This window comes from Streptomyces pluripotens, assembly GCF_000802245.2.
In the GTDB taxonomy this organism is placed as follows: domain Bacteria; phylum Actinomycetota; class Actinomycetes; order Streptomycetales; family Streptomycetaceae; genus Streptomyces; species Streptomyces pluripotens.
The window spans coordinates 6,488,064-6,718,749 of record NZ_CP021080.1 but is presented as its reverse complement, the minus strand read 5'-3'; the positions used below and the strand labels follow the sequence as shown (position 1 = coordinate 6,718,749).

The following is a 230,686-nucleotide window of genomic DNA, read 5'->3' as shown; positions in this document are numbered from 1 at the left end:
AGATCGCGCCCGACGACCTGCGGGCCGAGGCCAGCCTCGGCCCTGTCCTGGCCCGTTCGGGATGGCGCATGACGTCCTATACAGACGAGGAGGCACGTTTCCTCGTGCTCGCGGTGCGCGAGGGCTGACATCGTGCCGCACCACCGCGCTCACCGGCCGTTTACGGCCCGCTGCTGGGAGCACGCTCCATCCGGCGGTCGAAAGTCTGGAGAAGGCCGGACCGATGGTGCGCGCCGCCGCCCCCGGCGCTGTGGCGGCGCGCGCCGTACACCGAGGTTCGCCTGGGCGCGGACTGAAGCGCCCGCTGGGCGAGTCGGGGCGGCGCAAGACCACTGGCAAGAACAGGCGGTTCACTCCGCCCGCGTTCCCCGGTATCTGGAGACCTCGCCGCCCAGGCGGCCCTGCCGGGACGCCGGCCGGGCCGTTCGTGGCGGGCCGACGAGCTACGAAGGCGACCGGCCGCTACGCGCCGGGAAGAGGGACGACCCCGTCCGGCTTGACGTTCTCACCGTCTCCCGTGCGATGAGCCGGGTGGGACTCGCTTGGCTGCGCGACACCCATCGCCTCACTCGGCGGCGCCGGTCGCTGAGTTGTCCGGGTGGCGTACCGGGCAGCCGCGCAGCCCGGGAACCGGGCGGGTGCCCAGGTCGGCCACCTGGTAGCCGTTCGGGTACCCCTTGATCTCCCAGTTCTGGCGCGCGAAGTGCGGGGTGCGGCGCGGTGGCAGCAGCCGGACGAGCCGGCCACGCGTCCGTACGGCGCGGCGCACCCACGCGGTGGTGGCAGCACCGGGCACCGGATAGCGGAAGGCACGCAGCAGCGACTCGTCGAGCAGGGCGAGCGTCGCCGTATGCAGCAGCGGCGCCAGGGGACGCGGATACCAGGACGTCATCAGGGCGAGAGTGGCGTCGGAGACCTGCCGCGCCTGCTCGTCCCGGCCGAAATGGGCCTCCTCGTAGGCGTCAAGGAGCGCTTCGAACTCCTCGTAGGTGTCCGGGATGCCGGGGATGCCCATGTGGCGGCCGAGGGTGCGGTAGTACTCGGCAGAGGCGACGACCTCGTGCCGGGACAGCCGCCGCCAGCCGTAGGTGTCGATCCAGCGCCGGGGCATCACGACGAACGTGCTGAGCACGTAACGCATGTCGTCGTCGCTGATGTCGTAACTGCGGTGCATCTGATTGATGCGGCGGATCGCCGTGCGTCCTTCCTCGCCGGCGAAGCCGTGTTCCAGGACGGTGTCGAGGAGCAGGGCGGTGTCGTCGTAGCGCTTCTGCGAGCGCTCGGTCAGCTCCGCGGTCCGCGCGAGCAACCGCCCGATGCTCGGCACGGCGTACGTGCGGTAGAGGGCCAGTTCCAGGGCGCGCGTGTAGTCCCAGGGGAATTCGAACGCCACGCTGAGCCGGTAGATCTCCCACGCGTCCGCCACCGGGTCCAGTCGACGGATCTGCCCCAGTCGCTCGAAACGCTTCACCGCGTCCTCCCCTCCCGCCGCCGACCTCCTGCCGCCCCAACTCTACTTCGAAGGTCGGCAGGTGAGCGATCTTCGGTGACCCCGTTCGGGGGGAGTGCGGTCCACGCCTTCGGCATGATCCGCGCACACACCGCCGGACTGTCCTCCGGCCGGCACGTGCTGCGTCACGGCCTGCGCGTTGCCCGCTCACATGGGCGGACCGCTGTGCGCCGGGGTGCGCGGAACGAACGGGAACCGCCCGGGGAAGCAGCTTCCTCGGTGGTGCCCGGGGCGTCGGGGGCCGGACCGGCGAACCGCCCCGCACGGCGGGTAGTCGCGCGGGCCCGCGAGCGGAAGTCGCCGGCCTCAACGGCTCAGGATGTCCGAGTCCGGTCGCGGTCCGCACGACGCCGCCCGGCCCGCCCTGACCGTTTCGCCCCTGTACAGCGGGGCATCTACAGCTCCGCGCGGGTGGGGAGTCGTGACAACAGCCTTCTCCTCGCACTAGGGTGCGCGCCGTCGGACAAACCACTGGGGAGGCTGGGGTGGCCGGGATGAACGATGAGGCCGGCGCCGCCGCAGACGATGCGCTGTACGTACTGACGGCGCTGCTACTGACACCTGCGCAGTTTCCGAGCGTGCTGGGCGACGACTACCCGGAAGCCTGCTCGGCGCTGGGACTTGCGCCACGTGCCGACGGCTACGGCCTGGTGCTGGGTCAGGATGGCAACGGGGCCCGCTGGACCGTCGCCATCGACGACGTATCGCTGGTCGCCGTGGCGATCGCCTCCTGGGACTGTGGCATGGAGTACGACCTGTCGCCGGACGAGAGCGCGGTCGTGGCGGCCCTGCCGGGGTGGCCTCTGGCGGTCGCGGTGGCGGCGCCGGGCATTCCCGCGCCGCACGACCCTCCGCCCGAGGTGGCCGGCCAGCCTCCGCTGAGCCCGCCGGACACCGGCTCCTGGGGGCCCGCCCAGCGGCGTCTCGGCGCAGACGAGATCGCGCTGCAGTGGGCCGTGTGGCGGGAGCAGATCAACGATGACGACTTCTCCGCGCCAAGAACGCCCGCGAAGGGCGCGGAGCCCGCTCCGCAGGGCGAGCGGAGCACCTCAAAGGGCGGCCATCAGGGTGTCCAGCGGGTACTCGCAGAGGCACATGCCTACGTCGACTCGCCACCGCCGCCCGGCCGGGTGCGCTCGTCGTTCGCCTCGCCCGGCGCCCGTACGTTGCGCGTCGACGGTCCGGGCTGGTCGATGGTGGCCCGCACCGACGACATCGCGTTCGTACTGTTGGATGAGGAACCGGGCGAGGTCCGGCCGATCGGACGGGGCCCCAGACTGCCGGGCCTGCTGGAGGCACTCGACAGGCTTGCGGCGCGGCCCGAGTGACCTCCAGGGCGCCGTTCTCATCACGGCGGGGCAGGCCCCGTGACCGGGAGCCCGCCGGGGGCCCAGCGAGCATCCCCACCCTGCACCGTGCCTCAGCGGCCGATCTCCTTGCGGGCGGCCCTGCGGAGCCTGCGTCGCTGCGAGGGGTCCAGTGCCAGGTAGGCGGCCACCGGAACCCCCACAACGATCAAGAACGTCACCCACCAGGGCAGCCATATCAGCAGGATCAGCCCGACCGCCACACCCCCCACGGCGATCTTTGCGTTCATGGACATGAGCGTCGCCTCCTCTTGCAGTCTCTGCCGTTCTCTTCACGGTCTCTGCCGCTCTCTGCTCTGAGAACGGCCGCCCGCTCCCTGCGGTTCCGGACGCCGACCCTGAGGCATCCCTGAGACACCCCCTAATGGTGCCGCCGGTTCCCCGGCCCGGCACGACGGACGGCAGCTCTCGTCACCCGGATTTCGGCGTTCTGGGGCGGCATCTGCCGAAGGCTCCGGCCGAGTAGTCGAGTCCGGTGACTGCCGCAGAGCTGTACACAGCCCCACGGCGCCACCCTCCGGCCTGCTCAGTATCGTGGCCGCGGGCGGGTCGCAGCGGCGGAGGCGAAGGGTCCGCACCGGCCCGTTACCGCACGGTGTGCCGCCAGGACGCCGGACAGCTCACCGGGTTCCCCGTGGCGTGGGCGGCGGCTGGCGTCCCCCAGCGGCTGGAGAACCCTTGCGCAGCGACCCACGCGAGCGCTGCGCTCCATCGGCGCGCACACGTGCACCGCTCAGCGGTGCACCGCGTCATCCGTACGGCGTCCCCTGGTGAGATCCCGCTCGCGCGTTCAGCAACACGCAACTGTCCGGAACCGTGGACGACGACCACGGGGGTGAAGCCGGGTGTCATCGGCAGAGGCATCTACCCGGCAGGCCGCAAGGGCGAGTTCGGGACGGTGACTGACCGTGGCCCCAACCGGCCCGCCTTCACCCAATCGGCGCGCGCACAGCCGCCCGAGCGCGAGGACGTTCAGCTCCGCGCGCCCAGCAGGTGGTCCATCGCCAGCTGGTCGAGCCGCTCGAAGGACATGCCACGTGCCGCAGCGGCCTCCAGGCCGAAATCCTCGAAGGCCGTACGATCGGCGAGCAGGGACTGCAGGCCGTCTGCCGCGGTCGGCTGAGCCAGCTGGTCCAGCCGCGAGGCGTGCAGCGCCTCCCGGACCTGGGGGTCCGCCCGGAAGGCGACCGAACGCTCCTTCAGAATGAGGTAGTTGCGCATGCAGCCGGCCGCCGACGCCCATACCCCGTCGAGGTCCTCGGTCCGCGGCGGTTTGAAGTCGAAGTGCCGGGGCCCCTCGTACCCGGCGCTCTCCAGGAGGTCGACGAGCCAGAAAGCCGCCCGCAGGTCGCCGGCGCCGAACCGCAGGTCCTGGTCGTACTTGATGCCGGACTGGCCGTTGAGGTCGATGTGGAAGAGCTTGCCCGCCCACAGGGCCTGTGCGATGCCGTGCGGGAAGTTCAGGCCGGCCATCTGCTCATGACCGACCTCGGGGTTGACGCCGTACAGTTCCGGGCGCTCCAGGCGTTCGATGAACGCCAGCGCGTGCCCGACCGTGGGCAGCAGGATGTCGCCGCGCGGCTCGTTCGGTTTCGGCTCGATGGCGAAGCGGATGTCGTACCCCTGGGACGTGACGTATTCGCCGAGGAGGTCGAAGGCCTCCTTCATGCGGTCCAGGGCCGCGCGCACGTCCTTGGCGGCACCGGACTCGGCGCCTTCGCGACCGCCCCAGGCGACGTACGTCCTCGCACCCAGCTCGACCGCCAGGTCGATGTTGCGGACCGTCTTGCGCAGTGCGTAGCGGCGCACGTCGCGGTCGTTGGCGGTGAACGCGCCGTCTTTGAAGACGGGGTGGGTGAAAAGGTTCGTGGTGGCCATCGGGACCGTCATGCCGGTGCTGTCCAGCGCCTGGCGGAAGCGCTTGACGCGCGACTCGCGCTCAGCGGCCGAGGAACCGAAAGGGACCAGGTCGTCGTCGTGGAAGGTCACCCCGTAGGCGCCGAGCTCGGCCAGGCGCTGCACCGTCTCGACCGGATCGAGGGCACGGCGGGTCGCCTCGCCGAACGGGTCCCTTCCCTGCCAGCCGACGGTCCACAGGCCGAAGGTGAACCGGTCCTCTGGGGTGGGTCGATAACTCATACCGCGACTCCCTGCTGCATGACTGCTGCATGACTGCTGCGTGGCTACTGCGTCTGACTATTTCGTCATGGCCCTTTACAAATTAGTATGCGAGCACACCCCTGGGAAGGGGCGAGAACCCCTCGCCCCACAGAGCCTCGGAGGATGGAGAGCCCGATGTCAGCAGCCGAGGGTCCGCTCGTCGTCGGCGTAGACGCATCCACCCAGTCCACCAAGGCACTGGTCGTCGACGCGGCCACCGGACAGGTGGTGGCGAGCGGCCGGGCGCCGCACACCGTGTCCTGCGGAGTGGCCCGGGAGAGTGATCCACGTCAGTGGTGGGACGCCCTGCACGAGGCACTGCGCCAGTGCGGCGACGCGGCACACGAGGCGGCCGCCGTGTCGGTCGGCGGCCAGCAGCACGGTCTGGTCACCCTGGACGGGCACGGCGAGCCGGTACGTCCGGCGCTCCTGTGGAACGACGTCCGTTCGGCACCGCAGGCCCGCCGCCTGGTTCGGGAGCTGGGAGGCCCGAAGGCCTGGGCGGAGCGCACCGGCAGCGTGCCGGGGGCGTCGTTCACGGTCACCAAGTGGGCGTGGCTGGCCGAACACGAGCCGGAGGCAGCCCGGGCGACGAGGGCAGTACGCCTCCCCCACGACTACCTCACCGAGCGCCTCACCGGACAGGGCACGACCGATCGCGGCGACGCCTCCGGCACCGGCTGGTGGGCGTCGAGGACGGAGTCGTACGACGCGGAAACGCTCGCCCACGTCGGGCTGGACCCGGCGCTGCTGCCCCGGGTGGTACGGCCCGGAGAGGTGGCGGGCACGGTGCGCGACAGCCACGACCTGCCGTTCTCCAAAGGCACCCTGGTGGCCCCCGGTACCGGGGACAACGCGGCGGCGGCGCTGGGCCTCGGACTGCGGCCTGGCACCCCGGTACTCAGCCTCGGTACGTCCGGCACGGTGTACGCCGTATCGAAGCACCGCCCGACCGATCCGACCGGCACGGTAGCGGGATTCGCCGACGCGCGGGGGGACTGGCTGCCACTGGCCTGCACGCTGAACTGCACGCTCGCCGTGGACCGGGTGGCAGCCCTGCTGGGCCTGGACCGGGAGGGTGTGGAGCCCGGCGGTTCCGTGACGCTGCTGCCGTATCTGGATGGTGAGCGCACGCCCGGCCTGCCGAACGCCTCAGGCCTGTTGTACGGGTTGCGCCACGACACGACGGCGGGCCAGTTGCTGCAGGCCGCGTACGACGGCGCGGTGCACGCGTTGCTCGGCGCCCTCGACCTGCTCCTCGACGCGGATGCCGACCGCAGCACCCCTGTGCTACTGATCGGCGGCGGGGCGCGGGGCGCCGCCTGGCAGCACACCGTGCACCGGCTGTCGGGGCGGCCCGTACAGGTCCCGGAGACACGGGAGCTGGTCGCCATGGGGGCGGCAGCACAGGCGGCCGGCCTACTGACCGGGGAGGACCCGGCGGCTGTGGCCCGCCGTTGGAACACGGCCGCGGGCCCGGTGCTGGAGGCCGTGGAGCGGGACGGGCAGACGCTGGAGCGCATCACCGGGGTACTCTCCGGCGCGGCCCCGCTGCTGGAGCACGGTGCGGAAGGCCTGGCCGCACACGCGGCGTTGAACCCCAGACACGAGGAATGACGCAGGCATGACCTCACCACTGCACGAGGAGCGCGCCCCCGGGACCGACCGTGCCCTGCCGGACACCCAGCAGGGGATGCGCCGGCGCAATCTTGCCCGGGTGATGCACGCCGTCAGCGCCGAGGGGCCGCTCTCACGGGCCGCGACAGCCTCCCGCATAGGTCTGACGCGGGCGGCGGTGTCCACTCTGGTGGACGATCTGATCCGATGGGGACTGCTGGAGGAACTGGGCCCGGAGCGGCCGGGGCGGGTGGGCCGGCCCGGGTCGGCACTCGCCGTGAGCGGCCGCGGTCCGGCCGGGATCGGAGCAGAGATCGGTGTCGATCACCTCGCGGTGTGCACGGTCGATCTGCGCGGTGTGGTCCGAGCCAGGGCCGTACGGCACGGCGCCAACCGGGGGCGGTCGCCGCAGCAGGTGGCCAAGGAGCTGGTTGCGCTGGTCCACTCGGTCGCCGAGGAGGCGGAACGAGAGGGCCTGTGGCCCGCAGGTCTCGCGGTCGCGGTGCCAGGACTGGTGGCGCGGGACGGACGGACGGTCGTGCGCGCCCCGAATCTCGGCTGGCACGACGCGGACCTCGGCGCCCTGTTCCCCGGGAATCTGCCGCTCACGGTGGACAACGAGGCCAACTTCGGTGCCCTCGCCGAGTTGTGGCTCGGCGAGGGCACCCCGCGCGACTTCCTGCACGTTTCCGCCGAGATAGGCATCGGTGCAGCGGTCGTGGTGGACGGCCGGCTGCTGCGCGGAACCCGGGGATTCGCGGGCGAGCTGGGCCACGTACCCGTGCGGCCGGACGGGCGTGCGTGCCCCTGCGGGGGCCGCGGATGCCTGGAGCAGTATGCGGGCGAGGAGGCCGTACTGCGTGCGGCGGGGCTGGAACCCGGCGAGGATCTGGTGGACCAGCTGGCGGGGCGGGCCGAGGAGGGGGATGAGAACGTTCGCGTAGCCCTGCGGGACGCCGGTACGGCGCTCGGCGTCGCCCTGACCGGAGCGGTGAATCTGCTCGATCCCGAGACGGTGGTCCTGGGCGGTGCCCTGTCCGATCTGTCACCGTGGCTACTGCCCTCACTGCAGACGGAACTGACCGGCCGCGCGGCGGGCCCGGTCTGCCCAGTGGCGGTGTCCCGGTTGGGCCCGCAGGGCCCGTTGCTGGGTGCGGCACATTCGGTCGTCCGGGCCGTACTGGACGATCCGACGGTGGTCGCGGAACGCCCCTGACACCGCTCGGCGGGATCTTGGTCTTGCGTTGTCTGGAGATCGCGTGACCGGCTGGACACCACGTGCGCAATGGATCACGACTCAGCCGCGGGCGCTGCTCGCCTCGTGCGTGCAGATGCTGGACGAGCAGGCTGCCTCCTCCTGCTGCGTTACGGTCGGGGCGGCCCGAGTGCCGGGCACCCGCGGCAGCCCGGTGACTCCGCCTCCGTAGATGGTGGTGACGCGAAGCCCCAGCCGCCGACGCCTCGATCGGCCGGCGGCGGCTCCCGGATGAGACGGCGGCGGCTGTCGTCGGCCGGAGCCCCGTGCCACACAGCCCAGCTCTGGCCGCCCCTGTCTGATGGGCGGTCCGGGCTCGTCCGCGCTCGTCCAGGCTCCCCCGATCGAGTGGTAGGCAGGTCCGCAAACGGCGGGTCGTCCACCGTGCCGCCGTCAAGCCTGTACGGCATCTGCTGTGACCAGAACTCGGCAGGACCTCGTTCCTCCCCGGGCCGCTGACGGCGGCCGGGCCGGGGCAAGCGACCCCAGCAGCCGCAACTCCGTCGGCAATCCCGGAGGAAACGGTTCAAGCGGTCTCCCCGCCATTCGACGGACCCGAGGGATGGGGTCGCGCGGCGGGCCGGGCCGGTGAGCGACCACGCGGTCGATGAGCTGGAAGCGTGTGGGTTCGCCACCCGGGCCGGCGGACCGCAGCGGGCCAACCCGTGCGCCACGACATCCACACGTGCGGCCGAGTTCCGCGAAGAACGGCCATCCGCGCGGGAGTCGACCGGCATGCGCAGGCTCACCCGCGGCCGATCGCGCGCCCCTGGGCGAGCCGTCCCCGTGCCAGGTGTGCTGCCGTGGCCCCGCACGCCCTCGCGCTCCCCCACCCCGGCATGCCCTCACCCCAGCCGCGCCCGCGCCGCGTCACGCCCGCACCCCGTTCAGGCCCGCACTCCGACGCCCGAGAAAGGCACTCGACGATGGACATGGACCGATCGAAGCCCCTTCTGAGCAGGCGACGGCTCTTGACGGGCACTGCCGTCGCTGCCGTCCCCGGTGTCCTGTTCTCGGGCTCGCGCGCCGTCGCGCAGAGCGGGGTCGTCGACTACCCGACCGCCGAATGGCAGCCGGCCAGCACGTCCAATTCCACCGCGTCAGACCGCCCCCTCAGCTATACCGTCGACCGAGTGATCATCCATGTGACGCAGGAGACGTACGGCGACACACTGGCGATCTTCATGAACCCGCAGAAGAGGGTCTCCGCACACTACGTGGTTCGCTCAGCCGACGGGCACATCGCCCAGTGCGTGCACGAGACCGACATCGCCTGGCACGCGGGGAACTGGGACTACAACACCCGCAGCGTCGGCATCGAACACGAGGGGTGGGTGGACCGGCCCACCTACTTCACCGACGCCCTCTATGAACAGTCGGCACAGCTCACCGCGGCGATCTGTGCCAGGTACGGCATCCCCCGGGACCGGGAACACATCATCGGCCACTATCAGGTGCCCGGCTCCGACCACACCGACCCCGGACCGGACTGGGACTGGGTCCGCTACATCAGACTCGTCAATTTCGCCTAACAGCCGACCGGTGCTTTCCGGGTGGACGCGGAACCTGCAGGGAACCGGCACGGATCCGGCGTCGAACCGACGTCGAACTGGCGTCGAACCGACGTCGAACTGGTTGTCCGCGCGAACACTGTGAGTGAGGATGGTCCCGGCCATATCGCTGCTCCTTCACTTTTCAGGGAGGCAGAGTTGACCGATCCGTGGGTGGCCCTGGAAGCGGGGGCTGACCCCGCCGAACGCGTCCGGGCGCTGCGTCGCGCGTACGAGACGTTCACCTCGGCGGGCACGGTGCCGCGCCCGGTCCGGCCGGTGGTAGCGGAGTCGTGGCGGCGCAGCGCACGGGCCGGTGTCGGGCCGGACGGAGCCGCCAGCGTGGAGCTGACCGGCGGCGACCTCGGCACCTACCGTGCCGAGCATCCACTGGCTCAGGTGATGCCTCTGATCCGAGAACTGCTGGGCACGTTCGCCGCGGACGGCGAGCACCTCCTGGCCGTGTGCGACGCGCACGGGCGGCTGCTCTGGGTCGAGGGCCATCCGACAACCCGGCGCCGGGCGGACGGGATGAACTTCGTGCCCGGGGCACGCTGGTCAGAGACCGCGGTCGGCACCAACGCGCCAGGCACCGCGGTCGCCGTGGACCGGCCGGTGCAAGTGTTCGCCGCCGAGCACTTCATACGGCGGGTGCAACCGTGGACCTGCGCCGCCGCCCCGGTGCACGACCCGCGCACGGGCCGAGTGCTGGGCGCCGTGGACATCACGGGCGGGGACGGCCTGGCGCATCCGCACAGTCTCGGCTTCGTGCAGGCAGTGGCGCGAGCCGCAGAAGCACAACTCGCACTGCTCACGCCGACGCGCCGCGCGGGGGACATGCCGATGGTGAGGGCGCTGGGCCGGGACGAGGCCGAACTCGTCCTGGACGGACGGCGGATCAGGCTCAGCCGCCGGCACAGCGAGATCCTGGTGCTGCTTTCCCTGCATCCGGAGGGGCTCACCGGTGACGAGTTGCTGTGCGCCCTGTACGCGGACGATTCGGTGACCCCGGTGACCCTGCGTGCCGAACTGGCGCGATTGCGCCGACTGCTGGGTCCCGGACTGCTCGTGTCACGGCCGTACCGGCTTTCGGTCGCCATCGAGTCGGACGTCACGGTGGTGGAGCGGCGACTGGAGGCGGGCGCGCTCACCGCCGCGACCGAGGTGTACGCCGGTCCGCTGCTGCCCGGTTCACAGGCTCCGGCGGTCGTACGGCTGCGCAACCGCCTCACTTCCGGGCTGCGGAGCGCACTGATCGCCCATCGGGACCCCGACCTGCTGACGGACTGGGCTCACACGCCCTGGGGCGAGGACGACACCGAGGTGTGGCGAGCGCTCGCCCAGGTGCGCCCCACGGCTCCGGTGCGGGCCCGGCTCGACGTGCTGGAGGCCGAGCTGACGGCAGCGCCGGACGATCGGGCGCGGACCCGGGCCTGCGGTGCAACGTACTCGCAACGTCCGCCCGTCTAGCCTCACGCCGGGAGCTGTCCAACGGCGGGCAGCGCTTGACCGGGAAGGCAGAGCAGTATGACTCGTTACGCGGCGCCGGGCACCGAAGGCGCGATCGTCACCTACCAGCCGCGCTACGACCACTTCATCGGCGGCGAGTACGTGCCGCCGCTGCGCGGTCAGTACTTCGAGAATCCGTCGCCGGTCAACGGACAGCCGTTCACCGAGATCGCGCGCGGCACCGCAGAGGACGTCGAGCGGGCGCTGGACGCGGCGCACGAGGCAGCGCCCGGCTGGGCCCGAACGCCGGTGGCGGAGCGCTCCGACATCCTGCGGAAGATCGCCGACCGGATGGAAGCCAGTCTGGAACCCTTGGCGGTCGCCGAAAGCTGGGAGAACGGCAAGCCGGTACGGGAGACCCTGGCGGCCGACATCCCGCTCGCGATCGACCACTTCCGTTACTTCGCGGGGGCGATCCGGGCGCAGGAGGGGTCACTCGGCGAAATCGACGACGACACGGTGGCGTACCACTTCCACGAGCCGCTCGGGGTCGTCGCCCAGATCATCCCGTGGAACTTCCCGATCCTGATGGCGGCGTGGAAACTCGCGCCCGCACTCGCCGCGGGCAATGCGGTCGTCCTCAAACCCGCCGAGCAGACACCGGCCTCCGTCCACTACTGGATGAGCCTGATCGCGGACCTGCTGCCGCCGGGTGTGGTGAACATCGTCAACGGCTTCGGAGTCGAAGCGGGCAAGCCGCTGGCATCCAGTCCACGGGTGGCGAAGGTGGCCTTCACCGGGGAGACCACGACCGGGCGACTGATCATGCAGTACGCCTCCGAGAACATCAAGCCGGTCACCCTCGAACTCGGTGGCAAGTCGCCGAACATCTTCTTCGACGATGTGTGGGCGCACGACGACGACTTCCGCGACAAGGCGCTGGAAGGCTTCACGATGTTCGCACTCAACCAAGGAGAAGTCTGTACCTGCCCGTCCCGGGCGCTGGTCCAACGTGGCCACTACGCGGAGTTCATGGCGGCAGCGGTCGATCGCACCCGGCAGATCCGGCCGGGACATCCACTCGACACCGATACGATGATCGGTGCGCAAGCCTCCAATGACCAACTGGAGAAGATCCTCTCCTACTTGGACATCGGCAGGCAGGAAGGCGCCAGGATCCTGACGGGTGGTGAACGCATCGAGTACGACGGCGAGCTGAAGGGCGGCTACTACGTCCAGCCGACCATCTTCGAGGGCGACAACCGGATGCGCATCTTCCAGGAGGAGATTTTCGGGCCGGTCGTGTCGGTGGCCTCCTTCGACGGCTTCGACGACGCCATCAAGGCTGCCAATGACACGTTGTACGGCCTCGGCGCAGGCGTGTGGACCCGGGACATCAACACCGCCTACCGTGCCGGCCGTGCGATCCAGGCGGGCCGTGTATGGACCAACTGCTACCACGCCTACCCCGCGCACGCCGCGTTCGGCGGCTACAAGCAGTCCGGGATCGGCCGCGAGACGCACAAGATGATGCTGGAGCACTACCAGCAGACCAAGAACGTTCTTTGCTCCTACAGCCCCAAGAAACTTGGGTTCTTCTAGAGCCTAAATTCGGTTGCCTGGAGGCATCGTTGCGCTCCAGGCAACCCGACATAACGGCTACAATCTGTGATTGACTGGAGCCTTCGCGCTACTGTCTGACACCCAAGGGGGTCTCTCCCGGACCAGTGGACCAAACTGCGCCGAACGACATCACCCCACAAGCCGCCCGTTCATGAGCGCCGCGAGTCCATGAGAACGCCTCCTGGCACCGCATCAGATCGAATGCCGGGCATGCGTCCCATCACTCGCGCACCGACTGTCGGATTGGCTCTCAGCGGGTGACGTGTCTCTTCTGTGTGATTACGGGCGGGGGCTTCGCGTATCGCTGCGGCTGCGCCGCAGTCCCACGCCACCCGGACGTCGTGCGGGGCTGCTCCTCGCGGTCGCGGACGTCACCTTCGACTTCCCGGGACCGGCTCGAGACCACGGTCGAGCCGCCTCGCCCGACCTCGTCGTCGAGTTCATGGGGCACCACATCGGGTTCCGGCATGGCTGACGGGGGCGGCGAGTGTTCGGGAACACCGCCAACTGTCCGACCGGCGAGAGAAGCTGCCTCGGGGCACTCTCGGCCCACTTGCTCCTGAGCGCCGACGGCACCCGCGTCTCGACCGCTTCGAGTGGACCAGTGCCGAGGCCCACCGGGAGGTGGCGAACGCCGGAAAACACGACAGGGTGCACGAGATCTTCTCCGGCACCGGGCGAAAGGTTCGGCCATGAAAGACGGTACCGCTTTCACCCCTGCCTGTTCCGGACGCCGGCGTGATCCGATCGTGCCGAGTCACCCGCTGCGGGTATCCCGCTCCGTCAGGAAAGGGAGATCGCGCAGGCAATGGATCACCCCGTCCCGCTCTCCGGGTACCGTCAGGGTATGAGTCATCCGCACCCCGAGCTGAAAGCCGCCCCGCCCCTTCCCGAAGGAGGGCTGCGGGTCATCGCCCTGGGCGGCCTGGGTGAGATCGGCCGCAACATGACCGTCTTCGAGCACGCGGGCAAGCTGCTCGTCGTCGACTGCGGCGTGCTGTTCCCCGAGGAGACCCAGCCCGGCGTGGACGTGATCCTGCCGGACTTCACCTCGATCCGGGACCGCCTGGACGACATCGTGGCCGTGGTCCTCACCCACGGCCACGAGGACCACATCGGCGGCGTGCCGTACCTGCTGCGTGAGCGGTCCGACATTCCCGTCGTCGGCTCCAGGCTGACGCTGGCGTTCCTGGAAGCCAAGCTCAAGGAACACGGCATCCGGCCGCGCACGGTGCGGGTACGAGAGGGCGACCGGCGTGGCTTCGGACCCTTCGACTGCGAGTTCGTGGCGGTCAACCACTCCATCCCCGACAGCCTCGCCGTCGCCATCCGCACCCGCGCCGGGATGGTGCTGCACACCGGCGACTTCAAGATGGACCAGTTCCCTCTCGACGACCGCATCACCGATCTGCGCGCCTTCGCCCGCCTCGGCGAGGAGGGCGTGGACCTGTTCCTCACCGACTCCACCAACGCCGAAGTACCTGGCTTCACCACCTCCGAGCGTGAGCTGAATCCGGCGATCGAGCAGGTGATGCGCACCGCGCCGCGCCGGGTCATCGTCTCCAGCTTCGCCAGCCACGTGCACCGCATCCAGCAGGTCCTGGACGCCGCCCACCAGCACGGCCGCAAGGTCGCCTTCGTCGGCCGGTCGATGGTCCGCAACATGGGCATCGCCCGTGACCTGGGCTATCTGAAGGTCCCCTCCGGTCTGGTCGTGAGCACGAAGGAGCTGGAGAAGCTCCCGGACCACGAGATCACTCTGGTGTGCACCGGCTCCCAGGGCGAACCGATGGCCGCGCTGTCACGGATGGCCAACCGCGACCACATGATCCGCATCGGTAAGGGCGACACCGTCCTGCTCGCCAGCTCCCTCATCCCCGGCAACGAGAACGCCATCTACCGGGTGATCAACGGACTCACCCGGTGGGGCGCCCACGTGGTCCACAAAGGCAACGCCAAGGTGCACGTCTCCGGGCACGCCAGCGCCGGCGAACTCGTCTACTGCTACAACATCGTCAAACCCCGCAACGTCATGCCCGTGCACGGCGAATGGCGCCACCTGCGGGCCAACGCCGACCTCGCCATCCGCACCGGCGTCGACCCCGACCGGGTCGTCATCGCCGAGGACGGCGTCGTCGTCGACCTTGTCGACGGGCGCGCGTCCATCACCGGCAAGGTCCCCGCCGGCAACGTCTACGTGGACGGCATGGAAGTCGGCGGCGCCACCGAAGCGTCCCTCAAGGACCGCCTCACCCTCGCCGCCGAAGGCGTGGTCACGGTGGTGGCGATCGTCGACGCAGACACCGGCGCCCTTGCCGAGGCCCCCGACTTCCTGGCCCGGGGCTTCGTCCACGACGACACCACCTTCGAGCCGGTCATCCCCGTCATCGAGAAGACCCTGGCCACCGCGGCCGAGGAAGGTGTCGGGGACGCGCGCCAACTCGAACAACTCCTCGCCCGCGCCGTCGCGAACTGGGCATTCCGCACCCACCGCCGCAAGCCCCTCATCATCCCTGTCATCATCGACGCCTGAACCACAGCCCGGCAGCACGGTCCCGGTTCCAGCCGCGGCCTCGCCGGCATCGACGCCGGGCACGGGAGTAAGCAGCCACCCCAGCAGGCCGGGGTGGCAACGCACTCCGCATGATGGGCCATCGGAAGGTTGTCGGCCTGCGCGAGCCGCGGAAAAGAGCAGCTCAGCGCCACTTTCTCGGCTCGCCGCGCAGCGTGCGGGCGCACAGAGCCTCAAACGAGCGTCACGGCCGAGCAGCCCGCGCCTACTACTCAGGAAAGAATCGGCTGTGACAGCCGGCTCGCGGAGGGGATCGCCCCCACCCACTCCAGACGCAGGCTCGCTTACCGCGCGCACCACTTCTGCAGCCGCCATAAGGGATTCACGCCCTCCGGCAATCGAGTCACAGCGACGCCGAGAATTCGCAGAGTGCACGCGGCATCGCGCCGACCTCCGAGCTCAGGTAAATAGATGTCGGTGACGGCGCGCCACTGCGGGATAGCGGCAAGGCCCGTGGGGAAGCGGATCATCCCGGGTAGGTGCGCAGTGTTTCGGGGGCGTGCTCGCGCCCGTAGCCGCTGTGCTTGGTGCCTCCGAAGGGGGCGCCGAGGATGCTGCGGAAGTAGTTGTTGGGCGAACACCATGGCGACCTCCAGCCGCCTGGCCACCCGGAACGCGGTCGCGCTGTCGCGGCTGTAGACCCCGGCCAGCAGTCCGTAGTCCGATCCGTTGGCGATCTCGGCGGCCTCGTTCTCTGAGGAGAACGCGGTGACTGTGACCACCGGGCCGAAGATTTCCTCGGTCGCGATGCGCATGTTGCGGGTTTTCGGCCACCTGAGCGGGAGAGGCTGATGGACGAGGTCAACGCTCTGGGAGTGCCGGAGGCAAGGAAGTAGCCGGGGGAGGCCGCTGGCGCAAGCGATCACCCCGCCAGGGCAGAGACGACGGCACACACGGAGCGCGCGGCGTCCAACGGCTCCTGCATGCCGACCACCATGCAGGCGAAGCCGGTGCCCCGCCAACCGGCACACCGCGTCATTCCGAAGGAATGCGAAACTCGAATTCGGGACGGTCCCACGGCACGGCGGGCGGGTTCGCGAACGCGGTCCCGGTCCGCACCGCACCAACGCGGTGGTAGAAGTCCTCGGCGGGAAGATGCGACACGACCTTGAGACGGTCGAGCCCGGCGGCACGAGCCTCGGACTGCATGTGCGCCACGAGCAGCCGTCCAATACCCCGTCCTTGCACTTCGTCGGCGACGAACAGCAGGTCGAGCTCCGGTGGAGCGAGGACGAGCGAGTAGAACCCGAGAACCCGGCCTCCATGCTCGTCGGCGCCGACGGCCACGAAGGCGCGGTGTTCCTCGATGTAATCAGGACCGACCCGGTAGCCCGCGACTGCGGCTGCGTACTTGCCCTCGTAGGCACCTGAGCCACGCACGAGCCGCGTGAGCCGTTTGGCATCCCGCGCGACGGCCCTCCGTATCGTGATCGGCTGACTGATCGGAAAAGGGCGTGAACTCATCGGGAGAGTATGTCGCACCGGGGAATGCCTTCGTACGACGGGTCGGCTGCTCAGGCAGGCGTTCCTGCACCGCTCCCGGGAACCGCTCGCCCAGGCCCCGATCGGCCACGTGACTGCCGCCGAATCGGCCGCCCGCAAGCAGCCGCTGGACGCCCGAACCGATGCGGAGGAGCTGGAGAACGGTGTGGTCGACGGCTGCTCTCCCTGGGCGTGCCGTGGCGAAGCCGAGCCGGTACAGGAAAATTCCGAGCCGGTCTCATGAGGCGGATCATCCTCGACCTGTTCGCCGGCCCCAGCGTCTGGAGCCACGCCCTCACCGTCCCCGGGGCCCGGGACATCGACCTGGAGTGAGGCAGCTGGGCCTGCAAGACCCGGGCTCGAGTCGTTCGGTTGACGATCCGGACCGATGTCGCCCGCTATACCGTATGGATCTTCTCCGGTCGGATTCCCGGGCTGACCGCCTCCCCGCAGTGCCAGGCGTGGTCGATGGCGGGCAAGCGTCTTGGCCTGGTCGACCAGCCGCTCGTCCGCCAGGCAGCCGCGCTCGTCACGGCCGCGGCCACGGTCAGCAGGGTGATCACGCGGGGCGTGCGCGAGGGTTCGGCCAGGGTGCACCGGAGAGGTTCGTCGACGCGGCCGGGATCGGCGGGAGGCTCGACCGGGACAGGCGGTGCGACGCGCGGCCGGTCAGGGGTGGCGAGAGCGAGTCTGTTGTTCGGGTTCGGGTCCGGCCCGAGCGAGCCCAGGAGCTCCTCGGGCGTGGGACGGCCGGCCGGGTCCTTGGAGAGGCAGGCGGCGACCAGCGACCGCGACTCCCCCGGCAGCGCGGAGAGATCTGCGGGCTCGTACAGCGACCGGTACATAAGCCCCATGGCGTGCCGATGCCGAACGCGCTGCCTCCGGCCACCGCAACGAGTACGGCCCCGAGTGCGAACACATCGGCGGCACCGCCGACTTCGTCGCCTTGCGCCTGCTCGGGCGCGAGGTATCCGAGAGTGCCGAAGGCCGCCCCGGTAGCCGTCAGCCGGGTGGACTCCACGGCCCGCGCGATGCCGAACTCGAGGACGCGTGGGCCGTCGTCGGCCATGATGATGTTGCCCGGCTTCAGATCCCCGTGTGCGAGTCCGCAGGCGTGGACGGTTTGGAGCGCCTTGCCCAGCGCTGCCCCGAGAGACCTCAACTGCTTTTTCATGGGTTCTTGACGCTTGATCAGCTCGTCGAGCGTGGGCCCGGGGATGTCCGCGGTAGCCAGCCGGGCGCCTCCGCGTCGGGATCGGCGTCTACGACCGGAGCCGTCGGAGCCGTGTGGAAACCGCCGACTCTGCAGGCGGCCTCGACCTCTGCGCGGAACCGTTCACGGAAGTGCGGGTCGGCCGCCAGTTCGGAGCGGGCCACCTTGACCACGACGGCCCGAGCGCCCCGTCACCGGGCAAGGTAGACCATTCCCATGCCGCTCGCGCCCAGTTCTCGCTCGACGGTGCAGACACCGATCCGCCGTGGCAGGTCCGCTCCGTTCTCCATCGCCTGCACGCCTCCCCCTGCGCACGGTCACCCGTACGTGACGCCGTCCGATGCACCCCGACCGATCTCCGGTCCCGCGTATCCGTCCAGCAACGTGGACGAAGACACCGCCCAGCAGTCCGGGAAGCCGGTCTCAGCCGCCGCGCCGCACCCGGGCCGCCTTGCGGGCCTCCGCGAGTTTGCGGGCCTCGCTACTCCTGCGGGACGACGACCTGCCACCGGAACCGCTCTTCGCGTCCTTGGTGCTGCCCAGGCCGCCGAACGGAACGTTGTGGTTCTTGGGGCGCGGTACGGCCAGCCCGTCGTCGAGAGGCTTTCCGGAGGGGGCTTTGGCGCCGGTGATCCGGCTTAGCTCCGCCTCGCCGGACCGCACTTTGGTGACCTTGGGGGCGACGTCGGCGTCCGCCATGACCTGGCTCGTCTCGCGGCGCTGTCCCGACAGGACGAGTGTCACGACGGTGCCGGAGCGGCCGGCCCGGGCCGTGCGGCCCGCGCGGTGCAGATAATCCTTCGGGTCGGTGGCCGGGTCGACGTTGACCACGAGGTCGAGGTCGTCGACGTGCAGGCCGCGTGCGGCGACGTTCGTCGCTACCAGCGCGGTGATCTGCCCGTTCTTGAACTGGGCGAGGGTCCGGGTGCGCTGCGGCTGAGACTTCCCGCTGTGCAGGGCGGCGGCGGCCACGCCGCTGGCCCGCAGATGCCGCGTGAGCTGGTCGACGCCGTGCTTGGTGTCCAGGAACAGCAGGACGCGGCCGTCCCGAGCGGCGATCTCCGTGGTCACGGCGTACCTGTCCGGGCCGTGCACGACGAAGACGTGGTGCTCGACCGCGGAGACAGCGCTGGACGAAGGATCCACCGAGTGGACGGCGGGGTCGCGCAGGTAACGCTGCACCAGCCGGTCGACGTCGCCGTCGAGGGTGGCGGAGAACAGCATCCGCTGCCCGCCGGGACGTACCTGGTCCAGGATCCCGGTGACCTGCGGCAGGAACCCCATGTCACACATCTGGTCGGCCTCGTCCAGGACCGCGATGCGCACCCGTCCCAGTCGGCAGCCCTTGCGCTCGATGAGGTCGTGCAGCCGACCTGGCGTGGCGACGACGATCTCGGCGCCATCCCGCAGCACGGCGGCCTGCCGTCCGATGGACACGCCGCCCACCACGGTCGCAAGCCGCAGCCGCAACGCCTCGACGTACGGGGTGAGCGCCTCACCGACCTGCTGCGCCAGCTCCCTGGTGGGCACCAGAACGAGCGCCAGCGGCTCTTTCGGCTGCGCGCGCTGCCCGGCCGTCCGGGCGAGCATCCCCAGGCCGAAGGCGAGCGTCTTGCCGGATCCTGTGCGGCCCCGGCCCAGGACGTCCCGTCCCGCGAGCGTGTTCGGCAGCGCCGCCGCCTGGATAGGAAAGGGCACAGTCACACCCTGCTCATCGAGCGCCCGCAGAACCTCGGCCGGCAACCCCAGCTGGGCGAAGGACGCCGCCGTGGGCACTGCCGAAGTGGCGCCCGACGCCTCGGACACATCGTCCTGCCGCCGGGCATCGGCACGTGTTGATTCGCTCACAGAGAGCCTTCCTCCGAAGGGACCGTACCGAGGAAGGCGCGGCAGGGACGCGGCCGCCGACCAGAGACACCCAACGGAGCACCGACACAGCGACACAGCAAAAGCGCAACGTTAGCACGGGGCACGCCGTCCGGGCCTCCCGTGCCGCGCCGCTCAGCCGAGGAACGACAGCCGGACCTGCCTGTGCGGAGCCATGTGGTGCCACAGGGACACTCCCAGCATTGACGCCCAGCGCGGCCCCCGCCACCAAGATCCGGACCAGGAGCGGACCAACTTCGTTTCTCCTCCGGCGATTCCACGCATTTTCTCAGGTCAGCGGCGGATTTGGCCGTGTACCGCCAGCAGACCAAGAACCTCCTGGTGTCGCACTCGCCTAAGCGGCTGGGCTTCTTCTAGAGACCGAAAAAGGGCGCCTGACCAGGGAAGATACCCGGCAGGCGCCCTTTTCGACACACATCTGGGCAGCGAGTCGAAACCCGCCCTTACTCCGGATATCCCCCACCCGTGTCCCAGCTCTGACGCGTAAATAGCAGCAGGTCAGGGTGGGTGTGGGCCAGAGTCCCGCTCAGGCGCTCTCCGCACCGTCATCGTCCGCGGCCTCCTCCCATCGCCGCGCGGAGTCTTCGATCAGGGTGCACCTCCCCTCCTACGGTGGAGACCGTGACCGGAGGGATAGTTGGGGGTCGTGGCATCCAGGAAGCGCGCCTACGACGCCGAGTTCCGTGAGGGGGCGGTACGGATCGTGACGGAGACCGGGAAGCCGCTTCCGGAGGTGGCCGAGGGTCTGGGCATCGTGTCCGTCAGGCCGCGCCGTTCAGCACCGGCAGGTAGCCGCTGGACTGGCCGGCCGCGGTGGGGTGGTAGGACTGGCTGATGTGCAGCCAGTCGACGCTGTGCAGCCAGTGCTTGCCCGAGCAGAGCTCGTGCCCGCTGAAGGTGGTCCGCACGTCGCCGAAGGTGAAGCCGTGGTCGGCGGCGCGCTTGGCGATCGCGGCGTCGATGTAGTCGGCGGCGCCGTTGATCGCCGAGCGCTTGGTCCTGGACAGCCCGATGCAGAAGGTTCCGAGCTTGTAGAGGTGGGGGTAGCCCAGCACGACCACATGGGCAGAGGGCGCCTTGGCCCTGATCGCCGAGTACACGGCGTCCAGTTGGCCGGGCAGGGTCGAGTCGACGTAGGCCTTGGCGGTAGCTATGCGCGAGAGGCAGGAGCTATTGGAATGGAGCACACAGGTCAACATGACGTCGGCGAAGCCCGCGTCATTGCCGCCGATGGTGATGGAGACGAGGCTCGTGGCGGAGTTCAGGGTGCCGAGCTGGTTGTTGAGGACGTCGGTCGTCTTGGCGCCCGAGCAGGCGAGGAAGCTGAACGACGCGGGCGAGTGGGCAGCTTGCCACAGGTACGGGTAGGCCTTCGTACTGCGGTCGCAACTGCCACTGGAGCTGATGTAGCTGCCGGCGCCGACGCCGGAGGAATAGGAATCGCCGAGGGCCACGTAGCCGCCGGCTGCGGCAAGCGGTGACGCCTGCGCCGCGGCCGCCCCGGTGAGAGCAAGACCGATGGCAAGGAAGAGCGATGTCACATATGCCGTAATTCGAGAACGTCTCATGGAACCTTCCTTTAGCTGGGTCTCTGGCGCAACCGTGGTATCAGCTACGCGAGTTGACTGGAAGTGTCCATGCCAAGACTGTTTCAGTCTTCACCTGACTCGACCTTCACGCCCGCTCCAGTGCGCACTCACGGCAAGTGCGTGACGCAACGTCAACGCAGCCCGCCGGATGGCCCCGAGTGCGACTTCAAGTTGGCGGAGGCTCATTGCGGCAAGCACGGTGGTGAAGGCGGTGACGAACTCTGTCGGACAGGAGTTGTTGAAGCAGACGCCCCAGGTGGGTGGACCGAAGGGGTCTGTGTAGGTGTTGATGCGCCACAGGCCGTCGTCCTCGCCTTCGGGCAGGTAGCCGAGTCGGACCTTGTGGTCGGGTGCGTTCAGATAGGCGTTGCCGAGGTCGTCGTGTTCCAGTTCCCAGCCGAGGTCGAGCAGCGGAGCGAGGCCGGGGCCACCGATCGCGGTGGATCCGCCGAGGTAGCGGGGTGAGACGTAGACGTCTCCGTCGATGGTTCGGGCGCCGTGGGGCACCACGCGGTTCCTGTGTGGGGAAGAGGGCTGTGGGGTGGATCAGTCGACGTCAGGCAGGAGTGCTGCTTCGAGGACGTCGGGGTTGCCGGTGTAGTGAAGGGCGCGCAGTCCAAGGGCGGTCGCGGCGCGGCAGTTGTCGAGCCGGTCGTCGACGAAGAGCACGCGGTGTGGATGGTCGATGCCTGTGGCGGCCAGGGCCTGGTGGTAAGCGTCCGGGGCGGGTTTACAGGTCTCCAGCCTGGCTGAGTAGAGGGCGGCGTCCAGCAGGTCGCGGCGCCAGTCGGTGACATCGAGGACGGCACTGAGGTGGAGCGGTGCGTTGGACAGGAGGCCCATCGGCAGCCCTGCCTGATGGGCACGGTGGAGAACGGTGAGGACGCGGCTGTCGGTGGTGGTCCACATGTCGGTGTCCACGGCGCGCAGTTCGTGGAGCAGTCGGGGCTGGTCCTCCCCGCCACCCCGGGGGGTGTTCCGGTTCACGCCAGTTCGGAAGCTACGGCCTGTCCGGCAGATCTTGAGTGAGCAGTTCGTTGCGGTTCACGCGTCGGCTGCACGGTCAGCTCCGTTCGCTAAGGTCTGCAGCCATGACCGAGAGCAAAACCGAAGCTTGGCCGGAACCTCCACTCGCCGGCACCGAGGCAGCAGCCATGCTCGGCGCCCTCGAACGGCAGCGGGCCACCCTTGCCTGGAAGTGCTCACGAAGTCGTGGGTGCCGCCGGCGGAGTCGGTGCGGATGAGGGTTTGCCGCCCGCGCCACTGCTTCTTCGGTAGCTGGGCGAGCGCCAGGCGGGTGGTGGTGATGTGGTCGGAGGCGGTGTGCGAGCCCGCGTTGCCGGGTCTGAGCAGGGCTGCGACGGGTTCCCCCTGTGCCGCCCGGGCCATGGTCGACGAAGGCCACCAGCGGGTGGTGGCCGTAGGTCCTCTTCCAAGTCGGGGCAGCATCCTGCTTGTCGGAGTGCGCGATCACCAGCACGATGCCGGCGCGGCACAGGTCGTGTGGACGCTTCGCCAGGTCAAACGTGCTCGTCAGCTGAACGGCCGTTGTCGGGGCAGGGCGGCCGGTTCACCGAACCGGCCGCGGTGGGTGGCTGGGCCAATCCCCCGTCGGCGGGCGGGGATGCCGCCAGGCCCCCCGCCCGCCGTCGTGTCTGTGAGCCGTCAGTCGGACAGGTCAATGACGGACTCCCGCTTCGCGAACCAGGCCAGCGTGTCCCGGATCCCTTCTTCGAGGGAGCGCTCCGGATGCCAGTCGAGGAGTTCCTCGGCTCGTGCGCTGCGGCAGAACGCACCGGCGTTGTCACCGGGGCGGGGACCGGCCTCGACGGCGGGCAGCGGCGCGCCGTTGACCGATGCGAAGGCGTCGAGCAGTTCGCGCACCGTGGTGCCCGTACCGGTTCCGAGGTTGATCACCTGGTACGTGGCGTCGCCGTCGGCGGGCAGGAAGAGGTCGAAGCGGCGCAGGGTCTGGACGTGGGCCTGCGCCAGGTCCCAAACGTGCACGTAGTCGCGGATGCCCGAGCCGTCCCGGGTGGGCCAGTCGACGCCCGTGATGGTGAACGGCTCACCGCTGTCGAGCGCCTCGATCATCTTGCCCAGGGCGTGGCTGGGCCGGCGCACTTGCAGTCCGGTGCGCAGTTCGGGGTCCGTGCCGATGGGGTTGAAGTAGCGCAGGGACACCACGCGGATCTCTCCGGTGGAGCTGATGTCCTCGAGCGCCGTCTCGAACAGGGCCTTGGTCCGGGCGTAGGGGCTCAGCGGCGCCAGCGGCGCATCCTCGTCCACGGCGAAGTCCTCGCCCGCGTCGTAGATGGAGGCGGAGGAGCTGAAGACGAAGCGTTGGCACCCGTTCCGGATGACGTGTCCGATGAAGTCGATGCCCTTGGCCACGTTCTCCGTGTAGTAGCGGAGCGGCTGGGCGACGGACTCCGGTACGACGATGAGTGCGGCGCAGTCGATGACCGCCTCGATCTCGGGGTGCTCGGCGAAGATGCGATTGACGAGCCGGCTGTCGGCGATGTCCCCTTCGTAGAACGCACGCCCCTGCGTGAACTCCTTCCGTCCCGTCACGAGGTTGTCCAGGATGACCGGCTCGATGCCGCTGTCCTGGCAAGCGGAGGCGACGGTGCTGCCGATGAAGCCGGCGCCGCCGGCGATGAGAACCTTCATGCGAGTTCCTTGGTCAGGGGACTGATCACGGCCTGCAGCCGCAGGGCCTGAAGATAGCCGAGCCGGCCACCGGCACCGGACCGTCAAACGTCCGTTCCTGGACGACCAGATCAGTTCGGCGAGCGATGCCTCGACCGCTGTGAAAGTTACTCACCCGGGCGAAATATGCGGCTAGAGGGGGGATTTGCTCACCAAAACGAGGGCGGGGAGACAACGAATACCCCGGCAACGGCAAAGACCGGTGGAACAGTCCCGAGCATGCCCGTTGATCACACTGGCGCATCGGGAAATTCCGAGATCCCCGGCAGGGTCAAGCTCAGGCACTGCAGGAGCACGGCTGTTCTGCGGGAGTGTGGCAGGGACGCCGTAGGACGTGTGCTCGGGCAGTGCCCGCTCCTTTGGCTCCCCGGACTGGAACGTGCTTGCGCTGCCTCCCGAACCCAGGTACCCGGAGGCGGCGGTGAGAAGGGCACTTGCGATTGCTGTACGCCCCCAGGAGTGTTCAAGCCCACCCCAGATCCTTCCGATGGAGCAGCCAATCCCCTCCCATGGAGGGGCAAAGAAATCCCTGCGGCACTGCCGGTCAGCGCGACGGAGAACTATGTTCTCCCCGCAATCTGACATGTCACGCTCATCACTTGCTCAGCGAACATCATGCTCATGACTGCGCGGTTCCACCGCCGCTTACGCGCGTCACGGGCCTGCCAATCCAGTGCGAAACCCCACGTCAACCGGAGGCAGTACCCCATGCGTGAGCCATGCACGAACGGGCGCAGACGGAGTCTGCGGAGACTCGTCACCGTTGCCTTCCCCGCCCTCACCCTCACGGTCGCCGGACTCGTCGCAGCACCCTCGGCAGGGGCGGCTCCGGCCGCCGCTCCCGCACCGCACGCCACCAAGGTCACACGGAACAACAAGGCGTTGACCGCCCCTGAGCGGCAGACGTACCGCTCCACCGGCAGGGCCGGCCAGAAGGTGCCCACGACCCATCTGTGCGCCACCGCGAAGCCGGGCCACGCGTCCTGCTTCGCCCAGCGGCGCACCGACATCAAGCAGCGTCTGGCGGCTGCCGTCGCATCCACGCCCTCCGGCCTCTCCCCGGCCAACCTGCACAGTGCCTACAACCTGCCCTCCACGGGCGGTTCCGGCCTGACGGTCGCCATCGTGGACGCGTACAACGACCCCAACGCCGAGGCCGATCTGGCCACCTACCGCTCCACCTACGGCCTGTCCGCCTGCACCAAGGCCAACGGCTGCTTCAAGCAGGTCAGCCAGAGCGGTTCGACGACCAACCTGCCCTCCAACGACACCGGCTGGGCCGGTGAGGAGGCGCTGGACCTCGACATGGTCAGCGCGGTCTGCCCGAACTGCAACATCATCCTGGTGGAGGCCAACTCCGCGAACGACACCGACCTCGGCATAGCCGAGAACGAGGCCGTCGCGCTCGGCGCCAAGATCGTCTCCAACAGCTGGGGCGGCCCCGAGGCGTCCAACCAGACCACCGACGACACCGCCTATTTCAAGCACCCGGGCGTCGCGATCACCGTCTCCTCCGGTGACTCCGCCTACGGCGCCGAGTACCCGGCGACCTCGCAATACGTGACCGCTGTGGGCGGCACCGCGCTCACCACCTCCTCCAACTCCCGCGGTTGGAGCGAGTCCGTCTGGAAAACCAACTCCAGCGAGGGCACCGGCTCCGGCTGCTCCGCCTACGACCCGAAGCCGAGCTGGCAGACGGACACCGGCTGTTCCCAGCGCATGGAGGCGGACGTCTCCGCGGTCGCCGACCCGGCCACCGGCGTGGCGGTCTACGACACCTACGGCGGCTCCGGCTGGGCCGTCTACGGCGGCACCAGCGCCTCCGCCCCGATCATCGCCGGCGTCTACGCCCTGGCGGGCACCCCGGGCTCCGGCGACTACCCGGCGAAGTACCCGTACCAGCACACGGGCAACCTGTACGACGTGACCAGCGGCAACAACGGCAGCTGCTCCCCGTCGTACTTCTGCACCGCGGGCACTGGCTACGACGGTCCGACCGGCTGGGGCACCCCGAACGGTGTCACCGCCTTCACCGCCGGCTCCAGCACCGGCAACACGGTGAGCGTCACCAACCCCGGCAGCCAGTCCACCACCACCGGCGACTCGGCCAGCCTGCAGATCAACGCCACCGACAGCGCGGGCGCGAGCCTCACCTACAGCGCCTCCGGCCTGCCGACGGGTCTGTCCATCGACAGCTCCACCGGCCTGATCTCCGGTACCGCGTCCACCTCGGGCACCTACCAGGTCACGGTCACCGCGACCGACTCCACCGGCGCCTCCGGCTCGACCTCCTTCACCTGGACGGTCAGCTCCAGCGGAGGTGGCGGTTGCGGCTCCGCGCAGCTGCTGAACAACCCGGGCTTCGAGTCGGGCAACACCGGCTGGACCGCGACCAGCGGCGTCATCACCACCTCCAGTGGTGAGGCGGCCCACAGCGGCTCCTACAAGGCCTGGCTGGACGGCTACGGCTCCTCGCACACCGACACGTTGTCCCAGTCGGTGACGATCCCCGCGGGGTGCACGGCGACCCTGACCTTCTACCTGCACATCGACAGCTCGGAGTACACCTCCAGTACCCCGTACGACAAGATGACGGTGACCGCCGGTTCGAAGACCCTGGCGACCTACTCGAACCTCGACGAGGCCTCCGGCTTCAGCAAGAAGACCTTCGACCTGTCCTCGCTGGCGGGCCAGACGGTCACGCTGAAGTTCAACGGTGTGGAGGACTACTCCCTCCAGACCAGCTTCGTCGTGGACGACACCGCCCTGACGACCAGCTGAGCCACATGCACGGAACACCCGGTCCCGCACGCGGAAGCCATCCACGTGCGGGACACGCCGATACCCACCCGGTCGTTGCGGAACGCGCCGTTCTGAGTGGTACTCCAGCCGCACGGGGCGAAGGGCCGGCGTAGTCAATGCCTCGGGGTGGACGGCACGTGGTGTGCTGTACTACCGAGCAGGTGGCTGCGCCTCGGCCTCGGCAGCGCTGCTGTCGGACGTCCCGGCCCGCCGGTATCGTCCTGATGTGTCGGTGCTGTGGTGGATCGTACTGTCCGGGCTGGCCATGAGCCTGTTGTCGCTGGTGGGGGGCGTCGCGCTACTCCTGCCCGAGCTTTCCTTCGAGCGCGTGGTGCTGCCGTTGGTGGCCCTCGCTGCGGGTGCGCTGCTGGGTGGTGCTTTGTTCCACATGCTGCCCGAGTCGGTCCGGGCACTGGGCAACCATCTGTTCGTCTACGCGTGGGTGGCGGCGGGGCTGCTGGCGTTCCTGGTACTGGAGCAGTTCCTCCATTGGCACCACTGTCACCGCCCCATCACGGCCCACCGACCGTTGGGCTACCTCGTTCTGGTCGCCGACGGGCTGCACAACTTCATCGGCGGGCTTGCGGTCGGCAGCGCATTCGTGGTCGACGTCCGCCTGGGACTGGTGACTTGGCTGGTGGCGGCGGCGCATGAGGTCCCCCAGGAGCTGGGGGACTTCGGGATTCTGGTGCACAGTGGCTGGAGTCCCGCTCGGTCACTGGCGTTCAACCTGGCCTCGGCACTGACCTTCCTACTCGGCGGTGTGATCGCCTATGCGCTGGCCGGCGAGGTTGACATCGCGGTGCTGGTGCCGTTCGCGGCCGGCAACTTCCTCTACATCGCGGTCGCGGACCTGCTGCCGGAGATCACCACGTCCCCGGTTCCTCGGGAGAAGGTCCTGCACACGGCGTGCTTCGTCCTGGGACTGGCCGTACTGCTGGGGGTCGCTCTGCTGGCCTGAACCACGACCGGGTGCATGTGCACGAGTGCGGGGCCGGCTGGGTCCTCAGGGCAGTCTCCGGCCGCGCATCAAGGTACGGATCTCCTCATCGGAGGGGATCCTGTCGAGTGGCTCCGCCTCGTCGGCGAGCACGCCGTCGACGATCAGGAGGAACCCGGTTCCCTCGTCCTGGCACTCCTCCACGACCAGGACCCTGTGACCATCGATGTGCCGCTCCGCCACCAGGTGTTCCATCGCGGCGTCCCCTCTCTCTCCGCCACCGACCGCCGCCAACCCGTCCGGCGTCTACCACCTGGACGGTGGGGGCGTCCTCCTGGTCCGACCATCGCGCACCACGCCCGGCAGGGCACGTGCCCCCCAGACCGGTGGTTCCTCCCTTTCGAGGTGCCGGGACGGCGCGAATGCCGGACGGTGGAAGGAGACCGGAGGGAGCCTGTCATGAGCTGCTGGTGTGGACACGGACCGTGGCACCACTACATGCATCCCTACCCACCGGGCTACTACCTACCGCCCGAGCACTACGGCCCCCCGCCGGAGCAGCCCCGCCGCACGGCTGAGACGGAGGAACTCACGGGCTTCCTGCGACGGCTTGAAGAGGAGATCGCGGCCCTCCGCCGTGACCTGGACGAGCTGCGCAGGTCCGGCGACAAGCGTTGACGAGCCGGGTGCGGAGGGAACGACGAGGACGGAACCGATCGTAGTGGCGTCGACGGCTCCGGCCGGCCTGCAGGTCGTCAGGCACGCCGTCAGCCCGGTGATCATCGTCAACCACACCACGACCGGCCGTCCGCCGGTCAGGCGCTGAGCCGCGCGGCACCGGGCGTGGGGGGAGGCCACGGGCGGCACGATCCTGGGGCTCGGCCGGGGCACGGCACCGACCGTCGCCGCGGTGGCCCTCGCCGTCGTCGCCGGTGGGGACTTCTTCGCCGCGCGCCACCGGCGGGGTGCCCGGCCATCGAGAAGGAGAAGGCCACTTGGTGGGACGACCGGAACCGGTCGTGGGCCGCCGCGGTTGGCCGGGAAGCGCCTGAGCGGGCGACCGCGACCGGTGGCCGGGCCTTGCGACCCCCGAAGCTCGGCCCCCCGTGTTCCGTGTGCCCGCCGCGCGGAACGGCCCCCGGTGCCGGGCCGTCCCCGGGCGCCTGGAATGATGGCAGCCGCCATGAACGTCCCGATGCGGGCTGCCGCCGATCTGAGACTGCTGAGGGCCGCGGTGTTCTCAGCGGTATGCGTGGCGCTGTCCGCAAGCGGGCACGCGCTGGCCTCGGGGTCCGAGGTCCCTCTGTGGTCCCTGGCGGCTGGCTGGGTAGGGATCGCCGGTGTGGCGGGGGCGCTGGCCGGACGGGAGCGATCGCTGCCGGGCATCGCGCTGACCCTGCTGACGGGTGAGATCGGCCTGCACCTGCTGTTCTGCCTCGGCCAGAACTCCATGACGATGGCTCCCTCGGTCAAGCGGTCCGCCTCTGTGGTGACCGTGGCCGAACGGCTGCTGTGCGGTCCACGGGCGGCTCACCTGACCCCGCTGGACGCGACCCGCATCCTGCAGCAGGCCAGGCTCGATGTCTCCGGATCCGTCTCCGCCCTGCACGGTGCGCCCGGGATGCCCGGAATGGCGAGGATGACTGGTCATGGCGGTCTCACCGCGATGTTGGGCTCGATGTTCACACCGTCGATGCTTGCCGCGCACGTGGCCGCGGCCCTCCTCACCGGCTGGGTGCTGCGCCGCTGCGAGATCGCTGTGTGGCAGGCCGTTCGGCTGCCTGCGGTGGCCCTCGCGCACCTGCTCCGCCTCATGTTGCTGTGGCGGTTGAGCGGCTTGTTGGCCACCGTCCGGTGCCAGGTGCCGATGACCGGGCTGCTGGAGCGGATCCTGGCCGCGCTCGGCGCGCATCGCAGAGCCGATAACGGCAGCGCACTGCGGCTGCGGTCCGCCGTGCTGCGCACCTGCGCCGCCCGCCGCGGTCCGCCCGCGCTGGCGTCGGTGGCCTGAGCCTTTCTGCGCACTCCTGCCCGTGTTTGCGGGAAGGCCCACGGCTCTTGCTCACCGCTGTGTGTGGGGCGAGACCGTCCGGATCTGCCCCCTCGCTTCCTCCCTTCGCATCCCGCTCGCTGGGCGATGTTCGCCCGATGACGGGGCAATGTCGTCCTGTCGTGCCTGTTCAGCGGTCGGCCCTGCGACGGTGTCCCACCGCGTGAGCGGCTCGCGCGTCGCCGAGCCATGACCGCAGACACGCGGCCGACGTGCTTCTGCCGCGTGTTCGGCGCAGGCAGGTGCCTTCGTGCAGGCACGCCGTTCGAGTGGCTGGACGTGATCGGGGCGTTGGTGGAGGGAGCCGTCTCGCCCCTGTCCCGGCATACACGCCGCACCTTTGGCGGAGGTTGTGTGCCCACTTCTTCGTACGCAGGAGCTCTTTCATGCGCATCACATCCGCGCGCCGTGCCGGCGTGGCGGTCGCCGTCGTCGCCGCGGCCGGGTTCGGCCTGGCCGCCTGCGGCGGCTCGTCCGACAGCGGGCCGGTCGCCGTCGTCTCCGGTCCCACCGCCTCGGCCCGGCCCGGTGTCATCACTCTGGACACGCCAGACGTCAAACCTGCCCTGACCCTCACCGATCAGAACGGCCACCGCTACGACCTGGTCAAGCAGACCGCGGGCCACCCGACCCTGCTGTACTTCGGCTACACCCACTGCCCGGACGTGTGCCCGACCACGATGGCCGACATCGCCGTGGCCGCCCGGGGGCTACCCATCGCCGAACGGCAGGAGCTGCGAGTGGTCTTCGTCAGTACTGACCCCGACCGCGACTCCCCCAAGCGCCTCAAGAAGTGGCTCGGCGCGATCGACCCCCGGTTCACCGGCCTGACCGGCGACTTCACCACCGTGCAACGCGCGGCCCGCAGCCTCGGGATCGGAGTGTCCCGGCCGGTCAAGCACAAGGACGGCACCGAGACCGTCAGCCACGGCGCCGAAGTGATCGTCTTCTCGCCCAGGGACGACAAGGCCCACCTGTTCTACGCCTCCGGCACGTCGGAGCGGCGGTACGCCGTCGACCTGCCCAAGATCGTCAAGGGAGAGACGCCGTGACGCGTTCGACTACCCGCCCCCGCGCCCGTGTCTCTGCGAGCGCCGCCGCGATCGCCACCCTGCTGCTCGGCGGCACCGTGCTGACCGGCTGCTCCACCTCGTCCTCGGCGGCGCAATCGTCTTCGTCCTCGCCCGGGTCTCCCTCGTCGTCCACGCCGACCGGGTCCGTGGCGTACGACGAGCCGGTGCTGAAGGTGACCGGCGCCTACATACGGCAGCCGGTGACCGCCGACATGGCCGCCGGCTACTTCACCCTCACCAACACCGGCCGGCAGCCCGACAAGCTGACCGGTGTGACCAGCGACATCGCGGCGATGGTCACGATGCACCGCACCACGGCCGAGAACCAGATGGTGCCAGTGAAGGCGTTCACCATCCCCGCGGGCGGCACGCTGACCCTGCGCACCGGCGGTAACCACCTGATGTTCATGGGGTTGAAGAAGAAGCCGACGGCGGGCGAGACGGTCACCCTGCACCTGCGGTTCGCCGCGTCCGATGCGATCACCGTCCGGGTTCCGGTCAAGCCGACGACCTACCAGCCGCCGAACTGACCTGCGGCGAGGGCCTGCCCGGAGGCCAGAAGGCCCGAGACCGTCCGGCCTGGCCCTCGCCCACACCGCTCCAGCCCCCACAGGCTTCACAAGGCTGCAAAGGCTCTCCATGTCAGACGACACCACACGGCATCACGACCACCAGGCCCCAAGGCCCGACTGCCCCTCCTGCCCCGACCGCCGTGACCGGAGGGCCGGTATCTCCCGCAGGCGGATGCTGAGCTCCGCCGGCACCGCCGGAGTCGCCGGGCTCGTGTCCGGGGCAGTGGCAGGTGGCACAGCCGGCTACGCGGTGGCCGACCGCGCCGTCCCGGTGACCGCGGTCGGCGCCACGGCCGTTCCGTTCCACGGAACGCACCAGGCCGGCATCACTGCCCCGCCGCAGGCCCAGGCCATCGGCCACCTCGCTGCCTTCGACCTGGCGCGCGGTACCGGCCGCACGGAGGCCGCCGCGCTGATGCGCCGCTGGTCGGCTGCGGCCAAGGCGATGACACAGGGACATGCGCCCGCCTGCGACGACCAGATCGCTCTCGATGCAGGGCCCTGCTCCTTGACGGCGACCTTCGGTTTCGGCCGCACCTTCTTCACCAGGACGGGACTCACCCACCGGACGCCGGCAGCGCTCGTCCCCGTCCCCCGCTTCCCGTCCGATGCGATCGACCCGAAACGCAGCGACGGCGACCTGTGGATCCAGATCGGCGCCGATGACCCACTCGTCGCCTTCCACGCCCTGCACGTCCTGCAGAAGGAGGCGGCGGGGGCGGCGGAGGTCCGCTGGCAGATGAGCGGCTTCAACCGCGCCCGAGGCGCCACCTCTCACCCGAAGACGGTCCGCAACCTGATGGGCCAGATCGACGGCACCGGTAACCCCAAGCCCACCGACGAGGACTTCGCTGCGAAGATCTTCGTTCCCGACAGCGGCCACACCGATCAGGCCTGGATGAACGGAGGTTCCTACGCCGTCGTACGCCGCATCCGCATGCTGCTCGGTCACTGGGCCGACCTCACCCGAACCGAGCAGGAAGAGGTCATCGGTCGCCGCAAGGGCACCGGCGCACCGTTGTCCGCCCTCAAAGGCGCAGCCGAAACCACTCCGATGGACCTGAACAAGTTCACCCGCAACGGTTCCCTGGCCATCCCGGCGGACGCCCACATCCGCGTCGCCGCCCCCGAGTCAAACGACGGGGCGGCCATGCTGCGCCGCGGCTTCTCCTACCACGACGGCTACCGCACCGACGGCACGCCCGACGCGGGGCTGCTCTTCATCACCTGGCAGGCCGACCCGGAGGCGTTCATCAAGGTGCAGACCAAACTCGACGGCGCCGACCACCTCACCCGCTTCATTCGGCATGAGTCCACCGCCGTCTTCGCTGTCCCGGGCGGCGCAGCGCCGGGCGAGTACGTCGGCCAGCGCCTACTGGAAGGATGACATGACAGGCATGCACGGTATGCAACACATGCAGATGACGCACATGACGGGGCCGATGTGGATGCCCATGGCGCCGCCGACCCTGGGCCGGCTGCTGGCCTTCCACCCGCAGCCCCTGCCGGTGGAGCCCCTCGCCTGCCTGCTGGCCCTGGCCCTGTACGGCCTGGCCGTGTGGCGGCTGCGCCGCCGCGGCGACCGGTGGCCGCTGCACCGCACCCTGCTGTGGAACGCGGGCGTGCTCAGCATCGCGGCCGTCACCTGCACCGGTGTGGGCGGCTACGGCATGGAACTGTTCAGCGTCCACATGGTGCAGCACATGGTGCTGTCCATGCTCTCGCCGATCCTCCTGCTGCTCGGCGCGCCCATCACCCTCGCCCTGCGGGCACTGCCCGTCGCGCGGCGCGGCCGTACCGGTCCCCGCGAGGTCATCGTATGGCTCGTGCACAGCCGTCCGGCTCGGGTGGTCTCCTCGCCCTTCTTCACCCTGCCGTTGTTCATCGCCAGTCTCTACGGCCTCTACTTCACCCCGCTGTTCGACTTCTTCATGCACAGCTGGCTGGGCCACGAGTGGATGCTCGCCCACTTCCTGGTGACCGGCCTGCTGTTCTTCTGGCCCATCATGGGCGTTGACCCCGCACCGCGCCGCCCCTCCCACGTGCTGCGGATGCTGGAGCTGTTCATCGGCATGCCCTTCCACGCCTTCTTCGGCATCGCCGTGATGATGTCCAGCACGCTCATCGTCGGCTTCTTCGCACACCCGCCGGCCGCCTGGCACCTTGTCCCGCTCTCCGACCAGAACATGGGAGGCGGCATCGCCTGGGCCTTCAGCGAGATCCCCACGGTGATGGTGCTGATCGCCCTGCTCGTCCAGTGGGCCGCCAGCGATCGCCGCGCCGCAGTCCGCGCAGACCGCCAGGCCGACCGGGACCACGACGCCGAACTCAGCGCATACAACGCCTACTTGGCCCGCCTTGCTGCCCGTGACGACCCGGCGTGAACTTCCCGGTGGTGTCGGTGCCCGCCGTCCGGGCACCGACACCACCGACGTCACACACCGGGTCGGAGGCGCCGCTGAGGTTCCCGCGCTCCAGCCGCACGCGGTAGTCCGCGCTCAGGCCCGCGAGCAGGGCGCCCCCTCCGCGCCGAAGGTCCGGGGCGCGGGGGTTCCCGCCGCGGACCGGCAACCCCTCCTACTCCGGGGCGTCCGCGCCCACCGGCGCTGAGGAACGTGCGGACCTCCACACCCACCCCTCAAATTGAACGCGTTCAAAACTATGGTCTACGCTGATGCCAAGCAAAGACCGAGGGGGCTCGATGAAGGTGGTACTGCCCGGGGGAACGGGACAGGTCGGCACCATTCTCGAACGTGCACTGACGGCGGCCGGGCACGAGGTCACGGTGTTGACCCGGCGTCCTGTACGGGCGCACCACATCGGATGGGACGGGGCCACGCTCGGCCGCTGGGCCGCGGCGCTCGACGGCTGCGACGCCGTGATCAACCTGGCCGGGCGCAGCGTCTCGTGCCGCTACACCCCCGAGAACCTACGCGCGATGATGGACTCACGGGTGGATTCGGCACGGGTGGTCGGCGAGGCGATCGCCGCCGCGGCACGGCCGCCGCGCGTCTGGCTGCAGATGAGTACGGCGACGGTCTACGCCCACCGCTTCGACGCGGCCCATGATGAGGCGACCGGGCTGATCGGGGGCTCGGAGCCCGGGGTGCCGGACTACTGGGCGTACAGTGTCGAGATCGCGCAGAACTGGGAGCGGGCGCAGGCCGAGGCACCGACTCCCGAGACCCGCAAGGTGGCGCTGCGCTCGGCGATGGTCATGAGCCCGGACCGGGGCGGTGTGTTCGACGTGTTGTCGCGGCTGGCGCGCCTCGGGCTGGGCGGTCCGGTGGCCGGCGGCGCACAGTACGTCTCCTGGATCCACGACCAGGACTTCGTGCAGGCGGTGGAGTTCCTGATCGCCCGTGACGATCTCGAAGGGCCAGTGAACCTCGCCTCGCCAGGCCCCCTTCCGCAGCGCGACCTCATGCGGGCGTTGCGCACGGCCTGGGGCATCCCGGTGGGGTTGCCAGCGACACGCTGGATGGCCGAGTTGGGGGCGTTCGCACTGCGCACGGACACGGAGCTGCTGCTCAAGAGCCGTCGGGTGGTACCGGGCCGGCTGCGCGCGGCCGGGTTCACTTTCGCGTATCCCGAATGGGGGACGGCCGCTACGTCCCTCGTACGCCGAGCCAGGCTGGTTCGTGCGGCATCGCGGCGGGTCCCTGCATCGAGCCAGGCAGCGTAGAAACCGGTTCAGGGTTCAGCCGGTCCACTGCTGCATCGTGTGGTCGTCGCTGAGCCGGTCGGATCCGATGTGACGGTCGGCGGCGACGGCGGTGCTGCCGATCATGGCGTGCCACATCAGGTCGGTGGCACAGAAGCTTTCGAGGGTCCAGCACCAGATGGCTTCGACGTAGTCCGCGCGGTCAAGTTCCATCACGGCTTCGAGCAGGGCTACCCGGAGTCTCTGCTCCACCGCGTAGACCTCCTGGGTGCTGGGGACTCTTCGCTGGGCGCGCTGTTGGAGCGGCCAGCAGTGACCGTAGTAGAGGAGGGTGCCGACGGCGGGGTGCTTGCCGATGGCGTCCCACGTCCTCTGGGTGAGGGTGACCGTGTGGTTGTGCAGGGTGCCGGGCACCAGGTCGTGGCTGGTGGTCTCATGGCCGATGTCACCGAGGAGCACCGCCTGGTGCCAGGAGGCCATGGTGGTAGTGGGACCGATCCCGGGGTCGTCGCTGACCAGTGCGCAGGAAATGCCCCGGTGCCGGGTGTCGGCAATCTGCCAGGCGTAGGTGGACGCAATCGCGATCCCGCCCATGGTGTCACTTCGGAGGGTTCCCGTGCGGTTGAGGACACTGGCGAGTTTGCGGTAAGCGAGGGTCAGATCCTCACGACCGGTCTTTCCGCCCGTCAGGGTCAAGATGCTGTTGCACATGTCGCCGGAGGCCCAGTCGTAGCCGAGGTCGATGACATCGTTGACCACGCGGGCGACGCCCGGGCTCATCAGGTCGTCAGTACAGCCACCGGTGCCGACCGCCCACTGTTCGGCCCCGGAGTCGACGACCAGGTAGGAGGACCACAGTTGTGGGTCCTCCCATACGACTCCGCCCCGGCGCACCAGGGTGTGGCGACGGGCTTCCTGTTCACGGCGTTGTTTGACGTAGAGGGCGCCGTAGCTGAAGCTGCATCCCGCCGCGAAGGCGCCGAGGTAGGTGTCGGAAGCGGCGACGGCCTTTCGTGCGTAGCTTTGGACGTGGCGCCACCAGCCCAGGCTGGGCGAGTTCTCGGCGAGGAAGTTGTAGTCGTAGTAGAACTGACTGTCCAGAAGCATCGTTGACCAGGCCATCGGGGTACGGCCGTACACGCCGGCGTCTACGGCGAGAACACCGAGACCTACGGTCGGCCGTTGGTAGATGCCGCGCATACCGTACCTGCGGCAAGCTTCGACCCAGGCTGCGTCATCCTCGTCTTCCCAGCCGGTGCCCTTGTGCAGGAAGTCGGACGGGTGCGGGCGGCCAGTGTGCCGCAAATCAGCGTCCACGAAACGGATTTTGCTGGTGCCCAGGGTGTCGGCGGCCACGGTCGCGGGCCCCTCGTCCGCCGACCAGTCGACCAGCGCGTCGTAGATCGAGCACGACACCCAGGCCGTCCAGTTGCTCATCAGCGCCATGACCGTCCGGCATCCGGGGGGTTCCTGACGGGCGGCGAGGCTTGCGGTGGTGAAGTGCAGGGTCTGGGCACAGCGAGACCCCGCGGAGGCGACCAGGGCTTCGCGGATCAGGTCCTGCTGGGTGTCAGGCGCCAAGGCGGGCGCGCACGAGTCCGGCTCCAGAATCCGCACGCCGGCGAGCGCCGCGAAACCAGGATCGAAGCCCAGATACCACGGAGCACCGTCGCAGCCGCCCTGGCAGCCGTCAGCCATGCTGTGGAACAGGGTGCCGCCCCGCGGAGGGGAGATGGTGTACTCGCGGCCGGGCACCAGGGTTTCCGCGACCGCGTAGCAGGACATTCGGTAGTGCTGGTGATCGGGTTCGTTGATCGCGTACGAGACCGGCGGCCGACTGGATACCTCCGGAAACGGGATGACCTGGGAGTTCAACCCCTTGTCCATGATGTTGGGGTCGTCCAGTGGAACCCGCCGGGGTTGAGCCGTGTTCGGTTCGTCTTCCATAGCAGCTTCTCCACCTTGCCGGGAGTCTGATCGAATGAGCCTGTACTCACCTGTTGGCGATGGGCGGTGCGGCAGTGTCTGACATTGTGGAGGCCTGCTCATCCTGAACCCCCAGAACGCTTGGAAGTCCAGTGAATTGACGGTGAACTGAGGCAGATTGCCGGGTTGGGGCAACCGCGATCAGCATCATCTGGACGTTACGTTGGAGTGCATTGGAGCGCCGCATTTCCCGCCTGTGCGTAACAAGCGACTGACCACAGCGGCCCGAAAGCCACGAGCCAGAAGACTGCGTCCTCCATGCATACACCAGCGCGCAGGTGAGGGCGCAACGGCGCATGTGAAGGGAGCGCACCCCAGGAGATGACTCCTTTCGCAAACATCGCCCAGGCGAAGCGAATCCGGGACCGTGGGAGGCCCAGGCAGCGCTGTGGCCACTGTGTGCGCCACCGTCAGGCTTCACCGTCTGTCCGCGACGGCAAGGGCCCTCTGACCTCCCAGGAAAGTCCGTGATCACCCTCGGATGCACCACCTGAACTTCACCTCAATGCCACCTGGGGGTGCCCATGACGGTGCGGATGTTCTCCGTGGCCGTGATGCCCTGGGGCGCGCGGGAGCACACCGGGTCCCTGGAGCGCACGCACTAGGCCAAGGGCATGTGCGCTTCACGGAATTCACTCCGTATGCACTGGATACCCCTCTTGAACTCACCTCATCTGTTTGCCGGCTCGTGCCGGACGGGCACCTCCACCTCGAAATACGACCGATGTCTTCCCTGGAATAGGGGGGTGGGTCGGCCCATGGCCGCGCCGCGTGTCATCACTTTTGCTACGGAATCCTGCTTGCTGTCCATCGTCGGGAATTCCTCCGTCACCCCAGCCCTGTCCTTCGCCCCGGCTCGGTTGGGGCGGACACGGTGACGGGCGCCCACATCGACCGGCACGAGCACTTCCCGCTGCTGGCTGCGCACGGCTGCCCCGAGGCGTTGCGTTCCCTGTCGTACGGGGAGCTCAAGGAACTCGCTGACGAGATCCGCGCGTTCCTGGTCGACAGGGTCTGTGCCACCGGAGGCCATCTGGGACCGAATCTGGGAGTGGTGGAACTCACCCTCGCACTGCACCGGGTCTTCGACTCACCGCGTGACAGTCTCGTCTTCGATATCGGGCACCAGTCGTACGTCCACAAACTGCTGACGGGGCGGGCAGCCGACTTCGGATCGCTGCGGCAGGAGGGCGGACTGTCCGGCTATCCGTCCCGTGACGAGTCGGTGCACGACCTGGTGGAGAACTCCCATGCCTCCACTGCACTGTCCTACGCGGACGGCCTAGCCAAGGCACACGAGCTGACCGGCCACACGGACCGGCGGGTGGTGGCTGTCATCGGGGACGGGGCGATGACCGGAGGAATGGCGTGGGAGGCGCTGAACAACATCGGCGGTGCGCCTGGCCGTCCGGTGATCGTGGTCCTCAACGACAACGGCCGCTCCTACGCCCCCACCACCGGAGCACTGGCTACCTCCCTGGCCACGCTCCCCCGGAACGACGGCGGGACGAACACCGGCCGGAACCTGTTCACGGACCTCGGCTTCGCCTACCTCGGCCCCCTCAACGGACACGACACAGCCGCCCTGGAGGGCGCGCTGCGCCGGGCCCGGTCCCTGGAACGGCCGGTGGTGGTGCACGTGGTCACGGTCAAGGGCAAGGGCTACCGCCCGGCCGAGCAGGACGAGGCGGACTGCCTGCACGCGGTGGGCCCCGTGAACGCCACAACCGGCCGACCCGATACCGCCGTGGCGCTGTCCTGGACCGACGCGTTCGAACAGGTCCTGGTGGAACTGGCGGCCGAACGTGAGGACCTGGTCGCCGTCACCGCGGCGATGCTGCGCCCGACCGGGCTGTGGGCCATGGCACAGCGGTATCCCCGGCGGGTCTTCGACGTCGGGATCGCCGAACAGCACGCGGTGACCAGTGCCGCGGGACTGGCCATGGGCGGCCTGCACCCGGTGGTCGCGCTCTACGCGACGTTCGTGAACCGGGCGTTCGACCAGGTCCTGATGGACGTCGGCCTGCACCGGCTGCCCGTCACCTTCGTCCTGGACCGGGCCGGTATCACGGGGCCGGACGGACCCAGCCACCACGGCATGTGGGATCTGGGCGTCCTGGCCACGGTGCCAGGCCTCCGGATCGCGGCCCCTCGCGACGCCTACCGGCTCAGGTCCCTGCTGCGCGAAGCCGTCGCGGTGCGCAACGGCCCCACGGTATTGCGCATCCCCAAGTCGGCGACCGGAGCGGCCGTCGATGCGGTGGCGCAGGTGGACGGCCTGGACATCCTGCACCGCAGCCCGCGGCGCCCCCTGGACGTCCTACTCGTCCCCGCGGGTCCGCTCGCCACCGCGGCCCTCGAGGCCGTCGCCGTGCTGGAAGGGCAGGGGCTGGGGGTAACGGTGGCCGACCCTGGCTGGATCCTGCCCGTCCGCCACACGCTGCCCACGCTGGTCGCCCGTCACCGTGTCGCCGTCAGCATCGAGGACAACATCCGCACCAGCGGCTTCGGCACGGCTCTGGCCCAGGCCTGCCAGGAGGCCGGAGTGGCCACCCCAGTGACCAGCCTCGGACTGCCCCACACGTTCCTCCCCCACGGACCCCGCAGCGCCCTGCTGACCCGGGCCGGCCTGGACGCCGACGGCATCGCCCGCTCCGCCCGCCGAGCCCTCGCCGCCGCGTCCGCACGCCCACCATGCTCCAGCTCCACCCCCGACACAGGGAGCCTTTGATGGCCACCATCGACCCGCAACCGCCCGCCATGCCGCCCCCGCCGCCAGAACCACGCCGCCGCTCCCGCCAGCTGCGCATCGGGAACGTCCTGGTGGGCGGGGACGCACCGGTGAGCGTGCAGACTATGACCACCACCAACACCGCCGACGTGGACGCCACCCTCCAGCAGATCGCCGAGGTCACCGCAGCCGGCTGCGACATCATCCGCGTCGCGGTACCCACTGCTGACGATGCCGCCGCACTACCTGCCATCACCGCCCGCTCGCCGATCCCGGTCATCGCCGACATCCACTTCCAGCCCCGCTACGTCTTCCAGGCGATCGACGCCGGCTGCGCCGCGGTCCGCGTCAACCCCGGCAACATCAGGAAGTTCGACGACAGGGTGGAGGACATCGCCAAAGCGGCAGCCGACGCGCGGGTGCCACTGCGGATCGGGGTGAACGCCGGCTCCCTCGATCCCCGACTGCTCGCCCGGCACGGCGCGGCCACCGCCGAGGCCCTGGTCGAATCCGCGCTGTGGGAAGCCTCACTGTTCGAGGAACACGGCTTTTCCGATATCAAGATCGCGGTCAAGCACCACGACCCCCTGGTCGTGGTGGCCGCCAACCGGCTGCTGGCCAGCCGCTGCGTCTACCCCCTCCACCTGGGCGTCACCGAGGCTGGTCCCACCCTTCAGGGCTCTGTCAAGTCCGCCGTCGCCTTCGGCATCCTGCTCTCGGAAGGCATCGGCGACACCATCCGCGTCTCCCTGTCCGCGCCCCCCTTAGAGCAGGTCAAAGCGGGCTGCCACATCCTGGCCTGCCTGGGGCTGCGGCCCCGCAAGCTGGAAATCGTCTCCTGCCCCGGCTGCGGCCGCCTCCAGGTCGACATCCACAAACTGGCAACCCGGGTCGAAGCGGCCTTCGGCGGCTTCCCCCACCCGCTGCGCATCGCCGTCATGGGCTGCGTCGTCAACGGGCCCGGTGAAGCCCGCGCCGCCGACCTCGGTGTCTCCTCCGGCAACGGCAAGGGACAGATCTTCGTCAAGGGCAAGGTCATCGCCACCGTCCCCGAGGCCCAGATCGTCAACCGGCTGCTCGAAGAGGCACTCCGCTTGGCCCAAGAGGACCCCACGCCAACGGAGCAGGCGGGGCCATGACGCACACCCCGGCCGCGCCGGAACCGGACCTCACCGGCTTCCGCCAGGCCGTCGACGCCTGCCTCGACCGCTTCCTGGATCGCAAGGCCCACACGGCGGCCGCTGACGAGCTGCCTCCCGAGATCATCGACATCCTGCGCGACTTCCTGTTCCGCGGCGGCAAACGCCTGCGTCCCCTGCTGTGCGCGTGCGGCTGGAGCGCGGGCGCGGGCGGTGGCGAGACCACCAGGCTTGTGTCGGTCGCGGCCGCGATGGAGATGTTCCACGCCTTCGCCCTCATACACGACGACGTCATGGACCGCTCCGCCACCCGCCGCGGCCGGCCCACCGTCCACCGCGCCCTCGCCACCCACCACGGCGCGCACCGCAGCCAGACCGCCGCCGAGCGGCTCGGCGCGAGCGCGGCCGTCCTGGTCGGTGACCTGGCGCTGGTCTGGTCCGACGAGCTCCTGTCCACCCATCTGTCCCCCGAGCAACTGCCCGCGGTCCGACCGTACGTCGATGCGATGCGTACCGAGGTGATGTACGGCCAGTACCTCGACCTGCTGAACACCGGCCAACTCACCGGCGACATCGAAACCCCATTGCAGGTCATCCGCTACAAGACCGCCAAGTACACCATCGAACGCCCCCTGCACATCGGCGCAGCCCTCGCCGGAGCCGGCCCCGCGGTCCTTGACGCCTGCACCGCCTTCGCTCTCCCCCTGGGCGAGGCGTTCCAGCTCCGCGACGACCTCCTGGGGGTGTTCGGCACCCCCGAACAGACCGGCAAGCCCGTCCTGGACGACCTGCGCGACGGCAAACACACCGTGCTGATCGCCCTCGCCCTCACTCGCGCCAACCCCCATCAGGACACCATCCTGCGCACCCTGCTCGGCTCCCCAGACCTGGACGAGAACGGCGCCGCTCGCATTCGCGCCATCCTCGACTCCACCGGCGCCCACGCCGATACCGAGCACATGATCCACACCCGGTACCAACAAGCCCTCACCGCACTCGACCGCGCCCCCTTCCCCGCCACCGCCACCGCCGCCCTCCGACAGATCGCCCACGCGGCCACCACAAGGACCGCATGACCCACTGCCGTCGTGTCCTGCTCACCACACCCTGCGGCCACTGCGCCGGCACGGCCCGCGCGATCGAGCGGTGGCGCGGGATCGAAGCGGTGGAAAGGGGACCTGGAGCAGTGAGCTCCGTGCGGGGCGCCCGGGGACCGGTGCGACGGCGGCCTCCGCGCACACGGGTGCAGCCGAGGATTCTCCTCTTTGCGTGTGTAGAGGAGAGGTGTGAGCGTGCATCCATGGAATTCCTCAGCAGACAGTCCACCAGCAAGGCCCCGGCCGAGTGGTTCACCGGCGACGTGTGGTGGGACGTGATCCATCCCGGTGACGCGCCGTCGCGGATGCGTGCGGTCCTCGTCCGCTTCACGCCCGGCGCCCGCACCGCCTGGCACCACCACGCCCTCGGCCAGACCCTGCACGTGGTCTCCGGAGTGGCCCTGGTCGGTACGCGCGACGGCACCGTCTTCGAGGCTCACCCCGGCCAGACCGTTTCCTGCCCGCCGGGCGAGGAGCACTGGCACGGTGCCGCTCCCGACCACTTCATGGAACATCTGGCGCTGTGGGAGGGCTCCGACGACGGCGCCCCCGAGACGTCGTGGGCCGAACACGTCACGGACGAACAGTACGCAGCCGGTCCGCGCACTCGCGCCTGAGACCGGTCCGTCCGAGAGGCAGCCCCCCATGCGAGCAACCTTCCTGTACGGCGCCGGCGACGTACGCGTCGAGCACGCACCCGATCCGGTCCTGGAGCAGCCCACCGACGCCGTCGTGCGCGTCGTCCGCACCAGCGTCCGCGGCAGCGACCTCCACCCCTACCGCACCATGCCGGCCCCCGGCCGCCCCAGACCGTTCCAGGCCCCTGAGGCCGATTGGCTCGTCAGGGGCCGTCGCACCGTCGGTGACGGCCGTGCGGCGGGTTCGTACGGGCGTGGCTCCCGCGGTGCCGTACACCGCGGGGACCAAGCCCTCGTGTCGTCGACCCTCACGGGCCCACCGATATCGTGGGGCGGGCGCGCGTGCTGGCGCGGATTTCCCCAGCCGACAGCAAAATCTGCCCGGCGTGGGGTGCTTCAGCCGGAGATCCGGACGGGCAGTTCGGCCAGGCCACGCATGATGATGTTGGGTACCCGGGCCGGCGTCTCGGTCAGCAGTTCCAGGTCCAGCGCGGTCAGGGCGGACACTGCGGCCTGTGCGGTGAGCCTGGCCAGCGGCGCGCCGACACAGAAGTGGATGCCCAGGCCGAAGCCCAGGTTGCGGCCGGCCGGCCGGTCCAGCTTGAGCGCGTCGGGGTCGTCGTAGACCGCCGGGTCGTGGCTGGCCGCGCCGATCATCAGCATGACCTGTTCCCCCGGCTGGACGGTGTGCCCGGCGATCTCGGCCTCGGCCACCGCGACCCGGGAGATCATCTGCACCGGCGGGTCGAAGCGCAGCATCTCTTCGACCGCGGCGGGCACCCGATCCGGGTCGGCACGCAGCCAGTCCCGCTGTTCGGGGCGGCCCAGGAGCGCCAACATGCCGTTACCGATCAGGTTGACCGTGGTGGCGTACCCGGCCGAGAGCAGCAGCGTGCAGGTGACCTCCAGTTCGTGCGGGGTCAGCTTGTCCCCGCCCTCCTCGACCGAGACCAACTCGCTGATCAGGTCGGTGCCCGGGTCAGCTCGACGCCGCTCGGCCAGCTCACCGATGTAGTGGTACAGCTCGGCGCGGGCGCTGTCCCGCTTGGCGATCTCCTCGGGAGCGAGCAGGAAGCTGGGGTCCAGACCACGGGCGATGTCGCCGGACAACTCGTCAAACCGGGCGGCGTGCTCGGCCGGGACGTCCAGCAGCGCGTTCTGCATCCGGCCGGGCAGCGGGTGCGCCACCGCGCGCATCAGGTCGATGGGGCCGTCGCCCGCCTCGGCGCGGGCGGTCTCGATCAGCTCGTGCACGACCCGCTCGGCAGTGGCGCGCATCCGGTCCACCTGGCGTGCGGCGAACGCCTTGCTGACCAGGGCACGGATCCGGGTGTGCTCGGGCGGGTCGGCGAAGATGAACGGCCGCACCACCGAGCCGTCGGCCCCGTGGCGGAAGTGGTCGGCGACGGCGGCGCCGTCGCCCCATCCGAATCGCTGATCGCGCAGCACGGCCGAACAGGCCTCGTGCCCGGTCACCGCCCACAGCCCCAGCGGGGTCCGGGTCACCGGGCCCTTCTCGCGGACCTGTGCGTAGCTCGGGTAGGGGTCGGCCAGGAAGGCCGGGTCGAATGGGTCGAAGGGCAACAGCTGGGCGATGAGGCCCGGGTCGAGCATCGGAGCTTCGGTCATGACTACCGTTCCCAACCCCGCGCGGGACGCCGGTCGCCGCGCGGCAGGTTCTTGTCTCGGTTCGGGGTGGACTGTGCGTGCGCCGGGGGTTCGGGGCGGCTGCCCGGGTGTCAGCCCTCGGCGGCCGGGGTGACCGGGGTGAAGGTCACCGGCAGGTGGTCCAGGCTGTTGGCCACCAGGCTGGGTGTCCAGGTCAGCTTCTCCTGAGAAACCGCCAGTTGAAGGTCGTCGAATCGGTCGAACAGGGTGCGTAGCGCGATGCGGGCCTTGAGCCGGGCGAGCGGGGCGCCGATGCAGAAGTGCGGGCCGTGGCCCAGCGCCAGGTGCCTGGAGGCGTCACGGCGGATGTCCAGCGTCTCCGGGTCGCTGAACTGGCCGGCGTCGTGGTTGGCCGCGGCCAACGAGATCATCACGTGCTCGCCCGCCTTGACCCGCGCGCCGCCCAGCATCATGTCCTGCGTGGCGAAGCGGTACACCGCGGTGAACACCGGGCTGGTCAGCCGGAGGAGTTCCTCGATGGCCGGGCCGAGCGTCTCGGGACGGTTCTTGAGCTCGGCCAGCTGCTCGGGGTTGCGCAAGAGCGCGAGGATGCCGTTGGACAGCAGGTTGATGGTGGTCTCCGCGCCGGCGAGCAGCAGCAGCATGACCGTGGAGCGGATCTCCAGGTCGGCGAGGGCATCGCCGTCCTCGTTGGCCTGTACCAGACCGGAGATGAGGTCCGGGCCGGGGTCGGCACGGCGCTGCGCGGTCAGGTCGGTGAGGTACTCCTCGAACCAGCCGACCGAGGCGACGACCTCCTGCGGGCTGGTGGAGTTGCCCAGGCCGACGAAGATGTAGGTGTTTCGCTCGAATTCGTCGCGGTCGGCCAGCGGCACGCCGAGCATCTCGTAGAGCACCGTCGATATCAGGGGTGAGATGAACTCGTCCTTCAGATCGGCCGTGCCCGCCCCGGCGACCGCGTCGAGCAGTTCGTCGGTGATCTGCTGAATGCGCTCGCCGAGGTCGGCCACGCGGCGCGGGGTGAACGCCTTGGACACCAGCCCGCGCAGCCGGGTGTGCTCGGGCGGGTCGGCGAGGTTCATGTGCTGGTTGAGGATGGACTTGCGGCCGTCGTAACCCAGCGAGGGCCACAGTTCGGGCAGCGCGTTGTCGAGGTTCTTGCTCAGCTTACGGTTGTTCAGCGCGGCGAGCGCGTCCTCGTACCGGGTGATCATCCATACCGGATTGCCGTCGGGCAGCAGCAGTTGTTCTACCGGGCGGGGTTCGGGCAGTCCGGGCGTCCACGGGCGGGGCCCCGCCCCGGGGCCGGCGTGCGCGGGACAGCCGGTGGCCACATCACCGTCGGGGTTCGGCATGTCGTGTCCTCTCGTGGTTGGTGCTCGGCCATCACCGGGCGGTTGCCGTGGGAGATGGCGTGGTGGGGACCAGCGCGGCGAACTTCGCGGCCACACCGGTGAACCGGTCGGTGTCACCGGAAGCGGCCACGTAGCCGTCCGGGCGGAGCAGCACGAACCGCTGTGTCCGGCCGTCCAGCGGGAAATGCGCTACCAGGTCTGGCCATTGGTCGGCCAACTCGGATGCTGCCGCGGCGAGTTGGCTTGCGGTACCGCCGTAGGTGATCAGCTGGAACCGGCCGGCCAGTCCGTCGGACGGTTTGGGGAGCCAACTGGGATCCCGGGTTCCGGGTCGCGGCCGGGAGCGGTGGGTGTCGCCGGCGGGGCCGCCGAACAGCACGTCCGGGTAGCGGCTGCGCCAGCCGGCCAGCATCGGCGCGTAGCCGCGGGCCAGCCCACCGGAGGCTCCCAGCAACCGCCAGACGAGGTCCCGGGCGTGGCGGGCCACCGGACCGGCCACGGCCTGCCTGGCCATCCGGCCGGTGGCCTGGAGGGTCTGTGCGATCGCAGCGCGTCGCTCCGGGTCGTAGCTGTCCAGGACCGAGTCGTGGAGCCGGCCGTGCACCACGCCGGCGAGTTTCCAGGCCAGGTTGCGGGTGTCCGGGATACCCAGGCTGAGGCCCTGGCCGCCGATCGGGCTGTGCACGTGCGCGGCGTCGCCGACGAGGAAGCAGCGCCCGGATCGGAGCGCACCCGCCACTCGCTCGTCGCTGGAGAACAGCGTCACGGTGCGCACCTCGGTGAAACGGAGCCCGCCGGGTCCGCGTTCGTCCAACAGCATCTGGGCGTGCTCCGCCGTGGCCTCGGTGCCCGCCGGGACGGCGCCGGAGATACGGAATTCGCCGCCGGGCAACGGGGCGATCAGCGCGACGCCGGTGTCGGCGAGGAAGTAATGGACCTCGTCGGCGCTGATCTCCCCGGCGATGCGGCCCTCGGCGAGCAGGAAGGTGGCCGGGAACCGGGCCCCGCAGAAGTCGATGCCCAACTGGGAGCGCACCTGGCTGCGCAGCCCGTCCGCGCCCACCACCCAGTCGGCCTCGATCTCGGTGGTGCTGCCGTCCGTGCGGGTTGCGGTGACGGTCACCGTGTGCTCGTCCTGGACGACCTTGGTCACCCTGGTGCCCCACTGGACGCCGACGCCGCGGTCGGCCAGCGCCTCAGCCAGCAGCCGCCCGGTGCGCTCCTGGGGCAGCACCAGCGGGGCGTTGGCCTCGGCGAGCGGCACCCGCACGCTGCCGCCGGAGCCCAGGTGGTAGTGGAGTGCGACGGGCTGGACACCGTCCTGGGCGGCGCGCTCGGCGAGGCCGAGTTCGGCGAGCACTTCCCGCACCGGGGGCCACAGCAGGATCGCCCGGGAGCCGGTGTGCGCGTGGTCCTCCGCGTCGACCACCGTGGCCTCGACACCGAGCCGGCTCAGCTGCGCGGCCATGGCCAGGCCGCACGGGCCCGCACCGACGACCAGAACGGTAGTGCGTTGCGTCATCGCTTCTCCAACCACTCGTGCACCGCCTGGGCAGTACGGTCGGCGTGTTCTTCGAGGACGGTGAAGTGGTCGCCGGCCAACTCCACCGCGTCGTGCGGGTAGGCCCAGGTGGCCGGTGGGTGGTCGAATCCGGCGAGCGGCTCGGTGCTGCGGGCCACCAGGAGCGCCGTCGCGGAGTCGACGGGTTCCCAGTCGGTGAGCAGCCGCAGATAGCCGCCCATCGCGGTGAGCCGGGCATCGGTGACCGCACCGCTTTCGACCAGCCGTGCAAACATCTGCTCGAACAGCGCGGCCCCGGTGGTGGTCAGCTCGGGGCCGAACACGAAGGTGTCGATGAGCACCAGTCCGGCGGCCGGACGGCCGTGCGCCGCCAACCGGGCGGCGACACCGTTGGCCAGCAAGCCACCCGACGAGTAGCCGACCAGCACCACCGGCCGCTCCCCCGCCGCGGCCTGCACCTGATGGGTGGCGGCCTCAAGTGCGGCAGAGCGGTCGGCGGGCAGTGGTTCGCCGTCGAGGTAGCCGGGCAGCGTGATGGCCGAGACCGCGCGCCGGTCGTGCAGCCCAGCGGCGAACCGGGCGTACTGGTGCGGGCCGGAGGTGGCCAGCACGGTGGGCAGACACACCAGCACCGGGCCCTCCTCGTGCACGGTCAGTTCCACCGGTCCGGGCAGCGTGCCGGCCTCCTCGACGGAGCCGAAGGTGGTGCGCAGCCTGGCGGCGGCGCCGAGCAGTTCGACGAACTCGCCGGTTTTCCCGGCTTCGGCCGCCTGCCGGTGGAGGGCCCCGTACAAGCCGGGTCCGGCCGCGGTGGCGTCCGCCGGGCCCGGGCCGAGCTCCCCCTGCAGGTGCCGGGCCAGCGCCTCGGGGGTGTCGTGCTCGAACAAGGTGGCCGCGGTCAGCCGTACCCCGGTAACCGCCGAGAGCCGGTTACGCAGTTCCAGGGTGGTCAGGGAATCGAAGCCGTGTTCCAGGAACCGGCGGGCGGGGTCGATCGCGGAGCCGTCCGGGAAGCCCAGGACGGCCGCGGCCTGTCCGGTGATCGCGGCCAGCAGCGCGCCGAACCGCTCGGCGGCGGGCAGCGCGGCCAGTTCGCCGGCGTCCGGGGTTGCCGGGCCGACGGCCTCGCGGTGACCGCGGTCGGGGGTGAAGCCGGCGATCAGCGGGCGGGGGCCGGTGAGGGTGTACGCGCCGCGGAACCGCGGCCAGTCCACCTCGGCCACCAGCAAGCGGGTGTCTCCCGCGGTGAGCGCGTCGTCGAGCGCGGCGAGGGCGCGGTGCTCGTCGAGCACCCCGATGCCACGGCCGGCCAGCCGTTCGCGACGGGTGGCTGCCGCACCTGTGGTGTCGTCCGGGTCGGCCCAGGGTGCCCAGGCCACCGAGAGGGCAGGCAGCCCGGCCGCGGCCCGGTGCTCGGCCAGCGCGTCCAGCGCAGCGGTGGCCGCCGCGTAGGCGGCCTGGCCGACACCGCCGAACGTGCCGGAGAGGGAGGAGAACAGCACGAACGCGGTGAGCGGGGCGTCCCGGGTGAGCTCGTGCAGATGCCAGGCGGCAGCGACGCCGGAGCGCAGCGCGGCCTCGGCGGAGGCACCGTCGAGCGTGCTCAGCGGCGCCTCGGTGAGCGGCACGGCGGTGTGCACCACGGCGGTGAGCGGCTGCCCTGCGGGCAGTTCGGCCAGCAGCGCGGCGACCGCCTCGCGGTCGGTCAGGTCGCAGGCGACGGTGTGGGTCTCGGTGCCCAGTTCGCGCAGCCCGGCGGTGGCCTCCTCGGCCACCGCGCCGTCGGGGCCGACGGTCAGCAGCAGCGCCGGGGCGCCCTCGACGGCCAGCGCGTGGGCCACGGCCGCGCCGACGGCGGTGTCCGCACCGGTGACCAGGGTGGTGCCGGTGGGCCGCCAGGCGGCACCGGTCAGCGCGGTTAGTGGGCTGCGCACCAGGCGGCGCGCGAACAAACCGGCCGGGCGGACGGCCAGTTGCTCCTCGCCGGTCCGCCCGGACAGCGCCGCGCACCAGCGCGTCAGCGCCCGTTCGTCGGGCTGGCTGGGCAGGTCGACGATGCCGCCGGTGAGGCCGGGATGCTCCAGGGACACGGTCGGGGCCAGGCCCCACAGCGCGGCCTGGTCCGGGTCGCCGTCCGGCTCGGTGTCCAGCGCCACCACTGCCGTGGTGGTGAACCAGAGCGGCGCCTCCGCGCCCAGCTCCAGCAGAGCGCGAACCAGGGACACGGCGGCCGGCCAGCCCAACAGTGCGACCACACCCCTGGGTCGCACACCAGCCAGCGCGGCGCGCAGGATGTCCGTGGCCGGCGGACCGGCGGTGACCTCGACCCTGATCACCCGGGCGCCGTGCCGGGCCAGCGCGTCGGGTTCCGGTCCGGTGTGCCCGGGTGGCACGGCGACCAGCCAGTCACCGGACAGCCGGGCACTCGCCGGATCGGACACCATCTGCCAGTCCAGCGCGTAGCGCCAGGAGTCCACGACTGACTGCTCGCGGCGCTGCCGCCGCCAGGCCGACAGCGCGGGCAACACCGCGGCGAGGGGTTCGGGGTCCAGCTCCAGGGCTTCGGTGAGGCCGGCCAGATCGGCGTTCTCCACCGCTTCCCAGAAGCCGGACTCCACCGGGTCGGCCGAGGTGGGCACGGCGGCGGGGTCGGGCTCGGCCCAGTAGCGCTGCCGCTGGAAGGGGTAGGTGGGCAGGTCCACCCAGGCGGTGTCCCGGCCGGCCAGGGCGGTGCCGAGGTCGACCGGGGCGCCGCGGGTGTGGGCGTCGGCCACCGAGCGCAGGAACCGTTCCAGACCGCCCTGGTCGCGGCGCAGCGAACCGACCACGCTGACGTCGGCCCCGGTGTCCTCGGCGATGTCCTGCACCGCGGTGACCAGCACCGGGTGCGGACTGACTTCGACGAAGAACCGTAACCCGGCGGCCAGCAGGGTCCGCACGGCCGGGTCGAAGGAGACCGGGTGGCGGGCGTTGTCGAACCAGTACTGCGCGCCCAGGGTGCTGGTGTCGGTGAAGGCGCCGGTGACGGTGGAGCAGAACGGCACCGCGGTGGAGGTGGGCCGCACATCGGCGAACATGTCCACGATGCGTTCGCGCAGCGGGTCCACCTGGTCGCAGTGCGAGGCGACGGTGGATCCCACCAGCCGGGCACGCAGCCCGTCGGCGGTGGCCTCGGCGACGAACCGCTCCAGTTCGGCCAGCGCACCGACCACGGTGACCGCGGCCGGACCGTTGACGCCGCCGATGTGCAGCGCATCGCCCTGGGCTGCCAGCCGGGCGCGGACCTGTTGCTCCGGCGCGGCCACCGACACCACCGCACCATTGCCGCGTAGTTCTTCGGCGAACAGCCGGCTGCGCAGCACCACGATCTTCAGCGCATCGTGCAGGGACAGCGCCCCCGCGGTGTAGGCGGCGGCTATCTCGCCCTGGCTGCTGCCGACCACCGCGGCCGGGGTGAGGCCGTAGGAACGCCACAGCTCGGCCAGCGACACCATCACTGCGAACAGCACCGGTTGCAGGATCTCGATGCGCTCCATGGCGGGCGCGCCGGGTGTGCCGCGCAGCACGTCGGAGATGGACCAGTCCACGAAGGCGCGGGCCGCACTGTCGCACTCGGCCAGGTGCGCGGCGAACACCGGGGCGGAGTCGAGTAGTTCGGCTGCCATGCCCGCCCACTGCGAGCCCTGGCCGGGGAACACGAAAACCACTTGGTCGGTGGGGGCGGCGGTGGCGCTGAGCACGGCGTCGTACGGACGTCCCTCGGCCAGGGCGAGCAGGGCCTCGGTAGTGGTGTCCGGAGCGTCGGCGACGACCACGGCGCGGTGTTCGAGGGTGGAGCGGGAGTGCAGTAGCGCCGCGGCGAGGTCAGGTAGCGGGGTGCCGCGCCGCACCAGGGGCAGCAGCCGTTCGGCCTGGGCGCGCAGCGCCTCACGGGTACGGCCGGACACCGCCAGGGGCACCGGACCGGCCGGGGTGGGGACGCCATCCGGAGCGGAGGGGACGTCCGGAGCGGAGGGGACGTCCGGAGCGGAGGGGACGTCCATGGTGGTCCGGTCGGCGGCGGAGCGATCCGGCACCGGTTCGGGCGCGGCGAACTCGTCGGCCTGCTCCAGCAGTACGTGCGCATTGGTGCCGCTGATGCCGAACGCGGAGACCCCGGCGCGGCGCGGGCGGCCGGTCTCCGGCCACGGCTGGGGCTCGGTCAGCAACGCCACCGCACCGGAGGAGAAGTCGGCCTTGGAGGTGGGGGCGTCCACGTGCAGGGTGCGCGGCAGATGGTTGCCGCGCAGCGCCATCACCGTCTTGATCACGCCGCCGACGCCGGCGGCAGCGCCGGCGTGGCCCATGTTGGATTTCAGCGAGCCCAGCCACAGCGGGCGGTCGGCGGGCCGGTTGCGGCCGTAGGTGGCCAGCAGCGCATTGGCCTCGATCGGGTCGCCCAGCGCGGTGCCGGTTCCATGCGCCTCGACCGCGTCGATGTCGGCGGCGGCCAGGCCTGCGTCGGCCAGTGCGGCGCGGATGACCCGTTCCTGGGCGGGCCCGTTGGGTGCGGTCAGCCCGTTGGACGCGCCGTCCTGGTTCACTGCCGTGCCGCGCACCACGGCCAGTACGCGGTGACCGTTGCGGCGCGCGTCGGACAGCCGCTCCACCACCAGCACCCCGGCCCCCTCGGACCAGGCGGTGCCGTCGGCGGCCTCGGCGAAGGCCTTGGCGCGGCCGTCGGGGGCCAGGCCGCGCTGTCGGGACAGCTCCACGAACCCGGCCGGGGTGGACAGCACCGACGCTCCTCCGGCCAGCGCCAGCGAGCACTCGCCACGGGCCAGCGACCGGCACGCCAAGTGCAGGGCGACCAGCGAGGCCGAGCAGGCGGTGTCCACGGACAGTGCGGGGCCCTCCAACCCAAGGGTGTAGGACAGCCGCCCGGACAGCACGCTGATCGCGTTGCCGGTCAGCAGATAGCCCTCCAGGTCCTCGGCGGCCTGCGCGGCGAGCATCCCGTAGTCCTGAGCGCCACTGCCGACGAACACGCCGGTTTGGCTGCCGCGCAGCGACAACGGGTCCAAGCCGGCGTGCTCCAGCGCCTCCCAGGAGGTCTCCAACAGCAGCCGTTGCTGCGGGTCCATGGCCAGCGCCTCGCGCGGCGAGATCCCGAAGAACGTGGCGTCGAAGTCGGCCACGTCGTGCAGGAAGCCGGCCTCCTTGACGTAGGTGGTGCCGGGCCGGTCCGGATCGGGGTCGTAGAGACGGTCCAGTGGCCAGCCGCGGTTGGTGGGGAAGGCCGACATCACGTCGCGGCCGGAGGCCACCACTTCCCACAGGTCCTCGGGGGAGGCGATGCCTCCCGGGAAACGGCAGGCCATGCCGATGATGGCCACCGGCTCGGCGTCACGCTGCTCGTACTCGCGCAACCGCTGTCGGGCCTCGTGCAGGTCCACGGTGACCTTGCGCAGATAGTCGCGGAGACGGTTGACATCACTCATATCAGCTCAACTCCGAGTCGATGAACCGGAAGATCTCTTCGTCGCTGGCGGCCCCCAGCTGCTCGGTGACCGATCCGCGGTCGTCGTCCGCGTGCGGGCTCAGCCGGCCGACCAGGCCCTGCAGCCGGGTCAGCGCGCGCCGCCGGTCGTCCTCGCCGGACACCTCGGCCAGCACTCCGGCCAACCGGTCGAGCTCCTCGTCCAGCGAGCCGATGGCCGCCGCGGCGGGCACCACCAGCTGCCTGCGCAAGTGATCGGCGAGTCCGGCGGGTGTGGGGTGGTCGAACACCGCGGTGGCCGCGAGCCGCACGCCCGTGGCCGCACCGAGCCGGTTGCGCAGGTTCACCGCGGCCAGCGAGTCGAACCCGAGGTCGGTGAACGGCCGCCCGGTGGGCAGTGTCTCCGGGTCGTCGTGGCCGAGGACGGCGGCGACCTCCCGGCGCACCAGCTCGATGAGTTCGCGCTGCTGGTCGGCCTCGGGCAGTGAGCCGAGTCGGGTGGCCGTCCCGGACCCGGCGGGTTCATCGGTGACCTCGGCGAGGCTGTCGCGCACCTCGGGCAGTTCGCCCAGCAGTGGGCTGGGCCGGGCGGCGGTGAACGCCGGTGCGAAGACGGCCCAGTCCACGTCCGCCACGGTCACCGTGGTGTCGGCGTGCCGCACCGCGTCGGCCATCGCCGCGAGCGCCTGTTGCGGGGCCAGCGCCAGCACGCCGCGGCGGCGTAGCTGTTCGCGACGCCGGGCCTCGGTGTCGGCGTCCGCCGCGCCGAGCCCGGCGCCCTGCCAGGGGCCCCAGGCGATGGCGGTGGCGGGCAGACCGCGGGCGTGCCGGTGTTGTGCCAGCGCGTCGAGGTAGGCGTTGGCCGCGGCGAACGCGCCCTGTTCGCTGCCGCCCCAGGTCCCTGCGATGGAGGAGAACAGCACGAACGCGTCCAGTTCGCCGGTGAGCCGGTCCAGGTTGGCCGCGCCGCGCACCTTGGTGTCGATGGTGGCGGCGACCTCGGAGAGATCGGTGCCGGCCAGCGGGCCGGAGCGCAGCGTGCCTGCGGCGTGCACCACCGCCGTCAGCGGCGTGTCCGCCGGGATCCCGGCGAGCAGTTCGGCCAGCGCGGTCTCGTCGGCCGGGTCACAGGTACTCAAGGTGACCGGAACGCCGAGGTCGTCCGGTGCGGTGGCGGCCGGGTCGTCCGTGGTGAGCACCAGTGCCTGCGCACCGTTGCCGGCCAACCAGCGGGCCGCCGGCAGGCCCATCGGGCCGAGGCCGTCGGTGACCAGCACGGTGCCGGTGGGCTGCCACCGACGGGCCGGGGTGCGCCCGCGCAACGGGGCGTGCGCCAGCCGCGGCACCAGTACCCCGGTGGCGCGCACGGCGACCTGGTCCTCGGTGCCTGCCAGCAGCGCGGGCAGTCGGTCCAGCCCGAGGGTCGGGTCCTGGGGCAGGTCGACGATGCCGCCGAACAATTTCGGGTGTTCCAGTGCGAGGGTCCGGCCCAGGCCCCAGAGCATGGCCTGTTCGGGGTGTGGCAGCCAGTCGGCCGGAGTGGTGGCGACCGCACCGGTGGTGACCAGCCACAGCACGGCACCGGTGTCGGTGTCGGCCAGGGCGCGCACCAGCTCCAGGGTGGCGGCCACTGCGGCGGGCACCGCGGGCTGCTCCGGGTGGGGGCCCTCGGCCAGGCCCAGCAGGGAGACGACCCCGCGCACCGCGCTGGCCCCGGCCAGTGCGGCGGGCAGGGCGTCCGGGCCGAGTACGCGGGCCTCGGCCCCGGCGCGGGTGAGTACGGCGGCGCAGTCCTCGGCCAGGGCCCGCCCGTCCGGACTGACCACCAGCCAATCGCCGCTCAGCGTCGGCTCGGCTGCCTCGGCCGGCCGCCAGCCCACGCTGTAGCGCCAGCCGTCGGTGGTGGCGGCCGCCTCTCGGTCGGCGCGCCAGGCTGCCAGTCCGGGCAGTACCTCGGCGAGCGGTTCGGCCGGCACGCCGAGCAGGTCGGCCAACGCCTTCGGGTCGTCCGGGTCGGCGCCGTCGACGGCCGTCCAGAACGCTCCGTCCGCCGCGTCGGTGCCGGTGCGCTCCGGGGCGGCCAGCCAGTAGCGCTTCCGCTGGAAGGCGTAGGTCGGCAGGTCCACCGGTGCCGGGCGCGGACCGTCGAAGGCGGTGGCCAGCCGCACCGGGAGCCCGGCGACCTGCGCCTCGGCGGCGGAGAGCAGGAACCGGTCGAGGCCGCCCTCGTCGCGGCGCAGCGTCCCGACGAGGGTGACCTCGTCCAGCGTCTGATCGATCCCGGGCGCCAGTACCGGGTGGGGGCTGACCTCGACGAACCCACGGTGGCCCTGCTCGGCGAGGGCGCGTACGGCCTGTTCGAAGCGGACGGTCTGGCGCAGGTTGCGGTACCAGTAGCCGGCGTCCAGCCCATCCGGGTCTGCCCAGTCGGCGGTGACCGTGGAGAACATCGGTACCTGTGCCGCCTGCGGCTGCACCCCGGCGAGGGCTTCGATCAGTCGCGTCTCGATGCGTTCCACTTGCGCGGAGTGCGAGGCGTAGTCCACCGGGATACGGCGGGTCCGTACCGCACGCTCGGCGCAGTCGGCCAGCAGTTGGTCCAGGGCCGCGCAGTCGCCGGAGACCACCGTGGAGGAGGAGCCGTTGACCGCGGCGACGGTCACCCCGCCGCCGGCGGGCAGCAGGCCGGTCACCTCGTCGGGGGACAGCGCCACCGACACCATGCCGCCGTGACCGGTCAGTTCCTCGGCGATCAGCCTGCTGCGCACGCAGACCACCTTCGCGGCGTCGCGCAGGGACAGTGCGCCCGCCACACAGGCCGCCGCGATCTCACCCTGCGAATGACCGACCACCGCATCGGGTTCGACCCCGAACGACCGCCACAACGCCGCCAGCGACACCATCACCGCGAAGGACACCGGCTGCACCACATCGACCCGGTCCAACGCCGGCTCACCAGCCTCACCACGCAACACACCCAGCAGCGACCAGTCCACGAACTCACCCAGCGCCGAAGCACACTCCGCCATCCGCGCCGCGAACACCGCCGAAGACTCCAGCAACTCCACCGCCATCCCCGCCCACTGCGCACCCTGACCCGGGAACACGAACACCGTGCGGCCGGCGGCCCCAGCGGTTCCGGTGGCCAGGTGCGGTGCGGCGTGACCGGCGGCCAGCGCGGTCAGCCCGGCGAGCAGGTCCTCGCGATCGGCCGCTACCACCACGGCGCGATGGGTGAGCGAGGAGCGCCCGGTGGTCAGGGCAGCGGCCAGCTCGACCAGTCCGGCGTCCGGCTCGGCGGCCAGCCAGCTGTGCAGCCGGCCGGCCTGGGCACGCAACGCGGCCTCGGTGTTGCCGGACAGTGGCACCGGCACCACGCGCGGGGGCGCCGGTTGTGGGTCCGGGATCTCGGGAGCCTGCTCGATGATCACGTGCGCGTTGGTGCCGCTGATGCCGAACGAGGACACCGCGGCCCGGCGCGGCCGGTCGCGTTCCGGCCAGGGCTGCGCCTCGGTGAGCAGCCGTACCCCGCCGGCCGACCAGTCCACGTGCGGGGTCGGTTGGCCCACGTGGAGGGTGCGCGGCAGCAGCCCGTGTCGCAGCGCCAGCACCGCTTTGATCACCCCGGCCGCCCCGGCGGCAGCCTGGGTGTGCCCGATGTTGGACTTGACCGAACCGAGCCACAGCGGGTCGTCCGCACGACCCCGGCCATAGGTCTCCAGCAACGCCTGCGCCTCGATCGGGTCGCCCAGCGCGGTTCCGGTGCCGTGCGCCTCCACCAGGTCGACGTCCGAGGGGGACAGGTGCGCGGCGGCCAGCGCGGTGCGGATCACCCGCTCCTGCGAGGGGCCGTTGGGTGCGGTCAACCCGTTGGACGCGCCGTCGGAGTTGACCGCGGACCCGCGCAGCACACCGAGGACCCGGTGGCCGTTGCGGCGCGCGTCGGACAGCCGTTCCACCACCAGCACCCCGGCACCCTCGGACCAGACGGTGCCGTCCGCGTCCGCGGAGAACGCCTTCACCCGGCCGTCGGCGGCCAGGCCACGCTGCCGGGAGAACTCGATGAAGGTGCCCGGTGTGGACATCACCGTCGCGCCGCCGGCGAGCGCCAGCGAGCACTCGCCCGCACGCAGCGCCTGCGCCGCCAGGTGCAGGGTGACCAGCGAGGAGGAGCAGGCGGTGTCCACGGTGACCGCCGGGCCCTGTAGGCCGAAAGCGTAGGCGACGCGGCCGGATGCGACGCTGCCCGCGGTGCCCGCGCCGAGGTAGCCCTCCACGTCCTGCGGTGTGCTGGGCAGCCGGGTGGCGTAGTCGTGGTACATGACGCCGGTGAACACGCCGGTGTCGGTGTCCCGCAGCGACAGCGGGTCAATGCCGGTGCGTTCCAGCGCCTCCCAGGACGTCTCCAGCAGCAGCCGCTGCTGCGGGTCCATCGCCAGCGCCTCGCGCGGCGAGATCCCGAACAGTGCGGCGTCGAACTCGGCCGCGTCGTGCAGGAAACCGCCGGCGGTCAGATAGGTGTGGCCGGCCCGGTCGGGGTCGGGGTCGTAGAGCCGTTCGGTGTCCCAGCCGCGGTCGGTGGGGAACGGTGAGACGGCGTCGCCGTCCCTGGTCACCAGCCGCCACAGGTCTTCCGGGGAACGCACCCCGCCCGGGTAGCGGCAGGCCATGCCGACGATGGCGATGGGCTCGTCGGCCGGGCCGGTACGACGGGGTTCGGTACGTGCCGGGGCGGCGGCCGCGGTGAGCCGGCCCAGCAGGTACTCGGCGGTGGCGGCGATGCTCGGATGGTCGAAGGCCAGCGTGGCGGGCAGTTGCAGTCCGGTACCGGCCGCCAGCCGGTTGCGCAGTTCCACCGAGGTCAGCGAGTCGAAGCCGAGGTCGGTGAAGGCGCGCCGGTCGCCCAGTCCGGCCGCGCCGTCGTGGCCGAGGGCGGCAGCCACCGCGGTGCGCACCGTGTCGCGCACCAGCCTGCCGCGGGCGGCCTCGTCGAGCCCGGCGAACGCGACCGCCAGCGCGCCGGTGCCCGCGACGCGGCGGGCCGGGGCGCGGACCAGGCCGCGCAGCACCGGGGCCGGCGGTACGGTGCGGGCCTGCTCGCGCAGCGCAGCCAGGTTCAGCCGGACCGGGACGGCCAGTGCGGTCCGGCCGGGGACGGCGGCGTCGAACAGTCGCATCCCCTCGGCCGGGTCGAGCGGCACCACACCCAGCCGTTCGATGCGCCGGCCGGCGGCGCCGTCCACGGTCTCCCCCATGCCGCCGGCACCGGCCCACAGGCCCCAGGCCAGCGACACGGCGGGGAGGCCGGCCGCGCGACGCCGGGCGGCCAGACCGTCCAGCACCGCGTTGGCCGCGGCGTAGTTGCTCTGCCCTGGGCTGCCCAGGATGCCGGCGGCCGAGGAGAAGAGTACGAACGCGGACAGATCGTATCCGCGGGTCAGCTCGTGCAGGTGCAGCGCGGCATCCACCTTGGGTCTGAACACCCGGTCGACGCGCTCCAGGGTCTGCGCGGCGAGCATCCCGTCGTCCAGCACCCCGGCGGCGTGCACCACGGCGGTGAGCGGGTGTTCGGCGGGGATACCGGCCAGCAGCCCGGCCAGCGCATCCCGGTCGGCCACGTCGCAGGCCGCCACCTTGGCGGTGGCGCCGAGCGCGGCGAGATCGGCGACCAGTTCGGCGGCGCCCGGGGTGCCGGGACCGCGCCGGCTGGTGAGCAGCAGGTGGCGCACGCCGTGCTCGGCGGCCAGGTGTCGGGCCAGCACCGAGCCGAGCGCACCAGTGCCGCCGGTGATCAGCACGGTTCCCTCGGGGTGCCACGCGGCGGGCTCACCGGCGGTGCCGCGGACCAGTCGCGGCACGAGCACCGCGCCGTCGCGAACGGTCAGCTGGGGCTCGCGGGTGGCCAGCGCGACGGGGTCGGGTACGGTGCCGTCGCTGTCCAGCAGCACGATCCGCCCGGGGTTCTCCGACTGGGCCGAGCGGACCAGGCCCCACACGGCCGCGGCGCCGAGGTCGGTGCCGTTGGTGCCGCCGGAGGTACGCAGCACCAGCGTGCTGTCGGCGAACCGCTCCTGGGCCAGGAACTCGCGCAGCAGTGCCAGCACCCGGTGGGTGGTGGTGGCGATCGACGCCGGGTCGTCCCCGGCGGCGGGCAGGGCGACCAGCAGCCACTCACCGGGGTCGGTCACCGCGGCGAGGTCGAAGTCCGCACCGAGGCCGGTGGGCTCGGGTCCGTCGGTGCCGGCCGGCACGGGCTTGTAGTCCACCGTGTACAGCGCCTCGGTGCCGGTCTCCGCGGTGTGCAGCGTGGCCGGGATCGGGCGCAGTGTCAGGCAGTCCACGCTGAGCACCGGTGCGCCGTGGCCGTCGAACGCGGCGATCGCAACGCCGCCGTCGACCGGCGTCAGCCGCACCCGCAGGGTTTCGGCGCCGGGCTGCCAGACGGTCACCCCGGCCCAGGTGAACGGCACAGCGGCCGTGTCCGTCTCGGGCTCGGTGGCCAGCGCGTGCAGCGCGGCGTCCAGCAGTGCCGGGTGCACACCGAAGCCGCCGGGTTCGGCCGGGGCGGGCAGTTCGACCTCGGCGAGCACCTCGGTGCCGGCAGCGGTGTCCCGCCGCCAGGCCGCACGCAGCCCGCGGAACACCGGTCCGTAGACCAGGCCGCGGTCGGCCAGCAACCGGTACAGCTCGCCCACCTCGGGCCCGGTCTCCTCGGCCGGTGGCCAGTCGCCCTGCGCCGGAGCGGCGCCGACCTGAGGCTCGACGGTCCCGGCGGCGTGCTGGGTCCAGGGCTCGTCGGTGGTGCCCGCCTCGGCCCGTGAGTACAGGGTCGCTGCACGGCGGCCCTGTTCGTCGGGCGAACCGAGCACCAGTTGCACCGCTGCGCCGCCCTGCTCGGGTAGCACCAGCGGTGCGCCCAGGGTCAGTTCGGTGATCCGGCCGCAGCCCAGTTCGTCCGCGGCGCGGGCGACGATTTCGACGAACGCGGTGCCCGGCACCACGACGCCTCCGGCCACCGCGTGGTCGGCCAGCCACGGCTGGGTGGTGAGGGACAGCCACCCGGTGAACAGCACCCCGCCGCCGTCGGCCAGCGCGACGGCCGGGCCGAGCAGCGGGTGCCCGGCGGGGCCGGAACCGACCGCGCCGGCGTCTCCGGCTCTCTCGCCGGCCAGCCAGAACCGGCGGTGCTGGAACGGGTAGGTGGGCAGCGGGACCGGCGCCGGCGCGCGGCCTTCGGTGACTGCCGCCCAGTCCGGGGAGATGCCGTGCACGTGCAGCCGGGCCATCGTGTCCAGCAGGGCCGGGACCTCGTCCCGGCCGTCGCGCAAGGTGGGCAGCACGACCCGGTCGACGGCGGGTTGGGTTCCCGGTCCCGGTTCGGGGCCGGTTCCGGGCAGGCAGTCGCGGGCCATCGTGGTCAGCACCGAGGCCGGGCCGATCTCGACGAATGCGGTGGCCCCGGCGTCGGTCAGGGTGCGCACCGCGGGCAGGAACCGCACCCCGTCCCGGACGTTGGCCACCCAGTGCTCGGGATCGGTGATCTCCCGCTCCGACAGCGGTGCCCCGGTCACCGTGGACACGACCGGCAGCCGCGGTGCGGTGAACGAGATGCCGGTGACGACCTGCCGGTACGCGGCCAGGATGCCGTCCACATGCGGAGAGTGCGGAGCCATGCTGACCCTCAACTGGGCGATACGGCGCCCTCGTTCACGCCAATGTGCACCGATCTCGGCGACCGCGTCCGCGTCCCCGGACACCACCACCGAGTTGGGTCCGTTGACCGCGGCCAGCCGCACCTGCCCGGCGCGCTCGGCCAGCGCCGGGGCAACTTCGGCCTCGGTGGCCTGGATGGCGACCATCGCGCCGCCCGGGGTGGCCCGCGCCATCAGCCTGCCGCGTGCGGCGACCAGTGCGGCGGCGTCGGGCAGGGTCAGCGCCCCGGCGACGTGCGCGGCGACGATCTCGCCCACCGAGTGACCGGCCACCAGGTCCGGTCGCAGGCCCCAGCTCTCCACGAGCCGGACCATGGCGACCTCGACGGCGAACAGCGCGGCCTGGGTGAAGTCGGTGCGGTCGAGCAGTTCGGCCTCGGGGCTGCCCTCGGCGGCGAACAGCACCGCGCGCAGCGGCCGGGGCAGGTGCGGGTCGAGTGCGGCGCAGACCTCGTCGAAGGCCGCAGCGTACGCCGGGAACTCCGCGGCCAGTTCGTGCCCCGAGCCGAGGCGCTGGGAGCCCTGGCCGGGGAAGAGAAAGGCCAGTTTCCCGGCATCGGCGGCGAAGCCGGTGGCCACGTCCACGTCGGGGAGGCCCTCGGCGAGGGCCCCGAGCCCGGCCGCCGGATCGGCCAGCACCGCCGCCCGGTGGGGGTGCACGGCACGAGTGGTCAGCAGCGAGTGTGCCAGCACCGCGGGTGGGACGTCCGGATGCTCACCGAGATGGGCCAGCAGCCGGGCGGCCTGCTCGCGCAACGCTGGTTCGGTGCGTGCGGACACCATGACCGGCAGCGGCAGCACGGGGCGGGTCGGCGCCACCGCGGGTGCCTCGGCCGGGGCCTGCTCGATGATGATGTGCGCGTTGGTGCCGCTGACCCCGAACGAGGACACCGCGGCACGGCGGGCCCGGCCGGTCTCCGGCCAGGATCGTGGTCCGGTCAGCAGGGACACCGCCCCGGAGTCCCAATCCACGTGCGGGCTGGGTTCGCCGACGTGCAGCGTGCGCGGCAGCACCCCTTCCCGGAGGGCCAGGACCGTCTTGATGATCCCGGCGACGCCGGAGGCGGCCTGGGTGTGCCCGATGTTGGACTTGACCGAGCCGAGCCACAGCGGCTCGCCGTCCCGGTCTCGGCCGTAGGTGGCCAGCAGGGCCTGGGCCTCGATGGGGTCGCCCAGGGTGGTGCCGGTGCCGTGTGCCTCCACCGCGTCCACGTCCTGCGCGGACAGCCCGGCCGCGGCCAGCGCGGTGCGGATCACCCGCTGCTGGGACGGGCCGTTGGGGGCGGTCAGACCGTTGGACGCGCCGTCGGAGTTGACCGCGGATCCGCGCACCACGGCCAGCACCGGGTGTCCGCCCGCGCGTGCGTCGGACAGCCGCTCCACCAGCAGCATCCCGGCGCCTTCCGACCACGAGGTGCCGTCGGCTGTGGCGGAGAACGACTTGCACCGCCCGTCGGGGGCCAGGCCGCGCTGCCGGGAGAACTCCACGAACAGCCCGGGCGTGGCCATGACGGTGGCGCCGCCGGCCAGGGCAAGGTCGCACTCGCCGCGGCGCAGCGCCTCGGCGGCCAGGTGCAGCGCCACCAGCGAGGACGAGCAGGCCGTGTCCACGGTCAGCGCGGGGCCTTCCAGGCCGAACGCGTAGGCGAGCCGGCCGGAGGCGACGCTGGCCGCGCTGCCGGTGAGCCGGTAGCCCTCCACACCCTCCGCGGTGTGGTGCAGCATCGGCCCGTAGTCCTGGCGCATCACGCCGACGTACACGCCGGTCCGGCTGCCGCGTACCGAGGCCGGGTCGATCCCGGCGCGTTCGAAGGTCTCCCAGGAGGTTTCCAGCAGCAGCCGCTGCTGTGGATCGGTGGCAAGCGCCTCGCGCGGGTTGATGCCGAAGAACTCCGCGTCGAAGCCGGCGGCGTCGCGCAGGAATCCGCCGTGCCGGGTGTAGGAGGTCCCCGGCCGGTCGGGGTCTGGGTCGAACAGCGAGTCCAGGTCCCAGCCCCGGTCGGCGGGGAACCCGGTGATGCCGTCTCCGCCGTCGAGCAGGAACCGCCACAGCTGTTCCGGGGAGGTGATCTCCGGCGGGAACCGGCAGGCCATGCCGACGATCGCGATGGGCTCGTCGGTGGCCGCGGCGGTGCGCGCCGGGGGACGTGCGGCCGGGGCCGTGTCCTCGGTCTGTCCCTGGTGCAGGTACCCGGCCAGCGCGGCGGGGGTCGGGTAGTCGAACACCAGGGTGGCCGGCAGGGCGGTGCCGGTGGCCGCGGTGAGCCGGTTGCGCAGTTCCACCGCGGACAGCGAGTCCACGCCCAGCGCGCGGAACTCCGCCTGCGGGTCGATGGCGCCGCCCTCGGCGTGGCCGAGGACGGCAGCGGCCTCGGCGCGCACCAGTGCCAGCACCTCCTCGGCGGTCATCTCGGCCGGACGGGTGGACGTACCGGGGCCGGTCGCTGCGACGGCCCGCCGCCGGGGGGCGCGGACCAGGCCGCGCAGCAGTGGTGGCAGCAACGCCGGATCAGCGGTGCGCAACCGGACCTTGGCCGGCACCAGGACCGGGTCGTCCATGGCCAGGGCCGCGTCGAAGAGTGCCAGCGCCTCCTCGGCGGAGAGCGCCTGCACTCCGGCGCGGGCCATCCTGGCGAGGTCCGACGGGGACAGTCCGCTGGTGAGGCCGCTGGGCGGGGCCCACAGGCCCCAGGCCAGCGACTGGGCGGGCAGTCCGGCGGCGCGCCGCTGGCCGGCCAGCGCGTCCAGGCAGGCGTTGGCGGCGGCGTAGTTGGCCTGGCCGGGGCCGCCCAGGGTGCCGGTGGCCGAGGAGAACAGTACGAACGCGGCCAGGTCGTAGCCGCGGGTCAGCTCGTCCAGGTGGGCCGCGGCGGCCACCTTGGGCCGCAGTACCGCGGCCAGGCGCTCCGGGGTCAGCTCGGTGAACAGCCCGTCGTCTGCGACCCCGGCGGCGTGCACCACGGCGGTGAGCGGGTGTTCGGCGGGGATACCGGCCAGCAGCGCAGCCAGCGCGTCCCGGTCGGCCACGTCGCAGGCCGCCACGCGTACCTCGGCGCCGAGTTCGGTGAGTTCGGCGGCCAATGCGGGGGCACTGCCGCGACGGCCGGTGAGCACCAGGTGCCGGATGCCGTGCTCGCGCACCAGGTGCCGGGCGACCAGCCCGCCGAGGGTGCCGGTGCCACCGGTGACCAGTACGGTGCCCTGGGGGTCGGGCCGGCGGGGCAGGGTGAGCACCAGTTTGCCGGTGTGCCGGGCCTGGCTGAGGTACCGGAACGCGTCCGTGGCACGGGCGACCGGCCACACCGACGGCGGTGGCACGGTCAGCACGCCCGCGGCGAACAGCTCCAGCACCGCGGTCAGCAACCGCTGCATCTCGTGCGGCGGCAGTTGCATGAGGTCGAACGGCCGGTAGTCGATGTCCGGGAAGCCGGTCGCATCGCGCAGGTCGGTCTTGCCCATCTCCAGGAATCTGCCGCCGGGGCGCAACAGTCCCACCGAGGCGTCGACGAACTCGCCGGACAGCGAGTTGAGCACCACGTCGACCGGGCCGAACGCCGCTGCGAAGTCGGTGTCGCGGGAGGAGGCGATGTGCGCGTCGTCCAGGCCGAGGTCGCGCAGCACCTGCCACTTGCTAGGACTGGCCGTGCCGTAGACCTCGGCGCCGAGGTGCCGGGCCAGTTGCACGGCGGCCATGCCGACGCCGCCGGCCGCGGAGTGGATCAGCACCGACTCGCCGGTCCGCAGTCCGGCGAGTTCCACCAGGCCGAGGCGGGCGGTGAGGTGTGCGATCGGCACGGCGGCTGCCTGCTCGAACGTCCAGCCTTCCGGGATCGGTGCCACGGCGGCCCGCTCGGCCACCGCGACCGGGGCGAACGCGTCTGCGAACAGCCCGGTGACCGGGGTGCCAGGGGCAAGGTCGGTGATGTCAGCGGCCACCTCGGTGACCACCCCTGCGCCCTCGCCGCCGAGAGCCACCTCACCGGGATACATGCCCAGGGCGATGAGTACGTCGCGGAAGTTCAGCCCGGCGGCGCGCACCGCGATGCGCACCTGGCCCGGTTCCAGTGGGGCGACAGCGGCCGGGGCGGGTAGCAGCGCGAGGTTGTCCAGGGTGCCCGGACGGGTGACGGCCAGCCGCCAGTGCGGGTCCGCGGGTGGTACCAGCGCGGGCTTGACCAGCCGGGGGGTGAGCAGCGTGCCGCCGCGCAGCGCCAGCTGGGGTTGCCCGGTGGCCAGCGCGGCGGGCAGGGCGCGGCGGGATTCGGTGGTGTCGTCGAGGTCGGCCAGCACGATCCGCTCCGGCTGCTCGGCCTGCGCGGCGCGGAGCAGCCCCCACACCGCCGCGCCACCCGGATCGGCCGGGTGGTCGGCGGGCTCGGTGGCGATCGCCCCGGTGGTGACCACGAGCAACCGGGCCGGCGCGGCGCTGACGGCCAGCCAGTCCTGTACCTGTCGCAGCACGGCGGAGGTGACCTGCTCCGCAGGCCGCCCCGCTGGAACGGCCAACGCGGTCACCTCGGCGGCGCCGTCGTCGCCTTGGCCGATGGGGATGACCCCGGCGGCGCGCAAGTCGGTGGCCAGGCCGACCGGTAGGGTGCCGGAAAGCGCCCACGGGCCGGTGACCGGTTCGGCTGGGGTCGGGGAGGTGTCCCAGTCCAGCCGGAACAGTGAGTCGCGGGGCACCCGGGTGGGTCGGCCGGTGGCGGCGCGCAGCGTGAGTGAAGCAACGGAGGCGACCGGAGAACCGGTGGCGTCGAACAGGTCCAACGCAACGGTGCCCTCGCCGGTGGGCGTGAGCCGGACCCGTACGGCGGACGCTCCGGCGGCGTGCACCCGGATGCCGGCCCAGGAGAAGGGCAACCGCGCGGTACCGGTGTCATCGGTGAGGGCGAGCGCGTGCAGGGCCGCGTCCAGCAGTGCGGGGTGCAGGGCGAACCCTGCAGCCCGGTCGCGGTGTTCGCCCGGCAGTGCGACCTCGGCGAGGACGTCCGCGCCGCGCCGCCAGGCCGCGCGCAGTCCCCGGAACGCCGGGCCGTAGTCCAGGCCACGGGCGGCGAGTTCGGCGTAGGCGGTGTCTGCGGTCAGCGGGGTGGCGTCCCGCGGTGGCCAGGTCTCTTCCGCGGCAACGGGTTCGTCCGGGCCGGCGGCGAGGGTGCCGGTGGCATGCAGCGTCCACGGCTCATCCGCGGACGCGTCCTCGGCCAGTGCGTAGACCTCGATGGTGCGGCGGCCGGAGTCCTGGGCCTCGCGGACGGCCAGCTGCAGCCGGACCGCACCGGTGTCGGTGAGTACGAGTGGCGCCCGCAGAACGAGTTCCTCGACCCGGTCGCAGCCGACCCGGTCGGCGGCCTGCACAGCCAGTTCCACGAAGGCCGCCCCGGGCAGCACGATCGCGCCTAAGACTCGGTGGTCGGCCAGCCAAGGCTGGGACGCCACCGACAGCCGGCCGGTGAGCAGGTAGGCATCGGAGCCGGCCAGCGCGGTGGCCGCGCCGAGCAGCGGGCTGCCCGCCGGGAGCAGGCCGACGGCGCCGAGGTTGCCGCCGGAGGACGACTGCAGCCAGTAGCGGCGGTGTTGGAAGGCGTAGGTGGGCAGGTCGACCGGCTCGGCAGCCGGTAGATACCGGGCCCAATCAACCGTACCGCCATGCACATGAAACCGCCCCAACCCCTCAGCCAGAGCACGCACCTCGGACCGACCACGACGCACCAACGGAACGAACACCGCGTCCACACCCTCGGACAAACACTCCGGCCCCGCAGCCGACAACACAGCATCCGGCCCAACCTCCACAAACCTCGTCACACCCTGCGCAGACAAACACCCCACAGCATCAGCAAAACGAACCGTCTCCCGAACATTACGCACCCAATAATCCACCGACGTCGGCTCCGCACCCACCTCCACCGTAGAAACAAACCCCAAACGCGGAACAGAAAAAACCACACCAGAAATAGCCTCACCAAACCGCTCCAACACCGGCTCCACCAACGACGAATGAAAACCATGACTCACCCGCAACCGCGTACAACGCCACCCCCGCTCACCCACCAACCCAGCAAACACATCAATAGCAGCACCATCACCAGACACCACCACAGACCGCACCCCATTAACCGCCGCAACCGAAACCCCACCCCCCACCACACCCAACAACCCAGCAACCTCAGCCTCACCAGCACCCACCGCAAGCATCGCCCCACCCGGCGCCAACTCCTGCATCAACCCCGCACGAGCACACACCAACACCACCGCATCATCCAACGACAACACCCCCGCCACATGCGCCGCAGCCACCTCACCCACCGAATGCCCCACCACAAAATCCACACCCACACCAAAAGACTCCAACAACCGAAACAACGCAACCTCAAACGCAAACAACCCACACTGAGCAAACAACGTCTCATCCAACCGCTCACCCCCACCAGCAACCACCCCACGCACCTCACAACCCAACACCCCCTCCAACCGCCCACAAACATCCGCAAACACCTCCGCAAACACCGGATAACACCCCGCCAACTCCCCACCCATACCCGACCACTGAGACCCCTGACCAGAAAACAAAAACCCCGTCAACCCACCCCCACCCACCACACCACTCACCACACCCGACCGACCCTCCGCCAACGCCTCCAACCCAGCCAACAACTCACCCCGATCACCAGCCACCACCACACCACGCCACTCCAAAGCAGCACGAGACAACGCCGCCGCACGCGCCACCCCCCACACCGACAACCCACCATCAGCCCCAACAAACTCCCCCAACCGAGCCGCCTGCCCAGCCAAACCCCCCACACCACGCCCCGACACCACCACCGGCACCGGCACCGGCACCGGCACCGGCACCGGCACCACACCCAACCCCGCCCCCTCCCCCACCACCAAAGACACAGGAGCCTCTTCCACAATCACATGCGCATTGGTACCGCTAACCCCGAACGCCGACACAGCCGCACGACGAACCCCGCCATCCGGCCACTCAACCGCCTCCGTCAACAGCCGCACCGAACCAGCCGACCAGTCCACATGCCGGGTCGGTTCACCGACGTGCAGGGTGCGCGGCAACACCCCGTGCCGCATCGCCTGCACCACCTTGATCACACCCGCGACACCCGCAGCAGCCTGGGTGTGCCCAATGTTCGACTTCACCGACCCCAGCCACAACGGGCGATCACGATCAGCACCGTAAGCAGCCAACAGCGCCTGCGCCTCGATCGGGTCGCCCAGCGAGGTCCCGGTGCCATGCGCCTCGATCAGGTCGACATCCGAAGGGGACAGTGCCGCGTTGGTCAGCGCCTCGACGATGACCCGGCGCTGTGCCTGGCCATTGGGGGCGGTCAGACCGTTGGACGCACCGTCCTGGTTGACCGCCGAACCACGCACCACGGCGAGCACCGGATGGTTGTTGCGCTGCGCATCGGACAGCCGCTCCAGCACCAGCATCCCGATGCCTTCCGACCACCCGGTGCCGTCGGCATCGGCGGAGAACGCCTTGCACCGACCGTCGGCGGCCAACCCGCCGAGCCGGTCGAACTCCACGTACGTGCCGGGAGTGGACATGATCGTCACACCACCGGCCAACGCCAGGGTGGACTCACCAGAGCGCAGCGACTGCACCGCCAGGTGCAGAGCCACCAGCGAGGAGGAACACGCCGTGTCCACGGTGACCGCGGGTCCCTCGAAACCGAAGGTGTAAGCGACCCGGCCGGTAGCGATGCTGGCGGCGTTCCCGTTGCCGATGAAACCTTCCAGTTCCTCGGGCACGCTGTCCATCAGCGTCGCGTAGTCGTGGTACATCACCCCGGCGAACACGCCCGTGCGACTGCCGCGCACGGCCAACGGATCGATCCCGGCGCTTTCGAACGCTTCCCAGGTCGTCTCCAGCAGCAGCCGTTGCTGCGGGTCCATCGCCAGCGCCTCACGCGGGGAGATCCCGAAGAACCCGGGGTCGAAGTCGCCCGCGTCGGCGACGAACCCGCCCAGCCCCACGGGGAGTCCGGCCAGGTCCCAGCCGCGGTCGGTGGGAAAACCGGAGATCCCGTCCCGGCCGGCGACCAACATCTCCCACAACTGCTCGGGCGTGCTAACCCCACCGGGGTAGCGGCAGGCCATGCCCACGATGGCGACGGGCTCGCGTTGGGCCTGTTCGATCTCGGCCAGCCTGCGTTGCGCGTTCTGTGCCTCGGCCAGTGCGCGCCGGAGATACTCTCGGAGTTTGTCCTCGTTTGCCACGCGGAATCCTTCCCTGCCCCTAGCTGGCGCCGAGATCGTCGACGAGGTCGAACAGTTCGTCGTCGGAGGCCGACGACAGGTCCTGCTCCGGCGCGGAGCCGCTCTGCTCCTCGCCGCCGTATTTGGCCAATAGCGCGGTGAGCCGCATGCGCAGCTTCGTCCGGTCCACGGCACCGGGTTCGGTGCCGGCTAGTACCGCTTCGAGCCGGTCGAGCTCGGCCAGTTCCGAGGCGGGCTGCGTGTCGTCCGTGGAGGGCATGGACTCGTGCAGGTGCGCGGCGAGCGCGACGGGGGTGGCGTACTCGAACACCACCGCGGCAGGCAGCCGGATTCCGGTGGCCGCGGACAGCCGGTTGCGCAGTTCCACCGCGGCCAGCGAGTCGACGCCGAGTTCGGCGAAGGTGCGGTGTTCTGCCATCGCGGCCGGCGAATCATAGGCCAGTACCCCGGCCGCTTCGGCGCGTACCAGCGCAAGCAGCGCCTTTTCCCGTTCCGGTCCGGACAACGCGGCCAGCGCGGCACCGGACTCCGCGCTGGCGGCGGCTGGGACGGGGACTTCCCGGGCCAGGCCGCGCAGCACTGCCGGGACCGGCCCACCGGCCGGAACGGCCGCCCGGTCCAGCCGCATCGGTACGAGCACCGGTTCGTCGACAGAACGAGCCAGGTCGAACAGCTCAAGTGCCTCAGCGGTGGCCATCGGCCGCACCCCGGCGCGGCCGATGCGAGCCAGGTCGGCTTCGCCCAGCGAGCCGGTGATGCCGCTGCGCTGCTCCCACAGGCCCCAGGCCAGCGAGACGGCCGGGAGCCCGGCGGCTCGCCGGCCGCGGGCCAGCGCGTCCAGTGCGGCGTTGGCCGCCGAGTAGGCGCCCTGCCCGGCCGCGCCGAGCACCCCGGCGGCAGAGGAGAACAGCACGAAGTCGGTCAGTTCGCGGTCACGGGTCAGCTCGTCCAACCATCGTGCGCCCAGCACCTTCGGCGCCAGCACCGCCCGCAACCGCTCCTCGGTGAGACCGGTGACCAGGCCGTCGTCCACGACCCCGGCGGCGTGCACCACCGCGGTGACCGGGTGCTCGGCCAGCAACGCAGCCACCGCGTCCCGCTCGGCCACATCACACGCCACGATCCTTGCGGTGGCACCGAGTTCGGCGAGCTCGGCGGCCAACTCGACCGCGCCTGGGGTGTCCGGGCCACGCCGACCGGTGAGCACCAGTTGGCGCACCCCGCAGTCGGCGGCCAGGTGCCGGGCGAGGGACGCGCCGAGGGCGCCCAGCCCGCCGGTGATCAACACCGGGCCGCCCGGGTCCCAGGCGGTGCCGTCCCGGTCGGTGATCCTGGTCAGCGGGACGTGGGACAGTCGCGGCACGAGCACCGTGCTGTCACGCAGCACCAGCTGACCTCCCGGCACGTTCCAGGCCGCGGCGGGGATCTCGGGGCTGCCCCCGCCATCGATGTCCGCCAGTAGGAAGCGGTCCGGGTGCTCCTGCTGCACCGAACGCAGCAAGCCCCAGACTGCTGCGGCGTCCGGGTCGGTACGCGCGTTCCGGGTGCGCAGCGCCAGGCGGGTGCCGGCGAAGCGGTCCTGGGCCAGCCAGGTGCGCACCGCGTCCAACGCCCGGCCGACCGCGGCGACCGGGGCGCTGTCGTCCTCGGTCCTGACCGGCAGCACCACCACCTCGGGCAGCTCCCGGTCGGGTAGTTCGGCCGGGTCACAGCAGGTCAGTACGCTCGGTTCCGGGCCGGTCGGCAACGTCACGGGCACCAGGTTCTCGGTGTACAGCGACTCCTGGTGACCGAGTTGTCCGGCCGAGACGGGGCGCACGGAAAGGGATTCCACCACCCCGACCGGGGCGCCCGTCGGGTCCGCCAGTTCGATCCGGGCCGCTTCGTCGGAGACCGGGGAGATCCGTACCCGCAGTGCGGACACCCCAGTGCGGCGCAGCGCGATCCCGTTCCAGGCGAACGGCAACCGGGTGCGGCGGGCCTGGTCCTCGTGCAGGTAACGCATGGCGTGCAGCGCCGCGTCCAGCAGCGCCGGGTGCAGGCCGTAGCGACCGGTGTCGCTGAGCTCGGGCAGAACGACCTCGGCGAAGATCTCGTCGCCGCGCCGCCAGGCCGCGCGCAGTCCCCGGAACGCCGGACCGTACTCCAGCCCGGTGGCGGCGAAGTCGGAGTAGGCCGAACCGATGTCCAGTGCGGTGGCGTCCCGGGGTGGCCAGGTGACCGACTCGGCCTGCGGCGCGGCCACCACCGGGCCGAGCACGGCACGTGCGTAGCAGGTCCACGGGGTGCCGGCCCCGGCCGGGCGGGCGTGCACGGTCAGCGGCCGGTCCCCCGCCGCACCGGGCGCGCCGACCCTCAGCTGGAGCTCGACCGCAGCGTGCTCGGGCAATATCAGCGGCGCTTGCAGGGTCAGTTCGACGACCTCGCCGGTGCCCGCCTCCTCGGCGGCGTGCAAGGCCAGTTCGGCGAAGACGCTGCCGGGCACGACGGTCGCGCCGAGCACGGTGTGGTCTCCCAGCCAGGTCTGCGCCTGGGTGGCCAGCCGACCGGACAGCAAGAAGCCGTCTTCCTCGGCGAACTCCACGGCCGCGTCCAGCAGCGGGTGCCCGCTGCTGGACGCGGGTTCGGTGGATTCCAGCCAGTAGCGGCGGTGTTGGAAGGCGTAGGTGGGCAGGTCGACCGGCTCGGCAGCCGGTAGATACCGGGCCCAATCAACCGTACCGCCATGCACATGAAACCGCCCCAACCCCTCAGCCAGAGCACGCACCTCGGACCGACCACGACGCACCAACGGAACGAACACCGCGTCCACACCCTCGGACAAACACTCCGGCCCCGCAGCCGACAACACAGCATCCGGCCCAACCTCCACAAACCTCGTCACACCCTGCGCAGACAAACACCCCACAGCATCAGCAAAACGAACCGTCTCCCGAACATTACGCACCCAATAATCCACCGACGTCGGCTCCGCACCCACCTCCACCGTAGAAACAAACCCCAAACGCGGAACAGAAAAAACCACACCAGAAATAGCCTCACCAAACCGCTCCAACACCGGCTCCACCAACGACGAATGAAAACCATGACTCACCCGCAACCGCGTACAACGCCACCCCCGCTCACCCACCAACCCAGCAAACACATCAATAGCAGCACCATCACCAGACACCACCACAGACCGCACCCCATTAACCGCCGCAACCGAAACCCCACCCCCCACCACACCCAACAACCCAGCAACCTCAGCCTCACCAGCACCCACCGCAAGCATCGCCCCACCCGGCGCCAACTCCTGCATCAACCCCGCACGAGCACACACCAACACCACCGCATCATCCAACGACAACACCCCCGCCACATGCGCCGCAGCCACCTCACCCACCGAATGCCCCACCACAAAATCCACACCCACACCAAAAGACTCCAACAACCGAAACAACGCAACCTCAAACGCAAACAACCCACACTGAGCAAACAACGTCTCATCCAACCGCTCACCCCCACCAGCAACCACCCCACGCACCTCACAACCCAACACCCCCTCCAACCGCCCACAAACATCCGCAAACACCTCCGCAAACACCGGATAACACCCCGCCAACTCCCCACCCATACCCGACCACTGAGACCCCTGACCAGAAAACAAAAACCCCGTCAACCCACCCCCACCCACCACACCACTCACCACACCCGACCGACCCTCCGCCAACGCCTCCAACCCAGCCAACAACTCACCCCGATCACCAGCCACCACCACACCACGCCACTCCAAAGCAGCACGAGACAACGCCGCCGCACGCGCCACCCCCCACACCGACAACCCACCATCAGCCCCAACAAACTCCCCCAACCGAGCCGCCTGCCCAGCCAAACCCCCCACACCACGCCCCGACACCACCACCGGAACCGGCACCGGCACCGGCACCGGCACCGGCACCGGCACCACACCCAACCCCGCCCCCTCCCCCACCACCAAAGACACAGGAGCCTCTTCCACAATCACATGCGCATTGGTACCGCTAACCCCGAACGCCGACACAGCCGCACGACGAACCCCGCCATCCGGCCACTCAACCGCCTCCGTCAACAGCCGCACCGAACCAGCCGACCAGTCCACATGCCGGGTCGGTTCACCGACGTGCAGGGTGCGCGGCAACACCCCGTGCCGCATCGCCTGCACCACCTTGATCACACCCGCGACACCCGCAGCAGCCTGGGTGTGCCCAATGTTCGACTTCACCGACCCCAGCCACAACGGGCGATCACGATCAGCACCGTAAGCAGCCAACAGCGCCTGCGCCTCGATCGGGTCGCCCAGCGAGGTCCCGGTGCCATGCGCCTCCACCGCATCGACATCCGAAGCGGACAGACCGGCGCTGGCCAGCGCGGCACGGATGACCCGCTCCTGTGAGGGGCCATTGGGGGCGGTCAGACCGTTGGACGCACCGTCCTGGTTGACCGCCGAACCACGCACCACGGCGAGCACCGGATGGTTGTTGCGCTGCGCATCGGACAGCCGCTCCAGCACCAGCATCCCGATGCCTTCCGACCACCCGGTGCCGTCGGCATCGGCGGAGAACGCCTTGCACCGACCGTCGGCGGCCAACCCGCCCTGCCGGTCGAACTCACTGAACGGGGTGGGACTGGACATGATCGTCACACCACCGGCCAACGCCAGGGTGGACTCACCAGAGCGCAGCGACTGCACCGCCAGGTGCAGAGCCACCAGCGAGGAGGAACACGCCGTGTCCACGGTGACCGCGGGTCCCTCGAAACCGAAGGTGTAAGCGACCCGGCCGGTAGCGATGCTGCCCAGGCTGCCGTTGCCCAGGTAGCCCGCCAGTTCCTCGGGTACCTGCGCCAACCTGCTCGCGTAGTCGTGGTACATCAGCCCGGCGAACACCCCGGTGCGGCTGCCGCGCACGGCCAACGGGTCGATCCCGGCATGCTCGAAGGCTTCCCAGGACAGCTCCAGCAGCAGCCGTTGCTGCGGGTCCATCGCCAGCGCCTCACGCGGGGAGATCCCGAAGAACCCGGGGTCGAAGTCGCCCGCGTCGGCGACGAACCCGCCCAGCCCGACCGGCAGTGCATCGAGGTCCCAGCCGCGGTCGGCGGGGAAAGCGGAGATGCCGTCCCGGCCGGCGGCGACGAGGTCCCACAGTTGCTCGGGCGTGCTGACCCCGCCGGGGTAGCGGCAGGCCATGCCCACGATGGCGATCGGTTCGTCCGTCGTCACCACCGCCGCGGGGGCGGTGGGTTCCGGTCCGGGCCGAAGATCACCGACCTCGGCGAGCACGAATCCGGCCAGGGCGGTGGGGGTGGGGTGATCGAACACCAGGGTGGTGGGCAGCTTCAGCCCGGTGGCGGCGCTGAGCCGGTTGCGCAGCTCCAACGCGGTCAGCGAGTCGAAGCCGAGGTCGGCGAAGGGCTGCTCGGCATCCACCGGTTCGGTCCCGGCCAGGTCCAGTACGCCAGCGGCCTGGGTGCGCACCAGGTCCAGGGCGGCGCGGCGGCGCTCCGGCGCGGGCAGCGCGCGCAGCCGGTCGGCCCAGTCGGACTGCTGCCGGGTGCGCCTGCGGCCGCTGACCAGACCGGCGAACACCCCGGGCAGCGGGTCCAGCCGGTGCAGGGCGGCGGTGTCCAGCCGCAGCGGCAGCACGGCCGCCTCACCGAGCCCGACTGCGGCGTCCAGCAGCGCCAGGGCTTCCTCGGTGGACAGGGCGGCGATGCCGCTGCGGGCGATGCGGGCCAGGTCGGCCTCGGTCAGCGAGCCGGTGATGCCACTGCGCTGCTCCCACAGGCCCCAGCCGAGCGCGTGTGCGGGCAGTCCGGCAGCACGGCGTTGGCGGGCCAGCGCGTCCAGGTGGGCGTTGGCGGCGGAGTAGGCGGCCTGCCCGGCGTTGCCGATGGTTGCCGAGGCGGAGGAGAACAGGACGAACTGGGTGAGGTTCCGGTCGCGGGTCAGTTCGTCAAGCCACTGCGCGCCCAGCACCTTCGGCGCCAGCACCGCCCGCAACCGCTCCTTGGTGAGACCGGTGACCAGGCCGTCGTCCACGACCCCGGCGGCGTGCACCACCGCGGTGACCGGGTGCTCGGCCAGCAACGCAGCCACCGCGTCCCGCTCGGCCACATCACACGCCACCACCGCAACCTCGGCACCCCACCCCCGTAGTTCAGCCACCAACTCGGCCATCCCCGGCGCATCACCACCGCGCCGGGACACCAACACCAGACCACGCACCCCGTGACGACCCACCAGATGCCGCGCGACCAAACGCCCCAGAGTCCCACTCGCCCCCGTGATCAACACCGTGCCGTCAACCGACCAAGGAGAGCCCCCAGGCACCTCGGCCACCCGCGCCAACCGCGGCACCAACACCCGCCCCGCACGCACCGCCAACTGCCCTTCGCCGGTGACCAACGCCGCGGCCAGCTCTTCGTTCGTGACGCCGGGGTCGGGTGTGTCCAGCAGTACGAACCGGTCGGGCCGTTCGGCCTGTACCGAGCGCATCAGTCCCCACACGGCCGCGCCGGCCGGGTCGGGTACCTCCTCGGCGGTGGTGGCGACCGCACCGCGGGTGATCAGGACCAGGCGGGCTTCCGGCTCGGCCTCCTCGGTCAGCCAGCCGTGCACCCGCTCCAACACAGCGGCGGTGCGCTCGACCACTGGGGTGTCCTCGACCCGGAACAGCACGTCGGCGCCGGTGTCGCGGTGCCGCCTGGTGCGGGCGGGCGTCCATTCCAGCCGGTACAAGGAGTCCAGCCGCGCCGGCGGGCGCAGTTCGCCGGTGAGCTCGCGTAGCACCAGGCGCTCGACGGTGCCGACCAGGGCGCCGCTGTCGTCGGCGAGGTCCACCCGCACTGCGCCGTCCTCGATGGTGGTGAGCCTGACCCGGAGCATCGCCGCGCCCACGGTGTACCAGCGCACCCCGCGGAACGAGAAGGGCAATCTCAGGCCGTCGTCACCGCGCAGGGCCAGGGCGTGCAGTGCCGCGTCCAGCAGCGCCGGGTGCAGGCCGAACTCCTCGGCCTGGCCGCGCTGCGGGTCGGGCAGGGCGATCTCGGCGAAGATCTCGTCGCCGCGCCGCCAGGCCGCGCGCAGCCCCTGGAAGGCCGGGCCGTAGCCGAGGCCGGACTCGGCGAGCCGGGGGTAGAACTCATCCAGCGCGACGGCTGCGGCACCGGGCGGGGGCCACTGCATCATGTCCGGGCCACCGGTGTCGTCTTCATTCTCTTCGGTGTCTTCGGCCAGTACGCCGGCGGCGTGGCGGGTCCAGGGCAGTGCGGGGTCCTCCGGCCGGGAGTACACCTCGATGCTGCGGCATCCTGTGTCGTCGGGTTCTCCGATGCCGACCCGCAGGGCCAGGCCGCCTTCGGCGGGCAGCACCAGCGGGATCTCCAGGGTCAGCTCGGCCAGTCGGGTGTCGCCGAGCAGATCGGCGGCGTGCCGGGCGAGTTCGACGAACGCGGTACCGGGCAACAGCACGGTGCCGGCGACCTGGTGGTCTGCCAGCCAGGGATGGCTGCGCAGGCTCAGCCGCCCGATCAGCACGGTGTCGATCGCGCCGGGGAGGGCGACCAGCGCGCCGAGCAGTGGGTGCCCTGAGGGCAGGGCACCGAGCGCGGCCGGGTCACCCGGTTCGGTGGATTCCAGCCAGTAGCGGCGGTGTTGGAAGGCGTAGGTGGGCAGGTCGACCGGCTCGGCAGCCGGTAGATACCGGGCCCAATCAACCGTACCGCCATGCACATGAAACCGCCCCAACCCCTCAGCCAGAGCACGCACCTCGGACCGACCACGACGCACCAACGGAACGAACACCGCGTCCACACCCTCGGACAAACACTCCGGCCCCGCAGCCGACAACACAGCATCCGGCCCAACCTCCACAAACCTCGTCACACCCTGCGCAGACAAACACCCCACAGCATCAGCAAAACGAACCGTCTCCCGAACATTACGCACCCAATAATCCACCGACGTCGGCTCCGCACCCACCTCCACCGTAGAAACAAACCCCAAACGCGGAACAGAAAAAACCACACCAGAAATAGCCTCACGAAACCGCTCCAACACCGGCTCCACCAACGACGAATGAAAACCATGACTCACCCGCAACCGCGTACAACGCCACCCCCGCTCACCCACCAACCCAGCAAACACATCAATAGCAGCACCATCACCAGACACCACCACAGACCGCACCCCATTAACCGCCGCAACCGAAACCCCACCCCCCACCACACCCAACAACCCAGCAACCTCAGCCTCACCAGCACCCACCGCAAGCATCGCCCCACCCGGCGCCAACTCCTGCATCAACCCCGCACGAGCACACACCAACACCACCGCATCATCCAACGACAACACCCCCGCCACATGCGCCGCAGCCACCTCACCCACCGAATGCCCCACCACAAAATCCACACCCACACCAAAAGACTCCAACAACCGAAACAACGCAACCTCAAACGCAAACAACCCACACTGAGCAAACAACGTCTCATCCAACCGCTCACCCCCACCAGCAACCACCCCACGCACCTCACAACCCAACACCCCCTCCAACCGCCCACAAACATCCGCAAACACCTCCGCAAACACCGGATAACACCCCGCCAACTCCCCACCCATACCCGACCACTGAGACCCCTGACCAGAAAACAAAAACCCCGTCAACCCACCCCCACCCACCACACCACTCACCACACCCGACCGACCCTCCGCCAACGCCTCCAACCCAGCCAACAACTCACCCCGATCACCAGCCACCACCACACCACGCCACTCCAAAGCAGCACGAGACAACGCCGCCGCACGCGCCACCCCCCACACCGACAACCCACCATCAGCCCCAACAAACTCCCCCAACCGAGCCGCCTGCCCAGCCAAACCCCCCACACCACGCCCCGACACCACCACCGGAACCGGCACCGGCACCGGCACCGGCACCACACCCAACCCCGCCCCCTCCCCCACCACCAAAGACACAGGAGCCTCTTCCACAATCACATGCGCATTGGTACCGCTGATGCCGAACGAGGACACCGCGGCGCGGCGGGGCCGCTCGCCGCGCGGCCAGGGCACCGCCTCCGTGGCCAGCGACAGGGTCCCGGAGGACCAGTCGATGTGCGGGGACGGGGTGTCGGCGTGCAGCGTCCTGGGCACGGTCTCGTGACGCAGTGCCAGCACGGACTTGATCACACCGGCGACTCCGGCCGCGGCGAGGGTGTGCCCGATGTTGGACTTCACCGTGCCCAGTTGCAGCGGGCGGTCGCGGTCGGCACCGTAAGCAGCCAACAGCGCCTGCGCCTCGATCGGGTCGCCCAGCGAGGTCCCGGTGCCATGCGCCTCGATCAGGTCGACGTCCGCGCCCGAGATCCCGGCGCTGGCCAACGCGGCGCGGATGACCCGCTGTTGGGAAGGCCCGTTGGGGGCGGTCAGACCGTTGGACGCGCCGTCCTGGTTGACCGCGGAGCCGCGGATGACGGCGAGCACCGGATGGTTGTTGCGCTGTGCGTCGGACAACCGCTCCAGCACCAGCACACCGACGCCCTCGGACATACCCATGCCGTCGGCGTCGGCGGAGAACGCCTTGCACCGGCCGTCGGCGGCCAGCACCCGCTGGCGGCTGAACTCGATCAGCGGCCCGGGGCCGGCCAGGACGGTCACGCCGCCCGACAGGGCCAGCGAGGACTCCCCGTTGCGCAGCGACTGCACGGCCAGGTGCAGTGTGACGAGCGAGGTGGAACAGGCGGTGTCCACGCTCACCGCCGGCCCTTCGACGCCGAGGGTGTAGGAGATACGGCCGGACAGCACGCTGGACACCACGCCGGTGACCAGGTGCCCCTCGACGCTCGCCGGGGCGTGCGCCAGTCTGGTGCCGTACTCCTGGTAGTTCTGGCCGACGAACACACCGGTGCGGCTGCCGCGCAGCCCGGTGGGGTCGATACCGGCCCGTTCCAGCGCTTCCCAGGAAGTTTCCAACAGCAGCCGCTGCTGCGGGTCCATCGCCAGCGCCTCACGCGGCGAGATCCCGAAGAAGCCCGCGTCGAACTCGCCCGGGTCCTCCAGGAAGCCGCCACGTCGCACGTAGGAGTGGCCGGAGCGCTCCGGGTCCGGATCGTAGATGCCCTCGACGTCCCAGCCGCGGTCGGTGGGCAGCTCACCGGTGACGTCCCGGCCCTCGGCCAACACCTGCCACAGGTCCTCCGGGGAACGTACCCCGCCCGGGTAGCGACAGGCCATGCCGACGATGGCGATGGGCTCGGTGCGGGCCTGCTCGACCTCCTGCAGTCGGCGGTTGGCCTTGCGCAGGTCGACCATGACCCGCTTCAAGTATCCCCTGAGCTTCTCTTCCTCGGACACGTCCGTCCCCTCCTCAGTTCGCCCCGAGTTCGCGGTCGATGAGGTCGTACATCTCCTCGTTCGACGCCGGGTCGAAGTCGTCGTCGTCCCCGCCGATCAGCGACAGCATCGCCCGCAACCGCAACTCAATGCCGGCTCGTTCGCCATCGGTATCCGCTCTGGAGAGCCGTTCGGAGAGCCGATCCAGCTCGGTGAGGATGGGCGGCTCGACGGGCGCCAGCCGGCTGTGCAGGTACGCGGCCACCGCAGCCGCGGTGGGATGGTCGAACACCAGCGTGGCTGGCAGCGTCAGCCCGGTGGTCTCACCGAGCCGGTTGCGCAGTTCGATCCCGGTCAGCGAGTCGTAACCCAGGTCGCGGAAGGCCCGGTCGGCGCCGATCGCGGCCGTACTGGAGTGGCCCAGCACCACGGCGGCCTGATCGCGCACCAGCCGCAGCAGGGTGCTGCGGCGTTCGGTGTCCGACAGTCCGGCCAGCCGCTGCGACCAGGAAGAACCGGACGGCTGCGCCTCCGGTGCGGTGGCGCCGCGCAGCGCGCTCCGTGCCTCGGGGATCTCGGCGAACAGCGGCCTGCTGCGGGCCGAGGTGAACAGCGGCATGAACGTCGCCCAGTCCACGTCGGCCACCGCCAGTCCGACCTCGGCGCGCTCGAGGATGGTGCGCAGCGCGTCCAGGGCAGGCCCGGGGGCGATCAACGGCAGGCCCTGACGGCGCAACTGGCCGGCGTCCACTCCGTCGGGAAAGCGGGCGCCGTCCCACACGCCCCAGGCCACCGAGGTCACCGGCAGACCGGCCGCGCGGGCCTGCTCGGCCAGTGCGTCCAGTTCGGCGTTGGCCGCGGCGTAGGCGCCGTGGTCGCCACTGCCCCACACCGCGGCGATGGAGGAATAGAAGACCAGCGCGTCCAGCTCGACCGGGTCGAGCAGTTCGACGAGGTGCCGGGCACCCTGGACCTTGGCGGTGAGCGCATCGGCGTACTCGGCCAGGTCGGTCTCGGGTAACGCGGCCAGCCTCATCAGCGCGGCGGCGTGCACCACGGTGCGCACCACCTCGCCCTGCTCCCGCAACCCGGCCAGCAGCGCCGCCACGGCAGCCCGGTCCCCCATGTCACAGGCCCGGGCGGTCAGCCGCACTCCGAGGCCGTCGAGTTCGTCCGCCAGCTCGGCGACCCCCTCGGCGTCCGGGCCGCTGCGGCTGACCAATACCACGTGCCGGGCGCCCAGCCCGGCCAGCCAGCGAGCGACTTCGGGACCCAGCGCGCCGGTGCCGCCGGTCACGATCGCGGTGTCCCTGGCCTGCCAGTCGCTCACCGCACCGCCGGCGGGCGGGGCGTGCACCAGCCGCCGTAGCAGCGTGCCGGAAGCGCGCACGGCCAGCTGGTCCTCCTCGCCCCAACCGCCGGCCAGTACCCCGCGCACTTGCTCCAGCGCAGCCTCGTCCAGTTCGGCGGGCAGGTCGACCAAACCGCCCCAGAAGGCGGGGTGTTCCAGCATCGCCACCCGGCCCAGACCCCACACCTGCGCCGCGCTCGGCTCACGCAGCCGGTCGTCGTCGCCCGTGCTCACCGCACCGGAGGTCACCAGCCACAACGGCACCGCCGCGGCCAGATCGCCCAACGCCTGCACCACCGCCAGGGTGGCGGCCACCCCTGCGGGCACCACTGGGTGCTCCGGGTGCGGGCGGCGGTCCGCGGCCAACAGGGACAGCACCCCGCACGGGGCGTGCTCGGCCAGCGCGCGGCGCAACTGGCCGGTCAGGTCGGCGCGGTCGGCGTGCTCGGTGTCCACCGTGATGGTGCGCACCGGAAGGCCACCGATGAGCGTCTGAAGCCAATCCTGCTGCGCGCCGGACCCGGGCACCAGGGCTAGCCATTCGCCGTCCGGCCCGGTGCGCTCCGGCGCACCCGCGGCGCGCCACTCGACGCGGTAGCGCCAGGAGTCGGACCGGGACCGGGCCTGCTCGGCCAGCCAGTACCAGCGGTGTTGGAAGGCGTAGGTGGGCAGGTCCACCGACCGCGCACCAGTGCCGGCGAACACCTCGGCCAACCGCACCCCGGCCCCGCGGACGTGTGCCTCGGCCAGCGACTGGGCGAACCGCGGCCAGCCGCCGTCGTCGCGGCGCAGTGTGGACAGCACGGTGGCCCGCGCTCCGGCGGCGTCCACCGTCTCCTGCACCCCCGGGGCGGCCACCGGGTGGGGACTGATCTCCAGGAAGGTGCCGATCCCGGCGTCCAACGCGGCGCGCACCGCGTCGGCGAACCGGACAGTCTGACGCAGGTTGGTGTACCAGTACGCGCCGGTCAACTCGCGGGTGTCCAGCCGTTGCCCGGTGACGGTGGAGTACCAGTCGACTCGCGCCGCCTGCGGGCTGATCCCGGCGAGCAGCGCGTTCAGGCTGTCCTCAACTGCGGTGACCTGGGTGGAGTGCGAGGCGTAGTCCACCGCGACGCGCCGGGCCCGAACCCCGCGGGACTCGCAGACGGCCCACAGTTCCTCAAGGGCGGACGGATCTCCGGAGACGACGGTGGAGGTGGGGCTGTTGATCGCGGCCACACCCAGCCGGTCATCGGCGAACAGCGCCCGCACCTCGTCGGCGGGCAGTGCCACCGACATCATGCCGCCCTTGCCGGACAGTTCGGTCAGCGCGCGGCTGCGCAGGCACACCACCGCGGCGGCGTCGGCCAGGGACAGCGCCCCGGCCACGCAGGCCGCGGCGATCTCGCCTTGCGAGTGGCCGATCACCGCCTCCGGTTCGACGCCGTGTGCGCGCCACAGCGCGGCCAGTGACACGGTGACCGCGAAGGTCACCGGCTGCACCACGTCGACCCGGTCCAGCGCCGGCGCGCCCGGCGTGCCACGCAGTACGTCCAGAACCGACCAGTCCGACCAGTCGACGTGCGCCTCGATCGCGGCGGCGCACTCGGCCAGGCGGGCGGCGAACACCGGTACGGAGTCCAGTAGTTCCAGCGCCATCCCGGCCCATTGCGCGCCCTGTCCGGGGAACACGAACGCCACTCGCCGGGCCGCGCCGGCCGCGGTTCCGCGCAGCACGCCTGGGGTGTCCCGGCCCTCGGCCAGTGCACCGAGGCGTTCGCCCAGTTGGTCCGGGTCGGCGGCGAGCACCACCGCTCGGTGTTCCAGGGCTGCCCGGCCGGCCACGCTGGACCAGGCGATGTCCAGCACCCTGTCGCCGGGGTGGTCGGCCAGGTGCGCGGCCAGCCGTGCCGCCTGCCCGCGCAGGGCGTCCTCGGTCTGCCCGGACAGCGCGACCGGCAGCATCCGCGGCTCGGTCTCCCGCCGCGCCGTACCGGCTCCGCCGTCCTGTACGGCTTCCGGCCGCTCGACCGCCTGCGCGGCATCCGTCCGTACGGCTTCGGCCTCTACGGCCTCCGCCTGCTCGACGATGACGTGTGCGTTGGTGCCGCTGATGCCGAACGAGGACACCCCGGCGCGGCGCGGGTGGCCGGTGTCCGGCCAGGGCCGTTCCTCGGTGAGCAGCCGCACTCCACCGGCCGACCAGTCCACGTGCGCGGACGGCTCGTCCACGTGCAACGTGCGGGGCAGCACTCCGTGCCGTAGCGCCTGCACCACCTTGATCACCCCGGCCATCCCGGCCGCGGCCTGCGCGTGCCCGATGTTGGACTTCACCGACCCCAGCCACAGCGGATCACCGTCGCGGTTCCGGCCGTAGGTGGCCAGCAGTGCCTGCGCCTCGATCGGGTCGCCCAGCGGAGTGCCGGTGCCATGGCCCTCCACCGCGTCGACGTCCTGCGCGGACAGTCCGGCGGCTGCCAGCGCGGCGCGGATCACCCGCTCCTGCGAGGGGCCGTTGGGCGCGGTCAGACCGTTGGACGCGCCGTCCTGGTTGACCGCCGAGCCGCGCACCACGGCGAGCACCCGGTGGCCGTTGCGGTGCGCCGCCGACAGTGGTTCGAGCAGCAACAGGCCGACGCCCTCGGACCAGCCGGTGCCATCGGCCGCTCCGGCGAAGGACTTGCACCGTCCGTCCGCTGCCAATCCGCGCTGCCGGGAGAAGGCGGTGAACGTGGTCGGCTCGGCCATCACGGCCACCCCGCCGGCCAGCGCCAGCGAGCACTCTCCGGAACGCAACGCCTGCGCCGCGAGGTGCAGCGCCACCAGCGAGGAGGAGCACGCCGTGTCCACAGTGATCGCGGGCCCCTGAAAGCCGAAGGTGTAGGCGACCCGCCCGGAGGCGACGCTGGCGGCGGTACCGGTGAGCAGGTGCCCCTCGACGCCCTCGGGCAGCTCGCGCAGCATGGTGGCGTAGTCGTGGTACATCACACCGGTGAACACACCGGTCCGGGTGCCGCGCACCGAGGACGGGTCGATCCCCGCCCGTTCCAGCGCCTCCCAGGCGGTCTCCAGCAGCAGCCGCTGCTGCGGGTCCATGGCCAGCGCCTCACGCGGCGAGATCCCGAACAGCCCGGCGTCGAACCGGCCCGCGTCGTAGAGGAAACCGCCGTGCCGGGTGTAGGTGTGCCCGGCCCGGTCCGGATCCGGATCGTACAGGCCGGCGACGTCCCAGCCACGGTCGGTGGGGAACCCGCCGATGGCGTCGCCGCCGGAGGCGACCAGGTTCCACAGGTCCTCCGGCGAGGCGATCCCGCCCGGGAAACGGCAGGCCATGCCGACGATCGCGATCGGCTCGTCCGCGGCCTCCGCCGTTGCCGGCGAGGCGGCGGCCGAGGCCGCGGTCGGCCGTCCCGCACCGACCAGTTCGCCGACCAGGTACCGGGCCAGTCCGGCGGGGGTCGGGTGGTCGAACACCACCGTTGCGGGCAGCCGCACCCCGGTCGCCCGGCCCAGCCGGTTGCGCAGTTCCACCGCGGTCAGCGAGTCGAAGCCGATGTCCTTGAACGGCCGGTCGGGTAACAGCCCACTGGAGTCGGAGTGGCCGAGCACCACAGCCGCCTGGGTCAGCACCAGGTCCTGGAGCACCCGTAGCGGCTCTCCTTCGGCCAGCCGCCGGCGCAGCCCGTCGGCGCCGTCCACCGCACCGCCCGCGGCAGCGCGGCGCACCACCGGCACCAGTCCGCGCAGCACCGGGGACAGCACTCCCTCGGCCGCCCGCTCGCGCAGCGCCACCGGATCCAGCCGCGCGGCCAGCAGCACCGGATCGTCCAACGCGGTGGCCGCGTCGAACGCCTCCAGCGCGGTGGCGGAATCCAGCGGCAGCATTCCGGCGCGCGCCAGCCGAGCCCGGTCGGTGTCGGCCATCTGCCCCGTCATCCCGCTGCTTTCGGCCCACAGCCCCCAGGCCACCGCGGTGGCGGGCAGCCCGGCTGCACGGCGCCGTGCAGCCAGCGCGTCCAGTGCGGCGTTCGCCGCCGCGTACGCCGCCTGTCCGGCGTTGCCCAGCGTCCCGGCCACCGAGGAGAACAGCACGAACGCGGTGAGCTCCGGTCCGGTCAGCTCGGCCAGGTGCCGCGCGCCGTCCACCTTCGCCCGGAAGACCCGGGCCACCCGTTGCGGGGTGAGCGCGGCCAGCACCCCGTCGTCCAGGATCCCGGCGGCGTGCACCACCGCGGTGACCGGGTGCTCGGCCAGCAACGCAGCCACCGCGTCCCGCTCGGCCACATCACACGCCACCACCGCAACCTCGGCACCCCACCCCCGTAGTTCAGCCACCAACTCGGCCATCCCCGGCGCATCACCACCGCGCCGGGACACCAACACCAGACCACGCACCCCGTGACGACCCACCAGATGCCGCGCGACCAAACGCCCCAGAGTCCCACTCGCCCCCGTGATCAACACCGTGCCGTCAACCGACCAAGGAGAGCCCCCAGGCACCTCGGCCACCCGCGCCAACCGCGGCACCAACACCCGCCCCGCACGCACCGCCAACTGCCCTTCGCCGGTCCCGGCCAGCCGGGGCAGCAGCGCCTCGGATGCGGCGTGCCCGTCGGTGTCCGCCAGCACGAAGCGGTCCGGGTTCTCCGTCTGTGCGCTGCGCAGCAGGCCCCAGACCGCTGCGGCGTCGGGGTCCACCGGCGGCTCCCCCGGTCCGACGGTGACCGCGCCGCGGGTGAGCAGCACCAGCCTGGACCCGGCGAACCGCTCCTCGGCCGACCAGCGCTGTGCCACCGCCAGGGCGTCGGTCACGCCGGTCACTGCAAGGCCCACCACGGCGGGTACCCGATCGCCCAGCGCATCGAGCCCGGCGGGGTCGCCCAGCGACACCCACGCACCGTCCTGTGCCGGAGCCGCCAGCGGAACCCAGCCGATGCGGTACAGGTGGTCCCGTCGGCCGGCGGTGAGCTGCTCGGTGGTCACCGGACGGAAGGCCAGCGAGTCGATGACCGTGACGGGGTTGTCCTCGGCGTCGGTGACGGTAATCGACACGACGCCCTCGGCCTGCGTGCGCAGCCGCACCCGCGCCGCCGTGGCACCGGCCCGGTACAGCCGGACCCCGTTGAACGCGAACGGCAGCACGGTCGTCGACGCAGGGCCGGTGGTGTCGTCGACCGGGATGGCCGCGTGCAGCGCCGCGTCGAGCAGTGCCGGGTGCAGCCCGAACGACCCAGCTTCCCCGGCCGCCGGTTCGGGCAGGGCGATCTCGGCGAACAGTTCCTCGCCGTGCCGCCACAGCCGACTCAGGCCCTGGAACACCGGCCCGTAGCCGTAGCCGAGCCGAGCCAGTGCTGGGTAGCGGTCGGTCAGTTCGATCGGGGTGGCGCCCTCCGGCAGCCAGCCGCCGGGCGCGGGCGCGGGCACCTCGGCCACGCCGAGTCGGCCCGTGGCGTGGTGCGTCCACTGCGGGCCGCTTCCTGGCCGGGAGTACACGTCCACGGCACGGCCGCCGTCCTCGCCCGGCGCGCCAAGCACCACCTGCAGCCGCACGGCGCCACGCTCGGGCAGCGGCAACGGCGCGTGCACGGTCAGCTCCTCCAGTACCGGGCAACCCGCCTCGTCCCCGGCGCGCACGGCCAGCTCGACGAACGCGGTGCCGGGCAGCACGACGGTGCCGAACACCGTGTGGTCGGCCAGCCAGGGCTGGCGCTGCAGGGACAGTTCACCGGTCAACAGCACTTCGCCGGTGGAGGCCACCGGCGCGGCAGCGCCCAGCAGCGGGTGCTCGGTGGCGTCCAGCCCGAACCCGGCCGGGTCCGTGCCGAGGACCGGAGTGGACAGCCAGTAACGTTCCCGCTGGAAGGCATAGGTGGGCAGCTCAGCCCGGTGGCCCGCGACGCCGAACGCGGCGGTCCAGTCCACCGGGACTCCGCGCACGTAGGCCTCGGCCAACGACAGCAGGAACCGGCCGGGGCCGCCCTGGTCGCGGCGCAGCGAACCGACCACCACGGCCGTGCTGCCCGCCGATTCGACGCTGTCCTGTACGGCGGCGGTCAGGATCGGGTGCGGGCTGGCCTCCACGAACACCCGGTGTCCAGCGCGGTCCAGCTCACGGATCGTCTGTTCGAAACGGACGGTCTGACGCAGGTTCCGGTACCAGTACTCGGCGTCCAGGGTCGCGGTGTCCAACCGCTCGCCGGTCACCGTGGAGTAGAACGGCACCTCGGCGCTGCGCGGCCGAAGTCCGGCGAGCCGGTCCAGCAGTTCGGCGCGGATCCGTTCCACCTGCGGGGAGTGCGAGGCGTAGTCCACCGCGACCAGCCGGGCCCGGACCCCTTCGGCGGTCAGCTCGGCGGCCAGTTCCCGGAGCGGGCCGGGTTCACCGGAAAGCACCACCGAGGCCGGCCCGTTGACCGCGGCCACCGACACCCGATCGGCCCGGACCGCCAGGCGCGGTTCCAGTTCGGTGACCGGCAGCGCCACGGACATCATCCCGCCGGCGCCGGACAGCTCGCTCAGTGCGGCGCTGCGCAGTGCGCTCACCTTCGCGGCGTCGCGCAGGGACAGTGCGCCCGCCACGCAGGCCGCCGCGATCTCACCCTGCGAATGACCGACCACCGCATCGGGTTCGACCCCGAACGACCGCCACAACGCCACCAGCGACACCATCACCGCGAAGGACACCGGCTGCACCACATCGACCCGGTCCAACGCCGGCTCACCAGCCTCACCACGCAACACACCCAGCAGCGACCAGTCCACGAACTCACCCAGCGCCGAAGCACACTCCGCCATCCGCGCCGCGAACACCGCCGAAGACTCCAGCAACTCCACCGCCATCCCCGCCCACTGCGCACCCTGACCCGGGAACACGAACACCGTGCGGCCGGCCACGTCTGCCGCTCCGCGTACCAGGACGGGCGACTCCTCGTCGGCGGCCAGGGTGCGCAGGCCCCGGATCAGGTCCGCGCGGTCGGTGGCGGTGAGCACGGCGCGGTGCTGCAGCCCGGCCCGGGTGGTGGCGGCCGCGCGTGCGACGTCCTCCAGGGGCGACTCGGGCTGCCGTTCCAGGTGCGCGGCGAGCCGCTCCGCCTGCGCGCGCAGCGCGGTCGCGCTCTGGCCGGACACCACCACCGGCACCGGACCGGGCCGCAGCACCGCCACGGGCTCCGCCGTGGGTTCCACCGTCGTTTGCGCCGCTGCCCCGGGGGCCTGCTCGATGACCACGTGTGCGTTGGTGCCGCTGATACCGAACGAGGACACCCCGGCCCGGCGCGGCCGCTCGCCCCCCGGCCAGGGGCGCTCCTCGGTGAGCAGCCGTACCCCGCCGGCCGACCAGTCCACGTAGGGCGAGGGTTCCTCCACGTGCAGCGTGCGAGGCAGCAGCCCGTGCCGTAGCGCCTGCACCACCTTGATCACCCCGGCGACACCGGCCGCCGCCTGGGTGTGGCCGATGTTGGACTTCAGCGATCCCAGCCAGAGCGGCTCGCCGGTGCGGTTCCGGCCGTAGGCGGCCAGCAGCGCGTTGGCCTCGACCGGGTCGCCCAGCGCGGTTCCGGTGCCGTGCGCCTCCACCAGGTCCACGTCCGAAGCGGAGAGGCCGGCCGAGGCCAGCGCGGACCGGATCACCCCCTCTTGTGCGGGACCGTTCGGCGCGGTCAGACCATTGGACGCGCCGTCCTGGTTCACCGCCGAGCCGCGCAGCACCGCCAGTACCGGGTGGCCGTTGGCTCGTGCGTCGGAGAGCCGCTCCAGCACCAGTTGTCCGGCGCCCTCCGCCCAGCCGGTGCCGTCGGCCGCCGCCGCGAACGACTTGCACCGCCCGTCCGGCGCGAGTCCGCGTTGTCGGGAGAACTCCACGAAGATGCCCGGCGTGGACATCACCGTCACCCCGCCGGCGAGCGCCAGCGAGCACTCGCCCGCACGCAGCGCCTGCGCCGCCAGGTGCAGCGCCACCAGCGAGGAGGAGCACGCCGTGTCCACGGTGACCGCAGGGCCCCGCAGCCCCAGGCTGTAGGCGATCCGGCCGGAGGCGACGCTGGCCGTGGTGCCGGTCAGCACATAGCCGTCCAGGCCGGCGGCGCCCTCGTGCATCCGCGGGCCGTAGTCCTGCGCCATCGCCCCAACGAACACCCCGGTCCCGCTGTCCCGCAGGGCCAGCGGGTCGATCCCGGCCCGCTCCAGCGCCTCCCAGGACGTCTCCAGCAGCAGCCGCTGCTGCGGGTCCATCGCCAGCGCCTCACGCGGCGAGATCCCGAACAGCCCGGCGTCGAACTCCGCCGCGGCGTAAAGGAATCCGCCAGTGCGCGCATAGCTCCGGCCCGGCCGGTCCGGGTCCTCGTCGAACAACCCGTCCAGGTCCCAGCCGCGGTCGGTGGGGAACGCACCGACCGCGTCGCCGCCGCGGAGCACCAGGTCCCACAGCTCCTCCGGCGAGCCGACCCCGCCGGGGAACCGGCAGGCCATCCCGACGATCGCGATCGGCTCGACGGCGGGCGTCGCCGCCGCGGGCGCGGATTCCGCCGGTGTCCCGGCGGCCAGTTCGGCGATCAGGTGCCCGGCGATCCGTTCCGGGGTCGGGTGGTCCAGTACGGCGGTGGCGGGCAACCGCAACCCGGTCGCCTCGGCCAGCCGCTGGGCCAGCTCCACCGTCATCAGCGAGCCGAACCCCAGGTCCTTGAAGGGGCGACGCACCTCCAGTTCCCCGGCGGAGTCCAGCTCCAGCGCCGCGGCCACCTCGGCGCGCACCAACGCGTGCACCGCCTGCTCCCGTTCGGCCGCGGGCAGCCCGGCCAGCCGTGACACCGGCCGGGTCGGTGCCTCGGCCACCGGGGCGCCGACCGGAGCGGGTACCGCGCCGCCGGTGGCCGTCACCCCGGCGATCCAGTGCCGCCGCCGCTGGAACGGGTAGGTGGGCAACGGGATCCGCTGCGCCCCGCAACCGGCGTAGAACCGCGCCCAGTCGACCGGTACGCCACGCGTGTGCAGTCGGGCCACCGCGGTGAGCAGCGAGCGCAGGTCCGGGCGCTCTCCGCCGGCCAGTGCGGAGACGAACGCCACGTCCGGGGGCGCGCTGCCCGGGCCCATCGCGCACAGCGTCCCGTCCGGCCCCAGCTCCAGGAAGGTGCGCGCGCCGCGCGCGCAGGCGGTGGCGATCGCGTCGGCGAACCGCACCGTGTTGCGGGTGTGCCGGGCCCAGAACTCCGGCCAGTCCAGCTCGACCACGTCCAGTTCGGCGCCGGTCAGCGAGGACAGGACCGGCAGGCTCGGCCGCCGCCAGCCGATCTGGGCCGCGGCGGCGCGCATCCCGTCCAGGATGGCGTCCACGTGGGCCGAGTGGCTGGCCATCGGGACCTGGATCCGCCGGGTGCGCCTGCCTCGTGCGGACCAGTGACCCGCGATCGCCAGTGTGGCGTCCTCGTCGCCCGACAGAACCGTGGCGGTCGGGCTGTTGAGCGCGGCGATCGACACCAGCCCGCCGGAGGCCCCGACGTCCGCCAGTAGTTCCGCCTCGGACGCCTCCACCAGCACCATCGCCCCACCGGGGGGTATCTCGTGCATCAGCCGGCCGCGGGTGGCTGCCAGGGTGCAGGCGTCTGCGAGCGACATCGCCCCGGCGACGTGCAGGGCGGCCAGCTCGCCGAAGGAGTGGCCGAGTACCGCGTCCGGGGTGATCCCCCAGCTCTCCACCAGCCGGAACAGCCCGACCTGGACGGCGAACAACGCGGGCTGCGTGTAGGTCGACTGCTCCAGCAGCGCCGCGTCCGCCGACCCCTGTTCGGCGAAGACCACCTCCAGCAGCGGCCGCGGCAGGTGCGGGCGCGTGTGCTCGGCGATCTCGTCCACCGCCGCGGCGAACACCGGGTAGCGCCGGTAGATTTCGCGACCCATCCCCGGCCGCTGGTTGCCCTGGCCGGGAAACAGGAACACCGTCCGCCCCTCGACGGCGGTGCCGCGCACCACCCGCGCGCCGGCTTCGCCCCGGGCCAGCTTGGCCAGCAGGCCGGGCACTTCACCGGCCGACTCGGCGACCAGTACCGCCCGCTGCTCCAGCGTGCTGCGCGTGGTGGCCAGTGAGTAGGCCAGGTCCACCGGTGACGCCGCCGACTCGCCCAGCAGGGCGGCCAGTCCGGCCAGTGCCGGCGGAGTCCGCGCGGACAAGGGCACCAGCACCGGGCCGTCGTACCGCCCGCTGGCGCGGTCCGACGCCGCACCGGAAGCGGGCGGCTCGGACAGCACCACGTGGCAGTTGGCCCCGCCCATGCCGAACGAGCTCACCCCTGCCAGCAGCGGGCCCTCCACCGCGGGCCACGGCCCGGTCTCGGTGACCACCCGCAGCCCGAGCTCCGCCAACGGGATGCGCGGATTCGGGGTGCGGAAGTTCAGGCTGGGCACCAGTTCCCGGCGGGACAGGCACAGGACCGTCTTGAGCAGACCGGCGATCCCGGCCGCGCCCTCCAGGTGCCCGATGTTCGTCTTCACCGAGCCGACCAGCAGCGGCCGTTCGCGCCGCGTCACCGCGCCCAGCGCCGCCGCCTCGACCGGGTCGCCCAGTGGTGTTCCGGTGCCGTGCAGTTCCACGTAGCTCAATTCGGCCGGGGATACTCCGGCCGCCGTGCAGGCCAGCCGCAGCACCGCCTGCTGCGCCTCCTGGCGCGGGGCAGTCAGCGTTTCGCCGCCGCCGTCGTTGTTGGTGGCGCTGCCCCTGATCACCGCGTGCACGGTGTCCCCGTCGGCCAGTGCCGCCGCCAGCGGCTTGAGCACCAGCACCGCCCCGCCCTCGCCGCGCACGAAGCCGTTGGCCCGCTCGTCGAAGGTGTAGCAGTGCCCGTCCGGCGAGATCGCGCCTAGCGCTTGGGTGATGTCGTAGCCGTCCTGGCCGATGTTCAGGTTGACGCCGCCGGCCAGTGCCACCGCGCACTCGCCCGCCGACAGCGCCCGGCAGGCCAGGTGCACGGCGACCAGCGCTGAGGATTGCGCGCTGTCCACCACCAGGCTCGGCCCGCGCAGCCCCAACGCGTAGGACACCCGGTTGGCGATCATTCCCCGGTTGCGGCCGGTGGCCGAGTGCGGGCTCAGCCGCGCGCCGCGCAGCGCGGCGTAGTCGTCGTAGGTGGCGCCGACGTACACCCCGGTGCCGTGCGCGGTGCCGCTCTGGCCGTCGCCCGGGATGATGCCGGCGTCCTCGAACGCCTCCCAGGCCAGCTCCAGCACCAGCCGCTGCTGCGGGTCCAGCACCGCCGCCTCGCCCGGCGAGACCCCGAAGAACCCGGCGTCGAACAGGTCGACCTGCTCCAGGAACCCCGCCCGTATCGGCTGACCGGAGGGCAGCACGGGCGCCACCGGCCCGTCCGGATGACAGCGCCGCGGACCGGGTTCGCTCAGCGCGTCCCGCCCGTCTCTGAGCAGTTGCCACAGTTCGGCGGGGTTCGCCGCCCCCGGCAGCCGGCACGCCAGGCCGACGACCGCGACCGGTTCTTGGCTGGTAGCGTCACCCACTCGGTTACCCACCGGGTTTCCCCCTCCACCCGCCATTCATCGGCGAGAACACGTCAGTTCTGTCCGGCAGGCGTCACGGACGGACGGCTTCCGACACTGCGGGCAGGCCAGGGTGCCCCGTTGTGCGCACCCCGCACGTTCGGCCGCCGGATACGCCGCCGACCTGGCCAGCGGCAGCACCCGGCCGACCGAATCAAGGATCACGGACTACGGACCACAGGTCGCGGACCGGTCGCGGACCGGCGTCGGGCACCGGTCCGTTCCGGGCTGGCGTGGTCACCTCCCCGTGACCACCGTCCCCGGGCCGCTGTGGCGGTCACACCCGAGGGCGTCTGCCGCGCGCGGCGGGACCACGGTCCGCCCGTCCGCTCAGGCCGGGACGAACTCGACCGGCACTCTCAGCGCCACCGTGTGCTTGCTGTTGTTGGCCCACGGCACCGGTCCCGTCAGCCGCACCTCGGCGACCCGGTCGAGCAACGTGTCGAACAGCGCGCGCAGTTCGAGGCGGGCCAGGTCTACCGCCAGGCAGCTGTGCGGCCCCCAGCCGAAGGCCAGGTGCGGGTTGGGGTTCCGGCGCACGTCGAAGGACAGGGGATCGGCGAACACGTTCTCGTCCCGGTTCGCCGACGCCCACCACAGCGTCACCTTGTCCCCCCGGCGGATCCGCGCGCCGTGGAACATGAAGTCCTCCGTGGCCGTTCGCCGGTTGTACGGCGTCGGCGTGGACCAGCGCATCATCTCTTCGACCGCGCCATCCAGCAGGGACCGGTCCGAGCGCAGCGCCTGCCACTGGTCCGGCCGCTCTGCCAGGGCGAGCAGGCCCACCGCGATCACGTTGCGGGTCGGCTCGCTCCCGGCCAGGGACAGCAGGTTGACGAACACCTCGCGCTCGTACTCGCGCAGCGGTGGCTGGCCGCAGCCCTCCGGTAGATCGCCGGCGGCGATCACGGACAGAAAGTCCTGCGCCGGGTTGGCCCGCTTCTCGGCGATCAGTTTGACGCCGTACTCGTACATCGCCAGCAGTGCGGCCTGGCTGCGCGAGGAGGACTCGCCGGACTCGCGGTCCTCGTAGCCCATCACCACCTCGGTCCAGTCCACGAACTGCTGCCAGTCCGGGCGCGGCACGCCCATCAGCGCGGCCATGACCTCGACGGAGAAGCGGCCGGCGACATCGTTCTGGAAGTCGCAGGAGCCCTGCTCCACGACCTGGGAGATGATCGCCTCGGCGCGTTCGGCGATGGCCGGCTTCAGCGCCTCCAGCACCGGACCGGTGACCGAGGGTGTGACCAGTTCGCGCAGCAGCCGGTGCCGCGGGTCATCCATCATGTTCAGCATCGCGCCGGAATAGGTGCCGGCAGGCAGGTCGTCGAGGTGGGTGCCGCCGCCCTCGCGGTCGCCACCGCCCTGGGAGGACAGCAGCGGACTCGCCGCGGCCTCGACCACGTCGGCGTAGCGGGAGAGCACCCAGAAGTCCTCACCATCGCGGGTGCGGCCGGGGGGGTGCAGCAGGACAGGAGCTTCTCGGCGGAGCCGGGCGAAGACCTCGTGCGGGAACCCGTCGCCGAACCGGTCCTGGTCGCTGAGGTCGAACCCACCGAGAACGGCGGGTAACTCGGTCTGGGGAGCCTCGGAGGCGCTTCGTAACTTCGGGACGGCGGGCTGTTCCAACGACATCAGCTCTCCATTTTCCTGCACTGACGCATCGGGGGGCGTCAAACGCATCAGCAGTGTCACCCGATCGTGGAAAAGCCGTCAAGCGGCTACCCGATCGGATCGGCGGTCCGTCCCGAGGTTTGGGGAATCCCTTAACCGGCCATGATGTTCCTAGGGGACCTTGGTCTCAACCAGCCCTGTAGACAGGCGTGTTGGCCGGTTACGGCGGGCTGCAGGCGACCTGAAGCCGACCATGCGGTCGTCCGTGGGACGGCGGGACCGCGTGCCAGCCGTCGGCCCCCGGCGCGGCACGAGGACCTCGCGGCAGACGTCCACCGGTCCGCGCACGACCACGAGCAAGTCGACCGCCGCCGCGACAACGGGCGCCGCCGCACCTCGGCCGCCGCCTTCCGCCTGACACGTCTGCCGTCCGTCACCGGATCTGACGACGGTTACCCGCCGCGACGCGGTGGCCCTGGCCGCGGTGTACCGGTACCGAGGCGGAGAACCCGGTGGTTCTTCCCGAGCAGCGTTCCCCGCCGGTGCTCACACGTGGACGCCCACGGACCACACCACCGGGGCGGTGGCTCGGGACCGACTGCCACGCCCGGCCGCGTCACAGCTTGGCACCGAAGTCCTGTGTCCACCACGGGCCTCCCGAGGCTTTGTGCACGCCCACACCGATGTCCTTGAACGCACAGTTGAGGATGTTGGCACGGTGGCCGGGGCTGTTCATCCAGGCGTCCATCACCGACTGCGGGGTCTGCTGGCCCCGAGCGATGTTCTCCCCGTACGTGGACCAGTGGTAGCCCGCTGCCGTGATGCGGTCCCCGGGTCCGGCGCCGTCCGGGTTGGTGTGGTCGAAGAAGTTGCGGGCGGCCATGTCGTCCGAGTGAGCCTGCGCTGCCTTCTCCAGTTGCGCGTTCTCCGTAACCGGACCGCAACCGGCGGTCGCCCGCTCCTTGTTCACCAGCGCGACCACCTGCGCAACGGTGTTCGCGGGAGCCGACTGCACCTGCGCGGCGCCGGCCGAACTCGGCGTCGTCCGGGGGGTCTGCCGAGGGACCGGAGTGCTCTTCCTGGCGGGCTTCGGGCTCTTGGAAGCAGTCGGACTCGCCGAAGCACTCGGCTTCTTGGAAGGACTCGCCTTCTTCGACTTCGACGCGGAGGGTGATGCGGACGTGGAGGCCGACGGCGAGGTCCCGGCGGAAGCGGACGCCGAGAGGTCCACGGTGGGCGTCCCGGCAGCGTCCGCTGCGGTGACCTGCTCGGAGCCGGTCCCGTAGTCCGTGATGAAGTACCACAGCCCGCCTCCCGCGACACACACGGCCAAGGCCGCGCCGCCGACGGCCCGGCGCCGGATCCGCCGGCGCCGGCGAGCCTGGCCCCGCGAGGTCGCCCGGCCCCGCCCGGCACGGTGTCCGCCTCCGCCTCCGGCGCCCGGTCCGGCGTGGCTACCGGACGCGGCGAGCCGGGTCGCCGAACCGGCCACAGGGGTCCCGCCGGAGGCGGAGCGGACTCTCGCGAGCAGTTCAGGCACCGCCGCGACCATCGCCAGGCCGGCCAGCAGTCCCTCCGCGGGCATCAGCCCGCTCCACAGGCCGGAGCAGCGCACGCAGCCTCGCGCGTGCCGGGCTATTCGCTTGCGCCACAGTGGTGAGGGCCGGCCGTCCCAGGAGACCAGCATGCCCCGCAGTTCCTCGCACGGCGGCTGCGCGTCGAGTGCCCGCACCACCACCCGGGCCGTCTCCAGTTGCGCCTTCATCCGCTGCACCCGGACCGCCGTGTGCTGTGGCGACAGCTCCAGAGCCGCGGCGACCTCGGCCCGGGTCAACTCGCCGGCGCACTCCAGCCACCAGAGCGACAGCAGCCCTCGTTCGTCGTACTCCAGCCAGCGTGTGGCGCGGGCGGTCTCCTGACGCTGTCCGGACAACTGCAGCTGCATCATGGTCAGGTCCACGAAGTCGGCGCCCGGGTCCGCGAAGTCCTCGGTGTCGTCCACGGCGTCCGGGGCCACCTGCCGGTTCTGCCAGTGCGTGCGAACCTGGTTCATCGCGATGGCCACCAGCCAGGGGCGGAAACCCCCGGGAGTCCGCAGGCCATCCAGCCCCTCAAGGGCGCGGAGCATGGTCTCCTGTACCACGTCGTCGACGTCGACCGACCCGTTCAGCGCCCGCCCCACGATGTTGTAGACCAGCGGAAGGTACACGCTGACCAGCGTGTCCTGGGCCTCCAGGTCGCCTTCCCGGGCAGCGGTCACCAGTGCCGCCGAATCCACCGTGTGCCGTGTACTCATCAAATGTTTCCCTGTCCTCGACGCCGAACGATGTTGTCCGCTGTATGGGAGACCGCTCGGTGAGCCCTGGATAACAGTTCTTCGGAAAATCACCCCCACGAGAGGTTCTCCGCAGAGGTCGGCGATCGCAATGGAGGACGTCACATATGCGGGCCGGCGCCCGGGGAAACAGGGGCGGCGCGGCCTCCGCCGGACCGACGAACCGGGCCCGGAGCGAGGGCGGCTCGTCCGGTGGCCGGCTCGGCCGAACCGGCCTCGGAAGGGTCACGGCGGTTTCACCAGCCGGTGCGCCAGCGGAAGGGCGACAGCATTTCAAGGAGTTGCCCGCCCGGCGCCACCCCGACGGGCGTGGCCGTGCCACGGCGGAGAAAGCGGGCGGGCGCCGCCGGGGAACCAGCGCGCGACCGCTCGCGGCGGCTCACCGCCGGACGGGCACTCGATCGGGGGGGATGCGGGCTGGCGCGGGTTCGGAAAGAGGCTCAGCCCTTGTCCTGTCCCCGCCCCGCGGCGCAGATCACCGAGGGGCGGGGGCCACTGTCGGGCGCGGGCGGTTGTCGAGCGCGGGCCGCGGCGTCAGTCCGCCGTGTCCGAGGTCCGGCGAGGCAGCTTCCAGTTCGGTCGCGGGAAGTGGCAGGTATAGCCGTTGGGGTAGCGCTGCAGGTAGTCCTGGTGCTCGGGCTCCGCCTCCCAGAAGTCGCCGATGGGCTCGACCTCCGTGACCACCTTGCCCGGCCACAACCCGCTCGCTTCGACGTCCGCGATGGTGTCCACGGCGACGCGGTGCTGCTCCTCGTCGCCGTAGTAGATGGCTGAGCGGTAGCTGCGCCCGAGGTCGTTGCCCTGGCGGTCCTTCGTGGTCGGGTCGTGGACCTGGAAGAAGAACTCCAGGACGTCCCGGTAGCTCGTGACCGTGGGATCGAAGAGGATCTCGATGGCCTCGGCGTGGTCGCCGTGATCACGGTAGGTGGCGTTCGGTGTGTCGCCGCCGCTGTAGCCGACGCGCGTGGACACCACGCCCGGCTGCTTCCGGATCAGCTCCTGCATGCCCCAGAAGCAACCGCCCGCCAGTACGGCTCGCTCTGTTCCCACTGTCATCGGTCGCTCCCCTGACTCTCCTGCCCGGCACCATCCTCGACGTGCCGGTCGCACAGCCACCCAGCTTATTGCCGCCCGCGGGCAACCGGCCAAGGGGCACCGTGGGACGTCGGGTCGTCCACCGCCGGGCGGAGGAAGGACGGTGACGTCGAGGACGTTGGCCCGTGGCCGGGCGAAACCCGGATTCCCTGAAGTGAACGGGCCGTTGGGCGGGGCGAGCCGACTGGCCGTCACGCGGGCGTGATCAGACGGCTGCGGGCAGGGCGGGTGCGCAGGGGGCTCCGCACCCGGCGGAGGCTGTCTTGAGGCGCCCCGGGAAGGCTGGGGACTGCTGCGTCCGATCAGCACCGCCTCTGGCACCGGTGCGTGCGCCGGCGCCCGCCCAGGCGAGCGCCGGCGCACGTTCCGGACGGGGTACGTCCGGCCCCGACGCACGGTGCGGCCACGGCGCCTTCGCGCGCGCCGCCGTCCGGACCATCAGACGGCGCCTCCGGCCGCGCCCGGCGTCGGGCCCGGAGCGATCGAGAAGGCGAGCACAAGTCCGTTGCCGGCGGCGTGCGCGGAGGTCAGCGCCACACCGTGGGGCAGCCCGGTGACGGCCACGGTCCGGGGTTCCAGCTGGTCCCGCAGCCCGGATGCGGCCGGCAGGGCGGCGATGTCATCGACCGCCATGGTGCGGCCCAGGACGTTCACCGTCGTAGGCGTGATGGTGAAGGTGTCCGGGGTGGTGGTCAGCTTGGCCCGCACGGTGACCGGCAGCCCAAGGCGGCCGACGCTTCCGCTGAGCGTCAGGTCGCCGCCCTGGGCAGCGGCCGTCAGGCCGTTGCCCAGCGCTCCCAGACGCCGGGTCACCTGGTCGTACCCGATGGTGGCGGTCCCGGTGCCGCCGGCGCTGTTGCCGTCCGTCGTGACGTCCTTCAACCGGACGGACACATCCATCACCGCGTGCTGACGGCGCACCCCCTTCGCGCTCACCTCGACGTCGCCGACCTCCCCGCCGAGGGTGCGCAACCCCGCGAGCGGCGTGGTGAGATCGGCGCGCACCGTCCCTTCCGGCTTCAGCCGGCGCGAAGCCTGGGTGACGATCCTCTCCTCGGCCCTGTGCTCGACCAGGAGGTCGGTCGCGCCGGTCAGAGCAGCCAGTGCCGCGGTGATTGCGGCGAGGACGCGGATCCTGTTGCGACGGTAACGGGTCACGTGGTCACTTGCTCCGAATCGATCGGTTGGGCGGGCTGGTGGGGCGATCAGGCATGCAGACGCGGGAGGATCCGGTCAAGTCGGCGGGGCATCCACCAGTTCGCCTTGCCCATGAGGAACATGGCGGACGGCACCAGGACGAGGCGGACCACCGTGGCGTCGACGATCACGCTGATCGCCAGCCCCAGGGCAAGCATCTTCACCACCACGGTCGGCGAGGCGGTGAAGGACAGGAACACTGCGGTCATGATGAAGGCCGCGGCGGAGATGACGCGGGCCGTCGCGGAGAGTCCCTCGCCGACCGCGACACTGTTGTCACCGGTGCGATGCCAGGCTTCGGCGATCCGGGACAGCAGGAAGATCTCGTAGTCCATGGACAGCCCGAAGACGATCGCGAACATCATCATCGGGACGTACGACTCGATGGGTACGGGCTCGGACAGCCCCAGCAGCGAGTCACCCCAGCCCCACTGGAAGACCACGACGAGCACGCCGTAGGACGCGGCCGTGGTGAAGAGGTTGAGCACGACGGCCTTGAGGGGGATCACCACGCTGCGGAAGACCGTCATGAGCAGGAGGAAGGCGAGGACCAGGACGATACCGATGACGGTGGGCAACCGTTCGCCGATCGTGTCGCGGAAGTCGGCCTGGCCCGCCACGCTTCCGGTGAGATAGGCCTTGGCGCCGGTGCCGTCGAGGGCCTTCGGCAGGGTTCGCGCGGAGAGGTCGTGGAGCAGGGTGCCGGTCGCGGCGTCCTGCGGGCCCGTGGCCGGGGTGACCGTGGTGACGAGGATCTTCCCGTCGCCGCTCGCCCGGACCGGGGTGAAGGCGGCCACGCCGTGGGTTTCCTTCAGAGCCGCGCTCACCTCGTCCGAGATCCGGTCCACGGGTGTGGAGGCTCCGCTCACGTCGATCACGGCGAGGACCGGGCCGTTCGCGCCCGCTCCGAAACCCTTCCCCTCGGCGTTCGCGATCCAGTCGTACGCGGTGCGGGTGCTGCTGCCGAGCCGGTCCGCACCGCCGTCGACGTGACCGAGGCGCATGGAGAGCAGGGGTGCGGAGCACACACCGAGGATGGCGAGGCCGACGGCCAGGAAGGTCCACGGCCGCCGGGAGACGAGTCCGGCGTAGCGGTGCCAGCCGTCATGCGCGCCGTTGCTCTCGGCGACAGGGCGGCCCAGCCGCAGCCGGTCGATGCGCCTGCCGACCAGGCCCAGGGCCGCCGGCACCAGGGTGAGGGCGGCACCGGCGGTCACGATGACGGCGAGGGTGGCCGCCAGCCCTATCTTGCCGATGAAGGTCAGCCCGCACGCGTACAGGCTCAGCATGGCGACGGCCACGGTCAGAGCGGCGATGAGGACGGCGCGTCCACTGGTACGCGCCGTGCGGGCCGCGGCCTCGACCGGATCGCGTCCCTCGATGAGGTCCTGGCGGAAGCGCGTCGTCAGGAACAGGGCGTAGTCGATGCCGACGCCCAGGCCGATCATGCCGGCCAGGGTCGTGGCGGAGGTCGCGAAGGTGAGGGTGGCGGCGACGATGCCCACGACACCGAGGCCGACTCCGACGCTGATCAGGGCGGTGGCCAGCGGCAGCAGCGCAGCGAGGACACTGCCGAAGGCGAGAAGCAGGATGACGAGGGCGGCTGCGACGCCCACGCCCTCACTCAGTTCGTCGTTGGCCGGTTCGCGGACCACTTGTTCGAGGTCTCCCCCGTAGGCGACACCCAGCCCTGCCGCTCGGGCGGGCTCCGTCGCCGCGTCGAGCCGCTCGGTGTAGTCGTGGCCGAGGTTCTTCAGCTGCTCGTCGAAGGAGACGGTGGTGTAGGCGGTACGTCCGTCGTTGCTGGTCACGGATGCCGAAGCGGCGGTGACGTGGGGCAGGTCGCGCAGGTCGGCAAGGGATCTACCGAGGGCGGACCGCTGGTCGGCCACGGTGCCGGAGCCTGCGTGGAAGACGACTTTGCCGCTGGGCCTGCCCGCTTGGGGCATGGATGCCGTGAGGAGGTCGGCACCGGTGTGGGAGGCGGTGCCGGGCAGGCTGATCCGGTCGCTGAAGGTGGGCGCGGCAAGGTGCCGCCCGGCCAGGGCGGCACCGAGGATCAGCAGCCAGACGGCGATGACCGTGACCGGATGCCGGGCGCAGAAGCCGCCGAGGCGACCGAGTCCGCCGGATACCGGGGTGGGATCCGCCGGTGGATGCGCGCCGGTCCGCACCTCAGGCCGCGTGTCGGCCGGCGCGGGAACGTGCTGTGAAGGTCTGGGCACCTTGCTCTCCAAAAAAGTGTCACGAGTGACACGAACTCTAGAGAAGAAGTGGCACAGATGACAATTGTCATTCATGACAATGTGCAGATGCGATGGCTCTCGCGTGACACGCGTGCCAATTGACAGCCGCGACACCATGCCGGAGGCTCGACCCATGCCGAGTGAGATCACCCCCACTGGACTGCGTGAACGCAAGAAGGAGGAGACACGGCGCCTGCTTCTGGAAGGAGCCGCGCACCTGTTCAAAGAGCGCGGCTTCGAGGCCACCACGGTTGCGGACATCGCCGCATACGCGAACGTCTCCGTACGCACGTTCTTCCGTTACTTCGAGACCAAGGAAGCGCTGCTGTTGCCCGACGGCGTCGAGGTCTTCGCCTACGTCGAGAACGCCCTCTCCGAGCGTCCGGCGGAGGAGGAGCCCCTGGACGCGGTGTGCAACGCCTTGCTGGAGGCGGCCAAGCCATTCGCGGCCTCGACCCTGACCGCCCTCAGCCACCCTCTTGAGGACATCGAGAACGTCGTCACGGCCCGTCTCGTGCAGGCGTTCTCCGACTTCGAGGAGCGGCTGACCGTCCTGGTCCAGCGCAGGCTTCCCCCGAACACGCCGGACGCCGACCTGAAGGCGGCCGTGATCGCCTGCGCCGCCCTCTCCGCGGTGCGCGCCGTACTGCGGACACGCCGGGCGCGCCGGGCGTCCGGCGTCACGGACACGGGCCCGGACACGGCGCCCCTCCTGCGGGCCTTCGGAATCCTGCGCGAGATCGGCTCTCCCGGGCGTCATTGACAGCGGGCGCGGAAGGGGTCCCGGGCCGGGGCCGGGCCTGGGACCGGTCGCCGGCACGGCCGTTCGCCGCGGCCGGGCCGGGGCCGGTGCTCGCCGTGAACGCGTCCCCGGGCCACATCGAGGGCGCGGGCGCATGCGTCCGTCCAGGCGTGACCCACCCACCGCGCAGCCGCACGGCGGCTCGGTCCACCACGCCCACGGTGACGCCCAGGTGTGCCGGCGGCGCCTTCGAGCAGCGACCGCGGACACCGCGGGCGCCGGCCTCGCGCTCACTCACCATCCACGGACGGACTCCACCGGCCTGCAGTTCTGCCACCTCCCGGCCAAGGGCCTGACCGGCGGCGTACTTCCGCACGCGGGGCGCCCTGGATATCGTCCCGGCCCAGGACCGCGTACGGCCCTCCTCTAGCGACGAGCCCGACCGCCTGCACGGCGGAAGGGCCGTCGCGAGCCCTCATCCCCACGGCCCGAAGGCCACGGCACCCTGGGAGAACAAAGGTGACCAGCACCGACACCGGCGCCGCAGGTTCCGGAGCGGACAGCGAGACGGCGCCACCGCCGTCGCTGTGGCGGAACTCCGACTACGTGGGCTGGTGGGTCGGGAACACGGCCTCCGCTTTAGGGACCAGCATCTCGGCCATCTCGTTTCCGCTGCTGATCCTCTACACCACCGGCTCGGTGGCCAAGGCCGGGACGCTCACCGCGGCCGGGCTGGTGAGCGCACTGGTCACCACACTGTGGGGCGGTGCGCTCGCCGACCGGGTCTCCCGCAAGGCCATCCTGGTCATCGCGCCCCTCGTCCAAGGTGCGGCCCTTGCGGCCGTCGCGGCCCTGGTGGCCGCCGACCGTCCGCAGCTCCCCCTTCTCGTAGCGGCGGCGACGGTGAGCGGCCTGGCGGCCGGGGTCGCCTCCGGTGCCACCGCTCCGGCGCTGCGGCGCATTGCCCGCAAGGACCAACTGGCCACCGCCACGGCGCAGGAGTTGGGCCGTGACCTCGGTGCCCAACTACTCGGCGGCCCGGTGGGCGGCTTGCTGTTCTCGCTCGCCCGCTGGTGCCCCTTCGGCATCGACGCACTCTCCTTCGGCGCGGCGTCGCTCGGCGCGGCGCTGATCCACCGGCCGCTGGGTCCCGAGCGCGAGGACCGGGTTGAGAACGAGCGCACGACGGTGCGTCAGGACATCGCCGCCGGGTTCCGGTTCGTCCGCGGGGAGCCCTTCCTGCGCTTCGTGGTGATGTGGGGGGCGCTGCTCAACACCCTCGGCCAGGCGTTCGCGCTCCTGTTCATCGCCCTGGTCAAGTTCCGCGGCGGCGGCCCCACCACGATCGGCCTGGTCAGCGCGGTCGCGCTGGTCGGCGGCGTGGTGGGCTCGGCGATCGGCCCGGCGGTCGCCCGCTCGGTCCGCGCCAAAACCGTCATCCGCACCGCGGCATGGGCGTTCGCGGGGGCGCTGGTACTGGTCGCGGTCGTCCCGGCACCATGGGAAATCGGTGCGGTGACCTTCGTGGCCATGCTGACCATGGTCCCGCTCAACGTCATGCTCCAGTCGTACATGGTTCGCCTGGTCCCGGACGAGTTCAGCGGCCGGGTCTCGGCGGTGAACCGTTTCGGCGTGCAGGCCCTGGAATGGACCGGGCCCCTGCTGGCCGGGCTGTTGGTCGCTCTGTTCGGAGTGCCGGGCGGGGCTGTCGCGCTGCTGGTGGGGCTGGTCCCGCTGGCCCTGGCCCTGCATCTGACCCGGTCCCTCGCCGTGCTCGACACACCACTCGACGAGTTGTCCGAGCTCCGCCCGGCCCACGAGGCGGGCTGAGCCCGGCACTGCCGGTGGCGGTGCCGCGAAGGTCAGAGTGGGCCGGGCAGCGTTCCGGCGACAGCACGGGCCCGACCTTGACCCGAGCACAGTGCCGCACGAAGGCCTGGACGTGGCACAGCATCCGGTACGCGTACCGCAGCCCCCACTGACCCGCAGCTATGCGGCGTCGGCCAGTCCGGCCAGCAGACGGACGGCCTCGCCACCCCGCGCCCCAACTCCAGCCCGGGGAGTTCGGCACAGCCGGGCCTCACGGACTGCCCGGGCGGCGGTGCGGGACGTACGTCCGTCACCTGCCGGGCGCCTCGCAGCGGGTGGGACCGGCCGAGCGAGCCCGCCGCATCGGCGACCGGCCGGGCAGAACCTGGCACTCGTCGGGAACCACGCCCCGGCTACAGGAGGACCTACGGCTCGTCGGGAACCACGCCGGACCCGAGTGGGGACGGGACCCACGCCTGAAGCGCCCTCCGTGCCGGGAAGGACCGGAGGCTCGGTGGACCAGCGGGGTCACTCGGGGGCGAAGGAGAAGCTCTGCCACAGGCCGGTGGATCTGACGACGACATCCGAGGAGTGCATGTCCAGGTAGTTGCTTTCCCCGCCCGAGGACTCCGTGCAGTCGGGCGTGGTGTACAGGAGCATGCTGCTCTCCGTGAAGTTGTCCACGTGGGTCACGCCTTCGCGGAAACGGTGGCACCCGTCGATCGACGGGTTCGAGATGGTCTCCACGAGTCTGCCATCGCTTCGCGCCACCACCTGCCCGGACGCCTGATCCTGACAGGCGGTGAGCGCGATGCCGAGCAAGGCGGCGCCGGCGAGCGCGGCCATGGACCGTGAAGCGGGCATCGGGCCTCCTGTGCCGGGACGGGGGAACCGCAGGGGGACGTCGCCCCGCCACCACTATCCGCCAGAGCCGGCGCACACGCCCGGTGAGTACCGCCGTTACGGGCACCCACCCGTCACCGGGCGCCCAGTGACGCCGCCCGGCCGGACACGGCCCGGGCGTCACCGCGCGCGGCCCGTCCTGGGCGTGCGGGCCATGCGTCACCGACGTACCCGGCGGCCGACCGGCCCGCGCCGCCGGCCCGCCGCATCGATCGGGGCGGTGTCACGGCCGTCGGCTGGACGACCTCACCTCACCTGCCGGGAACGCACCCGCCGTGCCTCCACGGCCATGAACCCGACGGTCGCCGGCGGATCCGGAGGCCCGCACCGGCCGGGAACACCCGTCGTGCGATGTGCCGGGCCCCGCGCAGTCGCACCGGCTACGGGCCGGGGGTGAACACGATCGTTGACGAGGCTCCTGGTGCGGTGGAACACGCTCGCGCGGGCGCGCCCGGACCGCAGCGTTGCCGAGGCTTCTTCCGGAGCGCCGGAGGGCCCGTTCGAGGGCGTATCAAGACCCGGGTGTCCCATCCGGCGTGCGGTACACGAGCGCGCCGTCTATCACTGAGGGGAACGGTTTGTTCCCAGGCCACAGGAGGCACGGTATGGCAGGGCCCTGGACACGGGGTGCGGCGGGTGTGGTGCTGGCCGTGACGGCGGTCGCGGCGGCCGGGTGCTCCGGCAACTCCTCAAACCCGTCCGGCACCGTCAGCAAGGCGGCATCGGCAGCCGCTTCCGCCGCCTCCTCCCTCGCCTCCCAGGGGGCCGACGCGCTGGCCTCGGCCACGGCTGAGGCCAAGCGCAAGCTCGACGAGGCCACGGGCGGGCTGAACGTCAAGGGCGACGTAACGCTCGGTAGCATCGGCACTGACAGCGACGGCCGGGCCACGGTCGAGGTGACCACCAAGAACACCGCCAGCTCCACGAAGTCCTTCGCCGTCCAGGTCAACTTCACAGACCAGAGCGGCAATCTGCTGGACGTGGTCGTGGTGACCATCACGGACGTGGCCGCCGGCGCCACGGGCAAGGGCACCGCCCGCAGCAACCGCAACCTGACCGGCGAGGTACGCGCGGCCGTGGGCGCGGCCCTGCGCTACTGACCACCGCGGTACCGCGGTCACTCGCCCGATCCCGGCCGGCTGGCATCCGCGACGCCGCGGATCCGCCTCCTGACAGAGCCTCACGGACAAGGTCCCGGACCGCGCCCACGGCCCGACGGCGGCCCGTCCCTCCCGTCGGGCCGCAACGGCCGCCCTACTCGGGCAATCCGGCGCCCGTCCGCCCGGCTCGGCGCGGCGCCAGGTGCTCGGCGCGGTCCTTCCGCGGCTTGCCGAGAAACCACACCGAGCGTGCCCGGGCAGCAGCGGCACGGATGCCCCCGGCCGCGCCGGGAGCGTGATCTCGCCTGGATCCGCCCCGGGTTCTCGTCGAGCCGTCCGGTCGGCAGCCCGATCCGCTGCCTGGCGGCGGACCACCACGCGGGGCCGTACGCGCCCTGCCCACCGGTACGGATCGACGCAGACCATGACCCGGCGGCCCCGGGAGCCGGTACGCAGCGGCGCCACGGCACCTACACGGCCTGTGCACGCACAAGGGAAAATCCAGTTCATCAGTATGCAAATCGGTAGCTGAATCGGTGTAATCGACACATATGACGGAAAGCAGGGGGATCTAGCGTCGGACTGTACGTGGGCCGCACGGACAAGAAAGGCATTGAGACGCTCATGCCCCTCTCGAACACCGACGTCATGGCCGAAGCCCAGCTCGGCGCCCCGCCCGCTTCCCCTGGCTTCGACCCCCCGCCCTCCGACGACCTCCTGCTACCCGTAGAAGAGCTCCCCGCGTCCGAGTCCTCGCCGGACCTGGTCTATCGCCGCGTGCGTGACGAGCTCATGCTCGACGGCAACGCAAGGCTCAATCTCGCCACCTTCGTGACGACGTGGATGGAGCCGCAGGCACGGCAGCTGATGACGGACACCGCGGAGAAGAACCTCGCGGACCGCGCCGAGTACCCGCAGATCACCGCGATGGAGGCGCGGTGTGTGCGGATGCTCGCCCGGCTCTGGCACGCGCCGGACCCGGAGCGGGTGCGTGGCTGCTCCACCACCGGCTCCAGCGAGGCAGCCATGCTCGGAGGGCTCGCGCTCAAGCGCCGTTGGCAAGAGCGACGGCGCGCCCAGGGCAGGGACACCGGACGACCGAACCTCGTCATGGGGGCGAACGTCCAGGTGTGCTGGAAGAAGTTCGCCAACTACTTCGAGGTGGAACCGCGCTACGTCCCGATGGCACCGGGTCGCTACCACCTTTCGCCCGAGGCGCTCACCGCCTACTGCGACGACAACACCATCGGCGTCGTGGCCGTCCTGGGGTCCACCTTCGACGGCTCCTACGAGCCCGTCGCCGACCTCTGCATGGTCCTGGACGGGTACCAGGCCGCCACCGGGACCGACATCCCCGTGCATGTCGACGGCGCATCCGGTGCCCTGGTGGCCCCGTTCCTCGACCCGGGGCTCATGTGGGACTTCCAGCTCGAACGCGTCGCCTCCATCAACACCTCGGGACACAAGTACGGGCACGTCTTCCCCGGCCTCGGTTGGGCTCTCTGGCGCGACGCCGAAGCTCTCCCCGAGGACCTGGTGTTCGAGGTGGACTACCTCGGCGGCCGCTCCGCCAGCTTCACCCTCAACTTCTCCCGTCCGGGAGCGCACGTCGTGGCGCAGTACTACAGCTTCCTGCGGTACGGCTTCGAGGGGATGAGGAGCCTGGCGGCCCAGTGCCGTACGACGGCGTGTGCGCTCGCCGCGCGCATCCGCAGCATTCCACCCTACGAACTGATCACGGACGGCTCCGAACTCCCGGCCTTCGCCTTCCGCCTGGCGCCCGGCACACCGGGCCCGACGGTATTCGACGTCTCCCGGGCCATGCGCGCGCGGGGCTGGCACCTGCCGGCCTACACCTTTCCCGTCCCCTGTCAGGACGTTTCCGTCCTACGCCTGGTGGTACGCACCGGGTTCACGGCCGAACTCGCGGGCATGTTCATCACCGACCTGACCGAGGTCACCAGGCAGCTTCACACCGGCCGAGCCGCCTCACCCCTGCCGGAGCCCCTCGCCGCCACCTGACCGGACGCACGTCGGCGCCGGACATCGTCCGGCCTCGCTCACCGTGCTCGCGACCGGACGGGGGTGCGTGTCGTCGCCGAGCATGTCCCACCGTTCAGCGCCCCTCGGCCGGGTGCGGGTGGAGTCCGTTGTCACCGGGTGAACGGGCCCGGCCGGCGCGCCCCACCCGGACGGGTCCCCGACGGCCGGCCGACACCCACGGCGAGTCCGCACCCCCGCTCCTCGTCACCGACGGCGATCACTCGCATCAACGCGGTCGCGGCGAAGCGCGCGGCCCCACACGACCGCGAGGGCGAGGAACAACGCGACGACCGAAGACGGAACGGCGGCACACCACCAGGCCCTGGCGCCTCCGGGCTCGGCAACGACGCCGAGGCCCGCCACGGCCACGGCGGCGGCCGCTCCGAAGGCGATGAGCACGGCGACGACGTTCCGGGCGCGTCCGATGTCCGGTGGCCTCCGGTCGTGGCCCAGCTCCGCCCAGTCGCGTGCGGCCTCACGTCTTTCCCGGCGACGCTGCACGGCGGCGCGCGCTCGCAGGCCCACCGTGACGGCGGTGCCGGCCACGGCCGCGGTGGACGGTACCCACCATGCTGGCGACACGAGGAGCAGCAGTGCGACGATCCCGGCCGTGGTCCAGCCGCTGAGGCAGGCCGCCGCGGCCTTGCGTCGGGACACGGGCCGGTCGGCTCCCGCGCGCAGGTCGGCGAGCGCCGGCAGGTACCAGACACAGCCCGACACGGTCACCGCTGCCGCTCCCAGGGCGAGAAGGGCTTGGGGCACGGCCTTACCCCGCCGCCTCAAGCGCTGCTATCTCCGGATGGTGCAGGTCGAACGCGGGGGACTCGCTGCGGATTCGGGGAAGCTGAGCGAAGTTGTGGCGTGGCGGCGGACAGGAGGTCGCCCACTCCAGCGAACGACCGTAGCCCCAGGGATCGTCGGTCTCGACCGGCTTGCCGTATTTCGCGGTCTTCCAGACGTTGTAGAAGAACGGCAGGATCGACAGGCCGAGCAGGAACGCCCCGATGGTGGAGACGGTGTTGAGGGCGGTGAAGCCGTCGGCGGCGAGGTAGTCGGCGTAACGGCGGGGCATGCCCTCGGCGCCCAGCCAGTGCTGGACCAGGAAGGTGGTGTGGAAACCGACCGTGAGTGTCCAGAACGTGATCTTCCCAAGGCGTTCGTCGAGCATCTTGCCGGTGAACTTGGGCCACCAGAAGTGGAATCCGGCGAACATGGCGTACACGACCGTGCCGAAGACGGTGTAGTGGAAGTGCGCGACGACGAAGTACGAGTCGGAGAGGTGGAAGTCCATCGGCGGCGCCGCCAGGATCACCCCGGTCAGACCACCGAAGACGAACGTGATCAGGAAGCCGACCGTCCACAGCATCGGGGTCTCGAAGGACAGTGACCCCTTCCACATGGTGCCGATCCAGTTGAAGAACTTCACTCCGGTGGGGACCGCGATCAGGAAGGTCATGAAGGAGAAGAACGGCAGCAGGACGCCCCCGGTGACGTACATGTGGTGCGCCCACACCGTCACCGACAGGCCCGCGATCGCCATCGTCGCCGCGATCAGTCCCATGTAGCCGAACATGGGCTTGCGGCTGAAGACGGGGATGACTTCGGAGACGATGCCGAAGAACGGCAGTGCCAGGATGTAGACCTCCGGATGGCCGAAGAACCAGAACAAGTGCTGCCACAGCAGTGCCCCGCCGTTGGCCGCGTCGAAGACGTGGGCACCGAACTTGCGGTCCGCCTCCAGTGCGAACAGCGCGGCGGCCAGCACCGGGAAGACGATGAGGACCAGCAGGGCGGTCAGCAGCACGTTCCACACGAAGATGGGCATCCGGAACATCGTCATGCCCGGGGCGCGCATACAGATGATCGTGGTGATGAAGTTGACCGCGCCGAGGATCGAGCCGAAGCCGGACAGGGCCACGCCCATGATCCACAGGTCGGCGCCAAGGCCCGGTGAGTGAACCGCGTCCGACAGCGGGGCGTACAGGAACCAGCCGAAGTCGGCGGCACCGCCCGGGGTCAGGAACCCGAAGGCCGCGATCGACGACCCGAACAGGAAGAGCCAATAGGCGAGCATGTTCAAGCGCGGGAACGCGACGTCCGGGGCACCGATCTGCAACGGCATGATCCAGTTGGCGAAGCCGGTGAACAGCGGCATCGCGAACATCAGCAACATGATCGAACCATGCATGGTGAACGCCTGGTTGAACTGCTCCTGCGACATGATCTGCATGCCGGGACGGGCGAGTTCGGCGCGCATCAGCAGGGCCATCACCCCACCGACTATGAAGAACACGAACGCACTGACCAGGTACATCGTCCCGATCTTCTTGTGGTCGGTGGTCGTCAGCCATTCCGTCCACGACGGCCGTTCACGGCCTCCCGCCTGCTCCGTTCGGCCGGGTGTCTCCACCGTCACCGAGACCCCTGCCGTATCCCTCGGCCGCACGGTCTGCACCTGCTGTTCCTGCGTCTCGTCCACCGGACGGTGTCCTCCACTTCTGCCAAATGAGCGGCGAGCCGGGAGGTGCCGTGGTACGGATATAGACCTGGCCTTCCCGGCCGCCCCCCGATGATCGTCGGTGGGGTACCCGGGCCGAATAGGGTCCAACAGCCCTGGTTCGGCCCTCGGATGGGGACCAACGGTCCCTGCTCCGACCGACACCGGGCGGAATGTGCCGGTTCGCCCGACGTGCGCGTCACGGCCTCCCCCGGATCCGTCCGGCCCGTACGCCGGCCGTCGGGCGGGTGGAACGGCGGGAGGCGTGCGGGCAGGACCCTTCCGTGTCAGGAAGGCGGATCGCCGTGGAACGAGGCGTCATCGCCTGCGCCGGTGAAGCGGACCCCGCTCGTGCGGCCGTGGTCCCGGCCGCGCACCGCTGAGCCGGGGAGGACCACGAGGTGCGGCTGCCGGCCGATGCCCTGTGGCCGTGGCGGGCGACGTACCGGCGCGTGCCGGTACGGGAGGACGTCGTACTGCTCGGCACCGTCGGAGCCCTGGTCCACTCCTCGGAGGGCGCCGCGCTGGCGGTCGCGGGACGCGGTTCCCGCGCGGTTCCGGGCATCGGTCAGGCGCTGGTGCGCGGAGCCCGGTATCCGGTCGCCGTCGTACCGTCACAGACATGCGCGCCCGTGGCGGCAGGCGTCACCGGGCGAATGTCCCCGTGCCGGCACCCGGTGTGACGCGGCCGGTCGACTCGTCGGTCATGCGGACGGCAGTCCCCGCCAGGCCCCGGGCCCCACTGGCCCAAGGCTCGGGAGACCGCCGCCTTCACGGTGTTTCCGTCCCCGCGCTCACCCGTCGGTGGTGTGTCATTCGTAGGCGACGACGGCGACGGGAGCGACGGAGTGGTGCAGCGCGGCCTGTGTGACGGTGCCGATGTGGAAGCCGATGGGGGAACGGCGGATGCGTCGGCCGACGACCACCAGGGAAGCCTCACGGGAGGCCTCGATCAGCAGGACCGAGGGGCTTTCACCGCGCGACTCGGCGACGACCTCCACATCGGGATACTTCTGCTGCCAGGAGCTCAGCGCCTCGGCCAGGGCCTCGGCGTTGCTCCGCTCCACCATCGCGGTGACCTCGGGGTCGGGCGCCATGCCGTAGGCGTAGTAGTACGGCGGGTTCCAGCCGTGCACCACCCGCAGCGGCGCCGAGCGGCGCGCGGCCTCCTCGAAGGCGAACTCGATCAGCGTCCGGTCCGGAGCGTTCACGTCGAGGCCGAGCACGACGGGACGGAACGGTGTGGTCGTGGTGGAGGCACCCGCAGGGTCCGTCTCGTGTTCGTCCGCGGCCTGCTGCCCCGCCCGGACCAGGACGACGGGCCGTTCGCAGTGCGCCACGACCGAACGGCCGACCGAGCCGACCAAGAAGCCACCGATCCCGCTCAGGCCGCGCGAACCGAGGACGAGCATCTCCGCGTCCTCCGACGCGCGGACGAGGGCGTCCGCGGGTGATCCGGTGAACTGTTCCGTGGTCACCTCGACGCCGGGGTGGCTCTGCCGCAGCTCCTGCGCGGCCTCGCGGGGGATCCGCTCGGTCCAGTGGCGGTGGGTCTCGGCGCCGAGCAGCGGGGCCTCGGCCATACCCCCCTGTACGGGCTCCCAGACCTGGACGAGCCGCACCGGCAGTCCGCGCAGCTCCGCCTCGCGGGCCGCCCAGTCCGCGGCGCAGCGGCTCTCACGTGAGCCGTCGAGAGCAACAGTGATGGTGCGGGACATGATCTCCACCTCTCGTGGTTCGGGGGACCCGATTCCAGCGTCGTAGCCAGGAGCGTGCTGCGGGGCGGCTGGCCCTCCAGCACGATGCCTCGTCGTCCTGACCCCTCTCACTCTCGCCGAGTGCGTGCGGTCACGCCGAATGCCGAAGGTCTCCGGCCGGTGGGCTGAACGTCCCTGCTTCCGAGGCCTCTCGGGGGGAGGCGGACCAGCGGGTGGGACGCCTGCCCGGGTCCCGGTGGCCAGCGCCGTGGCCCACCGGTCGCCGGCGGGGGCTCCTGGCCCCGCCCGTCACCGGCTGCGGCACGGACAGCCGTGGCCGGTGCGATGGCGGAAGCCGCGTCGGGCGGTGGAGGAAGCCGCGTCGTGGCCGCGGAAGCGGCGAAGCCCCGCCGCCACGGTGTCCTCCTGCGGAGGACTTCCGGGCGCGGGGCCTGCCGCCGGCGAACCGAACGGCCCGGTGCGCTGGTCCGCCCTCAGCACCGGGGCCAGTGCCGAAGCGGACGTCACCGTCCTCGGCACGACCGGCGGTTCGTGCCGAGGGCTCGCCCTTGCGGCACTGGAGCTGCGACGACGGCGGGTGCTCAGCCAAGGGGTCAGTCACCCGTGAGGTCCGGGCGGACCAGGGTGCCCGACCTGCCGTGGAGGATCTCGTTCGCCGCGTCCAGAGCCCCGATCGCGGCCAGCCCTCCGGTGTGTTCGACGAACCGTGCCACCGCTTCGGTCTTGGGTCCCATGGAGCCGTCCGGGAACCTGCCGCGGCGCAGGTCATCGGGTGTCGCGTCGAGAATGGGCCGCTGCTCGGGAGTCCCGTAACCCTCGTACACGTGCGGGACGTCGGTGAGGATCAGCAGGAAGTCCGCCTTCAGGTCCTCGGCGAGCAGAGCCGCGGTGAGGTCCTTGTCGATGACAGCTTCCGCTCCGCTCAGGGCCCCGGTGTCGCGGTCGGCGACGACGGGGACGCCTCCGCCGCCGGCGCAGATGACCAGTGTGCCGCTGTCCAGCAACTCACGGAGCGTGTCGGTCTCCACGATCCGCTCCGGTACCGGCGAGGGCACGACCCGGCGCCACCCGTTGGTGTCCGGCCCTACGTGCCAGCCGCGCTTGCGGGCCAGGGACTTCGCCAGGTCCCGGGAGTAGACCTGGCCGACGAACTTCGTGGGCCGGGCGAATGCCGGGTCGTCCGCCCGTACGAGGGTATGGGTGACCAGTGTGGCGATCCGACGTCCGGGAAGGACGTTGTGCAGCGTGCGGGCCAGCAGCGATCCGATCATGCCCTCGGTCTGGGCACCGAGCAGGTCCAGCGGGTAGGGCGCGCTGAGCGCCGGGTCGGCGGCGCTCTCCATGGCGAGCAGGCCGATCTGTGGACCGTTGCCGTGGGTGATGACCAGCTCGTGTTCCCGGGCGAGCGCTCCCAGGGCGCTGGCGACCCGGTCGATGTTGGCCTGCTGGACGGCCGCGTCGGGGCGTTCACCGCGGTGTAGCAGGGCATTGCCTCCGAGGGCGACGACGATGCGCATGGTTCAGTCCTCCAAGGTGGCGACGAGCACGGCCTTGATGGTGTGCAGCCGGTTTTCCGCCTGGTCGAAGACGATCGAGGCGGGCGAGGAGAAGACCTCGTCGGTGACTTCGAGTCCGTCCAGGCCGTAGGTGCCGAACAGTTCCTGGCCCAGCTCGGTCCGGCGGTTGTGGAGCGAAGGCAGGCAGTGCATGAACTTCACGTCCGGGTTGCCGGTGAGGGCGAGGACCTTCTCGTTGACCTGGTACGGGAGTAGCAGGGCAATCCGATCCCGCCAGGTGTCGGCCGGTTCTCCCATCGAGACCCACACGTCCGTGTGCAGGAAGTCGGCTCCGCGCACGGCGGTCTCGACGTCCTCGGTGAGGGTGATCCGGGCCCCGCTGGCCTCGGCGAGTGCCCGGCAGGTGGTGACCAGCCCGGCGTCCGGCCACAGTGCCTCGGGCGCGGCGATGCGCACGTCCATGCCGAGCAGCGCGCCCATCGACAGCAGCGAATTGCCCATGTTGTTGCGGGCGTCGCCGAGGTAGCAGTAGCTGGTGTCGGCGAGCGGCTTGGTGCTGTGCTCGCGCATGGTGAGCATGTCGCACAGGCTCTGGGTGGGGTGCGTGGTGTCGGTGAGTCCGTTGTAGACGGGGACGCCGGCGTGGGTGGCGAGATCGGTGACGATCGACTGGGCGGAGCCCCGGTACTCGATGCCGTCGAACATGCGGCCCAGCACGCGGGCGGTGTCGGCGATCGACTCCTTGTGGCCGACGTGGGTGTCGCCGGGGCCGAGGTATACGGTGCTGGCACCCTGGTCGGCGGCAGCCACCTCGAAGGCGCAGCGGGTACGGGTGGAGGACTTCTCGAAGACCAGGGCGATGTGCTTGCCGGTGAGCCGGGCTTGCTCGGTACCGGCGTGCTTGTCCGCCTTGAGCTCGGCGGCGAGGTCGAGGAGCCCGTTGATCTCGGCGGCGGTGAAGTCGAGTTCGCTCAGGTAGGAGCGACCGCGCAGGTCAATGGTCATGGTGCTGGTTTCCTTCGGCGGATCAGGCGGCGGGGTCGCGTTCGATGGGGCAGCTCATGCAGCGCGGGCCGCCTCGTCCACGGCCGAGTTCGGCGCCGGCGATGGTGATGATCTCGATGCCCTGCTTGCGCAGGTAGGTGTTGGTGGTGACGTTGCGCTCGTAGCCGACGACCACGCCCGGGGCGAGGGCGAGGAAGTTGCTGCCGTCGTCCCACTGCTCGCGTTCGGCGTTGCGGATGTCCTGGGGCGCGGACAGCATGCGGACCTTGTCCAGATCGAGGGCCTCGGCGAGGGCGGTTGCCAGGTCCGAGTTCGGGGTGACGGCGAAACCGGCCCGGTGTATGTCGCTGGGGGTGAGAGTCCACGAGCGCAGGGAGTCGGCGAGCCCCGGATAGATGACGAACGTGTCGCGATCGACCATGGTCAGCACGGTGTCCAGGTGCATGAACGCGCGGGCCGCGGGTAGTTGGACCGCGATCAGCCGGCTCGCCGTACCGGCCGCGAAGAGCCGTGCGGCCAGGTTCTCCACGGCCTGGGCCGTGGTGCGTTCGCCCATGCCGACCATGACGGCGCCGTTGCCCAGGACGTGGGCGTCCCCGCCTTCGAGGGTGCCGACGGGCCCGTCGAGCAGGGGGGCCGGAGCCACACCTGCGAACATCGGGTGGAATGTGTAGATGGCCTGAGCGTGCAGGCTCTCGCGGCGCCGGGCCGGCTTGGCCATCGGATTGACCGACAGCTGGTCATACATCCAGCAGGAGTTGTCGCGCGGGAAGAGGTGGTTGGGCAGCGGGGCGAGGGCGAAGTCGTCACCGCCCAACGTGTTCCAGACCAGACTGTGCGGAGTGGCGAGTTGCAGGTCGCTCTTGAGGAGACCGCCGATCAGATAGCCGGCGAGCGTCTCCCCGTCCAGCTCGGCACACAGCTCGCGTACCGGGTCGACGAGGGCGGGTCCCACGGTAGCCGGGGTGATGACCCGGTCCAGGAGCCAGTCACGGCCCTCGGGGACGTCGAGGGTCTGGGCGAGCAGGTCGGCGAAGTAGTGAACGCGTGCGCCGTGGTCACGCAGGACCTGGGCGAAGGCATCGTGCTCCTCGCGGGCCCGCTTGGCCCACAGGATGTCGTCGAAGAGCAGCGCGTCGACGTTGCGCGGGGTGAGGCGGGAGAGTTCGAGGCCGGGGCGGTGCAGGATCACCTGGCGCAGCGGGCCGACCTCGGAGTCGACGTGAAAGGTGTTCATCGCGGGGGGTCCTCCGTACTCGGGGTGAATCAGTCGTGGTGGCGGAGGTCCATCCGCTGCTGCGGTGGGCCGACGCGGTTGGTGCGCGGCCCGCGCTGGGACCGCCGGGCCGGCGGCGGCGTCTCAGGGGCCCGCTCCGGCTGGAGGTCGACCTGCGATGTCTGGGTCACGGTCGACTCGCCGTAGGCACCCTGACCCCGCTTCAGCCAGACGTAGACCGGCACGCCGAGGAGCAGCACGAACAGGCCGTAGTAGACGGTCTGGTAGCCGCTTCCCTGGATCGACCAGTACGAGAAGGCGAGCGCCAGCGCGGCCACGGTCACATCGCGGGCCAGCCGCCGGGGGCTGAGGGTCTCGCTGCCCCGCACGAGCAGCCAGTACAGCTGGGCGGCCGCGGAGAACAGGTACGGGATGACGGCGGTCACCACGCTCAGCAGCACGATCTTCGTGAAGACGTCGTCGAAGCGGGTGTAACTGAACACGGTGATCAGCGAGGCGAGCGCGGTGGAGGCGAGGATGCCGAAGGCCGGTACGTCGTTCTCGCCGCGCAGCCGGGCGAACGCCCGCGGGAAGAGGCCGTCACGAGCGGCGGCGTAGGGCATCTCCGCGCACAACATGGTCCAGCCGTTGAGGGCGCCGATACCGGAGATGATCGCGGCCACGGCGACGATGTCACCGGCCCAGGTACCGCCGAAGATGTTGTTCGCCGCGTCGGTGAACGGCGCGGTCGAGGCGCCCAGCTTGCCATGTGCGACGGTGCCGAAGACGGCGAGGGTGCCCAGGATGTAGATGAGGGCGCAGATGAGCGTGCCGTAGACGGTGGCGCGCGGCACGTTGCGGCCCGGCTCACGGACCCGGCCGGCCACCACCGAGGCGGCTTCCAGGCCCAGGTAGCTGAACAGGGCGATGGCACCCGCTGCCGAGATCGCGCCCACCACCGACTGTCCGCTCGCGTTGAACGGGCCGAAGTTGTGGGTGTCGATGAACAGCAGTCCGACGGTGGCCATGAAGACCAGCGGGACGAACTTCAGCACCGTGGTGATCACCTGGAACGCGCCCGTGTTGCGGACGCCGGTGAGGTTGATCGCGGCCGGGATCCACAGCCCGACCAGTGCGAGGAGTACCGAAATCCACTTGTGGTGACCGGTGTTGACGAACACCTCGACGTAGCCGACCCACGCCACCACGATGGCCGCGTTACCGGCCCAGGCGGTGATCCAGTAAGACCAGGCGTTGAGGAACCCGGCGAACTCCCCGAAGGCCTCCCGAGCGTAGACGTACGGACCGCCGCTCGTGGGAACGCGCTTCGACAGCGCCCCGAAGGTCAGGGCCAGCGCGAGTGCGCCGAGGGTCACGGCGACGAACGCGACCAGGGAGATCGGTCCGTACGGAGCGAGGGCAGAGGGCAGAGCGAAGACTCCGGTGCCGATGATGCTGCCGATCACGAGCGCGGAGGCGGCGGGAAGGCCGAGCGCCGCCGTGGGCGCCGTCCCCTTTCCGCCTCCTGTGGTCCTGGGCATGGTCGGGACTCCTTTCAACAGGTGGATGGGGTTGTCCGATCCACCATTGATCTTTCTGTGCTGCGGCGGGCGGGGTCAGCGGCCACAAGGCCCGCGGGCGACCCCGATGGTCCCGGCGCCACGGGACCGGCCGACCCGGACCGCCCGTCTGTCGGGGCCGCTGGCCGAAGGGCAGGGGCCGTTCGGGCCACGGCTCGGCCCTGTCGCCCCTTCGACGACAGCGCTCCCGTCCCGACAATGGAGGCAGGACGACAACCGGTCACCTGCGGCGCCAACCGGCCGACGGTGCCATGTCCTTGCGGTTCATTGCAGCTGGGGTGGTTCTCCCGCAGGCCCCAGGAGCCGCGAGGGCTTCCGCGCGGGCTACGTGTTGGGGGAGGCACGGGTTCCCGCGCCCACGGCCGCCGCTGCCCCCGCGTAGGGGCGGCGGCGGCCCTGCTCGGCATCGTTCCGGGTAGCCGACGGACGCTGCGGGGCGTGTCCGCAGCCCGGTCCACGACGCACGGGGACGCCCCGGAGGGACGGGACGCTCGTTCGCCGTGCCGTCCCGGAGACTTCCACATCCGGCTCCGCCCGTCTTGGACCCGGGCGGCGCGCTCCTCAGCCCGCGTCCCCGGGTCCCGCGTCCCCGCAGAACCGCATCGCCGCGCCACCGCATCGCCGCACCCTTGACGTGACGGTCCGCCGCGACTCGCTGACGTGTCCCTCCCGGCGGGCCCGCACGGGCACAGGACGCACGGCCCCCGCTCCAGGGGCCGGACAGCCCTGGGCAGTCGGCACATCGTCGCAGCAGGCTGATGTCGCTTCCCGCGATCAGAAGGAGCGACGCAGATGACTGGCAAGGACCCCGGCGCCCGCACGAACACCGCCGCCGTACGAGTGCGGGCCGCGGGCGATGTCGACGAGGGATCACTCACCTACGTCCGGGAGAAGGTCGACGCGGTCCTCGGCCGGCCCGGGGTTCCGGTGGTCAGCGGCGAGGTGAAGATCAGCAAGGCCGCGGCGCACCGTGCCGAGCAGCCGTGGTCGGCCCTGGCCCAGCTCGTCGTGGGGAACCACCTCGTGGTCGTGCAGGCCCAGGAGGCCACGGCCCGTGAACTGGCGGACCGGCTGCAGGACCGGATGCACGCTCAGGTGAATCGGACCCTGCACCGGGGTGAGGAGGCTCGCAGGTCGGCCACCCCACCTCCCTGGCGGGGCGGGCGTGCCGTCGGCGAGCGACCCTAGCCCAGGGGCTGCCCGGTTGGCCGCGGACCGGTGGAGGCCGCCGCGTGTGCGGTGCGCCGCCGGGGTCCCGCTCGGGCGGCCGGCCGGGCCGAAACCGGCCCGGCCCGGAGGGCGTCCCGGTGACCGCGGCCGACCCCGTCGGCCGGCTCCGCGGGGTCGTGAGGCCACCAGGGCCGTGAGGTCACCCCACCGCGGCGACCGCCGTGTCCGACTGGGGAGGGCCGCCCGGCCCGTCCGGAGCGGTGCCGGTCAGTCCCCGGGCGGGACCTTCGGTGTCTGGGGACGACACGGGGAACCGACCGAGAGTGAAGACGCGAGCGGCACCCGATCCCCCGCCGGTGCCGCTCGCATCCACCCGCCGCCGGACCCCTCCGGCGGCCCTTGTCCACGGAGGCGCACACCCATGACCCGTCACGACACCGCAACCGAGGCCGCGGACACCACCGGAGCCCCGTGTGACATCACCGTCACCGTGGACCGGTTGGTCACGAACGGGCTCAAGGCGCTCACCGACTACGAGGCCTTCACCCAGGAGCAGATCGACCACATCGTCAAGAAGGCCTCGGTCGCCGCCCTGGACCGGCACACAGCGCTGGCGCGCCTGGCGGTCGAGGAGACCGGACGGGGTGTCTTCGAGGACAAAGCCGCCAAGAACATGTTCGCGTGCGAACACGTCACACACAGCATGGGCCCGATGAAGACCGTCGGCGTCATCGCCCGCGACGACATCGAGGACATGATCGAGGTGGCCGAACCGGTGGGCGTGATCTGCGCGATCACGCCGGTCACCAACCCGACCTCCACCACCGTCTTCAAGGCCCTGATGGCGCTCAAGACGCGTAACCCCGTCGTGTTCGCCTTCCACCCCTCGGCCCAGAAGTGCAGCACGGAGGCGGCCCGGATCGTACGGGACGCGGCCGTCGCCGCCGGCGCGCCGGAGCACTGCGTGCAGTGGATCGAGACACCGTCCGTGCAGGCGACCGAGATCCTGATGCACCACCCCGGCGTCTCGCTGATCCTCGCCACCGGTGGCAACGCCATGGTCAGGGCCGCGTATTCGGCGGGCAAGCCCGCGCTGGGGGTCGGCGCAGGCAACGTACCGGCGTACGTGCACAGGAGCGCGAAGCTCCGCCGGGCCGTCAACGACCTGGTGCTGTCGAAGTCCTTCGACAACGGGATGATCTGTGCCTCCGAGCAGGCCGTCATCCTCGACGCCGAGATCTACGACGCGGCCCTCGCCGAATTCCGCGTCCTGGGCGCCCACCTGGCGACCGCGGAGGAGAAGGAGAAGCTGGAGCGGTTCCTGTTCCCAGCCGGAGCGGCGGGCGGCGGCTGCGAGCCGAAGGTGAATCCGGCTGCCGTCGGTCAGAGTTCGGCGTGGATCGCGGAACAGGCCGGCTTCACCGTCCCGGACGACACCTCGCTGATCCTGGTCGAGGCCGATCGGGTAGGCCCGGACGAGCCGCTGACCCGGGAGAAGCTCTGCCCCGTGCTGGCCGTGCTGCGCGCCGGCTCCGAGCAGCAGGGCTTCAGCCTGGCCGCCGACATGGTCGCCTTCCACGGCCAGGGCCACAGCGCCGTCATCCACACGGAGGACCCGGATCTCGCCGAGGCGTACGGCCGGAGCATGAAGACAGTACGCATCATCGTCAACGCCCCGTCCTCGCAGGGCGCGATCGGCGGCATCTACAACCACCTGCTGCCGTCGCTCACGCTGGGCTGCGGCTCGTGGGGCCACACCTCGGTGTCCAACAACGTCTCCGCCGCCCAACTCCTGAACGTCAAACGGGTCAGCGCACGCCGCAACAACCTGCAGTGGTTCAAGGTCCCGCCGAAGATCTACTTCGAACCACAGGCCATCCGCTACCTCGCGTCCATGCCGGACGTCCACCGCGTCACCATCGTCACCGATGCCACCATGACCCGGCTCGGCTTCGTCGACCGCGTCACCCGCGTCCTGCAGCGGCGCAGGGAGCCGGTCACCATCCAGGTCATCGACGGCGTGGAGCCGGAGCCGAGCATCGGCTCCGTCCAGCGCGGCGCCAAGCTCATGAGCGGCTTCCGCCCGGACACCATCATCGCGCTCGGCGGTGGCTCCCCAATGGACGCGGCGAAAGTGATGTGGCTGCTGTACGAACACCCGGACGTCGACTTCGCCGACATGCGGCACAAGTTCTCCGACATCCGCAAGCGCGCCTTCCGTTTCCCCGTGCTCGGCAGCCGCGCCCGGCTGGTGTGCGTACCCACGACGTCCGGCACCGGCGCAGAGGTCACTCCCTTCGCGGTGATCTCCGACCCGGCCACCGGCAAGAAGTACCCGCTGGCCGACTACGCGCTGACCCCGAGCGTGGCCATCGTCGATCCGCTGCTCACCGCGGACCTGCCCTCGGCGCTGGCCGCGGACAGCGGCTTCGACGCGCTGACCCACGCGATCGAGGCCTACGTCTCCGTATACGCCAACGACTTCACCGACGGTCTGGCCCTGCACGCGATCCGGCTGATCTTCGACAACATCGAAGCAGCGGTCAACGACCGTGCCGACCGCCCCGAGGCTCGGGAGAAGATACACAACGCGGCCACCATCGCCGGCATGGCCTTCGGCAACGCCTTCCTCGGCATCGTGCACGCCATGGCACACACCCTCGGCGCCACCTTCCACATCGCGCACGGCCGTACCAACGCCGTCCTGCTGCCGCATGTCATCCGCTACAACGGAACCGTGCCGACGAAACTCACGGCCTGGCCCAAGTACGAGAACTACCGTGCCCCCGAACGCTTCCAGGAGATCGCCGGCGTCCTCGGCCTGCCCGCCTCGACCCCGCACGAGGGCGTCGAGTCGCTGGCCCTCGCGGTGGAGCGACTGCGTGACGCCGTGGGCATCGAGGCGTCGTTCCAGGCACTCGGCGTCGAGGAGCGCGCCTTCCTCGACGCCCTGCCGCAGCAGGCCCTGAACGCCTACGAGGACCAGTGCGCGCCGGCGAACCCGCGTATGCCGATGCTCGACGACATGCAGAAGCTCATGCGCGCGGCCTATTACTCCGGTGCGCAGGACGTGCGGGACGCAGACCAGGGCCGAACGGCCCTGGCGTGACCTGCTCCGGTGTCGCTCCAATGTCCTGACCAGGCCCGTTGGCGGCGTCCGCATCGTGGGACGCCGCCAATGGGCAGCCGCCCACATCTGGAAGGGACGCGACGCATGCCGTACCGGTGCACGGGCCGTCACCACGGCGACGGGCCCCACAGGAGCCGTACTGCGTCGGTCAGCGACACACCAGTGAGCTACGAAACCGCGTGGAAGCTCCCCATGACCATCGACGCTCCTCAGGTGCTTCCTGCCGGGCCGCGCCGGAGCATCGAGTTGGCCGGCGACGAGGCGTTGCGGCTGCTGGGCAGCGTCTCGCTCGGCAGGATCGTCTTCACCCGACACGCGCTGCCGACCGTCCGACCGGTCAATCATGTCCTGGACAACGGCCACATCGTCATCCGCACCCACGAGGGCGCGGCGCTGACCGCACGCGCGGGGCAGGCCGACGGCCGGGGCGTAGTGGTCGCGTACCAGGCCGACGCGATCGATCCCGGCACACACCTCGGCTGGAGCGTGGTGGTCACCGGATACGCCCACCTGGTGACCGACCCGGAGGAGTTGGCCCGCTACCGGGACCTGCTCAACCCCTGGGTCAACCGGACCATGGACCATGCGGTGCGCATTCACCCCGACCTGGTCACCGGCGTCCGGCTCACCGCCGACGACGCAGGAGAAGGCGTCTGACGCAGGGAAACGGCTGCCGTACGTCGCTCCGCGACACCTTCCGGCACCACGCCCGCTCGACCCCTTTGCCGCCCTTGGTGCCCTTGGCAGCGGACGGCCTCAAGCCTGCGGCGTGAGAACCCTCCGGGGTTCTCACGCCGCAGGCTTGAGGCCGCACACCAGCTGTGTCCGCCGGGTGGCTGGTCAGTCGTGCGGAACCACCGCGACCGGCGCGCCACCGTGGTGCAGCACCGCATGGGTGACCGGGCCGATCGCCGTACCGGCCGGCGTCCGGCGTCGGCGACGCCCGACCACGACCAGCGACGCGTCGTGCGAGGCCTCCACCAAGTGCGAGCCCGCCTTGCCGATCACCGCCTGCTCCACCACCTCGACACCGGGGAACTTGTTCCGCCAGGGGTCCAGGACCTCGGACAAGGCACGCTGGGTGTCTCCGGTGAGTTCGGCATGCAGTTCGGCACTGAGATCACCGTCGCCGTCCTGGGGCTGATCCGGGCTCCAGCCGCGGACGACGCGCAGCCTTGCCCCGCGGCGGGCGGCGGCGTCGAAGGCGAACCCGATCACGGCGTCGTCCGGGGCCGCGGATCCGAGGCCCAGGACGACGTCCCTGAACGACTCGGCCCCGGTGCCGGGGGTCCCGGGCTGGTGTTCGTCCTCGGCGCGCAGGCCGTCCCGTACGACGACGACGGGCCGTCGGCTGCCGGTCATGACCGCGAGGACGACGGACCCGACCAGGAACCTGGCGACGCCGCCCAGACCGCGGGAGCCCAGCACCAGAAGATCGGCTTCCTCGGCTGCCTCAAGCAGGGCGGGAGCGGGCTCTCCGGGAACGTGGTCAGTGATGATCTGCAGGCCGGGGTGGTTCCGCGCGAGTGTCGCCGCGGTCTCCCTCAGTAGGCGGTCGGCCCGCTGGTCCTGCACGCCGGGGTCCTGGGGCGGCTGGGGCGTCCCGCCCGCGGGCGGGTGCGTGTCCGGCTCCCGCCGGAGGGCGTGGACCAGGTGCAGCGGGGTGTCGCGGAGCAGAGCCTCCCGGGCCGCCCAATCGGCGGCTGCCAGGCTCTCCGGGGAGCCATCCAGGCCTGCGGTGATGGTGTGGGGCATCTCGGCCTCCTTCGAAGTCGAATTCAGTTTCGGAGAAAGGCACTTGGGACAGGAGAGGCCTCAGGTCACCAGGTGGGGGCCGGGTGGCCCACGCGCAGGCAGCCGACGTGCGAGGGCCGGTGGCCGGTAGGCGGACCGTCCGTAACGGAGGGCCTCCCGCCGACGTGTCCGACGACCAGCACCCGAGCAGCGCCATGGCAGCCGCTCGGGTGCGGCCGGCCCGGTCACAGCGCCCGCAGACCGTGCTCCCGGAACTGCTCGCGCACCCGTTCCGTCAGGTCGGGGTTGGGCACGGGCGTGTTGCGCAGCGGGAAGTCGATGCCGAGGGCGTCGTACTTGTGGGCGCCGAGCTTGTGGAACGGCAGCACGTCCACCCGGTCGACATTGCCCAGCCCGGCCAGGAAGGCACCGAGGCCGTCCACTGCGGACGGGTCGTCGGTCCAGCCCGGGACGAGGACGTAGCGGATGTACACGGGGATGCCCAACCTGTCCAGGCGGGTGGCGAAGTTCAGCGTGGGGGCGAGGGGGGCGCCGGTCAGCCGCCGGTAGGTGCCGACGTCGAAGGACTTGATGTCGAGCAGCACCAGGTCGGTGTCGGCCAGGAGCGCATCGTCGGCGCGGGTCCCGAGGAAGCCGGAGGTGTCCAGGGCGGTGTGCAGGCCCAACTCCTTGCAGCGGCGGAGCACCGCTCCGGTGAATCGGGGCTGCAGCAGCGGCTCACCACCGGTGACGGTCACTCCCCCGCCCGCCGTGGTGATGAAGGCCCGGTACTTCGTGATGTCCGCCACCACCTCCTCGACCGTTGCCTCCCGCCCGTCCCGCATGTGCCAGGTGTCCGGGTTCGCACAGTATCGGCAGCGCAGTGGACAGCCGCTGACGAACAGCACGAACCGGGTCCCGGGACCGTCCACACCCGTGGACAGGTCCCAGGAGTGCACCCGGCCCGTGAGCCGGCCCGCCGCCGGCACCGGCTGCCCCGGTGCCGAGGGCGCCACGGGGTTCACAGCGACCCGTGGAAGGTGCGGCTGATCACGTCAAGCTGCTGCTCGCGGGTCAGGCGGACGAAGTTGACGGCGTATCCGGAGACCCGGATGGTCAGCTCCGGGTACTTCTCGGGGTGTTCCATGGCGTCCTCCAGGGTCGCCCGGTTCAGCACGTTGACGTTCATGTGGTAGCCGCCCGCTGCCGTGTAGGCATCGAGGATGCCGACCAGGTTGGCCGCGCGCTCGGCCGGGTCGTGACCGAGTCCCTCCGGCGTGATCGTCGAGGTCAGGGAGATGCCGTCGCGGGCCTCCGCGTACGGAAGCTTGGCCACGGACAGCGCCGACGCCACCATGCCGTGGCGGTCCCGCCCGTTCATCGGGTTCGCGCCGGGTGCGAACGGCTGTCCGGCGCGCCGGCCGTCGGGCGTGCTGCCGGTGTGCTTGCCGTAGACCACGTTCGACGTGATCGTCAGCACCGACTGGGTGTGTTCGGCGCCCCGGTAGGTGGGGTGCTTACGCACCTTGGCCATGAAGGACTCCACCAGGTCGACGGCGAACCCGTCCGCGCGGTCGTCGTTGTTGCCGTACGCGGGATACTCGCCCTCGACCTCGTAGTCCACGGCCAGCCCGGAGGTGTCCCGGATCACCTTCACCCGGGCGTACCTGACGGCGGACAGACTGTCGGCGGCCACCGAGAGCCCGGCGATCCCGCAGGCCATGAAGCGGTGCACCGGATGATCGTGCAGCGCCATCTCGATGCGCTCGTAGGCGTACTTGTCGTGCATGAAGTGGATCACGTTGAGCGCGTCCACGTACGTCTCCGCCAGCCAGTCCAGCATCCGGTCGTACGCCTGCCGCAGCTCGTCGTAGTCCAGGTACTCCCCGGCCAGGACGGGCATTTCGGGCGCCACCTGCTCACCGGAGATCTCGTCCCGCCCCCCGTTGATCGCGTACAGCAGGGCCTTGGCGAGGTTCACGCGAGCGCCGAAGAACTGCATCTGCTTGCCGACCGCCATCGCCGACACGCAGCAGGCGATCGCGGTGTCGTCGCCGGTGCACGGACGCATCAGGTCGTCTGACTCGTACTGGATGGAACTGGTGTCGATGGAGACTTGGGCCGAGAACCGCTTGAACCCCTCGGGCAGCCGGGACGACCACAACACGGTGAGGTTGGGTTCCGGGGCCGGTCCCAGGTTGTAGAGGGTCTGCAGGAAGCGGAAGGAGGTACGGGTGACCAGCGGGCGGCCGTCGGTGCCGATGCCGCCTATGGCCTCGGTCACCCAGGTCGGGTCGCCGGAGAACAGGGCGTCGTACTCGGGCGTGCGCAGGAACCGCACGATCCGCAGCTTGATCACGAAGTCGTCGATCAGCTCCTGGGCGTGGCTCTCGTCGATGCGGCCCTCGTCCAGGTCGCGCTGAAGGTAGACGTCCAGGAAGGTCGAGGTGCGGCCCAGCGACATCGCCGCGCCGTTCTGCTCCTTCACCGCGGCCAGGAAACCGAGGTAGAGCCACTGCACCGCTTCGTGCGCGGTGGTGGCGGGGCGGGACACGTCGCAGCCGTAGGAGGCGGCCATCCTCGTCAGTTCGCCCAGGGCCCTGGTCTGCTCGGCCAGTTCCTCGCGGTCACGGATGACGTCCGGGGTGGAGGGCTGCTCGTCGAGCAGGGCACGTTCGGCCTGCTTGGCTTCGATCAGCCGGGCGGTGCCGTACAGCGCGACGCGCCGGTAGTCGCCGATGATCCGGCCGCGGCCGTAGGCGTCGGGCAGCCCGGTGATGATGCCGGCCCTGCGGGCGGCCCGCATCGCGGGGGTGTAGGCGTCGAAGACGGCGTCGTTGTGGGTCTTGCGGTAGGTGCCGAAGACCTTGGTCACGAACGGGTCGGGCTCGTAGCCGTACGCCTTCAGACCGTTCTCGACCATCCGGAGGCCCCCGTTGGGCATGATCGCCCGCTTCAGCGGGGCGTCGGTCTGCAGCCCGACGATCAGCTCTCGGTCCTGGTCGATGTAGCCGGGGGCGTGCGAGGTGATCGTGGACGGGGTGGCGGTGTCCACGTCGAGGATGCCCTTGCGGCGTTCCTCGGGGAACAGGGCGCTGACCTTGTGCCAGACGTCGAGCGTGCGCTCGGTCGGGCCGGACAGGAATTCGGGACCGCCTGCGTAGGGCGTGTAATTGGCCTGGATGAAATCGCGTACGTCGATGGTGCTGCGCCAGTCACGGCCGGTGAACCCGCGCCAGGCCTCGGCGGGTGCGTCCACGTCTGCGCGGGTTGCTGCCACGGTCATCACTGCCTCCGCATCGTTGGCGACACCACTCACGGAAGGTCCGTGGGCGGCTTCGCCGACGATGCTCCCCGTCCGTCACCGCGCGGGGCAGGGCCTGCAAGAACCCCGTCGGCGTGCCGTCCGTCCCGGTGCCGTAGGGCCGTTTGGTCCGTGTCAGGGGCAGCCGTGCACCGGCGGCAGGGCGCAGAGGCGCAGGCCGTACAGCGTCCGACCGCCGACGAGCTCACGCCCGGTGACCAGTTCCGGCTCGATGCGCACCAGGACCTCATCGATGGAGGGAACCCAGGAGGACGGACCGACCCGGTCGAGGCGTTCCGTCTCGACCGGGTCCGTCACGACCGCCGCCCGGCCGGTGATGACCACACTCCAGCCGGATTGAGCGTCCGCGTCGACCGCGTCGGCCTCGAAAGCGACCACGGCGCCGTCAACCGCGTGGGCCAGCTCGGAGGCGGCCGACGTGCGCAGCAGCACTGCTCCGCCCGCATCCAGGCCGAAGTTGACGGGTACCACGGCCGGCAGGGCCTGCCGAGTGTGGACGACACGGCCGACGGGTGCCGTGGCCAACAGATCGAGGCACTCGTGCCGATCGAGTTCGCGGAAACCGTCGTTCGGATACATGGCAGCTCGCCCTTCGCCCGGTGGAGAAACCACGCTCCATGGTGGGCCCGGCGACGGCCACGGGTGAGGGACCACCGGTCCCGTCCTGCCCGGAGAGCGGCCCGGTTGGGCGCGGCGGTGAAGGGAGGCCGAACGGCCCTTCCGGCGCGCCCACGGGTCCGGGTTTGCTCTCAACCATGGCCGAAACCGTCATCAGGTCCGAATTCCACCTCACCGAACGTGCCGTCGGCGGGACGACCGTCGTGGAGTTGCGCGGCGAGATCGACATCCTCACGGCGCTGTCCCTGGCGGCGCGTCTCGACGACCTCACAGCCGTCGTATGCCCGGATCTCGTGGTGGACCTTCGTAGCGTGTCCTTCATCGACTGCGCCGGACTGGGGCTGCTGTGTCGGGCACGGAACCGGGCCATGGAACGGCACGGCCGGCTGCGGCTCGTCACGGAGGGCAGTCGGTTCCTGCGGGTACTGCACGGAGCGGGACTGGACGGGGTCTTCGAGAGGTACGACCGCCTGTCCGAAGCCCTCGCTGCGGTGCCGGCCGGGGGCCTGGCCGTCGCAGCGGGCTGACGGGACCGTACGCACCGACGGCGGGGACCAAAGGGACTCGAACGCCACAGACCGCGGTGCCGCTGCCGCAGTCATCTCCCCCGGTTCAGGCGGGGCTTGCCCGCGGTCGCCTTCACGGTGTGCGGGCGCGGGGAACGGGCCGCATGGCGATGCCCTTGGCGTCGGTGGGGGGGGATGACCAGCAGTACCCCACGGGTGGAGGGCATCGGGATCCGGGCGCTGGAGAAGGCGGCGACGTCCACCGACATGGCGCGAACCAGGCGTTCGAGCTACCACCCGGGGGGCGCTGTGACCGACAAGTGCCGGTCCTATGGGCCGGTTCACCGGGAACCGATGGGCTCGGTGGAACACCGCGCCCCAAGGGTCTGAACAACCGGGCCGAGAACTCTCACCAAGCCCTTCGCCTACCTGGACGGGCGATGAAGGGCTTCCGCACGGCCGGAAGGACGACGCAGAGGTTCCTGTCCGTCTTCAGCGGGATCTCACCGCACTTCCGGCCCCGCCACCGGATGACCGCACCCGGCTACCGCACCGAGATGCGCCACCGCTTCGACACCTGAAACGACATCACCGGCACCACCGCCATGCCTACCGCCGCCTGAAGACGGCTCCGCCACAGGCCCACTACGCCCTGATGCCCCCTCACCCGCCACGCTCAGGGACACCTTGACAGTGCCGTGCTGCCCACACCGCGATGTGTCGATTCAAGCCGGTGGCGTGCACCATGATCGGCCAGCAACACGTCGACTCATAACACCGTTGAGACGTCCTCTTAAGCCGCACATTGTTGGCGCGTACACCTTAAAGCGACTGTGGAGGAGTTTCACGTGTCATTCCTGCGCACTGTCCCCCGCGCCACGCGGGTGCTTCGAGGTTTGTCGGTGGCCGCCCTGAGCGCCGCCTTCCTCACCGCCACGCCCGCTGCGCACGCCGCGCACGCCCATGCGAACCAGCAGGGGGCCAGCCCGGTCGGCAGCTTCGTGCTCGCGAACGCCGGCCAGCACAAGGTGCTGTGTGCCGACCCGAACAGCAACAGGGCGACCGTCGAACCACTCACCGCCAACATCGACCCCTACTGCTTGTGGCGGCAGAACGGGTCCGACAACCAATTGACCATGTACAGCCCCGCCAAGAGAATGGTCCTGAGCCTCAGCCACAGCAAACCGTTTTCCAACGGCGAGCAGGTCTTCCTGGAGCCGGGCACGGGCGCGAGCTACCAGCAATGGCACTGGGGGCACTCAGGCGGGAGCGGCCTCATCGGCCTTCCACTGCTCGCGTACGACGACCAGGACTTCAACCTGAACGCTCACAACGGCTACGCCACCATCACCAGGAGCAACCAGCCGACCAGGCAAGACCAGAGCTGGTCCACCATCTCAGTGGGCTGAAGACCCCTCTCACGCGCGGTAGGGGCCCGGGCTCCTACCGCGCGCGTCTCTGCATCATCTTCGACGGGCGCGGCTCGTTGTGGGCCGGAGCCGGTGATGTCGTAGCGGTCGGCGACCAGATGCCGGCACCCGCCTACCACCACCCTGGCCGCGATGGGCCACGCCTGCTCGTAGCGAACTTGGACCGGCTTGGTCCGGTCGGCCCCCCACTTCCGCCTGATGGGCCCATGCCGACGCCCTGCTCTGGCTGACAAGTTCATGTCGGTCACGACGAGGAGGCAGGAACAGATGCGCAAGGGCCGGCCCGCGAGGCGCACGTACAGGCGAGCGAAGCCGCTGCTGTGGCGGTGGCGGAGCAACCCGATCCGTCGACGCGACGATCTGCTGGAGGCATGGCTCCTGCTGGCCGTGTGGGTCCTCATCGCGGTGGGCGGCACCCTCGTCGGCGTGGTGACCGCCGAGGCCACCGACCGGGCCTTCGCCCGGCAGCGCGAAGAGCGGACCCCCGTCCGTGCCGTACTTCTCACCGATGCGCGGCGCACGACCGCCTCGGGGGCCGGTAAAGCCCTCGACTCAGCTCAGGTCCGTTGGACGTCCCCGGACGGCTCCGTGCACAACGGCACCGCGCTGGTGCCCGCCGGGCAGAAGACCGGTTCGCCGGCCAGGGTCTGGATCGACACGCAGGGGAAACCGAGCGCCCAGCCGCCCGATCCCGCCACGGCAGCGGTCGAGGCGGTCCTTCTCGGCGCCTCGGCCGCACTCGCCCTGAGCGGCGTGGTGTACGGCGCCGGCAGCGCCGGGCGGTGGTGGCTCGACCGGCGGCGCATCGCGCTCTGGGACAGGGAGTGGACCCTGGTCGGACCCCGATGGGACCACAAGACCGGCTGACCGCCGAGCCGGCGCAGGGACCGCCCGCGCATCCCTGCGGCCGGGCGCGGGAACATGTCCGGTGCCATCGGGCACAGCGCCGCGACCGCCCCGTCAGGGTCAGCGCCGCATGGCCCGTGCCCGCCGGCTGAACGTGGCGTGTGGCGCCCTGAAGACGCCGGTGGAGCAGGCGTGCCCGCATCCGCCGACGAGGCGGTCGCCTCGTCGGCGGATGCGGGCCGTGTGCGGGTGACTGCCCCGCACCGAGCGCAGGCGGGGTGGCGCGTACGGCAAGCCGCGCCCGCCGGGATCCCGGCCGGGAGCGGGGCCGATCCGGTGCACTCCTCCACCGATACCGCAGCGGAGGGGTGCACTGGGTCAGAAGGCGGAGTGGGCGAACCAGTGGGCCAGCAGTCCCTCGTCCCCCTCCACCGCGAGGGTCTGTGCGTCGTGGGGCAGGCGGCCGTACACGAGCAGGAGCAGGTCGGACGCAGTTCCCCGGACGGTCGCGTCGGCAGTGCTCGCGGCCGGGTGAACCGTGTCGAGTCCGAAGCCGTCGGGGCACAGGCGCACGAGCCACTCGTCATTCCCGTCGGTGGCGCAGAAACGGATGGTCCGGTCGGAGCCCCGCAGGTTGGCCACCTTGGGGGCGAAGAAGGTGGCAAAGGGCAGGTTGACCAGGAACTCGTCGATCCCGTCCACCGCGGCCGGGCGGTCGATCGCGGGCTGGAGACCGAGCGCCGACTCGGCGTCGACCCGGTGCACAAGGGTCTCGAAGAGCATCCGGCGGGCCCAGAAGCGGGCGTGCTGGTCGGCGCCCCACGCCCACATCGGCAGCTCCGGGTCGGTGACCGCGAAGACCTCCGCGGCCACGGTCGCACTCTCGGCGAGCCAGTCGGCGTAGCCGTCCTCCCGCTTTGGGAGCCGCAGTTCCACTTCGCGGCTGCGCGGGGCTTGCTGGACACGCTCCCGCAACAGGACCGAGAACCAGCGCTGGACGCTGCCCGTGTGCTTGATCAAATCGGCCATCGTCCAGCCGGGGCAGTGGGGCACAGGTGTCGACGGGTCGGCGCCCCCGACCGCCGCGACGAACCGGGCCGTCTCGGCCGCGACCGCGGCGTGGTGGTCGAGCGGGGGGCGAATGGAGCCGTGGTCACAGTGGTCCGAGGTCTTCAAGGTCACATGCCTTTCGGAGAGGTGCGGTTCAGCCGGGCGACTGGCGACTGGCGACTGGCGACTGGCGACTGGCGACTGGCGACTGGGTCAGGCGACCTGGTAGCGGTCGGACCTGCCGGGACGGCCGCTCACACGGTCTCAGCAGCGAGTTCGGCCTCCGCACCCTTGGTCGCCCCGGTTTCTGCGGCCGCCTTCAGCACCGGCGCACGGTCCGGCTTGAGCGCGAGGACGGCCACGACGACGACCAGGAAGAACGCGGCGCCCGCGATGACGAAGCTCAGCGTGAACTGGCTCTCCTCGGGCAGTGCGGGCATGCCGGCGGGCAGCGGGACGGTCTTCGACGCGAGCAGTGAGGTGATCACCGCGCTCGCTATGGCGCTGCCGACCGACCGGGAGATGGAGTTGATGCCGTTGGCGATGCCGGTCTGATGGGCCGGGACTCCGGCGACGATAAGCGCGGGCATCGCTGCGTAACCGAAGCTGATCGCCAAGCCGATGACCATGCCCGCGCCGATCACCGAGGCCGTGGTGTCGTGCGCTGCGCTCAGCCAGGTGAAGCCGAGCACGCCGAAGCAGGCCCCGACGGCCAGCGTGACGCGTGCGCCGAGCCGGCGCACCAGCACACCGCCCACCTGCGCGCCCACCAGCGAAACGAGTGTGGTCGGCAGCAGGTACACGACGGACGCCTCCAGCACGGAGGCTCCGAAGCCGTAGCCGACGACGTGCTCGGGCATCTGGACGAGGTACGAGACGCCGATGAACTGGGCAAACATCGCAAAGCCCAGCATCAGGCCGGCCAGGTTGGTGAAGAGGACGGGAGGGTGGGCGAACATCTTCATGTCCACCATCGGTTCCGCTACCTTGCGCTCGGCGACGACCCAGACCACCGCCATCACGACCGCCCCGGCGAAGGAGCCGACCGTCCGGCCGGACGTCCATCCCCACTGGTGCCCCTGGGAGATGGGCAGCAGGAACAGCACCAGCAGCGCCGCCAGGGTGAGGGCACCGAGCCAGTCCGTGCGTCCCCCCGTCTTCGTCCGGGAGGCGGGCACGATGAACAGGACGCCGGCCAGCGCCACCACGGCGAGCAGGACCGCGAGCCAGAAGACCCGATGGTAATCGGGGGCGGAGCCCCGGGTGAGCAGGCCAGCGCCGACCAGCGCGAGTCCGCTGCCGAACGCCAGTGTGCCGCTGACCAGGGCCATGGCGCCGTGCAGCTTCTCCGGCCTGATCTCTTCGCGCAGGATGGACAGGGCCAGGGGGAAGATCGCGGTTGCCGCTCCCTGCATCACCCGGCCGACGATCAACCAGGTCAGCGAGGTGGTGGTAGCGGCGAGCACCGAGCCCGCAATCATCACGAGCAGCACGCCGACGAGGGTGGGCTTCTTTCCGTGCTGATCGCCGAAGCGGCCGAACAGCGGGGTGAAGACGGCCGCCGAGAGCAGCGTGGCCGTGGCCACCCAGCTGACGTTGGCGGTCGTGGCCTTGAGGTCGTTCTGGATGATGCCCAGGATCGGGACGACCAGGGTCTGCATCATCGAAACGACCATGGCGGCAAGCCCGAGCACCAGGACGACCGTGGTGTCTCCTGAGCGCCGTCGAGGCACCGCCTGCTGTGCGTGAGACACGTGCGTCTCCCCCTGTTTCATGACCCGGTGAACTGTTGGAGTACCCGGATGAACTACTTGAGAACGTTGATACTTGATAACTTCAAGCAATGCGGGACGGTAGCCTCCATTGCTTGAGATCGTCAAGTTTTTTGGCGTAGGGTGACGCGCATGACAGGAACCGCCGGCACCGACACGGCCCGACTCATGGAGCTCCTCTCCGTGTCACTGGCCGCCTACTACGGCGACTTCACGGTCTCCGCCGCGAGGGAGAACCTCACGGCCAGCCAGGGCAAGACACTCACCGTGCTGCGACGGGGAGCCGCGTCCATGAGCGTCCTGGCCACCACCCTGACCTGTGACGCCTCGAACATGACCGGGATCGTCGACCGGCTGGAGAAGCGCGGCCTGGTACGCCGCGAGCCCAGCCCGTCCGACCGGCGCGTCAAGAACGTCGCCCTCACCGCCGACGGCGAGCGGGTCATCGACACCATCCGCGGCAGGATGCACCACACGATCGCCGGCCTGGAGCGACTGAGCACGCAGGAACGGGACACCTTGTACACGCTGCTGGAGCGCGCCTTCACGGCGCCGCCCGAAGCCGCCTGAACCGAGCCGGCCGCAGCGGGCGCGCTCGTACTCCCCGTCGCACACCACGCGACTACGGCACGGGCCGGACGGCGGCGCCCCGCAGTCCGCACGGCCGGCCGGGTGCCGCGCACCGGCACAACGACCACCGGCGCCGACGGAGCACCCATCGGTCGGACCGGTCAGCCGACCCAACCCGCCGTCATGCCGGTGACGCCGGAACCGTCCAGATCGGTGAGCTTCGTACCGACGAACTCCCGCGCCCAGTCTGAGGTCTGGATCCGGAACGGCGGCTTGTCGCAGTTCAGCGCCTCGACGATCGGAGCGGCGGCCTGTGCGGGCGTCTGGGCGCTGCTGAAGGACTGCCGAGTGCGGTCGATATAGGCCCTGAGGGCCGGGGCGTAGGGGCCGGCGTCGTCCAGCATCGCGGACACGTCCAGGCCCACGTTGGATACGAATTCGCTTGCCACCGCCCCGGGTTCGACCACCGTGACATCGACGCCGACGGTCGCGGCAACCGGGGCGAGGGACTCCATGAAGCCCTCCACCGCGAACTTGGCCGCACAGTAGGCCTCGTTGAAGGGCTGTCCGACGACACCACCGACGCTGGTGACGGTGAGGAGACGACCGCGGGCGGTACGCAGGTGCGGCAGGGCCGCGCGCGTGACGCCGACGACACCGAAGAAGTTCACCTCCATGGCGGCGCGGACGTCCTCGACCGTGCCCTGCTCGATGGTGCCGACCTGCCCGGCCCCCGCGTTGTTGACCAACGCGTCGAGGCGGCCGAACTCGGCGGCGGACTCGTCGATGCAGGAGGCCACGGTCCCGGGGTCGACGACGTCGAGGCGCTTGGTATGCACCCGGTGCCCGACACCGGCGCCGGCCGCCGCCTCGCGCAGGGCGTCCGCCTTGCGCAGGTCGCGCATGGTGGCCACGACGGTCCACCCCGTCCGCGCGCAGGCCACCGCGGCAGCCAATCCGATGCCCGAGGAGGCGCCTGTGATCAGTACGGTCTTGCCGGAGGTGTCGGCACGGGTCATGGCAGTGCTCTCTTCCAGAATGGGGGCCAACATTCATTATGTGCGTGTACACACATTATACGGCGTGCGTGTGCACGCACCCTCGGTACGCTCATCTCATGAGCCGCGACGACATCACCCTGGGAGAACTGTCAGGGCGTGATCACGCCTTCTACGGCCTCGTCTGGGCGGGCACCACCCTGACCGCCCGGGTGGACCACGCACTGTCCCGTGCCCAGGACCTGCCCCTGTCCTGGTTCGAGGTCATGCTCTGGCTGCAGGCGCAGCCGGAGCCCGTCGCGCCCTCGGTACTCGGGGCGAAGACCCTGCTCAGCCGGAGTCAGGTGTCCCGGGTCGTCGACGCGCTCCAGGCCCGCGGCCTCATCGAGCGTGTGCCCTCGCCGACCGACGCCAGGTCGGTGCGCATAGCCCTCACCGACGACGGCCGACGGGTCTTCGCCGAGGCCGACGCCACGCGGCGCCACGCCCTGGCCGACGTCTTCGACGACCTCCTCGACGACACGGACATCGCCGCCCTCAACACGGTCTGGGCCAAGCTCAAGGGTGAATCCGCCCAGGGGCGCGCACAGCCCGCCGGGCCATAAGCGAGGAGACAGCGGGCACCGTACCCGCCCACGACGGTCGGCCGCTCCCCCGAGATCCCCGCCGCCCCACCAGGGGCACAGCCGACCGGTACGCCGCAGCCCGCGGCAGCCGGCGGCCGGACCCCCGGTTCCGCGGGGCCCTCAACCGATCGAGTGAGAGCCCGGCGTGTGACCGAAGGTACGCCGGAAGACGTCGATGAACGCGCTGGCCGACGACCAGCCGCACCGGTGCGCCACGGCGGTCACCGGAGTTCTCCCGGCAAGCAGGACCAGCGCATGGTGGAGCCGCAGCTGGGTGCGCCACTGCGGGAACGTCATGCCCAGGTCGCGCCGGAACAGCCGGGACAGGGTGCGGTCGCTCGCCCCGACCTCGCGGCCCAGTTCGGCGAGCGTGCGGCCGTCCGCGGGATCGGCGCGCAGGATGTCGCACACCGCCCGCAACAGGGGCGAAGAAGGCGTGGGCAGGTGCAGTGGCTGCTGCGGCGACACTCTCAGCTGGTCGATCAGCACCGCACGCAGACGGGCCCGCTCGGGACTGTCGTCGTCCGGGGTGCGGGTGTAGGCGACGATCAGTTCGCGCAGCAGCGGGCTCACGGCCAGCACGGTCGGGGTGTCCAGGCTGAGCGGGTTCTCGGTCGCGGGCAGCCCGACCAGGTGCAGCTCAAGTTCGCCGTGGGCCTGATGGGCGTGCATGGTGCCGGCCGGCACCCAGATGGCACGGGTGCCGGGGGCAACCCAGGAACCGGCGCTGGTGGCGACGCCCAGCACGCCCCGGCCGGCGTAGACGATCTGGTGGTCGTCGTGCCGGTGGGCGTCTATCGCGCTGCCGGGCGCCAACCACTGGGTGCGGGTCGGAGCCACAGGCTCATGGCGGATCTGCGTCATCATTCGGCAGCTTATTGGAAGTGCGACACGGTTGCGGGCTCAGATCATGACGAGGTGCGAAGGAATACATCGATCACCCTGTTGTCCGTGGGGCACGCCTGTGTCGACGTCTACCAGGGCGCCGTGGCGTCCTTGGTCCCGTTCTTCGTGGCCGAGCGCGCCTACAGCTACGCCGCCGTCTCCGGCATCGTGTTGGCCGCCTCCTTGCTGTCATCGGTGGCCCAGCCGGTGTTCGGTGTCCTTACCGACCGGTGGGCGATGCCGTGGCTGCTGCCGGTGAGCACGCTGCTGGGCGGTGTGGGCATCGCTCTGAGCGGGGTGAGCGGTTCGTACGGGCTCACTCTCGTGTTCGTGGCGATCTCCGGCGTCGGTGTGGCCGCCTACCACCCCGAGTCCGCCCGGGTCGCACGGCTCGCCAGCCAAGGCAGCCACAGCGCCATGAGCTGGTTTTCGCTGGGCGGCAACCTCGGTTTCGCGCTGGCCCCGCTCTTGGTCACCGCGGTCGTGGCCACCGGCGGGCTGCGTCTGACACCGCTGCTGGTGCTGCCTGCGCTCGCCGGCAGCACCTTGTGTCTGCCCGTGCTGCGTGCTCTGGGACAGCGGCAGGCCTCGGGGGCCGGTCCGGCGGGTGCGGCCGGGAACGACGACAAGGGGTCGTTCGTGAAGCTGTCGCTGGCCGTGGTGTGCCGCTCGATCGTCTTCATCGGCCTGAGCACGTTCATCTCTTTGTATGCAAAGCAGCGCATGGATGGCAGCACCGCCGCGGGGACCGCGGCACTGTTCGTGCTCTACCTCGGCGGCGCGGTCGGCTCCGTGCTGGGCGGCGCACTGGCCAACCGGTGGGACCGGGTCACGGTCGCCCGCTGGTCGTACCTGATGACGGTCGCCGCGGTCGCCGGCGTGGTCTTCGTGCCGGGTCCAGCCCTGTACGTGTTCGTGGCACTGACCTCGGCCGGCCTGTACGTCCCGTTCTCACTCCAGGTCACCCTCGGCCAGGACTACCTGCCCTCGCGGATGGGCACCGCCAGCGGGATCACCCTCGGCCTGACCGTCAGCATCGGCGGTCTGATGAGCCCCGTCATCGGCGGTATCGCCGACGCGACCTCCCTGCGCACCGCCCTGGCCCCCTTGATCCTGATGCCGGCGCTGAGCTGGCTGCTGTTCCGGACCCTGCCCGAACCCACCGTGCCGCGGCCCGGAACCGCGGCGCCCACGAAGGGAGACGACACCGATGCCGCACTCTCTCCCGCCCGGCCCGACCGCCGCTGACCGGTCCGCACCGCCGAGGGCTCACCGATCCACCGGGACGGGCGACCCGGACGGGCCGCCGGCTGGCGACTGTTGCCCCCTGCGGGAATGGGGCTGCACCGCCGCCCTGCCACGGCCGACCTGGCGACTGCTGTCCAGTCACCGGACGTCCGGCGGTGATCTCGAATACTGCAAGTGCAGCTGCGATGCCGTCGTGGTGCTCCAGCGGGGGCAGTTGGCCAAGTTCACCGGCCCACCGGTCGGTGCCGCCGGCGACACGGACACGGCCGTTCGGGGCGGCGGACGCTCCGGTCCCACCCGTCGGCACCGCTCCGTGTAGGGGGCGGGCCGCCGCACCGCAGCCCCTGGGGGCGGGGCGGGAACGAGCGGGAGGAGGACGGCGTGGTCCGCTCGCGTCCGCTGAAGCCGGTCACCGCGTACCGCCGGGGGCGGCGCAGCGCCGCTTCGACGACAGCGGGTGCCGGCGGCGCCGGCACCCGTCACGAGGTTCCGACGAGCGCCTTGCGGAACTGCTCGATCACCGCATCGAGCATCACGGAGCCGCTCTGCCCGATGTGCAGGTTCCCGTCTTCGTGGACCACGTGTTTGTCGAGCACGAAGACGCTCTGTACGACGTGCCGGGCGCCCAGGGAGTGCACCACCGGGCGCAGCGCGTAGTCCAGCGCCAGGACGTGCGCGGCGCTGCCGCCGGTCGCGAGGGGGAGGACGGCCTTGTGGGTGAATCCGTACTGCGGCAGCAAGTCGAGGAACGTCTTGAGCAGTCCGGAGAAACTCGCCTTGTACGTCGGTGTGGCCAGCACGATGCCGTCGGCCCGCGAGACCTGGTCCAGCGCGGCGGCGATGGCCGGGTGCGCCGCGTGTGCGTGGAGCAGTGGTGTGGCGGGCAGGGTGCGTACCCTCAGGTGCCCGGTGTGCCACTCGTACTCGGCCAGTCGCCGCGCCACGTGGTCCCCGACGAGTTCGGTCTTGGACATCGGTGACGGGCTTCCCGAAATTACCAACACGTTGGACACGGTCACCCCAGGGATGGTCGGGTCGAGGTCTGGTCTATGCGTCCGGAACCCGGGCGGACCCGGGCTCCGGACGCCTCGCCTCAGGCCGGCCAGCCGAAGGCGCTGACGGCGTCCCGCGCGCGCTGGGGCTCGGGGTCGTTGAAGACGAAGCAGCGGGTGTTGGAGACGTTGCCACCGGACGCCTGCGCCGTCGAGAAGATCAGTACGGGCTTGGGGGCACCGTCCCGGGTGACGAAGTTCGCCCGGAAGTTGATGATCGGCGAGTCCTCGTCCCAGCGGGCCAGGAAGTCGTCGAGCAGCCCCTGGTCCTCGTAGATCTTGCGGATGTGACCGCCCACGTACTCGGAGGGGCTGGAGGTGTACTCGACCAGGGCCACGTCGGCCGGGTTGGCGTGCATGACGGTGCCGTTGGCTCCGATGAGGTGGATCGCCACCGGCGCGAGCTCGTAGAACTCGCGCAGTACCGACTCGTGCTCCTTGGTGGGGGCAAGGGTCGGGTGCTCCCGCTCGTTGACCGTGCGGATCCAGGTGGCCGCGTCGGAGGTGGGGTCCTCGTTGCTGGTGTTGGACACCGGCAACCGCTCGCCGAGTTCCGGCCGGCTCACCCAGTGGATCCGGGTCTGGTCGCCGCTTCCGGTCGCCACGGCGTTGACGGCCGCGGCACGCTCCTGCCGGCCGTCGGCACTGCGGTAGGTGACCCTGACGTTCTCAAACCGGCCTGCCTTCTCCAACCGTGCCAGCAGGCTGGAGAGCCCGTCCACGCCGTCGACCAGGACCCGGCCGCCGAGGTGGTCGCCTTCTCCGTCCATGAGGACCGACTGTGCCTTGTTGTGCAGCAGGACGGCACCGGTGCGGTCGGTCACCGTGATGCCGACCGAACTGTTGCCGACCACGTCGATCAGCTGCTCGATCGTGGGCGCGCTGTGCTTGTCGACCGTCATGTCTGACTCCTGTTCTGAGGGAACTGACCGGGTTTCGGATAGGGATGTGTTGAGGTGGGCGCCGCGGCGACGAGACCGGCGATCGTCGTGGCGACCGGAAGGTGGGCGAAGAGGTAGTAGTCGTGTCCCCCGGGGAAGGTGAACGTCCCCAGGGACGGACCTGTGGTGAAGTGCTTCCACTCCTCCATGTCGGCGGAGCGGGCGAACGGGTCGGCATCCGCGCAGAACAGGGCGAGGGGCGCCCGGACCGACGGCCGGCTGACACGGTGCTGCCGCCGCATACGCAGGTCCAGGGCGAGCCACGTCCCGTTCGGGTCGCCCTTCGTGTCGGCGCTGCGCTGGTTCTGGCGCAGTGCCGCGAATGCCGCGGTCACCAGGGTGCGCGCTGCGCTGGTGGGCCCCCGGGCACCGGAGACCGACAAGCTCATGACCTCGTACCGGGGTTCCCCTTCGAGCCGTGCAGCCAGCTCATAGGCGAACAGGGCCCCCAGACTGTGGCCGAACAGGTGTAGGCGACCTTCCGGCAGGGTCGCGGCGAGGTCGTCAGCCCACCGGTCCACGGCGGCGGCCACGGAGGCGGGAGCCTCCTGGTGCGCAAGCCGGCCGCGGCCGGGCGTCTCGCAGTGCAGCACGGGAACGGCGGCAGCCAGGTGTGCTCCGATCGGGAGAAAGGGCGAGGTGACACTGCCGGCCGGCGGCAGGAAGACCACCGCATCGACGGTGTCGCGCACGTCGCCCTGCACCACGATGGACCGTCCGCTCGTCATGCCGCCCCCATATTCTCTCACCGATTCCTTTCCCACCGCTACCGCAGAAGGAAATTACGCTCGATATCCTTGAGTGTCCGAAAGGCGTCCAGATCGACGTCCATGGATTCCATCATTTCACCGCGCAATTCCTCGATATGGAGAACCAGTTCCACGAACTGCAACGAGTCGACAATTCGGGATTCGATGATGTCGGTTTCCGGATCCAGGCTGTCCTCGTCGAGCTCGGGATTGCGCTGCAGAATCCAGCTGCGCACGTCCTGCCAGGTCGCCGTCATCGCGGGACGTCCGCCCCGGCCAGCTGCGTGGCGAACGCGTTGAACGCCGCCACGCGGTCGGCGACCTCGGAGACGAGCGCCAGATCGGCGGGCCCGATCTGGCCCCGGCGATGCTTGGGGCCGCGCAGCAGAACGAGATGACCGCCGCGCACGCCCCGGTAGACCAGCGGAAGCCGCACCGCCGACTCCGCCTTCCACTGGCGCAGCAGGTCGAGATGGCCCGGATCGGTCTGGCCGGCCATGCCTTCGTGTCCGCTGATCACAAGCGGCTCGTCACGGTCTTCCGCGAGGGAGCGCACGCCCTCCAGCGCGGTGGAGAACTCGGCGGGCGACTGCACCACGAGACGGGAGTGCGTGGCGAGGGTGCCCAGCGAGAGGGCGGAGCCGAGGAAGGGGACGCAGGCCTTGGCCACCGCCGGCACGACCTCTTCGATATCGGCGGCGCGCTGAACGGTCGCCGTGATGTGCGCAAGGAACCCCAAAGCCTCCTCTGCCGCCTTGCGTCCGGCGATGTAACGCAGCGCCGTATTCCAGTTCTCAGTCGTTTCCGAGCCGTTTCCAGGCATGAGGACTCCTTGGTGGTGGAGTGCGGATGCGATGATTTCTTCGCTCCTGGCGCGTGACCACAGGAGCAGGCTGACATAGGTGAGTCCATGGAATTTACGCGAATCAACCGCGCAATTTGCCGCCTTTTCGAGGCTAACAGTTACTTTCCGGAGACACAAGAACGAATTCGATCGCATTGACGTCCGGAAAACGGGTCACCGAAATTGGCTGCGGGAGATACGAACGGCAAACGGAGGTACTTCGCCGGTACTCCCCGCGCAGCGGCGGGCCAGGGCACGGGAAGGGTCAGGCGAAACGCACGCCCGGATCGAGCAGACACAACTGCCCATCGGCCAGGTGGAGTCGGTCGTTGCTGTAGTTCAGCACGGCTGAGCGCAGGTCCCGCAGCGTCTTCTCCAGCCGGGTCGGCGAGTCCTGGAGGTAGCCGTGCCGGAGCCCGACGGCGTCCACCAGCAGGTCGACGGCCCGGTAGCACTCCTCCGCGGCAGTGATCTTGAGGTTGTTCAGCAGGAGCTGGCTGCTGGCCGCCGACAGATCGGCACCGGACGCCACGAGCGCTTCGGTGCGCCGCAGCAGAGCGTGGACGGTGTCGAGCCGCGCTCTGGCCCGGGACAGGCGTGTCATCAGCAGTTCCGAGCCGAGGTCGAGGCGTTTACGGCCGGCCGGGTCGCGCAGCAGCCGCAGAACGCGCGAGAGGGCGCCTGCGGCGGTACCCAGCCAGGCCGCCGACCAGCCGAGGTGGGCCAGCGGCCCGAAGACGGACTGGGCGATGCGGTGGAAGGCGCCGTGTTCGCCGATCACCTGACGGGCGGGGATCGTACCCGTCAGTGTCAGCGGGACGCTGTGGCTGGCGCGCATGCCCATCGGACACCACACCCCGGCACCCTCCACCCGCAGTTGGTGCCTGTGGGCGTAGACCAGGGAGACGTGGTGGTCAGCCGTGGCCTGTGGGCTGCGCATCGTGATCAGGAAACCGTCCGCCACCGTGCCGCCGGTCACGATCGGCGCCGTCCGGTTGATCTCCAGGGTGTCCTCGCCCTCACGCAAAGGCGCGTACGACCTGAACAGGTGGCCGCCCTTGCCGGGTTCGGTGGTCACCGACGCCAGGTACAGGTGTCCGGACGCGAGTTGGCGGAGCAGTTCCTCGCGCAGCCCGGAGGCGGCGTACCTGACGATCGCCTCGGACTGCTGGCAGTGCATGGCGAGGATCATCGCCACGGACATGTCGGTTCGGCCGAGGGCCATGCTCACGTCGACGAGATCGGTGACCGTACCGCCGAGCCCGCCGTACTCGACCGGTACGAGCAGTCCGAGCAGCCCGGTGCGGCGCATCTCCGCCAGCGCGTGTTCGGGGAATACCGCGTCGCGTTCGGTTTCGTCGAGATGCTCCTCGGCGGCCCGGGTCACCGCGGCGATTCGCTGCCCGAGGTCCGGCGTCGAACCGTCCCGCCCCTCGGCCGGGGTCCCGCCGTCCGGCGCGGGTCCAACCGCCTTCGCCGTCGCACTCGTCATGGTGCCTCCTTCCGGTGGGTGGCTGCGGCCGCCTGGAGCGACCTGTGGTCGATCTTTCCGTTGTGCGTCAGGGGCAGTGCGTCCCACTCCCGCCAGCGCCGTGGCACCATCGCGATCGGCAGTGCCCCGCTCAACGTCTCTTGCAGTGCGCTCGCGGACGTGGGGGCCCGCAGGCTGTAGTGGGCCACGAGTTCGCCGTGCTCGCCTTGCCCTGAGACGACGACCGCGCACTGCTCGACGGCCGGATGCCGGCTCAAGACGACCTCGATCTCCCCCAGTTCCATGCGGACGCCGGACACCTTCACCTGCCGGTCGCTGCGACCCGTGTAGTACACGAGTCCTCCCTCGACGCGGGCCAGGTCACCGGAGCGGTAGAGCCGGCCGGTGGCGGAGTCCGCGTCGAAGGGGTCGCGGAAGAAGACGCGGTCGGTGGTGTCCGGATCGTTGAGATAGCCCAGCCCCACTCCGGTGCCCCCGATGAAGAGCTCGCCGCTCTCCCCCGGTTCGGCCGCCCTCCAGCCGGCGCCCTCCGCGTCCTGGACCAGTACGTAGAGGGCGGTGCCGAGGACCGGTGCGCCGACGGGAAGCCGAGGGCTGGCCAGATCGGCCCGTGTCACCACATGGTGGGTGACATCGTCGGAGCACTCCGTGGGGCCGTATGCGTTGACCACCGTCACGTGCGGCAGGGTCAGCAGGACACGCTGGGCAAGGGTCGGGTACAACTCGTCACCGGTGGACAGCAGCCACCGCAGCGAGGCCAGTGCGGGGCGCTCGCGGCGGCTCAGGTCGTCCGCCAGCCAGCCGATGACCGTGGGCACGAGTTCCACCACGGTGACGGCGGCGGCGTCCAGGACGCCGGTGAGCCAGCGGGGCAGCCGTAGGGCCGCGTCACCGACCACGACCACTCGTCCGCCGACCAGCAGCGGACAGAGCATCTGCCAGATGGAGATGTCGAAGACGACCGGAGCGGTGAACGCCACCGCGTCCTCGGGCCCCAGTGACAGGTCGGTCACCTTGGCCCAGAGGTGGTTGAGCATGCCTTGGTGCTCGACGGTGGCCCCCTTGGGGCGGCCCGTGGTCCCCGAGGTGAAGATCGTGTAGCGGACCTCCCGGGAACGGTCGGTGCCGCTCCGACTCGAGAGTTCACCGCCTTCGTCGTCGGCCGGCAGCGGCACAACGGCCACCTGCTCGGCGACGGCGGCGGACCGTGCGGCGTGCACGGTGCCGTCGCCGTCGCCGTCGCCGTCGCCGGAGTAGTCCAGGAGCAGCGCGGCTCCGCTGCGGTCCAGGACGTCGCGGACCCTGACCTCCGGCCAGCCCGGATCGAGCGGCAGGTACGAGGCCCCCAGGGCCTCCAGCGCCAGGAAGACGACCGGGGTGTCGGCACTACGGGGTCCGACGGCCGCGACAACGTCTCCGGCGCGCACCCCAGCGGCGTGCAGGGTGTCGCGCGCCGCGGCGACCCTGCCCAGCAGGCCCCGGTAGCTGAGGGTGCGTTCGCCGTCGACGACGGCGGGGCGGTCCGGGTCGCGCTGGGCGTGGCCGATGACGTGGTCCAGCACGGCGGTGGCCGTATCGTGTGTTCCGGCTCTGCGCAAGGCCAGTTCGCCGGCACGGGCCACGGCCATCGGGGCCAGGGGGAGTTCGGCCCACGTCCGCGCCGGAGCACCGGTGCGATCGGGTGTCGTGGTCATCGCCGCCCACCTTCCGTCTCCGGGGAGTCGTGTCGGTCCAGGTCGTGGAAGAACCCATCCACGGTGACGAGCCGGCCGGTGTCGCCGGCGCGGGCGTGGACGTGCGCGCCGACCGCCAGGTCGAGTACGCCGAGCCCGAACGGTGAGAAGACCACGGTGCGGTCGGCCGGCACCTTGAGGGTGCCGGTGAGGACGTCGTAGAGGGTGCCGTCGAGGAAGTCCCGGCCGCCGGTGCGCTGTTCCGCGAGGTGGACCGAGGTATTCGCCTTGAGTACGTGCTCGACGTCGTCGACGACGTTGAAGCTCCCGAGGACGACCTCCGTGCCCAGGTCGCGCAGTGACACGTGCAACACCAGCGGGTGGTGGCTGAACAGGGATGGATCGAGGAGGTGGGGGGTGGCCGCGGTGGTCGCGCACACGATCAGGTCGCAGGAGCGGACCAGTTCTTCCGCCGAGTCCAGGACGAGCGGGGACGTACCCGTGTTGCGGGCCAGGTGGCCGGCGAAGCTCCGGGCGTAGTCGCCCGACACGTCGTGGACGGCGTACTCCTGCGGGGGTAGGCCGAGCGCGGACAGGTAGGAGTGCACGTAGCGCGCGATGAGCCCCGTGCCCAGATACCCGACGCGGTGCGGGACGGGCCTGTTCTCACCCAGCGCGCGAGCCGCGACCGCAGCCGAGGCGGCCGTGCGTACGGCGCTGATGATGGAACTTTCGAGGCAGGCGTACGGGTAGCCGGTGGCCGGGTCGTTGAGGATCAGGACCGCGGAGGCGCGGGGGATGCCGCGATCGAGATTGCCCGGGAAGCTGGATATCCACTTCAGGCCGTCCACCGGGGCGTCGCCGCCGACCGACGCGGGAAGGGCGATGATGCGGGCGGTGGGCCGGTCCGGGAACCGCAGGAAGTATGACGGCGGATTCACCGTGTGGCCCTCGCCGTGCAGGCGGTACGCCTGCTCGACCAGTTCGATGATCTCCCGTTGTCGCCCGTCGAGCACCTGGTGGACGGTGCTGCCTGGGACGACGGAGAACGGGGGGGTACCGGCCTGGCTGCTCAAAACGTCTCCAGGATCTTGTTCAGGTCGTCGTGGCCGTAGTGGTGCGTGACCCAGGTGTCGTTGTAGATCGTGTCGATGTAGCGCTCCCCCAGGTCCGGCGCGATGGCCACCGCGGTGTGCGGGTTGCCGCGGTGGTGGGCGAACCACTGGGAGGCCGCAGTGATCACCGTTCCGGAGGAGCCGCCCAGGAGGATGCCGCGGGCCGCGAGCCGGCGACAGGTGTGGATGGTGTCGATCTCATGGATGCGGATGACCTCGTCGACGAGTCCCGGGTCGATCAGCGGCATCGGCGCGCTGGCCCCCAGTCCGGGGATGTGCCGTGGTCCGGGGGCACCGGCGAAACTCACGGAGCCGACGCTGTCGACGGCGATGATGCGGACCCCTGGTCGGTGTTCGCGGAAGTAGCGGGCGCAGCCCATCAGGGTTCCTCCGGTGCCCGCGCCGATGAACAGGGTCTCCAGGCCGGGGAAGTCCTTGGCTATCAGAGCCGCGGTGGTCTCGTAGTGGGCGATCCAATTGGCGGGATTCTCGTACTGGTTGAGCCAGACGAGGGCCGGGTCTTCGGCACAGCGGCGGCTCACGTAGGCCTTGCGTGCCGCGAGGTGTCCACCGGTGTCGTCGGTCTCGTCCACCACCACGACCTCGGCGCCCAGCGCTCTGATCAGGCTCGCGGTGGCGGAATTGCAGTTGGGGTCGGTGACGCAGACGAACCGCAGCCCCTTTGAGGCGGTGATCACGGCGAGGGCCACGCCGAGGTTGCCCGAGGAGGACTCGATCAGAACGGAGTCCGCCGTGATGAGGCCGTCGCGCTGGGCCGCCTCGACCATCCGCGCGGCCGGCTGGATCTTGATGGATCCGGCGAAGTTGAAGCCCTCGCACTTGAGGTGCAGTGGCAGGCCGAGGCTGGGGCGCAGGTCGATGTAGACGTCGCTGTCGAGGAGTTCGTGAGCCGCGGTGATGACGGTCATGCGCTGTCTTCACTTCCGTTCATCCGGATGAACCTGGATCCTCTGCGTGCTCGGGGGTTCCAAGTTCGTTGGGGCGTGCGTCGCGAGCCGGTGCCGGTGAGGTCTTCGCGGGTCGGTCCGGTACCGCGTGCGGGACTCGTCCGCTTCGCATGCACGTCCCTTCGACCAGGTGAGATCGTTACCTGAGTGCAGAATCTGCGGTACGGGCGGCCGTGCAGTGCGACGGCTCAGCACGTCGGTGGCGCACGCTGTCGCCCGATCACCGTCGCAGACCCCTGTCGAGATCGTGACGAGGAACGGTCAATACGCCGGTGGGCCCAGGCCGAAGGCATGCGGCGCCCACCGATCCGGAAGGTACCGATGCCGCGCAGGTACGCGGTGGCCGCCGGACGATGGCCACCGCGTACCGGGGTGGGCACGGCACCCGCACCACAAGGCCGCCGCGAATGGTGTGTCATTCCGGCAGAGCAGGAGCCCGGAGCACCAGGAATCAGGCCGGGGAATCACCCGGTACACGTAATCAAATGCCTCTCGTTCAGCTTGCCGCCGAAGGAGTAAATGTCTGGGGGGTGTGTGAGTTCAGAATTTTCAGCTGGAGTTGCTGCAATGGATAACCTGGCTCAATTCCGATGTCATCCACCAGACGGGCTCGAAGCCGGGTGAACACCTCCAGTGCCCGAGCCCGGCGCCCGTTGAGCGCGAGGACGCGCATGTACTGGGCGTGCAATCCCTCGTGATAGGGGTGCTCATTAGTCAGTGATGCGAGTTCGGCAATGACCTTCTGGTGCAGCCCGGCCTCGATCCGTGCTTCGACCAAGGCTTCCACCGCGTCCAGCCGCGACTCCTCCAGATGCAGACGACGTGATTCCAGGACCGACCCGGCCGGCACGTCGGACAAGGCACTGCCGTGCCACAGGCGCAGCGCCTTCTCCAGCAGCCGGATACCGGTACGACCGTCACCGCCTCGCAGTTTCGTCCGGCCCTGGTCGGCCAGTTGGATGAACTCCAGCCAGTCCAGACGCATTCCGGCGCTCTGCAGGCTGTAGCCGCCGGCCCGGGTGACGAGCATGTCCTGCGCGACTCGGGCAGGCTCCCGGTCTGCCACCTGGGACAATAGTTTGCGGATGTTGAGGACGTATGTCTGCAGGGTGCGCAGACCGCTCGCGGGAGGATGGTCGGACCACAGCTCCCGCATCAGCGCAGGGGCGGGAACCACTTGTTCGGGGTGCAGGCATAGCATCGCCAGCACGGTGCGTATTTTCGGAGCGAGCCGCACGGGATCGCCCGCTTCATCGGCCCCGATGCGCAGGGGCCCGAGCAGCCCGCAGTACATCGAAACCGGACCTTGGGACTCCGCCGGCAGACGGGTGCTTTCGTATACCCGGTCCGACGAAAGCATGGTGAGGCGCACTGGTTCCCCCTTGGCAGTTCGACGACGGGAAAATGCGGTTTCGCGTGTTCCCCTCCGGTAGCTACCAACATACGTGAACACTCTTGCGTAACCAGACTGAAATCAAGCCCGTATGGCCACTTCTCGCTCTTGAATCGGCCTACGCCGCTAGTGTGCGGGATTCATCTGTGGCACAAGTGGCGGGTTCACGTCCTCGGCACACCGCCATGGGCACCGGCACGCATTTGCCTGCCGGGCCCGGCCAAACGGGTCTCCCGGTATCTCCTGGCAGACACACCGCATCACCGCTCAGGCAGGCTCCCGCTTCGACCGCTTTACCAACCGTTTCTTGAGCTCCATTTGCGAGGCTCACTGCACCCCTGCTTCGAGCCAACCGACGCGCCGGTCGGCCTTGGGCACGGGGTTCCCTGCACCTCGCCCACCGGACGGGGCCCGATGGCGGCAGCCACGCCGCCGGGCCCCACCGTCCCGCTCGGCCGGATCGTCGGCCAAGCGGACACGACACCTTCCGCCGCTCCGCTCGCTCGCTCGGTCTCCGGGCTCCGGACCGCCCCGGGCGAACGAGCAACGGCCTTCCCGGGCTGCAACCCCTTGGGGGAGATTCTTGTGAGCACTGCACCGCTCGTCGTCTGCATCGTCGGTGCCGGACCCCGCGGCCTCTCGGTGCTGGAACGGCTGTGCGCGAACGAACGCCAGCGCCCCTCGCACCCGTCCGTCACGGTCCACCTGGTCGACCCCGCCCGGCCGGGAGCAGGCCAGGTCTGGCGGACCGACCAGCCCCGCGAACTGCTGATGAACACCGTCGCCTCCCAGGTGACCCTCTACACCGACTCCTCCGTCGACATCGAGGGCCCGATCGAGCCCGGCCCCAGCCTGTACACCTGGGCGCGGCACCTGGGCGCGCTGAGCGAACTGGAGCGGATCCTGGGTGGCCATGACGACGTGACCCTGTCCGAGGCGGCCGCGCTGGGCCCCGACGACTATCCGACGAGGGCGCTGTACGGCAGCTATCTCGAGGACGCGTTCCGGGAGGTGGTCACCGCCGCCCCGGAGCACGTCAACGTCACCGTGCACCGCAGCCTCGCCACAGCACTCGACGGGACATCCGGGTCAAACGGACAGGACCCGCTGTCCGTGGCACTGGCCGACGGCACCCGGCTCGACGGGCTGGACTCGGTTGTCCTCGCCCTCGGCCACGTGCCGTCCCGCAAGCAGCCCGGGATCGCCCGCACGGCGAAGGCCGCCGGCCTGCCCCACCTCCTGCCGGCCAATCCAGCGGACACGGACACATCGTTCATCGCTGCGGAGCAGCCGGTTCTCCTACGCGGTCTGGGCCTGAACTTCTTCGACCACATGGCACTGCTCACGGTCGGCAGGGGCGGTTCCTTCGACCGGAACGGCGAGCGGCTGCGCTACCGGCGGTCCGGCCGCGAACCCCGGCTGATCGCCGGTTCCCGACGCGGAATCCCCTACCACGCCAGGGGCGAGAACCAGAAGGGAGCCCACGGCCGGCACACGCCGAGGGTGCTGACCCAGGAGGTCATCGACGACCTGGCCGAACTGCGCAAGGACGGTTTCCGCCTCGACTTCTCCACCACCGTGTGGCCCCTGGTGGCCACGGAAGTGGAAAGCGTCTACTACGAAACGCTGCTCACTGCACAAGGACGCCACCGAGACGCTCAGCGCCTGGTCGAGGCCTTCCTCGTCGCCCCCGACGAGAAGGCGCGGGCCGCGGTGGCACTCGGCCACGGCGTCGCCGCGAGCGACCTGTGGCGCTGGGATCATGTCGAACGCCCCTACGGTGACCGGCGTTTCACGAACCACGCCGACTTCCGCGCCTGGCTCCTGGACTACCTCCGGCAGGACATCCGGCGGGCCGGAGGCGGCAATCTGGGCGACCCGCACAAGGCCGCCCTGGATGTTCTGCGCGACCTGCGCAACGAGATCCGGCTGGTGGTCGACCACGCCGGTCTCGACGGCGACTCCCACCGGGACGAACTCGAGGGCTGGTACACCGGCTTGAACGCCTTCCTGTCGATCGGTCCCCCGGTGAGCCGGATCGAGGAGATGGTCGCCCTGATGGAGGCCGGTGTCCTCGACGTGGTGGGGCCCGGACTGACGATCGCGGTCGATCACGAAGACTCCGCGTTCGTCGCGGAATCCACCGCCGTGCCCGGCGCGAGGTTCCGCGCGGCGGTCCTGATAGAGGCCCGGCTGCCCGACGCCGACCTGCGGCAGACCGCAGCTCCACTGCTGCGGCACATGCTGGACGCCGGTCAGTGCCGTACCTTCCGCATCCCGGCCGCCTGCGGGCGGACCTACGAGACCGGAGGTCTCGACGTCACCGAACGGCCGTACCGCGTGGTCGACGCGCACGGGCGGGCACATCCCCGGGTGTTCGGCTTCGGTGTACCCACCGAAGCCGTGCACTGGGTGACGGCCGCGGGCACCCGGCCCGGTGTCAACTCGGTCACCCTCGTCGACTCCGACGCCATCGCACGCGCCGTGCTGGCCCTGCCTTCGCTGGGCCGCCAGACCCTGCCGGCTCCGCGGCACGACGCCGCGTCCTCGGGACAGCTCACGGAGGTCACAGCATGAACGTCCCCGCCTCGCCCGACTCCGGGCTGCTGTCACCCGTGCGTGCCGGCACTCCCGTCGAGGCGGCGGTCGGTGACAGCGCCTGGTTGCAGGCCATGCTGGACGCCGAAGCGGCACTGGCCCGTGCCCAGGCCCGGATCGGTGTCCTGCCCGAAGCGGCCGCGAAGGCCATCACGGTGGCCGCGCGAGCGGACGGCATTGACCTCACGGCGGTCGCCCGCGGCGCTCGCGAGACCGCAAACCCGGTGGTGGGACTCGTCGCCGCACTGACCGATGCGGTGGCCGCGCACGACCCGACGGCAGCCGAGTACGTGCACCGCGGATCCACCAGTCAGGACGTGTTCGACACCGCGGCCATGCTCGTCGCGCACCGGGCTCTCGGCCTCATGCACGCCGACCTGGCACGGGCCGCACAGTTGCTCGCGTCCCTGGCGGTGCGTCACCGCGACACCGCGATGGCCGGCCGCACACTGGCCCTGCACGCCGTCCCCACGACGTTCGGGCTCAAAGCAGCCGGCTGGCGCTCGCTCATCCTGGACGCGCTCGAACGGATCACCCGGCTGCGCTCGCACGGGCTGCCCTTCGCGTTGGGGGGCGCGGCGGGCACCCTGGCCGGTTACGTCCAGTACGCCTGCCTGGACAGGACGGGCACACAGGACTCCTTCGACCGGAAGAACTTCCTGGGCCGCTTCCTCGATGCCTACGCCGAGGAAACCGGGCTGTCCGTCCCCTCGCTGCCCTGGCACGCCCTGCGCACGCCGATCGCCGATCTCGCGGCGGCGCTGTCCTTCACCACCGGCGCGCTCGGCAAGATCGCGGTGGACGTGCAGTGCCTGGCCCGGACCGAAGTGGCGGAAGTCGCCGAGCCCAGGGCGGCAGGAAGAGGTGCCTCCTCCGCGATGCCGCACAAGAGCAACCCGGTACTCGCCACCCTCATGCGCAGCGCCGCACTGCAAGTACCCGTCATGGCAGCCGGCCTGACCCAGTGCCTGGCCGCGGAGGACGAACGCTCGGCCGGAGCCTGGCATGCCGAGTGGCAGCTTCTCCGTGAGTGCATGCGGCTGGCCGGAGGCGCCACCCACACCGCGGTCGAGCTGATCGAGGGCATCGAGGTGCACCCCAAGCAGATGCGCACCAACCTCGATCTGACGGGCGGACAGATCGTCTCCGAGCGCATCGCGGCGGTCCTCGCACCGCGCCTCGGCAAGCGAGCCGCCCGCCGACTGCTCACCGAGGCCTCACAGGAAGCGCATCGCACCGGGCTTCCCCTGCAGACCGTCCTGGCCGGCCTGCCGGAACTGAGCCAGGTCCTGCCGGTCCACGAACTGCCCGGGTTGTTCGACCCCACCCGATACACCGGCCTCGCCGACGTCCTGGTGGACGCGGCCGTCGAAGCACCCGTCGAAGCACCCCGAACGCCCGGAACCAGCGTACGGAACACGGACGGCGGACAAACCGGCCCCGGCCGGTGATCGCTCGCCGCGCTCCCTGTCGCGCCCGACCGGCGTCACCCTGTCGCGCCCGACCGGAGTCACCCGTGACGCCGGTCGGGGACCGCGGCCCGGCCTGGTCAGCCCCGGCGCCTTCGGATCTCGCGTCCGGCCATGAGCCTGGCGACAGTGTTCACCGACACCTTCCAGCCCTGGCGCACGAGCGTGATCCATGCCTTCGGGGAGCCATACGTGCCGCCCGACTCATCGAAGATCTTCCGGATCGCGTCGGCCGGCTTCCCGCGCCGCACCTCGCGAGCGGTGACGGGCTGGTTGCGCCACCTGTAGAACCAGGACTCGCTCACACCCAGCGCACGGCACTTCAGGGTGTGCAGAGTGTCCTGCTCGGCCTTGCAGTCGCTGATCACCCCCGGCCACCTGGGCCGGGTCCGCCGCAGCTACTTCACCCACAAGGCCATGCAGCGTTTGAAGACATCACGTTCCATCTCCAGCTCGCTTATCCGCTTGTTCTTCTCGCTCATCTCCCGCCGCAGCCGCTCCGACTCGGCGCGCTCGGTGTCCCGCAGCCGGCCGCCCGAGGCAGCGGGCGCGGGCCGGTCGGAGGAGGCCGAGCCGTTGCGCCGCCACCGCGACACCCAGCTGTGCAGCGTTCCGGAGTAAACACCGAGCTCCTCGGCGACCTCCGGGATCGACCAGCCCGTCTCGATCACAATGCGTACAGCATCCTCACGGAGCGGACCTACAGAAACACCCAGAACCAGAGTCTGGCCCAGCTCCTGACCGGGCTGAACCGGACCCTGAGAGAGTGGGCGCACTACTTCCACCACGGCTCGGCGAAGCGGTCCTTCGACACGGTCGACCACCACACGTGGCACCGTGTTGCGATCTGGATCCGCCGTAAACACAGCATCCCCAGCAGCCAGTTGAAGAGATTCTGTGATCAGGGGTGGCGGTTCGCCGACGGCGAGATCACGTTCCTCGGCGCATCCAGTGTCGTGATCGAACGCTATCGCTACCGCGGGGCACGTATCCCGACTCCGTGGACCATCGACTCGGCAGCCGGAACGGGCTGACCGCAGGGCAAGACACATGGAGAGCCGGATGCGTGGAGACACGCACGTCCGGATCGGGTCGGCGGCTCGGGGAAACGGAACGACGGCAACGTCGTCACCGCGCCCTGAACCGACCGCACAGGGACAGAGGTTCGCACTCGTGTGGGCCGCAGATGGATCCTGCTCGGCGCGCCCGCGGCACAGCGCAACGGCGGCCTGCCCCCTCAGGAGCACGAGCTGGTGCGGCTGTTGGCGTCCGGCGCGAAGGACGACGCGATCGCCCGCGCGCTGGGGATCGGGTTGCGCACCGAGCGCCGCATGGTTGCCGAGTTGATCGAGCGCATCGGTACGTGAAGTCGCTTCGAGTTCGGTGTGAAGGCGGTCCGGGCGGGCTGGCTCTGACGAGGGGATCGCGACCGCCCTCGTCAGGCGTCAGGCCCGCGGCTCAGGATCCATGCGCCCGCTGCGCGCACCTGGTAGTGGCCCGGTCCGGGCCAGGTGAAGCCGATGTCGGAGTCGGCCCTGCCCTTGGCGGAGGTGGCCCATTCGGCGAGCCTGCCGTCGAGCACCTGGAGGACGACGTCCCCCCTGCCTCGGTGGCGCGCCATGCCCGGCCCGGCCTCGCCCTGGTAGTGCACGACGTCGAAACCCTGCCCGGCAATGTGCACGTCGAACGCGGGAATCGCATCGGGGCCCTCGACCTCGGCCTGCCAGCGCTCCCGGGCGCCCCGGAACTCGGTCCGGAAGCCCACCTCCGTCCGGCCCTTGGACCGGCCCAGGGGGATCCGGGCAACCACCGGGCCGTCGGTACCGTGCAGTTGGTAGCCGCGCGGTCGGCGTCCCTGCGGCTGGTCCACCAGCACCGTGACGTGCGCCGGGCGTTCCGTGCGGAACACCAGCACGGCCGGACCGTTCGACGCGGGCAGGTTCACCCCTGCGTCCGGCGTCGCCCTTCCCGGACACCACCCGTCCCGCCCGGCCACCGGTCCGCTCGGGCCTGCTCAGTGGCACGGCCGCACGGCCGCGCGAGGTGTCCGCCGGCGTCCCGGACCGCGACCCCGTCCGGGCCCGCCCCTTCGGGATGACCGGTCCCCGGTTCTCGGCGATGCGCAGCCCGTCGGCGGCGCACACGGCGACCTCGCGCGCGGCTCCGCCGTCCGGCGCCCAGCGCACCCGGGTGGTGGACGGTCCGTGGCGCGGGTCGAAGAAGCAGAGCGGCAGCCGCTCAGGCAGCGGAACGCCCGTGAGCCGGGCGTCCAGGCGGGCCAGCGCGTGGCGGCCCTCGTCCAGCGCACGCAGCACGCCGCCGGCGCCGGTACGCCCCCGGTTCCCGTCGAAGGCATGCTTGGCCTCCTCGTAGGCGTCCAGGGCACGGGCCAGGTCCGCGCGCATCTCGTCCGTGGCACCCCGCTGCCTCGGGGAGAAGGAGTGCCGGTCGAGGGCCTCTCCGTAGGCCGTGATCTCCGCCTCGATCGCCGCGATTTCGGCCGCGCGTTGCCGCCCCCGCCCGCCGAGCGGTCCACGTCCCAGCCTCCACCTCAGCACCATGGTTTCATGATGCCGCAGCGTGCGCGATCACGGCGCAGCCCCTCGGTGAGCCGGTCGGCGGTCGTCGCGGAGTCCGGGTCGAAGAGCCGCTGGATCACGAGGTCGTTGAGGAGCGGCTGGTAGAAGCGGCCCTCAGTGTCGACGGTCTCCGCGTCAAGGTCGGCCTCCGGGACGCCGCTGACGCTCCCGCCGAGCTCCGTCCTCTGCTGCCGCTGGCCGATGACCCATCCACGCGCGCCGTCCTGTTCCGCCAGGCCCGCGACCGCTTCGCCGACCAACTCCGCCTGCCCCGGCCAGACCGGCCGTATCGGCCCGCCCCCGGACCTGGACACCGACGAGGACTACGCCCGGATCCTGACCATCCACATCGCCGCCCTGGCCGCCGTCGACGCCCACCTGCACCACGAGAGCACCCCCACCAACCCGGCCCACGCCTCCGCCTACCTCCTCAAACGCGAACACGCCCACTGGAGCGCCCTGCACCGACGCAAACTCGATCCGCTGTCCACCGCCCCGGACGCGCCTCACTGCGGGAGCGGTGGGCAGCCATCGCCCCGGAGCTGACCGCACGTCGCCGCGGTCGGCTACGAGGCCGGCACCGGGCGGCTCACCGTGTGCCAGCCGCGCCGCCCGTTCTCCTCCTCGAACACCCAGGGCACCACCGAGACCTCGTCACGCTGCCGCAGCAGCCCCTCGATCCGCTCCCGCTGCTCCTCCGGTGTGAAGAAGGCGTCCGGCCAACCGGCTCCCACAGCGCGAGGTGCTCCCGGTTGACCGCGTACGCCTCCGCCAGCGCCTCCGCGTCCCGGGCACCGAGCGGCCGCAGCATCACGCGATCTGCCCGTTGTCGATGTTCATCCCCCCGCCCTGAAGGCCGGGTGACCGGTTCTGGAGTGCGTGACCTTGCGGCTGCCCCTTCGAACATCTTCGCAAAAGCCACGTGATTTTCGGCCAATGCACTGGTCGCGCACGTACGTTACGCAACCGGCAAGGGCATGCAGGTCGTAAGAACTCACGGGTAAGTTGGCCGCTGGCCGCCGCCACAACCGGGCCACGGGGGTCTGCTGGGAATTGCGGCGTCCGGAGGGGACCAGAATGACCAACTGGGGCGGCACGACAGGCACCACCTGCCCGTACCGGCGAACCGGCCACAGCCCGGAACCCGGCATCCGGCGGCTGGAAGCCCTGACGGATCGAGAAAGGGAGGTTCTCCTGCTGCTGGGAACAGGCGTCGGCAATCGTGAACTGTCGAGGGAATTGGGCATCGCCGAACGCACGGTGAAGGCACACATCTCACACATCGTGGCGAAGCTGGGGCAGCAGACGCGAACACAGGTCGCGATCGTCTCCGCCTTGGCCCACAACGCACTGTGCGACGAGCCGTCATGCTCCCGGCACCTCGCTCCGATCGCGAGCCGAGGGCAGAAGCCGACGATCGCGTAAGGAGCCGGGCCCGCGCGTCTTGCGAGCGGGCCCGGCACAAGTCACTGGGTATCCAAGCACCGGCCGGTCCTTCGGATTCCCTCCACTAGAGGAGACAGTTCCAGGATCGCTTCATCCGTCCGCACCCCCTGTACGCGGATGGCGACTTGCGTGGCCGGCATTCGACCGAACGTCACGATGACCTTGCGATCCGGGGTCGACTGCCGCTCGTCGAGCACCCAGTCGACCCCGTTCGCCTCGAAACACGGGTCCGCCGTCGCCGTCGGGCTCGCGACACCGCAGCGCAGGATCACATCCTGGTCGCCCCACACCACTACGCCGTCGAGTCCGACGGACCGGCGTTCCTTGCCCGCCAGCTGTCCAGGCGCCTTCCCGGTCAGTTCCCGGCAGTGCGCGTCTCCCGCATGCGCGGCAGCCGTCAGGCCCCGTGCCGGATCGTCCAGCAGCTGAGCCGTCACCCCGCCACCCACGGCTAGGACCACGATGCCTGCGACGACACCAAGGGCGAGGCGGCGTGAGAGCTTCATGGTTGGAAGTCGACCCCCTGTGAGCACAGCGATACGAGGGCCACCGTAGGGCACCGAATCAGGCGACTCCACACTGGGTACGACCAGCCTCCCTTTAGGGCAATGCCCTATCAGACACCTCCCTAACGGACGTCGCGGACATGGGTAGTTCGCGTCTACGTTCATTGCTCGCCATGTCACTCGAACGGGGAGGACCAATGCGTAAAGCAGCCGGATCACTGCTGCTCACCGCAGTCGCGGCCGGAACGATGACCGGTCTCGCCGCGCCGTCGGCCGATGCCGCGCCGCAGGCCAAGGACCCCTACGCCCATGTTCGTCTGGAGCGCGTCTGAGCGGCTCACATATGCCTCTCCACGGGAGGCAGCACGAAGCAGAACGCTCAGCTCACCGTCGGCAAGTGTTCCAGCGACAAGTCGCAGCGCTGGACCCTCCACCGGATCTACAAGAACGACTCGCTGTTCACCATCACGAACGACAAGTCGGGAAAGTGCCTGAACGTCGACAAGAAGAGCCGGATCGTCCAGTACACCTGCCACTCCACCTGGAAGGCGCAGCGCTGGGGACTGGGCGGCTCCCTCATCTGGAGTAAAGCCCACAACGGCAAGGTCATCGCATCGAACTCGACGAAGGCCGGCTCCCACCCCTACCTGGAGAAGGCCGGGAGCTCCAACCCGGCTCGTGGGCGCCAGGAGTGGGGCCTGTCCTGACCCACGGGGGCGGCTTCCGAGCAACGGTCCGGACGTCTCGGAAGCCGCCCCCTCGTGCGCGCTGACAAGACCTCACCCAGGCGGTGACGCGGCTGGGCTGAGGCGACCACTTCTCTCCAAGGAAGCAATCCGTGAACGTCAACCGCACAATGCCGCGCTGGAGCGCGGCAAACGTGCTGCCCGTAGCCCTCCTCGCCGAGGCGGTGGCCCCAACGGGGCCACCGCCTCCCGCGCCGGGAAAGGCCGGCGGGCGACCCCGAACACGTGAACACGCTTTCCGAGCCTCCCGCCCCATCCTCCCCATGGCAGTCCGTAGCAGGGTGACATCCTCATCATCATGAACACCGTAAAAGCTGCCGGCCTCGTCCTGGCCCTGCTGATGGCATCAGGTTGCGCGGGGCCCGAACTGGACGATGGCCAAGCACCCCGCTTACAGGAGACGTTCGCTCCGGCCGACCGCCAGAAAATGCCCGACCTGACGGGGACCGCGATCGACGGTCGCCCGATCGCCGTACACGACTACCGAGGCAACGTGCTCGTCGTGAACGCGTGGGCGTCCTGGTGCGGCCCCTGCCGCGCCGAAGCTCGTGACTTCTCCGCCGTGAACACCACCCTCCACACGCGCGGCGTACGAGTCATGGGCGTCGACACCGATGCGTCGGGGGCAGCCGGGGCAGCCTTCGCCCGCGAGCATCACGTCACCTACCGCAGCCTCCACGACCCGAGGACCGCCCAGCTCCTGCGCATCCCCAAGCGCCTGGTCAGCCCGCAGGGCTACCCCTACACCTTCATCGTCGACCGGCAGGGCCGGATCGCGGCTGCCCGGATGGGCCAGATCAGCCGGGCAGAACTGACCGCTCTGGTCGAGCCGCTGCTCTGATCGCCGGACGGGACCGGCCTACACCGCCAGCAGCGGTGCGTCGCCGCGCCACGTGGGATTTTGTCGAAGCTGACACGGGGTGCCCGCTCGCTCACCGCGATCACGGAATGGATCAGCGACGTCCCCGCATGTGCCTGCCGGGTTCTCGGCTTCCCCACCGACCCGCTCTCCGGCACCGTGTCCGTCCCGCACCCCCACTCCCTGCGCCGTCTGCTCGTCCGGCTCGACGGCGACGCCCTGGACCGGGCGATCGGCGCCTTCCTCACCGCCCGCGCCGTCCCGGCCGGTCCCGGGCTGCGGGCGATCGCCGTCGACGGCAAGGCCCTGCGCGGCTCGCGCACCCACGTCACCGGGCACGTCACCCTGCTCGCCGCGCTGGACCACACCGGCCACGTCCCGGCCCAGCGCCAGGTCACCGACAAGAGCAACGAGATCCCCGCCTTCCGGCCCCTGCTGGACAGCGTCGACCTGACCGGCACGGTCATCACCGCCGACGCGCTGCACACCCAGCACGCCCACGGCATCTACCTCCGCGAGCGCGGTGCCCACTGCATCGCCCAGGTCAAGGCCAACCGTCCCGGCTTGTTCGACCGCGTCCGCCGCTTGCCCTGGCGCGAGATCCCGCTCGACCACCACGACCGCACGCGGGCACACCACCGCCCGGAGATCCGGCGGCTGAAGACCGCCGCCTTCGCCCACCTCGACTACCCCGACGCACGCCAGGCCCTGCAAGTCGTGCGCTGGAGGAAGGACTTCCTGGTCTACGGATTCTCCAACGCCGAAACACACACCTGGGACTCACCCGCCACCTGGGGGGTTCCTGGTCATGACCACGGTCCTGCTGACCGCCTTCGCCTGGTGGCAGACCCGTGCCCGGCACCCCGTGCTGCCGCTGCGGATCCTCCTCGACCGCAACCGCGCGGCCTCCTTCGCCGCCCTCCTCGTCGCCGCGGTCGGCACTTTCGGTGTCTTCCTGTTCCTCACCTACTACCTTGAGCGGACCCTCGGCTACAGCGCCGTGACCACCGGCCTCGCCTTCCTGCCGATGATCGCCGCCCTCATGGCGGGCGCGACGGTCTTTGCCCAAACAGTGATGCCGCGGATCGGACCGAAGCCCGTCGTACCGCTGGGGAGGGGCCTGGCAGCCGCCGGACCGGCCGATGCCGATGCTGCCGTAGCCGCCGCATGGAACGCTTTCCATGCATGGTCACGGACGACGTACGACGAAAAGCGCCGCATCCTCCTGCGCGCCGCGGACCTGCTCGGGCAGCGGGCAGCGGGCAGCGGGCAGCGGGCAGCGGGCAGCGGGCAGCCGAGCATTACGACGCTCTGGCCCTTGAGATCGGTGCCGTGCGCCCATGGGCCGAGATGAACATCAAAGAGGCAGCCGCGAATCCACGCGAGGCGGCCTCGTCGACCAGTACGCCGCGAGGATCCGTCCTGCCCTCGCACGATCCCGGCACCACCACGCTGGATCTGCGGCAACCGGCAGGTGTGGTCCTGGCGATGATCCCCTGGAACGCCCCGGTCGTCCTGGCCCCTCGTGCCGTCGCCATCGCCCTCGCCGCGGGCAACACCGTGATCCTGCGGCCGAGCGAGGCCGCGCCGCACTCGGCAGGACCTCTCCTGGCCGAGGTCCTGGTCAAGGCCGGCCTCCCCGACGGCGTGGTCAACGTGCTGACCTGCGCGCCTGCCGACAGCCCCGCGCTCGTGGACGCGCTCGTCGAACGTCCCGAAGTGCGCCGCGTGGTCTTCATCGGCTCGCCCCCGTCGGACGTTCGATCGCGCAGGTGGCCGGCTCGCATCTGACACCGGTGGTGATGGAGCTGGGCGGCAAGAACACCACGATCGTCCTGCACGGCACGGATCCCGACCGTGCCGCCGACCTCATCGCCGTGTCGGCCTTCGCGAACTCCGGTCAAGTGTGCATGAGCACCGACCAGGTACTCGTCGCGGAGCCGCGCTACGAAGATGTGGTGGAGCGGTTGGTCGCCCGCGCCGAGGCGCTGAAGGCGAGCGACCCGCGTACGCCGGGAACGGCCATCGGGTCGCTGATCAACCAGCGTTCAGCGGACCATTTCCATGAACTCCTCTCGGACGCACGAGCCCATGGTGCGCGCGTCCTGACCGGAGGGAGCGAGCCCGAAGGACTGCTGGCGTGCCCCACGGTCCTGGGCAATGTCGGCCGGGCTGCCCGGTTCCACCGGGAGGAGGCGTTCTCTCCCCTCGTCAGTGTGCAACCATGCGCCACAGAGAGGGAGTTGGTAGAGCTGGCGCACGGTACACCATACGGCCTCATCGCATCGGTGCTGGCCGACGACACCAGCCGCGCCCTTCGTGTCGCTCAGCGGCTACGCGTCGCCGCTGTGCACATCAACGAGCCCTCGGTGGGCGATGAGCCCCGTGTGCCGTTCGGAGGGGGCGCGCTCTCCGGATTCGGGCACCTCGGCGGGAGCGAGACGTGGCACTTCTTCACCGAACAGAAGACGTTCTACGTCATGGCGGGCTCTGAGGGCCTTGCCTGCTCCGTCGTCCCGTCTCTCACCACGAGCCCGACACCATCGCGCCGCCCCGCAGCCGTTCCCTGTCCGAGGGACGGACCTCGATCGCGAAGATGACGGTTCCGACACCCCCTCTCTCCGTTCTCTCCGTGGACGCCTCCCATGCTCCGCACCGCAGACGTATTTCCCCACCGGGGTGCGACTACAGAGTGTGTTCGATCGCCGGTGGTAGTGGGCTCGTCGAGAGAGGTGTCGCTTCGGGTCCGCGCACAGCAGGAGGTCGCCCGAGGGTGGTTCCCACCTGGTCCCCAAGAACGATCAAGGGGCCGTTTCAGATTGCTCCGAAAAGGGGCTCATCGCTCCTTTCTATGGGTCGTGAGGGGCGTGGTCAGGTGCGTCCGGGGAGTGGTCGGGTGTAACCGGCGAGGCAGAGCAGGATCATGGCGCGTAGGGCTTCGACGCTGCGGAAGCCGTAGGCGCGTCGAATGATCAGGCGGATCTTCGTGTTCATGGCCTCCACGCGGGCGTTGGTCAGCCGATGGGCCAGGGCGTTGGCGATGTCGGCCCGTCGGTCGCGGAGGGTGCGGGCGAGCTTGACGAACGGCTTGAGTCTGCTGCGGCAGGCCCAGGCCAGCCAGGCGTCCAGCAACCGCGCCCGCTCCGGGCCGCCCGGCGCGAACACCTTCCGCAGCTGCTCCTTGAGCAGGTAGGCACGGTACAGCGGCTTGTTGACGGTTTGGATCAGCGACAGCTTCGCGTGCTGCCGCTCGGTGAGATCCTCCGGCTTCTTCCACAACGCGTAGCGCGCGTCCTTGAGCTGACCGGCCAGCGTCTTCATCCCCGCCCTGCGGGCGTCGTTCCACACCTGGCGGCGCACCTCGTCCAGCGCGTCCTGGGCCCACTTCACGACGTGGAACGGGTCGAGGCACAGTGCCGCGTTCGGGGCCCGCTCACCGACCACGGCGGCGATCCACTCGGCCCCGTCCGCCGAGACATGGGTCAGCGCCCGCGAGCGATCGGCGCCGAGCAGGTCGAAGAAGCCGTGGACCGTCTTCTTCGAGCGTCCCTCGACCACATACAGCAGCCGGCCGGTGTCGTGGTCGACCACGACGGTCAGGTACTTCTGCCCCTTGGCGAACGACACTTCGTCGATGCCGATCCGTCTCACTGCGGTCAGCCGGTCGCCGTCCTGCCCGTCCCGCTCCGCCATCACCCGCGCCAGGATCGAGCCGACGGTGTGCCAGTTGATGCGCAACAGCACCGCGATCAGTTTCTTCGACGCGCCCGGCGCGAACCAGGCCACCGTCTCGTCGAAGGGGATTGTGTGCCCGGCGCCGTGCCTGGCCCACGGGACGGCCGCTATCACCACACCATGCTCCGGACAGGCCACCCTGGGCAGGTCGGCCTCGAAGTAGACCCGCAGCAGCCCGTCGTCCAGCGACCGCCAGCGCCGCCGGTGCCCCCGGTCATACAACGGCGCCCGCTCCCGGCACACTCCGCATCTCGGCCTGCGCTGCCACCGCCGGTCCGGCCGCACCGAGACGACCTTCACGGGTTCGACCGGGTGAACATACACCTCCTCGACCACCGTCCGCTCGACCCCGGCTGCCCGAACACATACGGTGCCCAGTGACACGCCGCACTCCCGTCCGTAGCTTCCTGTTCTTGGCGATCAAGAAACTACGAGGGGTGCGGCGTTCGTCGTCTCATGACACGAACCGACCCACACATCTGGGCGAAGAGCCCGAAAAGGCCCCTGACCTGCGACTTCGAAAAGTCGGGACGACAGGATTTGAACCTGCGACCCCTTGACCCCCAGTCAAGTGCGCTACCAAGCTGCGCCACGTCCCGTTGCGGCCCACGCGGGTTGTCCCGCGTGATCACGCAGGTCAACCCTACCGCACCCGCCCGACTGCCCGCGCATTCCCCGCCCCGGCGACCTCCGCAGTGCGGGCGGCGGACCGGGACGAGCAGGTGCGGCGCCGGTCGCGGCCAGGCGGAGGGGGCGTGGCGGACCGACCGGCGTCCCCGTGAGGAAGCGGCCCGCGGCTACGGCGTCCGGTGCGACCGGGACCTGGCCATCGCGCTGGACGGGGTGCGCACCGCCCACTGAGGAGGCACCCCGGCCGCCGGTGACGCGCCGCGCGGCGGCTGGGGTACGTCGTGGCAGCCGGGGCCATGGACACCGAACCGCAGCCTGCGAGCAACGGCTCGCGACCGGTGATCCGTGACCGGTGTTCAGCCGCCGAGCGGATGCTTCGGTGCCAGGGCGGCCGCGATCCGTTCCGCGATCGTCTGAGCGGTGTTGCTGTCGGGCGCCCCGGGACCGGTGGTCGTGGACACGGCGATGGCCAGCCGCTCGGCCGGCAGGTAGGCCTGCACCGCCGCGTACCCGGCGAAGGACGGGTTCTGCAGGACCCAGTCGTTCCTGACGATGACCCCGATCCCGAAGTGGAAAGCCCGGGTCTGCGGCAGGCAGACGGTGGCCGGGCAGGTGGCGGTCGGAGTGCCGAGGCCGACGGTGCCGGGGTTCAGCTGCACCCGATAGGAGCGTCGGGAGAGCAACTCACCCGACCCGATGCCCTGGGCCGAACGGGCCAGATCGCAGATGTCGCCGGTGAGCACCGCCCCGGGAGCGGTGGTCCACGAAGGGTTCCAGTAGGTGGACTCCTCGTACGGGCCGCGTTCGTCGTCGTACGCGTGCAGGACGGGGTGCGGGATCTGCGGGGTGACGCCGTTGCGGGTCTGGGTCAGCTTCAGCCGGTCCAGGACGCGGGCGCGTACCAGGCGGTCGAGCGGCGTGCCGGTGATCTTCTCCAGGGCACGGCCGAGGAGTACGAAGTTGGCGTGCGAGTAGCTCCAGTTGGTGCCGGGTTCGTACCACAAGGGGTGGCTCGTGGAGATGCCGACGAGTTCGCGCGGCGTCCACTGCCGGAACGGGTCGGCGTACAGCTTCTTCACGAACTCCGGATCGGTGACGTAGTCGTGCAGGCCGGAGGTCGAGTCGCCGAGCATGCGCAGGGTGATCTCGTCGCCATGCGGAAGACCGGGCAGCCAGTGGGAGACCGGGTCGTCGAGGCCGACCCGCTGCTCGTCGACGAGTTGCAGGAGGATCGTGCCGAGGTAGGCGATGGCGACCGAGCCGATGCGGAAGTGCATGGCCGGGGTCACCGGAACACCCGCCATCGACTCCCCCGCCGCCCCGGTGACGAGTTCCCGACCGTCGACCGTGACCCGGACCAGTGCCGCCTTGAGGTCCAGCTCCCGCCGGGCCTCCCGGACGATGCCGAGCACCTCGGCCGCGGCACCCCGCGGCCGGCCCTCGGTACGCGCGCAGGGCGGCCGGTGACGGGGGACGGCTGCGGCCGTCACCGCCCCCGAGACCGTGCTGAGCAGGGAGGCGGCGGTGCACAGGGCGATGACACGGCTGCAGGTCCTACCGGTACTACGGGTCATACCGGCACTATGCGGCGCTGCGCGGCGCGTGCCCCGGGGCAACACTCCGTCCGGCCCCGGCCCGACCCGTACGGCCGCACCGGTCGCCCACCTCGGCCGCGGGGGCCCGGAGCGGCGCCGGGCCTACTTGATGAGCGCATTCGCCACCACCACGACCACCCCGAGCAACGCGTCGGCCAGACCAAGGAGGAGGGTGGCCGGCCAGCTCCGGGCCGACCGGCGGGCGGTGACCAGCCCGAGCGTGAACAGGATCGCGATGTTGAGGACGAACACCGAGTATTCGACGCCGTTCGCCGGCCACCATTCCCAGCCGGCGCCCGCCAGGAGGAAGACCGTCGGCAGCACGGCCGCCACCAGCGGCCATTCGTCGCGCAGGGCACGCAGGACGTCTCCGCGACGGTGCGGAACGCGTTCGGCGATGTAGTGGGCGTAGCCGTGGGCGAGGGCGGAGGCGAACGCGGTCACCAGCAGCCAGGCGGCGTCGTAGCTGCGGTCGGCGGCGGAGCTGCGGCCGTACTGGATGAGCGCGGCGACCATCGAGCTGGCCAGGACCGAGCCGTAGACCCCGCCGAAGAAAACGGCCTCGCGTGTGTCGTGCTGCCGGTGCGGCTCGCCGGCGGCCGCGGTGGTGTCAGCCATGTTCCCCACGATCACCCGTGCCCGGTGCCGCCGCCAGTCCGCGTGACCCGACGAAGTGTCCTGCGACCAGGCCCTATGCCCCACACACTGTCGACGGCGGCGGAGGCCGGACGCTGGCTACAGTCGCCCGCATGACGCACAGCTTCACGCTCCACATCCCCGACGCCGACCTTGAGCCCGAGCCCCTCGCCCCGGGGCAGATCGTCTCCGGCGAGCCGGAGGTGACCGGGAAGGTGGTCTGGGAGTCTGCCGACGGCCGCCAGATCCGCGGGATCTGGCAGATCACTCCGGGCGTGGTCACCGACACGGAGGCGGACGAGCTGTTCGTGGTGATCAGCGGCTCGGCGACGATCGAGGTCGAGGACGGGCCGACGCTGACCGTGGGCCCCGGGGACATGGCGGTGCTGCGGGCGGGCGACCGCACGACCTGGACCGTCCACGAGACACTGCGCAAGGCGTACGCGATCAACCTCTGAGGGCGTCCCCGGGAGGCGCCGTCGTCCCCCTGATCTCCAGCGTCGGTACGGCGAGGTGGACGCGCCCCTCCTCGTCCGGCCGTTCGAACCGGTCCAGCAGACGGCGTGCGGCACGCCGACCCACCTCGTACGGGGCGGTGTCCACGGTGGTCATCCAGAGGTGCCGCAGCCTGGCGATGCTGGTGTTGTCGTAGCCGACCAACGACAGGTCGCGCGGCACCCGCAGGCCCAGTTCCTCGGCCGCCGAGAGCGCACCGACCGAGGCCATGTCGTTGACGGCGAAGAGCGCCGTCGGCCGGTCGGCCCGGCCGAGCAGGCGTACGGTTCCCCGGTAGCCGCCCTCTTCGGTCAGGTCGCCGCGCTCCACGAGCGGTTCGGCGCCGTGGGCCCGCATGGCCAACTCGTAGCCGTGTCGACGCAGCTCGCCGACGGCACCGTGGCCCGCGAGATGCGCGATCCGGCGGTGCCCGAGCCCCAGCAGGTGCTCGGTGGCGAGCCAGGCGCCCCGCTCGTCGTCCCCGGCGACGACGTCCACGCCGGCCGGGGAGGGCTCGCGGGCACCGGCCACCACCACCGGCATCCGGCGCGCGAGAGCGTCCAGCCCGCCGGCGTCCGGCACCGTGCCGACCACCACCAGCCCGTCGACGCCGAGCTCCTGGAAGGGGGCGGCGAGGTCGTGGCCCATCCGCCGGTTCAGGCGGGCATCGGCGAGGAGCATGTGCAGGCCGGCCGCGTGGAGCAGGGAGTTGAGTCCGTCGAGCAGTTCGACGAACCAGGGGTTGCGCAGGTCGTCCAGGAGCACGCCGATCGTGCGGGTGCGCTGCTCACTGAGGCTGCGGGCAGCCGCGTTGGGGCGGTAGCCCAGTTCGCGTGCGGCCCGCAGCACCGCGTCCCGCTTCTCGGGACGCACTGGGCCGGAGCCGCGCAGTACCAGCGAGACCAGCGACTTCGACACCCCGGCCCGTTCGGCCACGTCACGGATCGTCGGTGGTCTCATGCTCTGGACCGTTCCATGCGGTGTGCGGTCCTGTCAAAGGGTTGACACGCTTGCTATGTCAGCACAAAGGTAGTCCGGACAGGAGATGGACCGGTCCAAAAAGGGGCTGTCATGGTGGATGCGCTCGGTGTCGCCGTCGTCGGGTTCGGCTGGATGGGCCGAGTGCACACCCAGGCGTACGCCCGGCTGCCGCACCATTACCCCCGGCTCCCGCTGCGCCCCCACCTGGTGACCGTGGCCGAGGAGGTGCCGGGCCGCGCCGACGAGGCCGCCACGCAGTTCGGGTTCGCCGGCGCCACCCGCGACTGGCGCGAGGTGGCGGCTGACCCACGGGTACGGGCCGTCAGCATCACCGCGCCGAACTTCCTGCACCGGGACATCGGGATGGCGATGGCCGGGGCCGGCAAGCACATCTGGATCGAGAAGCCGGTGGGGCTGTCCGTCGACGACGCCCGCGCGGTCGCGGACGCGGTCACGAGGGCCGGCGTACAGGGAGCGGTCGGTTTCAACTACCGCAATGCGCCGGCCGTCGAGGCGGCCCGCGACCTGATCGCCTCCGGCGGGATCGGCACGGTCACGCACGTCCGCATCCGTCTGTTCAGCGACTACGCGGCCCATCCGGACGGTGCGCTGACCTGGCGGTACGAGCGGGAGCGCGGGGGCAGCGGAGTACTGGGCGACCTGGCCTCGCACGGCGCCGACCTCGCCCGCTTCCTGCTCGGCGACATCGTCTCCCTGACCGCCGACACCGCGATCTTCCTCCCGGAACGGGCCCGCCCGGCCGGGGCCACCGCGGGCCACACCCTCGCCGCCGGCGGCGAGCCGGGCCGGGTGGAGAACGAGGACTACGCAGGCTGCCTGCTGCGCTTCGCCTCGGGCGCCCGCGGGGTCCTGGAGGCGTGCCGGGTCTCGGTCGGCGAGCAGAACAACTACGGCTTCGAGGTGCACGGCACCAGGGGCGCGGTGTTCTGGGACTTCCGCCGGATGAACGAGTTGGCGATCAGCCGGGGTACCACCTACCAGGACCAGCCGGTCAGCACCGTGTACGTCGGTCCGGGCGCCGGGGAGTTCGCCGCCTTCCAGCCGGGCGCGGCCAACGCGATGGGCTACGACGACCTGAAGGTGATCGAGGCGTACCGCTTCGTGCGGTCCATCGCCGAGGGCACCCCGTGCGGGACCACGCTGACCGACGCGGTGCGCAGCGCGGCCGTGGTGGACGCGATGGCGCGGTCCACTCAGAGCGGCTCCTGGGCGGACATCGAGGACGTCTGAGCCAGCCGCAGGACCCCGGCGACAAGGGCGTCGGCCACCGGTTGCGGGGGCACGTCGGCCGACCCCGTGGTCCTGGCCGACAGCGGCAGCTCCACCTGGACACCGCCCAGGCGGGTCAGGTTGACCGGATTTCGGGGGTGCACACCGCGCAGGGCGACCGGGATCGCCGCCAGGTCCGTTACCGCCTGGAAGCGGGGCGCGAGTTCGCCCAGCTCCCGGGCGAGAACGAGCGCCGCCGCGCGGTTGCGGCCGCCCAGGAAGACGGTGCGCGGCGCGTGCGGGCGCATGTGTCCGTGCAAGGAGACCGTGAGTGACACCCGGTCCAGGAACCGGCGCAGGAGCACGCAGTGCTCCGCGGCCATGCGCCGGGACGGCAGGTGCACGGGCCGCTGGACGTCCGGCTGGGTGAAGACCAGACTGGTGGCGCCGGTGCGCCGGGCGATGAGGTCAGCCAGCTCGCCCGTACCCCCCTCATTGCTCCCGTGCAGTGCCAGCAGCCCGATCCCGCCGCCCTGCCGGAGCGTCGCGACCAGCGGCACGCCGTCGATCTCCACCTGCTCGGTGCGGGTCACCGGGTCCCCTTCACCCGTCATCACACGTCATCACGCGCCTCGATTCGGCTTCGCTCAGCCCCGCTCGGCGTCGGTCGGCTTCGCTCGGCGTCGGTCGGCTTCACCGGGCCGCCCACGCGGGCATGTTGTACGGCGTGACGACCTGGATCACGGACGGCGGTACCGGCCCGGCCGGGGGCAGCGCACCGTGCGCGCGCATCACGAGGTGGCAGGCCTCCCTCATGTCCCGGCGCAGGTCGTGGTGGAGCACTGCGGACAACCGGTGCGCGCGCAACAGGCGCGTGTTGTCCTGGTCGAGATCGTGGGCGATGAACACCACGCACTCGCGGCCGAGGGCGGCAAAAGCCCGCAGGGTGGCGTCGTTGCCGCCGCCGATGCAGTACACGGCCCGGATCTCCGGGTCGCGTTCCAGGGCGGCACGGACGAGATCGTACTGCGTGGTGTCCAGACCCTGCCCCTCCGCGATCTCCACGAGCGTCCGTTCCGGCTGCCGGGCCCGCATGACACCGCGGAAGCCCATCTCGCGCTCCTCCTCGTTGCGGAAGAAGCCACTGCTGAGGCTGGTGAGGACGTTGCCGGGCCGGTCTCCCAGCCACTGACCCGTCAGGTAGGCGGCAGTGGCGCCGGCGGCCCGGTTGTCGATGCCGACATAGGCCAGCCGCGCACTGGCGGGCAGGTCGGTGACGAGGGTGACGACCGGAATACCGGCGGCGGTGAGCCGGCCGACGGCCGCGGTGACCTCCGGAACGTCCGGCGCTTTGAGGACCACCCCCTGCGAGCCGCGCCGGGCGATCCGGTCCAAGGTCCTGACCTGTTCCCGGACCGGTCCGCCCTCGCTGAAGTGGAACCGCGAGCGGACCACCGCCGGGTGCAGCGCGGGCAGTTCAGCCTCCAGCGCGGCGCGTACGGCGGTGCTGAACCGCTCGGGCGCCTGCACCACGATGTCGACCATGAAGGTACGGCCGACCAGCCGGACCTGGGTGCGCTGCCGATCGAGGTCCGCGATGGCCCGGTGCACCTCCCGCGCGGTGCTCTCCCGCACTCCTCCCCTGCCGTTCAGCACGCGGTCCACAGTGGCTTCGCTGAGTCCTGCCTGACGTGCGATTTCCCGGATGGGGAACGGATGGCCCATGGACCGGCTCCTTGACGGGTTTTTGATGGGTGGCTGCTGGTTGTTCGACGGGTTTGTACTGACAAGAATGACAGGGTCGCATCGCTCCCGTGACCGAAAGCAGGACGCCGATGTCCCCGGCCGCCGTTCCCCACCGCACCGGTTCGTCCGGGCAGGGGCGCGCTCTCGCAGCCGTGCGCCCCCTGGTCGCACGCACCACGTACCTCGCGCGCCACCCGCAGGGCGCCGGGGTGGCGCAGCACGCCCCGGCACACACGGGCGAGCGGCTGCTGGCCAAGCTCGGCCAGCCGGACGAAATCGCGGACTCCATGGTCTTCCTGCTGTCCGACCGGTCCGCGTGGTCATCGGCCCAGTGATCGACTGGGACCAGAACGTACGGGCGCCCGTGCCTGGCTCGCTTCCCCCTCCGGTACCACCGCACCCGTACCACCGCACCTGAGGAGTTGCACCACCATGCGCATCGGTATCCTCGGCCTCGGCCGCATCGGCGCCTTCCACGCCGAAACCCTCTCCGGACTGGACGCCGTCGAGTCGCTCGTCGTCTCCGATCCGTTCACGGACGCTGCCAAGGCCGCCGCCGAACGGTTCGGGGCCGAGGTCGCGGACTCCCCGGAGACAGTGCTGGCGGCCGGTGTCGACGGCATCGTCGTCGCGGCGGCCACCGACGCCCACCCGGCGCTGCTCCTCGCCGGAGTCTCAGCCGGGGTGCCGGTCTTCTGTGAGAAGCCGGTGGCCCGCACCATGGCGGAGGGCGTCGAGGTGTTGAGGGCCGTACGGGAAAGCGGTGTCCCGATCCAGATCGGCTACAACCGCCGCTTCGACGCGGGCTTCGCCGCCGCGCGCGCCGCGGTCCGGTCCGGTGAGCTGGGCAAGCTGCACACGGTCCGCTCCACGACCCTGGACCCGGCGCCGCCACCGGCCGCGTACATCGCCGCGTCCGGCGGGATCTTCCGCGACTGCTCCGTGCACGACTTCGACGTCATCCGCTGGGTGACGGGCCGTGAGGTCGCCGAGGTGTACGCGGTGGGCGGCAACCGGGGCGCCGACTACATCGCGGCGGCGGGGGACTGCGACACCGCCGGCGCGCTCCTCACCTTGGACGACGGCACCATCGCGGTGGTCTCCAACTCCCGTCACAACGCACGCGGCTACGACGTCCGCATGGAACTCCACGGCTTCGCGGACTCCCTCGCCGTGGGCTTGGACGACAAGGTGCCGCTGCGCTCGGCCGAGCCCGGTGTGGCCTTCCCCTCTGGTACCCCGCACGGCTTCTTCATGGACCGGTTCACCGAGGCCTACCGCGCCGAACTCGCGGCCTTCACCGAGGTGGTGTCCGGCATCCGTCCCTCCCCCTGCACGATCGAGGAAGCTTTGGAAGCCGGCTGGATCGCCGAGGCCTGCACCCTTTCCCTGCACGAGCACCGGCCGGTGACCCTCGCCGAAGTGAAGGGAGCGTGACAGCGGGGGCACGGCCCGGGTCGAGCTGGGCGCGCCCAAGCGACCTCGGCCACACCGGGCAGCCACGAAACTCGTCCCGGGCCGTGTGCCGGCCTCGGCCGGGGGCGGCCGGAGGCGAAGAGCCCGCTGCCGGTGCGCCACACCCACGAGGGACCCATCCGAGGTAGCGCCGCTCGGTCTTCGGGTCGGACGGGATCCGGTCGCGCCCGTGGCTGAAGGCGGGACCCACAGGTTGGGTGGAGGCACGGCCGGCGCCGTCCGCGAACCGCGTGTGCCGGCAGACCCTCAGCCGCAGTACCGGATCAGCCACTCGTCGGGATTGTAGGTGTCCCGTGCCGGGTCCGGCAGCGTCGCCGGTCTGCACTCCACCATATCCTCCGGGCGTATCCGTTCGGGCAGCGCGCTGAAGCGATCATGGTGCGGGTCTGCCCCGCCGGCCGCTTCGCCGGGTGTCTCGCCGGGCTGTGTGCGGTGTGCCATCTCGTCCTCCCGTCGGCGCGGGCGTCCCCCGTCATCGTCCTCAACGCCCGCGTGCCCCCGTTTGGTTCCCCGCGGCCTGCGGGCCGAATCCCCTGGGGTACAGCAGGAACCCGAGGCGATGGAGCAGACAGGGGCTCCCGCGGACCCGCGGGTGCACGGCAACCCACGGGAACACAGCAACCCACGGGACCGCTACGGGACCTCAAGCTCCACGGGACCTCAAGCTCCGCAGGACCGCAGGAACCGGCGGGTACGCACCGCGATCGGCAGCGGCCGGTCCGGCTCACAGGGGTACATGTCCTGCTCGACGATGGCGAACAGTTCCACGCCCAGCTTCTGCGCCGCCTCCAGGACCGGTCCCAGCTCCGGTACGCCGGAGGGCGGTTCGCACATCACCCCACGTGCTACGGCCGGGCCGAAGGGCACCTCGTGCGCGCGGACGTCCGCCAGGATCTCCGGGTCGACCTGCTTGAGGTGCAGGTAGCCGAGGCGTTCGCCGTAGGTCTCGATCAACTTGACGCTGTCGCCGCCGCAGTAGGCGTAGTGGCCCGTGTCCAGGCACAGGCTGACCAACTCGGCGTCGGTGGAGTCCAGGAAGCGTTCGACGTGCTCCTCGGTGTCGATGTGGGTGTCGGCGTGCGGGTGGACCACGATGTCCAGGTCGTAGGTCTCCTTGACCTCGTGGCCGAGCCGTTCCATGCCCTGGGCCAAGTGCCCCCACTGCTCGGCGGTCAGCTCCGGCGGCTCCAAAATTTGGGCGGTCTTGTCGTCGCGCCAGAAGGAGGGGATCACCACGAGGTGCCTGGCGCCCATGGCCTGGGTGAGCGCGGCCACCTGGCCGACATGCTCCCAGGTGGCCTCCCAGACGGACGGGCCGCGGTGCATACCGGTGAAGACCGTGCCCGCCGAAACCTTCAGACTGCGCCGGGCCACCTCATCGGCCAGCCGCGCCGGGTCGGTGGGAAGGTAGCCGTAGGGACCGAGTTCGATCCAGTCGTAGCCTGCTTCGGCGACCTCGTCGAGGAAGCGCTCCCAGGGAACCTGCCGCGGGTCGTCGGGGAACCAGACGCCCCAGGAGTCGGGGGCCGAGCCGACCCGGATGTGGTCGAGGGCGTGGGGCATGGTCAGGAGTTCCCTTCGGATGAGTTCGCCACGGGCGCGCTGAGGTCTTCCTTCTCGGGCATTTCCTCGACATCAACGCCGCGCACCTGCGCCAGCTCGTGCTTGAGCGCGGCGAGTTCGGTGCCGCCAGCCATGTGGTGGGTGAGCTCTTCCAGGCCGATCTCACTGCGGTCCGCGGACAGCTCTAGGGTTCCGAGACGCAGGACGCTGAAATGGTCGCCGACCATGTAGGCGTGGTGAGGGTTGTGGGTGATGAAGACGACGCCCAGCCCCCGGTCACGGGCGGCGGCGATGTACTTCAGCACGACGCCGGACTGCTTGACGCCCAGGGCCGCGGTCGGCTCGTCCAGGATGAGGACACGGGCGCCGAAATGGACGGCGCGGGCGATCGCCACACACTGACGCTGGCCGCCGGAAAGCGTGCCGATGGGCTGCTCCAGATCGTCCAGGACGATGCCCATGTGGCGCAATTCCCGATCGGCGGTCTCTTTCATGCGGGCGATGTCCAGGCGGCGGATCGGCCAGGGGCCCACCGTCAGTTCGGAACCAAGGAAGAAGTTCCGCCACACCGGCATCAACGGGACGGTCGCCAGGTCCTGGTAGACGGCGGCGATACCGAGGTCGAGGGCCTCGCGCGGGGTGCCGAAGCGCACGGGCCGCCCGTCCACGAGGAATTCGCCCTCGGTGTGCTGGTGCAGCCCTGAGATGATCTTGATGAGGGTGGACTTGCCGGCCCCGTTGTCGCCGAGGACGCAGGTGACTCGTCCGGGGCGGACTTGGAGGTCGACACCGTGCAGGGCGCGGATGTTTCCGTAGGACTTGCCCGCGCCCCGCAGTTCCACCAGCGGTCCGTCCGGGGGCGCGGTGCCACCGAGGACGGCGCCGTGGGGTGCGGTTCCGTTGTCGGTCATCGGTTACCTCCGGGTGGCCGTGCGCTGGACCCACAGATTGATCAGGACGGCGCCGAGGAGCATCACGCCGAGGAATGCCTTGAACCAGTCGGGGTTCCAACCGGCGAAGACGATGCCCTGGTTGACCATGCCGAACATGAAGGCGCCGAAAACGGGGCCGATCGCCGAGCCGTAGCCGCCGGTGAGCAGGCAGCCGCCGATGACGGCCGCGGAGATGTAGATGAGCTCCGGGCCGACGCCCTCGCCCGACTGGACGGTGTTGAAGGAGAACAGCTCGTGCATGCCGACGAACCAGGCGCCGAGGCCGACCAACATGAACAGTGAGATCTTCGTGAAGGTCACCGGCACACCGACGGCCCGCGCGGACTCCTTGCTGCCGCCGACGGCGAACACCCAGTTGCCATACTTGGTGCGCAACAGCACCCAGGTGGCGAGGGCCGCGAAGGCCAGCCAGTAGAACACGGTGATCTTCACCTGGACGCCGCCGACACCGACGGAAGAGGCGAAGACCTTCTTGGCCTGGTCGAAGCCGTCCATGTCACTGATGTCGTCGGTGGCGACGTTGCCGGTGACCAGCTTGGTGACGGCGAGGTTGGCGCCCTGCAGGATCAGGAAGGTGCCGAGAGTGACCAGGAAGCTGGGCAGTCCGGTCTTCACCACCATCCAACCGTTGAAGGCGCCGATCGCGAGGGAGACGATCAGAGCGGCGATCACACCGACCCACACGTTCAGCGTGAGCTGGTAGCTGAGCATGCTCGCGGTGAGTGCGGACGTGATCACCGCCACACCGGCGGAGAGGTCGAACTCACCGCCGATCATCAGCAGGGCCACGGGGAGGGCCATGATGCCGATGGTCGACGACTGGTACAGGACCGTGGCCATCGACCCGCCCTCGCGGACCGAGGGCGCGACGATCAGGAAGAAGACCAGTACGGCCGCGGCGCCGAGGAAGACGCCCACTTCGGGGCGGGCCAGCAGCCGGAGCGCCAACGGGCGCCGGGTGGTCCGGCCGTCGGCCACCCCAGGGCCGGAAGCCGGCGGTGCGCCAGCCGCCGGCTCAGCCTGCTGCGCCATCCTCATCACCGGGTGCCCTTCGCGGCGAAGGCGGCGATCCGGTCGATGTTGGACTTGTCCACGAAGGCCGGGCCGGTCAGCACCGGCTGCTCGCCGCCACCGCTGTAGTTGCCGTTGTTCTTGTAGAGCCACAGGGAATCGACCGCGAGGTAGCCCTGCAGGTACGGCTGCTGGTCGACGGCGAACTCGATGGTGCCGTTCCGGACGGCCTTGACCAGTTCCTTGTTGAGGTCGAAGGTGGCGACCTGGGCCTTGCTACCGGCGTCAGCCACCGACTGCACCGCGGTGAGGGCGAACGGCGCGCCGAGTGTGACGACGGTGTCGATGGAGGTGTCCTGCTTCAGCTTCGCCGTGATGGTCGCTTTCACGGACGGCATGTCGGTGCCGTTGACATAGAGCGTCTCGGTGGTGCCCGTGAACGTCTTCTTCACGCCGTCGCAGCGCTGGGTGAGGCCCACGTTGCCCTGCTCCTGGATCACACACACGACCTTCTTGGCACCGGTGGTGTTCAGCTTCTTGCCGAACGCCTCGCCCGCCACGCTCTCGTCCTGCCCGAAGAATTCCAGCAGGTCGAGCTTCTTCCAGTCACTCAGTCCGGAGTTGAGTCCGACCACGGGTATGCCGGATTGCCGAGCCTTGCCGATCACGCTCTTCATCGCGTCGGGCTTGGCCAGTGTGACCGCGATGCCGTCGACCTTCTGGTCGATCGCGTTCTGCACCAAGTTCGCCTGGTTGCCGGCGTTGGGATCGCTGGCGTAGACGAGTTTCATGTTGTCCTTGGCCGCAGCGGCTTCCGCGCCCTTGCGGACGGTGTCCCAGAACGTGTCTCCGGGCGCCTGGTGGGTGACCAGGGCGACGGTCATGCGGGGGGTGTCGGCCTTGCCCGCAGAGGCGTTCGCCGCTCCCTCCTCGGCCTTCTTGCCGCCGGAGCTGCTTGAGCAGCCGGCGAGGATGAGGGCTGCCGCAGCGGCCACGGCCGGGGCCAGTCTGCGGGAGCGGGAGCGAGAAGAGCGGTCCATCTTTCCTGCACCTCACTGTGCGACGGGGGAAGGGACGCTGTCGCGTCGGAACGCTGTCGCGTTGGGACGGGATCAAAGTCCGTGACGGGCCCGCTGTCAATACTTTGTTAAGACATCATTTCACAAGCAGGTCCGAATGTAAGCACAAAACGATTGACATCGTTGCCCTCCCACCCCGCACCCGAGTCATGAGGAACTCCGCACGCAAAAAGGCCATCCCTCCCGCGACCACCCGCGCCGACACGGTTCCCGTCCGCCCAGTACACCGCACGCGACGCCCCATGGCACCGGATGGCACCAACCCGCCGCCGCTCGACCGAGCCGGCGGCACGGCGTGCGTCCGCCCACTCTGACACCGGGGCGGGTCACACTTGCCCCTCGAAGAGCGGCGTCCGGTGCGCACCCTGGAGCCTCGGCCGGGGACTGAGCAATTGCCCCGTCAGGGGCCCGGCGAGGAGGCTCCGGCCCACGGGAAACGCCCTGACCGGGGCTATGGCCGAGGCTTTGGCGCGTGTGCCGCCAGGGCCGCGGACGTCACTATCGCGGCCACGCCTGCCACCCAGATGAGCGGCAGCCATGCCTGGATCCACGCCATGGTCAGGTGCAGCCGAAGCACGGTCAGCATGACCAACGCCAGTGGCACAGTGGTACCCAGGACACTGATGCGGGCGTACCCGAACCGGATCAGCAACGGGAGTTGGATCGCGATGTTGGCGGCGAACAGCATCCAGGCCAGCGTCAGCATCGTCACCAGGGCGCGACCGGCGAAGGGCGCGTCCTCGGCCCACGCAAGGAGAACGGCCAGCGCCGTTCCTGCGCTGACAGTGGCGAGGAAGCTCGCCAGGGCCCAGGCGTAGTGCCCGAGCAGGACCGTGCGGCGAGGCAGGGGCAATACGGCGTAGAGCGTCTCCAGGCCGGCCTTGTCGGCGACCACGAACGGGTGGACGGCGATCAGCGGGGCGAGCAACAGTGCGAGCGCGGGCACAAGCCGAACAGGGCTGTGAGCGAGCAACAGGACCATCAGGCCGAACACCAGGAAGCCCTGGGTCCGATACGGCACCACGGTGCGCAGGTGCAGCACGGCCATACGGGCGACGGCGGTCATGCGACCACCCCGTGCCGGCCGTTCCGCTTCGCCGGCGGCTTCATCGACGGCGAGCCGATGTGGACGGCGATCTCCTCAAGGGTGGGCGCCTCGGCGAGGACGCCCCCACCGAGAAGGCCGGCTTCCTCGGTGCGAACCAGAGCTTCAGCCCCGGTCGGCGTCCGCCGAAGGCCGATCAGCTCGACGCCGACGAGCCCGCTCAATTCCTCCGGCCCGCCCCGCACGACCCGGTAGGCCGCCAGGATCTCGTCCTTGGGACCGGATCGGACGATGCGGCCGTCATGGATGAGCGTCACATAGTCGCCCACGCGATCCAGGTCGGAGGTGATGTGCGTGGAGAACAGGACGCTGTGCCCCTCGTCGAGCAGGAAGTCCCCGATGATGCCGACCAGTTCGTCCCTGGCGACGGGGTCCAGACCGCTGGTCGGTTCGTCGAAGACGAGCAGCCGCGCCCGGTGCGACAGTGCCACGGCGATCATGAGCTTCATCGCCATGCCGCGGGACAGGTCCTTGACCTTCGCTCGCAGATCCAGGCCGAAGTCCTGGAGCAACTGCCGATAGCGGGCGCCGTCCCAGCGGCTGTAGAAGGGGCGCAGCGTCCGTTCGACCTCGGCCAACCGCCAGTCGCCCACGAGGTAGGCATGGTCGAGCACCACCCCGACCTCCTGACGCAGCGCGACCGGACCGGGCACCCGATGGCCGAGCAACTCGATCTCACCGGTGTCGATCCCGCGCATGCCCAGCAGGCAGCGGATCGTCGTCGTCTTGCCGGCACCGTTCGCGCCAATGAGGCCCATGACGTAGCCGGTCGGCAGCTCGAAACTCACATCGCGCAACGCAAAGCCGTTACCCACCGCGCAGCCCACGCCCCGCAGGGCGAACGCAAGATCGCCAGACACCGATAGCCCCCTCGTCTCAGACGTGTCCGTGCTCGGTCCGCATCAACCCGTCCAGGGCCTGGATGAGATCCTCGCGGTCGAGGCCAGCCCGCCGGGCGGCGTCCAGGGCGGTCTGCAAGCCTTCCTCCACCTGGCGCAGCAATTGCTCGCGCACGAGCGCCGAGTCCAACGGCAGGACGTAGGCGCCCTTGCCGGGGACGGTGGCGATGAACCCCTCGGCAGCCAACTCGGTGTAGGCACGGTTGGTAGTGAGGACGCTGATCCGTAGATCACGAGCGAGGGCACGGACGGAGGGCAGGGCACTGCCCTCGGCGAGTTCCCCCGACAGGATGGCCGCGCCGATCTGCTCCTTGATCTGCTGGTAGAGCGGCACTCCAGCACTGTTGGACAACACCACCCGCATGGCCGCCCTCCGCCCCTCTCCCATTACTGTACATGAACACCATATACAGTATGAACGATGGCTACCCGGCTGCGCCGTCGGCACCCCCGGTCGTCGCTCGCCGGTGTCCACCACACCACCGGAATCGCTCATCCGTGCCACTGGTACCGCCTGCGCATCGAAGGCCCGCATGACCCCGGGCGGGTGAAGACCAGCCCGGCCGCATCGTTCGCGCTGGCCGACGCCTCACCTTCCGACAACGGCACCTTCACAGTGAACCGCTGACCCGACCTGGCTCTCGAACCCTTCCCTCCGTCCCGGCGATGGCCGGCCTGGACAACCGCTGGACCGCCCGAGCCCGGCGCCACCGCGCCGCCGGCACCCGACGGACGGAGGCCGCTAGGTGCTGGTCATCCCCCGAAACGCACCCAACCGCGCGCGTTCACACACCAGCGCGGTCGCCGTGCTACCGCGCGCCACCCCGTCCGCGTTCCCTCAACAGCGCAGGTGGCAACGACGATTACGTTTCGGGCAAGAGACCCATCAGCGCGGCCAACCCTATTGACGTATGAGCGGACATGGGGCTGTCATTACGCCCACGATGTTTGGTCGAGTTGTTTTCTGATCGGTTTCGTCAGGCCTTCAGTGATCGACTCACCCCCTTGACCGAACCCCGCATTCCTCAGGAGCCGCCATGCGCCCCTCTCCCGCCGGCCTTCCAACCCCAAGCCCCAGTCGCCGCTCCCTGCTGCGCAGCGCGGGCGGAGTCGCCCTGCTGGCCGGTGCCGGCATACCGCTGCTGTCCGCCTGCGGAGGGAGTAATTCCGCTTCCGATCCGAACACCGTCACGCTCGGTTCCAACGCCTCCGACGCCGTGCCGAAGAAGGCCTTCGCCGAGATCTACGCGGCCTTCAAGAAGAAGTCGGGCATCACAGTCGACGTCAACACCAAGGACCACAACACCTTCCAGGAGCAGATCAACTCGTATCTGCAGGGCACGCCGGACGACGTGTTCAACTGGTTCGCCGGCTACCGCATGCAGTTCTTCGCCGCGAAGAAGCTGGCCACGCCGCTCGACGACGTCTGGGCGAAGATCGGGGACAACTTCCCCGACGCGATGAAGAAGCTCAGCAAGGGCGAGGACGGCAAGTACTACTTCGTGCCCCTGTACACCTACCCGTGGGCGGTCTTCTACCGCAAGAGCGTCTTCCAGCAGCACGGCTACACGGTCCCCGCCACCTGGGACGAACTCGTCGCCCTGTGCAAGCGGATGAAGAAGGACGGTCTGGTCCCGATCGCCTTCGGCGACAAGGACGCCTGGCCGGCGATGGGCACCTTCGACCAGATCAACTTCCGCCTCAACGGCTACGACTTCCACGTCGAGCTCATGGCTGGCAAGGCCTCCTGGACCGACGCCAAGGTCAGGGCTGTCTTCGACCACTGGAGCGAACTGCTGCCCTACCACCAGGACGGTGCGATGGGCCGTACCTGGCAGGACGCGGCGCAGACGCTGGTGGCGAAGAAGGCGGGCATGTACCTCCTCGGCTCCTTCGTGGCGCAGCAGTTCAGTGGCACGGCAGACCTGGACGACCTCGACTTCTTCGCGTTCCCGGAGATCGATCCGGCACACGGGCAGGACACGGTGGAAGCGCCGACCGACGGCTTCATGGTCAGCAAGAGCCCGAAGAACCACTCAGGCGTCGTCAAACTGCTGGACTTCCTCGGCACCCCGCAGGCCGAGGCGATCTACCTCAAGGCCGACTCCAGCGTGGTCGCCGCCTCCAGCAAGGCTGACACCTCCTCGTACACCGCTCTGCAGAAGAAGGCCTACGCGATGATCAGCGGCGCCAAGAGCCTCACCCAGTTCATGGACCGCGACAGTCGGCCCGACTTCACCTCCACGGTGATGCAGCCCGCACTGCAGAAGTTCGTTCAGAACCCCAAGGGAGTGGACGGCCTGCTGTCGTCCATCGAGCGCCAGAAGAAGACCATCTTCGCGTCCTCGTGAGCGACCCCATGACGACCGAGACGACAACTACGACAACTGGGACAGCTGGGACAGCTGGGACAGCTGGGACAGCTGGGACGACACAGACCCCGGAGGCGGGCGCCGCACCGCCTCCGGGCACCACGCTGCACAGGAAGCGGAGCGCACGGGGCCACCAACGCCTGCTGACCCGCCGCGACCGGTTCGTTCTCGCCGTGATGGCGGGGGTGCCCACGATCCTGCACCTGGCCCTTGTGTGGGTCACCGCCCTCGCCTCCGTCCTCCTCGCCTTCACCACCTGGGACGGCATCGGGTTCGACTCGATCACGTGGGTCGGCCTGGACAACTTCCGACAACTCTTCGCCGACAACCCGCAGTTCTGGCCGGCCGTCCAGCACAACCTCATCTGGTTCGTGGTACTGATCCTGGTCCCGACACCGTTCGGTCTGTTCCTGGCCGTGCAGTTGGACAAGCGGATCCGGTTCAGTCGGGTCTACCAGACCGCGTTCTTCCTGCCGGTGGTCATCTCGATGGCATGCATCGGATTCGTCTGGCAGCTCATCTACAACCCGGACACCGGCCTGATCAACAGCATCACGGGGGCCAACCGACCCGGCCACTACATCGACTGGATCGGCAACCCGGAACTCAACCTGTGGGCCGTCCTCATCGCCGCGTCCTGGCGGCACACCGGCTACATGATGATCCTCTACCTGGCCGGACTGAAGAGCGTCGACCCCTCGCTGCGCGAGGCCTCCGCGCTGGACGGCGCGAACGAGTGGCAGACGTTCAGGAACGTCATCTTCCCCACCCTGCGCCCGACCAACACGGTCGTCCTCGTCGTGACCATCATCGAGGCCCTGCGCGCCTTCGACCTGGTGTTCGTCTTCAACAAGGGCGCCCAGGGAACCGAGTTGCTGTCGATCCTGGTCACCAACAACATCATCGGAGAGTCCAGCCGCATCGGTTACGGATCGGCCATCGCCGTGGTCCTCCTGGTGATCTCCCTCGCGGTGATCATCCCGTATCTGATCGTCACGTTCCGGAAGGAGCGGCGCGCATGAGCACCACCTCCCTCCCGGTGAAGCGCCGCACCCCGGTCCGCCCCGCCCGGATCCTGCTGCACGTCTTCCTCGCCGGTACGGCCCTGGCCTGGCTCGCACCGCTGCTGTGGGCGGTCTTCTCCGCGCTGCGCCCGTACAGCGAGACCAGCGCCAAGGGGTACGTCTCCTGGCCGGACAGACTGAGCCTGGACAACTTCACGAACGCCTTCGAGCAGTCGGACATGCTGCACTACTTCGGCAACACGCTGGTCATTGCGGTGCCGGCCGTACTGCTGACGCTGTTCCTGTCGTCGATGGTGGCCTTCTACGTCAGCCGTTTCGACTTCCGCCTCAACCTCGCGCTGCTCCTGGTGTTCACTGCGGGCAACCTGCTCCCCCAGCAAGTCATCATCACCCCGCTCTACCGGCTGTACCTGCTCACGGACCTGCCTGGCATCACGGCGAGCGGCAAACTCTACGACTCGGCACTCGGGCTGGTCCTGATCCACGTGGCGTTCCAGTCCGGCTTCTGCGCATTCGTGCTGAGCAACTACATGCGCTCACTACCGCACGAACTGACGGAGGCCGCACTGGTCGACGGCGCCTCGGCGTGGCGGCTGTACTGGCAGATCACGCTGCCACTGTGCAAGCCCGCCATGGCGGCCCTGGCGACCCTGCTGTCCATCTGGATCTACAACGACTTCTTCTGGGCCCTGGTACTGATCTCGACCGGCGAGAACATGCCGATCACCTCGGCCTTGAACAACCTCTCCGGCCAGTACTTCACCGACCCGAACCTGGTCGCCGCCGGCGCCCTGCTCACCGCGATCCCGACCCTGGCCGTCTACTTCCTGCTCCAGCGGCAGTTCGTCAGCGGCCTGACCCTGGGCTCCAGCAAGGGCTGAGGCACTCGCGCCTGACGACGGTGTCCTACCGGGGTCCACTGCCGCACGGGCGGGCCCCGGGGCCGGTGCGGCGGACCGCAACGGCCCGCACACGCCTTGCGGAGTGAACCGGCCGCTGATGAGATGCGCGGCACCATGTCCACCGTCGGCCCGGAGGTATCCCGTGCTGCGAGCGACTCTGGCGGCGAGCGCACTCGTCGCCGCACTACTTGCCCCCACCACTGTCCCTGCCGAGCAGACCGGAGGGGGACTGCCCCGGCTCACCGACCGTCACGGGCGGGTCCTCACCCTGCATGGCTGGAACATCGAGGACAAGACGCACCGCGGCAGCGAGGCACTGACCGGCATCACCGAACGCCACCTGCGCGACATGCGCGCCAAGGGATTCGACTTCGCCCGGCTGCTGGTCTTCTGGGACGACCTGGAGCCGAGCCCGGGCCGGTACAGCCGGAGCTACCTGCGCAGGATCGAGCGCATCCTGAACTGGGCCGAGCGCTACGGCATCAAGGTGGTGATCGACGCCCACCAGGACGTCTTCGGACCGGCGTTCGGCCACCGCGGCATACCTCGGTGGGCGACCAGGACCGACGGACTACCGTTCACCGCCCACCCGGACGACTGGTTCGCCGAGTACTTCGAACCCGCCGTACAACGCGCCTTCACCCACCTCTACCAGGACCGGGACTTACGAAGTGCCCAGGTCCGGATGTGGCGGGTGCTCGCCGGACGCTTCGCCCACCATCCGGCCGTGCTCGGCTACGACCTGATGAACGAACCGATGGGTGAGCCGCACCCGGGGGAGGACCTGGCGACCGCCGCACGCCGGATCGAACACGACCAACTCACCTCCATGTACAACCGGCTGGCGCACGCGGTGCGCTCGGCCGACCGGGACGCATGGGTGTTCGTCGAGCCCACCCCGATCGTGGGCGAGGGGGTACCGACCGGCCTCGGCCGCATCGACGACCCCCGGGTGGTGTACGCGCCACACTTCTACAACGCGGCCATGGAGGCGGGCGGCGACTACGATCCCGGGGCCGGCTGGATCGAGGCCTATGAGCGGGCCGTCACACAGTACCCGCGCACGTACCGGGTCCCGGTGGTGGTCGGGGAGTGGGGTCCGCTCGACAGTTCCCTGCCGAACATGAACCGCTTCTACCGCGACGCGATGGCCTCGCTCAACCGCTACGCCTCCGGCTGGGCGGGCTACACCTGGTGCTACGGCGGCGGGTATTGCGCGGTCGACAGCTCCGGCTCCTTCCGCGCCAACAAACAGCTGACTGCCGAACCGTACGCGGAGAGCGTGGCGGGCGCGGTCCGCTCCGTCTCGTACGACGCCGCCTCGGGTGTGCTCCGGCTGGCCTACCGCGCGGCAGAACGCGGCCCCCGGCTGACCCGGCTGTCGGTACCGCCCGGCAGGTGGCGGATCACCGTCGACGCCGGCACGATCACCGCCCGTGGGAGAGCGGGAACGGTGTGGGTACGTGCCTCTGCCGGCAGCGAGGTGAGGATCGCCGTCGAGCGCGGCTGACCGGACGCCCGAAGAGGGCTGAGGGACCACGCCGGACTGCCGGTCTCCAACAGACTCCCAGAAACGATCAAGAGCCGGTTCCGGACATCTCCGAAACCGGCCCTGACCTGCGACTCTCACAAGTCGGACGACAGGATTTGAACCCGCGACCCCTTGACCCCCTGCAGCGGTCCCGACCTCATCGGGCACTTGCGGGCAGCTGGGGTGCTCCCCGATCCGCTGGCGAGCGTACGGCCTCCCCGCTCCCAGCACGATGCAGGCCACCGGCCAAACCCTCAAGCCAAGGAGCCTGCCGGAGGCTCGGCCTGGGGTTGCCAGTCAGTGAGAAGCTGTTGTCTTTTCGATCTTGAGGGGTGCGCGTCGAACGGGAGTCCCGATCGGGTGGTCGCGGGGTGTTGGGTGCATACGAACAGGGCCTCCTGAACAGCTCGTTGGTGTCGAATCACCGAGCAGCAGGAGGCCCTGGTGTAGCAGTCTTGCGTGCCGATGGCCGGGCAGTCCAGCGCGGTCACCTGGGAGTGTGACTGTCTGGCTCACCGGTTTGGAAATGCCGCCGACAATGGGACGCGGCAGCCGCGCTATCCGTCGGATATGACGGACGCGGAGTGGGCCAGGGTCCTGCCGCTGCTGCCGGTGCCGGGCTGGATGCGCGGCCGGGGCGGCCGGCCGGAGGCGTATTGCCACCGGGTCATGCTCGATGCGATCCGGTATCTCGTGGACAACGGGATCAAGTGGCGGGCGATGCCTGCCGACTTCCCGCCGTGGGACCGCATCTACGCATTCTTCCGCCGCTGGCGTGACCACGCCCTGGTCAAGGAGTTCCACGACCGGTTGCGCGCGAGAGTCCGCGAGGAGCTGGGGCGGGACGCGCAGCCGACGGCCGGGGTGATCGACTCGCAGTCCGTCAAGGCGGACGCCGTCGTCGGCGCGGACAGCCGGGGCTTCGACGGTGGCAAGCTCGTCAACGGCCGCAAGCGGCATGTCGTGGTCGACACCCTCGGCCTGCTGCTGGGCGTGATGGTCACCGCCGCGGATGTCGGCGACCGCACCGCTGCCCAGGTGCTGCTCGGGCAGGTCGCCGACGCCCACCACCGGCTGGAACTGCTCTGGGCTGATGGCGGCTACACCGGCAGCCTCGTCGAGCACTGCCTGGCCACGTTCGCCCTGGTCCTGGCGATCGTCAAACGCAGCGACGACCAGAAGGGGTTCGTGGTGCTGCCCAAGCGGTGGATCGTCGAGCGCCTCTTCGCCCACCTGATGCGAAGCCGCCGCCTGGTGCGCGACTTCGAGCGCCGCACCACCAGCGCGGAGGCGATGGTCTACTGGTCGATGACCGGGCTCATGACCCGCCGCCTGGCCCGCTCACGCCTGCCGCGAGGGTGAACCGGCCCGGCTGCTGCTCGGCCAGCCAGCCGCGGGCCACCAGGCGTTTCGCCTTCGACCGTAGGGCCTCCACCCGCGCCGGCACCACGTCCATGCCGAACACGGCGGCCATCTCCTGGCAGCTCAAAGGGCCTTGATGGAGCCGGGCCCGGTCCGCGAGCGCCGTGAGGATGCGCTGGTAGTCCACCGACAGCACCGACCAGGCCAGCCCCTGGCGCCACACCGGCACCTGTGACTTCGACTTCGCCGCATCCCCAGGCGTCGACGGCACCTGCGCATCCCGCGGATCCGCGGTGACTTCCGCCTCGGCGGCGGCACCGTCGTCCGGAGCCAGCACCGTATCGACCCGCCTGCGAGCGATCGCCCACTCCTGCCATTCCAGCTCGGCCGCGGCCAGCTCGGCCTGGATGCGGTCGGCCTCCTCCCGCAGCCCGTCGACTCGACGCCGAGCGGCGACCTCGTGCTGTTCCAGCAGCCCAACAACTGACGGCATCCGCGACCTCCCGGGGAACGACGACCCGACAGGCCACCACTCCCACGGAACCACCGGTCCTATCCCCGACCAGCGGAAACGCGCCGATCACGTCCGGAAAGACAACACCTTCTCACGGAAAGGTGCCAATGAAACGCTGGTCAGGACACTTCCATGGGTTCGGCCCATGGGTAGGACCACCGGACGTCTACCACAGCGAAGGAAACCGCCGGCCACCTCACCCTGACCCTCCCCCACCTCCCAGAGACGACGAGGACAAGGAGGCGGTGAAGCGACTCCAGCGCTACCGCGAAGTCGTGGCCACGTTCACCACCTCTGGTTTGCCGCCCATGATGTCGGGCCACTGGCTCCTAAAACGCAACCAAGCCTCCGTCGAGCGAACATGGACTGACGCGTCACTCGCCGTGGACTGGATGACCAAGCACTACGAGGACAACCCGCCGTTGCAGAGTGAGGATGGGAAGCCAACCTACGGTGACCTCGCCAGCAAGCGTGAGTATGTGCTCACGGTGCTGCCGGGAGGTGCGGACGTGAGCTGGGTGTACTACACGAAGTCGGGGAACATCGTTTCTCTCAGTGTTGTGTGCTGCCCGAACATCCACCATCCGGATCTTGTCTGCCCACTGCCTTGCGCACTGTGAATACGAGCAGGGAGCCCCGGTCCTTATGTGTCTGCCGGGCGAGGCATACGAGGACTCAGGCTACGTGGTCGTCGATGAGCTGGGCCGCCCCTTCAAGACGGGCAAGCTCCGGCGTGAGGCGCAGAAGCTCATGGAGGAGGCCGGCGTCCGGCGCGTCCGCGTCTACGATGCCCGCCACGCCTGTCTGTCCTGGATGGCCAACAACGGCGTGCCCGACACGGTGGTCTCGGCCTGGGCCGGGCACAGCGACCTGTCCTTCACCAAGCGGGTCCATGTCCACCCCGACCCACAGAGTCTCAAGGCAGGCTCGGACAAGCTGAGCGAGCTGCTCGGCTAGGCAAAATCATCCCAGTTTGTGAGAAATTGTGAGACGTCACGCCTCGATACGATCAAGGGCCTTGTCTCACGTGAGTGAAACAAGGCCCTGACCTGCAACGACGGAGAAGACTCCAGTCGGGACGACAGGATTTGAACCTGCGACCCCTTGACCCCCAGTCAAGTGCGCTACCAAGCTGCGCCACGTCCCGGTGCGCTCACTCGCGGTGGTCCGCGTGATTGCGCGGAAAGAACTCTACCCCACGTCCCGGGGTGCACCGAAGCAGGCCCGGCGGGAACAGCGCGGGGGAGGACAGGAGAGGACAGGAGACAGCAGGGAAGGACGAGGCGAGACGGGGGGCTGTTCGCAGGTATGGGAGGCGGCGGGCGGGGAGGGGACAATCGGTCGTATGACGAGCACGGGCGCATCGCAGGCCAGGGACCGGGACCCGCACGGGCGGCCCCGCAGCGCGCGGCCCCGGGACGGGCTCGGCCGACCGCTCCCCTACGGCGCGCACGGTGTCCCCCGCCAGCCGGAGGGTGTCGTGCGAGCGCCCGAGGACACGGTCGCCGAGGCACAGGCACTGCTGGACGCGGGACGGCCGTTCCACGCGCACGAGGTGTTCGAGGACGCCTGGAAGTCGGGTCCGGAGTGCGAGCGCGCGCTGTGGCGAGGCCTGGCCCAGCTGGCGGTGGGGCTCACGCATTCGGCGCGCGGGAACGCCGTGGGAGGGGCGCGCCTGCTGCGACGGGGCGCCGGCTCGGTCGAGGAGTGGGCGGCACGGCTGGTCGAGGACCAGCCCTACGGGATGGACCTCGCCGGACTCGCCGCGTGGGCACGGGGACTGGCCGATCGGGTGGCACAGGGGTCCGGGCCGGTGGACGCGCGGGCCGAGGCACCCGCGCTGCGGTGACGGTCCGGCCGGGCGTCCCCGCGCCGCCGGCGAGGCGGACGTTGCGCTGACAGCGGGTGCGGAGGCGGTGGACGCGCAGTCAGCGGTATGCGGCAGACTCGGGGCGTGCGAAAGATTCATGTCATCGGTATCGGTGCGGGCGACCCCGACCAGCTGACCCTGCAGGCGGTCAGGACGCTGCAGAGCACGGACGTGTTCTTCCTGCTCGACAAGGGCGAGGTGAAGCACGACCTGGCCCAGCTGCGCCGGAGCCTGCTGGACGCACACCTGGCCGAGGGCTCGTACCGGGTGGTGGAAGCGCGGGATCCGGAGCGGGACCGGAAGGCGGGCGGGGCAGCCTACTCACCGGCCGTCGGCGACTGGCGCAGTGCCCGTGCCGGGATCTACGAGCGCCTGATCGCCGAAGAGCTGGACGAGTGCGGCACCGGTGCCTTCCTGGTGTGGGGGGACCCCGCGCTGTACGACAGCACGCTGGGGATCCTCCAGGAGGTGCTGGAGCGGGGCGCGGTGGAGTTCGAGTACGACGTCGTGCCCGGCGTCAGCAGTGTCTCCTCGCTCGTCGCCCGGCACCGCACGGGCCTGAACCGGGTGGGCCGCCCGGTACAGATCACCACCGGGCGGAGGCTTGCCGAGGGCTTCCCGGAGGGGGTGGACGACGTGGTCGTGATGCTGGACGCTCAGCAGGCCTTCCGGCGGTACGCCGGAGAGGACATCGACATCTACTGGGGGGCCTACATCGGTACTCCGGACGAGATCCTCGTCGCCGGCCCGATCGCCGAGGCCGGTCCGCGCATCGAGCGGCTGCGGGCCGAGGCTCGGGAGCGCAAGGGCTGGATCATGGACACGTACCTGCTGCGCAGGAGCCCCGGCACGGGGTGAGGCCCCCGGGCGGACCGCCCCGCGCGTGGGTTCGGCCCACGGGGGTACGGCTCGCTGCCGGCCGACGCGAGGCGGGTTGACCAGCGGCACATCGAGCGGCCGGCGGAGGAAACGGGTGCGGCAGACACGGGTGCGGCGGGACTTCGGGGTCCCCGCGGGCACCGCTCGCGGTGCGTCCGGCAGCACGATCGCCAAACGGCTGCGGGTGGCCGGATCCGGGCCCCGGCCGTCACACGGCCCCGGGTCCCAGCCACCGCCCCAGCCGCGCCCGTACCCCCGCCACGTCGGGCACCGCGGTCACACCCGGCGGCAGCGGCGGCCGGCGAACGACGACCACGGGCAGCCCGAGGTTCCGGGCGGCCGTCAGCTTGGCGCTCGTCGCCTCGCCGCCGCTGTCCTTCGTGACCAGGACGTCGATCCGGTGGGCGCGCAGCAGTTCCGTCTCGCCGGCGACGGTGAACGGACCACGTGCCAGCACCAGGTGGTGGTCGGGCGGCAGCGGCGGCTCGGGCGGCTCCACCGACCGGACGACGAAGTGTCGATCCGGGATGCGCGCGAATGCGGCCAGACCCAGGCGTCCGGTACTGAGGAACACCCGGCGGCCAAGGCCGGGCAGGGCCGCGCCGGCCGCCTCCAGGGAGGGGACGGGATGCCAGTCGTCGCCGGGGGCCGGCTGCCAGCCGGGGCGCCGCAGGAAGACCGCCGGGATCTCGGTGGCCGCCGCCGCGCGGGCCGCCTGGGCCGTGATCAATTCGGCGAAGGGGTGGGTGGCATCCACCATTGCGTCCACCTGGTGGTCGCGCAGCCAGGCGGCGAGGCCGTCCGGCCCGCCGAAGCCGCCGACCCGGACCCGGCCGGGTAGCGCCGCGGGCCGGGCGACCCGGCCGGCCAGTGAGGTGGTGACCCGGATACCGGCGCGCGCGGCGAGGCCGGCGGCGAGGCTGCGTGCCTCGGCGGTGCCGCCGAGGATCAGGACGTGCGGGGGCATGGGGGTGAGCGTACCGAGGTCGTGCGGGGCGGTCCGCCGTCCGGATCGCTACGGTCGGACCATGGGAGTGGAATCCGTACGTGCCGTACTGATCGACATCGACGGCGTCCTCACCGTGTCCTGGAAGCCGCTGCCGGGTGCGGTGGATGCGCTGCGCAGGATCCGCGCGGCCGGGCTCGGGGTGGCCCTGGTGACCAACACGACCTCCCACAGCCGGGCGTCGATCGCGACGACCTTGGCGGGGGCCGGTTTCGAGGTGGGCGCGCAGGACGTGCTGACCGCGCCTGCCGCCACCGCCGCCCACCTCGCCAAGCACTTCCCCGGCGCCCGCTGCACCCTCCTCAACAGCGGGGACATCGGAGACGACCTCGGCGAGGTCACTCTGGTAGACGACCGGGCCGATGTGGTCGTCGTCGGTGGTGCCGGGCCGGAGTTCGACTATGCGGCGCTCAACCGGGCCTTCGGGCAGTTGCAGCGGGGTGCGCGGCTGATCGCCATGCACCGCAACCTGTACTGGCGGACCGACGCCGGGCTGCAGTTGGACTCAGGGGCCTTCCTGCTCGGGCTGGAGCGGGCCGCACGCGTCGAGGCGGAGGTCACGGGCAAGCCGTCACGGGCGTTCTTCGAGGCGGCGCTTGTCCGGCTGGGGGTGGGTGCGCAGCGGGCGCTGATGGTGGGCGATGACATCGAGTCGGATGTGCTCGCCGCACAGCGGGCCGGACTCACCGGCGTGTTGGTGAAGACGGGAAAGTACCTGCCGCAGACACACCGGAACGCCAGCGGCACGCCCGATCACGTGGTGAACTCCTTTGCGGACCTGCCCAGGCTGCTCGGGCTACCGCAGTAGCAGTTGCACTCCGCCCACGACCGTCGCGGCGATCACGAGTTGTTCGAAGAGCCGCTGGTTGATCCTGTTCACGGCCCATCTGCCGAACAGTCCGCCGGGCACGACGAACCCCGCGAGTGCGGCGTCGAGGAGCAGCGAGCGGCCGTCGATCAGGCCGAGGCCCGCGCTGAAGGGCACCTTCGAGACGTTCACGATGAGGAAGAAGAAGGCTGACGTGCCCAGGAATCCCAGTTTCCGGAACCCCGCGGACAGCAGGTACATCGACATCACCGGTCCGCCCGCGTTGGCGACCATCGTCGTGAACCCGCCGAGCACGCCGTACGAGCGGGCCTTGGCACGGCCGGCCCGGGAGGTGACCGCCTCCGGCGCCTCCTCCGCCCCGGCCGTCCGCCGCCGCCACACGGTCACCCCAGCCATCAGCAGCAGGATCGCGCCGATCGAGACCCGCACCAGCGCGTCATCGGCCAGCATGAGGAACAGCGCGCCGGCCACCACGCCCGCCGCCACAGCCGGGAAGAGTCGCCACAGCGTGGGCCAGTGGGCGTGCCGCCGGTAGGTGACGACGGCGAGCACGTCGCCGGCGATCAGGACGGGCAACAGGACGCCGGTGGAGGCGCGGGCGGGCAGGACCGCCGCGAAGATGGCCAGGCTGATCGTGTTGGCCCCGCTCACGGCGGTCTTGGAGAAGCCGACGAGCAGGGCCGCGAAGGCGAGCGCGGCGAACTCCCCGCCGGATATGTGCCACAGCGTCATCGTGTTCATGTGGAGGCAGATGCTATGGCATGCATCGAGTGGGACAAGGGCCGTCTCGCGCACCCGCCCGGGCCAGCGCCCTGCGCCACGCCTCGGCGAAGGTGAGCCGCAGATCTCCCTCGTCCAGGGCGGTCCTGCCGGGACGGCGGCGGGCGTTCTCGGCAAGAACGGCGAACAGGGGCAGGGGGGCCATGTGGTGTCGCTGCGTTTCCCTGTCGCGGCCAGCTACAGCTGGGCGGCAGGCGACGTTTGCCCGCCGTGGGTGCTGTGCGGGACTTTCGAAGCCCCCTACCAGTGCTGCCGAATCCGCTTGCGGAGAACCTCCGCCCGACAACCGTCAGTCCCTCTCGACCAGCACCGCGCTCCCCTGCCCCACTCCTACGCACATCGTGGCCAGCCCCTTCTCCGCACCGGTGCGCCGCATCCGGTGCAGCAGGGTGGTGAGAATGCGGGCGCCGGAGCAGCCGAGGGGATGGCCAAGGGCGATGGCGCCGCCCGTCGGATTCACCAGGTCCGGGTCGATGCCCAGATGGTCGACGCAGGCGAGGGCCTGCGCGGCGAACGCCTCGTTGAACTCCGCTTCCCGGAGGTCGCCAATCTTCCAGCCGACCCGGGCCAGTGCCTTGCGGGTGGCGGGGACCGGACCAAGGCCCATCACATCGGGGTGGACACCGGCGGAGGCGCCCGCGACATAGCGCCCCAGCGACTCCAGTCCCAGCTCGTTCAGGGCCTCCTCGCTGACCAGCAGGAGTCCCGCCGCACCGTCGTTCATCGGTGAGGCGTTGCCCGCCGTGACCGTGCCGCCGGGGCGGAACACCGGCTTGAGCCGGGACAGCTTCTCCAGTGACGTGTCCTCGCGGACGCACTCGTCCTGCTCGACCAGAACGCCGTCCGGGCGTTCGACGGGCAGGAGTTCGTCGTCGAAGTGGCCGTCCGTGCGGGCAGCGGCGGCGAGCCGATGGCTGCGCAGGGCGAACTCGTCCTGGCGTTCACGGGAGATGCCGTGGCGCCCGGCGACCTCTTCGGCGGTCTCCCCCATGGACAGCAGGCCGTGCAGGTCCTTCATGGCGGGGTTGATCAGGCGCCAGCCGAGCCGGGTGTCGTGGGTCTCGATGCGCTGCGGCAGCGCCTCGTCGGGGCGGGGCAGCACGAAGGGAGCGCGACTCATCGATTCCGAGCCGCCCGCGACGACGACGTCGGCCTCGCCCGCCGCGATGGTCCGGGCGGCGGTGGTGACCGCTTCCAGTCCCGAGGCGCACAGCCGGTTGACGGTGGCGCCGGGCACGGACTCGGGAAGCCCGGCGAGCAGGACAGCCATACGAGCGACGTTCCGGTTGTCCTCGCCGGCCTGGTTGGCGGCGCCCCAGTAGACGTCGTCGATCCGGGCGGGGTCGAGGGCGGGCACATCGGCCACCAGATGGCGGATCACGGTGGCCGCCAGGTCGTCGGGCCGGACGGAGGACAGGGCTCCGCGCAGCTTGCCGATGGGGGTGCGGCGGGCGGCGGCGAAGTGGACGGGACGCACGGCTGGGACTCCTGACCTACGACGCTGTGGACCAGCTGGGGCTGAGGCTGGGGCTGCGGTTGTTCCGCACCCCCCTTAATTAGCACTGCTAGTTTTAGACTATAGCCCTGGGACCGGTCCGCTGGGAAGATCTCCCCGGACCTTCACCGAGGCAGCTGGAGGAGACATGCCCCACGTGCGCGAGCACGTCGTCAAAGGCACTCACGGCGCCATCGCCGTACGCGAATGGCCTCGTCCGGCGCCCCGCTGCCTGGTGCTCCTGGTACACGGGTACGGCGAGCACGCCGGCCGGTACGGGGAACTCGCCGCCGTGCTGACCGGGTACGGGGCGGCCGTGTACGGGCCCGACCACATGGGGCACGGGAGGTCGGCGGGCGAGCGCGTGGTGATCGAGGACTTCGAGGACGTGGTCACCGATCTGCACGCCGTGGCGGACCGGGCGCGGGCCGCGCACCCGGACCTGCCGCTCATCCTGGTCGGCCACTCCATGGGCGGTCTGATCGCGGCTCGCTACGCCCAGCGGTACACGCAGGAGGTGAGCGCGCTGATCCTGTCCGGACCGGTGATCGGGACCTGGGACCTGCCGGGACGGCTCCTGGCTCTGGACGAGATCCCGGACACCCCGGTCAGCCCGTCCGCGCTCTCCCGGGACCCGGCCGTGGGAGCCGCGTACGCCGCCGATCCGCTGGTCTGGCACGGGCCGATGAAGCGCCCCACGCTCGAGGCCTTCGTCCGGACCCTGGAGACCGTCGCCCGGGGCGGTGCGGCCGGCGAGCTGCCGCTGCTGTGGCTGCACGGGGACGACGACCGGCTGGTGCCGCTGCCCGGCAGCCGGGCCGGAGTGGAACGGCTCAGCGGCGGCCGGCTGACCGAACAGATCTTCACCGGCGCCCGGCACGAAGTGTTCCACGAAACCACCAAGGAGCGGGCGCATACCGCAGTGATCCGCTTCCTGGACGCGGTGCTGCCCCACTGACCGGGGTTGCCCCTCCCCGGCGCCCGGCTCACGTCCAGACGGGGGCATTGCCGCACCGAGCAAGGGTTCCCCACCCGGGCAGGGGTTCCCGCACCGGGGAGGCCGGCACCCGGCAGCGGCGGACGCCGGCAGCAACTGCGCCGTCACCTCCACCGCTCCTGTCCGTGGCCGGAACCCGCCCCCGGACTCGGAGGCAAGTCGCCGTCCGCGGCGAAGCATTCCTCCCGCCCGGGGCCCCGGACACCTCACCGGGGCGGGTCCGGGATGCCGGAACGGCGCGGGCACAGCAGTCGGGGAGCTGACCGAAGAGCGACTCCGGCGCACGGCATGATCGTGTCAGACTGCTGGCCGCACGTCCCGGAGAGAACCTTCGGGGCCAGCCGAGCAGAGGAGCAACACGTGACGGGGACCGGGCCGACCACCCAGCGCATCGACACCACCCGGCCACATCCGGCCCGGGTGTACGACTGGTTCCTTGGCGGCAAGGACAACTACCCCGTCGACGAGGAACTGGGCCGCCGGATCACGGCGATCGACGAGGGTGCCGTCCGCGCCGCACGTGCCAACCGGGCGTTCATGCAGCGGACCACACGCATGCTGGCCGAGGACGGCATCCGCCAGTTCCTGGACATCGGCACCGGGATACCGACCGAGCCCAACCTGCACCAGATCGCCCAGTCGGTGGCACCGGACGCACGCGTGGTCTACGTCGACAACGACCCGATCGTGCTCGCCCACGCGGGCGCACTGCTGCGCGGCACGGCCGAGGGCGTGACCGAGTACGCGCAGGCCGATGCCCGCGACCCGCACGCCATCCTGGAACAGGCCGCGGCGGTGCTCGACCTGGACCGCCCGGTGGCTCTCTCGCTCATCGCCCTGCTCCACTTCGTCGCCGACGAGGACGGCGCCCACCACGTGGTCTCGACCCTGGTCGACGCACTGGCTCCGGGCAGCTGTCTGGTGCTGTCCATGATGACCGCCGACTTCGAGCCGGAGAACGTACGGCGGGGCATCGCCGCCTACGCCGCGGGCGGAGTGACCCTGGTCGCGCGTTCGCGCGACGACGTCGCGGCCTTCTTCGGGGGACTCGAGCTGCTGGCCCCGGGCGTGGTCCCGGTCTCCGGTTGGCGGGCCGAACAGGCCCCCGACGGTGACGGTCCGGTCTCCCTGTACGGCGCCGTGGGCCGCAAACCGGTGGGCTGATCTCCGGCAGGGGCCGGAGCAGCAACGCACCGGACACCGGCCTGGGCGCCGGCGGCGCATGGCCTCGTCGGCGCCCGGGCCGGTGAAGGCGGCCACCACCACACGGATCGTCCCGGCGTGCCGGGCGGACCGCAGGCCCTACGGTCAGCACGACGGGGTACGGCGACGGGGTACGGGAGCGTCGTCGGGCCCGCCCCGGCGCCTCCGCACGGCACCGCGAACCGCCCGCCGTACGCGTCTTCCCGGGACAGCGGGATCGGCGGGCGGCACAATGACGGCGGGCAACCGCATGCGAGAGGGGCGGCGACGTGACCGAGGGGCATTCCCCGACGACCGGACCGGCAAGGCTGAACACCAGCGTGGCGCACAACGCCCGGGTGTGGAACTACTGGATCGGCGGCAAGGACAACTACGAGGTCGACCAGCGGGTCGCCGAGCACGTCGCGAGCATGTTCCCGGTGATCCGCGAGGTGGCCCGCGCGGACCGGGACTTCCTGGCGCGGGCGGTACGGTTCCTGGCCACCGAACGCGGGATGCGGCAGTTCCTGGACGTGGGCACGGGCCTGCCGACGGTGGACAACACCCACGAGATCGCCCAGCGGATCGCCCCCGAGTCACGGATCGTGTACGTCGACAACGACCCGATCGTGCTCGTGCACGCCCGCTCCCTGCTCACCAGTTCCCCCGAAGGCGTCACGGACTACGTCGACGCCGATGTGCACGACCCCGAGTCCATCGTGCAGCGCGCCGGACAGACCCTCGATCTGACCCGGCCGGTCGCGGTGATGATGCTGGGCATCCTCAATTTCGTCCTGGACACCGCAGAGGCCCGGGACATCGTGCAGCGGCTGATGGCGGCCGTGCCCTCCGGGAGCCATCTGGTGCTCACCCACCCGACCTACGACGGCGACATGGGCGGCGAGGGCAATGTCGAGGCCATGGAGTTCTGGAACGCCAACGCCACCCCACCGATCACCGCCCGCAGCCGGGAGGAGATCGCGGCGTTCCTCGACGGCCTGGAGCTGGTCGAGCCGGGACTGGTGCCGTGCTCGCAATGGCGCGCCGAGTCTCCGTCGGCAGCGCCGGTTCCGCAGTTCGGCGCGGTGGCCGTGAAACCCTGACCCCAGCACTGTTCGAAGCCCGCCGAGGAGGACGCATGACCACCCTTGCCGACCCCCGACCCGGCGGGCGTCCCCGGGATCTGCGCCGGGTCGCCGCACTCACCGCCGACCTGGCCGCGCGGGACGTGCGCGGCATCGTGTTGGCCTACGTCGACACCGCGGGTGTGGGCCGGGTGAAGACGGTCCCGACCGCCCGGCTGGAGGCGGCCGTGTCCCGGGGCGTGGGCATGTCCCCGGTGTTCGACACCTTCCTCGCCGACGATTCGATCGTCACCACCGATGTCCTGGGCTCGCCGGACGGCGATCTCCGGCTCTATCCGGACCTCGACCAGTTGGTGGTGCTGGCCGGGCAGCCCGGTTGGGCCTGGGCGCCGGTGGACCGGATCACCCAAGAGGGGGCCCGACACCCCGGCTGCGCCCGGACCTTTCTGCGCCGGATCCTCGCCGACGCCGCCGGCCAGCACGGCCTCACCGTCAAGGCGGCGGTCGAGGTCGAGTGGGCCGTCGGACTCGGCTCGGCACCCGCCGGGGAGTTCCGGCCGGCGGTCTCCGGCCCGGCGTACGGCGCGATCCGGCAGGTGGAACTCAGCGACTACACCGCGGATCTACTGGCCGCGTTCGCCGCGCAGGACGTGGAGGTCGAACAGCTCCACCCCGAGTACGCGGCCGGACAGTTCGAGGTCTCGGTGAGTGCACTGGACCCGGTGGCGGCGGCCGACCGCAGCGTACTGGTGCGCCAGACGATCCGGGCGGTGGCGCAGCGACACGGCCTCAGGGTGTCGTTCGCGCCGGCCGTGTACGCCGAGGGGGTGGGCAACGGCGGCCATCTGCACCTGTCCTGCTGGCGTGACGGGGTGAACCTGCACGCAGGTGGTGACCGCCGGTACGGCATGACGGCGGAGGCGGAGTCGTTCGTGGCCGGGGTGCTCGCCCGCCTCCCCGCGCTGATGGCGATCACCTCTCCGAGCCCGGCGAGCTATCTGCGGCTCAGACCGTCGCAGTGGGCGGGGGTGTTCACCGCGTGGGGCCGCGAGACCCGCGAGGCGGCGCTGCGCGTGATCACGGGCACGGTAGGCCACCAGGAGCAGGACGCCAACCTGGAGGTCAAGCCGGTCGACCTGGCCGCCAACCCGTACCTGGCCATCGGCTGCGTGATCGCCGCCGGCCTCGACGGCATGACGGCGGCCCGAGATCTCCCGGAGGAGATCACCGGCGACCCGGTCCGGTACGGCATGCAGGAGGCGGCGGCACTCGGGGTGCGGCGCCTGCCGGTGTCGCTGTCGCAGGCCGTGGAGGACTTCCGCGGGGACCAGGTGCTGCGGGACGCGCTGGGCCCGGTCCTCGCGGACGCCGTGACCGCCGTACGCCTCGGTGAGGCGGCGGCAGTGGTGGGCCTCGACGACGCGCAGGTGGCGGCGGCCTACCGCTGGACGTACTGACGATGCCCGTCTCCGGCCCGGTGCACGAGGCCCTCGCCGCGCTACCGCTGGTGGACCACCACTGCCACGGCGCGGTGACCGCCGACCTCGGCGCCGACGCATTCAAGTCGCTGATCACCGAGGGCGCGGCCTGGCCCGGCATCTCACCCTTCGATAGCCCCGTCGGCGTCGCCGTGCGCCGACACTGCGCACCTGTGCTGGACCTCCCGCGGCACGCAGCGCCGGCCGACTACCTGGCCCGACGCAGGGCCCTCGGCTGGCGGGAGGTCAACCGCCGCTTCCTGGCGGCGTCGGCAACGGAGGTGTTCTGTGTGGACACCGGATACGCCCCGCAACCGGTGACTTCCCCCGCCGAACTGGCGGTGGCGGCCGGGGCCGCCGCCTGCGAGGTCGTCCGGTTGGAGCAGTTGGCGGAGGCGGTGGCCGCCGGGGGTGTCAAGGCGAACGGATACGCGTCCGCGTTCCGCACGGCCGCCGAGACGGCCGTGCGCCGGGCGGGTGTGGTGGCGGTGAAGTCCGTGGCCGCCTACCGCACGGGTTTCGCCCTGGACCCGGCCCGCCCCACGGACACCGAGGTGACCGCGGCGGCGGCCCGCTGGCTCACGCACGGCGGGCGCCTGACCGACCCCGTCCTGGTGCGGCACCTGCTGTGGACCGCCGTCGATCTGGGCCTGCCCCTGCAGTTGCACACCGGCTTCGGCGACGCGGACGTACGGTTGCACCGCGCGGATCCGGCACTGCTCACCGACTGGCTGCATCTGACCGCCGGCACGGTGCCCGTCGTCCTGCTGCACTGTTGGCCCTACCACCGTCAAGCCGCTTTTCTGGCCACGGTGTTCGAGCAGGTGTACCTGGACGTCGGGCTGGCCCTGCACTACACCGGCCCGGCCCGCTGCCGGGCGGTGCTGGAGGAGGCCCTGGAGATCGCCCCGTTCCGCAAACTGCTGTACAGCTCCGACGCCTTCGGTGTGGCCGAGTTCCACCACCTGGGTGCGCTGTCCTTCCGGCAGGGCCTGGCCGCTCTGCTGCAAAGCCGCGTGGACGCCGATGAGTTGACTTTGTCGGACGCCCTGCGGATCGCCAGCTGGACGGGCCGCGACAACGCCCGCCGGCTGTACGGACCGCTCGTATCCGAACCGTCCCGTCCTTCCGGCGGGCGCCCCACCCGGAAAGTATGATCAAGCAATGTCTGACATGACCGAAACCACGCCCGGCTGGCTGACCACGGACGAGCTGGAAGTGGCCAGGGGCCGTATGCCGATCCTGTACGTCGAGGCCGTACCCGTGCGTGTCGACGACAGCGGCGAAGTCACGAGCATCGGGCTGCTGTTGCGCATCGGCCCGGACGGAACGGTCAACCGGACCCTGGTCTCCGGCCGCGTCCTGCACCACGAAAGGGTCCGCGACGCCCTGCTGCGCCACCTGGAGAAGGACCTCGGTCCGGTCGCACTCCCCCGCGTCCCCGCCTCCCTGCAGCCCTTCACGGTGGCCGAATACTTCCCGACGGCGGGCATCACCCCGTACCACGACCCGCGCCAGCACGCGGTTTCCCTGGCCTACATCGTGCCCGTGGCCGGCGACTGCCGCCCCCGACAGGACGCGCTGGACCTGGTCTGGTTCAGCCCGCAGGAAGCGGCCTCACCGGGCGTGCAGAGCGAGATGCCGGGCGGGCACGGGGCGCTGGTGAAGCAAGCCCTCGCCCATGTGGGTCTGGCGTTCTGAGGCCCGCTGCCCGCCTGAGCGGCCGGTCGTTCACGGCGCCACCGGCGCCGTGGGCCCTCAGCGCCGGTCGATGACCGTACGCAGCTTGCCGCTGGTCCCGGTGCGTTCGAAGGACTCCCTCCGGGTGGTCTCCACGGCGAGGGCGAGCAGGCCCTCCGCTTCGGCCGAGGACAGCTCCGGGATCTCGCCGATGAGGACGTCCCGCACAGTGTGGGGATCGTCCGCGTACTGCTCGTCGAGCCGAACCGTGAGGACCTCCCGCTGCGGGTCGGCCTCGACCAGCAACTGCACCTCGCCGTGGTAGCCGAGGCGTTCCTGCACGACCCGCAGGATGCGCCGGTAGTTGACGAAGTACGTGCCGACGCGGACCACGTCGCCGTGGCGCCCGAGCAGTTCCAGCCGCGGCACGTGGCTGCCGCACGGGCACACACCGTCCAGCGCGCGCCCGAGGTCACCGATCTCGTACCGTTCCATTCGCTGCCCGGCACGGGACCGAGAGGTGAACACCAGCCGTCCGGGTTCGCCCGGTGCCACCGGCCGGTCCACGTCGGGGTCGAGGATCTCCAGCGTGTGCAGCGTGGTCAGCACGTGGTGGACGGATCCCTCGCAGGCCGTGCACTGGTAGCCCAACGGGCCCAGATCGGTGCTGCCGTACGCGGCGGACCGGATGACCTCGATGCCGAACTCAGCGGTCAGCATCCGGCGCTGCTCGGCGGTGAAGTGCTCGCCGCCGTAGAACATCTTCCGAATGCCGCCGTACCCGCGCAGTCGGTCCGCCTGGGCGTGCACCAGCTGCCACAGGTAGGACGGCATGCCGAACAGGGTGTCCACGCGGTGGGCGATGAGCGCCTCGGCGACAGCGGCGTGGTCGTCACCGGCGGCCATCGGGATCTGGGTGGCGTTCAGGCGTTCGAGGATGGAGAAGAAACTGATGAAGCTGCCGTACATCCCACCGCAGTAGAACAGGTTGGCCGCTCGGTCGCGGGCCGGGTCGAAGCCGGCGGCGAGCAAGCCGTCGGCCGCTGCCCGCATCTGGTCGTCGTAGTCGTCGCAGGTGAACACCGACAGCGCGGGTGCGCCCGTGGATCCCCCACTGCGGAAGTACAGGTGCGCGTATCGCGGTTCCAGCGTGGCGAGCGCGCGCTGGACGCCCTCCTTGTCCAACAGCGGCGCTTTGGGTGCCGGGGACAGCACCGCAGGCGCCACCAGATCGTCCAGGCAGGCCACGGCACGGAACCCCGCGCCCGTCGCGCGGACGCCGACCCGGCGGCTGTAGCGCTGCAACGCGTAGACCCCGTCGTGTGGTTCGCCCTCGTAGCCCTCCACCATGGAACCCACCGGGGTGACGCGGGTGACACCTGCGGCGAACAGGGAGCGCGACAGTCCGGCCACGTCCGCGGGGGCGCCGCCGACCGCCGCGGTCTGCAGGTAGCGGCGCATCGGCCGCAGGGTCGCCGTGACCGCGTGCCGGGGAAGCGGCTTGACCCAGACGCTGCGGTGCAGCGGAGAGGCGTCGAGCCCGGGTCGGGTGTCCGCGAGTACCCGCCACGAACCGTCGACGGCGGCGAACACCCGGGTGAGGCCCAGGTGTGCCTCCAGCCTGGCGAGCTGTTGCACGGTGGTGATCTCCGCCTGCTCGGCGGGACTGGGGGAGGGCGCGGGCCGGGCGTCGGACACCTGTGCGAGCCGCTCGGCGAAGCGGCCTGCGAACGCGAAGACGTCCTCGGCGTCCGCGGTGTCGAGGTAGATCACCTGCGGGCTGGAACACGCCTGCTGTTCGAGGCGGCAGACGTCCTCGGCGACCGCGTCGAGCGTGCCGTCGTCAGCCGCCGCCTGCCGGGTCAGGTAGGCGAAGGAGATCCGGTGCCCCCATTCGACGACCCGGCAGCCGGGCGGGGCCAGTTCACCGACCGTGCGAACGGCGTCCTCACCGCCCCAGACGGCGATGGCGTCGGCCTGTTCGCACACCGTCCGCAGCCACTCGCTGCGGGACGAGGCGAAGCACAGCACCACTGTGCGCTCGGCAATCAGGCCGGTCGGGTCGGCGGCCCCGAGCGCGGCCAGCAGAGCAGGGGCGAACCCGGTGCCGGAGCTGCTGGTCTTCAGGACGTTGAGGTTGCCCGCGAGCAGCCCCTCGACCACGCTCAGCGGCGCCACGGCGGCGGCGTTGCCGGGCGCGATGTGCACGAGCAGACCGACGGGCGCCCAGCACTCGTACACCGTCTCCCGGCCGTCCGGGCGGGTCAGCCGTTCCGGGCGCGGTCCGCCCAGTTCCCGGCGCAGCTTGCGTTCCAGTGCCTGCCGGGTGAGGGCGGCGGACACCTCGGCCAACGTGGCCGCGGCCTCGTCGGGGGGCAGCTGCCCGACCAGAGCCCCGTACAGGGCGCAGGCGGGGTCGGCCAACTCGCGGGCGACCGCGGCACACGCATCGAGCACCACGTCGGCGGGCAGTGGACGCGCCAGGACCCGTCCGGTCAACTCCGCCAGGCCGGCGAGCCGCCGGCCGGCCTCGGCGTCGTCGATGAACTCGCCCTGCCAGAGGTGGGGGTGGGGGGTGGTCACGACATTCCCTTCATCAGTTCGGCGGCTGCGACGGCGCAACTGCGGTTGCGGCTCACTCCGGCACGGCCGTGCACGGTGAACCAGTCGGTGGACAGCGGGCAGGGGCAGTCCGCGCCGGGGTACAGCGAGGCGAGGTCGCCCATCACGACGCTCTGCGCCGGCACGGAGGTGATGTACGGACTGACCAGGTGCAGGAAACCGCGGTCCCCGTACGGCAGTGGGCGCAGCGTCGCCGTGTCGCGGACCGCCGCGCGTGACCACACGGGTACGTGCAGCCGGTGGTGTGCGCACTCGACGTACGGGACGCAGTGCTCGACGGAGCCGAAGGTGTCCCGGACCCGGTCACCCGGGATGCCGAGACGTTCGGTGATTTCGGCGTAGAACGCGTCCTTGGCGATCTGCCGGTCGGCGTGCCCCTTCCAGCCGCCGCCGAGCACCACCAGTGAGCCCTCGGGCAGTTGCAGCGGCGGCAGGCCCATCGCCCGCATCCGTTCCAGGGTGAAGTGGAGGAAGGCCGGGAAGCCCAGGATGCGGACCGGTACGTCGTCCTGCGCGTAGCGCCGGAGCGCGGCGACACAGCCGTGCACGTCGAACTCGTGGCCGGTGCCGGTGTGCCGCAGGGCGTGCGTGGTGTGTCGGGCTGGTGCGAAGTCGCACAGGTAGTTGTCGGTGAACGAGGTGCCCAGCTTCAGTGAGGGGGCCGGCTCGTAGCTGTACAGCAGGTAGTTGACCGGTCGGTCGGGGGTGATCCAACCGTAGTGGTCGAAGATGCGGGCCACCATGCGCTGGGCCGAGCGGATGGTCCACTCGTCGAAGAACATCTGCGACTTCTGGCCCGTGGTCCCGGAGGAGGTCAGGTGCAGGAACACCTGTTCGCGGGGGATGGAGAGGATCTCGTGGCGCTTGAAGAAGGCCGCGGGCACCAACGGGGCGCGCACTCCGTCGCCGACGGTGGGCGCCGCTTCCTCGGGCGGATCTTGGAGCAGGGCCGCGTAGAACGGGGAGCGGCCGGCGTGCCACGCATGGCTCTCTGCCATCGCCGCGGCGAACAGTTCATCAGCGGTGGGGCCGGCCGCGTACGGCTGCGCCAGGTCACACAGGCGCTGTACGTGGCCGAGCGCCTCCGGGTCGGGGACCTGGACGGGGGAGAGATGGGGGTTCATCGGGGTACCTCGTGAACGGGCAGGTAGGTGGCGGTCCAGGTGGTCAGGTAGGCGTCGAGGTAGGGCTGCAGCAAGGGGCTGACGGCCGTCGTGCGGAAGTCGATCTGGCGGCTGGTGCGGGAGAGTACGACGTAGTCGTGGAACCGGTCGCGGATGCGGCGCATCGCCGGGTAGACCGCGCTCGGCACGAACCCCGAGCCCAGGAAGACCTCCAGTGCCTCGGTGTCGGCGAGCGGCAGCAGCGTCTCCGCGTAGTCCGCGCCTGCCCGGGTGACCGCGGTCATCACCGCCTCCAGGGCGCCGGTGACCGCGGCCGGATGGGGATGCACTGCGACCAGGGCGCAGCTGCCGGCCACCGGGTCGAGGTCGGCGTACGCTTCGAAGCCGCCGTCGGCGGCGACCAGGAGCGCGTTCGGTGTGTGCAGCGGGAAGAAGCGGTCCTCCGCGTCGGGGAAGCGTTCCAGGAAGCGGCGCCGGACGAAGGCCGGGGCCTCGATCAGCTCTACCGGTGCGGTGCCGGCCGCGGAGGGCGCCACCCGGTGTCCGGGGAGGAATCCGGTGCCCGTGCAGTCGATGCCGGTGACGGCGGATGCGGCGGCCAGCAGCGCCGACAGGGCCTCGGGCACGTGTCCGGCGGGAGTGCGTCGGTCGAGCACGCCGTCGGCGTAGCGGGCGAACAGCGCGAGGCTCTCGCAGCCCTCGACCTCGACGGCGTTCGGCAGCAGCCCGAGCGGCCGGAAGCCGTTGTGCACGACGACGCGCTGGGGGCCTTCGGTGACGACGCGGACGGTGGTGTACACCGAGTCGAGACGACCGGTGGCGAAGGCCTCCTCGCAGACGGCGCCGGTGAGCCGGGAGGCGAGTCCGTCGCCGCGGTGCCCGGGATGGACGGCGAGGCCGACGAGTTTGCCGATACAGCTGCCCGGATCGGTCTGTACGACGGCGGAGCCGACGAGGTCGCCCCCGCCGGTGCGGGCGGTGAACCAGTGCGCGGTGCCGTCGGTGATGAGGCGGCGCATCACGGCCGGGTCGCTGCCGAGCGGTACCGGGTAGCCGTGCCCGTACACCTCGAAGTACAGCTGCCGCAGCTCCGCGATGTCCTGGACGGAGGCCGGGGACAGGACGGCGTTCACGGTCTCTCCCCCGCCGGTTCGAGGGGGCCCGAGGGCGTGGTGGGTGCCCGCGGCCCACCGGTCTCCGCCCGCCCGCCGAGGAACCACAGGGCAACGGCCACCGGGACGAGACCGGCGCCCTGCACCAGGCAGAGCGTGCGGGCCGGCAGATGGTCACCGAGCACGCCGAAGACGAGGCAGGACACGGGGAACGTGGCACCGAGCAGTGCCTGCATGACGGCGAAGAATCCCGGCTTGTCGTGGGCGGGCACCAGCCGCTGGAAGAGGGCGACGAAGCGCACGCCGATCACGCCGACGCACCAACCGGCGACCCCCAGTGCGACGAGCGCGACCGCGTGGCCGGCGACCAGACCCGGCAGGCCGAGGACAGTGGCCAGTACGGCCAGGCACACGCTGCCGACGGTGACCGGACGCCCGGGCACCCGGTCGCCGGTGAAGGAGCCGACGAGTGTGCCCGCGCCGAGCGCCGCCTCCAGCGAGGCGACGGTGGAACCGGTGGCGTGCAGCACGCTTCGCGTGTAGAGCGGCATCACCACGTAGACGGCGGTGGTGAAGACGTTGGCGGCGGCGAAACAGACCAGCACACGCCGGATGAAGGGAAGCCCGGCCAGGACCTGACGGAGCCCCCGAGGTGCGGGGGCCGGGCCGTCCACCCGCGGGCTCCCCCCGTCGGGCGCCGGTGCCGCGGCGTGCGGGAAGCGGACGGAGGCGACCAACAAGGCGGCGAGCAGGTAGCCGATGGCGCAGGCGGCGACGGTGCCCGGTAGTCCGCCCGCGTCGACGGCGAGCGGGCCGAACAGTCCTCCGCCGAGTCCGGCGACCGATTGGGTGGACAGTTCGAAGCCGGTGGCCGCCTCGATGTCGGTGTCCTCGACCAGTTCGGGCACCGAGGTCGTCAGGCACGGGTCGAAGACCGCCTGGCACGCGGCCAGGGCCAGTCCCACCGTGTAGACGGCTGGCGTGGGCAGCGTCCCGACCTGTGCCAGGCCGGTGGCCGTGGCGGCCACGGCGCCCGCGCAGGTCGCCGCGGCGGCCAGTACCGTCCGGTGGGCGTGGCGTGCCACGAGGCGGGCGATGACAGGGGCGAGCGCTACCGCCGGGAGGGTGCAGGCCATGAGGAACAGCCCCGAGTCGAGCCCTCGGTGCGGGCCGCCCGCGAATCCGACGAGCCACCAGACCGCGCCGGCCTGGAACATCCTGTTCGCGGCCTGGGTGAGGAGCTGACCGGCCCAGACCCGACCGAACGACGGGTTGCGCAGCACGAGGGGCGGACGGCGGCGGACACGCGAGGCCACCGCGCTCATGAGCAGGGCCGTTCGTCGACTACGCGGATCAGTTTCCCGGTGCGGGAGTTGACGGCCAGGTCCCGGTGGCGTACCCGCTCGACGGTGAGCGGATTGACATGGCCGGCAGCGGTCGCGCTTGCGTAGAGCGGGCGCTGGGCGAGGACCGCGGCGGCGACGGCGTCCGTCAGCGCGGAATTGCCGTCGCCGGGTTCGCCCGTCGCCAGTCTCAGCACCAGACCGTCGCGACCGTTGCTGCGCTGTACCACGAGTTGCAGGCCGGTCACCTCACCGGCGGCATCGGCGGCCGTGACGATGTCGTGGACGTCCTGGGTGTAGAGGGACACCGGACCGACCCGCACGCCTTCCTCGGCACGGCCGAGGAGGCGGAAGACCCCGGCCTCCCGGTCCACCCATTCGGCCCGGTCTCCGGCGGGGTAGCGGAGCACTGGCATGAGCCTTCGGCGTAGATCGGTGACGACCAGCCGCCCCGGTACGCGGTTGTCGGCGACGGAACGGTCGCTGTCGTCGTCGAGGATCTCGACCACCGTGTACGGGGTGAAGGCACGGTGCACCCGGGGGTCGTCGCCGGGCACCGCTTCCCCGAGCAGTCCCGCGTCCACGCTCGCATAGCCGAGGGAGCGTGCGCGGGCCTTCGGGAACGCGGCCCGGAGCTGGGGGAGCTGGTCACCGAAGAGGCATTCGCCGCCGAAGAACAGCAGTTCCACGTGTGGAAGTTGACGCCCGGCTGCGACGAGGCGCTCGGCCAACGAGCAGAGGGTGGTGGGGGTTCCGGCGACGACCTGGACCTGGAACTCCTCAAGCGTTGCGGCAGTGGACTCCCAGGGCGCCGCGCCCCCTAGGGGAAGGCGGACGTTGGCCACGGGAGCCCGGTGGAGCGAGTCCAGGACGAAGCTGAAACTGGCGTACAGGTCGCCCGCGTAGAAGAGATCGGCGACCCGGTGGCCCGGCCGCAGTCCGGCGTTGACGAGTCCGGCGCCGAAGGCGGTGGTGAACTCCCGCCATTCGGTGCGTGTGTAGAAGGAGAACTTCGGTGATCCCGTCGTGCCGCCGCTGCGGAAGACGACTGCCTCGTGCAGCGGCGCGGTCAGCAGCCTGTTGTCACCTGGAGAGTTGGCCCGCCAGAAATCGACTTGAGGCACCAGCGGCAGTTCTGCGAGCCGGTCAGTTGTGGAGGGTAGGTGGGCGTAGAGGTCACGGTAGAAAGGCGAGTTGCGGCGTACGAAGCGTATGAGCTCCGCAAGTGGTTGAACGGGCATCAATTCCTGCTCGAAGGCGTTTATCGCCGACACGAAAAAGGCCGACGGTGGCGTGCCGAGTCGGGCCGTTCCGGACCTATGGATGGCCGTGCCGTCGGCGATGCGAATCAACGGTGCACACCCACGCTGAACGCGGGCGTCCGGATCACAAGGGTATCTCAACATGCGGGACGCTCTGTACGCCAACTCAGCCTGTTGGCAAGCCATTTCGAGGAGCAGGGACGACAGGAGGGCGCTTTGGGTTCCCCTGAAAAGAGAGACGGCCATCACATCTCCCTCCTTTTTCATAAGGAGACTTTGAATGCCCCTCAAGCAGTGTTTATGGAATGGGCCCAGGTCCGCAGTCCGCCCGTGCGGGACGACGGGTGGCGGGCCCCGGCATCACGGCCCGAGTGGCTTCGATGGCCGGTCCGCCAGGGTGCGCAGCCGCAGGCCTGACCGTTCGGGCACGGCGAACCCGCGGGGCGGCGAGCAGGGGGCCCAGAGCTCGACGGTTGTGCGGCCGACGGCGGAAGGTCCCGCCTCGGGCATCACAGCCAGCCGGTCATGCGCCAGCCCGGTGCGAGGGCGAACCGAGGTCACGGACAACCGGTCTGTGAAGACTGGATCCTAGTGCCGCAACAGGCCTCGGCCGGCCTTGGGCGAGTACCCCGCCACGCACAGCGTCCGGCCCTGTGGGCCGGGAAACTACCAGCGCACTGCGGTGAAGTCGACGGGCCGGGGCCGCAGTTCCCGGCCGCGTGCCGTCAGCCCTTGCAGCCGCCGGGCCATGTCACCGCAGGGAAGGCGCATTCGGTCACCGTGGTCTGGCAGCAGCCGCTCAAAGCGCAGAAGGACAAGGCCGGCGCCAGGGCCTTCTGCAGCTCGGTCCCCGTCAGCAGTCCGGCGTTGGGATCAACCGGTTCGGCGGCGCGGGACGGGCTGCTGCCAGATCCTGCCGATTCGGCGGATCGACCGATCTGACGGGGCAGACCGGGTCCGGCGGATCCGAATCCGACGGAGCAGGCGGCAAGGGCCAGCGGGAGAACCGCGGCGACGAGCGCCTTGGCGGCGGCACGGGACGGGAGGCGCATCGAAGTCCTTCGGGAGTCACGGAGTCGAGCAGTGCGCTTGCGATCGTTGCTTGGCACGCAGAGGGGCATGTCCGGAACCTGTCGCAGGGCGAGTGCGGCCAGTCGATCAGCCGACCGCGGCCCACCCTCTGGGTTTTCCTGGCGCTCGACCACTGCACTGCCATGCTGAAATCAATCCAAAAGGGACAACCGGTGGGTGACCTGCCTCGATGACAAGACCACGCACCTGGCGGGAAGTCAGCTCCCAGTAAGGGGTCGGCCGCGGGCCGAACGGACTCTAGCGCCGGTCAAGTACGCAGGTCCCCGGCTGGTTTCCACAAACGACCAAGGGCCGGTTTCAGAATCCTCTGAAACCGGCCCTGAAATGCGACTCTCACGAGTCGGGACGACAGGATTTGAACCTGCGACCCCTTGACCCCCAGTCAAGTGCGCTACCAAGCTGCGCCACGTCCCGTCTGGCCCCGTCTGACCTGGGCTTTCCCCGGCCGAACGGACAGGGAAACCATACCGCACTCGGTCGTTGGCCGTGCGCACCTTTCCCGCTTGACCTCAAGTTTGGTTGAGGTTGCACGATCGTCGGCATGACGATCACCTCGGACAACAGCCGTACGTACGGCTATGAGGACCTGCCCCGGTTGATGGGGCTGATGACCGGCGACGAGAAGCACGGTCCGGCGGCCACGTCCACGCTCGACGTGTTGTGGGTGCTGTACGACCGGGTGCTCCGGGTCACGCCGGAGCGGAGACAGGACCCCAGCCGGGACCGTTTCCTGCTGAGCAAGGGGCACGGGCCGATGGCGTACTACGCGGTGCTGGCCGCGAAGGGGTTTGTGCCGGTCGAGTGGCTGCCCGGTTTCGGCTCGTACGACTCCCCTCTCGGGCACCACCCGGACCGCGTTCGGGTACCGGGGGCCGAGATCGGCAGCGGGTCGCTCGGGCACGGGCTCCCGATCGCCGTGGGAAGTGCGCTGGGACTGCGCGCACAGGGACTGCACGATCCGGCGATCTGGGTGCTGATCGGGGACGCCGAACTGGACGAGGGAAGCAACCACGAGGCCATCGCCTTCGCCGGACCCGCCGGCCTGGAGCGCCTGCACACCGTCGTGGTCGACAACTCCTCCGCCAGCCATGCGCTGCCCGGTGGGATCGCCGCCCGGTTCGAGGCAGCGGGCTGGTCCGCGGTGACCGTCGACGGACGCGACCAGGAGGCCCTGTACGCCGCGTGCACCGCACCCCATCCGGGCCGGCCGCACGTGGTCGTGGCCCGGGTCGAGCCGAAGAGCACCTGACGCCCCGTACCGCCCTCCCGTGTCCCCCGCTGTCTCCAGCCCCCGCCGTCCCATGCCTCCAGCCTCCCGTGCCTCCAGGCTCTCTTGCCCCTCTCAGCCCTCCCGTCCCTCCTATCCCTCCCATCCCTGTGCGCCTCTACCGCCTCGCGGTCCTGCGCTCACGGGTCTTCCTCTCCCCCCGACGTCCTTTCCGCCGCCATCCTCGAAAGGGACCCTCCGATGGACACCATGCGTGACCGTTTCGCCCCCGTCGTCTCCCAACTGCTGGACGAGAATCCGCGACTCGCGGTCGTGCTCGCCGAGATCGGCAAGGACGGCTTCCGTGAGGCCATGCGCCGACACTCCGACCGGGTGCTGAACGTCGGGATCCGCGAACAGCTCCTCATCGGGGCGGCTGCGGGGCTGGCGCTCACCGGACTGCGGCCGGTCGTTCACACCTTCGCCTCGTTCCTCGTGGAGCGACCGTTCGAACAGGTCAAGCTGGATCTGGGGCACCAAGGCGCCGGAGCGGTACTGGTGAGCGCGGCCGCCTCCTTCGACTGGCCGGCCGGCGGCTTCACGCACATGGCCCCCGGTGACGTGGCGCTTCTCGACACCCTGGACGGCTGGACGGTGCATGTGCCCGGGCATCCCGACGAGGCCGAGACACTGCTGCGGCACGCGGTCGCCGCGGGCGACGACAAGGTGTACGTGCGGCTCTCCGTCCAGGCCAATCAGCAGGGCCGAATGACCGACGGTGCCCACTTCGTGACGGTCCGCACGGGCCGCCGCGGTGTGGTGGCCGCCGTCGGGCCGGTGCTGGACGCGGTCCTCGCCGCCACGGAGGGGCTGGACGTGACCGTGCTGTACGCGACGACCGTACGGCCCTTCGACGCGGCCGGGCTACGGCGGGCCACCGCAATGGCGGGCACCGACGTCGTACTCGTGGAGCCGTACCTCGCTGGGACGTCGGCGACGGCCGTGAGCACGGCGCTGTCCGACGTGCCGCACCGGGTGCTGGGCCTCGGCGTCAGCCGACGGGAACTGCGGCGGTACGGGACGATCGAGGAGCACCAGGCTGCGCACGGGCTCGACGCGCGGAGCCTGCGTGAGCGGATCGGCGGGTTCGTGGGAACGGACCGGGTCCCAGTGCGGGTGTGACGGGGCGTCCGGACCGACGCGCCCGGGCCATCGCCCGCACCGGCACGAGGTTGCCCACCGCCGGGCGGCGGTCTCACCGCCCTGGCGGCAATCCCAGTTCGGGGTGGGCGTCCAGGAGCCGAGGCGGAGCGGCCTGCCGCCAGGAGTCGGCCAGGATGTCCCGCAGTTCGTCCTCGTCCTCCAGTGCCGCGAGTCTCGCTCTCACCCAGGCGAACTGAGCCTCGTGGCCGGCGATCCAGAACTTCTCCGGCTCTGCCAGCGCCAGTTCGTCGCGTTCGTCCTTGGGACAGCGCACGGCGATGGAGGTCTCGTCCTCGGGCAGAGTCGCGAACATCTTCCCGGCCACCCGGAACGTGGGCATGCTCCAGGCGGTCTTCTCGGTGGTGCCCGGCAGGGACAGGGCAATACGGCGTACGTCGTCAGCATCCGGCATACCACGCACCGTAGCTGCCGGCACTGACAGTCACCCGGCCGGAGCGACCGGGCACCGGCGGTTCCGGGTCGTGGGCCGCAACTCGTCCCCGCGGCTCACCGCACGGCCGGGGACAGCCTCACGTCCGCGCCGCCTCGCCCAACGCCTGCAGCACCGGGTGGATCAGCGGGTGCTCCTCCGCCCCCCGGCGTACGGCGGCGAAAACGCGGCGGGTCGGGGCCACGCCGTCGACGGGGCGGACCACCACGCCCCTGAGGTCCATGCCGCGCAGGGCGGACCGCGGGACCAGAGCCACGCCCGCGTCGGCCGAGGCGAGGGCGACGACGGCACGGAAGTCGTCGGAGGAATGCTCCAGGCGGGGTTGGAAACCGGCGCTCTCGCAGGCGAGGACTACCACGTCGTGGCAGGGGTTGCCGGGGTACGGACTGATCCACGGGTCCTTGGCCAGTTCGGCGAGGGGGACCTCGGCGGTGTCCGCGAGGCGGTGACCGACCGGGACGACGGCGTCGAACGGCTCGGCGTAGAGGGGGACGTGGGTGAGCCGGGGGTCGTCGGCGGAGGGGGCGCCCCGGTACTCAACGGCGACCGCCACATCGACCTGTCGGTCCAGGACCATGGGCAGGCTGGCGTCCCCTTCGGCGTCCTGGACACGGATGTGGATCCCGGGCGCGGTACCAGCGAGCCGGACCAGCGCCGGGGCCACGACCTGGGCGATTCCGGTTGCGAACGCCGCCACGGTGACCTCGCCCGCCTCGCCCGAGCCGTAAGCCGCCAGCTCGGCCTCGGCCCGCTCCAACTGGGCGAGGACCGCGTTGGTGTGGCTGAGCAGGATCTCACCGGCAGGGGTGAGCCGTACGCCCCTGGCACTGCGTTCGACCAGGCGGTGACCGGTCTCCTGCTCCAGGGCCGTCAACTGCTGGGAAACCGCCGAGGGGGTGAGGTAGAGGGCGGCGGCTGCCGCGGTCACGGTGCGGTGGTCGGCCACCGCACGGAGGATGTGGAGCCGCCGTGCCTCGATCATGCAGTCAATTATCCCAGGCTGTCCGCTGGTCAGGTCGCCAGCTGTGTCCGGGCCGCGACGAAGGCGTCGACCGCGCGGTTGACGTCGTCCGTGGAGTGCGCGGCGGACAGCTGAACGCGGATGCGGGCCTGCCCCTGTGGGACCACAGGGTAGGAGAAACCGATCACGTACACACCGCGTTCCAGGAGCAGCTCGGCCATCCGGGCCGCCTTGGCCGCGTCGCCGATCATCACGGGGGCGATGGGGTGGTCGCCAGGGAGGATGTCGAAGCCCTTCTCGGTCATGCGGCGGCGGAACAGGGCGGTGTTCTCGGCGAGCCGGACGCGCAAGTCGTCGGCCGACTCCAGCAGGTCGAGGACCTTCAGGGAGGCAGCGGCGATCACCGGGGCCAGGGTGTTGGAGAACAGATAGGGGCGGGAGCGCTGGCGCAGCAGGGCGACGATCTCCGCACGGGCCGCCACATACCCACCCGAGGCGCCGCCGAGGGCCTTGCCGAGGGTGCCCGTGACGATGTCGACACGGTCCATGACCCCGTGCAGTTCGGGGGTGCCGCGGCCGGTGGGACCGGTGAAGCCGACGGCGTGCGAGTCGTCGACCATCACCATGGCGTCGTAGCGGTCGGCGAGGTCACAGATCTCAGCGAGCGGGGCGACGTAGCCGTCCATGGAGAAGACGCCGTCGGTGACGATCAGGCGGCGGCGAGCGTCCTGCGCTTCCTTGAGCCTGGCCTCCAGCTCCGCGAGGTCGCGGTTCGCGTAGCGGAAGCGGCGGGCCTTGGACAGGCGGATGCCGTCGATGATGGAGGCGTGGTTGAGAGCGTCGGAGATCACCGCGTCCTGCTCGCCGAGCAGGGTCTCGAAGACACCGCCGTTGGCGTCGAAGCAGGAGGAGTAGAGGATCGTGTCCTCCTGGCCGAGGAACGCCGACAGCCGGGCCTCCAGCTCCTTGTGCACCTCCTGGGTGCCGCAAATGAAGCGGACGGAGGCCATGCCGTAGCCCCACCGGTCCAGGGCCTGGTGGGCGGCGGCGATCACCTCGGGGTGGTCGGCGAGGCCGAGGTAGTTGTTGGCGCAGAAGTTGAGGACCTGGCCGGGGCGGCCGCCGGCGCTGACGTTGACGGTCGCGGACTGCGGGGTGTCGATGACTCGCTCGGGCTTGTGCAGGCCTGCCGTGCGGATCTCGTCGAGGGTGGCGCGCAGGTCGTCACGGACGGTGTCGAACATGAAGGAGCTCCTGAAGGTGCTGGCGGATGAGGGGGTCACGCGGTCCAGTCGAGGATGATCTTGCCGCCGGTGCCGGCAGCGGCGTCGGCGAAGGCCGCCTCGAAGTCGCGGTAGCCGTACCTGCCGGTAATCACGGGGGCGAGGTCGAGACCCCCCTCCAGCAGCACCGACATCGCGTACCAGGTCTCGAACATCTCTCGGCCGTAGATGCCCTTGATGGTGATCATCGAGGTGACGATCCGCGCCCAGTCGACCGGGAACTCCTGCGCCGGCAGGCCGAGCATGGCAATTCGGCCGCCGTGCGTCATGTTGGCGATCATGTCCCGCATGGCCTCGGGACGGCCGGACATCTCCAGGCCGATGTCGAAGCCCTCGCGCAGCCCCAGCTCCCGCTGTCCGTCGGCGATGGTGGACTCGGCGACGTTCAGGGCGAGGCTCACACCGATCTTGCGGGCCAACTCCAGGCGTTCCTCGCTGACGTCCGTGATGGCGACGTTGCGGGCGCCCGCGTGCCGGGCCACGGCGGCGGCCATCAGGCCGATCGGTCCGGCGCCGGTGACCAGGACGTCCTCGCCGACCAGCGGGAAGGACAGCGCGGTGTGCACGGCGTTGCCGAACGGGTCGAAGATCGCGGCGATGTCGAGGTCGACGGGGACGCGGTGCACCCAGACGTTGCTCGCGGGCAAGGCGACGTACTCGGCGAAGGCGCCGTCACGGCCGACACCGAGGCCGACGGTGGCCCGGCACAGGTGCCGGCGGCCGGCCAGGCAGTTGCGGCACTTGCCGCACACGAGGTGGCCCTCACCGCTGACCCGGTCGCCTACGCGGATGTCGGTCACGTCCGGTCCGACCTCCACGACCTGCCCGACGAACTCGTGGCCGACGACGAGCGGGGTGCTGATCGCTTGCTGGGCCCAACCGTCCCAGGCCCGGATGTGCAGGTCGGTTCCGCAGATACCGGTTCGCATGACCTTGATCAGCACGTCGCCGGGCCCGATGGCCGGCTCCGGGACATCCATCAACCAGAGCCCCGGCTCTGCCTTCTCCTTGACCAGCGCCTTCAACGCTACGACTCCTGTGGGTGAGGTCCCGGCCGCAGGCACACCGAACACGCCCGCGCCAGGTCAGAGGGGTGGAATCACCCTGCAATCTGCCGTATGGGCGGGCCGGGGTCCATCGAGCTTTTCTTAACCGGCGTCTCAGCTTTCCTTCACGCCTCCCGTGTCGAAACGGCAGGCGCCCGGTGTCACGGGGGCAGACCGTCCGCCGCGCTCCGTTCGAGGCGCACGACGAGGTCGGCCGCGAGCGCCTTGATGGTCTCCAGACCTGTCCTGCCCCAGGCGCGCGGTGCGGTGTCGGCGGCGCACACGGTACCGAGTGCCATACCCGAACTGTCGATGAGCGGGGCACCGAGGTACGAGTGCATGCCGTACTCGTCGACCACTGGGTTACCCGCGAACCGCGGGTAGTCGCGGACATCCTCCAAGACCAGAGCCTTGCGGCGGACCACCACATGGGGGCAGAAACCATGGTCGCGTGGCAGGACCCGGCCCAGCACCGGTCTGCTGCCGTCCTCCCGCAGCACCGGCACCACGGCCGGGGCACTCAGCCCGGCGAAGAACTGGTGGTCCTCGCCGATGAAGTTCACCATGGCATAGGGCGCGCTGGTGAGCTGGGCGAGGTCGCCGGCGAAGACGTCGAGCGTGGGAGCGGGCCGGTCCACCAGACCGAGTCGGCGCAGTCGGTGGAGGCGAGCGGGGGCTTCTCTGTCCTCAGGGGTGAGCAGCAGACCCCGGACTGGTCGAGGCGGCTCGTAGCTCATGGCCGGGCTCCGTCGCTGTGGGCGTACCTCATATTTGGGCTCCGTGGGCGGTAGGGCGGGATCACATATGCGCGCCATGGCTGGGTGCGGTCGCCGGGGCGTGGGCCAGGAGGTGGCGTACGAGGGTGAGCAGGGTCTGGACGCCGGAGCTGGAGATCCGGGCGTCGCAGCGGACCACGGGGACCTCCGGGCTCAGGTCGATGGCGGCCCGTACCTCCTCGGGGTCATAGCGGTAGGCGCCGTCGAACTCGTTGACGGCGACGATGAAGGCGAGACCGCGCTCCTCGAAGAAGTCCACGGCGGCGAAGCAGTCCTGCAGCCGGCGGGTGTCGGCGAGGATCACCGCGCCGAGTGCTCCCTCGGACAGTTCGTCCCACATGAACCAGAACCGCTCCTGCCCCGGTGTGCCGAACAGGTACAGCACGTGCTCCGGATCGAGGGTGATCCGGCCGAAGTCCATGGCCACCGTCGTCTCGGCCTTGTTCTCGATGCCTTCGAGGCTGTCCGTCGCGGCACTGACCGTGGTGAGCAACTCCTCCGTGCTGAGCGGGGCGATCTCACTGACCGCTCCCACGAAGGTCGTCTTGCCGACCCCGAACCCACCCGCCACCAGGATCTTGAGCGCAGTGGGGAACGGGTCAGAGCTGTCGTCGTAGTCCATCGAGCACTGCCTCCAGCAGAGACCGGTCAGTGGGTGTGTGGTGGAAGACGGGCGGCTTGGTGGTCAGCGCACCGCAGTCGACTAGGTCCGAAAGCAGCACCTTGGTGACCGCCACGGGCAGTTTCAGCTGGGCGGCGATCTCGGCGACCGAGACGGGACCACGGCACAGGTCCAATGCCTGCGCGTGCTCCGGTCCGAGGTAGCCGAGCGGGGTCACGCCGGTGGCCATGACCTGCGACATCAGGTCGAGAGCGATGCTCGGCTCGGTACGGCCGTTGCTGACCGTGAACGGCCGTACCAGCCGTCCGGCCGCATCGTCCAGCCAGGGCCCGTCACCGGCTGCGGCCACGCTCAAAGCCTCGTCGCCGTGGGTTCGACGGCATGCTGCCGGGGCGCGGTCACGAGATAGGGGCGGACGCTCTTGACCAGCATGGCCATCTCGTAGCCGAGCACGGCCGCGTCGGCCTCGCGGGCCGCGAGCACGGCGAGGCAGGTGCCGGAGCCAGCGGTGGTGACGAACAGCAGGGTCGCGTCGAGTTCGACGACGACCTGACGGACGTCCCCGCCGTCGCCGAACCGGACGCCCGCGCTGCGGCCCAGTGAATACAGGCCGGAGGCGAGGGCTGCCATGTGGTCGGCGCTGTCGGGGTCGAGGCCGTGCACGGACTTCACCAGTCCGTCGCAGGACAGGAGCACCGCGCTGGTGGTGTGCGGTACGCGCTGCACGAGGCCGCTCAACAGCCAGTCGAGGTCGGATGCATGGGCGGTCGGCGCGTCGCTCGCCATGGAAGATCGACTCCTTGGGGTACGAAGGTCTGCGGGAGCGCTGGGGTGAGGTGCCTGCGGGTGGGGGCAGGGGGCGATCAGCCGGCCGGGGCGCTCCCGTCCGTCCGGCTGGTGCCGCGGTTGCCTTCGGATGCGGGCCCGTGGGCGCGCGCCTGGAGTATGGGGGACGGGGTGATGTGTCCCGGGACTGTGTTGTCCGGGACCGTGTGCTCGGAGGTCGTGTGTTCGGAGGCCGCGTGGTCCGGGCGCAAGTGGTCGGGGGCCATGTGGCCGGAACCGCTGTGCTCCGACGCCCCGTAGCTCGGGTCCGTGAACCCAGGCGCCGCCTGGTCTGTGCCTCCGTGTCCGGACCGGGCATGCGCCGGTTCGGTGGACTCCGGTGCGGGGAACTGCAGATGCCCACCCCCAGTGTGTGCGGCATCCATGTGTACGGCATCCGCGTGGGACGCCGCCGAATGCAGGGACGGCATAGGGGAGGAGGTCATGTCTGCGGACCCCAGGTACGCCGGGGCAGCGTGGGGCGAGGCTGTGTGGGCCGGGCCCATGTGCTGCGGCTCCGCGTACGTCGACGCCCCGTACATCGGTTCTCCGCTGGGCGGCTCCTCGTACACTGCCTCCATGTGCTGCTGGGCCTCGGCGAGTCCGATGCCGCGCTGGAAGGCAGCCATCAGGCCCGGGTCATGGACCGCAACGCTGTCGCCCCCCTGGCGGGGCGCTGGGCCGCCGCGAAGCTCCGGCACGATGTGTTCCAGGGCGCGTCGGCGGGGCAGTTGGGGCTTGTCCTCGGTGCTGCATACGCTGCCGGCACGCGGAGTGGGCGCGATGCCCGCGTGGTTCTCGACCACCTGTCGGTCCTGGGCGTTGACGCCGGGCACGGCCTCCGCGGGGGTGGGGCGTGCCCCGCGCGCGCCCCGTACCGGCAGCGGGGCCGGAGCACCTGCCTTGCGCGCCCCCTCAACGTCTACGTCGCTGTCCCGCCCGGAGCCGCCTTCGGCGGCGTGCCGCCCGGAACTGCCCTCGGCACCCCGTCGGACGGGCCCGCGCTGGGCGTGCCGCCTTCGCCCACCCACTGGAGCCGATCCGGGACCAGCCCCCGCCCCGGCCCCCGCCCCGGCCCCCGCCCCGTCCGCCGCTCCGCCCCCGGTCGGGGGAGGGGACGCGGATCCTGCCGGGCGTTGGGGTTGCAGCTGGGACCGGGCGGGTTCATCGGCTTCCGGCTGGTCCTCGGTGACCCGAACGGGGGGCGGTACCGGCGGCTGCGCCTCCTGCACTTGCCGTGACGCACCGGTCCCAGCCGGGTCTTGTTCCGTCTCGGCCCCTTCCTCAGCCCCTCCGGAAGCGCCGGGCGCAGAGCCCAACAAAGCCTCCGGAATGACGAGTACGGCCTGCACGCCGCCGTAGATGTTGGTCTGCAGCCGCACCGTGATGCCGTGCCGGCGGGCGAGCTGGGAGACCACGTAGAGACCGATGCGGCCATCGGCCAGCAGGCTGGCGACGTTCACCTGGTCGGGGTCGGTGAGCAGGGTGTTCATCCGGTGCTGCTCGGCGGCAGGCATACCGAGCCCACGGTCCTCGACCTCCACGGCGAGTCCGGAGGTGACGAGGTTGGCGCGGAGCAGCACCTGAGTGTGCGGGGCGGAGAACACGGTTGCGTTCTCGACGAGTTCGGCGAGCAGATGAATGACGTCGGCGACGGCGTGACCGCGCAGTTCGCCGTCGATCGGCGGCGCCAGCTTGACCCGGGAGTACTGCTCGACCTCGGCGATGGCGGAACGCAGCACCTCGGTCATGTTCACCGGGTTGCTCCACTGGCGCCGGGAGACGGCGCCGCCGAGCACGGCGAGGTTCTCGGCGTGCCGCCGGATGCGGGTGGCCAGGTGGTCTACGTGGAACAGGCCCTTGAGCAGACCAGGGTCCTCGAACTCGTTCTCCAGCTCGTCGAGGATCGAGATCTCCCGGTGCACCAGGGACTGGAGTCGACGCGCGAGGTTGACGAACACCTCGAGCTTCTGCTCGCTGCCCGCCTGGCTGGAGAGCTGGGCAGCGCGCACGACGGCGGTGACGGCGCCGTCGTGCGCCCGGGCCAGGTCCGCGGCGAGCAGTTCGAAGTCGTCGGCACTGTCGGGCAGTCGGCGGCGTGAGTGGCGCTGCGGCGGGGTTTCTCCTTGACGCAACGCATCGACCAGGGCGTGCAGCTCGGCCTCACCGCGCGCTGCGGTGCGGCGCAGCGCGTCCACCCGGTCGGACACCGAGCGAGCGGCGCGGTCGGCGGCCACGGCGGCGATGAGGATGCCGGCGACGGTCACGGTGACCGCTCCGGCGAGCACGGCCCACAGGGTGGGGCCGGTGTGCGCACCGGCGGAGCGGACGCTGATCAGAACGGCGGCGGTGGCGCTGAGGGCGACCGCGAGGGGCGGCAGCACGGCGAGCCTCATGAGCTGGGGCCGTATGTGCGTTTCGGGCAGTGCGGGAGCGGGTCGCGCGACCGGCCGCCCGTGTCGGCCGCCCTCTCGGCGGTCGGCGCGGGCGGCCGGTGCTCGGAGGTGAGACATCTACGTCCTCGTACTGGTCCGTCGGCCTGTTCACGCGGTGCGCCATGCGGACATGCGTCATCGCGGCGTCGGCCGACGGGACCGGGGATCCGGCCGTGCGTCGCCCGACGGACACTCACAGTAGTTGCCTGCGCATCATGTGCGGTGGGCAGTTGACAAAGTCGCCCGCGGAGCGTCCCACTCTGGTATGAACCCTCGCACGAAGGACCGATAACCGAGTTGCGCTCTCCCGAGTGACGCGAAAGGCATCGAAAAGCAGCGATAGGAAACGGACAGAATCAGTCATCGTGACGAGGTGACACCCGGCAGGTCACACCGCTTCCGTCCTCCACCACCCGGCCGTTTCCGGCCGTTGTCCGCGCGCACTCCACGCCACACCGGGCGCCCCAGGTGCAGCACCGCCCCACCGCGACACGCGGGGCACATGCGGCGCTGCCCGGCCCTGGATCAGGCGTCAGCTCCCCCTACGTCCCGGCCGGGCACACAGATCCGCTGCGCCACGGGCCACTGGAGTGCCGGGGCCAATAAGGCTGCGACCCTCACCGCTCGCCGGCGAAGTCGAGATCGCCCCGGACAGATTCCAGTGCGGTGTCCCGCCCCACCGGACGGCGCCACGGGCGTGCGACGGGCGAAGACACCTCCCGCCACCAGGGGGCTGCGGGGAGTTCCCCAGCTGGCTGGAATGGCTCACCGGGCCGAGGCAGTGCCACCGCCTGGCCAGCCTCCTCCGCCGCGTCCTTCGTCCACTCCCCCGGCTCGACCCACGGGTGCGGGGCGAGGTTGAAGGTGCCCCAGTGGATCGGCAGCAGCACGCCGCGGGGCGCTCCGCCCTGCAGATCGAGGTGGGCCCGCAGCCCCTCCTCGGGCGTCATGTGGATGTCGGGCCAGAACTCGCTGTAGGCCCCGATCTGGATCATCGTGGCGTCGAACGGGCCGTGCGTGGTGCCGATGTCCCGGAAGCCCTCGAAATAGCCGGTGTCACCGCTGTGGTAGATCCGGTGCTCCTCGCCGATGACGGCCCAGGACGCCCAAAGGGTGTGCTGGGTGTTGCGCAGGCCCCGCCCGCAGAAGTGGCGGGCGGGAGTGGCAGTGAGCGTGAGCCCGCCGACCTTGGTGGACTCGTGCCAGTCCAGTTCGCGCAGCCGGTCCGGGCTGACGCCCCACGCTTCGAGGTGGGCCCCCACGCCGAGCGGCACGGCGAACAGGGTGTCCGTGCCAGCCAGTGCCTTGATGGTGGGCAGGTCCAAGTGATCGTAGTGGTCGTGCGAGATGACCACGACGTCGACCGGGCCGAGCGCAGCCAGCGGCAGCGGCACCGGGTGCAACCGCTGGGGCCCGATGAAGGGGAACGGAGAGCAGCGCTCACCCCAGACGGGATCGAACAGGACCCGGTGACCGTCGATCTCGGCGAGCACGCTGGAGTGGCCCATCCAGGTCAGCCGCAGTCCGGTGACGGGCGGCCCAGCGAGGTCGGCGAAGGTCGTGGGATGCACCGGGACGGTGCCCTGGGGAGCGCGCAGGGGGCGGGTCTCCTTGTCGAAGAACACCTTCGCGAAGTCCAGTGGCGAACCGGACGGCCGCAGGCGCGCGGGGCCTCCGGGATTCTGGAAGACACCGTCCCTGAAGTGCGGTGAGCGGCGGATGCGTGCCAGGCGCTCACCGCCCGGGTCCGCGCCGAAGGCCGCGGGCCGCAGTGCGCGCAGGCCGGAGCTCAGGGAACGCAGACCGGTCACGGTACCTCCAGGACGAAGTGACTGAGGTTCTCCATTATGGTCGGCCCCCGACGACAACCCGGTTCACCGGGGTCTCACCCCGCCTCTCGCCTCCGGCGCCGAAGGTCCGTCCCCACGTTGACAGGCCGGGGAAACGCTCCCGGCACTGACGTGCTGTTCAGTCATACTCGTCCCGGCACCCGCCCGCCCGCGCTCGCCCCGGAAGGCAGGACCGCTCCGGGCCCGAGCTGGGCGCATTCCCCGAGGAGGCCCCGTGGCCCCGCCCCGACGGGACGAACCCGCGCGCCGCCGGCCGCGCTCCGGTGGCGGACCGGCTGCCGGTGATCGCGTCACGCTTCGGCCGGTACCGGTGACTGGCCGCGGTGCGCCCGCCCACCGGGCGCCCCTGGACGGCCTGAACGTGCCTCGGGCGCCGGCCGCTTCGGCACCACCCACGACGACGGAATAGGGTGACCGCGTGGCGAGAGTGCGGTTGAGTGTGGCCGAGCGGCAAGAGGAACTCCTGCGCGCGGCCATCGAGCAGATCGAGGCGCGGGGTGTGGCAGCACTCAGGATCGCCGACGTGGCCGCAGCGCTCGGGGTGAGCAACGCACTGGTGCTCTACCACTTCTCGACGAAGGAGAAGCTGGTCGCCGCCGCGTTCGCGTACGCGGCCGAGGACGATCTCAGACATCTGCGCAAGCTGCTGGGACGACGGACCTCGGCACTGCGACGGCTGCGGGCCGCGGTGCGCTGGTACGCGCCGACCGGCCAGGCGAAGGGCTGGCGGCTGTGGATCGAGGGCTGGGCCGTTGCCCTGCGCGAGCCCGCCCTGCGGGAGGTCACCCGGAACCTGGACCGGCAGTGGAAGGCGGCGATCGCCGAGGTCATCACCGAGGGGGTCACGGTGGGGGAGTTCGCGTGTGCCGACCCGTCCGGTGCCGCGCTACGGCTGACCGCGCTGTTGGACGGGCTCGCGGTGCAACTGACGACGTATCCGGGCGCAGTGCCGCGGACTCGCGCCCGGGAATGGGCCGACGATGCACTGGCCCGCGAACTGGGTTTGGAACGGCAGGCGTTGACCGAGCGACGACGGTGAGCGCAGGCGCACCGTCCGGATACGGTGCGGCCCACAGCGACGGGATGCACGGCGACCGCGCCGTGCTGGACCACGCGCGTGGGCACGGCCGCGGGCCCGGACCACGCCCGCCCGGTCCGGGCCCGCGGCCTGCGGGTGTCACGCCACGGAGGCGATCCGCGTCCTGATGTCGTCGGGCGACAGCGCGCCCTTCGCCGTCACGTGATCGCCGGAGGACTCGCCGCGCAGCCGGCGGCCGATCCACGGCACGAGGAACTCACGGGCCCACTGGACGTCATCGCGCCGTACCTCCAGAGTTCCCCGGGGTGGCAGCGGTGGCCACGGCTGTTCCGGATCGGCCGGGACGTCGAGGCCGAGGACCTGGCCGGCGCGCAACGCCACGCGCGTGTGGCCCTCGGGGGAGAGGTGCAGCCGGTCGCTGTCCCAGGCCCTGCGGTCCTGCACGGACTTGAGGGACCACAGGTCGAGGACGGGGCAGCCGTAGCGGTCGGCGATGGCACGCACGTGTCCGTTGTAGGTGGCTATCTTGCCGCGCAGATGCTTGAGCACAGGGACGCCACGAGTGTCGAAGCCGGTCGTCACCATCACCGTGCCCGCAGCCTCGGTGAGCCGGACCACGGCCCGCTCGAACCGCTCGGCCACGTCGTCCGGGTCGGTACCGGGGCGGATGATGTCGTTGCCGCCCGCGCAGAGGGAAATCAGGTCCGGGGCCAGCTCGACGGCTCTTGGGAGTTGATCAGCCACGATCTGGTCCAGCAGCTTCCCGCGCACGGCGAGGTTGGTGTATTGGAAGTCGCCCTCGGGACGCCGGTCTGCGAGCAGCACCGCGAGCCGGTCGGCCCAGCCCACGAACGCCCCGTCGGGGCCGGGATCGCCGACGCCCTCGGTGAAGCTGTCCCCCACCGCTGCGTACGACCCGATCACTGATCTGTTGTCATTCTTCGAATCGTCAACCACATCGGACCATGATTCACCTCCGGATGTGACCTACGCGACCGTAGGCAGGGGTTGACGGGCGGTGAGATGAGCCACTCCCTGGTGTGGTGCGATCCAGGAATACGGCCACCTCTGAACGCGTTGAATGCGTGATCGCCGCGCCAGGGGGGTGCCGGAGGTATCGGAGGCCGGCCCCCGAACATCGGAGGCCGGCCCCCGGTTCGAGACCCGGGCGAGTGGTCCAGGACAGGAGGGTCGCGTAGCTGGGGCGGGAGATTCCTCAGCCCACTGCGACGCCGTGCTGGCGCAGGTACCCGACCGGATCGACGTCGGAGCCATAGTTCGGCGTGGTGCGGATCTCGAAGTGCAGGTGCGGGCCGGTCACGTTTCCGGTGGCACCGGACAGGCCGATCTGCTGGCCTTCGGACACCGTTTGGCCGGCCGAGACGGAGAGCTGGGAGAGGTGGGCGTACTGGGCGTAGTAGCCGTCGTTCAGCCTGATGACGACCTGGTTGCCGTAGGCACCTCCCCAGCCGGCCGCGACGACCGTGCCTGCGGCCACGGCCTTCACGGAGGTGCCGGTCGGGACGACGAAGTCGACACCGGTGTGGTAGCCGCTCGACCACATGCTGCCGGCCACGTGGTAGCCGGTGCCGATGGCGGCACCGGTCACCGGGAGGGTGTAGCCGGTGGAGGCGGCTGTCACGGCGGTGGAGCCGGATGACGGGGAGACCGGAGCCGCCTGCGACGTGGCGGACCGCGGGGCGCCCGGGGACGCTGAGGTCCCGGTGGTGTGCTGGGGGGTGGCGGACCCGGTACGGGCCTGCGCGCCGAGCGTGAGCCTCAGGCCCGGGTGGATCAGCGACGGGTCGCCGCCGATGGCCTGCCGGTTGTCGTCGTAGAGCCGGTGCCATCCGCCACGGACATGCTGCCTGTCGGCGATCACCGAAAGGCAGTCGCCGGGCTTCACCGTGTAGTGACGCACACCTGGACTCGGCTGGGCGGCCTCCTTCACCACAGTCGGAAGGGATCGCATGGCCCCGGCGGAAACGGACTGCGACGCGGGGGCCGCGTGCGCTCCGGTGGCCCCGATGAGCGGGAGGGCCAGCGCGGCCCCGCCGGTTCCGGCGGCAGCGACGGAGCGGGAAAGACGCTGGGTCTTGGGACGTCGGTGCTTACCCTTCGCGGGCATGGCGCATTCCTCTCCGGCGCCTGCGAGGTCAGCTGTCGGGTTCGGGCTGGAGCTGCCCGGCCGCGGTGTGCGGCTGCACCCCTGGCCTGTCACGGAGACCGGACAGGCAGTCGTACCTGGTGGGTCCCCCGCTCCTGCCGAACACGGGTCAAGTGTGGGGACTCCGGGCGGCGGCAGGACTCGGCGTTCCGTCCGGATTGGTGGCGAACGTAAGGGAGTGGGACGCACGGAAACAAGCAGCCGGTTCCCGCCGGTCACGAATCCGGTGATCAAAGACGGAAACCACCGTCACTCTCCGTGAATTCCCGCCGCCTACGTCCTTGCAATTCCCCTTCAAAACAAGCGAATTACAGAAACATGACACACGACGTACGGTCACGAATATGATGCTCCTCACGCAACGGCGCACCATGACCCCCTATTCCATGGCGAGTTAGAGCGAAGGCTGCAATTCGGGTAGAAAGCTCAGATGCGACGCAGACGGAGAACCGTCGCATCCAGGTCGCCACGCAGCCCGGTTCGCAGTCCGCCATGGAGCAGGACAGCGCCCCTGTGCACTTCGCCCGTTTCGCGGCATTCATAGGAAGCCGTCGGATCGAGTCCCCGCAACCGCAGCGCTGGAACCGGCTCGCCATAGCCCTGCGCCTGCAGCCAGGCCAAGATCACGACCTCCTGCCCCAGGACGTACTGGACCGCACTCAGCCCGCCCGTCGGGGGCCTGAGCCGGTACAGCTCGCCACGCTGGACCACCGGACGGATCCGCTTGTACAGCTCCACCCACAGCCGGGCCTCGGCCAGCTCCTCCGCACTCCACCGCACCAGGTCGCCACCCACGCCGAGCACCCCGGCCATGGCGCTGACGAAACGGAACCGCAGCGTACTCACCCTGCCGTTGAGCTGGGTATTCGGACTGTCCGTGACCCAGGCGGCCATGACCCGGGCGGGGTGGATCTGACTGAAGCCGTACTGAATGACCAGCCGGTCCAGTGGGTCGGTGTTGTCGGAGGTCCACACTTGGTCGGTGCGGCTCATCACTGCGAGGTCGATCCGGCCACCACCACCGGAGCAGGACTCGAAGGCGACCGCGGGGTGGGCCGCGCGCAACCGGTCCACCAGGGCGTACAGGGCACGCACGTGGTCCACCCACAGATGCTGCGGATACGGCTCCCCGGGCCAGCCGGCATCGGTGAAGCAGCGGTTGAAGTCCCACTTCACATAGTCGATCGGAGCACTCGACAACAGTGCGTCCAACTGCTCCCACAGATATTCCTGGACGTCCTCTCGGGCCAAGTTGAGGACGAGTTGATTGCGCAGCTCCGTCCGCTTACGTCCCATTTGGTATTGCACCCAGTCCGGGTGGGCGCGATAGAGATCGCTGTCCGGATTGACCATCTCCGGCTCGACCCAGACACCGAACTGCATGCCGAGTCCATGTACCTGGTCGGCGAGGGGCTTGAGGCCGCGCGGGAAGCGGTCGGGGGCGGCGGTCCAGTCACCGAGCCCGGCGCGGTCGCTGGTGCGGGCACCGAACCATCCGTCGTCCACCACGAACAGCTCGACGCCGATGCCGGCGGCCCGGCGGGCCAGGGCGGCCTGTTGCTCCTCGCAGATGTCGAAACCGGTGGCCTCCCAGGAGTTGAAGAGGACGGGCCGGTCCCGCTCCGCGTCGGGGATGATGTGAGCACGCTGGTACGCGTGCCAGGTACGACTGGCCCCGCCGAAGCCACCACCGCTCCACAGGCCCGCGAAGACCGGGGTGGTGTACGACTCCCCCGACCGAAGGAGCAGCAGGCCGGAGTCGTCGTAGCCGGCGCCACCGGTGATCTGCACGCGCGCGTCAGGGAGTTGGGCGACCGCGATGCGCCAAGAGCCGGACCAGCCCAGCGCACAGCCGTACACCTCGCCGTGCTCCTCGGTGGCATCGGTGTCGAGTGCGACCCAGGGCAGGTGCTGGTGGCCGGTGTGGCCCCGACGGCTACCGATGACCTTCTCGCCATAGGTGAGCGCCGAGGTAACGAGCCGGGACTCCGCCGCCCACCGACCGTGCAGCTGGGACAGCCGCCAACCCTCACGGTCGGGGAGCGTCCAGGTGGCGGCGTCGGCCCGCAGCAACTCCACCCCGGTGTGCCCGCCGTTCGCCAGGGTGACCCAGCGCTCGACGACATCACCGCGCATCCGGTAGTGCAGGGTGATCCCCAGCCCGCCGTCGTCGAAGCGGAGCCGCAGTTCTCCCCCTCCCCCGGCCTCGTACGACACGAAGCGCCACTCGGTGCCGCGCCGTTCCCTGGTGCGCGCGGACAGGGCGGGGCGGACGAAGCGGGGGCCGCCCTCGACCGGGTATTCCTCGCGGCCGTCGAGCGGGGACTCGAAGGGCCGGTAGACGGGCAGCGGACAGACCGCCAGCTCCTCGGCGTCCGCGAGCGCGATCCGCGGCCCCCAGTGGAGGTGCAAGAGTTCATCCGCCCCGGTGAGATGCAGCGCATAACTGCTGGCGGGCCCTGACAGGAGCCAGGTACGTCCGTCTTCGGCGATCTCCACCATCGAAACCCCACAGGTGTCAACAAATCCGACCGAGTCTGAACATCATCAGGCCGTCTCGCTCGCGTGGCAATGCCCTGTGGACAACTCATTGCCTGAGGAAATCGATGTCGTATGGTCGACAGTGCGCCCGTCGACGAGCCGCGCCGGCGGGGCCGATTGGGAGGAGCCCCCGTGACGCAGCAGGTCCCGTCGACCGAGCCGGAGCTGACCGGCGTGCGCAATTTCCGTGACGTGGGCGGACTGCCGACCGTGCATGGACGGCGGGTGCGCCACGGCATGCTGTTCCGCAGCGGGCACCTGGCGCACGCGACGGGGGACGACGCGACCTTCCTCGCCTCCCTGGGCTTGCACACGGTCTTCGACTTCCGCAACGCGGCCGACCAGAAGCTGGAGGGCCCCGACGTCGAACTCCCCGGCGTACGGAACGTGAACCTGCCCTTGAGTGACCCGGCGGACGGAGCCGAGTTCTGGAAGTTGGTCCGCGACGGCGACCTCAACCAGCTGCGCGCGATCCTGGACGACGGCAAGGGGGCAGCCCGGATGGTCGCCTCGTACCGGGCCATCGTCGTAGAACGCACCAGCGAGCACTCGCAGGTGCTGCACGCGCTCGCCGAGGACAGTGTGCCCGCACTGATGCACTGCGCGGCGGGCAAGGACCGCGCAGGCATCTCCATAGCGGTCACGCTCCTCGCGGTGGGTGTGGAACGCGAGGCGATCGTCGCCGACTACCTGGAGTCCAACGCCAAGCACCGCCGCTACAAGGTCCACCGCAGCGGCAGCGCGGAGACCGCGTACAGCGCTGAGGTGATGGATCTGCTCAGTCCGATGTTCGAAGCGCGCGCCGAGTATCTGCAGGCAGCTTTCGCGAGCATCGAGGACACCTGGGGCGGGGTCGACCTCTACCTGGAGCAGGGTCTCGGCCTCTCCGCAGAGACCCGGGACCGGCTGCGTGAGCGCCTGCTGGACTGACCGGACCCCGCCGGTCAGTCCAGCAGGCAGCCGGCGGGACTGCACCCGGCCCACCGGCTCAACCCTTCGCGCCCACCGCGAACAGCAGGTAGAGGAATGCGGCGAGGACATGGCCGAGGGCGATGTAGATGATCAGCCGGACCCACAGGGCACGGGGGAACTTGGTCTCAAAATCGCTCATGGCAGTTCTCCGTTCAGCGGCCCCAGGCACAGCGCGGCCGTGGGACTCTGCAACAAGGTGTGGACGAACAGCAGTTCCACGCCGTCGTGGCCCTCGGCGGCGAGGCGGTGCGGGGTGAGCGAGTCGAAGTGCGCACTGTCCCCGGACCCGAGCAGGTGCGCGGTGTCGCCAAGGCCCAACCGGAGGCGCCCCTTGAGGACGTAGAGCCATTCCTCACCCGGGTGGACGCGCACGATGTCACCCTGGGAGCCGTACGGCACGTGGACGCGCAGGGCCTGCATACCGCGTCCAGGCGCCCCGGCCTGCACGTAGGTCCAGCCGCCTGCCCGGGTCGGCTCCATCTCTGCGGCGCGCACAATCGCCTCCCGGTCGGCGACCGTCTCGCCGAGCAGTTCGGAGACGGTCGTACCGTAGGTACGGGCGAGTGCGAGAAGCATCGGCAGAGAGGGCTGGCGGTGCCCGGTTTCCAGACGGGAGAGATGGGCTGGCGAGAGCCCAACTGTTCGGGCAGCGGCCTCCAGGGTGAGGCCGGATCGTCGGCGCAGTGCGCGCAGCTGCGGAGCGACGGCGGTCAGCTGGTCAACTTGATCCGCCGCCCGCTCGCCTTCTGGGGCGTTCATGCCTCCATTGAGCCCGATAAGTTGCCCGTACGGCAATTTTCTTGCCTTTTAGGCAAAAGTCCCCCGAATACCCTGAGGAGTCCAGCCCCCGCCGCGACATCCACCCACGTCGACACAGCACACCACGAGGACCGTCCCGGGACTGTTCGGACGGACCGCCGCCGTCACGGTCCTGCAACCGTTCTGCCTCCCTCCCCCGCGGCCCGGCTCCGCACGCCCGGGACGGAGCGCAGCCACCCCGGGGGCGGGGCCCTAACGGTTCGCCACCGCCTGCTTGATCAGTGTCCTGCCGAAGTCCCACATCAGGCTGCCGCCTCCGTGTGCGTCGTCCATCACCGCGGTGAAGGCGTCCAGGAAACGGTCCACATCGGCCGCGTCGACAATCAGTGGCGGGATCAGCTTGATCACCTCCAGGTGATCGCCGGAGACCTGGGTGAGGATCCGGTGCCGCTGCAGCAGCGGTACGACGACCATCTGGGCGAACAGGCCCTTGCGTGCCGCCTGGAGCATGGTCCAGCGGCTGCGCAGCTTCAGCGAGGACGGCCTGCCGAACTCGATGCCGATCATCAGGCCCCGGCCGCGGACGTCGGCGATCAACTCGTACTTCTCGGTCAGCGCGGCGAGCCGGGACCTGAGCAGTTCGCCGGTCCTCCGCACATGGGCGACAATGCGCTCGTTCTCCATGACCGACAGCACGGCCAGACCGGCCGCCATCGCCTGGGCATTGGAGCCGAAGCTCGCCGAGTGGACCAGTACCCGGTCCATGGACGAGAACACCTTCTTGAAGATCCAGTCCTTGCCGAGGGTCGCACCGACCGGGACGTAACCGCCGGAGAGCGCCTTGGCCACACACAGCAGGTCGGGTTCGACACCCTCCTCGTGCTGGTAGGCGTAGAAGTCGCCGGTGCGGCCCAGCCCGGTCTGCACCTCGTCGGCGATGAGCAGCGCCCCCTGCCGGTGGAGCAGATCCTGGGCGGCGCGCAGATAGCCGGGAGGTGCCTCGTGCACGCCCTTGCCTTGGATCGGCTCGACGATCAGAGCGGCCACATCACCCCTCTTCAGCTCCCGTGCGAGGGAGTCGAGATCCCCGAGGGGTACGGCGGTGTCGGGCAGCAGGGGGGCGAAGCCGTCGCGGAAGCCCTGCTCCCCGTTGACCGACAGCGAACCGGTGGTTAGGCCGTGGAAGGCGTGGTGGCAGTAGAGGATGCGCGGCCTGCCGGTTGCGTAGCGGGCGAACTTCAACGCCGTCTCAACCGCTTCGGTGCCGCTGTTACCGAAGAAGACCCGATCCAGGTGCGGACTGTGAGCGAGGAGACGCTCGGCGAGCAGGCCGGGCAGGGGCGGGCAGTCGAAGCGGGTGAGATCGGCCAGGTCCAGGTCCAGGACGTCGTGCAGTGCCTTGCGGACGACCGGGTGGTGACGACCCAGGCCCATCACACCGAACCCGGCGAGCATGTCCAGGTAGTCGTTTCCCTCAGCATCGAAGAAGTGGGCGCCCTCGGCGCGCTCGTAGACCCTGTCGAAGCCGATGGTGTGCAGCATGCGCGGAAGCTGCGGGTTCAGGTACCTGCTGTGCAGCTCGTAGCGTTCGGCTCCGCGCTCGGCGATCAGCGCGCCGAGGTCGAACTCGCTGGTCATTCCATCTCCTTGGCTGTGCCGACGGCGTCCCTTACGGCCAGGCTCGCGCTGATCCGCCCGGCGATCTCGACGGGCGTGAGGCCGATGTCGGCCAGTACCTCGCCGCGCTTGGCGTGGGTGAGGAACTGCTCCGGGATGCCGAACCGCCGCACCGGCACGTCCACATCGGCATCGCCGAGCGCAAGCGCGACTGCCGAACCGACGCCAGCTGCACGGCTGTTGTCCTCGACGACGGCGACCAGGCGGTGCCCGGCGGCGAGAGCGGGCAGTGCGGGATCGACGGGTTTGACCCACCGGGGATCCACCACCGTGCACTCGATGCCACCGGCCGCCAGCAGATCGGCGGCCTGCAGGCACACCGATGCCATCACCCCGACGGCCACCAGGAGCACCTCGGGGTGCTCGGCACGGTGCAGGACGTCCATGCCGCCGACCTGGCCGACTGCTGGAATCCGGGGGCCGACTGTCTCCTTGGGGAAGCGGACCACCGTGGGCGCGTCGTCCACGGCGACCGCCTCGCGCAACTGCGCCCGCAGTTGGTCGGCGTCGCGCGGGGCGGCGATCCGCAGTCCGGGAACGACTTGGAGGACGGACATGTCCCACATGCCGTTGTGCGAGGCGCCGTCGACACCGGTGACGCCGGCCCGGTCCAGTACGAACGTCACCCCGCAACGGTGCAGGGCGACGTCCATCAACAGCTGGTCGAAGGCACGGTTGAGGAAGGTGGCGTAGACGGCGACAACCGGGTGCAGGCCACCGGTGGCGAGGCCTGCCGCGGAGACGGCCGCGTGTTGTTCGGCGATGCCCACGTCCCACACCCGGTCAGGGAAACGCTCGGCGAACCCGGCCAGACCGACCGGACGCAGCATGGCCGCCGTGATCGCGACGATGTCGTCCCGTTCCGCACCGATCTTCACGATCTCGTCGCCGAACACCGAGGTCCAGGACGGCCCGCTCGACGGTGTGAGCGGCACGCAGGTGAGCGGGTCCATCACGCCGACGGTGTGGAAGTGGTCCTCCTCGTGGGCCAGGGCCGGCTCGTAGCCGCGGCCCTTCTCCGTGAGGCAGTGCACCAGGACAGGACCGTGGAAACGTCTGGCGCGGCGCAGCGCCGACTCCACGGCACCGATGTCGTGCCCGTCGATCGGGCCGACGTACTTCAGGCCCAGGTCCTCGAACAGGCCCTGCGGGGCGAAGGCGTCCTTGAAGCCCTTCTTCGCACCGTGCAGGGACTCGTAGATGGTGCCGCCGACGACGGGGGTCCTCAGCAGTACGTCCTTTCCCCAGGCCAGGAACTTCTCGTAGCTGTCGGTGGTGCGCAGGGTGGCCAGGTGATTGGCGAGACCGCCGATGGTGGGCGCGTACGAACGCTCGTTGTCGTTGACGACGATGATGAGCGGACGGTCCTTGGCAGCCGCGATGTTGTTCAGCGCTTCCCAGGCCATGCCGCCGGTCAGCGCACCGTCGCCGATCACCGCGACGACATGCCCTCTCTCGCCCCGTACCTGGTCGGCCTTGGCGAGGCCGTCGGCCCAGCCGAGTGCCGTGGAGGCGTGGCTGTTCTCGATGACGTCGTGTGCGGATTCCTCGCGCGAGGGGTAACCGGACAGACCGCCCTTGCCGCGCAGTTTGGAAAAGTCCTGTCGTCCCGTCAGCAGTTTGTGGACATAGCTCTGGTGCCCGGTGTCCCACAGGATGCGGTCGACCGGCGACTCGAAGACCCGGTGGAGTGCGATGGACAGTTCCACCACTCCCAGGTTAGGGCCGAGGTGCCCGCCGGTCCTCGACACCGCGTGCACCAGGAACTCGCGTATTTCATCCGATAGTTCAGCGAGTTCCGTCTCGGACAGCGCCTTCAGGTCGCGTGGTCCCCGGATCGACTCCAGAATCGTCACGCTCGGCCCCCTCTCGGTTGGTGCCTTGCCTCAACTCACTTGGTCTGCTCGGCGAGCTTCATGGCCTCTTCGATGAGGGTCTCCACGATCTTGGACTCGGGAACAGTCTTGATGACCTCGCCCTTGACGAAGATCTGGCCCTTGCCATTGCCGGAGGCGACACCGAGGTCGGCCTCGCGGGCCTCACCCGGACCGTTGACGACGCAGCCCATCACCGCGACACGCAGCGGAACCTCCATACCGGTCAGACCGGCGGTGACCTCCTCGGCAAGCTTGTAGACGTCGACCTGGGCACGGCCGCAGGACGGACAGGAGACGATCTCCAGACCACGCTGGCGCAGGTTCAACGACTCCAGGATCTGGATACCGACCTTGACCTCCTCCACGGGCGGGGCCGACAGGGAGACACGGATGGTGTCGCCGATGCCCTGGGAGAGGAGCGCACCAAAGGCGACCGCGGACTTCACCGTGCCCTGGAAAGCAGGCCCGGCCTCCGTCACACCGAGGTGCAACGGGTAGTCGCACCGCTCGGCAAGCTGGCGGTAGGCCTCGATCATCACGACCGGATCGTTGTGCTTGACCGAGATCTTGATGTCCCGGAAGTCGTGCTCCTCGAACAGGGACGCCTCCCACAGGGCCGACTCCACCAGGGCCTCGGGGGTCGCCTTGCCGTACTTCTGCAGCAGCCGCTTGTCGAGGGAACCGGCATTGACACCGATACGCACCGGAGTGCCGCGGTCCTTCGCGGCCCGCGCGATCTCCTTGACCTGGTCGTCGAACTTCTTGATGTTGCCCGGATTGACGCGGACCGCGGCACAGCCCGCCTCGATGGCCGCGAAGACGTACTTGGGCTGGAAGTGGATGTCCGCGATGACCGGGATCTGGGACTTGCGGGCAATGACCGCGAGGGCGTCGGCATCATCCTGGGTGGGACAGGCGACCCGCACGATCTGGCAGCCGGACGCGGTCAGCTCGGCGATCTGCTGAAGCGTCGCACCGATGTCAGACGTACGAGTCGTGGTCATCGACTGGACCGAAACCGGCGCATCCCCACCGACCGCCACGCCACCGACCTGGATCCGCCGCGACGCTCGCCGCGACGCGACCGGCCGGGCCGGTACCTCGGGAACGCCCAAGGGAACGGCGGTCATGACGGTTGCTCCCGGTTACCGGAGACGGTCTCGCGCATGGCCCGCAGGGACTCCTTCAGGGAGCCCATGGTGGCGAGGACGGCGGTGGGCTCGTAGCCGCAGTGCGCCATGCAGTTGGCGCAGCGCGGGTCCTTGCCGCGGCCGTACTGGTCCCAGTCAGTCTCCTCGATGAGCTCGCGGTACGTGGGCACGTATCCGTCGCTCATCAGGTAGCAGGGGCGCTGCCAGCCGAACAGCGAGTAGTTCGGGATCGCCCATGCGGTGCACGGGAAGTCGACCTTGCCCTCCAGGAAGTCCAGGAAGAGCGGCGAGTGGTTGAGCCGCCAGCGCCTGCGGTTACCGCCCGCGAAAGCCTTCTTGAACAGCTCGCGGGTCTGCTCGACCCCGAGGAAGTGCTCC

At 70.7% G+C, this 230,686-nt stretch carries 170 protein-coding genes, 3 tRNA genes, 9 pseudogenes and 1 riboswitch (2 of these 183 only partly in view); of the genes and pseudogenes, 78 read left to right on the top strand and 104 right to left on the bottom strand.

The window, feature by feature from the left end; genetic code table 11:
- Positions 1–128: the 3' end of a class I SAM-dependent methyltransferase gene (locus tag LK06_RS29640; RefSeq protein ID WP_039652175.1), read on the top strand. It extends 472 nt beyond the left edge of the window; the window shows 128 of its 600 coding nt (coding positions 473–600); its start codon lies beyond the left edge, outside the window; it ends in the stop codon at positions 126–128.
- Between the two features lie 437 nt (positions 129–565).
- Here LK06_RS29640 and LK06_RS29635 read toward each other — a convergent pair whose 3' ends face one another.
- Complete coding sequence (locus LK06_RS29635; protein ID WP_039652176.1) at positions 566–1,471, bottom strand: oxygenase MpaB family protein; 906 nt, start codon at positions 1,469–1,471, stop codon at positions 566–568.
- A gap of 524 nt (positions 1,472–1,995) precedes the next feature.
- On the opposite strand from LK06_RS29635, the gene LK06_RS29630 reads away from it, so the two are divergent.
- Positions 1,996–2,838 carry a hypothetical protein gene (locus LK06_RS29630; RefSeq protein WP_039652177.1) on the top strand — a complete coding sequence of 281 codons (843 nt, stop codon included), beginning with the start codon at positions 1,996–1,998 and terminating at the stop codon, positions 2,836–2,838.
- Between the two features lie 92 nt (positions 2,839–2,930).
- On the opposite strand, the gene LK06_RS29625 is transcribed toward LK06_RS29630, so the two are convergent.
- Positions 2,931–3,113, bottom strand: a complete 183-nt coding sequence (locus LK06_RS29625; RefSeq protein ID WP_039652178.1) for a hypothetical protein — start codon at positions 3,111–3,113, stop codon at positions 2,931–2,933.
- 736 nt (positions 3,114–3,849) lie between these two features.
- Positions 3,850–5,016, bottom strand: coding sequence for a xylose isomerase (gene xylA / locus LK06_RS29620; RefSeq protein ID WP_043408455.1), 1,167 nt, complete (start codon positions 5,014–5,016; stop codon positions 3,850–3,852).
- 156 nt (positions 5,017–5,172) lie between these two features.
- Here xylA and xylB point away from each other — a divergent pair, with 156 nt between their 5' ends.
- The 6 genes from xylB (at position 5,173) to LK06_RS29590 (ending at position 15,064) form a co-directional block, all read left to right on the top strand.
- Positions 5,173–6,654, top strand: a complete 1,482-nt coding sequence (xylB, locus tag LK06_RS29615) for a xylulokinase (RefSeq protein ID WP_052269888.1) — start codon at positions 5,173–5,175, stop codon at positions 6,652–6,654.
- Between the two features lie 7 nt (positions 6,655–6,661).
- Entirely contained in the window at positions 6,662–7,870 is a 1,209-nt protein-coding gene (locus LK06_RS29610) for an ROK family transcriptional regulator (RefSeq protein ID WP_039652180.1), read from the top strand.
- Positions 7,871–8,841: 971 nt separating this feature from the next.
- Positions 8,842–9,441 (top strand): N-acetylmuramoyl-L-alanine amidase, encoded by a 600-nt coding sequence (locus LK06_RS29605; RefSeq protein WP_174673953.1) that lies wholly within the window; start codon positions 8,842–8,844, stop codon positions 9,439–9,441.
- 177 nt (positions 9,442–9,618) lie between these two features.
- On the top strand, positions 9,619–10,929 hold the full coding sequence (locus LK06_RS29600; RefSeq protein WP_039652183.1) for a GAF domain-containing protein: 1,311 nt from the start codon (positions 9,619–9,621) through the stop codon (positions 10,927–10,929).
- Positions 10,930–10,986: 57 nt separating this feature from the next.
- The gene (gene exaC, locus LK06_RS29595) at positions 10,987–12,510 is read left to right on the top strand and encodes an acetaldehyde dehydrogenase ExaC (protein ID WP_039652184.1); all 1,524 of its coding nucleotides are present in this window, start codon (positions 10,987–10,989) and stop codon (positions 12,508–12,510) included.
- Positions 12,511–13,378: 868 nt separating this feature from the next.
- A complete protein-coding gene (locus LK06_RS29590; protein WP_043408458.1) occupies positions 13,379–15,064 on the top strand; it encodes a ribonuclease J in 1,686 nt (561 codons plus the stop codon).
- 323 nt (positions 15,065–15,387) lie between these two features.
- Here LK06_RS29590 and LK06_RS34100 read toward each other — a convergent pair whose 3' ends face one another.
- Both LK06_RS34100 and LK06_RS29580 read right to left on the bottom strand, forming a co-directional pair.
- A complete protein-coding gene (locus LK06_RS34100; protein ID WP_043433876.1) occupies positions 15,388–15,858 on the bottom strand; it encodes an aldehyde dehydrogenase family protein in 471 nt (156 codons plus the stop codon).
- A 220-nt stretch (positions 15,859–16,078) separates the two neighbouring features.
- Positions 16,079–16,567, bottom strand: a complete 489-nt coding sequence (locus LK06_RS29580) for a GNAT family N-acetyltransferase (protein WP_043408462.1) — start codon at positions 16,565–16,567, stop codon at positions 16,079–16,081.
- A 109-nt stretch (positions 16,568–16,676) separates the two neighbouring features.
- Between LK06_RS29580 and LK06_RS29575 the strand changes: the two genes are divergently transcribed.
- Together LK06_RS29575 and LK06_RS35390 are read left to right on the top strand one after the other, a co-directional pair.
- Positions 16,677–16,829 carry a hypothetical protein gene (locus LK06_RS29575; RefSeq protein ID WP_234367541.1) on the top strand — a complete coding sequence of 51 codons (153 nt, stop codon included), beginning with the start codon at positions 16,677–16,679 and terminating at the stop codon, positions 16,827–16,829.
- A gap of 128 nt (positions 16,830–16,957) precedes the next feature.
- Positions 16,958–17,110 (top strand): annotated as a pseudogene (locus LK06_RS35390) (DNA cytosine methyltransferase); the annotation flags it as partial.
- A 34-nt stretch (positions 17,111–17,144) separates the two neighbouring features.
- On the opposite strand, the gene LK06_RS29565 reads toward LK06_RS35390, so the two are convergent.
- The 7 genes and pseudogenes from LK06_RS29565 to galE form a co-directional block, all read right to left on the bottom strand.
- A complete protein-coding gene (locus LK06_RS29565) occupies positions 17,145–17,759 on the bottom strand; it encodes a protein kinase domain-containing protein (RefSeq protein WP_308355350.1) in 615 nt (204 codons plus the stop codon).
- A gap of 462 nt (positions 17,760–18,221) precedes the next feature.
- On the bottom strand, positions 18,222–19,604 hold the full coding sequence (locus LK06_RS29560) for a DEAD/DEAH box helicase (RefSeq protein ID WP_086083801.1): 1,383 nt from the start codon (positions 19,602–19,604) through the stop codon (positions 18,222–18,224).
- Between the two features lie 842 nt (positions 19,605–20,446).
- Positions 20,447–21,253, bottom strand: coding sequence for an SGNH/GDSL hydrolase family protein (locus LK06_RS29550; protein ID WP_039652189.1), 807 nt, complete (start codon positions 21,251–21,253; stop codon positions 20,447–20,449).
- A 210-nt stretch (positions 21,254–21,463) separates the two neighbouring features.
- Positions 21,464–21,781: pseudogene (locus LK06_RS29545) on the bottom strand (SPDY domain-containing protein); the annotation flags it as partial.
- Positions 21,782–21,820: 39 nt separating this feature from the next.
- Positions 21,821–22,261: an HAD-IA family hydrolase gene (locus LK06_RS29540; protein WP_374208097.1), complete on the bottom strand. Its 441-nt coding sequence runs from the start codon at positions 22,259–22,261 to the stop codon at positions 21,821–21,823.
- 198 nt (positions 22,262–22,459) lie between these two features.
- Positions 22,460–22,754 (bottom strand): annotated as a pseudogene (locus tag LK06_RS29530) (transposase); the annotation flags it as partial.
- A 185-nt stretch (positions 22,755–22,939) separates the two neighbouring features.
- Positions 22,940–23,947, bottom strand: a complete 1,008-nt coding sequence (gene galE, locus LK06_RS29525) for a UDP-glucose 4-epimerase GalE (protein ID WP_039652191.1) — start codon at positions 23,945–23,947, stop codon at positions 22,940–22,942.
- A gap of 747 nt (positions 23,948–24,694) precedes the next feature.
- Here galE and LK06_RS29520 point away from each other — a divergent pair.
- Positions 24,695–26,767 carry a putative Ig domain-containing protein gene (locus LK06_RS29520; RefSeq protein ID WP_086083559.1) on the top strand — a complete coding sequence of 691 codons (2,073 nt, stop codon included), beginning with the start codon at positions 24,695–24,697 and terminating at the stop codon, positions 26,765–26,767.
- Positions 26,768–27,014: 247 nt separating this feature from the next.
- Complete coding sequence (locus LK06_RS29515) at positions 27,015–27,749, top strand: ZIP family metal transporter (RefSeq protein ID WP_199806336.1); 735 nt, start codon at positions 27,015–27,017, stop codon at positions 27,747–27,749.
- 45 nt (positions 27,750–27,794) lie between these two features.
- On the opposite strand, the gene LK06_RS33535 is transcribed toward LK06_RS29515, so the two are convergent.
- Positions 27,795–27,983 (bottom strand): hypothetical protein, encoded by a 189-nt coding sequence (locus tag LK06_RS33535; protein WP_039654854.1) that lies wholly within the window; start codon positions 27,981–27,983, stop codon positions 27,795–27,797.
- 204 nt (positions 27,984–28,187) lie between these two features.
- On the opposite strand from LK06_RS33535, the gene LK06_RS33530 reads away from it, so the two are divergent.
- The 8 genes from LK06_RS33530 to LK06_RS29470 all read left to right on the top strand — a co-directional run bounded on the left by LK06_RS33530 (position 28,188) and on the right by LK06_RS29470 (position 35,108).
- The gene (locus tag LK06_RS33530; RefSeq protein WP_043432150.1) at positions 28,188–28,406 is read left to right on the top strand and encodes a restriction endonuclease subunit S domain-containing protein; all 219 of its coding nucleotides are present in this window, start codon (positions 28,188–28,190) and stop codon (positions 28,404–28,406) included.
- A 505-nt stretch (positions 28,407–28,911) separates the two neighbouring features.
- Positions 28,912–29,739 carry a hypothetical protein gene (locus LK06_RS29500; protein WP_063891021.1) on the top strand — a complete coding sequence of 276 codons (828 nt, stop codon included), beginning with the start codon at positions 28,912–28,914 and terminating at the stop codon, positions 29,737–29,739.
- A gap of 425 nt (positions 29,740–30,164) precedes the next feature.
- The gene (locus tag LK06_RS29495) at positions 30,165–30,830 is read left to right on the top strand and encodes an SCO family protein (RefSeq protein WP_043432154.1); all 666 of its coding nucleotides are present in this window, start codon (positions 30,165–30,167) and stop codon (positions 30,828–30,830) included.
- Positions 30,827–31,381 (top strand): copper chaperone PCu(A)C, encoded by a 555-nt coding sequence (locus LK06_RS29490; protein WP_039654850.1) that lies wholly within the window; start codon positions 30,827–30,829, stop codon positions 31,379–31,381. Before LK06_RS29495 ends, LK06_RS29490 begins: the two co-directional genes overlap by 4 nt.
- Positions 31,382–31,490: 109 nt before the next feature.
- Positions 31,491–32,810, top strand: a complete 1,320-nt coding sequence (gene efeB, locus LK06_RS29485; protein WP_078858699.1) for an iron uptake transporter deferrochelatase/peroxidase subunit — start codon at positions 31,491–31,493, stop codon at positions 32,808–32,810.
- 34 nt (positions 32,811–32,844) lie between these two features.
- Positions 32,845–33,807, top strand: a complete 963-nt coding sequence (locus LK06_RS29480) for a cytochrome c oxidase assembly protein (RefSeq protein WP_039654858.1) — start codon at positions 32,845–32,847, stop codon at positions 33,805–33,807.
- The gene (locus tag LK06_RS35385; protein WP_159025170.1) at positions 33,791–34,033 is read left to right on the top strand and encodes a hypothetical protein; all 243 of its coding nucleotides are present in this window, start codon (positions 33,791–33,793) and stop codon (positions 34,031–34,033) included. The genes LK06_RS29480 and LK06_RS35385 overlap by 17 nt, the downstream gene beginning before the upstream one ends.
- Positions 34,034–34,124: 91 nt before the next feature.
- Positions 34,125–35,108 (top strand): TIGR01777 family oxidoreductase, encoded by a 984-nt coding sequence (locus tag LK06_RS29470; protein WP_039654848.1) that lies wholly within the window; start codon positions 34,125–34,127, stop codon positions 35,106–35,108.
- Between the two features lie 15 nt (positions 35,109–35,123).
- Here the strand turns inward: LK06_RS29470 and LK06_RS29465 are convergent, their stop codons facing one another.
- Positions 35,124–37,034, bottom strand: a complete 1,911-nt coding sequence (locus LK06_RS29465) for a hypothetical protein (RefSeq protein ID WP_039654847.1) — start codon at positions 37,032–37,034, stop codon at positions 35,124–35,126.
- 913 nt (positions 37,035–37,947) lie between these two features.
- Here LK06_RS29465 and LK06_RS29460 point away from each other — a divergent pair.
- The 5 genes and pseudogenes from LK06_RS29460 to LK06_RS34670 all read left to right on the top strand — a co-directional run.
- Positions 37,948–39,804 carry a 1-deoxy-D-xylulose-5-phosphate synthase gene (locus LK06_RS29460; RefSeq protein WP_374208180.1) on the top strand — a complete coding sequence of 619 codons (1,857 nt, stop codon included), beginning with the start codon at positions 37,948–37,950 and terminating at the stop codon, positions 39,802–39,804.
- Positions 39,804–40,943, top strand: coding sequence for a flavodoxin-dependent (E)-4-hydroxy-3-methylbut-2-enyl-diphosphate synthase (gene ispG, locus LK06_RS29455; RefSeq protein WP_039654846.1), 1,140 nt, complete (start codon positions 39,804–39,806; stop codon positions 40,941–40,943). The genes LK06_RS29460 and ispG (LK06_RS29455) overlap by 1 nt, the downstream gene beginning before the upstream one ends.
- Positions 40,940–42,019, top strand: coding sequence for a polyprenyl synthetase family protein (locus tag LK06_RS29450; protein ID WP_043432156.1), 1,080 nt, complete (start codon positions 40,940–40,942; stop codon positions 42,017–42,019). The genes ispG (LK06_RS29455) and LK06_RS29450 overlap by 4 nt, the downstream gene beginning before the upstream one ends.
- Before the next feature lie 224 nt (positions 42,020–42,243).
- A complete protein-coding gene (locus LK06_RS29445; RefSeq protein WP_043432158.1) occupies positions 42,244–42,657 on the top strand; it encodes a (R)-mandelonitrile lyase in 414 nt (137 codons plus the stop codon).
- A 28-nt stretch (positions 42,658–42,685) separates the two neighbouring features.
- Positions 42,686–42,853, top strand: a pseudogene (locus LK06_RS34670) (IMP dehydrogenase); the annotation flags it as partial.
- 221 nt (positions 42,854–43,074) lie between these two features.
- Here LK06_RS34670 and LK06_RS29440 read toward each other — a convergent pair.
- The 12 genes and pseudogenes from LK06_RS29440 to LK06_RS29385 all read right to left on the bottom strand — a co-directional run bounded on the left by LK06_RS29440 (position 43,075) and on the right by LK06_RS29385 (position 100,301).
- Positions 43,075–44,307 (bottom strand): cytochrome P450, encoded by a 1,233-nt coding sequence (locus tag LK06_RS29440; protein WP_052318831.1) that lies wholly within the window; start codon positions 44,305–44,307, stop codon positions 43,075–43,077.
- A gap of 110 nt (positions 44,308–44,417) precedes the next feature.
- Positions 44,418–45,662, bottom strand: coding sequence for a cytochrome P450 family protein (locus tag LK06_RS29435; protein WP_052270103.1), 1,245 nt, complete (start codon positions 45,660–45,662; stop codon positions 44,418–44,420).
- A 31-nt stretch (positions 45,663–45,693) separates the two neighbouring features.
- On the bottom strand, positions 45,694–47,184 hold the full coding sequence (locus LK06_RS29430) for an FAD-dependent oxidoreductase (RefSeq protein WP_063891022.1): 1,491 nt from the start codon (positions 47,182–47,184) through the stop codon (positions 45,694–45,696).
- Between the two features lie 23 nt (positions 47,185–47,207).
- Positions 47,208–52,664: pseudogene (locus LK06_RS29425) on the bottom strand (type I polyketide synthase); the annotation flags it as partial.
- Position 52,665: 1 nt separating this feature from the next.
- A complete protein-coding gene (locus LK06_RS29420) occupies positions 52,666–68,616 on the bottom strand; it encodes a type I polyketide synthase (protein ID WP_086083557.1) in 15,951 nt (5,316 codons plus the stop codon).
- Positions 68,617–68,635: 19 nt separating this feature from the next.
- Entirely contained in the window at positions 68,636–78,985 is a 10,350-nt protein-coding gene (locus LK06_RS29415) for a type I polyketide synthase (protein WP_086083555.1), read from the bottom strand.
- A 13-nt stretch (positions 78,986–78,998) separates the two neighbouring features.
- The gene (locus LK06_RS29410) at positions 78,999–91,832 is read right to left on the bottom strand and encodes a type I polyketide synthase (RefSeq protein WP_086083553.1); all 12,834 of its coding nucleotides are present in this window, start codon (positions 91,830–91,832) and stop codon (positions 78,999–79,001) included.
- 333 nt (positions 91,833–92,165) lie between these two features.
- Entirely contained in the window at positions 92,166–93,470 is a 1,305-nt protein-coding gene (locus LK06_RS29405; RefSeq protein WP_039648687.1) for a cytochrome P450, read from the bottom strand.
- A 595-nt stretch (positions 93,471–94,065) separates the two neighbouring features.
- On the bottom strand, positions 94,066–95,745 hold the full coding sequence (locus tag LK06_RS29400; protein WP_039648686.1) for a sigma-70 family RNA polymerase sigma factor: 1,680 nt from the start codon (positions 95,743–95,745) through the stop codon (positions 94,066–94,068).
- A 573-nt stretch (positions 95,746–96,318) separates the two neighbouring features.
- Entirely contained in the window at positions 96,319–96,840 is a 522-nt protein-coding gene (gene msrA / locus LK06_RS29395) for a peptide-methionine (S)-S-oxide reductase MsrA (protein WP_039648685.1), read from the bottom strand.
- A gap of 477 nt (positions 96,841–97,317) precedes the next feature.
- A complete protein-coding gene (locus LK06_RS29390) occupies positions 97,318–98,037 on the bottom strand; it encodes an LmeA family phospholipid-binding protein (protein ID WP_039648684.1) in 720 nt (239 codons plus the stop codon).
- A 47-nt stretch (positions 98,038–98,084) separates the two neighbouring features.
- Positions 98,085–100,301: an MMPL family transporter gene (locus tag LK06_RS29385; RefSeq protein ID WP_234367539.1), complete on the bottom strand. Its 2,217-nt coding sequence runs from the start codon at positions 100,299–100,301 to the stop codon at positions 98,085–98,087.
- 154 nt (positions 100,302–100,455) lie between these two features.
- Between LK06_RS29385 and LK06_RS29380 the strand changes: the two genes are divergently transcribed.
- Both LK06_RS29380 and LK06_RS29375 read left to right on the top strand, forming a co-directional pair.
- Positions 100,456–101,085: a TetR/AcrR family transcriptional regulator gene (locus LK06_RS29380; protein ID WP_052269721.1), complete on the top strand. Its 630-nt coding sequence runs from the start codon at positions 100,456–100,458 to the stop codon at positions 101,083–101,085.
- Positions 101,086–101,583: 498 nt separating this feature from the next.
- On the top strand, positions 101,584–102,894 hold the full coding sequence (locus LK06_RS29375) for an MFS transporter (protein WP_052319048.1): 1,311 nt from the start codon (positions 101,584–101,586) through the stop codon (positions 102,892–102,894).
- Between the two features lie 507 nt (positions 102,895–103,401).
- Here the strand turns inward: LK06_RS29375 and LK06_RS29370 are convergent.
- Positions 103,402–103,737, bottom strand: a complete 336-nt coding sequence (locus LK06_RS29370; RefSeq protein ID WP_039648683.1) for a hypothetical protein — start codon at positions 103,735–103,737, stop codon at positions 103,402–103,404.
- Between the two features lie 644 nt (positions 103,738–104,381).
- Between LK06_RS29370 and LK06_RS29365 the strand changes: the two genes are divergently transcribed.
- Positions 104,382–104,876, top strand: a complete 495-nt coding sequence (locus tag LK06_RS29365) for a hypothetical protein (RefSeq protein WP_052269719.1) — start codon at positions 104,382–104,384, stop codon at positions 104,874–104,876.
- A 624-nt stretch (positions 104,877–105,500) separates the two neighbouring features.
- Entirely contained in the window at positions 105,501–106,898 is a 1,398-nt protein-coding gene (gene gad, locus LK06_RS29360) for a glutamate decarboxylase (protein ID WP_039648712.1), read from the top strand.
- A gap of 225 nt (positions 106,899–107,123) precedes the next feature.
- On the opposite strand, the gene LK06_RS29355 is transcribed toward gad, so the two are convergent.
- Both LK06_RS29355 and ctaD read right to left on the bottom strand, forming a co-directional pair.
- On the bottom strand, positions 107,124–107,681 hold the full coding sequence (locus tag LK06_RS29355; RefSeq protein WP_039648682.1) for a hypothetical protein: 558 nt from the start codon (positions 107,679–107,681) through the stop codon (positions 107,124–107,126).
- A gap of 4 nt (positions 107,682–107,685) precedes the next feature.
- On the bottom strand, positions 107,686–109,398 hold the full coding sequence (ctaD, locus tag LK06_RS29350) for an aa3-type cytochrome oxidase subunit I (protein WP_071659098.1): 1,713 nt from the start codon (positions 109,396–109,398) through the stop codon (positions 107,686–107,688).
- A gap of 419 nt (positions 109,399–109,817) precedes the next feature.
- Between ctaD and LK06_RS29345 the strand changes: the two genes are divergently transcribed.
- Positions 109,818–110,099 carry a hypothetical protein gene (locus LK06_RS29345; RefSeq protein ID WP_039648681.1) on the top strand — a complete coding sequence of 94 codons (282 nt, stop codon included), beginning with the start codon at positions 109,818–109,820 and terminating at the stop codon, positions 110,097–110,099.
- 129 nt (positions 110,100–110,228) lie between these two features.
- On the opposite strand, the gene LK06_RS29340 is transcribed toward LK06_RS29345, so the two are convergent.
- From LK06_RS29340 to LK06_RS29320, 5 genes are all read right to left on the bottom strand, one after another.
- A complete protein-coding gene (locus LK06_RS29340) occupies positions 110,229–111,134 on the bottom strand; it encodes a universal stress protein (protein WP_039648710.1) in 906 nt (301 codons plus the stop codon).
- Positions 111,135–111,727: 593 nt separating this feature from the next.
- On the bottom strand, positions 111,728–112,651 hold the full coding sequence (locus LK06_RS29335; protein ID WP_043435213.1) for a carbamate kinase: 924 nt from the start codon (positions 112,649–112,651) through the stop codon (positions 111,728–111,730).
- Positions 112,652–112,654: 3 nt separating this feature from the next.
- Positions 112,655–113,656 carry an ornithine carbamoyltransferase gene (gene argF / locus LK06_RS29330; RefSeq protein WP_039648679.1) on the bottom strand — a complete coding sequence of 334 codons (1,002 nt, stop codon included), beginning with the start codon at positions 113,654–113,656 and terminating at the stop codon, positions 112,655–112,657.
- Between the two features lie 22 nt (positions 113,657–113,678).
- Positions 113,679–114,893 (bottom strand): arginine deiminase, encoded by a 1,215-nt coding sequence (locus tag LK06_RS29325; protein WP_043407483.1) that lies wholly within the window; start codon positions 114,891–114,893, stop codon positions 113,679–113,681.
- A 29-nt stretch (positions 114,894–114,922) separates the two neighbouring features.
- Positions 114,923–116,338, bottom strand: coding sequence for an APC family permease (locus LK06_RS29320; RefSeq protein WP_039648709.1), 1,416 nt, complete (start codon positions 116,336–116,338; stop codon positions 114,923–114,925).
- Between the two features lie 906 nt (positions 116,339–117,244).
- Here LK06_RS29320 and LK06_RS29315 point away from each other — a divergent pair.
- The 3 genes from LK06_RS29315 (at position 117,245) to LK06_RS29305 (ending at position 121,409) form a co-directional block, all read left to right on the top strand.
- On the top strand, positions 117,245–117,640 hold the full coding sequence (locus LK06_RS29315) for a hypothetical protein (RefSeq protein ID WP_043435211.1): 396 nt from the start codon (positions 117,245–117,247) through the stop codon (positions 117,638–117,640).
- Positions 117,641–118,043: 403 nt separating this feature from the next.
- Complete coding sequence (adhE, locus tag LK06_RS29310; RefSeq protein ID WP_039648676.1) at positions 118,044–120,731, top strand: bifunctional acetaldehyde-CoA/alcohol dehydrogenase; 2,688 nt, start codon at positions 118,044–118,046, stop codon at positions 120,729–120,731.
- A 213-nt stretch (positions 120,732–120,944) separates the two neighbouring features.
- A complete protein-coding gene (locus LK06_RS29305) occupies positions 120,945–121,409 on the top strand; it encodes a pyridoxamine 5'-phosphate oxidase family protein (protein WP_174673952.1) in 465 nt (154 codons plus the stop codon).
- 183 nt (positions 121,410–121,592) lie between these two features.
- Here the strand turns inward: LK06_RS29305 and LK06_RS29300 are convergent, their stop codons facing one another.
- The 4 genes from LK06_RS29300 to LK06_RS29285 form a co-directional block, all read right to left on the bottom strand.
- Positions 121,593–122,507, bottom strand: coding sequence for a universal stress protein (locus LK06_RS29300; RefSeq protein WP_039648674.1), 915 nt, complete (start codon positions 122,505–122,507; stop codon positions 121,593–121,595).
- A gap of 224 nt (positions 122,508–122,731) precedes the next feature.
- Positions 122,732–123,502, bottom strand: coding sequence for a pyruvate formate-lyase-activating protein (gene pflA / locus LK06_RS29295; RefSeq protein WP_234367538.1), 771 nt, complete (start codon positions 123,500–123,502; stop codon positions 122,732–122,734).
- A gap of 5 nt (positions 123,503–123,507) precedes the next feature.
- Positions 123,508–125,772: a formate C-acetyltransferase gene (gene pflB / locus LK06_RS29290; protein WP_039648673.1), complete on the bottom strand. Its 2,265-nt coding sequence runs from the start codon at positions 125,770–125,772 to the stop codon at positions 123,508–123,510.
- Between the two features lie 153 nt (positions 125,773–125,925).
- The gene (locus LK06_RS29285) at positions 125,926–126,390 is read right to left on the bottom strand and encodes a pyridoxamine 5'-phosphate oxidase family protein (RefSeq protein ID WP_039648672.1); all 465 of its coding nucleotides are present in this window, start codon (positions 126,388–126,390) and stop codon (positions 125,926–125,928) included.
- 176 nt (positions 126,391–126,566) lie between these two features.
- On the opposite strand from LK06_RS29285, the gene LK06_RS29280 reads away from it, so the two are divergent.
- The 4 genes and pseudogenes from LK06_RS29280 to LK06_RS29265 all read left to right on the top strand — a co-directional run bounded on the left by LK06_RS29280 (position 126,567) and on the right by LK06_RS29265 (position 129,232).
- Complete coding sequence (locus LK06_RS29280) at positions 126,567–126,956, top strand: STAS domain-containing protein (protein ID WP_043435208.1); 390 nt, start codon at positions 126,567–126,569, stop codon at positions 126,954–126,956.
- A gap of 276 nt (positions 126,957–127,232) precedes the next feature.
- Positions 127,233–127,516, top strand: a pseudogene (locus tag LK06_RS29275) (DDE-type integrase/transposase/recombinase); the annotation flags it as partial.
- A 321-nt stretch (positions 127,517–127,837) separates the two neighbouring features.
- Positions 127,838–128,344: a hypothetical protein gene (locus LK06_RS29270; RefSeq protein WP_039648670.1), complete on the top strand. Its 507-nt coding sequence runs from the start codon at positions 127,838–127,840 to the stop codon at positions 128,342–128,344.
- A gap of 288 nt (positions 128,345–128,632) precedes the next feature.
- On the top strand, positions 128,633–129,232 hold the full coding sequence (locus tag LK06_RS29265; RefSeq protein ID WP_052269718.1) for an Rv1733c family protein: 600 nt from the start codon (positions 128,633–128,635) through the stop codon (positions 129,230–129,232).
- 357 nt (positions 129,233–129,589) lie between these two features.
- Here LK06_RS29265 and LK06_RS29260 read toward each other — a convergent pair whose 3' ends face one another.
- Together LK06_RS29260 and LK06_RS29255 are read right to left on the bottom strand one after the other, a co-directional pair.
- On the bottom strand, positions 129,590–130,393 hold the full coding sequence (locus LK06_RS29260) for a maleylpyruvate isomerase family mycothiol-dependent enzyme (RefSeq protein WP_234367537.1): 804 nt from the start codon (positions 130,391–130,393) through the stop codon (positions 129,590–129,592).
- Between the two features lie 122 nt (positions 130,394–130,515).
- Positions 130,516–132,036 (bottom strand): MFS transporter, encoded by a 1,521-nt coding sequence (locus LK06_RS29255; protein ID WP_052319047.1) that lies wholly within the window; start codon positions 132,034–132,036, stop codon positions 130,516–130,518.
- A 129-nt stretch (positions 132,037–132,165) separates the two neighbouring features.
- Between LK06_RS29255 and LK06_RS29250 the strand changes: the two genes are divergently transcribed.
- A complete protein-coding gene (locus LK06_RS29250) occupies positions 132,166–132,603 on the top strand; it encodes a MarR family winged helix-turn-helix transcriptional regulator (RefSeq protein ID WP_039648667.1) in 438 nt (145 codons plus the stop codon).
- Between the two features lie 161 nt (positions 132,604–132,764).
- On the opposite strand, the gene LK06_RS29245 is transcribed toward LK06_RS29250, so the two are convergent.
- Positions 132,765–133,622, bottom strand: a complete 858-nt coding sequence (locus LK06_RS29245; RefSeq protein WP_043407503.1) for an SDR family oxidoreductase — start codon at positions 133,620–133,622, stop codon at positions 132,765–132,767.
- A gap of 98 nt (positions 133,623–133,720) precedes the next feature.
- Between LK06_RS29245 and LK06_RS29240 the strand changes: the two genes are divergently transcribed.
- A complete protein-coding gene (locus LK06_RS29240; protein WP_052269716.1) occupies positions 133,721–134,206 on the top strand; it encodes a MarR family winged helix-turn-helix transcriptional regulator in 486 nt (161 codons plus the stop codon).
- 141 nt (positions 134,207–134,347) lie between these two features.
- Here LK06_RS29240 and LK06_RS29235 read toward each other — a convergent pair whose 3' ends face one another.
- Positions 134,348–135,091, bottom strand: a complete 744-nt coding sequence (locus LK06_RS29235; RefSeq protein ID WP_039648705.1) for an AraC family transcriptional regulator — start codon at positions 135,089–135,091, stop codon at positions 134,348–134,350.
- Between the two features lie 54 nt (positions 135,092–135,145).
- Between LK06_RS29235 and LK06_RS29230 the strand changes: the two genes are divergently transcribed.
- Positions 135,146–136,360, top strand: coding sequence for an MFS transporter (locus LK06_RS29230; protein WP_039648665.1), 1,215 nt, complete (start codon positions 135,146–135,148; stop codon positions 136,358–136,360).
- A 479-nt stretch (positions 136,361–136,839) separates the two neighbouring features.
- On the opposite strand, the gene ssuE is transcribed toward LK06_RS29230, so the two are convergent.
- From ssuE to LK06_RS29175, 10 genes are all read right to left on the bottom strand, one after another.
- Complete coding sequence (ssuE, locus tag LK06_RS29220; RefSeq protein ID WP_039648704.1) at positions 136,840–137,373, bottom strand: NADPH-dependent FMN reductase; 534 nt, start codon at positions 137,371–137,373, stop codon at positions 136,840–136,842.
- 80 nt (positions 137,374–137,453) lie between these two features.
- Positions 137,454–138,314 (bottom strand): nitrogen regulation protein NR(II), encoded by an 861-nt coding sequence (locus LK06_RS29215; protein WP_043407505.1) that lies wholly within the window; start codon positions 138,312–138,314, stop codon positions 137,454–137,456.
- The gene (locus LK06_RS29210; RefSeq protein WP_039648662.1) at positions 138,311–139,081 is read right to left on the bottom strand and encodes a thioesterase II family protein; all 771 of its coding nucleotides are present in this window, start codon (positions 139,079–139,081) and stop codon (positions 138,311–138,313) included. Before LK06_RS29210 ends, LK06_RS29215 begins: the two co-directional genes overlap by 4 nt.
- A 38-nt stretch (positions 139,082–139,119) precedes the next feature.
- On the bottom strand, positions 139,120–139,359 hold the full coding sequence (locus LK06_RS29205) for a phosphopantetheine-binding protein (RefSeq protein ID WP_039648661.1): 240 nt from the start codon (positions 139,357–139,359) through the stop codon (positions 139,120–139,122).
- Positions 139,356–139,925 (bottom strand): GAF domain-containing protein, encoded by a 570-nt coding sequence (locus LK06_RS29200; RefSeq protein WP_039648660.1) that lies wholly within the window; start codon positions 139,923–139,925, stop codon positions 139,356–139,358. Before LK06_RS29200 ends, LK06_RS29205 begins: the two co-directional genes overlap by 4 nt.
- Before the next feature lie 286 nt (positions 139,926–140,211).
- Positions 140,212–141,438, bottom strand: a complete 1,227-nt coding sequence (locus tag LK06_RS29195; RefSeq protein ID WP_078859052.1) for an acyl-CoA dehydrogenase family protein — start codon at positions 141,436–141,438, stop codon at positions 140,212–140,214.
- Complete coding sequence (locus tag LK06_RS29190; RefSeq protein ID WP_052319046.1) at positions 141,435–143,132, bottom strand: amino acid adenylation domain-containing protein; 1,698 nt, start codon at positions 143,130–143,132, stop codon at positions 141,435–141,437. Before LK06_RS29190 ends, LK06_RS29195 begins: the two co-directional genes overlap by 4 nt.
- Positions 143,129–144,187: a 2,3-diaminopropionate biosynthesis protein SbnB gene (gene sbnB / locus LK06_RS29185; RefSeq protein ID WP_039648659.1), complete on the bottom strand. Its 1,059-nt coding sequence runs from the start codon at positions 144,185–144,187 to the stop codon at positions 143,129–143,131. The genes LK06_RS29190 and sbnB overlap by 4 nt, the downstream gene beginning before the upstream one ends.
- Positions 144,184–145,155, bottom strand: a complete 972-nt coding sequence (gene sbnA, locus LK06_RS29180) for a 2,3-diaminopropionate biosynthesis protein SbnA (RefSeq protein WP_039648658.1) — start codon at positions 145,153–145,155, stop codon at positions 144,184–144,186. Before sbnA ends, sbnB begins: the two co-directional genes overlap by 4 nt.
- 535 nt (positions 145,156–145,690) lie before the next feature.
- Entirely contained in the window at positions 145,691–146,566 is an 876-nt protein-coding gene (locus LK06_RS29175) for an AfsR/SARP family transcriptional regulator (protein ID WP_052269714.1), read from the bottom strand.
- 606 nt (positions 146,567–147,172) lie between these two features.
- On the opposite strand from LK06_RS29175, the gene LK06_RS29170 reads away from it, so the two are divergent.
- Complete coding sequence (locus tag LK06_RS29170) at positions 147,173–149,164, top strand: FAD/NAD(P)-binding protein (RefSeq protein ID WP_043407507.1); 1,992 nt, start codon at positions 147,173–147,175, stop codon at positions 149,162–149,164.
- Complete coding sequence (locus tag LK06_RS29165; protein WP_078859051.1) at positions 149,161–150,636, top strand: nitrosuccinate lyase; 1,476 nt, start codon at positions 149,161–149,163, stop codon at positions 150,634–150,636. Before LK06_RS29170 ends, LK06_RS29165 begins: the two co-directional genes overlap by 4 nt.
- Positions 150,637–150,734: 98 nt before the next feature.
- On the opposite strand, the gene LK06_RS29160 is transcribed toward LK06_RS29165, so the two are convergent.
- On the bottom strand, positions 150,735–151,022 hold the full coding sequence (locus LK06_RS29160; RefSeq protein WP_159025350.1) for an IS3 family transposase: 288 nt from the start codon (positions 151,020–151,022) through the stop codon (positions 150,735–150,737).
- A 30-nt stretch (positions 151,023–151,052) separates the two neighbouring features.
- Positions 151,053–151,370 (bottom strand): transposase, encoded by a 318-nt coding sequence (locus tag LK06_RS32840; protein WP_043435223.1) that lies wholly within the window; start codon positions 151,368–151,370, stop codon positions 151,053–151,055.
- Between LK06_RS32840 and LK06_RS35380 the strand changes: the two genes are divergently transcribed.
- Both LK06_RS35380 and LK06_RS29150 read left to right on the top strand, forming a co-directional pair.
- On the top strand, positions 151,257–151,688 hold the full coding sequence (locus tag LK06_RS35380; RefSeq protein WP_107430831.1) for a group II intron maturase-specific domain-containing protein: 432 nt from the start codon (positions 151,257–151,259) through the stop codon (positions 151,686–151,688). The genes LK06_RS32840 and LK06_RS35380 overlap by 114 nt on opposite strands.
- 141 nt (positions 151,689–151,829) lie before the next feature.
- On the top strand, positions 151,830–152,021 hold the full coding sequence (locus tag LK06_RS29150) for a helix-turn-helix domain-containing protein (protein ID WP_043435205.1): 192 nt from the start codon (positions 151,830–151,832) through the stop codon (positions 152,019–152,021).
- A 71-nt stretch (positions 152,022–152,092) separates the two neighbouring features.
- Here the strand turns inward: LK06_RS29150 and LK06_RS29145 are convergent, their stop codons facing one another.
- Positions 152,093–152,599, bottom strand: a complete 507-nt coding sequence (locus tag LK06_RS29145; RefSeq protein ID WP_043435201.1) for a hypothetical protein — start codon at positions 152,597–152,599, stop codon at positions 152,093–152,095.
- 835 nt (positions 152,600–153,434) lie between these two features.
- Between LK06_RS29145 and LK06_RS33525 the strand changes: the two genes are divergently transcribed.
- Positions 153,435–153,779 (top strand): hypothetical protein, encoded by a 345-nt coding sequence (locus LK06_RS33525; protein WP_159025349.1) that lies wholly within the window; start codon positions 153,435–153,437, stop codon positions 153,777–153,779.
- 20 nt (positions 153,780–153,799) lie between these two features.
- On the opposite strand, the gene LK06_RS33520 is transcribed toward LK06_RS33525, so the two are convergent.
- Positions 153,800–153,967, bottom strand: coding sequence for a hypothetical protein (locus tag LK06_RS33520; RefSeq protein WP_159025348.1), 168 nt, complete (start codon positions 153,965–153,967; stop codon positions 153,800–153,802).
- Between the two features lie 343 nt (positions 153,968–154,310).
- On the opposite strand from LK06_RS33520, the gene LK06_RS29135 reads away from it, so the two are divergent.
- Entirely contained in the window at positions 154,311–154,658 is a 348-nt protein-coding gene (locus LK06_RS29135) for a response regulator transcription factor (RefSeq protein WP_052319044.1), read from the top strand.
- A gap of 41 nt (positions 154,659–154,699) precedes the next feature.
- On the opposite strand, the gene LK06_RS29130 is transcribed toward LK06_RS29135, so the two are convergent.
- Positions 154,700–155,185, bottom strand: coding sequence for a DUF3515 family protein (locus tag LK06_RS29130; protein ID WP_043435198.1), 486 nt, complete (start codon positions 155,183–155,185; stop codon positions 154,700–154,702).
- A gap of 197 nt (positions 155,186–155,382) precedes the next feature.
- Between LK06_RS29130 and LK06_RS34965 the strand changes: the two genes are divergently transcribed.
- From LK06_RS34965 to LK06_RS29105, 7 genes and pseudogenes are all read left to right on the top strand, one after another.
- Positions 155,383–155,517 (top strand): hypothetical protein, encoded by a 135-nt coding sequence (locus tag LK06_RS34965; protein ID WP_267894079.1) that lies wholly within the window; start codon positions 155,383–155,385, stop codon positions 155,515–155,517.
- 9 nt (positions 155,518–155,526) lie between these two features.
- Positions 155,527–155,892, top strand: a complete 366-nt coding sequence (locus tag LK06_RS35375; RefSeq protein ID WP_078859058.1) for an RICIN domain-containing protein — start codon at positions 155,527–155,529, stop codon at positions 155,890–155,892.
- Between the two features lie 337 nt (positions 155,893–156,229).
- The gene (locus LK06_RS29120; protein WP_043435195.1) at positions 156,230–156,772 is read left to right on the top strand and encodes a TlpA family protein disulfide reductase; all 543 of its coding nucleotides are present in this window, start codon (positions 156,230–156,232) and stop codon (positions 156,770–156,772) included.
- A 177-nt stretch (positions 156,773–156,949) separates the two neighbouring features.
- Positions 156,950–157,447: pseudogene (locus tag LK06_RS29115) on the top strand (ISAs1 family transposase); the annotation flags it as partial.
- A gap of 81 nt (positions 157,448–157,528) precedes the next feature.
- Positions 157,529–157,931 (top strand): annotated as a pseudogene (locus LK06_RS35370) (MFS transporter); the annotation flags it as partial.
- Positions 157,911–158,144, top strand: coding sequence for an aldehyde dehydrogenase family protein (locus LK06_RS35365; RefSeq protein ID WP_425319714.1), 234 nt, complete (start codon positions 157,911–157,913; stop codon positions 158,142–158,144). The pseudogene LK06_RS35370 and the gene LK06_RS35365, both read left to right, overlap by 21 nt.
- Positions 158,141–159,390, top strand: a pseudogene (locus LK06_RS29105) (aldehyde dehydrogenase family protein). Before LK06_RS35365 ends, LK06_RS29105 begins: the two are co-directional and overlap by 4 nt.
- A gap of 271 nt (positions 159,391–159,661) precedes the next feature.
- Here the strand turns inward: LK06_RS29105 and LK06_RS29100 are convergent.
- The 4 genes from LK06_RS29100 to LK06_RS29085 form a co-directional block, all read right to left on the bottom strand.
- Entirely contained in the window at positions 159,662–160,909 is a 1,248-nt protein-coding gene (locus tag LK06_RS29100; protein WP_043435192.1) for an ISL3 family transposase, read from the bottom strand.
- A 141-nt stretch (positions 160,910–161,050) separates the two neighbouring features.
- A tRNA-Pro gene (locus LK06_RS29095) sits at positions 161,051–161,124 on the bottom strand.
- A gap of 387 nt (positions 161,125–161,511) precedes the next feature.
- Complete coding sequence (locus tag LK06_RS29090; RefSeq protein WP_043434873.1) at positions 161,512–162,729, bottom strand: serine hydrolase domain-containing protein; 1,218 nt, start codon at positions 162,727–162,729, stop codon at positions 161,512–161,514.
- 123 nt (positions 162,730–162,852) lie between these two features.
- Positions 162,853–163,368: a hypothetical protein gene (locus tag LK06_RS29085; protein WP_039648691.1), complete on the bottom strand. Its 516-nt coding sequence runs from the start codon at positions 163,366–163,368 to the stop codon at positions 162,853–162,855.
- Between the two features lie 131 nt (positions 163,369–163,499).
- Between LK06_RS29085 and LK06_RS29080 the strand changes: the two genes are divergently transcribed.
- Entirely contained in the window at positions 163,500–163,844 is a 345-nt protein-coding gene (locus tag LK06_RS29080; protein ID WP_039648646.1) for a cupin domain-containing protein, read from the top strand.
- On the opposite strand, the gene LK06_RS29075 is transcribed toward LK06_RS29080, so the two are convergent.
- A complete protein-coding gene (locus tag LK06_RS29075; protein ID WP_039648644.1) occupies positions 163,834–164,841 on the bottom strand; it encodes a LacI family DNA-binding transcriptional regulator in 1,008 nt (335 codons plus the stop codon). The two genes, LK06_RS29080 and LK06_RS29075, sit on opposite strands and share 11 nt — an antisense overlap.
- Positions 164,842–164,952: 111 nt before the next feature.
- Here LK06_RS29075 and LK06_RS29070 point away from each other — a divergent pair, with 111 nt between their 5' ends.
- Positions 164,953–166,113 carry a Gfo/Idh/MocA family protein gene (locus LK06_RS29070; protein WP_043434871.1) on the top strand — a complete coding sequence of 387 codons (1,161 nt, stop codon included), beginning with the start codon at positions 164,953–164,955 and terminating at the stop codon, positions 166,111–166,113.
- Here LK06_RS29070 and LK06_RS29065 read toward each other — a convergent pair.
- Together LK06_RS29065 and LK06_RS29060 are read right to left on the bottom strand one after the other, a co-directional pair.
- Positions 166,077–166,685: a poly-gamma-glutamate hydrolase family protein gene (locus LK06_RS29065; protein WP_159025346.1), complete on the bottom strand. Its 609-nt coding sequence runs from the start codon at positions 166,683–166,685 to the stop codon at positions 166,077–166,079. The genes LK06_RS29070 and LK06_RS29065 overlap by 37 nt on opposite strands.
- Before the next feature lie 100 nt (positions 166,686–166,785).
- A complete protein-coding gene (locus LK06_RS29060) occupies positions 166,786–167,817 on the bottom strand; it encodes a LacI family DNA-binding transcriptional regulator (protein WP_039648640.1) in 1,032 nt (343 codons plus the stop codon).
- An 89-nt stretch (positions 167,818–167,906) separates the two neighbouring features.
- Between LK06_RS29060 and LK06_RS34650 the strand changes: the two genes are divergently transcribed.
- Together LK06_RS34650 and LK06_RS29050 are read left to right on the top strand one after the other, a co-directional pair.
- Positions 167,907–168,173: a hypothetical protein gene (locus LK06_RS34650; RefSeq protein ID WP_159025066.1), complete on the top strand. Its 267-nt coding sequence runs from the start codon at positions 167,907–167,909 to the stop codon at positions 168,171–168,173.
- Between the two features lie 97 nt (positions 168,174–168,270).
- Positions 168,271–169,275 carry a Gfo/Idh/MocA family protein gene (locus LK06_RS29050; RefSeq protein ID WP_039648638.1) on the top strand — a complete coding sequence of 335 codons (1,005 nt, stop codon included), beginning with the start codon at positions 168,271–168,273 and terminating at the stop codon, positions 169,273–169,275.
- Between the two features lie 285 nt (positions 169,276–169,560).
- Here the strand turns inward: LK06_RS29050 and LK06_RS29045 are convergent, their stop codons facing one another.
- The 8 genes from LK06_RS29045 to LK06_RS29010 form a co-directional block, all read right to left on the bottom strand.
- The gene (locus LK06_RS29045) at positions 169,561–169,755 is read right to left on the bottom strand and encodes a hypothetical protein (RefSeq protein WP_039648636.1); all 195 of its coding nucleotides are present in this window, start codon (positions 169,753–169,755) and stop codon (positions 169,561–169,563) included.
- Positions 169,756–169,974: 219 nt separating this feature from the next.
- Positions 169,975–170,877, bottom strand: coding sequence for a sugar phosphate isomerase/epimerase family protein (locus tag LK06_RS29040; RefSeq protein ID WP_039648634.1), 903 nt, complete (start codon positions 170,875–170,877; stop codon positions 169,975–169,977).
- A gap of 2 nt (positions 170,878–170,879) precedes the next feature.
- Positions 170,880–171,788 (bottom strand): ATP-binding cassette domain-containing protein, encoded by a 909-nt coding sequence (locus tag LK06_RS29035; protein WP_039648631.1) that lies wholly within the window; start codon positions 171,786–171,788, stop codon positions 170,880–170,882.
- A gap of 3 nt (positions 171,789–171,791) precedes the next feature.
- The gene (locus tag LK06_RS29030) at positions 171,792–172,868 is read right to left on the bottom strand and encodes an ABC transporter permease (RefSeq protein ID WP_039648630.1); all 1,077 of its coding nucleotides are present in this window, start codon (positions 172,866–172,868) and stop codon (positions 171,792–171,794) included.
- Entirely contained in the window at positions 172,868–173,881 is a 1,014-nt protein-coding gene (locus tag LK06_RS29025) for a sugar ABC transporter substrate-binding protein (protein WP_039648629.1), read from the bottom strand. Before LK06_RS29025 ends, LK06_RS29030 begins: the two co-directional genes overlap by 1 nt.
- A 490-nt stretch (positions 173,882–174,371) precedes the next feature.
- Positions 174,372–174,986: an ABC-2 transporter permease gene (locus LK06_RS29020; RefSeq protein WP_039648628.1), complete on the bottom strand. Its 615-nt coding sequence runs from the start codon at positions 174,984–174,986 to the stop codon at positions 174,372–174,374.
- The gene (locus LK06_RS29015; RefSeq protein ID WP_159025065.1) at positions 174,983–175,885 is read right to left on the bottom strand and encodes an ABC transporter ATP-binding protein; all 903 of its coding nucleotides are present in this window, start codon (positions 175,883–175,885) and stop codon (positions 174,983–174,985) included. The genes LK06_RS29020 and LK06_RS29015 overlap by 4 nt, the downstream gene beginning before the upstream one ends.
- 16 nt (positions 175,886–175,901) lie before the next feature.
- Positions 175,902–176,288, bottom strand: coding sequence for a GntR family transcriptional regulator (locus LK06_RS29010; protein WP_039648627.1), 387 nt, complete (start codon positions 176,286–176,288; stop codon positions 175,902–175,904).
- Positions 176,289–176,345: 57 nt separating this feature from the next.
- Here LK06_RS29010 and LK06_RS29005 point away from each other — a divergent pair, with 57 nt between their 5' ends.
- The 6 genes from LK06_RS29005 to LK06_RS28980 all read left to right on the top strand — a co-directional run bounded on the left by LK06_RS29005 (position 176,346) and on the right by LK06_RS28980 (position 183,116).
- Complete coding sequence (locus tag LK06_RS29005; RefSeq protein ID WP_039648625.1) at positions 176,346–176,552, top strand: hypothetical protein; 207 nt, start codon at positions 176,346–176,348, stop codon at positions 176,550–176,552.
- Between the two features lie 409 nt (positions 176,553–176,961).
- Complete coding sequence (locus LK06_RS29000) at positions 176,962–178,275, top strand: ABC transporter substrate-binding protein (protein WP_039648624.1); 1,314 nt, start codon at positions 176,962–176,964, stop codon at positions 178,273–178,275.
- Positions 178,276–178,283: 8 nt separating this feature from the next.
- Positions 178,284–179,318, top strand: coding sequence for a carbohydrate ABC transporter permease (locus LK06_RS28995; RefSeq protein WP_234367535.1), 1,035 nt, complete (start codon positions 178,284–178,286; stop codon positions 179,316–179,318).
- Positions 179,315–180,202 (top strand): carbohydrate ABC transporter permease, encoded by an 888-nt coding sequence (locus LK06_RS28990; protein ID WP_039648622.1) that lies wholly within the window; start codon positions 179,315–179,317, stop codon positions 180,200–180,202. Before LK06_RS28995 ends, LK06_RS28990 begins: the two co-directional genes overlap by 4 nt.
- 163 nt (positions 180,203–180,365) lie before the next feature.
- Positions 180,366–181,733, top strand: coding sequence for a cellulase family glycosylhydrolase (locus LK06_RS28985; protein WP_039648620.1), 1,368 nt, complete (start codon positions 180,366–180,368; stop codon positions 181,731–181,733).
- Positions 181,734–182,324: 591 nt separating this feature from the next.
- Entirely contained in the window at positions 182,325–183,116 is a 792-nt protein-coding gene (locus tag LK06_RS28980) for an IS5 family transposase (protein ID WP_086083551.1), read from the top strand.
- Here the strand turns inward: LK06_RS28980 and LK06_RS28975 are convergent.
- Entirely contained in the window at positions 183,073–183,609 is a 537-nt protein-coding gene (locus tag LK06_RS28975) for a hypothetical protein (RefSeq protein ID WP_086083062.1), read from the bottom strand. The genes LK06_RS28980 and LK06_RS28975 overlap by 44 nt on opposite strands.
- A 266-nt stretch (positions 183,610–183,875) precedes the next feature.
- Between LK06_RS28975 and LK06_RS28970 the strand changes: the two genes are divergently transcribed.
- Both LK06_RS28970 and LK06_RS28965 read left to right on the top strand, forming a co-directional pair.
- On the top strand, positions 183,876–184,250 hold the full coding sequence (locus tag LK06_RS28970; RefSeq protein WP_234367534.1) for a hypothetical protein: 375 nt from the start codon (positions 183,876–183,878) through the stop codon (positions 184,248–184,250).
- A 25-nt stretch (positions 184,251–184,275) separates the two neighbouring features.
- Positions 184,276–184,587, top strand: coding sequence for a tyrosine-type recombinase/integrase (locus tag LK06_RS28965; protein ID WP_039657415.1), 312 nt, complete (start codon positions 184,276–184,278; stop codon positions 184,585–184,587).
- A 116-nt stretch (positions 184,588–184,703) separates the two neighbouring features.
- Here the strand turns inward: LK06_RS28965 and LK06_RS28960 are convergent.
- Positions 184,704–184,777: transfer RNA gene (locus LK06_RS28960), tRNA-Pro, on the bottom strand.
- Positions 184,778–184,975: 198 nt separating this feature from the next.
- Here LK06_RS28960 and LK06_RS28955 point away from each other — a divergent pair.
- Positions 184,976–185,479, top strand: a complete 504-nt coding sequence (locus LK06_RS28955) for a DUF309 domain-containing protein (RefSeq protein WP_043409268.1) — start codon at positions 184,976–184,978, stop codon at positions 185,477–185,479.
- A gap of 105 nt (positions 185,480–185,584) precedes the next feature.
- The gene (gene cobF / locus LK06_RS28950) at positions 185,585–186,358 is read left to right on the top strand and encodes a precorrin-6A synthase (deacetylating) (protein ID WP_234367533.1); all 774 of its coding nucleotides are present in this window, start codon (positions 185,585–185,587) and stop codon (positions 186,356–186,358) included.
- A 229-nt stretch (positions 186,359–186,587) separates the two neighbouring features.
- Here cobF and LK06_RS28945 read toward each other — a convergent pair whose 3' ends face one another.
- The gene (locus LK06_RS28945; RefSeq protein ID WP_039657421.1) at positions 186,588–187,346 is read right to left on the bottom strand and encodes a cobalt-precorrin-6A reductase; all 759 of its coding nucleotides are present in this window, start codon (positions 187,344–187,346) and stop codon (positions 186,588–186,590) included.
- A 67-nt stretch (positions 187,347–187,413) separates the two neighbouring features.
- Here LK06_RS28945 and LK06_RS28940 point away from each other — a divergent pair, with 67 nt between their 5' ends.
- The gene (locus LK06_RS28940) at positions 187,414–188,193 is read left to right on the top strand and encodes an HAD-IIA family hydrolase (protein WP_174674009.1); all 780 of its coding nucleotides are present in this window, start codon (positions 187,414–187,416) and stop codon (positions 188,191–188,193) included.
- Here LK06_RS28940 and LK06_RS28935 read toward each other — a convergent pair.
- From LK06_RS28935 to LK06_RS28930, 3 genes are all read right to left on the bottom strand, one after another.
- Complete coding sequence (locus LK06_RS28935) at positions 188,182–188,955, bottom strand: sulfite exporter TauE/SafE family protein (protein WP_039657424.1); 774 nt, start codon at positions 188,953–188,955, stop codon at positions 188,182–188,184. The two genes, LK06_RS28940 and LK06_RS28935, sit on opposite strands and share 12 nt — an antisense overlap.
- Before the next feature lie 13 nt (positions 188,956–188,968).
- Positions 188,969–189,139, bottom strand: coding sequence for a hypothetical protein (locus tag LK06_RS33515; protein WP_159025345.1), 171 nt, complete (start codon positions 189,137–189,139; stop codon positions 188,969–188,971).
- A 144-nt stretch (positions 189,140–189,283) separates the two neighbouring features.
- Complete coding sequence (locus LK06_RS28930) at positions 189,284–190,471, bottom strand: thiolase family protein (RefSeq protein WP_086083549.1); 1,188 nt, start codon at positions 190,469–190,471, stop codon at positions 189,284–189,286.
- Positions 190,472–190,637: 166 nt separating this feature from the next.
- Here LK06_RS28930 and LK06_RS28925 point away from each other — a divergent pair, with 166 nt between their 5' ends.
- The 6 genes from LK06_RS28925 to LK06_RS28900 all read left to right on the top strand — a co-directional run bounded on the left by LK06_RS28925 (position 190,638) and on the right by LK06_RS28900 (position 196,932).
- Entirely contained in the window at positions 190,638–191,447 is an 810-nt protein-coding gene (locus tag LK06_RS28925; protein WP_039657428.1) for an alpha/beta hydrolase, read from the top strand.
- Between the two features lie 399 nt (positions 191,448–191,846).
- Entirely contained in the window at positions 191,847–192,650 is an 804-nt protein-coding gene (locus LK06_RS28920; RefSeq protein ID WP_039657429.1) for an SAM-dependent methyltransferase, read from the top strand.
- Positions 192,651–192,958: 308 nt separating this feature from the next.
- The gene (locus tag LK06_RS28915) at positions 192,959–193,771 is read left to right on the top strand and encodes an SAM-dependent methyltransferase (protein ID WP_039657431.1); all 813 of its coding nucleotides are present in this window, start codon (positions 192,959–192,961) and stop codon (positions 193,769–193,771) included.
- A 35-nt stretch (positions 193,772–193,806) separates the two neighbouring features.
- The gene (locus LK06_RS28910) at positions 193,807–195,210 is read left to right on the top strand and encodes a glutamine synthetase family protein (protein WP_039657433.1); all 1,404 of its coding nucleotides are present in this window, start codon (positions 193,807–193,809) and stop codon (positions 195,208–195,210) included.
- 2 nt (positions 195,211–195,212) lie between these two features.
- Positions 195,213–196,388: an amidohydrolase family protein gene (locus LK06_RS28905; protein ID WP_039657435.1), complete on the top strand. Its 1,176-nt coding sequence runs from the start codon at positions 195,213–195,215 to the stop codon at positions 196,386–196,388.
- Positions 196,389–196,404: 16 nt separating this feature from the next.
- Positions 196,405–196,932: an NUDIX hydrolase family protein gene (locus tag LK06_RS28900; protein WP_039657437.1), complete on the top strand. Its 528-nt coding sequence runs from the start codon at positions 196,405–196,407 to the stop codon at positions 196,930–196,932.
- Positions 196,933–196,989: 57 nt separating this feature from the next.
- Here the strand turns inward: LK06_RS28900 and LK06_RS28895 are convergent, their stop codons facing one another.
- The 7 genes from LK06_RS28895 to LK06_RS28870 all read right to left on the bottom strand — a co-directional run bounded on the left by LK06_RS28895 (position 196,990) and on the right by LK06_RS28870 (position 205,880).
- Positions 196,990–199,494, bottom strand: a complete 2,505-nt coding sequence (locus LK06_RS28895) for an acyl-CoA reductase (protein WP_043432462.1) — start codon at positions 199,492–199,494, stop codon at positions 196,990–196,992.
- Positions 199,491–200,657, bottom strand: a complete 1,167-nt coding sequence (locus tag LK06_RS28890) for a LuxE/PaaK family acyltransferase (protein ID WP_039657441.1) — start codon at positions 200,655–200,657, stop codon at positions 199,491–199,493. Before LK06_RS28890 ends, LK06_RS28895 begins: the two co-directional genes overlap by 4 nt.
- A complete protein-coding gene (locus tag LK06_RS28885) occupies positions 200,654–201,790 on the bottom strand; it encodes a GNAT family N-acetyltransferase (protein ID WP_043432465.1) in 1,137 nt (378 codons plus the stop codon). Before LK06_RS28885 ends, LK06_RS28890 begins: the two co-directional genes overlap by 4 nt.
- Positions 201,787–203,094 carry an MFS transporter gene (locus tag LK06_RS28880; protein ID WP_052270305.1) on the bottom strand — a complete coding sequence of 436 codons (1,308 nt, stop codon included), beginning with the start codon at positions 203,092–203,094 and terminating at the stop codon, positions 201,787–201,789. Before LK06_RS28880 ends, LK06_RS28885 begins: the two co-directional genes overlap by 4 nt.
- Entirely contained in the window at positions 203,091–204,353 is a 1,263-nt protein-coding gene (locus LK06_RS28875) for a phenylacetate--CoA ligase family protein (RefSeq protein WP_039657445.1), read from the bottom strand. The genes LK06_RS28880 and LK06_RS28875 overlap by 4 nt, the downstream gene beginning before the upstream one ends.
- A 746-nt stretch (positions 204,354–205,099) precedes the next feature.
- Positions 205,100–205,426, bottom strand: coding sequence for a hypothetical protein (locus LK06_RS35360; RefSeq protein WP_039657447.1), 327 nt, complete (start codon positions 205,424–205,426; stop codon positions 205,100–205,102).
- A gap of 380 nt (positions 205,427–205,806) precedes the next feature.
- Positions 205,807–205,880, bottom strand: a tRNA-Pro gene (locus LK06_RS28870).
- A 127-nt stretch (positions 205,881–206,007) separates the two neighbouring features.
- Between LK06_RS28870 and LK06_RS28865 the strand changes: the two genes are divergently transcribed.
- Both LK06_RS28865 and LK06_RS28860 read left to right on the top strand, forming a co-directional pair.
- Positions 206,008–206,715, top strand: a complete 708-nt coding sequence (locus tag LK06_RS28865) for a thiamine pyrophosphate-dependent enzyme (protein ID WP_039657449.1) — start codon at positions 206,008–206,010, stop codon at positions 206,713–206,715.
- A 219-nt stretch (positions 206,716–206,934) separates the two neighbouring features.
- A complete protein-coding gene (locus LK06_RS28860) occupies positions 206,935–207,855 on the top strand; it encodes a transketolase family protein (protein WP_039657451.1) in 921 nt (306 codons plus the stop codon).
- Positions 207,856–207,928: 73 nt separating this feature from the next.
- Here LK06_RS28860 and LK06_RS28855 read toward each other — a convergent pair whose 3' ends face one another.
- From LK06_RS28855 to LK06_RS28805, 10 genes are all read right to left on the bottom strand, one after another.
- A complete protein-coding gene (locus tag LK06_RS28855; protein ID WP_039657452.1) occupies positions 207,929–208,288 on the bottom strand; it encodes an MmcQ/YjbR family DNA-binding protein in 360 nt (119 codons plus the stop codon).
- 118 nt (positions 208,289–208,406) lie between these two features.
- On the bottom strand, positions 208,407–209,309 hold the full coding sequence (locus LK06_RS28850; protein ID WP_039657454.1) for a LysR family transcriptional regulator: 903 nt from the start codon (positions 209,307–209,309) through the stop codon (positions 208,407–208,409).
- Between the two features lie 29 nt (positions 209,310–209,338).
- Positions 209,339–210,532, bottom strand: coding sequence for a glycine C-acetyltransferase (locus LK06_RS28845; RefSeq protein WP_043432467.1), 1,194 nt, complete (start codon positions 210,530–210,532; stop codon positions 209,339–209,341).
- Between the two features lie 35 nt (positions 210,533–210,567).
- Positions 210,568–211,596, bottom strand: coding sequence for an L-threonine 3-dehydrogenase (gene tdh, locus LK06_RS28840; protein ID WP_039657458.1), 1,029 nt, complete (start codon positions 211,594–211,596; stop codon positions 210,568–210,570).
- A 182-nt stretch (positions 211,597–211,778) separates the two neighbouring features.
- Positions 211,779–212,354 carry a GAF domain-containing protein gene (locus LK06_RS28835; protein ID WP_039657460.1) on the bottom strand — a complete coding sequence of 192 codons (576 nt, stop codon included), beginning with the start codon at positions 212,352–212,354 and terminating at the stop codon, positions 211,779–211,781.
- A 61-nt stretch (positions 212,355–212,415) separates the two neighbouring features.
- Positions 212,416–213,015, bottom strand: a complete 600-nt coding sequence (locus LK06_RS28830) for a GTP-binding protein (protein WP_039657462.1) — start codon at positions 213,013–213,015, stop codon at positions 212,416–212,418.
- Positions 212,993–213,364 carry a DUF742 domain-containing protein gene (locus LK06_RS28825; RefSeq protein ID WP_039657464.1) on the bottom strand — a complete coding sequence of 124 codons (372 nt, stop codon included), beginning with the start codon at positions 213,362–213,364 and terminating at the stop codon, positions 212,993–212,995. Before LK06_RS28825 ends, LK06_RS28830 begins: the two co-directional genes overlap by 23 nt.
- 2 nt (positions 213,365–213,366) lie before the next feature.
- On the bottom strand, positions 213,367–213,801 hold the full coding sequence (locus LK06_RS28820) for a roadblock/LC7 domain-containing protein (protein ID WP_039657466.1): 435 nt from the start codon (positions 213,799–213,801) through the stop codon (positions 213,367–213,369).
- 77 nt (positions 213,802–213,878) lie between these two features.
- Positions 213,879–216,353 carry an ATP-binding protein gene (locus LK06_RS28815; protein WP_234367532.1) on the bottom strand — a complete coding sequence of 825 codons (2,475 nt, stop codon included), beginning with the start codon at positions 216,351–216,353 and terminating at the stop codon, positions 213,879–213,881.
- 539 nt (positions 216,354–216,892) lie between these two features.
- Positions 216,893–218,086, bottom strand: a complete 1,194-nt coding sequence (locus LK06_RS28805) for an MBL fold metallo-hydrolase (protein ID WP_039657469.1) — start codon at positions 218,084–218,086, stop codon at positions 216,893–216,895.
- A 457-nt stretch (positions 218,087–218,543) separates the two neighbouring features.
- On the opposite strand from LK06_RS28805, the gene LK06_RS28800 reads away from it, so the two are divergent.
- Positions 218,544–219,164: a TetR/AcrR family transcriptional regulator gene (locus LK06_RS28800; RefSeq protein WP_086083541.1), complete on the top strand. Its 621-nt coding sequence runs from the start codon at positions 218,544–218,546 to the stop codon at positions 219,162–219,164.
- 138 nt (positions 219,165–219,302) lie between these two features.
- On the opposite strand, the gene LK06_RS28795 is transcribed toward LK06_RS28800, so the two are convergent.
- From LK06_RS28795 to LK06_RS28785, 3 genes are all read right to left on the bottom strand, one after another.
- The gene (locus tag LK06_RS28795; protein WP_039657473.1) at positions 219,303–220,088 is read right to left on the bottom strand and encodes an SGNH/GDSL hydrolase family protein; all 786 of its coding nucleotides are present in this window, start codon (positions 220,086–220,088) and stop codon (positions 219,303–219,305) included.
- Positions 220,089–220,380: 292 nt separating this feature from the next.
- Entirely contained in the window at positions 220,381–221,292 is a 912-nt protein-coding gene (locus LK06_RS28790) for a M23 family metallopeptidase (RefSeq protein WP_039657475.1), read from the bottom strand.
- 4 nt (positions 221,293–221,296) lie between these two features.
- A riboswitch (cyclic di-AMP (ydaO/yuaA leader) is annotated at positions 221,297–221,449 on the bottom strand.
- 308 nt (positions 221,450–221,757) lie between these two features.
- Positions 221,758–223,833 carry an alpha-galactosidase gene (locus LK06_RS28785; RefSeq protein ID WP_039657477.1) on the bottom strand — a complete coding sequence of 692 codons (2,076 nt, stop codon included), beginning with the start codon at positions 223,831–223,833 and terminating at the stop codon, positions 221,758–221,760.
- 171 nt (positions 223,834–224,004) lie between these two features.
- On the opposite strand from LK06_RS28785, the gene LK06_RS28780 reads away from it, so the two are divergent.
- The gene (locus tag LK06_RS28780; protein ID WP_039657478.1) at positions 224,005–224,802 is read left to right on the top strand and encodes a tyrosine-protein phosphatase; all 798 of its coding nucleotides are present in this window, start codon (positions 224,005–224,007) and stop codon (positions 224,800–224,802) included.
- 58 nt (positions 224,803–224,860) lie between these two features.
- On the opposite strand, the gene LK06_RS28775 is transcribed toward LK06_RS28780, so the two are convergent.
- From LK06_RS28775 to hpnH, 6 genes are all read right to left on the bottom strand, one after another.
- Positions 224,861–224,983, bottom strand: a complete 123-nt coding sequence (locus LK06_RS28775; RefSeq protein ID WP_039657480.1) for a DUF6126 family protein — start codon at positions 224,981–224,983, stop codon at positions 224,861–224,863.
- A complete protein-coding gene (locus LK06_RS28770; protein ID WP_039657482.1) occupies positions 224,980–225,603 on the bottom strand; it encodes a helix-turn-helix domain-containing protein in 624 nt (207 codons plus the stop codon). The genes LK06_RS28775 and LK06_RS28770 overlap by 4 nt, the downstream gene beginning before the upstream one ends.
- A gap of 252 nt (positions 225,604–225,855) precedes the next feature.
- Positions 225,856–227,241: an aspartate aminotransferase family protein gene (locus LK06_RS28765; RefSeq protein ID WP_039657484.1), complete on the bottom strand. Its 1,386-nt coding sequence runs from the start codon at positions 227,239–227,241 to the stop codon at positions 225,856–225,858.
- A complete protein-coding gene (dxs, locus tag LK06_RS28760; protein ID WP_039657486.1) occupies positions 227,238–229,136 on the bottom strand; it encodes a 1-deoxy-D-xylulose-5-phosphate synthase in 1,899 nt (632 codons plus the stop codon). The genes LK06_RS28765 and dxs overlap by 4 nt, the downstream gene beginning before the upstream one ends.
- Positions 229,137–229,171: 35 nt before the next feature.
- The gene (gene ispG, locus LK06_RS28755; RefSeq protein ID WP_086083539.1) at positions 229,172–230,287 is read right to left on the bottom strand and encodes a flavodoxin-dependent (E)-4-hydroxy-3-methylbut-2-enyl-diphosphate synthase; all 1,116 of its coding nucleotides are present in this window, start codon (positions 230,285–230,287) and stop codon (positions 229,172–229,174) included.
- A protein-coding gene (gene hpnH, locus LK06_RS28750) for an adenosyl-hopene transferase HpnH (RefSeq protein WP_039655455.1) crosses the window boundary here: on the bottom strand, positions 230,284–230,686 show its end. 629 nt of this gene lie beyond the right edge of the window; the window shows 403 of its 1,032 coding nt (coding positions 630–1,032); its start codon lies off the right edge, out of view; its stop codon occupies positions 230,284–230,286. The genes ispG (LK06_RS28755) and hpnH overlap by 4 nt, the downstream gene beginning before the upstream one ends.

Bases quoted from the DNA above. Each gene is read 5' to 3' on its own strand.
- LK06_RS29625 (WP_039652178.1), bottom strand. From the start codon at position 3,113: ATGTCCATGAACGCAAAGATCGCCGTGGGGGGTGTGGCGGTCGGGCTG.
- xylA (WP_043408455.1), bottom strand. From the start codon at position 5,016: ATGAGTTATCGACCCACCCCAGAGGACCGGTTCACCTTCGGCCTGTGG.
- xylB (WP_052269888.1), top strand. From the start codon at position 5,173: ATGTCAGCAGCCGAGGGTCCGCTCGTCGTCGGCGTAGACGCATCCACC.
- LK06_RS29610 (WP_039652180.1), top strand. From the start codon at position 6,662: ATGACCTCACCACTGCACGAGGAGCGCGCCCCCGGGACCGACCGTGCC.
- LK06_RS29605 (WP_174673953.1), top strand. From the start codon at position 8,842: ATGGACCGATCGAAGCCCCTTCTGAGCAGGCGACGGCTCTTGACGGGC.
- exaC (WP_039652184.1), top strand. From the start codon at position 10,987: ATGACTCGTTACGCGGCGCCGGGCACCGAAGGCGCGATCGTCACCTAC.
- LK06_RS29590 (WP_043408458.1), top strand. From the start codon at position 13,379: ATGAGTCATCCGCACCCCGAGCTGAAAGCCGCCCCGCCCCTTCCCGAA.
- LK06_RS34100 (WP_043433876.1), bottom strand. From the start codon at position 15,858: ATGCGCATCGCGACCGAGGAAATCTTCGGCCCGGTGGTCACAGTCACC.
- LK06_RS29580 (WP_043408462.1), bottom strand. From the start codon at position 16,567: ATGAGTTCACGCCCTTTTCCGATCAGTCAGCCGATCACGATACGGAGG.
- LK06_RS29565 (WP_308355350.1), bottom strand. From the start codon at position 17,759: ATGAAAAAGCAGTTGAGGTCTCTCGGGGCAGCGCTGGGCAAGGCGCTC.
- LK06_RS29550 (WP_039652189.1), bottom strand. From the start codon at position 21,253: ATGAGACGTTCTCGAATTACGGCATATGTGACATCGCTCTTCCTTGCC.
- galE (WP_039652191.1), bottom strand. From the start codon at position 23,947: ATGAAGGTTCTCATCGCCGGCGGCGCCGGCTTCATCGGCAGCACCGTC.
- LK06_RS29520 (WP_086083559.1), top strand. From the start codon at position 24,695: ATGCGTGAGCCATGCACGAACGGGCGCAGACGGAGTCTGCGGAGACTC.
- LK06_RS33535 (WP_039654854.1), bottom strand. From the start codon at position 27,983: ATGGAACACCTGGTGGCGGAGCGGCACATCGATGGTCACAGGGTCCTG.
- LK06_RS33530 (WP_043432150.1), top strand. From the start codon at position 28,188: ATGAGCTGCTGGTGTGGACACGGACCGTGGCACCACTACATGCATCCC.
- LK06_RS29500 (WP_063891021.1), top strand. From the start codon at position 28,912: ATGAACGTCCCGATGCGGGCTGCCGCCGATCTGAGACTGCTGAGGGCC.
- LK06_RS29495 (WP_043432154.1), top strand. From the start codon at position 30,165: ATGCGCATCACATCCGCGCGCCGTGCCGGCGTGGCGGTCGCCGTCGTC.
- efeB (WP_078858699.1), top strand. From the start codon at position 31,491: ATGTCAGACGACACCACACGGCATCACGACCACCAGGCCCCAAGGCCC.
- LK06_RS29480 (WP_039654858.1), top strand. From the start codon at position 32,845: ATGACGCACATGACGGGGCCGATGTGGATGCCCATGGCGCCGCCGACC.
- LK06_RS29470 (WP_039654848.1), top strand. From the start codon at position 34,125: ATGAAGGTGGTACTGCCCGGGGGAACGGGACAGGTCGGCACCATTCTC.
- LK06_RS29465 (WP_039654847.1), bottom strand. From the start codon at position 37,034: ATGGAAGACGAACCGAACACGGCTCAACCCCGGCGGGTTCCACTGGAC.
- ispG (WP_039654846.1), top strand. From the start codon at position 39,804: ATGGCCACCATCGACCCGCAACCGCCCGCCATGCCGCCCCCGCCGCCA.
- LK06_RS29450 (WP_043432156.1), top strand. From the start codon at position 40,940: ATGACGCACACCCCGGCCGCGCCGGAACCGGACCTCACCGGCTTCCGC.
- LK06_RS29445 (WP_043432158.1), top strand. From the start codon at position 42,244: ATGGAATTCCTCAGCAGACAGTCCACCAGCAAGGCCCCGGCCGAGTGG.
- LK06_RS29440 (WP_052318831.1), bottom strand. From the start codon at position 44,307: ATGACCGAAGCTCCGATGCTCGACCCGGGCCTCATCGCCCAGCTGTTG.
- LK06_RS29435 (WP_052270103.1), bottom strand. From the start codon at position 45,662: ATGCCGAACCCCGACGGTGATGTGGCCACCGGCTGTCCCGCGCACGCC.
- LK06_RS29430 (WP_063891022.1), bottom strand. From the start codon at position 47,184: ATGACGCAACGCACTACCGTTCTGGTCGTCGGTGCGGGCCCGTGCGGC.
- LK06_RS29410 (WP_086083553.1), bottom strand. From the start codon at position 91,832: ATGGCGGGTGGAGGGGGAAACCCGGTGGGTAACCGAGTGGGTGACGCT.
- LK06_RS29405 (WP_039648687.1), bottom strand. From the start codon at position 93,470: ATGTCGTTGGAACAGCCCGCCGTCCCGAAGTTACGAAGCGCCTCCGAG.
- LK06_RS29400 (WP_039648686.1), bottom strand. From the start codon at position 95,745: ATGAGTACACGGCACACGGTGGATTCGGCGGCACTGGTGACCGCTGCC.
- msrA (WP_039648685.1), bottom strand. From the start codon at position 96,840: ATGACAGTGGGAACAGAGCGAGCCGTACTGGCGGGCGGTTGCTTCTGG.
- LK06_RS29380 (WP_052269721.1), top strand. From the start codon at position 100,456: ATGCCGAGTGAGATCACCCCCACTGGACTGCGTGAACGCAAGAAGGAG.
- LK06_RS29370 (WP_039648683.1), bottom strand. From the start codon at position 103,737: ATGCCCGCTTCACGGTCCATGGCCGCGCTCGCCGGCGCCGCCTTGCTC.
- LK06_RS29365 (WP_052269719.1), top strand. From the start codon at position 104,382: ATGGCAGGGCCCTGGACACGGGGTGCGGCGGGTGTGGTGCTGGCCGTG.
- gad (WP_039648712.1), top strand. From the start codon at position 105,501: ATGCCCCTCTCGAACACCGACGTCATGGCCGAAGCCCAGCTCGGCGCC.
- LK06_RS29340 (WP_039648710.1), bottom strand. From the start codon at position 111,134: ATGTCCCGCACCATCACTGTTGCTCTCGACGGCTCACGTGAGAGCCGC.
- LK06_RS29335 (WP_043435213.1), bottom strand. From the start codon at position 112,651: ATGCGCATCGTCGTCGCCCTCGGAGGCAATGCCCTGCTACACCGCGGT.
- argF (WP_039648679.1), bottom strand. From the start codon at position 113,656: ATGACCATTGACCTGCGCGGTCGCTCCTACCTGAGCGAACTCGACTTC.
- LK06_RS29325 (WP_043407483.1), bottom strand. From the start codon at position 114,893: ATGAACACCTTTCACGTCGACTCCGAGGTCGGCCCGCTGCGCCAGGTG.
- LK06_RS29315 (WP_043435211.1), top strand. From the start codon at position 117,245: ATGACTGGCAAGGACCCCGGCGCCCGCACGAACACCGCCGCCGTACGA.
- adhE (WP_039648676.1), top strand. From the start codon at position 118,044: ATGACCCGTCACGACACCGCAACCGAGGCCGCGGACACCACCGGAGCC.
- LK06_RS29305 (WP_174673952.1), top strand. From the start codon at position 120,945: ATGACCATCGACGCTCCTCAGGTGCTTCCTGCCGGGCCGCGCCGGAGC.
- LK06_RS29300 (WP_039648674.1), bottom strand. From the start codon at position 122,507: ATGCCCCACACCATCACCGCAGGCCTGGATGGCTCCCCGGAGAGCCTG.
- pflB (WP_039648673.1), bottom strand. From the start codon at position 125,772: ATGACCGTGGCAGCAACCCGCGCAGACGTGGACGCACCCGCCGAGGCC.
- LK06_RS29285 (WP_039648672.1), bottom strand. From the start codon at position 126,390: ATGTATCCGAACGACGGTTTCCGCGAACTCGATCGGCACGAGTGCCTC.
- LK06_RS29280 (WP_043435208.1), top strand. From the start codon at position 126,567: ATGGCCGAAACCGTCATCAGGTCCGAATTCCACCTCACCGAACGTGCC.
- LK06_RS29265 (WP_052269718.1), top strand. From the start codon at position 128,633: ATGCGCAAGGGCCGGCCCGCGAGGCGCACGTACAGGCGAGCGAAGCCG.
- LK06_RS29255 (WP_052319047.1), bottom strand. From the start codon at position 132,036: ATGAAACAGGGGGAGACGCACGTGTCTCACGCACAGCAGGCGGTGCCT.
- LK06_RS29250 (WP_039648667.1), top strand. From the start codon at position 132,166: ATGACAGGAACCGCCGGCACCGACACGGCCCGACTCATGGAGCTCCTC.
- LK06_RS29245 (WP_043407503.1), bottom strand. From the start codon at position 133,622: ATGACCCGTGCCGACACCTCCGGCAAGACCGTACTGATCACAGGCGCC.
- LK06_RS29240 (WP_052269716.1), top strand. From the start codon at position 133,721: ATGAGCCGCGACGACATCACCCTGGGAGAACTGTCAGGGCGTGATCAC.
- LK06_RS29235 (WP_039648705.1), bottom strand. From the start codon at position 135,091: ATGACGCAGATCCGCCATGAGCCTGTGGCTCCGACCCGCACCCAGTGG.
- LK06_RS29215 (WP_043407505.1), bottom strand. From the start codon at position 138,314: ATGACGGTCGACAAGCACAGCGCGCCCACGATCGAGCAGCTGATCGAC.
- LK06_RS29210 (WP_039648662.1), bottom strand. From the start codon at position 139,081: ATGACGAGCGGACGGTCCATCGTGGTGCAGGGCGACGTGCGCGACACC.
- LK06_RS29205 (WP_039648661.1), bottom strand. From the start codon at position 139,359: ATGACGGCGACCTGGCAGGACGTGCGCAGCTGGATTCTGCAGCGCAAT.
- LK06_RS29200 (WP_039648660.1), bottom strand. From the start codon at position 139,925: ATGCCTGGAAACGGCTCGGAAACGACTGAGAACTGGAATACGGCGCTG.
- LK06_RS29195 (WP_078859052.1), bottom strand. From the start codon at position 141,438: ATGACGAGTGCGACGGCGAAGGCGGTTGGACCCGCGCCGGACGGCGGG.
- LK06_RS29190 (WP_052319046.1), bottom strand. From the start codon at position 143,132: ATGACCACGACACCCGATCGCACCGGTGCTCCGGCGCGGACGTGGGCC.
- sbnA (WP_039648658.1), bottom strand. From the start codon at position 145,155: ATGACCGTCATCACCGCGGCTCACGAACTCCTCGACAGCGACGTCTAC.
- LK06_RS29165 (WP_078859051.1), top strand. From the start codon at position 149,161: ATGAACGTCCCCGCCTCGCCCGACTCCGGGCTGCTGTCACCCGTGCGT.
- LK06_RS33525 (WP_159025349.1), top strand. From the start codon at position 153,435: ATGACCCATCCACGCGCGCCGTCCTGTTCCGCCAGGCCCGCGACCGCT.
- LK06_RS29135 (WP_052319044.1), top strand. From the start codon at position 154,311: ATGACCAACTGGGGCGGCACGACAGGCACCACCTGCCCGTACCGGCGA.
- LK06_RS29130 (WP_043435198.1), bottom strand. From the start codon at position 155,185: ATGAAGCTCTCACGCCGCCTCGCCCTTGGTGTCGTCGCAGGCATCGTG.
- LK06_RS34965 (WP_267894079.1), top strand. From the start codon at position 155,383: ATGCGTAAAGCAGCCGGATCACTGCTGCTCACCGCAGTCGCGGCCGGA.
- LK06_RS29120 (WP_043435195.1), top strand. From the start codon at position 156,230: ATGAACACCGTAAAAGCTGCCGGCCTCGTCCTGGCCCTGCTGATGGCA.
- LK06_RS29090 (WP_043434873.1), bottom strand. From the start codon at position 162,729: ATGACCCGTAGTACCGGTAGGACCTGCAGCCGTGTCATCGCCCTGTGC.
- LK06_RS29085 (WP_039648691.1), bottom strand. From the start codon at position 163,368: ATGGCTGACACCACCGCGGCCGCCGGCGAGCCGCACCGGCAGCACGAC.
- LK06_RS29080 (WP_039648646.1), top strand. From the start codon at position 163,500: ATGACGCACAGCTTCACGCTCCACATCCCCGACGCCGACCTTGAGCCC.
- LK06_RS29075 (WP_039648644.1), bottom strand. From the start codon at position 164,841: ATGAGACCACCGACGATCCGTGACGTGGCCGAACGGGCCGGGGTGTCG.
- LK06_RS29070 (WP_043434871.1), top strand. From the start codon at position 164,953: ATGGTGGATGCGCTCGGTGTCGCCGTCGTCGGGTTCGGCTGGATGGGC.
- LK06_RS29060 (WP_039648640.1), bottom strand. From the start codon at position 167,817: ATGGGCCATCCGTTCCCCATCCGGGAAATCGCACGTCAGGCAGGACTC.
- LK06_RS29050 (WP_039648638.1), top strand. From the start codon at position 168,271: ATGCGCATCGGTATCCTCGGCCTCGGCCGCATCGGCGCCTTCCACGCC.
- LK06_RS29045 (WP_039648636.1), bottom strand. From the start codon at position 169,755: ATGGCACACCGCACACAGCCCGGCGAGACACCCGGCGAAGCGGCCGGC.
- LK06_RS29040 (WP_039648634.1), bottom strand. From the start codon at position 170,877: ATGCCCCACGCCCTCGACCACATCCGGGTCGGCTCGGCCCCCGACTCC.
- LK06_RS29035 (WP_039648631.1), bottom strand. From the start codon at position 171,788: ATGACCGACAACGGAACCGCACCCCACGGCGCCGTCCTCGGTGGCACC.
- LK06_RS29030 (WP_039648630.1), bottom strand. From the start codon at position 172,868: ATGAGGATGGCGCAGCAGGCTGAGCCGGCGGCTGGCGCACCGCCGGCT.
- LK06_RS29025 (WP_039648629.1), bottom strand. From the start codon at position 173,881: ATGGACCGCTCTTCTCGCTCCCGCTCCCGCAGACTGGCCCCGGCCGTG.
- LK06_RS29020 (WP_039648628.1), bottom strand. From the start codon at position 174,986: ATGACCGCCGTCGCCCGTATGGCCGTGCTGCACCTGCGCACCGTGGTG.
- LK06_RS29010 (WP_039648627.1), bottom strand. From the start codon at position 176,288: ATGCGGGTGGTGTTGTCCAACAGTGCTGGAGTGCCGCTCTACCAGCAG.
- LK06_RS29005 (WP_039648625.1), top strand. From the start codon at position 176,346: ATGGCTACCCGGCTGCGCCGTCGGCACCCCCGGTCGTCGCTCGCCGGT.
- LK06_RS29000 (WP_039648624.1), top strand. From the start codon at position 176,962: ATGCGCCCCTCTCCCGCCGGCCTTCCAACCCCAAGCCCCAGTCGCCGC.
- LK06_RS28995 (WP_234367535.1), top strand. From the start codon at position 178,284: ATGACGACCGAGACGACAACTACGACAACTGGGACAGCTGGGACAGCT.
- LK06_RS28990 (WP_039648622.1), top strand. From the start codon at position 179,315: ATGAGCACCACCTCCCTCCCGGTGAAGCGCCGCACCCCGGTCCGCCCC.
- LK06_RS28980 (WP_086083551.1), top strand. From the start codon at position 182,325: ATGACGGACGCGGAGTGGGCCAGGGTCCTGCCGCTGCTGCCGGTGCCG.
- LK06_RS28975 (WP_086083062.1), bottom strand. From the start codon at position 183,609: ATGCCGTCAGTTGTTGGGCTGCTGGAACAGCACGAGGTCGCCGCTCGG.
- LK06_RS28965 (WP_039657415.1), top strand. From the start codon at position 184,276: ATGTGTCTGCCGGGCGAGGCATACGAGGACTCAGGCTACGTGGTCGTC.
- LK06_RS28955 (WP_043409268.1), top strand. From the start codon at position 184,976: ATGACGAGCACGGGCGCATCGCAGGCCAGGGACCGGGACCCGCACGGG.
- LK06_RS28945 (WP_039657421.1), bottom strand. From the start codon at position 187,346: ATGCCCCCGCACGTCCTGATCCTCGGCGGCACCGCCGAGGCACGCAGC.
- LK06_RS28935 (WP_039657424.1), bottom strand. From the start codon at position 188,955: ATGAACACGATGACGCTGTGGCACATATCCGGCGGGGAGTTCGCCGCG.
- LK06_RS33515 (WP_159025345.1), bottom strand. From the start codon at position 189,139: ATGGCCCCCCTGCCCCTGTTCGCCGTTCTTGCCGAGAACGCCCGCCGC.
- LK06_RS28925 (WP_039657428.1), top strand. From the start codon at position 190,638: ATGCCCCACGTGCGCGAGCACGTCGTCAAAGGCACTCACGGCGCCATC.
- LK06_RS28910 (WP_039657433.1), top strand. From the start codon at position 193,807: ATGACCACCCTTGCCGACCCCCGACCCGGCGGGCGTCCCCGGGATCTG.
- LK06_RS28905 (WP_039657435.1), top strand. From the start codon at position 195,213: ATGCCCGTCTCCGGCCCGGTGCACGAGGCCCTCGCCGCGCTACCGCTG.
- LK06_RS28900 (WP_039657437.1), top strand. From the start codon at position 196,405: ATGACCGAAACCACGCCCGGCTGGCTGACCACGGACGAGCTGGAAGTG.
- LK06_RS28890 (WP_039657441.1), bottom strand. From the start codon at position 200,657: ATGAACCCCCATCTCTCCCCCGTCCAGGTCCCCGACCCGGAGGCGCTC.
- LK06_RS28880 (WP_052270305.1), bottom strand. From the start codon at position 203,094: ATGAGCGCGGTGGCCTCGCGTGTCCGCCGCCGTCCGCCCCTCGTGCTG.
- LK06_RS28875 (WP_039657445.1), bottom strand. From the start codon at position 204,353: ATGCCCGTTCAACCACTTGCGGAGCTCATACGCTTCGTACGCCGCAAC.
- LK06_RS35360 (WP_039657447.1), bottom strand. From the start codon at position 205,426: ATGCGCCTCCCGTCCCGTGCCGCCGCCAAGGCGCTCGTCGCCGCGGTT.
- LK06_RS28865 (WP_039657449.1), top strand. From the start codon at position 206,008: ATGACGATCACCTCGGACAACAGCCGTACGTACGGCTATGAGGACCTG.
- LK06_RS28860 (WP_039657451.1), top strand. From the start codon at position 206,935: ATGGACACCATGCGTGACCGTTTCGCCCCCGTCGTCTCCCAACTGCTG.
- LK06_RS28855 (WP_039657452.1), bottom strand. From the start codon at position 208,288: ATGCCGGATGCTGACGACGTACGCCGTATTGCCCTGTCCCTGCCGGGC.
- LK06_RS28850 (WP_039657454.1), bottom strand. From the start codon at position 209,309: ATGATCGAGGCACGGCGGCTCCACATCCTCCGTGCGGTGGCCGACCAC.
- LK06_RS28845 (WP_043432467.1), bottom strand. From the start codon at position 210,532: ATGTTCGACACCGTCCGTGACGACCTGCGCGCCACCCTCGACGAGATC.
- LK06_RS28835 (WP_039657460.1), bottom strand. From the start codon at position 212,354: ATGAGCTACGAGCCGCCTCGACCAGTCCGGGGTCTGCTGCTCACCCCT.
- LK06_RS28830 (WP_039657462.1), bottom strand. From the start codon at position 213,015: ATGGACTACGACGACAGCTCTGACCCGTTCCCCACTGCGCTCAAGATC.
- LK06_RS28820 (WP_039657466.1), bottom strand. From the start codon at position 213,801: ATGGCGAGCGACGCGCCGACCGCCCATGCATCCGACCTCGACTGGCTG.
- LK06_RS28815 (WP_234367532.1), bottom strand. From the start codon at position 216,353: ATGTCTCACCTCCGAGCACCGGCCGCCCGCGCCGACCGCCGAGAGGGC.
- LK06_RS28790 (WP_039657475.1), bottom strand. From the start codon at position 221,292: ATGCCCGCGAAGGGTAAGCACCGACGTCCCAAGACCCAGCGTCTTTCC.
- LK06_RS28785 (WP_039657477.1), bottom strand. From the start codon at position 223,833: ATGGTGGAGATCGCCGAAGACGGACGTACCTGGCTCCTGTCAGGGCCC.
- LK06_RS28775 (WP_039657480.1), bottom strand. From the start codon at position 224,983: ATGAGCGATTTTGAGACCAAGTTCCCCCGTGCCCTGTGGGTCCGGCTG.
- LK06_RS28770 (WP_039657482.1), bottom strand. From the start codon at position 225,603: ATGAACGCCCCAGAAGGCGAGCGGGCGGCGGATCAAGTTGACCAGCTG.
- LK06_RS28765 (WP_039657484.1), bottom strand. From the start codon at position 227,241: ATGACCAGCGAGTTCGACCTCGGCGCGCTGATCGCCGAGCGCGGAGCC.
- ispG (WP_086083539.1), bottom strand. From the start codon at position 230,287: ATGACCGCCGTTCCCTTGGGCGTTCCCGAGGTACCGGCCCGGCCGGTC.